Here is a 220470-nt window from a genome sequence, read left to right as displayed (position 1 = left end):
GATCTTGACGGCGAGCGCCTGCGGTTTCAGGCGATAGCCGCTGCAGGCATCACAAGGATGGTCCGACTGGAATCGCGACAACTCTTCGCGCATCCACTGCGAATCCGTCTCGCGCCAGCGCCGCTCGATATTGCCGATGACGCCCTCGAAGGTCTTCTTCGTCTTGTAGGTGCGCAGGCCGTCGTCATAGACGAAGGTGATCTCGTCCTCGCCGGTGCCGAACAGGATGGCGTCGCGCGCCTTCTTGGGGAGTTCCTTCCAGGCGGCGCTCATCGAAAATTTGTAGTGCTTGGCCAGCGCCTCGAGAGTCTGGGTGTAATAGGGCGAGGTGTTGCCGGTCTTGGCCCAGGGCAATATGGCGCCATCGCGCAGCGATAGGGTGGCGTCGGGCACCACGAGTTCGGGCTCGAAGCGGAGCTCCGTGCCGAGCCCGTCGCATTTGGGACAGGCGCCAAAAGGGTTGTTGAAGGAGAAGAGGCGCGGCTCGATCTCCTCGATGGTGAAGCCCGAGACGGGGCAGGCGAATTTCTCCGAGAAGAGAATGCGCTCATGCGTCTCGTTCTTCGACTTGTTGGCGCTCTCCTCGGTGGTGCGCGACGGCGGCAAGGGCTTGTCGGTATATTCGGCGATGGCAAGGCCTTCGGCGAGCTTGAGCGCCGTCTCGAAACTGTCGGCGAGGCGGTTGCCGAGATCGGGCTTCACCACGATGCGGTCGACCACCACGTCGATGTCGTGCTTGTACTTCTTGTCGAGGGCCGGGACGGCGTCGATCTCGTAGAACTTGCCGTCGACCTTGACGCGCTGGAAGCCCTTCTTCTGGAGATCGGCCATCTCCTTGCGGTATTCGCCCTTGCGGCCGCGCACGATGGGGGCCAGCAGATAGAGGCGGGTGCCTTCGGGAAGCTCCAGCACCCGGTCGACCATCTGGGTGACGGTCTGGCTTTCGATGGGAAGGCCGGTCGCGGGCGAATAAGCGACACCGACCCGGGCGAAGAGGAGCCGCATATAATCATAGATCTCGGTGACGGTGCCCACCGTCGAGCGCGGATTGCGGCTGGTCGTCTTCTGCTCGATCGAGATGGCGGGCGACAGGCCGTCGATCTGGTCGACATCCGGCTTCTGCATCATCTCGAGGAACTGGCGGGCATAGGCCGACAGGCTTTCGACATAGCGGCGCTGGCCCTCGGCATAGATCGTGTCGAAAGCGAGCGAGGACTTGCCCGAGCCCGACAGCCCGGTGAAGACGATGAGCTTGTCGCGCGGCAGCTCGATCGAGACATTCTTCAGATTGTGCTCGCGCGCACCCTGAATAGAGAGAGTTTTCTTGTGTTCGGCCATGGGCGCTTTGACTAGACCAAATAGAGAACGCGGGCAAGCTCGATGAGCACCCGAAGACGGCATGCTGCCCCCTTCAAGCGCCAGAACATGTCAGCAGCTTGACCGCTATGCACAAGGGTCGAAATTCCGCTGTCCACAGGGGAAGAAATGGTGTCCAAGGCGCCTGGAGCGAGGCGTACTCGACGTGGATACCAGAAGGAACAATCCAGATGCCCCTGAACCGGATCATTCTCTACGCAATGGACATGGAACAAACCGTAGCGTTCTATGAAAAATTCTTCGGATTCAAGGCGCGCAAGGAAGACGGCGACCGGATCGTGGAACTTGTCGCGGCCGATGGCGGCGCCCGCCTGATGATCCATCAGGCCGGACGGGCGCAGAAAGTCGGCCAGTCCCAGGTCAAGCTGGTTTTCGATGTCGAGGATGTCGAAGCATTTTGCGCCGACTGCGCAAAGAAAGGGCTGGTGTTCAGCGCTCTCCATCAAGGTCAAGGTTACGTGTTCGCCAATGCGCGCGATCCGGCCAAGAATTCGATCTCGGTTTCCAGCCGCGCCTATCGCAAATCGTGACACGCATGGCGGCCCTTTTGACTTGACATCGCGGGGGAGAGGACCAAGATAAAAATCATCATCGGTCGTGAGATTGATGACAGAAACTCTAAGGAGGGAGGCATGAATCCACCGGGTCACCTTCTTCGACTGCGGCAGGTCTCGCAGTCACGGTTCTGACAGCGCGCTGCAGCACTAATCGACGCTGATCAGGCCGCTCACATCACACTTGAAAACCTCATGCGAGGGCGGAGTGCCTTAGCTGGGCAATTCCAGAGCCTCGAAAATTACCGGTATAACTACCGGAATGGACTTCGAAGAAAATCTCGAATGATCGAGTGCCCCGCCGGCGCCTATGAGCGCGGCGGGGTTTCGATTTTTTGAGGCAAAATTGCAACATCATCTCACCGCATAGCGGAAGCCCAACGCGCAAGCGAACAGCGCCACGCCACAGGCCGCGGTGAGGGCGAGGACCGGCGTGAAGCCTGCGCCTTGCCCGTAGAGCACCCCCATCATGGGAATGGCCGCCGCGCTGACGGCGGAGCCGAGGAAATAGCTGACGCCATAAGCACGCCCCCGCAAGCGCTCCGGCACATAACGCGCCACGAAGGCGTCGTCGACGATCACCTGGCCGTAGATCGCGGCCATGGTCAAAGCGAGGCCGATCAGCATCCAATGACCATCGGCCAGCCAGGCCAGAGCAAGACCGGTCATCTGAAGGCCGGAGAGAATGACGAACAGGGAAGCCAGCGACAGCCTGTCGATGAGGCGCCCGGCGGCAAGCTGCATGAGCGCGCCGCAGACGAGAATGAGGGTTGCGAGCGCGCCGGTGCCGATGAGCGGCAATGCGCCGGCGTAACGCTCATCGACGATCTTGGGCAAGGCGACGGTGACGATGTTGTAGGTCACACCACCAACGAGGAAGGCCAGCATAATGGTGCAGATGGCGAGAGTGACATTATGGACCGGGAGGCTCTGCGAAGAACTGGCCGGCTTTTGGACCGTCCCGGCGGCCGGCCGGGCGCGGCTCGTGGCAGCGAAGAGAGCGGCGAGAAGCAGAGCGGCGAGGCCGGGAGCGATGAAGGCCCAGCGCCAGCCAAGGAGCGAGGTGAGGAGCGCGGTTCCGGCAGCCGCCACCGCCGCACCGATATTGCCGCAGACACCGTTGATGGAAAGGTCACGTCCAAGCCGGGTGGATACCGAGGTGAGGAGGGTGAGCCCGACCGGATGATAGATCGCTCCGGCGGCACCGAGGAGCAATAATGCGAAGCCGAGCATGAGCCATGACCCCGCCGCGGCGACCAGGAAGCAGGCCAGTCCGGTGAGGGCGAAGAAGGCCGCCAGAAGCCGCTCCGGGCCCACGACATTGACCAGCCAGCCGGCGGGCAAGGAGAGCAGCCCATGGGCAACGAGGCAGCCCGTGGCGAGGGGAACCAGCTCGCCATAACCGAGCTGCCATTCGAGGCTGATGGCGATCACGGCGGTCGGGAAGATCAGGATCACATAGTGGGTGAGCGCATGCGCGGCATTGACGAACAGGATGGTGCGGCGGGCGTCGGTCATGGTGGTCCGGTTGCGGGACAATATTGCGCAACCTAACTGGCCCGATATAATGCGTGGGGCCAAATACAGGGGATATCGGGCCAAACTCATGGATGATTTCGAGCAGGGCACACGCCTGGTCACCATCCATGCCCAGCTCTATGCGGATGGCGAGAGCACCGGGTGGCATCATCATGCCCGTGGCCAGATTCTCACCGCGTCGCAGGGGCTGATGGTGGCGACGACCGAGCGCGGCGCCTGGTATGTGCCGCGCGGCCACGCGCTGTGGATCCCGCCGGGTCTCGATCACGATATCGGCATGCGCGGCGCGGTGGCGATGAGGAGCGCCTATGTCGAGCCCGCTGCCGCGGCAGTGCTGCCTACTCACTGCAAGGTCATCATCACGTCGGTCTTACTGGCCGCGGCAATCGAAGCGCTGGCGGGGGAGCTGGCCGACTATGACGAGAAAGGGCGCGGCGGCCATCTCGCCGCGCTGATCGTCGATGAGATGACTCGCGCCGACGACGCGGAGCTCGCCCTGCCGATGCCGCGCGATGCCCGTCTCGTTCGTCTCTGCAATGCCATCGTGACGAAAGGCGAGCGCCGCGGACTGGACGACTGGGCGCACATCGCCGGCATGAGCCGGCGCAGCCTCACCCGCCATTTTCGCGCCGAGACGGGCCTGTCGCTCCTCGCCTGGCGCAATCGCGCCGCTGAGCTCGCCAGTCTCGGCACCAGTTCCTGAGAAATTCAGGCTCTAGAAACGCCAGTTTACGCCGGCGCGGACCACTGCGACATCTTTGAGCTCGATGAAGTCGTCTTCATCGCCGTCATCGATATCGTCCAGATCTCTTTCCTTGCCGAAGCCGTAATAGAGGCCTTCCAGCCGCAGGCTCGTCTGCTCGGTCGCGGCCCATTCAATGCCGCCGCCGACGACATAACCGAAGTCGTCGATGTCGATCGAGCCGGCATCGTCGCCGCTGTTCTTGAACTCGAATTCGCCGTCGGCGTAAGCAACACCACCCGTCGCATAGAGGAGGACGTTATCGACGGCGAAGCCGGCACGGGCGCGCAAGGAAGCGAGGAAATCGATATCGGCCTTGATGCCATCCCGTTCGCCCGCATCTTCATCCTCGGTGTCACCGGAGAAATCCGTGAAGCTGATATCCGCTTCGATGCCCAGGACGATGTTGTCGATCTGGTAGTTGTAGCCGGCCTGGAGGCCGCCGAGAATCCCGTCGGCATTGATGTCGTCAGCGAATGAGCGCTCTTCGTCGTCGCTTTCGCCGCTATCGAAGACGCCGTCTAACGAGGGATCGCCATAACCGGCATGCGCGCCGATATAGAATCCGGTCCAGTCGAACGCCGCGACCGGCTCGACATCAGCGGCCTGCGCGAATGTCACCGTCGAGATCAGAACCGACGTTGTAAGGAAGAATCTCTTGAACATGACAGTGTCCCCGAATGGCGTTGATCGGAGAAATGTCGGATTTGTTCCGGGAGGTCAATCTCGGCAGATGGCCACGCGTAATTATTATTGGGCGCTGTGGCGCGCAAGTCACACTCGGGTCGACGACTGATCGGCTTTATTTTACCCTGAGGAATTTTGTGCGTAAATCGGACACCGCATTGGCGTGGGCGTCGAAGCCCTCGTAATTCGCGATGACACGGGCCTGGCGAGCGAGCGCGTCATAACCCTCGCGTGTCACATGGCCGATCGAGGTGCGTTTCATGAAGTCGAAAACCGAAAGCGGCGAGGCTGTCCTGGCCCAGCCGCCGGTCGGCAGGACGTGATTGGGACCGAGCACGAAATTGCCGAGCGTCGAGGGCGTGTATTCGCCGAGCAGGATCTCGCCGGCATTCTTGAAGGACGCCAGCCAGGCCTTGGGATCGAGGCTGAGAATCTGCAGATGCTCGGGCGCGTAGTCGTTGACGAAGGCGATGGCGCTTTCCGCATCGGGGCAGAGGAGGATGCCGCCTTGCGGTCCCTTCAGCACGGCCTCGGCAAAGCCGGCGCGCTCAAGGCTCATCTCTTTCAGGAGCTCGGGCAATACGGCGCGCGCGGCTTCCGCCACCGCCGGCACATGGGTGACGAGCCAGGCGGATGAATCAGCGCCATGCTCGGCTTCGATGAGAAGATCGAGGGCGGCGAGGCGGCCATCCACCGTTTCGTCGGCGAAGATGATGCTTTCGCTCGGACCCGCCGGCGTGCCGGTGTCGATGCGATCGGCGACCAGGCGCTTGGCGGCGACCACCCAGGGACTGCCCGGTCCGACGATCTTGGCGCAACGGGGGATCGTCCGTGTGCCATAGGCGACGGCGGCGACGGCCTGGGCGCCGCCGCATTTGAAGACTTGCGATACGCCCGCCGCTTCGGCGGCGACCAGCGTGGCGGCATCGATCGAGCCGTCGGGGCCGGGCGGGGTGACGATGGCGATCTTGTCGACGCCCGCCACCTTGGCCGGGATGCAGGTCATCATGACGGAGCTCGGAAACGAGCCCTTGCCGCGCGGCACATAACAGGCCACCGAGGCGATGGGGCCGATGCGGTCGCCGGCAAAGGCGCCGGGCGCGATCTCGGTAAGCCACATCTCCTCAGGCTTCTGCCGCTGATGGAACTTCGTGATGTTATGGGCGGCGAAGGCGATGGCTTCGGTGATGTCGGGCTTGAGAGATTTCCGTGCACGGACGAAATCGTCGGGCGTTGCCGCGAGATCGTCGGCGGCGACCGGCGCCTTGTCGAACTGGCGGGTGAAGCGGGCCACCGCCTCATCGCCTTCGGCGGCCACCGCGTCGATGATCGGCGCCACTTTCTCGAGATAGGGCCTGAGGTCGCTTTCGGTGCGGGCAAGGCACCGGCGGCGTTCCTCCGCCGAAAGCCCGTCCAGCCTTACGAAATTGACGGCAGCCGTCATCTTTCGTTGTGGAACGTCGTCGACACGTAGGTGTCGTCTTCCTGGGCGTTGCGCTCGAAGGCGAGGAAGTCCCAGTAGCCGCAATTATCCTTGCCGGGATAATCACGGCAGGCCCAGGGACGGGCTTCATAGATGGTGCAGCGGCGGGCCTCGGTGTCGAAGAACTGGCAGATGCGGCCGAAGAATTTGTCCTTCTTGCGCCGCATCACGCGCTTATAGCCGTAAGCGGACTTGAAGTATTTCTTCTCGGCGTCCTTCAAGGGGAGGTCGAAATGTTTGGCGATGCGCGCGGCATCGCGGTCCTTCACCTCGACGACCGGATAGGAGCAGCAATAGCCGGGGCACTTCAGGCAGTCATATTTCTTTCTGGGCATAGGGTGGCCTATTTCTTCGTGGACGCGCTCTTGATGCTCGCGAACTTCCGCTGGGTTTCGGCCATTTCGGCCTGCAGCCACTCGCGGAAGGCGCGCGCCGGGGCTGATTCCTTAGACCCTTTGGCGCGTACGATGAAGTAGCCGCCATGATCTTTGATGTCGAGAGCGAAGGGGCGCACCAGCCGGCCCGCCGCCATGGCGTCGGTGCACAGGATCATGTCGCCGAGCGCGAAGCCCTGGCCCGCTTCCGCCGCCTCGATGGCGAGATGGCCCTGGAAGACGGTGCCGCGCCAGTCCTCGACGCCCTTGATGCCGGCGGCATGGAGCCAGTCGGTCCAATATTGCTTACGGCTCTCATGCAAGAGATTGTAGTCGGCGAGATCGCCGGGGCTGAGCGGGCCTTTGAGGAGGCGCGGGCTGCAGACCGGGAAGATCTCGACATCCGAGATGAGCTTCTGGATCTCGACATCGGGCCAGCGGCCGAGACCGTAGCGGATGCCGAGATCGGCCTTGTCGGAGCGGAAATCGACCAGGCGGTTCTCGGGATCGATGTTGAGCTCGATATCGGGATGAAGCTCGTTGAAGCGGCCGAGGCGCGGCACCAGCCAGCGGGATGCGATCGAGGGCTCGACCGAGACATTGAGGCTGCGCACCTTGCCCTGTGCCGCGGCCTCGATTGTCGCTTCCGCCATATTGTCGAAGAGGGGGGTGAGACGGGCGCCGTAGCGGCGGCCGGCATCGGTCAGCTCGACGCCCCGGCCGGTGCGGTTGAAGAGGTCGGTGCCCAGCCATTCCTCCAATTCACGGATATGCCGGCTCACCGCCGCATGGGTCACGAACAGCTCCACGGCGGCATTGGTGAAGCTTTCATGCCGGGCGGCGGCCTCGAAGGCGCGCAGGGCGTTAAGCGATGGCAGACGCCGGGCCATGGGCTGTCCTGTGAGTTTTCCTTACAGGTAGCGTAGGATAATGCCGTTTGTGGTGCAAGCGCGAATTGACTATCTTCCACCCATACCGAGATTGCCTAAAACAAAAAAAAGGAGATTGATCATGAACTGGATTTTCGAAGCTTATTCAAATGTTTACAACGCGGCCATGATGCAGGATCAGAAGCATCCGGCCAATGTTGCAACTGCGAAGAACGGCGCCGAGCCGAAGAGCTTCTCTCTGTTCAAGCCCTTCGTCCGCGGCTAAGTTCTCCTGACCCTTGATGCGGCTCCTGTCGATCTCAGACCGGGGCCGCTGCTATGACGGTAACCTCGACGACCAGCCTGGGATCGGCCAGGCCCGCGACCACCAGCAAGGTCGCCGCCGCTTTGTGACCCTTCAGAATCTCGTCCCGCACCTGCCGGTAAAGTCCGATCTGTGAGCGATCGGTGATGAAGACCCGCGCATCGACGATGGCGCGATGGTCCATGCCGGCCGCCTTCAATATGCCCAGCACATTGGCCCAGGCGAGGCGGTGCTGCTCTTCCGCGCTTTCAGGGATATTGCCGGTCGCCGGATCGGCACCGACCTGGCCGGCGACGAACAGATGGCGGGCGCCCGGCGCCACTTCGATCGCCTGGGCATAATTGGAGAAGGGCTTGGGGGCGGCATCGGTCTCGATCTGCTTCAGCATTTAAATCTCCTATTTCGACGGGACAGCCCTTATAGCGCTTGATTCTGGAACATAAAGAGAACATATTACCCGGGGATAACATACGATCCACAGTGGATCGCAGGTGAGCTTTGGTAGATCACCATCCCTGATCGATGTTTATGAATGTGGCGCGACCACGCGTGGTGCCCGGAAAGCAAGGAGAAGCGGATATGGCCGGATCGGTGAACAAAGTCATTCTGGTGGGGAATCTCGGCAAGGATCCGGAGGTGCGTCATACGCAGGACGGCCGCCCGATCGTCAATCTCTCGATCGCCACCTCGGAGAACTGGAAGGACAAGCAGTCGGGCGAGCGCAAGGAGCGCACCGAGTGGCACCGCGTCGTCATCTTCAACGAGAATCTGGCGAAGGTCGCCGAGCAGTATCTGAAGAAGGGCGCCAAGGTCTATCTCGAGGGCCAGTTGCAGACGCGCAAATATACCGACAAGGACGGCGTCGAGAAATACTCGACCGAGGTGGTGCTGCAGCAATATCGCGGCGAGCTCACCATGCTCGATGGGCGCAGCGGTGGCGGCGACAGCGCCGGTTTCGGCGGTGGCAACGGCGACAGCTTTGGCCAGTCGAGCCCGATGGAACGTCCGCGCAGCGGCGGCGGTGCCCGCCCGCAGCAGAATTTCGCCCGCGATCTCGACGACGAAGTGCCGTTCTGAGGCGGGTTGCCCGATTGACGAAAATGGCCGGGGCGGGAACTGAACCGCCCCGGGCCACAGCTTGGGAAGCTGTTGTTCCAAGAAAGTGTAACGGGGGGAGACCATGCGGCTGAAGCGGTTCCTGTGTGCCGGCGCACTGGTTCTTTCGACTGTCTCGCTCGCACAGGCCGCCTTGGCGCCGAACTATCAGCGCATCGCCGAGCTTCAGGCGATCCTCGATGATCCGGCGGTCGTCGATGCGTTCAATGTCAGCCAGCCCATCGACCGCATCGAGAGTCTCAAGACCGATCGTTATCGGGTGACGGCCGGTCCTTGCCATGTCGACGTCGCCATCGTCGATATGCCCGACAACGGGCAACGTGTCGGACCGCGTCAGTTCAAGATCGAGATCGTCGCCAGAAGCTGCCCCGACTGAACCGCATCACGGCGCCCGCAAATACTCCGCCGGATCGACGGGCGCTGACTTTTTCCGCACCTCGAAATGCAGCTGAGGCTCGCGCGCCACGCCGGTCTTTCCGGACTTGCCGATCACGTCGCCACGCCGGACATTCTCGCCGCGCTTCTTCTTGAGCTCGCTCAGGTGACCGTAGACTGTCACCAATCCGCCCTCGTGACGCACGAGCACCGTGTTCCCGAAGTCCTTCAGGCCGTCACCGGCATAGATGACGATGCCGTTCTCAACCGCCTTGACATTGGTGCCTTCGGGCACCGCGATGTTGATGCCGTCATTGCCGTCGACCTTGAAGGCCCGGAGAATTTCGCCCCGGGCTGGCCAGGGCCACTTACCCGTCCAGACGATCTTGCCGGCGGATGGCGCGGAAGCGGGTTCGGGCGGGGCCGGCGCCGTTTCGGCTGCCGGCTGATCGGTTTGTGGATCGACGGGCGCCTCGTCGGTCTTCACGCCGGTGCACCGTACGGTGCGCGGCGTGGTGGCGCCCTGTGGCGGCATCACGAGATAGGGGGCAATGGCGATGCCGTTCCGACGCAGCTCGAAATAGATCTTCACTTCATTTTGAGTCGACGTAGCCGCGCTGCCGACCGGCTCGCCGCGGCGGACCTTTTGCCCGATCGTCACCGACAGCTGCTGCGCGCCGGCGAGAATGCTGTTCAATCCACAGCCATGGTCGAGAATGAGAAGAGAACCGTAGCTGCGAAACGGCCCCGCATACAGTGCCGTACCATCCGCAGCGGCACGAAGAGTGAAATCCTTCCTCACACCAAAAAGTATACCTTGCAGCCTGCCGCCAGCGCCGTCGGGCTGGCCGAAGCCGAGCTCGGCGAGGCCGCCGATCGGCCAGGCAAAAGTGATCTGCGCCGGTGGCGCGTCTTGCGTCTCGGCCAGGAGAGGCGATGGCGAAGACAGGAGAAGCAGAGCGCCCAGACTTGCGGCGGAAAGCTTTGTGGATCGGTGCTCAAAGCGGGGAAACATGGAAATCCTTCGTCGCGTGAAATCGAGGAGTTATTTGGGCAGAGGCCGCTCGCCCGGGAGGCGCCGGTCGACGGGTGTTCCGCCACCGAGAAAATCCTCAGGATTGGCGAGTACGGATTCTGTTTCGCCGATGCCCGGCGGCGATGCGCGATGCGCGATGCAGCCCGCCATGGTGGCGGTGACGGAAAGATCATCGGCTACGGCGAGAGCTTCGATCGGGCCTGCGCAACCGGGCAGGGTGGCGAGATCGATGGAGTTGGACAGGAAGCGCCCATCCGAGGTTTGAAACAGGCGCAATGACGTGCCGCTGGCGATCGCCAGGATACTGCGTTGGGGAGATATGGCGAAGGTCACCGTTCCCTTCGGATCAAGACCGGTCTCGGAAACATTCCAGGACGAGGCGATGAGGCTTTCGCCTTTGGCCTGCCATCGCAGCCAGGTCAGCGCTGTTCTGAGCCACCCAGGCAATGATGAGATGTCTTGCAGGGTGAGCGCCGACAACTGCTGAAAGGGCGTCGCCAGCACGATCGCACCATCGGAGTCGAACAATGCGGTTTTTTCGACGGTGGACCGCATCTGCTCCTCGTCCAGGCCCAGACCTTCCGGCGCGACAAAAATACGCCGGGCCTGCAGCGTGGGAGTCGCGTCGGTTCCATAAGCCCAGACCTCGACGCCACCGGCCACCCCGCGCGCCGGCGAGACGGTCATCAGGGCCTCGCCGGAATAGGCCATGGCGATCGTCCGGCTGTTGGCCCAGACATCCGGATAGCGCACGGTCATGCTGTTCAAATCCATTTCGAGCCAGGCGGGCATGTCCAGCATGCCGCGCGCCGCAATGGCGAGACGCGCCTTGTCCGCCGAGAGAATGAAGTTCGAATGAGAGTCCCAATTCAGACCGGCGAAGCGGCATTTCTCGGCGGCGACATCATCCTTCAGCGCGCAGAGCAGCCAGCTGAAATTCCATTGCCCGGAAACCACCATGGTCGCGATGAAGTGGCGGCCGCCGGCGCCGACGAAATCGATGAAACAGCCAAAGTCGTTCTGGTCGATAAAGGCGCGCTTCGCCTCATCGGCGCTCACTTCGCCTTCGGCGGACGGGAGGCCTGAGAAGTCGAGGCGGTCGATGTCGGTGCGCAAGGTAAAAGCAAAGTTCGGGCGGATCGACGGGCAGGTCAGGCTGTCGTCCGCAGTGGCGGCGGGACGCGCTTCACTCGTCCACAGAAGGGCCTCCGACCGGGCGCGGGGAAAGGCGAGAAAACGCACGGCCGCCTGGTCGGGTGAAACGGAAATGAGGCATTTCTTCTCGACCCGCCGGCGGCGTTCCTTTTCCGCGTCGATTTGCTGCTGTTCCTCTTGCGACAGTGTCCTGTCGTCATCATCGGGATCGAGATTGACCAGGTCGACGAAGCCGGCACAGTCTTCGGTCGGCGTAAGGCCGGGTTTGGCAAGAGACACGGTGTCTGTCGCGAGGTCGAGGCTGAAGACCCATGCATTGTCTTCATCCTGGTTCGCAGCTTCAGTCCCGAATGTCACGAGATAACGGCCCGGCGCGTCCTTGAGCCGTTGGAACAGAACCGGCGAATTGACATCGCCTTCCGGGTCGGCGCGATACTGCTGCAGGATACGGCCGGTTTGCGCATCGAGGACCATGATGGACGAGTTGCGGTCGAGCGCGACGAGCTTGTGCGTGGCGTCATCGCCAATGGCGGCGAGCGGATTTTCGATCGCGATCCGCAGAGGGCTGCCGGCCTTGAGATAGCTGAAGTCGCCCCAGCCGAAGAGACTGCCTTCGGTGATGCCGTCGAGCGCGGTGCTTGCCGGCACCAGACGCTGGAGCGAAAAACGCGCCAAGGTCAAAGCTCTGTCACGGTCGTTGCCGGAGCTCAGAAGGCCGCGCTGGAAGATCGACGACAGGGTGCTGAAGGCATCGGGCAAAGTGCGGTCCGATACCGTCTGCGCGGCGGCCGCCAGATATTCGCGCCGCGCCTGCTCGAGGCGCGCCTCGGCGCGGGGCTGGAGATAGGCGTAGTTGACCAGGATGAAGGCCAGCAGACCGTATAGCGCGAGCTTGATCGGATCGGCGACCCGGTAGAGCGCATATTGGATTCCCTTAAGCGTGCCGGCGACCGGGATTTCCAGGCCGGGCAGAGCCGCCTCTCCGGCCGCCACGACCGGCACCCAGTAGCGCTTCATGAAGGCGTCGGGATCATCGCCCGGTGGCATGAAATAATGGCTATGGCCGCCGGGGAAGAAGCGGTTGACCAGGTCGGCGCCGGTGAAGCCGTAGAAGCCGACACGGCCCGCCATGCCGGTGAACAGGACGCCGGCCTGGCTCAGGATCAGGACTGAATCATTCAGACCGCAGTCATTGATGACGCGCCGGATGCCGGGCTTGCCCGGCGCCGGGTTCATCAAGGATGCCCAGTCGAAAGCCGATCTGAGGACGCTGCCGGACAGGATGATGAGCTCGACATCCGGCCGCTCGTCCGGTTTCATGCTGCGTAATGCATGAGCGACGAGATGGGTACCGAAGGAATGGGCCACGAAGGTGAAGCTGGCCCCTTCATGCGACTTCATCAGCACCTTGAGATTGTTCCTGAAGGACCGCACCGCCAGCCAGCGGAAGAGGGGGATGACGAAAGCGATGACGCTGAAATAGCCGTAGCCGTAATTCTCCACCAGGATGCCCGGATTGGCCTGAAGGGTGAGATTTCTCAGGCGGTCCTGCCATTGCCCGAAAGTGCGGATGCCGTGGACGGTGACGAGAATCCTTGCCGGCGATGCGGCCTGAGGTCGGGTGCTCTTCGCTTCGGCCATTCGGGAGACTCAAAAGGGGCTGATTGACCCAACGTCGCATGGCGGTGGGAGGCGGGCAAGCCGTTCACCGCATAAATCCACTATCTGGAATTATAACTTGGTAAATCCAGTAAGTGGATTTATAGTCGCGTCACCCGGTGCTGGAAGCCGGGATAGGGAGGGTTTCATGAAGCATTTTCTGGGTGCGGCGGCGGTTGCCGGCATGTTGCTCTGGGCCGGTCAGGCCTCGGCCGCCACGGTGTCGCTGTTCTGCTCGTCATCGGGTGCCGAATATGAATTGTGCAAGCAGGGCGCCGAGGCCTGGGCCAAGAGCTCGGGCAACGAGGTCAAGATCAACAAGATGCCGGCCGCCTGGGACGAGGCGCTGCCGCTCTATCAGCAACTGCTGTCGGCGCAGTCGGCCGATGCCGATGTGCTCCTCCTCGATGTGGTGTGGATCGGCCTGTTGCAGAACCATCTGCTCGACCTCAATGCCGAGCTGCCGAAGGAAGATATCGCAGCGCATTTCGCCTCGACCGTCGCGGCCGGCACGGTCGAAGGCAAGTTCGTGGCGCTGCCCTGGTACACCGATACGGGGCTGATGTTCTATCGCAAGGACCTGCTGGAAAAATACGGCAAGCCGGTGCCGAAGACCTGGGCCGAGCTCACCGAGACGGCCAAGGCCGTGCAGGACGGTGAACGCGCCGCCGGCAATAAGGACATGTGGGGCTATGTGTGGCAGGGCAAATCCTATGAAGGCCTCACTTGCGATGCGATCGAATGGGTCGGCAGCTTCGGCGGCGGCACCATCATCGACGAGAAGGGCAATATCACCATCGACAATGCCAAGGCGGCCGAGGCGCTCACTCTCGCCAAAGGCTGGGTGAATAATATCAGCCCGCAAGGCGTCCTGAATTATGACGAGGAATCCTCGCGCGGTGCCTTCGAGGCCGGCAATGCAGTGTTCCTGCGCAACTGGGCCTATGTGTGGGGCACCTCGCAAGGCAAGGACCAGCCGCTGGTCGGGAAGGTCGGCGTCGCGTCGCTTCCTGTCGGCGCGCAAGGCGCCAAGTCGAGCGGCTGCATGGGCACCGCCCATCTCGGTGTCTCGAAATACACCAAGAACAAGGAAGCGGCGGTGAGCCTCATCCGCTTCATGTCGGGGCTCGACGAGCAGAAGCGCCGCGCCATCGCCGGCGCCTATAACCCGACCATCTCCGCGCTCTATGACGATGCCGAGGTGCTGAAGGCGCTGCCGTTCCTGAAGGACGCGCAGACCGCCTTCGCCGAAAGCGTGGCGCGGCCGTCAGCAGTAACCGGCTCGAGCTACAACCGTGTTTCGCAGGCTTTCTATAAGGCGGTGCATGGCGTGCTGGCGGGCGAGGCGGAGGCGGCGGAAGCCCTGAAGACACTCGCCGCCGATCTCGACAAGATCAAACAACGCGGCAAGTGGTAAGACATAAGCCGCCGATGGCCGGCCGCATTCCTCCCGCGGCCGGCCATCCTTCTTATGGAAAGTGACTGAACCTATGCTGATCGGCAACGCGCCCTGTTCCTGGGGCGTCTTCTATCCCACCGGCAATCGCCTCACCGCTGAGGAGTATCTCGATGCGGTGGCGCGCGCCGGGTACCGGGCGACAGAGCTCGGGCCCCTGGGCTTTCTGCCTGACGATCCGGCCGCGCTCGCCGACGCGCTGGCGAGCCGCGCGCTGACGCTCGCCGGCGCCGCCCATGTCCATGTGCTGGCCGAGCCTGGCTCGTGGCCGGTGCTCCGGACGGCGCTCGACCGGCTCGGCAGCCTGCTGTCCAGGCTCGATGCGCCGCATCTGGCGTTGATGGATGAAAGCGAATGGTATCCGCCGGGCCAGCCCGGCGTGGTCGATCAAGCCGGCTGGCGCGTGATGATCGGCCATGTCCGCGACTCCTTACGGTATGTGACCGAGACCTATGGCGTCAGGCTCACCTTTCATCCGCATGTCGGCACCTGTGTCGAGCGTGAGGCGCAGATCGACCGGCTGCTCCAGGACACCGAGGTCGATCTGTGCTTCGACACTGGCCATCATGCCTTCTGGGACCAGGATGCTGTCGCCTATATGCGCAAAGTCTGGGATCGCATCGGGTATATGCATCTGAAGAATGTCGATCCCGCTATGCGCGCCCGGGTGCTCAAAGGCGAGCTCGGCCCCAATGAGTCCTTCGCCCAAGGTGTCATGTGCCCGCTTCCCGATGGCGCCGTCGATATTGCGGCGGTGATCGCACTGCTCAAAGAGAAGGCCTATGAGGGCCCCTGCATCGTCGAGCAGGATCCGAGCGACAATGCGACCGAGACGCCCGAAGCGCTCGCCGCCCGCAATCTCATTTATCTTCAGGACCTACTCGCCCGATGAGCCTCATCACGCCCAAGATCTACGCCGATCCCGAAACGCTCGGCCGTCACTTCGCCGCGCGTCTTCTTAATGAGGTCGCGCAAGCCAAAACTGCCGGGCGGTCCTTCCTGCTCGGCTGTCCGGGCGGCCGTTCGCCCAAACCCGTCTATGACGCGATGGGCGCGGCGCTCGCCACGGCACCGCAGGATATGAGCCACGTCGTCATCGTGATGATGGACGACTATCTGGTCGAGACGCCGTCCGGCCTCGATCATGTGCCGATCGAAAGTCACTTTTCCTGCCGCCGCTTCGCGCGCGACGATATTGCCGGCGTGCTGAATGCGGGCCTGCCGGCGCCTTTCCGTATTCCGGCAGCGCAGATCTGGTTCCCCGATCCGCGCGATCCCGCCGCCTATGACGCAAGGATCGAAGCGGCGGGCGGCATCGATCTGTTCATCCTCGCCTCGGGCGCCAGCGACGGCCATGTCGCCTTCAATCCGCAAGGCAGCGCGCGCGAGAGCCGGTCGCGCATCGTGCCGCTCGCCGAAGAGACGCGGCGCGACAATATGAAGACCTTTCCGGATTTCCGCTCGCTCGACGAGGTGCCGCGTTTCGGCGTCACCGTCGGCATCGATACGATCGCGCGCCACTCGAAGCAGGGGGTGATGATCGTCTGGGGCGAGGGCAAGCGGCTGGCTTTCGACCGTCTCAGCAAGGCAGAAGACTATGATCCCGATTGGCCGGCGAGCGTCGTCTCGATCTGCCGGGGTGGCGTCATCCTCGCCGATGAAGCGGCGGCGCGGGCGTGATGCGCACCGCCATCGGCATCGATATCGGCGGCACCAAGATCGCCGCCGGGCTGGTCGATCTGACGGCTGGTCGGCTCATCATACAGGCGGAAATGCCGACACCGCGCGGCGAGAGCGCCGAGACCATGCTCGCCACCATCGCCGGGGTGGCGGAGCGCATGCAGGAGGCCGCCAAAGCCGCCCATGTCGTTCCACTCGGCATCGGCATCGGGCTGCCCGAGCTGGTGCGGCTCGACGGCGTGCCGGCGAGCGACTGGATCACCCCGTGGCGCAAGCGCGACCTGACCAAAGACCTCGCCCGGTTTCATCCGGTGACGGTCGACAGCGATGTGCGGCTCGCGACCTTGGCCGAACTCCATTACGGCCATGGCTTACGCTTGCCGAGCTTCGTCTTCGTCTCGATCGGCACGGGCTTGAGCTGTGCGGTCTGTGAGGATGGTGTGATCCGGCGTGGCGCCCATGGGTTCGCCATCCATTTCGCGTCCGGCGATCTCGTCTCCTATGACGCCGCCAGTGGCCGGAAGATGGTGTTCAATCTGGAAAGCTTCGCGTCGGGCCTGGGCATGAGCCGCGTCTATCAGCTGCGGACCGGACGTGAGGCCACGGCGCGCGACATGGTCGAAGAGCGGGCTGGGCCGGAAGGGACGGCGCTCCTCGATGAGGCGACAACAGCGCTCGCCAGCTATATCGGGCAGATCATCAATATGATCGATCCCCATGGCGTGGTGATCGGCGGTGGCCTCGGCACGGCGCCGCGTTTCTTCGATATGCTCAGGGCCAAGGTGCCGGCCTATATCTGGGCCGCGGATTGCCGCGACCTGCCGATCCTGCCGAGCGCGCTCAACGCCACAGCCGGCATCATCGGGGCGGCAGCACTTTATGCCGGTCCGCGCAAGGGGAGGGAGTGACCCATGGCTTCGGTCAGCCTCAATCAGGTGTCCAAGAGCTATGGCGCGGTCGACATCATCCGCGCCGTCGACCTCGCCATTGCCGATGGTGAATTCGTCGTCTTCGTCGGGCCGTCGGGCTGCGGCAAGTCCACCTTGCTGCGCCTCATCGCCGGCCTCGTGCCGGTAAGCTCTGGTGATATCAGCATTGCCGATGAAGACATGACGGAGGTGCCGGCGTCGAAACGTGGCATCGCCATCGTCTTCCAGTCCTATGCGCTTTATCCGCATATGACGATCGCCCGCAATATCGGCTTCGCGCTCGAGACTTCGGGCCTTGGAAAGCCCGAGATCAAGGCCAAGGTCACCGACATTGCCCGCATGCTCAAGATCGACCATCTGCTGGGGCGCTATCCGCGCCAGCTGTCCGGCGGGCAACGCCAGCGCGTCGCCATCGGGCGCGCGCTGGTGCGCCAGCCCAAGGTCTTCCTGTTCGACGAGCCGCTGTCCAATCTCGACACCGATCTGCGCGCCGAAATGCGCGTCGAGATCGCCAGGCTCCATGAAGAGCTCGGCACCACGATGGTCTATGTCACGCATGACCAGATCGAGGCGATGACGCTCGCCGATCGCATCGTGGTGCTGAATGAAGGCCGCATCGAGCAGATCGGCACGCCACAGGAGCTCTATCGCCAGCCGGCCAACCAGTTTGTCGCCGGGTTCATCGGTTCGCCGCGTATGAATTTCGTCGCCGGAGCGCTTCTGGGCGAGAAAGCCCGCGGCGCCACGACGCTGGGGGTGCGGCCGGAGGCGATCAGGCTGGTGCCGGCGGAAGAGGCGCATGTCAGCGGCACGCTCCTGCGCCTCGAGGATCTGGGCCATGAGCATCTCGCCTATGTCGAAATCGCGCGCGACATCACCTGGACGGTGAGGCTCGCCGCCCATCCCGATCGCGAGCGTGGCGCCATGGTCGGGCTTGGCTGGGCCGAGGAGGCGCTTTATCGCTTCGGCACGGACGGGCGCGCCGTCGCATGACGCCCAAGCCGGCCAGCGGGTCCTTGCAGCGCAAGGAGGTGTTCGCCGCCTGGATCTTCCTGGCGCCGGCGCTCATCGCCTTGCTGCTCGTCGCCTTCTGGCCGCTGGCGCGGACGTTCTATTTCTCCTTCACCAATGCGACGCTCGACGATCCGTCTATCTACGACTTCATCGGCTGGCTGAATTTCACCGAGATCGCGCGGGACGCGCAATGGTGGCGCGCGGTCGGCAATACGGTTCTCTTCACCATCGTCTCGGTGGTGCTCGAAACGCTGCTCGGGCTCGGCATCGCGTTGCTGCTCAACCAGGCGCTGCCGGGCAGGGGAGCCTTGCGCGCCGCGATTCTCATTCCATGGTCAATCCCGGTGGTGGTGTCGGCCAAGATCTGGGAATGGATGCTGCATGACCAGTTCGGCATCATCAACAATCTGCTGATCGGCCTGGGGCTGGTCGAGCATGGCATCGCCTGGACGGCGACTCCGTCCCTGGTCCTCGGCGTCGTGATTTTCATCGATGTCTGGATCACCACGCCCTTCATGGTGCTCTTGATCCTCGCCGGGCTGCAGACCATCCCCGAGGAGATACACGAGGCGGCGCTCGTCGACGGCGTGCCCTCGTGGAAACGCTTCTGGTCGATCACCTTGCCCATGCTGCGCCCGGCGATCGGCGTCGCGGTGCTGTTCCGGGCGCTCGATGCGATGCGCATGTTCGATCTGAGCTACATTCTCGCCGGCAACAACGAGCGCACCATGACGATCTCGATCTATGCCCGCAACCAGCTCATTTCCTTCCAGGAGACGGGGCTTGGCTCGGCCGCCTCGACCTGGGTGTTCTTCGTGATCGCGCTGGTCGCCGTCCTGATCATCGGCGCCTTGCGGCTCGACCGTTCCACGACGGCAGGGAGGTGAGCATGACCATCGCCGCCCGCCGTTCATCCGCACGCTATCGCTGGCAGAGACGGGCGCGGGGTTTCGGACTCTTCGTCCTCCTGCTGCTGGTGCTCGTCTACACGCTGTTTCCCTATTATTGGGCGATTGTCTCATCCTTGCGCTCAGGCTCGGCCTTGTTCAGCACCAGCCTGGTGCCGAGCTTCGATCTCACCCATTACATGGCGCTGCTGCAGGACCCGGTCTTCACGGGCAGTATCGTCAATTCGCTGATCGTCGCCGGATCGACCACCCTCATCTCGCTCGCCGTTGCGGTCGCCGCGGCTTATGCGTTGGGACGGCTCACCTTCGGCGGCAAAAAGCTGATGCTGATGGCCATCCTGGTGGTGTCGATCTTCCCGCAGATCGCGGTGATGTCGGGCATGTTCGAGCTGGTGCGCTGGTTCGGCCTCTATAACCGCATCGGGTCGCTGATCCTGGCCTATCTGATCTTCACCGTGCCCTTCACCGTCTGGGTGCTGACCAGCTTCATGCGCGAGTTCCCGCGCGAACTGGAAGAGGCGGCGATCATGGATGGCTGCTCGCATTGGCGCATCCTCACCCGCGTCCTCCTGCCGCTGATGGGGCCGGCGCTCGCCAGCACCGGGCTTCTCGCCTTCATTCTGGCCTGGAACGAGTTCCTGTTCGCCTTGACCTTCATCCTGAGCGATGAGAACCGCACTGTGCCGGTCGCCATCGGACTCATTTCAGGCAACAGCCGCTATGAATATCCGTTCGGGCCGGTGATGGCGGCATCGATCGTGGTGACCTTGCCGCTCCTCGCTTTGGTGCTGTTCTTCCAACGACGGATCGTCAGCGGGCTTACCGCCGGGGCGATCAAGGGTTAATCATCGAGCCCATGAAAGACATCGAACACGGTGCCGCTGATCTTCCACCTGGAGGCCGGATCCGCCTCGATGGTGGCAAGAAGCGGCATGGTGGCGGCACCGAGGCCGATCATATCGCGGTCGAGCAGGCCTTTCTGCAGGCGCGGCGCGGTGCGGGTGCTGCGCAGAGCGATATTATGGGGCAAGGGCTCGGCCAGCTCGATCAGGCGGTCCAGCACCCATTCGGGCAGGTCGCTTCCGAGGATGATGGTCTCCGGGTCGAGGATGTTCTCGAGCGTGCCGACGAGCCAGCGCAGATGCGGCGCCGACTGCGCGATCCATTTTTCGGTTTCCTTCCGGCGCGCTTCGACGAGGCCGGCGAAACCCGCTTCACGATCGCGCGCACTTCCGGACGCGCCCAGGCGGTCGAGCAGATGCTCGATGGAAACGATGGATTCCAAGAGAACGGTCTTGCCCTCATGGACGATCTGGAGCCGGCCGATCTCGCCGGCATTGGCCTGGAAGAGGGCGCCGTCATGCACGATGCCGGCGCCGAAGCCATGGGCGAGGAAGAGATAGCAGAAGTCACGCAAGCCTTGCGCCTTGCCGAAGGTCGCTTCGGCGAGCGCGCCGGCATTGGCGTCATTCTCGACGATGACGGGCAGGCCCTTGTCGTGGGCCAAGCGGCGGTCGATCTCATAGCTGTGAAGCGCGCTCCACAACGAGCCTTCGAGGCTCTCCGTGTCGATGACCCGCTCGTCGCGCAAGCTCGGCGAGGCGATGCCGATGCCCCAGACGAGATCAGGCGATATGCCGGCCTTGGTAATGAGCTTGTCGATGAGGCGGCCGAGGGCTGCCTGCACGCCTTTCGCCGAGCTGGTGGTGAGCGTGCTGCGCAGGCGCGCTTTCGGCTCAAAAGCAAAGTCGATCAACGTGGCGCGAACGAAGTCGCGGTCCAGATGCAGACCGATGCCGTAACCGCGCTCGGCGACGATCCGGTAATTGGTCGCCGGCTGGCCCTTGCCGCCGTAGACCTTGCCGGCGGGCTCGATGAGCCCCGCCTGTTCGAGATCGCCGATGATATTGGAGACCGATTGCGGGCTGAGCCGAGTCACACGCGCCAACTCGGCCCGGCTCTGCGCCGGGTCGCGGCGCAAGAGGCCCAGGACCGTCTGCCGGTTGAGCCGTTTCGTATAAGCGTTGTTCTTGCCCAGTCCGCTTGCGCGCAGCTTCACGTCAATACCTAAATCCACTCAGTTGAGTAAATCACTTGGACGTGTCATGTAGCATGAAATCCTGAAACGTCCTTAAGCATTTTGGAGACCAGAATGACCATCCGGGTGGGCCTGATCGGCCTCGGCGAAGTCGCCCAGCTCATGCATCTGCCGCTGCTTGCCGATGATCCGCGCTACCGCATCGAGGCGGTGATGGATGTGGCGCCGTCGCTGGTCGAGCATGTGGGGCAGCGCTATGGCGTGTCGCGCCGATATCTGAGGCCCGAGGACCTTCTCGCCGACAAAGCGGTCGATGCGGTATTCATCCTCACCCCCGATCACATCCATGGCCGGCTGCTCGCCCAGTCCATGGCGGCGGACAAGCACATCTTCATCGAGAAGCCCGTCTGCCTCACGGCGGACGAGCTGACGCCGCTCGTCGGGCCGGCGGAACGCTACGGCAAGACCATCTTCGTCGGCTATATGCGGCGCTTCTCCAGGCCCTTCCTCGAGCTGAAGAGGCTGATGCCGGCGGTTGGCGAGGTTCAGCATGCACGGGTGCGCGACATCATCTGCGAGGGGCCGTTCTTCATCCGACAGACCCGCAATGTCTTCTGTCCCAAGGATGTGCCGCAGGAGATCATCGCGGAGGGGCGGGCGGAGACCGAAAGGCTCTTGCGTTCCGTCATGGGCGAGGGCGCCTCGCGTGAGGAACTGCGCGCCTATCAGGTGCTGACCGGGCTGTCCTCGCACAGTTTCTCGGCCATGCGCGAGCTGCTCGGCATGCCGAAGGCCGTCGCCGCGGCCCGCCAGCATCGCGGCGAGGCCGTCTCGGTGCTGTTCGATTACGGCCATTTCACCGCGGTCTATGAGGCGCTGATCCACAATGTGGCGCGTTTCGATGCCGGCATCGACATCCTGACGGACCGGCAGCAATTCCGGCTCAATTACGACACGCCCTATATCCGCAGCCTGCCGTCGCGTCTGGACATCACCTCATCGAGCGATCAGGAGACCGAGACGCGGACCTTCGGGCCCGTCTATGAGGACCCGTTCCGGATCGAGCTCGACGCCTTTCATGACTGCGTCGTCAACGGCACGCCGCCCAAAACCACGCTCGCGGATTCGGCTCATGACCTGGCGCTATTCGCTGCCGTCGGGAGGGCTTTCCGCAGCCCGGGATAGCGCCGCGCAAGGCCTTGATATCAGGGCCTGATTCAGGCCCATAAAATCGGCGTTTTTAGCCGGTTTTTCATGCGCTTGGCATTGCTTCCGGCTGGCCTTGGCGGCTATTATGTTCCGCCGCTCGAATCGTTTCCAGAAACGAGGCCTCCCAGGCCTTATCGACGGTTCATGAAGAGCGTAATTCCGTCAGGATTCAAGTGGCCGACAAAGACGACAAGAACGATCCGAATTCCTCCGGCAATCCGGGTGAAATCGCGCCCATCTCCATCGAAGAGGAGATGAAGAAGAGTTATCTCGATTACGCGATGAGCGTGATCGTGTCGCGCGCTTTGCCCGATGTGCGCGACGGACTCAAGCCGGTGCACCGGCGCATTCTCTACACGATGTACGAGAACGGCTTCACGCCCGACAAGGCGCATAAGAAGTCGGCGCGCGTCACCGGCGACGTGATGGGTAAATACCATCCGCATGGCAATCTCGCGATCTATGACGCGCTGGTGCGCCTGGCGCAGGAGTTCTCACTGCGTCTGCCGCTCATCGACGGGCAGGGCAATTTCGGCTCGGTCGACGGCGACCCGCCGGCGGCCGAACGTTATACCGAGGCCCGTCTCGCCAAGTCGGCCATTCCGTTGCTCGATGATCTCGACAAGGACACGGTCAATTTCGTCGCCAACTATTCCAACGAGTTCCACGAGCCGACGGTCCTGCCGGCGAAGTATCCCAATCTGCTCGTCAATGGCGCGGGCGGCATCGCGGTCGGCATGGCGACCAACATGGCGCCGCATAATCTGGGCGAAGTGATCGACGGCACCATCGCCACGATCGACAATCCCGGCATCACCATCGAAGAATTGATGAACATCATCCCAGGCCCTGATTTCCCCACGGGTGCGATCATCCTGGGGCGCGCCGGCATCAGGTCGGCGATGCATACGGGGCGCGGCTCGGTCGTCATGCGCGGCAAGGTCACCACCGAGGAACTGCGCAAGGAGCGCGAGGCGCTCATCATTCACGAGATTCCCTATCAGGTGAACAAGGCGACGATGATCGAGAAGATCGCCGAGCTGGTGCGGGAGAAGAAGATCGAGGGCATCTCCGACATCCGCGACGAAAGCGACCGGCACGGCATGCGCGTGGTGGTCGAGCTCAAGCGCGAGGCGATGGCCGATGTGGTGCTGAACCAGCTCTACCGCTTCTCGCCCTTGCAGACGACCTTCGGCGTCAACAATATCGCGCTCATCGGCGGGCGCCCTGAGCTTCTCAACGTCAAGGACCTGATCCAGGCCTTTGTCGGCTTCCGCGAGGAGGTCGTCACCAGGCGGACGAAGTTCCTCCTCAACAAGGCGCGCGACCGGGCCCATATCTTAGTCGGCCTCGCCATCGCCGTCGCCAATATCGACGAGGTGATCGCGCTCATCCGCCGCTCCAAGGACGCCGCCGAGGCGCGCGAGGCCTTGATGGCGAAAGCCTGGCCCGCCAAGGACATGGCGCCGCTCATCGCGCTCATCGCCGATCCGCGCCACAAGCTCGGCGCCGACGATACCTACAAGCTGTCGGAAGAGCAGGCGCGCGCCATTCTCGATCTGCGCCTGCAGCGCCTCACCGCGCTGGGCCGCGAGGAGATCGCCGAAGAGCTCGAGAAGCTCGCCAAGGAAATCTCCGACTATCTGGATATTCTCAGATCCCGCGCGCGCGTCTTCAGCATCATCAAGGACGAGCTCACCCTCATCAAGACCGAGTTCGCGACGCCGCGCCGCACCCAGATCGTCGACAATGAAGGCGAAGTCGAGGACGAGGATCTCATCCAGCGTGAAGACATGGTGGTGACGGTGAGCCACACCGGCTATGTCAAACGCGTGCCGCTGTCGGCCTATCGCGCGCAACGGCGCGGCGGCAAGGGCAGGGCCGGCATGCAGACGCGCGAGGAAGATTTCGTCACCAAGCTCTTCATCGCCAATACCCACACCCCCATTCTGTTCTTCTCGTCCGCCGGCATGGTCTACCGCATGAAAGTGTGGCGGCTGCCCGTCGGCAACCCGCAAGCCCGCGGCAAGGCGCTCATCAACCTGCTGCCCTTGGCGCAGGATGAGCGCATCACCACGGTCATGCCGATGCCCGAGGACGAAGCGAGCTGGGGTTCGCTGCAGCTCATGTTCGCCACCCGCTCCGGCAATGTCCGGCGCAACGAGCTGTCGGATTTCGAAAGCATCAACCGCAACGGCAAGATCGCCATGAAGCTCGAGCCGGGCGACCAGATCGCCGGCGTCGATATCTGCACGGTCGCCGACGACGTGCTCCTCACCACGGCGCATGGCCAGTGCATCCGCTTCGCCGTCGAGGATGTCCGCATCTTCAAGGGGCGCGATTCGACCGGCGTGCGCGGCATCCGCCTCGAGGGCGACGATCATGTGATCTCGATGGCGCTGTTGCGCCATGTGGAAGCCTCGGCCGACGAGCGTCTGGCCTATCTCAAGATGGCGCGCGCGGTCTCGGGCGAAGAGGTCGAAGAGAACGGCAATGGCGCGGCCGAGGAAGAGACGACGCAGGCGCAGGACGCCATGCTGGGCCAGGAGCGTTATGCCGAGATGGGGGCGGCGGAGCAGATCATCCTCACCGTCTCCTCCAACGGCTACGGCAAGCGTACCTCGAGCTACGAATACCGCATCACCGGGCGCGGCGGCAAAGGCATCACCGCCATGGCGGTCAATGACCGCAACGGCCCGCTGGTGGCCTCCTTCCCGGTCGAGGACGAGGACCAGATCATGCTGGTCACCGATGGCGGCCAGCTCATCCGTTGCCCGGTCCATGACATCCGCAAGGCGGGACGGTCGACGCAAGGCGTGATCGTGCTCGATACGGCCGAAGACGAACATGTCGTCTCGGTCGAGCGCATCAGCGAGGACGAGGAGAACGGCGGCGAGGAGTAAGATTGCTCTACGTCTTTCCCGATGGCCTCACGGCGAAGGTGGCGCAGGAATACCGGCGCCCCTATGCCGATCCGGTGAAGGGCAAAGCGGGTGACCTTCTCGTTCCCGACTATTCCCGAGAGACCGATCTCTTCGGCTGGACCTGGTGCCGCAATGACGCGGGCCAGGAAGGCTGGGCGCCGGGCAACTGGCTTGCGCCGCACGGCGACAAGCTCCGGCTGATCCGGGATTTTGACGCCATCGAGCTGACCGTCACGGCGGGCGAGATCGTGATGCTGCATTACGCCGAAAGCGGCTTCTGCTGGGTCACCACGACGGCGGGTGAAACCGGCTGGGTGCCGGATGCGGTTCTCGTGCTGCCGGCATCGTGATCGGAATTGACTCCATGCCCCGGGCGCGGGATTCTTTCCCGCGCACACCGTCTCCTCAAGGATCTCCATGACAACGATGCCCATCCGCCTGACCGCGACGCCGCTCGGGACGGACGACATTGCGGCCATTGCGCGGCGCCGGGCGCGCGTCGAAGTCTCTCCGGAAATTCATGCGCGGATCCAGGCGAGCCGCGCGGTGGTGGAGCGCCACGCCGCCGAAGGGCGCAAGGTCTATGGGCTGACCACGGCGCTCGGCGCCGCGGTCGATACGCCGCTCGGCGAAGAGGATCTGATCACCTATCAGCGCAGGATCGCCTTCGGCCATGCCGTCGGCTTCGGGCCGCCGCTGCCCGGCGAGGCGGTGCGCGCCATGATGGCGGTCAGGATCGCCGGCATGGCGGCGGGTGGCACCGGCATTTCGCCTGGGGTCTTTGAAGGGCTCGTTGCGGCACTCAATGCCGGCCTGCACCCGGTGGTGCCGTCGCTGGGCTCGCTGGGTGCCGCCGATCTTTCGCCCTTGGCACATATGACACTCGGCCTCATCGGCCAGGGTCAGGCGGAATATGCGGGCGAGACCCTGCCGGCGGTGGAAGCGCTGAAGCGCGCCGACCTGCCGCCGCTCGAGATCCATGCCAAGGACGGCCATGCCCTCATCGTCGCCAACAGCCTGTCAGTCGCGCAAGCCTGCCTGGCGCTCGAAGATATCGAGCGGGCCTTCCTCTGGTCGCTGAAAGCCTATGCGCTGAACCTGGAAGCCTTTCGCGGCAATGTCAGCGCGCTCGATGAGAGCGCGATGGCGGCGCGCCCGGCCTTCGGACAAAGGGAGGTCGCCGCGCAATTGCGCGACCTGCTGGCGGGGAGCACGCTGTTCACGGAAGGCGCGGCCCGGCGCATCCAGGATCCGCTCAGCTATCGCTGCGTGCCGCAGGTCTGGGGGGCGCTGCGCCACGCGATCGACGAGGCGCGCGCCGCGACCGAGATCGAGCTCGCCAGCTCCGGCGACAACCCTGTGGTGCTGGCCTCAGAAGACCGGATCGTGTCGCATGGCAATTTCGACATGACCGCCTTCGTCCTCGCCTGGGAGCGGCTCGGACAGGCGCTTGCCCATGCCGCGGCGGGCATCGCCAACCGGACGATCAAGCTCATGTCGCCGGTGGTGGCGGATCTGCCGCGCTTTCTCGCCGCCGAGGGCCAGAACCGCATCGGCCTCGCCATTCTGCAGAAGCCCATTTCGGCGCTCGAGGCGGAAGTCCGCTTTCTCGCCAACCCCATTTCACTGACGCCGATCGCCGTTTCCGACTGGATCGAGGACCAGGCGTCGATGGCGCCGGGCGTCGTCGCGAAAACCAGCCAGATCGTCGACCGGCTGCGGCACCTCATCGCCATGGAGCTCATCGCGTCAGCCTATGCGGCGGAAATCCGCGGCGTGACGGCCGAGCTCGGCCGCGGCACGGCCGAGGCCTATAGAGCGGTGCGCAGCCGCGTCACGCCGTTCGACGACAACCGCGAGCTCGGCGCCGATACGGTGCGGATCGCCGAGATGATTGCGTCGGGCTGAGCAACCTGGGATAAGGCCGCCATGCCGCTCGATCTCTTCTTTGCCTTTCTCGCCGCCAGCGCCTTGCTGTTCGCCAAGCCCGGGCCGGCGATGTCGGTGATCGTCGCCAACAGCATCGGGCAGGGCGTGCGCGGCGGGCTCGTCACAGTCGCCGGCAATGTCATCGGCTTCGTGCTGCTGATCTCGCTCGTCGCCTTCGGCCTCGCCTGGATCGCCGAGGCGATGAAGACCTGGTTCGACTGGATCAGGCTCGGCGGCGCCGCCTTTCTTCTTTATCTGGGGTTCACGCGCCTGTGGTTCGCCGGCAGGGCCGGTCTCGCCGGACCGCAGCCGACGGGGCGGCTGTTCCGCGACGGTTTTCTGGTCGCCGTCGCCAATCCGGAAGTCATCCTCTTTCTCGCCGCCTTCCTGCCGCCCTTCGTCGACCCGAACCGGCCGGCGGCACCGCAGCTGTCGATCCTCGGCGTCACCTTCGTGGCGGTGAGCGCCGTCTTCGGCGCCGTGCTGGCGATCTCGGCCGCCCAGGCGCGCAATTTCCTCACCGGCGAACGCCTCGTCTGGCTCGATCGCCTCAGCGGCGGGCTTCTGGTGATCGCCGCGCTGTGGCTCGCCTGGCCCAGATAATAATGACGGACCGCCGCGACCATTGGGATCATACCTACACCGTCAAATCCGATACGGCCGTCAGCTGGTATCAGGACGTGCCGGAGCGTTCGCTCGCCTTGATCCGCAAAGCGGGGACGGGCTCGGTCATCGATATCGGCGGCGGCGCCTCGCGTCTGGCCGACCGGCTTTTGGCCGAGACTTATGATGATCTCACCGTGCTCGACATTTCCGACGTGGCGCTCGGCCGTTCGAGGGAACGGCTCGGCGTCGAGGCGGGCAAAGTCGCGTGGATCGTCGCCGATATCACGCGCTGGACGCCTGAACGGCAGTGGGACATCTGGCATGACCGCGCCGTGTTCCACTTTCTGACCGAGGAAGCCGCCCAGGACGCCTATATCGCCGCGCTCAAAGCCGGCACCCGGCCTGGATCGCATATCGTGATCTCGACCTTTGCGCTTTCAGGCCCCGAGAAATGCAGCGGGCTGCCGGTGCAGCGCTATAGCGCCGAGACTCTGGCGGCGCGGCTGGGAAGGGATTTCGTGCTCGAGACTCAAGAAGTCGAAACCCATGCGACTCCCTTCGGCACGACCCAGAATTTCACCTTCGCGGTGTTCAAGCGGATTTGATCAATGTCTTGAGAGGGGCTTCGCCATTGCCGGCCCAGCTTTCACTGAACACGAGCTCGTCGAGCGCCAGGCGCTTGCGCCAGCCTTTGTTTTCGAGCTCCGGCTTGTTGGCGAAATCCGAGACATAGCCAAGACAGAGATAGGCGACCGGCGTTATCTGCGCCGGAATGCCGAGCAGAGCCTTCAACTCGTCCTTGTCGAGGATGCTGACCCAACCGACGCCGATGCCTTCGGCGCGCGCCGCGAGCCAGAGATTCTGTACCGCGCAGACGGTGCTGTAGAGATCCATCTCGGGATTGTGCCAGCGCCCAAGCGGGGCGTCGGCGGTGCGGCTGCGGTCGCAGGTGATGCAGAGATTGACCGGCGCCTCGATGATGCCGTCGAGCTTCAGCGAGCGGTAGAGAACCTGGCGTGCGTCCTCGATATGGCGGACTTCCTCGGCGCTCGCCCGGCAGACGAGATCGCGGATCCGGGCTTTGCGTTCCGCATCACGGATGAGGATGAAATTCCAGGGCTGCATATAGCCGACCGAGGGCGCGTGATGGGCGGCGGTGAGGAGACGCGCCAGGATCTCATCGGGAACCGGCCGGGGCAGGAACTGGCCGCGTATATCGCGACGGTTGAATATCGCACGATATACGGCGTCACGCGCTGCCGCGTCGAAATCGGTGGTTGTCGGCGTAATGGTCTCGGCCTGCATCGCTTTTCCCCTCGCGTTGCATCGCTGCCACCCGCCTGTCCAAACGGGAGCCGTCCTGCCTGGCCGGTCTTCTGGCTCGGATTCATCTTTCTCCAGCGCCTTCCCGGTTGAACCAGTGGCTTTGCACTTCAGTATAAGATGCTGAAGTAGCTGGAAAAATCCTCCTTACAGCGTTGGGCACGCCACGGGCTTGCACCGTGTTTCCGATTCTCCCGCAAGGGCACCGGGCAGTCCCAATTCCTTACGAGAAATCGTCGTCTGCTGTCCAGAATCCTCTTGCAAGCGCCGGCGCCGCTATGGCTTGCTGAGCGACCTGTTCAGAGAGGGACCCATGACACTCGAAGCCTATATCGCCTTCTGTATCGCCGCGATCGCCATCGTCATCGTGCCGGGACCGACCGTCACCATCATCATCGCCAACAGCCTCAAGCACGGCACCCGCGCCGGTCTGCTCAATGTGGCCGGCACCCAGGCGGGCCTCCTGGTCTGGATGGCCATCGCCATTGCCGGCCTCGCTTCCGCCATCACCTATATGGGTGTGTGGTTCGACGTTCTGCGCATCGCGGGCGCCGCCTATCTGATCTGGCTCGGCATCAAGCTCATACGTTCAAAGGGGCAGTTGACGGCCGCGGCCGCCACGGCGCCCCGGGGCGGTTTCTTCTTCCAGGGTTTCGTCGTCATCCTCTCCAATCCAAAAGTGCTGCTCGTTTTCGGGGCGCTCATCCCGCAATTCATCTCTAAAGACGGCGACTATCCGAACCAGTTGGTCCTCTTGGGCCTGAGCTTCATGGTCATCGCTACCGTCTTCGACAGCCTCTATGCCTTCGCCGCCGGCAATGCCGGGTCCTGGCTGTCGCAGAAGCGGGTGCGTTTCGTCGAGGTGTCGAGCGGCCTCTGCCTGATCGGCGGCGGGCTGTGGCTCGCCTTGCGCGGCCGCTGAATTCCGTCCCGCGGGTGCATTCGAGCCATGTCATCTGAAAGGTTGACAGGGTTCCCCTGCGCGCGCACGAAGGCATCCTCCTGAAAGGCTTAGGAAAAGACCGAGAAACCCATGCCCAGCTATCGTTCCCGTACCACCACCCATGGCCGCAACATGGCCGGCGCGCGCGGCCTCTGGCGCGCCACCGGCATGAAGGACAGCGATTTCGGCAAGCCGATCATCGCGGTCGTCAATTCCTTCACCCAGTTCGTGCCGGGCCATGTGCATCTGAAGGATCTGGGCCAGCTGGTAGCGCGCGAGATCGAAGCGGCCGGCGGTGTCGCCAAGGAATTCAACACCATCGCCGTCGATGACGGCATCGCCATGGGCCATGACGGCATGCTCTATTCGCTGCCGTCGCGCGATCTCATCGCCGACTCGGTCGAATATATGGTCAATGCCCATTGCGCCGACGCGATGGTCTGCATCTCCAATTGCGACAAGATCACCCCCGGCATGCTGATGGCCGCCATGCGCCTCAATATCCCGGTCGTCTTCGTCTCGGGCGGGCCGATGGAAGCCGGCAAGGTGGTCCTCAAGGGCAAGGAGGTCGCCCTCGATCTGGTCGACGCCATGGTGGCGGCCGTCGACGACAAGGTCTCCGAGGAGGACATGAAGGTCATCGAGCGCTCGGCGTGCCCGACCTGCGGCTCGTGCTCCGGCATGTTCACCGCCAATTCGATGAACTGCCTCACCGAAGCGCTCGGCCTGTCGTTGCCCGGCAATGGCTCGACGCTCGCCACCCATGCCGACCGCCGCCGGCTTTTCGTCGAGGCGGGCCATCTCATCGTCGACCTGGCGCGGCGCTATTACGAGCAGGACGATGCCAGCATCCTGCCGCGCTCGATCGCGACCTTCGCCGCCTTCGAGAATGCCATGACGCTCGACATCGCCATGGGCGGGTCGACCAATACCGTGCTGCATCTCCTCGCCGCCGCGCATGAGGCCAATCTCGATTTCGGCATGGCCGATATCGACCGGCTGTCACGCCGTGTGCCGGTGCTGTGCAAGGTGGCGCCGTCGAAGTCCGATGTTCATATGGAAGACGTGCATCGCGCCGGCGGCATCATGGCGATCCTGGGCGAGCTTGACCGCGGCGGGCTCATCGATACGTCGGTGCCCACCGTCCATTCGGAAAGCTTGGGCGCGGCCCTCGACCAGTGGGACGTCGTGCGAACCAAAAGCGCCAAGGTCAGCGACTTCTTCCGCGCCGCGCCCGGCGGCGTGCCGACGCAAGTCGCTTTCAGCCAAGAGCGCCGCTATGACACGCTCGATGTCGACCGCGAGAAGGGCGTGATCCGTTCGGCCGAGCATGCCTTCTCCAAGGATGGCGGCCTCGCGGTGCTCTACGGCAATCTTGCCGAGCTCGGCGCCATCGTGAAGACGGCCGGCGTCGATGAATCGATTCTGGTCTTCTCAGGACCCGCCGTCGTGTTCGAAAGCCAGGATTCGGCGGTGAGCGGCATTCTCACTGGCAAGGTGAAAGTGGGCGATGTCGTCGTCATCCGCTATGAAGGACCGCGCGGCGGTCCCGGCATGCAGGAAATGCTGTACCCGACGAGCTATCTCAAATCGAAGGGCCTCGGCAAAGCCTGCGCGCTCATCACCGACGGGCGTTTCTCAGGCGGCACATCCGGCTTGTCGATCGGTCATGCTTCGCCCGAAGCGGCGGAAGGCGGGCTGATGGGCCTCGTCCGCAGCGGCGACCGCATCGAGATCGACATCCCGAAGCGCAAGCTTCATCTGGCGGTCGACGAGGCGGAAATCGCCCGGCGCCGCGCCGAAAAGACCGCGCGCGACGGCGCCGTGTGGAAGCCGGAAGAGAAGCGCAACCGCAAGGTTTCGACCGCACTTCGGGCCTATGCCTCGATGGCGACCAGCGCCGCCAAAGGCGCGGTGCGCCACGTCCCGGAATGAATTAAATCTCCCTCCCGCGCGTCGCGGATGCGGGGGAGGGAGATCTGATCAACCCATTCCCAGCTTCTTGGCGAGTTCTTCGTCCCAGAAGGTGGCCTCGATCTTGTGGCCGTCGAGGTCGCGGATGAAGGCGCCGTAATAGGGCTCGCCATATTCCTCACGCGGTCCCGGCTTGCCGTCGTCGCTGCCGCCGGCGGCGACCGCCGCCTTGTGGAAGGCGTCGACCTCGGCCTTGGAGCCGGCCGCGAAGCTGACATGTGTTCCATTGCCGATCTCGGCCTTCTTGCCGTCATGCGGCTCGCCGACCCAGAATTCCGGGAATTGCTTGCCGAAGGCGGCGACTCCGGGATGCTCCATGATGATCTTGCAGCCAAGCGGGGCGAGCGCCTTCAAGTAGAAGGCCCTGGCCTTGTCGAACTGGTTGGTGCCCAGTGAAACATGCGAAATGATGGACGGATTGTCGTTGGCCATTATGGTTACTCCCTCTGAATGGGCGGATCATACTGCCGCCTGCTGACAGGTTGCGGCAGGAGCCTTATCGGGCTATGGCTTCCGCCATGGCGCGCACTGGCTTTTATCCCGGCAGTTTCGACCCCGTTACCTACGGCCATCTCGATATCATTGCGAGATCGGCGAGGCTTGTGGACAAGCTCGTTCTAGGGGTCGGCACGCATCACGGCAAGAAGGCGCTGATCGATGCGGAAACGCGCATCAAATTGCTCCAGACCGTGACGGCGCCGATCGCCGAGCATACCGGCATCAAGATCGCGGTCGAGACCTTCGACGATCTCGCCGTCGATGCGGCGAGGCGGGCCCAGGCGGGCCTCATCATCCGCGGGCTGCGCGACGCCAGCGACTTCGATTATGAGGTCCAGATGGGGCAGATGAACGGCTCGATGGCACCCGATATCGAAACGGTTTTTCTCGCCGCCAGCCCGGCGACACGGATGATCGCATCGTCCCTCGTCAAGCAGATCGCCGCAATGGGCGGCGACGTCACTTTGTTCATCCCCAAGGAAGCGCTGGCTGCCGTAAAGGCTGCCCTCAAAAAGCCCGCCTGAAGGGGAAAACCCGCGTCATTCAACCCCAAGGAGACCCGCATGAAATTCAAACTGGGCCTTGCCGGCCTGATCGCCGCCGTGGCGCTGAGCAGTCTGCCGCTGGCGGCGCAGGAGCTCGACCCCGAGAATACGCTGGCGATCAAGACCACCGATAAGTGCACGATCACCGTCAAGCTCAGGCCCGATCTCGCGCCCAATCACGTGGCGCAGATCAAGAAGCTGGCGCGCGCCAAATATTATGACGGCGTGCCCTTCCACCGCGTGATCGACGGCTTCATGGCGCAGACCGGCGACGGCCAGAATGGCGATGGCACCGGCGGCTCGAACGAGCCCAATCTCAAAGCCGAATTCACCAACACGCATTTCGCCCGCGGCGTCGTCGGTATGGCGCGCACCTCCGACCCGAACTCGGCCAACAGCCAGTTCTTCATCATGCTCGCCGATGGCGGCTTCCTCGACGGCCAGTACACGGTATTCGGCGAAGTGGCGCAGGGCATGCCGTGCGTCGACAAGATCGCCAAGGGCGAGCCGCCGTCGGAACCCGATAAAATGGTAACTGTCAGAGTCATGAAGGATGTAAAGTGATGGCTAGCGATCTCGAAAACACGATCTACATGGACCTCGCCAAGGGCCGGGTGACCATCGAACTCAGACCCGACCTCGCGCCCAATCACGTGGCGCGCATCAAGGAACTGGCGCGTGAGGGCTTTTACGATAACGTGGTGTTCCATCGCGTCATCGAAGGCTTCATGGCGCAAGGCGGCGATCCGTCGGGCACCGGCATGGGCGGTTCGAAGAAGCCCAATCTCAAGGCCGAGTTCTCGAAGGAGCCGCATGTGCGCGGCATCTGCTCGATGGCGCGCTCGTCCAATCCGGATTCGGCCAACAGCCAGTTCTTCATCTGCTTCGGCGACGCCACCTTCCTCGACAAGCAATATACGGTGTGGGGCAAGGTCACGTCCGGCATGGAGCATGTCGACGCGCTGAAGCGCGGCGAGCCGGTGCGTGATCCGGACCGCATCGTGAAGATGCAGGTCGCGGCTGACGCCAAGGCCTGATCATCATGCCGATCGGAAAGCGGGGGGCGATCCTGGGCGCGATGCTGCTGACGGTTTCGGCGGGCGAGGTTCTCGCCACCGACAACATCACTTGCAGCGCGCCTGACTACGATACGTCCATGAGCTTTCTGGTCGGCACGACTCCAGGCCTCAGGCCCCTGAGCCTCAGCATGGAGTCGAAAGGCAAGAAGTGGTCGACGGCGGCTGAAACCGGCGTCACCCCCGTCCTCGTCGCGCAGTCCTTCTCAGACGACGAGGGCATGAAGATCGATGTCACCGACGGCAATGCCGAGGCGATCATCGCCAAGCTGCGCGTGAGCTATGCGCATGAGGAGGGCACGGAAGGCATATTCTCCGGCACTCTGCATATTGTCGGCTTGGGCGCCTGGCCGGTAACCTGCTTGGGAGAGTAGTCTCCCATGCGCGTTTCCGATTTTGATTTCGAGCTGCCGGACGAGCGCATCGCGCTCCGCCCGGTCAACCCGCGCGACGCCGCAAAGCTGCTGGTCGTGCGGCCCGACAGGCTCGATGACCGTATTTTCCACGAGCTGCCCTCGCTGCTGCGTCCGGGCGACGTCCTCGTCTTCAACAAGACCAAAGTGATCCCCGCGGCCTTGACCGGCAACCGGATCGGGCGTGGCGAAGCGACACCCCGGATCGAGGCGCTTCTCCATCAGCGCTTGGACGGCTCGCGCTGGAAGGCCTTCGCCAAGCCCGGCAAGCGGCTGGCGGTCGGGGATAAGATCCGCTTCGGCGCCGAGGGCCGTGTCTGCCTCCTGGGCGTGCTTGACGCTACGGTCGAGGAAAAGGGCGAAGGCGGCGAGATCACGCTCGCTTTCGACTTCCACGGGCCCATTCTCGATGAAGCGATCGCTGCTTTGGGCGATATGCCCTTGCCGCCCTATATCGCCGGCAAACGCGAGCGCGACGATCAGGACCGCGCCGACTATCAGACCATCTATGCCGAGGAAGAAGGCGCGGTGGCCGCGCCGACAGCGGGGCTGCACTTCACGTCCGGTCTGATGAAGACGCTGCAAGAGATTGGAATAAAAGAAGAATTCATCACGCTCCATGTCGGTGCCGGCACCTTCCTGCCGGTGAAAGCGGAAGACACGGCCGAGCACAGGATGCATTCGGAATGGGGCGAGGTGCCGGCCGATGTGGTCGACCGGCTGAAGGAAGCCAAGGCCAAAGGCGGGCGGATCATTCCGGTCGGGACGACCTCGCTCCGGCTCCTCGAAAGTGCCGCCCGCTCGGGCGAGCTCAAGCCATTCCGCGACACGACGGATATCTTCATCACGCCCGGCTACCGCTTCAGGGTAGCCGACCTGCTGATCACCAATTTCCATCTGCCGCGCTCGACACTGTTCATGCTGGTTTCCGCCTTTGCGGGGCTCGAGCGGATGAAGTCGGCCTATGCCCATGCCATCCAGGAAAGCTATCGGTTCTATTCCTATGGTGATGCGAGCCTGCTATTCCCCGCGCCATCATGAGCGAAGGTTTCTCTTTCACACTGCACAAGACCGATGGCACGGCGCGCCGCGGCACCATCACCACCGGGCGGGGCGAGATCCGCACGCCGGCTTTCATGCCGGTCGGCACCGCCGGCACGGTCAAAGGCCTTTATCCTGAACAGGTGTGCGAGACGGGCGCCGACATCATCCTCGGCAATGTCTATCACCTGATGCTGAGGCCTGGCCCTGAGGAAGTGGCGAAGCTCGGCGGCCTGCACAAATTCGCCAACTGGCCGCGGCCCATCCTCACCGATTCCGGCGGCTTCCAGATCATGTCGCTCGCCAAATTGCGCAAGATCTCGGAAAAGGGCGCCGTCTTCCAGTCGCATATCGACGGGCGCAAATACGAGCTGACGCCTGAGCGCTCGATGGAGATTCAGCGGCTGCTGGGCTCCGACATCCAGATGCAGCTCGACGAATGCCTGATGTATCCCCATACCGACAAGGATGCCGAGCGCGCCATGCAGCTGTCGCTGCGCTGGGCGGAGCGTTCGCGCCAAGCCTTCGGAAAGCAGCCGGGACGCGGCAATTTCGGCATCGTGCAGGGCGGGGTGAATGAAAAGCTCAGGCGCCTCTCGGCCGAGGGCCTGACCGCCATCGGCTTCGAAGGCTACGCGATTGGCGGCCTCGCGGTGGGCGAGGGCCAGGCGCTGATGCTGCAGACGATCGAGAATACGGCGCCGCATCTGCCCACCGACCGGCCGCGCTATCTGATGGGCGTCGGCACGCCCGAGGACATTCTCGAAGCGGTGGCGCGCGGCGTCGACATGTTCGACTGCGTGATGCCGACCCGGTCCGGCCGCCATGGCCAGGCCTTCACCCGCTTCGGCAAGATCAATCTGCGCAATGCACGACATGCCGACGATCCGCGTCCGCTCGACCCCGAAAGCCCATGCCCGGCGCTGTCGGTCTATTCGAGGGCCTATCTGCATCATCTGATCCGCTCGGGCGAGCTTCTGGGCATGATGCTGCTGTCCTGGGCCAATATCGCCTATTACCAGTCGCTGATGCAGGGCATCCGGGACGCCATCGATCGGGGCCGGTTCGAGGAGTTCCGGCTTGCGACCAAGGAACAGTGGCAGCGGGGTGATATTTCCGCCTAGACTCGCCCTCGGATCACCCCGACGGAGGCATATCCGATGAAAATGAGTGGCGAAGAGATCATCCCGGCCTCGCGTGAGGCGGTGTGGAAGGCGTTGAACGATCCCGATATCCTCAAACAGGCGATCCCCGGCTGCGAAGCGATCACCAAACATTCCGACACCGAGCTCGAAGCCAAGGTCATGGTGAAAGTAGGGCCGGTCAAAGCGAGCTTCACCGGGAACGTCAATCTCACCGATCTCAATCCGCCGGCGAGCTACCGGATCTCCGGCGAAGGCAAGGGCATTGCCGGCCTCGCCAATGGCGGGGCGGATGTGCGTCTCGAGGAGGTCGAAGGCGGCACGAAGCTTTCCTATGACGTCGATGCCCAAGTGGGCGGCAAGCTCGCGATGCTGGGCTCTCGCCTCATCGACTCCACCGCGCGGTCGCTGGCGACCCAGTTCTTCGACAAATTCGCCAAGATCGTCGGCGGTGTGCCCGACGAGGAAGAAGCCAAGGAAGCGTAGAAAAAGAAGAGCTGATCACCAACCATGCTGAGGTGCGAGCGAAGGGAGCCTCGAAGCACGATCCAGGTACAGAGGTCTCGCCGCTTGCCACCCTTCGAGGGCCGCTTCGCGGCCACCTCAGGGTGATGGTGGGGCTCTTAATTCATACGCTAAAGCCGATAACCGAAGAGATGCAGGCCGAGGAAGATCGCGATGAAGATCGCCGCATAGGCTAGTGCGACGAAGAAGACGGCGTGATGCAGGAGGCGCAGCCAGGGCGGCGCGCCCTTGAGACGCCGATGCAGCCCGAACAGCACTGACACCAGCAGGACGGCGACGGCGAGGATCATCAGCCTGATCAGCATCTGGGCCTATTTCCCGCCGCCCGCGACATGCTCGCCGTCGCGCGTCAGGTAATAGGCGAAGAGGATCGGAATGAAGGTCACCGCGATCACGAAGATGGCGACGACATTGGTCACCGGGCGCTGGCGCGGGCGGATGAGCTCGGTCAGCATCCAGATCGGCAAAGTGGCCTGCTGGCCGGCGGTGAAGGTGGTGACGATCACCTCGTCGAAGGAGAGCGCGAAAGCCAGCATGCCGCCGGCGAGAAGGGCGGAGCCGATATTGGGCAGCACCACATAACGGAAGGTCTGGAAGCCGTCGGCGCCCAGATCCATCGAGGCCTCGATGAGGCTGCCGGCGGTGCGGCGGAAACGGGCAAGCGCATTGTTGTAGACGACGACGATGCAGAAGGTGGCGTGGCCGAGCACGATCGTCCAGAACGAAAAGTCGAAATCCATGATGTTGAAGGCCGAGCGCAATGCGATGCCGGTGATGATGCCGGGAAGGGCGATCGGCAGGATGAAAAGCAGCGAGATGTAATCGCGGCCGAAGAAGCGGGCGCGCGAAACCGCCGCCGCCGCGCAGGTGCCGAGCACCAAAGCGACCGCCGTGGCGATGCTCGCGACCTTCACCGACAGCCACAGGGCATTCCAGATGTCCTGGCGCTCCCATGCCGCGCCGAACCATTTGAGTGTCAGGCCCGGCGGCGGGAACTGGTAGCTCTTCTCCTCGGTGGTGAAGGCATAAAGAAAGATCAGGAGCAGCGGCACGTGGAGGAACAGGAGCCCGGCGATGGCCGCGAGGCTCAAAGCGCGCGGGGCCCGTTGGCCGCGTTCAGAGCGCATCGAACGCCCCCATGCGCTTGGCGATCGAGAGGTAGATGCCCATGATCACGATCGGCACCACGGTGAAGGCGGCGGCGAGCGGGATGTTGCCGGCGGTGCCCTGCAGCGTATAGACAGCTTGCCCCAGGAAGTAGGTCGACGTGCCGACGATCTGCGGAATGATGTAGTCGCCGAGCGTCAGCGAGAAGGTGAAGATCGAGCCGGCGATGAGGCCCGGCAGAGCAAGCGGGAAGATCACGGTCCAGAAGGTCTGGCGCGGCACGGCGCCGAGATCGGCCGAGGCTTCGAGGAGATTGGCCGGCACGCGCTCGAGCGCCGCCTGCGTCGGCAGGATCATGTAAGGCAGCCAGACATAGAGGAAGACGAGGAAAGTGCCGATATAGGAGATGCTGAGCGAGGGACCGCCGATCACCGGGATGGCCAGGATGGCGTCCAAAGCCCACGTCAGATAGAGCTTGTCGGCGAGCCAGGTGATGATGCCTTCCTTAGCGAGGATGAGCTTCCAGGCATAGACACGCACCAGGTAGCTCGACCAGAGCGGCAGCATCACGGCCAGATAGAAGAAGGCCTTCCAGCGTCCGCGGGCATAACGCGCCGCATAATAAGCGATCGGGAAGGCGATGAGCGCGGCCGCCAGCGTGACCGCCACCGCCATGACGAGGCTTCTCAGAATGACATCGACATTGGCGAGATTGAGGAGCTCGGCATAGGTCGACAGCGTGAACTCACGCTTCACCATACCGGAAAATTCGTCGATCGAGAAGAAACTCTGCGCCAGGAGTGCCAGCAGCGAGCCCAGATAGACGATGCCGAGCCACAGGAGTGGCGGCGCGATCAGCAGCGTCAGCAAGAGATGCGGGCGGCGGAACAACGTATCTGAGATCCGCCGCAGGAGTCCGCCGCGCCGGTCGTGAACGGTGCCGGCCGCCGTATCTGTCACGCCTCGTCCTCCATGGCGTGAAACGCATCGGCCGGCCACTGCAAGGTGACGGTGTCACCGATATTGACCGCGCCGAAGGACGAGGGGGCGGAGACGGCGATCGCCTGGCCCGCCGCCTCGGCATTCACCCGCGTCACCGCGCCTTGATAGTGGACGGAGGTGACGGTGGCCTCGACCGCGTGGCTGCCCGGCGTCATCCCGCGCGCCGTGATGGTGATCTTCTCCGGCCTGAGGCTCACCCATTTGCCCGGGCCGCCGGTCCTTTGCATGAAGTCCGGCGGCAGCACATTGGACGAGCCGACGAAATCGGCGACGAAGCGGGTGCGCGGGCGCTCATAGATGTCCTTGGGCGCGCCAACCTGGATGATCTTGCCGTTGTTGAAGATGGCGACGCGGTCGGCCATCGACAGGGCCTCGCTTTGGTCATGGGTGACGAAGACGAAGGTGATGCCGAGATTGCGTTGCAAGGTCTTGAGCTCGACCTGCATCTGCTCGCGCAGCTTGAGATCGAGGGCGCCGAGCGGCTCATCGAGGAGCAGCACTTTCGGCTCATTGACGAGCGCGCGCGCGAGCGCCACACGCTGGCGCTGGCCGCCCGACAGCTGCGAGGGCCGGCGCGCCTCGAAGCCCTTCAGCTCGACGAGGTCGAGCGCTTCCAGCGCCTTCGTCTGACGCGCCTGACGCGCAACGCCCTTCACCATCAGTCCATAGGCGACATTGTCCAGAATGTTCATATGCGGGAAGAGCGCATAATCCTGGAAGACGGTGTTCACGTTGCGCCGATAGGGCGGCAGGCCCTCGGCCGTCTCGCCGAATATCTCGATATGGCCGCTGGTCGGCTGCTCGAAGCCGGCAATGAGACGCAGGCAGGTGGTCTTGCCCGAGCCCGACGGGCCCAGCATGGCGAAGAATTCGCCGGGCGCGATGTCGAGAACGACATCATCGACCGCGCGAACAGGGCCGAAATGGCGCGAGACGTGCTGGAAGGAAACTGCGCTTGTCATGAGAGGAACTCCCGCCGGAATGCCGGCGGGAGCTTTCGTTGTTCAGCGGCCGCCGAGCACGGCGATATAGTCGGAGACCCAGCGGTAATAGGGTACGCAGCCGGCGCTCTGGCTGGCGCATTTGGCGACCGGCGTGCGCCAGAAGCTGATCTTGTCGAAATTGCCGAGCCCATTGGTGTCGCAACCGGCATCGGTCAGGAGCGCGTTGCCCTTGCAGGCGGCGGTGACGGCGGGGACCGAGCCGAACCAGGCGGCGAGATCACCCTGGAGCTTGGGATTGATCGAATGCTCGAGCCACATATAGGCGCAGTTCGGATTGGCGGCTTCCGAATGCATCATCGTCGTGTCGGCCCATCCGGTGGCGCCTTCCTCGGGAATGGTCGAGGCGATCGGCTGCTTGTCGGCGACGAGCAGGTTCACCTGGAACGGCCAGGAGGAGGAGGCGGCGACGCCTTCATTCTTGAAGTCGTCGATCTGGATGAAAGCGTCATGCCAATAACGGCCGACCAGCTTGCGCTGGGCGCGCAGCAATTCGAGCGCCGCCTTGTACTGGTCCTCATTGAGCTCGTAGGGATCCTTGATGCCGAGCTCCGGCTTGTGCTTCATCAGATAGAGGGCGGCATCGGCGATGTAGATCGGGCCGTCAAAGGCCTGGACACGACCCTTGTTCGATTTGCCGTCGGGAAAATTCTGCTCTTCGAAGACGACGTTCCAGCTCTTGGGCGCTTCCTTGAAGACATTGGTGTTGTAGGCGAGAACATTGGCGCCCCACTGATAGGGCACGCCATAATGCACGCCGTCGACCGTATGCCAGGGCGCATTCTGCAAGCGCTCGTCGACGGTCTTCCAGGACGGGATCAGATCGGTGTTGATCGGCTGCACGCGTTTGCCGGAGATCAGGCGGAGCGACGCGTCGCCCGACGCGGTCACCAGATCGAAGCCGCCTTCATTCATGAGGGCTACCATTTCATCCGAGGTGCCGGCGGTCTTTATGTTGACCTTGCAGCTGGTCTTCTTCTCGAAGTCGGTCACCCAGTCGTAATTCTTGTCGGTCTCGCCGCGTTCGATGTAACCGGGCCAGGCGACGATATTGACCTGGCCTTCGCCGGGGCCGATTTCCTTCTTCATCTCGGCCGCAGATGCGAGTCCAGTGAGCGCAGCGATCGCTATCACGGAAACGAAAGTACGCTTCATACGATTCATGATGTCCTTCCTCCTCCGAGCCAATATGATTGTAACACGCACTGAACGGCTCTCTTCAGTGTGCCGCGCGTTCCTCAGTATGCTGCTGATTTTGCAGCATGCTGGGCTATGGTTACATCAACGTTAGCTTGTCTTCCCAGGGAAGGGAAGTGGGTCTTAAGTCTGGTTAAGGATAGCCGCCAATGCCCTTATGGCTGAAAGATCCGCTGGCGATTCTGGCTGAAAATGCCGAGCGCGGCGTCGTCATCGACGGTACGAAAATCGTAGAGCTGGTGGCGAAAGGACAGGAGCCTTCGTCGCCGATCGACGAGACCTTCGAGGCCGGACGGCATGTCGTGCTGCCGGGGCTCGTCAACACCCATCATCATTTCTACCAGACGCTCACCCGCGCCCATCCGCAGGCGATCAACAAGGAACTGTTCGCCTGGCTCCAGACTCTCTATCCAGTCTGGGCGCGGCTCAGCCCCGGGGATCTGGCGATCGCCACAAGGCTGGCTCTGACCGAGCTCCTGATGTCCGGCGTCACCACGACATCCGATCATCACTATGTCTTTCCCTCGGGCCTCGACGAAGCGGTCGACATCCAGGTCGCGGAGGCGCGCCGCGCCGGCCTGCGCATGACAGTAACGCGCGGCTCGATGAATCTCTCGACCAAGGATGGCGGCCTGCCGCCCGATTCGGTGGTGCAGGACGAGGATACGATTCTCGCCGATTGCGAACGTGCCATCACGCGTCATCATGAGCGGGGCGAGGGCGCGATGATCCAGATCGCGCTGGCGCCATGCTCACCCTTCTCGGTCACCAAGGGACTCATGCGTGCAACGGCCGAGCTCGCCCAGGCGCAGGACTGCCGGCTCCATACACATCTCGCCGAAACCCAGGACGAAGATGCCTATTGCCGCGAGGTTTTCGGCATGTCGCCGCTCGATTACCTCGAAGATACCGGCTGGCTCACGGCGCGCAGCTGGCTGGCCCATGGCATCCATTTCTCCGATGGCGACATCGAAAGACTCGGCCGCCATGGCGTCGGCGTTTGCCATTGTCCGACCTCCAACATGCTGCTCGCCTCCGGACGCTGTCGCACCTGCGAGCTCGAAGCGGCGGGTGTGGCCGTTGGGCTCGGTGTCGACGGCTCAGCCTCGAATGACAGTTCGAACCTCATGGAAGGCGTGCGCCACGCTTTGCTCGCCAACCGGCTGACCTATGGAACGAAGGTGACCCATCTCGACGCCTTGCGCTGGGCGACGCAAGGGTCGGCGCGGTGCCTCGGGCGTGACGACATCGGGGTCATTGCCGCCGGTAAGCAGGCGGATCTGGCGCTCTTCACCCTGGAGGAGCTGCGGTTTTCGGGTGCCGGCGACCCACTGGCGGCGCTGGTCCTGTGCGGGGCGCACCGGGCCGACCGGGTGATGGTCGCCGGGCGGTGGCGGGTGAGCGAGGGACTGCCGGTCGGCGTCGATCTGGAGCGCCTCAGGGCCGAGCACGGAGCGGCCGCCAGCCGGCTCATCATGTTGGATTGACCAAATTTTTAATTGCGTGATAAGCTTTTACTCAACAAGAAACAGAACACGGGAACGTTAAGGGGTGATCATGGGCAGTTCTAACGGACAGCCGGCGGTCGTTGTTGAGGGATTACATAAGAGTTTCGGTGACCTCGAGGTTCTCAAAGGTGTATCGCTGACGGCCCATGAGGGTGACGTCGTGTCGATGATCGGCGCCTCCGGCTCGGGCAAGAGCACGTTTCTGCGCTGCATCAATTTCCTCGAAATGCCGACCCAGGGCCGCATCCAGGTCACCGGGGAGGACATCAGCCTGAAGACCGGCCATGACGGCAATCTCCATCCGACCGACCGGCGCCAGCTCGAACGTATCCGCACCCGCCTCGGCATGGTGTTCCAGTCCTTCAACCTCTGGCCGCATCTCAATGTGCTGGAGAATGTGATCGAGGCGCCGGTGCACGTGCTGAAGGTGCCGAAGGCGGAAGCCATCGAACGCGCCGAAGCGCTGCTTCAGAAGGTCGGGCTCTACGAGAAGCGCAACCAATATCCGGCCTTCCTGTCGGGCGGCCAGCAGCAGCGCGCCGCCATCGCTCGCGCACTGGCGATGAATCCCAAGGTCATGCTGTTCGACGAGCCGACCTCGGCGCTCGACCCCGAGCTCGTCGGCGAGGTGCTGAAGGTCATCCGCGATCTGGCCCTTGAAGGGCGCACGATGATTCTCGTCACCCACGAGATGAAGTTTGCGCGCGACGTGTCGAGCCACGTGATCTACCTGCACAAGGGGCTCATCGAAGAAGAGGGGCCGCCGAGCCAGGTTTTCGGGTCGCCGAAGAGCGACAGATGCAAGCAATTCGTATCCGGCATCCACTAGATTGTCTCTGCAACTTTCGGACCCGTTTGCAACCTTTCGACGACGTGCTTTAGTTTGACGGCGCATCCGAACGGAGCGCCTGGGCTTTCACAAAAACCGGATCGAATGATCCATACTAGGGAGAGAAGACGATGACATTCACCCGCCGCCTGATGATGGCCGTAGCGGTCACCGCGCTTTGCGGTTTCGCCGCCGAGGCCAAAGCGGATATTAAGTTTGGCGTGGCCGCCGAACCCTACGCGCCCTTCACATCGAAGGACCCTTCGGGGAAATGGGTCGGCTGGGAAATCGACCTGATGGAAGCGGTCTGCGCCCAGATGAAGGAAAAGTGCGAGCTGGTCGAGGTGGCTTGGGATGGCATCATCCCGGCGCTGACGGCCAAGCAGATTGACGTCATCTGGTCGTCGATGTCGATCACCGCCGAGCGCAAGAAGACAATCGAATTCACCACGATGTACTACAATACGCCGTCAGCGATCATCGGCACGAAGAACGGCGATACCGACATCACGCCTGATCATCTTGCCGGGAAGACCATCGGTGTCCAGGTGGCCACCACCCATCAGCGCTATGCCGAGAAGTATTTCAGCGCCAAGTCGACTGTGAAGAGCTACCAGACACAGGACGAGGCCAATAACGACCTCGCGGCCGGACGCCTGGACTATGTTCAAGCCGACAACAGCGCGCTCAAGGACTTCCTGAATACCGATCAGGGGACGGCCTGCTGCGAAATGAAGGGGCAGGCACCGGAGGACATCGAGATCCTGGGCGAAGGTGTCGGCGGCGGCATCCGCAAGGAGGACACGGAATTGAAAGCTAAGCTCGACGCGGCGATCCATGCGCTGGCGAAGGCGGGCGAAATCCAGAAGATCACCGAGAAATATGAGAAGCTCAACGGTGAAATCATTCTTCCGAAAGAATGATATGCAGGGGCTGCGCCGGTTCGCCGGTGCAGCCCGTTCCCCAATAATCACTCGGCGCTTTCATGTTCATTGCTGCATCGAATTGGGAGCTCCTTTGGCAGTGGAAGGGAAACCTTCTCTCCGGCGCCATTTCGACGCTCCAGATCTCGTTTCTCGCCTATGTTTTTGGGCTTAGCCTCGGCCTCGCCGGTGCCATGGGGAAGCTTACCGGCGGGAAGGTCCTGAAGGGAATTCTCGAAGTCTATACGACGGTGATCAGGTCGCTGCCGGAACTCCTGCTCATCGTGATGCTCTTTTATCTCGGCACCGACATGCTCAATCGCCTGATGCTGACGCTCGGCTACGAAGCGATGCGCATCAACGGTTTCGCTGCCGCCGTGGTGGTGCTGGGCTTCGTGATGGGCGCCTATGCGACAGAAGTCCTGCGCGGCGCCATCCAGGCCATTCCGATCGGCCAGATCGAGGCGGCGAAAGCCTATGGCATGTCGCCCTTTCTGCTGTTCCGCCGCATCATCCTGCCGGCCATGTTGCCTTATGCCATTCCAGGTCTCTCCAATCTGTGGCTCAACATCACGAAGGATTCGGCCTTGGTGGCAGTTGTCGGCTATAGCGAGCTGGCGCTGCAGACCAAGCAGGCGGCCGGCAGCACCAAGGCTTACTTCACCTTCTTTGTCGCCGCGGCGCTGCTCTATCTCATCATCTCGATGACGTCCCTGCGCATCTTCGGGGCGCTCGAGAACTATGTCCGGCGCGGCCAGCCGAAGCTGGGTTAGGGGGCGGGCATGGATTTCTCCTGGTTCCCCAAATATCTGCCGATGATCATCGAGGGCATCGGACTTACCCTGGCGCTTCTCGTTATCTCGATCTTCATTGGTTTCCTGCTCGCCGTACCGATCGGGCTCGTGCAGGTGACCGGTCCGCGCTGGCTCAAATGGATGGCTTCGGGCTTCTGTACCGTCATCCGCGGCACGCCGCTCCTCGTGCAATTGTGGTTGCTCTATTATGGGCTCGGCTCGTTCTTTCCGCAGATACCGGGGATCCGCGACAGCTTCATGTGGCCGGTGCTGCGTGAGGGCTTCTTCTATGCGGCCCTGGCCTTCACTCTGAGTTTCGCGGGCTATGAAGGCGCCATCATGAAAGGAGCGTTCCTGAGCGTGCCCAAAGGTGAGCTGGAGGCGGCGCGTGCCTTCGGCATGTCGCCCTGGACCGTGCTCAGGCGCATCTGGCTGCCGAGGGCTTTCCGCATCGTCCTGCCGACGCTCGGTGGCGAAACGATCCTGCAGCTTAAGGCGACCCCCCTGGCGGCGACGGTGACCGTGATCGAGCTCTATGGTGCCTCCTATCAGATCCGCCAGGATACCTATCGCGTTTATGAGCCTCTGCTCATGGTGGCGGTCATCTATCTGGCGTTGACCTATTGCATCACCCGGCTGTTCAATTTCATCGAGCGCCAAGTGCCGCAGCGGCGGTAAGAATATCCAATTGAATTCAATGGCATGTGCCGGATTCATTAACCGGAATCGTAGCTTTGCGTCGTTTCCGGTCGCGCTATCGGCGGCGATGCTCTAAAGCAGGCCAACTGCTTTCAATCCGTGGGAACCGTGACTGTGACGTCTTCTACCGCCCATGATCGCCTCACCGCCCATGCCGGTGAACTGCGCGCCATCCGGCACGATCTGCATCAATATCCGGAGCTCGCCTTCGAGGAAAAGCGCACGTCCGAGATCGTGGCGCGCGAGCTCGACCGGCTCGGCTTTCAAGTGACCCAAGGCCTCGGCGGCACCGGTGTCGTCGGCACGCTGTCGTCAGGCCATGGCCGCAAGAGCATCGGCCTGCGTGCCGACATGGATGCGCTGCCCATCAACGAGACCACCGGGCTCGCTTATGCCAGCAAGACGGCCGGCAAGATGCATGCCTGCGGCCATGACGGCCACACCACGGTGCTGCTCGGCGCGGCGCGCTATCTCGCCGAGACGCGCAATTTCGACGGCACCGTGCATCTGATCTTCCAGCCGGCCGAAGAGAATATCGGCGGCGCCCAGCGCATGATCGAGGATGGGCTGTTCAAGCGCTTCCCCTGCGATGCGGTCTTCGCCTTCCACAATTGGCCGGGCATGCCGCTCGGACAATTCGCCGTCCGTCCCGGCACCATCATGGCGGCGGTCGACACGCCGATCGTGATCATCTCCGGTCCCGGCGGCCATGGCGCGCTGCCGCATAAAAGCGCCGATCCGATCGTCGCGGCCGCGGCGGTGGTGACGGCGCTGCAGACGATCGTGGCGCGCAATGTCGATCCGACCGAGCCCGCGGTGGTAACCGTCGGCACCTTCAATGCCGGCACCGCCTGCAACGTCATTCCCGAAAGCGCCAAGCTCGAAATCAGCGTGCGCAGCTGCTCGCCCCCGGTGCGCAAGCTCCTGGCCGAGCGTATCCAGGCGATCGTCAAAGGCGTCGCCGAGGCGCATGGCTGCAGAGCCGCGATCGATTATGAGATGGGCTATCCGGCCACCATCAATACGGCGGACGAGACGGCCTTCGCCCGCGCCGTCGCGGCTGAGCTCCAAGGTGATCACCCGATCATCGACCTTCCGGCGCCGACCATGATCTCGGAAGACTTCGCTTACATGCTGGAAGCGCGGCCCGGCTGCTATTTCATGCTCGGCAATGGCGACGGACCGGAACGCAAGATGCTGCATACGCCCGATTACGACTTCAATGACGATCTCCTGGTGATCGCGGCGGGCCAGTTCAGCCGGATGGCCGAAGGCTTCCTGGCGAAGGCCTAGTCTCGCGGCGCGAGCCGGGGTAGGAAAGAGCCATCACACGCCGAGGTTGCCATGCCGCTTGAGACATTCCTGCTGTTCGCGCCGGCCTGCTTCGCCATCAACATGGCGTTCGGACCGAATAATCTCCTGTCGCTGACCAATGCGGCGCGCGTCGGCATTGCCCCGGCCGTCCTTGCCGCCGTCGGCCGGATCATTTCCTTCGCCGCCATGATCGCCATTGCCGGGGTCGGCCTGGGCGCCATCCTCGCAGCGTCCGAAACGGTATTCACCCTCGTCAAATATGCCGGCGCTGCCTATCTCGTCTGGATCGGCATCAATCTCATTCGCGCGGGGGCGCCGCTAATGCGCGAGGACGCGACCATGCCGCGCTCGTCGCTGCGCAAGCTCACGCTGCAGGAATTGTGGGTGGCGGCCGGCAATCCCAAGGCGATCCTGGTGTTCACCGCCTTCTTCCCGCAATTCGTCGATCCGGCGTCCTATGCGCTGAGCTTCGCGATCCTGGGCGGGACGTTCCTGGCGTTCGAAACCATCGCCATCATCGTCTATTCCTTCATCGGCGCGAAGCTCGGCCGCTATATCCGCGACGGGCGCACGCTCAAATGGTTCAACCGGACGAGCGGCGGCATGATGATCGGCTTCGGGCTGCTCTTGATGTTCACCCGCAGGCCCGCGACGTGATCTAAGGGCTCTTCTTGGCGATGGGGTTGAGGCGCTCGGCGAGCCTGGCGACGAAGGCCTGGAGCTGACCCAGCCCGAATTTGCTTAAAGGTACCGCCGTCTTGCCGGGCGGCAGCTCGACCTCGTCGATTTCGAGCGAAGCCTGTTTCACGTCCTCGCCGTCGAGTTCGGACACCGTCAACGAAGCGGGGCCCATCTGGATGCGATCGCCCATGCCGATACGGTCTTCACAACGCAGCCGGAACGCCTCGGTGATGGTGAGGCCTTCGATATCTTCCGGCACCGCAAGGCCATAGGCGGTGGCGAGCTCCTTCAGCGAGATATCGCCGGTGAAGTTGAAGGCGGCCACCGGATGGTGCGACTGGATGGCATCGGAGGGGGCGAACAGGCGGTCGAGGCGCTGGGCCCGCTCGGTCGGCACCAGGAAATAGGCATAGTCACCGGGGACCAGTGTCTTCGCCTCGGCCCAGGTGACCACCTTCTCATCGCGCGCCACCATTATCGGCTGGACCCAGGTGGGCAGGTCGGTGCGGGTCAGGATGGGGCTGTTGGCGATGATCGGGAAGCCGACCATCTCGCGATTGGTCTGGCCGGGCAGGTCGATCTCGACGCGCTGGGTCTCGGGCGCCGTCTCGGTCAAAGCGACGCCGAGGCCGCGCGCCACCGCGGTGAGCGTCCAGCCCTGGACGAGCAGCGAGATGAAGACCGCGACGAAGGCGACATTGAAATAGAGCTCGGCATTGGCGACGCCGGACAGCGTGGGGATGGCGGCGAGGAAGATCGACACCGCGCCGCGCAGGCCCACCCAGGAGATGAAGGACTTTTCGCGCGCGGTGAAAGAGAAGGGCCAGAGGCACAGCCAGACCGCCACCGGCCTTGCAATGACGATCAGGAACACCGCGATCAGGATGGCGGGCAGCAGATAGCCCAGGAGCTTGGAGGGGGTGACGAGCAGGCCCAGCACCAGGAACATCAGGATCTGGCAAAGCCAGGTCGCGGCGTCATGGAAGGTCAGGATGGAAGGAAAGGCGCGGGTGGGACGGTTGCCGAGGACGAGGCCGGCCAGATAGACCGCGAGGAAGCCCGAGCCTTCGACCGACGCGGCGGCGGCATAGATGGCGAGTGCGGCCGTGATGGCGAAAAGCGGGTGCAGGCCCGAGGGCAGCGCCATGCGGTTCAGCGCCTGGACCAGGAGATAGCCGCCGACGACCCCCGCCACGGTGCCGATGGCGACCTGGCGGACAAGCAGGATGACGACATCCATGCTGGAGCCGTGGGGGCCAAGCAGGATCAGCTCGACCAGGACGATGGTGAGGAAGACGGCGAAGGGGTCGTTGGTGCCCGATTCGATCTCGAGCGCCGCGGCGACGCGGCGGCGCAACTGCAGGCCGCCGGCGCGCATCAGGAAGAAGACGGCGGCGGCGTCGGTCGAGCTGACGATGGCGCCGAGCAGCAGGCCCTCGAGCCAGGAGAGGCCGAGCACCAGGCAGGCGAGCGCGCCGGTCAAAGCGGCGGTGATGACCACGCCGACCGTCGCCAGGAGGCTCGCCGGCAGGAGACTGCCGCGGAAGACGGCGAGCCTGGTCCTGAGACCGCCGTCGAACAGGATGATCGCCAGCGACACGGTGCCGACCATGTAGGTCAGCCGGTAGTCGTTGAAAACGATGCCGCCGGGCCCATCCTCGCCGGCCAGCATGCCGATGATGAGGAAGACGAGCAGCAAGGGCGCGCCGAAACGAGTGGCGATCAAGCTCGAAGCGATGCCGACCAGGATGAGGAGGGCGAGAAACAACAATCCGAGATTGATTAGGCCTATCTGCTCCATCCTCGTGCCTTAGCAGAGGCTCTTGCGATTGACCAAGCGATCTGTACGGAGAAAATTCAAGCTGCCGAACGACGCTGTCGCGGTTCGTCCAGCAGTTGAGTTATTCAGTGCAACTATTTGCTGCCGTTGGTATTTTCGAAGCGAATGCCGCAGTTCTTCTTGATCGATGCTTCCTCGATGGCCTTCTTCTGGCCCTTGAGTTGCGCCAGCTCGGCGGCGGTCTGGCCGTCGCCTTCATTGGCGAACAGAATCGGCCAGAACAGGATGACGCCGACGGTTGTCTTGATCGTGTCGTTCTGGCGGTTCTTGTCCTGGACGCCGGCCACTTCAGCAGCACGGGCGGCCACTCTGTGTCCTTCCTGGGCGAGTTGTTCGCACGAGTAGGATTCGTAGAGCATCGGCGACATATAGGTCGCCTGAATATTCTCGGACTTGGATGCGCAACCCGCAACCAGGATCATGGCCGCAAGGGCCATATAGATTTTCATTGCCGTCCTCCCAACCGCCGGTCGCCCGGAATATTGTTGCATATCACGAACAGAACGACGCCGGGAAGATGCCTCTGATTTTCGTTAAATGTTAATGGCTTAGCGATGCTGAGGGCAGTAGGGCATGGCGAATTATTTCGCGCAGAGGCTACTCCGCGAATGGGATGATGCCGGCACCCAGGATGGACCGCCCGTCGGCAGGAGGGCGAGTTGATCAACAGGCTCCGAAGGCTTCTATTGACCCGCCGGTCCGGCGCAACTATGGTCCGCCCGCCTTTCGATGTGGGCCCGTAGCTCAGTGGTAGAGCATCTGACTTTTAATCAGAGGGTCGATGGTTCGAACCCATCCGGGCTCACCAACGAAATCAAGCAGTTGCGAAATCCCGGCCCGACCTTAATCTCGGCTTTTTTTCGCGGTAACACGCAGGGCAACGGGAAAATATCCCAGAAAATCAATGTTTTCGAGCAGTCCCGGCGACTGTGATCGAGGGATTCGCTTCTGCGAGAGGGCTCAGGTCAGTAATGGAATCACCCCGGCAATTCGGCCCGCGTCATGGCGTGGCCATGGCAGTGCTTTTGCTTAGCCTGGCGTCCGCGCCGGTTTTCGCGCAGACCACGCAGGACAACGGGGCCGCGGCCCCGGCCGCCGCTGAGGCCCCCGTGTCCAGCAAGCTCGCCACCCGCACCCAGATCGTCGCCAATAATGATGAGCTGGCGATGCTGACCCCTGGCACGGAGCAGGCGCTGGCCGATGCGGTCACTCTGTACAAACTGATCGTCAAGAGTGGCGGCTGGCCGCAGATCACCAGCAAGAAGCTCGCCAAGGGCGCCAAAGGCGAGCAGGTGCTTTTGCTGCGCCAGCGCCTGATCTTCGAGAACTACCTGCCTTTCGAGACGCTCGGCGGACCCAATGGCTCGCTGTACGACGCCGAGATGGTCGAGGCGGTCAAGGCGTTTCAGGTCAATCACGGCGTGGCGCCGACCGGCACGGTCGGCGACCGCACACTCGTCGAACTCAATATCCCGGCCGAGGCCCGCCTCGCCACGCTGATCGAAAATCAGCCCCGGGTCGCGGCCTATGCGCAGGATCTCGGGCGGCGCGCCATCCTTGTCAATATCCCGTCGCTGCAGCTCGAGACCGTCGAAGACGGCCGGGTCTTCTCGCGTCACAATATCGTGGCGGGAAAGCTCGACCGCCCGTCGCCGACCCTGGTGAGTACGGTCAGCGACGTGACCTTCAATCCCTATTGGAAGATTCCGGCCTCGATCGTCGAGCGCGACATCGTTCCGCATTATCTCAAGGACCGCAGCTATCTCTCGAAGATGCAGATCCGGGTATTCGACGGGGTCGGTGGTCCGGAAATCGACCCGTCGACGGTCGACTGGCCGAATACGCCGCCCGAGCGTTATTTCTTCCGTCAGGACCCCGGCGAGAACAATGCCCTTGCCACGGTGAAGATCAACTTCCCCAACAAGTTCATGGTCTACATGCATGATACGCCGCACCGCGAATTGTTCGGCAGCAATTCCCGGTTCGAAAGCTCGGGCTGCATCCGGGTCGACCAGGTGCAAACCGTCATCGACTGGGTGCTCCGGGATCAGGGGGATTACAGCCCCACCCAGTACGACCAGATCATCTCGACGCGGCAGCCCTATGAGCTGAAGGTGCAGGAGCCGACGAGCGTCCGTTTCATGTATCTGACCGCCTGGGCGACGCCCGAGGGCGCCATCAATTTCCGGCCCGATATCTATCATCTGGATGGCAAAGGCTTCGTCCTCGGCCAGCCGGAGCCGCGCGGCGCCCAATCCACGAATTGACGGCCGGCATGCCAGGCGCCGGCTGTTGCTTATGGACGCCTCAAATTAGCCTACGGGAAAGGGTGTTGACTTTCCTCCCGGACGCCGGATGGGCCCTGTAAGAAACTGTTCAAACCTTGGTGTCTAACTTGCCGGCCCCGCTAGATCACGATCACTTTAGGTCGAATCGACCTAAAGTGATCGTGATCGGAATCCTATATTTAGCGCGTGATCGGACGGAAAACCGGTACCCACTTTTCCTGATCACGCGCTAGTGGAGAGCTCGACCGACCATGCCCAAATCCCAGCCCATCGCCGTAGTTGTCCTCGCCGCCGGGAAGGGCACGCGCATGCGTTCCGACTTCCCCAAGGTGCTGCACAAGGCGGCCGGGCGGACCTTGCTCAGCCATGTGCTGCACTCGGCGGCGGCGGCCAGGCCGCAGCGGACCGTGGTTATCGCCGGACCGGACATGCCGGAAGTGGGGGCGGAAGCGCACCAGGTGGCGCCCGACGCCGTCATCGCCATCCAGGAGAAACGCCAGGGCACCGCCCATGCGGTCGGCATCGCCAAGGACGGGCTCCAGGGCTTCGACGGCACCGTGCTGGTTCTTTATGGCGACGTGCCGCTCATCCGCACCGAAACCATCACGGCGCTCGCCGACGCGGTGAGCGATGAAAGCCCGCTCGCCGTCCTGGGCTTTCGCGCCGCCAATCCGACCGGCTATGGCCGTCTCATCCAGAACCGCTCCGGCAAGCTCGTCGCCATCCGCGAGGAGCTCGACACCACCGTCGACGAGCGGCGCATCGACCTGTGCAATTCGGGCTTCATCGCCATAAGGGCGAAGCTCCTGTGGGAGCTCCTGCCCAGGATCGACAACAACAACGCCAAGCATGAATTCTATCTGACCGATCTCGTCGGCCTTACCGTCGCCGGGGAGCGCCAGGTGGCGCTGGCCGAATGTCCGGAGGCCGAGGTCCATGGCGTCAATACCAGGGCGCAGCTCGCCCAGATCGAAGGCCTGCTGCAGGCCCGCTATCGGCAGGGCGCCATGGACAATGGCGCGACGCTGATCGATCCCGCATCGGTGTTCCTCTCGGCCGATACCGAGATCGGCAAGGATGTGACGATCGAGCCCCATGTCGTCATCGGGCCCAAGGTGAAGATCGGCGACAATGTCGAGATCCTGGCGTTCTCGCATATCGAAGGGGCCACGGTTTCGGACGGCGCGCGGATCGGACCCTTCGCCAGGCTCAGGCCCGGCGCCGAGATCGGCCGCAACGCCCATATCGGTAATTTCGTCGAGATCAAGAAGGCGACGATCGGCGAGGGCGCCAAGGCCAATCACCTGACCTATATCGGCGATGCACGCGTGGGCGCGCGCAGCAATATCGGGGCAGGCACGATCACCTGCAATTACGACGGCTATGAAAAACATCTGACCGAAATCGGTTCGGACGTCTTTGTCGGCTCGAACACGGCGCTGGTGGCGCCGGTCAAGCTGGGTGACGCCTCCAACATAGCGGCAGGCAGCGTCATCACCGGGGATGTTCCCGAGCATGCGCTCGCGATCGCACGCGGCCAGCAGGCGGTGAAGCCGGGCTGGGCGAAGAAATACCGCGAGCTGAAGAAGGCCAAGAAAGAGAAGAGGGGCAAGTCGTAATATGTGTGGCATCGTCGGAATCCTGGGCAGCGAGCCCGTCGCGCGCAGCATCGTTGAGGCGCTGAAGCGGCTCGAATATCGTGGCTATGATTCAGCCGGCATCGCCACGATCGAGGGCGGCAAGGTCGAGAGGCTGCGGGCGCCCGGCAAGCTCCACAATCTCGAAGACAAGCTGAAGACGACGGAGATCAAGGGCACGACCGGCATCGGCCATACACGCTGGGCCACCCATGGCGTGCCCAACGAGGCCAATGCGCATCCGCATGTCTCGGGCGATGTCGTCATCGTGCATAACGGCATCATCGAGAACTTCAAGCCGCTGAAGGACGAGCTGCAGAAGGACGGTTATGTCTTCACGTCCCAGACCGACACCGAGGTGGTGGCGCATCTGATCGCGCGCGAACGCGCCAGGGGCTCGGCCCCCAAGGAGGCGGTCGCCAACGTGCTGGGCCGGCTCGAAGGCGCCTTCGCGCTCGCCGTCCTGTTTTCGGGCGAGCACGACCTGATGATCGGCGCCCGCATGGGCGCGCCGCTCGCCGTCGGCCATGGCGATGGACAGATGTATCTGGGCTCCGATGCCATTGCGCTCGCACCCTTCACCAACCGGGTGACCTATCTCGAAGACGGCGACTGGGTGGTGCTGACCCGCAATTCGTTCGATATCCATGACGCCAAAGGCGCCAAGATCAAGCGGCCGATGAATTTCACGCAAGCCTCGGCCTTCATGGCGGACAAGGGCAAGCATCGGCATTTCATGGCCAAGGAGATCGCCGAGCAGCCGGAAGTGGTCGGCCGCACGCTCGCCGAATATGCCGATTTCTCCGAACGCGCGGCGAGGCTGCCGGAGCAGGTGAAGATCGACTTCGCCAAGCTCGACCGGCTCACCATCACCGCCTGCGGCACCGCCTATCTCGCCGGCCTTACGGCCAAATACTGGTTCGAGCGTTATGCGCGGCTGCCGACCGAGGTCGATATCGCGTCTGAATTCCGCTATCGCGAGGCGCCGATGCCGAAGAACGGCGCGGCGATCGTCATTTCGCAGTCGGGCGAGACCGCCGACACGCTGGCGGCGCTGCGCTACTGCAAGTCGCAGGGCCAGGAGACCGTGGCGCTCGTCAATGTGCCGGGCTCGACCATCGCGCGCGAGGCGGACGCCGCCATCTTCACCTATGCGGGGCCCGAGATCGGCGTCGCCTCGACCAAGGCCTTCACCTGCCAGCTCACCGTGCTGGCGGCCCTGGCGGTCGCCGCCGCCAAAGCGCGGGGCGCCATCACCCGCGAGCAGGAGCGCGAATTGATCGGTGCACTGATCGAGGCGCCGCGCCATATGGCCGAGATCCTGAAGGAAGAGAAACATATCGCCGATGTGGCGCGCGAAGTGGCGCATGCCCAGGACGTGCTCTATCTGGGCCGCGGGGTGAATTACCCGATCGCCCTCGAAGGCGCCCTCAAGCTCAAGGAAATTTCCTATATCCACGCCGAAGGTTATGCGGCGGGCGAGCTGAAGCACGGGCCGATCGCGCTCATCGACGAGAATGTGCCGGTCATCGTCATCGCGCCGCGCGACGACCTCTTCGACAAGACCGTCTCCAATATGGAGGAGGTGGCGGCAAGAGGCGGCAAGATCGTTCTCTTGACCGACGACGAGGGGCTCGAGGCGCATGGCCAGCGGACCTTCCAGCGCATCCGGGTGCCCAGGGCGCATAGCATATTGAGCCCCTTGCTCTATGCCCTGCCGGTCCAGCTTCTGGCCTATCACGCGGCCGTTTTCATGGGCACGGATGTGGACCAGCCGCGCAACCTGGCGAAGTCGGTGACGGTCGAATAGGCCTGCGGCCGCCGTCGTCCTGAGGCGATAATTATGACCGAAATCTTAATGTTAACAGGCTCAAAGCCACTTCTTCCGATCGGGCGCCTTTTAGCTAAGCTTTAACCTTAATCAGCCACTCTCAGTCCTCATGAGAGTCCGGTCAGTATTGCTTGTGAGTGTATGTGCCGTTTTTCTTGCCGCGCCTGCGGCGGTGGGCGGCACAATTGCCACGAACCAGAATTCATCCACCAGTCTTTCGGCGGCGGCGCGCACCGCGCTCCAGGCCGGAGATACGCAGACGGCGATCGCCGGTTATTCGGCGGCGATCGAAGCCCGCGATCTTGGTCCTGAGCAGCTGGCCAACGCGCTGATCAACCGGGGCTACGCCTATCAGCAGGCGGGCGATCATTCCCGCGCGGTCGATGATTATACCGCCGCCCTCAGAGTGGATGCGATGAGCGGCAAATTGCGCGCCACCGCACTCTATAATCGCGGGTTGTCGCAGCAGAAGCTCAAGCACCCGGTACTCGCCATCGAGGACTTCACCAGCGCTCTGTTCCTCGATCCGGAATTCTCGCACGCCTATTATCTGCGCGGCAATGTGCTGCGCGAGAGCGGCCAACTCCTCTTTGCACTGAGCGATTACGAAAAGGCGCTGCGCTTCAAGCATCCGCAGCCGCACCTCGTCTATTACGGCGAGGGGCTTGCCTTTGAACAGCTGCACCGCATGCCGGAAGCGCAGGCGGCGCTCAACAACGCGATCGCGATCAATCCGAATTTCGAGCCGGCGCGCACCAAGCTCGCCGCCTTGGGCGCTCTGCCGGCGGTCGCCGATGCGGCCGTCCAGCCCGACGCCGGCCTGATCACCGCGTCGATCACGACCTCGCCCGAGCAGGTCGTGCGCAAGGATACACTGCCTGAGGCCGTCAAGCCGCCGATGCAGCTCGTCGGCGACCTGCCGGTACAGATGGTCAAGGCGGTTCCGGTCAAGCCGGTGAAGGAAATCTCCGACCGCATTCCGCCCGAGGATGGCCCGCAAATGGCGTCCGCCGAGCCGGTGTCGGATGTCGAGCCCGCCAATTCGGGTTATACGATCCAGGCCGACGCCATTCCGGAGCCCAATGAAGCGAAGCCGGCGGCCAAGGCGGTCGAGTCCAAGCCGGTTGAAGCGAAGCCGGTCGAGCAGATCGTCGCGGTCGAGGCATTGCCCGAACCCGCGACCACCGATACGGCGCCGGCCACCGAGGAGCAGGCGGCCGAACCCGCGACGCAGAGCAGCGATGTCCAGCTCACCGGCTGGTCGGTCCAGCTGTCGTCGGCGCGTGACGAGAAGCTCGCCTGGGGAACCTGGGACAAGCTCAAGGCCCGTCACAAGGCGCTCAATGACATGAAGCCCGTCGTGGTGCGCGCCGATCTCGGCAAGAAGGGCGTCTATTACCGCCTGCGGCTCGGCGGCTTCGACTCGCAGTCGGACGCCCAGTCGGCCTGCGGCAAGCTCAAGTCGCGCGGTGTCACCTGCTTCGTCAGCAAGATCGACTCATAACGCTTCCGTGATCTCTAGATCACGATGAGTTTGGATCGATCCGATCCAAACTCATAAACGTGATCGATTCTTGAGTGTTGGCGCGGGATTCTCGCGAAAAACCGGTATCCACTTTTTCGCATCCCGCGCTGAGGTGAGGGCGGTCCCTGCTTGCGCAAGACCTTGGGGTCATGCACAAAAGGGAAATGTCCTCACCCCAGAACATGTCCGATGAGCCCAAGCCGGCACCGGTAACGTCAAGTTCCTTCGGCGCCAAGCTCAGGACCTATTTTCTGACCGGTATCGTCGTCACGGCGCCCATCGCCATCACGCTTTGGGCATCTTACTGGTTCGTAACCTTGTTCGATGCTTGGCTGAGGCCGCTCATCCCGGTCGTGCTCGATCCCGGCCATTACCTGCCGTTCCGCATTCCCGGGATCGGCCTCATCTTCGCACTGCTCGGCATCACGCTCATCGGGGCGCTCGCCGCCAATCTCGTCGGCCGTACGATCCTCGCCTTCTGGGACCGGCTCCTCAACCGTACGCCCGTTGTGCGCTCGGTCTACAAAGGCACCAAGCAGATCTTCGAGACGCTGTTCTCGCAATCGGGCGCCAGCTTCCGCAATGTCGGCCTCATCGAATGGCCACGCAAAGGCATATATTCGCTGGTCTTCGTGTCGCGGGAAGTCGATGGCGGGCAGATCGGGCTCGAGCCCGGCCGCCAGATGTATGCGGTCTATATCTCGACCACGCCCAACCCGACCTCCGGCTATGTCTATTTCGTCGATGTGAGCGACGTGCGCATCATCGACATGCCGGTCGAGGACGCCGCCAAGATGGTGATCTCGATGGGCCTCGTCTTCCCGGAAGGCAGCGAGCAGGTGCGCACGGTCTCCGCCAATATCAACCAGGACATGGCGCAGCGTCTCCTGCAGATGCCGGAGAAGAAGACCGGCACTGAGGATTAGGGTTTCCGCTCAGCCTGCCGAAATCAGCCGCACCGCATCATCACGTTCGAATAAATAGAGCAGAGATCGCAAGGCGTCGCCGCGCGGGGTTGCGAGATTGGGATCGCGCGCCAGTATGAGGCCGGCATCGTCGCGGGCGGCGGCGAGCAGGTCGGCATGCTCGACGATGTCGGCGAGCTTGAACACTGGAAGCCCGGCCTGGCGCGTGCCCAGCATCTCGCCGGCGCCGCGCAGACGCAGATCCTCTTCGGCGATGCGGAAGCCGTCCTCCGTCTCGCGCATGATGGTGAGGCGGGCCTTGGCGGTCTCGCCGAGCTTGCCCTGATAGAGCAGCAGACAGGTCGACTTGCCGGTGCCGCGTCCGACACGGCCGCGCAATTGATGCAGCTGGGCCAAGCCGAAGCGCTCGGCATTCTCGATGACCATCACGGTCGCTTCCGGCACGTCGACGCCGACCTCGACCACCGTGGTCGAGACGAGAACCCCGATCTCACCCGATTTGAAGCGCGCCATGGCGGCGTCCTTCTCGGCCGCCTTCATGCGGCCATGGACGAGGCCGGTGCGGCCCGGGAAGGTCTCGGCCAGTGCCTTGGCGCGATCCTCGGCGGCGGCGAGGTCGACGAGCTCGCTTTCCTCGACCAGCGGGCAGATCCAATAAGCGCGGCCATTATTGGCGAGAAGCCGGCGCAGGCCGTCGATGACTTCGTCCATGCGCTCGGACGGCATGACGCGCGTGTCGACCGGCTGGCGCCCGGCCGGTTTCTCGGTGAGCTTCGACACATCCATGTCGCCATAGACGGTGAGCGCCAGAGTGCGTGGGATCGGCGTCGCGGTCATGACCAGGAGATCGGCGTCCTGCGCCTTGGCCTGCAGCGCCAGGCGCTGATGCACGCCGAAGCGATGCTGCTCGTCGATGACGACGAGGCCCAGATCATGGAAGGCGACGTCGTCCTGGAACAGAGCGTGGGTGCCGACGAGAATATCGATCTCGCCTGCGGCGAGCGCCGCCAGGAGGTCGTCGCGGGTGCGGCCTTTTTCGCGACCGGTGAGGAGAGCGAGGCGCAAGCCGGCGCGCGCGCAGAGCGGCGTCAGCGTCGCGAAATGCTGGCGCGCCAGGATTTCGGTCGGCACCATAAGAGCGCCTTGCGTGCCGGATTCGACCGCCGCCGCCAGCGCCAGCACCGCCACCACCGTCTTGCCGGAGCCGACATCGCCCTGCAGCAGGCGCAGCATGCGCTCGGGCGCCGCCATGTCGCGCAGGATCTCGGCGAGCGAGGACTGCTGCGAGGCCGTGAGCGAATAGGGCAGCGCCGCCACGATGCGGGCGCGGATGTCGCCGGTGCCGGGAAGCTGCCGCCCGGCCTTGCGCTTCATATGCTTGCGCACCAGCGACAGAGCGAGCTGATTGGCGAGAAGCTCGTCATAAGCGAGCCGCATGTGTTCCGGTCTGGTGAGCGCGAGATCCTCATGCGTCTCAGGCTGGTGCAGCTTGCGCAAGGACGAGACGAAATCGGGCCAGTCCTTCTTGCGCAGCCAGGCCAGGTCCTGCCATTCGGGAAGCTCGGGCAACTGCTCGAGGCCCGCCCGCATCGCCCGGCCGAGGATTTTTGGCGATAGCCCGGCGGTCATCGGATAGACCGGCTCGATCAGCGGCATCTTGGCGAATTCATCGGCCGAGACGACGTGATCGGGATGGGCGATCTGCGGCGAGCCCTGGAACCAGTCGACGGCGCCCGAGACGAAACGCGTCTCGCCCGGCGGCAGCAGCCGCTGCAGGTGATCGGCGAAAGCGTGGAAGAACACCAAGGTCAGCGTACCGGTGTCGTCGAAACAGTCGACCCGGTAGGGCAGGCGCTTCAGATGCGGCGGCGGCGAGCGATGCTTGCCGACCGTCACCTCGACCGTGACGATGCCCTTTTCGGGCAAAGCGTCGAGCTTCGGCCTTTCGCGTCGGTCGATCAGGCCGGAAGGCAGATGGAACAGGAGATCGACGATGCGCGCCGGCGAATTTGCCGGTGCGGCAGGGCGCAGCAATTTGGCGAGCACCTTGTCGAGCTTGGGCCCGATGCCCTTGAGGCTGGTGGCGCTGGCGAACAGGGGATTGAGGCGAGGCGGACGCATGCCCCAATTTCACGATTAGGAGGGCTTCGCGCAAGTCATTGCGCTAGGCCCTGCCAGCCGCTAAGCAGGGCGGCCCATGACCACCCTTCCGGAGACAACCGAGACCCGCCGCAAGCGGCTCCTCTGGCGCGCCAGCCATCGCGGCACGCGCGAGCTGGACATGCTGTTGGGTGGTTTCGTGCGTTCCCGTCTGGATAAGTTCAGCGCCGCCGAGCTCGATGAGCTCGAAACCCTCATCGATCTGCCGGACCCGGAATTGATGAGCTGGCTCCTGGGTGAAATACCGGTTCCGCAGTCCTATGCGACGCCAACCCTCAAGGCGCTACTGACCTACCGACCATGATCGACAGCAAACGCCTCACCGAACGCCTGGCTATGTCCGGGCGCACCATCTTATCGGGAGTGCTCGAAGGCCTCGATGCGATGGCGGCCGCCGAGGCGGCGCGGCTTCTCAAGGGCAAGCCGCTCGTCCATGTGGCGCTCGACGACCAGCGCATGGCGAGCCTCGCCGAGGCTTTGGCGTTCTTCGCCCCAGATGTCGAGGTGATCTCGTTTCCGGCCTGGGACTGCCTGCCTTACGACCGCGTGTCGCCGGCCGCCAATGTGGTGGCGCGCCGCCTCGCGGCGCTGGCGGCGCTCGCCGTTCCCACCAAGGCGCCGCGCATCCTGCTGACCAGCGTCAATGCGGTGTTGCAGCGCCTGCCGGAAGGCCGCGTGATCGCCGAGACGACCTTCTCCGCCGCGCCCGGCCAGTATGTCGATACCGAGAAGCTGCAGCTCTTCCTGCAGCACAACGGCTATTCGCGCACCGGGACCGTGGTCGATGCCGGCGATTTCGCCGTCCGTGGCGGCATCATCGATATCTATCCGCCGGGGGCCGAGGGGCCGGTCCGGCTCGATTTCTTCGGCGATGCGCTCGAATCGGTGCGCCGCTTCGATCCGCAGTCGCAGCGCTCCACCGGCACGCTGCGCTCGCTGGTGCTGCATCCGGCCAGCGAAGTGCTGCTCACCCCCGAATCGATCGGCCGTTTCCGCATCTCCTATGCGGCGGCCTTTGGCGGGCTCGACATCAACGACCCGCTCTATGAATCGGTCACCAGTGGCCGGCGCTACCAGGGAATGGAGCACTGGTTGCCGCTCTTCCATGAGCGGCTGGAAACGATCTTCGACCATGCGCGCGACGGCGCCGTGTCGCTCGATCATTCGGCCGACGAGGCGATCACCGCGAGGCTCGATCAGATCGCCGAATTCTATGACGCGCGGCGGGAAGCCCTGACCCAGGAGACTTTCGGCGCGGCGCCTTACAAGCCGATGAAGCCGGACGCGCTCTATCTTACGCAACAGCAATGGACCGAGCTTCTCGCCGACCGATCCGTGCTCGCCTTCACGCCGTTCGAGACGCCGGAAAGCGCCAACGCGCCGGTGCTGTCGATGGGCGGCAAGCAGGGGCGGAGCTTCGCCGCCGAGCGCGCCGAGGCCGGCGCCAATGTCTATGAGGCGGTGCGCGGGCACGCCAATGCGCTCAGGACCGCCGGCAAGCAGGTGGTCATCGCCACCTGGTCGGAAGGCTCGGCCGAACGCCTCGAAACCATCCTGCGCGATCACGACGTGTCGCCGCTGGCGCAAGCGGCGGACTGGGCCGGGGTCAAGAAGCGGCCCAAGGACATCGTCAGCATCATCGTGTTGGGGCTCGAGGCCGGCTTCGAGACGAGCGATCTCGCGATCTTGTCCGAGCAGGACATATTGGGCGACCGCCTGGTCAGGCGTGGCCGCAAGGCCAAGAAGGCCGCCGATTTCATTTCGGAGCTGTCAGCGCTGGCGCCGGGCGATCTCGTCGTCCATGTCGATCACGGTCTTGGCCGCTTCGAGGGCCTCAAGACCATCGAGGTGCAGGGCGCGCCGCATGACTGCCTGTTCATCATGTATGCCGGCAATGACCGGCTGTTCCTCCCCGTCGAGAATATCGAACTCCTGTCGCGCTATGGCTCGGACGAGGAGGGCGCCCAGCTCGATCGCCTCGGCGGCGGCGCGTGGCAGGCCAAGAAAGCGAAGCTCAAGGAGCGCATCCGCGAGATCGCCGAGAATCTGATCAAGACCGCGGCGGCGCGCGAGCTGAAGCCCGGCGAAGTCCTGCCGCCGCCCGATGGGCTCTATGACGAATTCTGCGCCCGGTTCCCCTATGAGGAGACCGAAGACCAGCTTGCCGCCATCGAGGCGACCTTGGAAGACCTGCAGAAGGGCCGCCCGATGGACCGGCTCATCTGCGGCGATGTCGGCTTCGGCAAGACCGAAGTGGCGCTGCGCACCGCTTTCGTCGCGGCGATGAACGGCAAGCAGGTGGCGGTGGTGGTACCGACGACGTTGTTGTCGCGCCAGCATTTCGCCACCTTCTCGCAGCGCTTCCAGGGCCTGCCGTTGAGGCTTGCCCAGGCTTCGCGCCTTGTCGGGCGCAAGGAGATCGAGGCGGTCAGGGACGGTCTCGCCAAGGGCGAGATCGACATCGTGGTCGGCACCCACGCGCTCCTGGCCGACAGCGTCAAGTTCCGCGATCTGGGGCTTCTCATCATCGACGAGGAGCAGCATTTCGGCGTCAAGCACAAGGAGCGGCTCAAAGAACTCCGCGCCAATGTGCATGTGCTGACGCTGACCGCGACGCCGATCCCGCGCACCTTGCAGCTCGCTCTGTCGGGCGTGCGCGAGCTTTCGCTCATCACCACGCCGCCGCTCGATCGCCTGGCGGTCAGGACCTATATTTCGCCCTTCGATCCGGTGGTCATCCGCGAGTCCCTGCTGCGCGAGCATTTCCGCGGCGGCCAGAGCTTCTATGTCTGTCCGCGCGTCTCCGATCTCGAGGAGCAGGCGGACTTCCTGCGCAACCATGTACCGGAGATAAAATTCCGCACCGCCCATGGCCGCATGGCGCCGACCGAGCTCGAAGACATCATGAGCGGCTTCTATGACCGCAAGTTCGATGTGCTGCTCTCGACCACCATCGTCGAATCCGGCCTCGACATTCCGACCGCCAACACGCTGATCGTGCATCGCGCCGACATGTTCGGCCTGGCCCAGCTCTATCAGATCCGCGGCCGCGTCGGGCGCTCCAAACAGCGCGCTTATGCGCTGCTGACGACACAAGCCAACCGCACGCTGACCGCGGCGGCGGAGAAGCGCCTCAAGGTACTGCAGTCGCTCGATTCACTGGGCGCCGGCTTCACGCTGGCGAGCCACGATCTCGATATCCGCGGCGCCGGCAATCTGCTTGGCGACGAGCAGTCGGGCCATGTGAAGGAAGTGGGCTACGAGCTCTATCAGACGATGCTCGAAGAGGCGGTGGCCAAATTGCGCACCGGCGAAGAGACGCTCGAGGCCGAAGGCACCTGGTCGCCGCAGATCAATATCGGCACCTCGGTTCTCATCCCCGAGCCCTATGTGCCGGATCTGCAACTGCGCTTGGGGTTGTATCGCCGGCTCGCCGATCTCCAGGAGGAGACCGATCTCGAAGCCTTCGGCGCCGAGCTGCATGACCGGTTCGGGCGTGTCCCGGAAGAGGTGAAACATTTACTCGATGTCGTCTCGATCAAGCTTCTGTGCCGCAAGGCCAATGTGGCGAGCGTCGATGCCGGGCCGAAGGGGGCGGTGATCGGCTTCCGGGGCGATCAGTTCGCCAATCCGAAGAAGCTCGTCGAATGGATTACCGGGCAGGGATCGCTGGCGAAACTGCGCCCGGCAGACATGAAGCTGGTGATCATGCGCAGCTGGAACACGCCGGAGGAACGCCTCAAGGGCTCCCGTCAGATCATGACCCAGCTGGTCAAGCTGGCAGCTTAGTCTTCTATGATCGTATCGTCCGGCCGGGTCAGGAAGTAACGCAGCAGAACGAGATTGGCGATCACCGTCACGGCGACGGCCCCGTATAGGAAGGTCAGTGACGACATGGTTGAAAAACTCCCCTTTCCCAGTCGTCAGGCTGCGCTTTTTTTCTTAAGTTGCCGTTAAGGCCGTCTGCTCGATCGCCTTCTTGATCGTCTCGGCCGGATGGGCGCCGGAGATCGCGTAGCGGCTGGCGAAGATGAAGGTCGGGACGCCGCTGATGCCCATTTTGCCGGCGCCATTGATCTCGGCGATGACCGGATCGAGATCGGCGCCGGTGTTGAGAAGCTGGGTGACGAGAGCGCCGTCGAGGCCCACCTCCACCGCCGCTTTGATCAAGACCTCGTGATTGCCGATATCGGCGCCCTCGGTGAAATAGAGGGCGAAGAGGCGCTCGACCATTTCGGTCTGCTTGCCGGCCTCATGCGCCCAGCGGATCAGTCGGTGGGCGTCGAGCGTGTTGGGCGAGCGGGTGATCTTGTCGAAGGCGAAGGGAATGCCTTCCACCTTGCCGATCTCGACCAGCTGCGCGTGCGTCTGGGTGAGGCGCTCGAGATTGCCGAACTTGCGCTCGAGATACGTCTTGCGCGGCAGGCCTTCCTTCGGGATCGTCGGATCGAGCTGGAACGGCCGCCAGAAGACCGCGAATTGCTGGTCGGGCAGCAGGCGCTGAGCGGCTTCGAGCCGCCGCTTGCCGACATAACACCAAGGGCAGACGACATCGGAGACGACATCGATGATGACGGGCGTGCTCATCTCACATAACTCATGGTTTGATAGGCCTGACGGAAGGCGATGACATCGGGGCGGACCTGCTCGGGTGCTTCAGCGTTGACCATGACCCGCGCCATCAACCGGGCGATCCCGGCCATGGCATCTTGCTTCATGCCGAAGCGGGTCACTTCCTGGGTGCCGAGGCGAATGCCATTGAGATCGCCGGCGACAGGCGCCACCGGCAGGCCGATGCCGCAGAGCAGGATATTGGCGCGCGCCAAATGTTTCGAGGCCGACTGCCCGCCGCCATGCGGGGCTGCCGGCAAAGCGAGGTGATGGCTCTCGGTGACATCACGGCCTTGCACATGGTGCGTGGCGATGCCTTCGGCTTCGAGCGCGGCGCCCAGCGCCTTGGCATTGGCGACGGCTTGCGCGGCATAGGCCTCGCCATGTTCGAGGAGGTCGAGGATGGACAGCGCCAGAGCGGCCGTCTTGCCGAGATCGAAATTGGCGGTGAGGCCCGGATAGGCGATCTGGTCGAGGCGTTTGGCGAGATCGGCGTCGCTCGAAAGGATCAGTCCTGAGGGGGGGCCGCCAAAGGCCTTGTAGGTCGACATGGTCATCAGATGCGCGCCTTCCGCGAGCGGCGCCTGGAAATGCCGGCCGGCGATGAGGCCGCCCATATGGGCCGCGTCATAAAGGAGATAGGCGCCGACCTCGTCGCAGATCTGGCGCATCTCGCGCACGGGATAGGGATAGAGGCAGAGCGAGCCCGCGACAGTGATGAGCTTGGGGCGCAGGCGTTTCGCTTCGTCGCGCAGCCGGTCGAGGTCGACCGTCATCCGCGCCGCGTCAAAGGGAACGGCGTGGGTCACAAGGCCATAGAGGCCGGCGGCACCGGCCTGGTGATGGGTGACATGGCCGCCCATCTCACCGGTGAAGGCCATGATGCTGTCGCCAGGCCTGGCGGTCGCCATGAAGCTGTAGAGATTGGCAAGCGCGCCGGAGCCGACGCGGATCTCGGCGAAGGGCGCGCCGAAAAGGCGCTTCGCCAGATCCTCGGCGATGACCTCGATCTCCTCGGCATATTCCATGCCCATTTCATATTTGTCGCCGGGATAACCGAGGCTCGGCCGGTTGCCGAGCGAGCGGGAGAGGAGGGCGGCGGCGCGCGGATTCATCACATTGGTGCCGGCATTGAGGCCGATCGACTCGCGGTCCATGTGCCGCTCGTGATCATCGATGAGCCCCAGCAGGCGGGCCTCGATCGCCGCCGGATCATTGAGGCGGCCGAGCGTCGTTTCGATCTCCTCGATCAGCGTGGCGCTTTCGGCGGGCAACCAGGATTTCTGCGCGATCGGCTGGACGGTCATGTCGCTTGGCCCTCGGAAATTACGGCTTCACATACCATAGACCAGTGCCTTCGAAACCCGAAAGAGGGGGATGCTCGGGACGGCCGATGGTGTTCCAGCGCGCCACCCATTGGCCGCCTGAATTGTAGAAGGGCACGATATAGAAACCGTTGACCAGGAGCCGGTCGAGGGCGCGGACGGCGGCGATGAAATCCTCCCCGGAGGTCGCGGCGAGCAAGGCCCCGATCATGCGGTCGACGGCCGGGTCGGCGATGCCCGGATAGTTGCGGGTGCCCGGTATGATACGCCCCGCACTGCCGTAATAATAATCCTGCTCGTTGCCGGGCGAGAGCGAATTGTACCACAGCACCGGCAGCATATCGAACTCATAGGTGTCGAGCATGCGCTGAAACTGCGTCGAGTCGACGATGCGGATGCGCACGTCGATGCCGATCTGCTTCAGCGTGCGCTGATAATGAAGCGCAACCTTCTCCTGCTCGCGGGAGACGCAGGAGATGGTGAAGGCGAAAAGCTCACCCGTCGCGACATTGGTCAGCTGGCCGCCACGGATTTCCCAGCCCGCCTCCTTGAGCAAGCCCACGGCGTCACGCAGCACCTTGCGGTCGCGGCCCGATCCGTCGGTCTTGGGCGGCGCGTAGCTGCCGTCGAGAATGCGTGGGTCGATGCGCGCCGCATCGGCGCCGAGGAGTGCCATCTCACGGGCATCGGCAGGGTGGCCGAAATAGGAGAGCGTCGAGCCTGAATAATAGCCCAGAGTGCGGTGATAGAGATCGAACAGGAGATTGTCGTTCATCCATTCGAAGTCGAAGACCTCGACAAGCGCGCGGCGCACCTTGGGATCCTGGAACAGGGATTTGCGCGTGTTGAAGGCGAAGCCCGCGGCCGCCGCGGGGGTCTGCTGCTCGATCCGTTCACGGATGATCCGACCGTCCGTGGCAGCTGGAAAATCATAGGCCTGCGACCAGCGCGTCGGATCGGGCTCCACCCGGATGTCGGCGAGGCCTTTCTTGAAGGCCTCGAAGGCGGTGTTGTTGTCGCGGAAATAATCGAAGCGCACCTCGTCGAAATTCCACAGGCCACGGTTGAAGGCGATGTCCTTGCCCCAATAATCGGGGTTCTTTTTGAGTGATACGCGCTCGCCGGGTTTTATCTCGCTCAAGACATAAGGGCCGGAGCCCATGATGGGATCGAGCGTCGATTCCTCGAAATCGCGCTTCTCCCAATAATGCTTGGGCAGGATCGGCATCAGGCCCATGATCAGGGGCAATTCGCGGTCGCCCTGGTCCTGGGTCATCACGATGGTGCGGGCATCGGGCGTTTCGATCGTCTTGATCTTGGAATAATAGGTCTTGAAACGCGGCAGGCCGTGATCGCGCAAGGTCTCGAGCGAATAGACGACATCGGCGGCGGTCACCGGCGCGCCGTCGGAAAAGCGCGCCTCGGGTCTCAGCACGAAGGTCATCTTGTTGCGGTCGGGGCCGACATCGATGCTTTCGGCGAGAAGGCCGTAGACCGTGAAGGCCTCGGCATAATTCCGGCTCATCATGCTTTCGAAGACATACGTGCTGATGCTCACCGCCTTCTGGCCCTTGACGATGAAGGGATTGACCGTGTCGAAGCTGCCGGCGATGGCCTGGCGGAAGACGCCGCCCTTGGGCGCGTCGGGATTGGCATAGGGCAGCGATTTGAAATCGGCCGGCAGTGCCGGCTCGCCATGCATGGCGAGGCCATGACGCGGTTCAGCGGCCGCCGGCGCCATGCCAAGGAAAGCCGCCAGGAGGAGGCCGGATATCCAGGTCTTCGTCATGGTTTTCGAACTTAGGCGATTCGCCCGGTTCTCGAGGGTGGCCGGCAATCCGACCGGAATCATGGTGTGATCGGGGAGCTAGTGGCGGCGCGCGTCGCGCAGCCGGTAGAGGCTTTTCTTCGAGTCGAAGGCTTCGAAGAACTCGCGGATCTGCGGATGCCGGATCGGCTCACCGGAGCCGTCATCGAGCAGGTTCTGCTCGGAAACATAGGCCACATATTCGGTTTCGTCGTTCTCGGCGAAGAGGTGATAGAAGGGCTGATCCTTGCGCGGCCGGATGTCTTCCGGGATCGACAGCCACCATTCCTCGGTGTTGTTGAAGACCGGATCGACATCGAATATGACGCCGCGAAACGGGAACAGGCGGTGTTTTACCACTTGCCCGATCCGAAATTTCGCCAGAGGAATTGCGCCCGTCATGGCCCCTTGATGACAAGCCTTTGGGCGGAAGGCAAGAGGGCAGGTGGACGCTTGTTGAAAAGGGAATTACGTCCCATAACTCAATTGCTTAAGGGGGGCGCATTTGGCCGCCATACTCGATCTCGCTTTGCCGTTTTTCGGCCTGGTGGCGCTGGGCGTCGCCGCCGCCCGGATCTGGGCGGTGGGCGACAAAGGCCTCGAATGGCTCAACATCTTCCTGATCTGGTTCGCGCTCCCGGCGCTGATCTTCCTGGTCGTGGCTGCCGCGCCATTCGAGAAGCTCATCGACTGGCCCTATGTCGCCGCGACCACCTCGGCCACAGTCACCGCCTTCCTCGCCGTCTTCGTCATTTCGTGGCGGCTCCTGGGGTTCGCCTTCAAGGTGGCGGTGCTGCAAGGTACAGCCGGAAGTTACGGCAATGTCGGCTATATGGGCTTGCCTCTGGCGGTCGCGTTTTTCGGGCCGGAGGCCGCGGTGCCGGCGGCATTGGTCTTCTGTTTCGACTGCACGGTGCAATTCACCTTGACCGCCTTTCTGGCGACGCTCGGCCATGAGCGCAATGAAGAGGCGCATTGGGGCGAGATCGCGCTCAAGATCCTGAAGCAGGTCTTCGGCCATCCCTTCATCGTCGCCACGATATTGGGCGGCATCGCCTCGGCCTTCGGCTTCAAGGCGCCGGGCGCGCTCGGTACCATTCTCACGATGCTGATGAACTCCGCTGGGCCGGTGGCGCTCTTCGCGCTCGGCGTCACGGTCGGCGCCCGGCAGTTTGGCGGCATCGGCCGGGAAATGCCGCTCGTCGCCGGCATGAAAACGCTGGTCCAGCCGGCGCTCGCCTTCATCGCCTTGAGCCTCTTCGTGCCGGACATCGATCCCTTATGGCGCGACGTGGCGCTGATGATGGCGGCGCTGCCGACGGCGTCGAATGCCTTCATCCTCGCCAGCCAGTACAAGGCCTATATCGAGGGCTCATCGACGGCGGTGCTGATCACCACGATCATCTCGGCGATCACGATCCCACTCCTGATTTACATCATCCAGCACGGCTAGAGCCACCGAGCCCAATATTCATCGCAAAACGACGCAAGGGACCGAAGGAGGCGAGCGTCGCAAGACTGGCGGCGCGGCCCGCTTCCAACGGCAGATAGGCGGATAGCAGCGAACGGTTCATGAGATCGATGACCGTCTGGCGCGGGCGCACGTCACGCTGGCGCTTGATATCGTAGTCGGTCAGCAGTTTCGCCGCGCCGATGTCCTCACCTTCACCGCGTGCTTGCGTCGCGAGCACGATAGCGTCGTCGGCGTCGCGGAATGACATGTTGAGGCCCTGGGCACCGATCGGCGGCACGGTATGGGCGGCCTCGCCGATCAGCATCACGCGGTTGCGGGCGAAATTCGACGCGCGGGCGCCCGACATCGGGAAGGCGCGGCGCGGTCCGATCTCGCTGATGAGGCCGAGCTCGCCATGGCTCGAGGCCTGGATTTCGGCGGCGAGCGCCTTGTCGTCGAGCTGCATCAGCGTTTCGGCGCGCTGCGGCCGTTCCATCCAGACGAGCGAGGATCGCCGTCCCGGCAGCGGCACGGTGGTGAAGGGGCCGGCCTGCTTGTGATATTCGCTTGAAACGTCGTGATGTGGCTGCGAATGATTGAAGCTCACGGCGATCGCCGTCTGGTCATAGGACCATGAGATCATCTCGATGCCGACCGCCTGGCGCAGCGCGGAATTGCGTCCATCGGCGGCGAGGACAAGGCGCGCGGTGAGCGTGTCACCATTGTCCAAAGTGACGATGGCTGCTTCCGCGTCGGCCGAGTAGCCAGCGACACTCGCCTCATACAACCTGACGCCCAGCTCGCCGGCGCGGGCTGCGAGGCGGGGCTTCAATAAAGCGAGGGGAATGTTCCAGCCGAAAGCGTCGAGGCCGGCTTCCCTGGCCGAAAAGACGAGGTTGGGGGCGGCGAAGGCAGCGCCGGTGTCATCGACGAGACGCAGCTTGCGCAAGGGCGCCGTCTGCTCCCGCAGGTCGCCCGGCCACAGGCCGCACGCTTCGAGCACGGCGAGGGACGGCATCATGAGGGCGACGGTGCGCGGATCGGGCCGCGTCTCGCGAGGGCCGGTGATCAGCGCCACCGCAAAGCCGCGCGTCGCGGCAAGGCAGGCGGCGGCGAGCCCGGCGGGGCCGGCGCCGGCGACAATCACGTCAAATTCGACAGGCTTGGACATAAGGTCACAATGCGGGCAGGGGTTAGGGGCTTCAAGAGCGAGAGATGTCGCGGTAGCGTGGCACCATGGATCTGATCCTCAGACAATCGACCAGCCGGCCGCGCTTCGTCATGGCGCTGTGCGTCTTCGTCATTCTGGCGGTGTCGGGCGCCTATCTGTGGATGGCGGCTGGCGGCACGCTGGCCGGCATCGTGAGCGTGCTGTGCGGGCCTTCGGCCAATGCCGGCTTCATGCCGCTTCTCGCCATGTGGCTCGCCATGACGCTGGCGATGATGACGCCCTCGGCCGTGCCGATGATCGCGACCTATCTCGATATCGCCGAAGCCGCGGCGGCGAAGCAGATGACGATCGTGCCGCCCTTGGTGCTGGCGGCGGGGTATGGCGCCATCTGGCTGGTCTTCGCGCTGGCCGCGGCGCTGGCGCAATGGGGGCTTCTCGAAGCGGGTTACTCCGGCGCTTTTGAGGGCCGTTGGGCGGGAATCGTGCTCCTTGGCGCGGGCGCCTATCAGTTCACGTCGCTCAAACATGCCTGCCTCAGCAAATGCCGCATGCCGATGCCCTATTTCATGGCGCATTGGACCGACCGGCCCCTGGGTGTCTTCCGCATGGGGCTTGCCCAGGGTCTCAACTGCTTCGGCTGCTGCTGGGCGCTGATGTTGCTGGGTTTTGCGGCCGGCCTCATGAATATCGTCTGGATGGGGTTCATCGGGGTGGTGATGGTGTTGGAGAAGACACTGCCGCAGCCCAAGGCGCTGACTTACGGAATTGGCCTTGGCCTTGTCGGCGCGGGCCTCTATGTGATGTTTATCTAGGAGAGACTGATGGCGCGCGAAGCATGGCATATCAAAGGCGAGCTGATCCTCTCCTGCAATTGTACGGTGTTCTGTCCCTGCGTGCTGTCGCTCGGAAAACATCCGCCCACGGAGGGATATTGCCAGACCTGGGGCGGCATCCGCATCGATGACGGCAAGTTCGGCGAGGTCGATCTTTCCGGCATTGCGCTCGGGCTCATCATCGAGATCCCCGGCCAGATGAGCCGCGGCAATTGGAGCGCCGGCGTCTATATCGACAACAAGGCCGACATCTATCAGGTCAAGGCGCTGACCCGTATCATGACGGGGCAGGCGGGTGGCACCACGCATCTGCTTTCCATCCTGGTCGGCCGTTTCCTCGGCGTATGGCAGGAAGATGTGCGCTACGAGGTCGAGGGCGACGTGCGCCGCTTCACCATCCCGAAGATCATCGATGGCGAGATCGCGCCGATCGCCGGCAGCGTGGCGGGCCAGCCGACCACTATCGAAAACAGCCAATATTGGATCGGCCCGCAGATCATCGTGGCCCAGGCGCTGAAGAGCCGTTACCGCGGTCATGGCCGCAACTGGGATTTCAAAGGCCGCTCGGCCGAGATCTGCGCGCTCGACTGGAAGGGGCCCTGAGCTTCAACGCTCCTGTAACGCCAGGCGAATGCCGAGGGCGCAATAGATGCCGCCGACGACCTTGCCCTGCCATTTGAGCACTGTCGGATTGCGGCGCAGGAAGCGGCCGAGGCCGGCCGCCCCGACGGCGAAGACCACCGTGCTGAGGAGACCGAGAAGCACGAAGATCAGTCCCAGTTGAGTCAGCTGCAACCAGACCAGGCCGTTTTCCGGATGGACGAATTGCGGCAGGAAGGCGAGGAAGAAGAGCGCGGTCTTGGGGTTGAGCAGCTCGGTGAGAACGGCTTGCCGGAAGGCCTTGCCGGCGGTGATCGGCACCGTGCGCGCCACGAGATCGGCTGGCGCCTTTTCGAAGATCGCGCGCAGACCGAGATAGATCAGATAGGCAGCGCCGGCATATTTGATGAGGCTGAACAACAAGGCCGATGCGGCGATGATCGCCGAGAGCCCGACGATCGCCATGAACGTATGGATGACATCACCTGCCGCCACGCCGGCGCCGGTCGCCACACCGACACGGGTGCCCGAGGTCGTGGCGCGGGCGATGGTGAGCAGAGTGGCGGGGCCCGGAAGAAATACGAAGCCGAGCACGATCGCGACATAGGCGATGAAAGTGGCCGGCTCGATCATTTCTGGGTCCTCAGGCCGGCTTCAATGCCGTCGCCTGCATCGAGGGGCGGCGCGAGAAGGCGTCGTGGAAGGCCTGGAGCAGCGGCCGGTCCTTGCGCCACTGCCAGTCGGGAATGCGGAAATCGAGATAGGACAAAGCGACCGCCACCGCGATCGACCCCGAGGTGAGCTCGCTTAAGTCTTTGGCCCAGGTTTTTTCCAGATCGTCGAACTCGGCCTTCACGCGCAGCTCATGGCGGGCGATCCATTCGCGCCATTGCAGGCCTTGCGGGCGGACCGCTGTTTCGTAACGGAAGGCGACACCGGCTTCGGCGATGGCCTGGCCCAGCGCCTGCAAGGTCAAGACGCGGAAACGCTTCACGCCGTCGTCAGGGATCAGCGTCTTGTTGCCCGAGACATGGCACAGATATTCGATGATGACGCGCGAGTCATAGAGCGGATGGTTGTGGTCGGTGACCAGCACCGGCACCTTGCCGACCGGCGACAGAGCGCTGAGGGTCTGGTTGACTGTGGTCGGGTCTGCCCGGGTCTGGACCTGCTCGACCTTGCCGCCCAATCCCACTTCCTGGGCGGTGACCAGACACATGCGGACAAACGGTGAAATGATATCGCCATGGAGTTTCATAGCGGCATCTTACCGTGAGCTTCGCGGCCGTGTTAAGAGGGCGCCGAGATTTATCTTGCAAGGACCCCAATGGCCTCGTCTTCGCCCATCACCAAAAAGCCCGATCCCGTCATGGGCAAGCTCAAGGACATCATTGCCCTCATCGGCAAGGGCAAATTTGCGGAGGCGGAAGCGGCGGCACGCCAGGTCCAGCAATCGGCGCCCGGACATGCGGATGCCAACAACATCCTCGGCATCGTTCTCATCAACCGCAAGAACCCGGCCGAAGCGGTCAAATATCTGGGGATCGCTGCCCGGAAGGAGCCGGGCAACGCCATTTATCTCAACAATCTGGGCTGCGCCTATCTCGACCTCGGCCTCATCGAGCTCGCCCAGGCGCCGCTCGAGCGGGCCCTCGCCATCAATCCCAAGCTCACCAAGTCGTCCTGGCTGCTTGGTGAATTCTATCGTTTCGCCGGCAAGCCCGAGCGCGCCTGGCCCTATCACGAAATGGCCTGCCGCGATGAGCCCGACAATGCCGACTACAAATTCGCGCTCGGCAAGACGCTCGAAATGCTGGGCCGCGCGGACGAGGCGCGTGCCTGCTTCGCGGCCTTGCGCGATCACCCTGTGCATGGCGATTTCGTCCTCTACCGGCTGGCGGTGAACGACAAGCATGATCTCGCCTCGCCCTTGCTCGCCGAGATCGAGAGCAAGCTCCTGGTGCCGTCGGCGAACAGACGGGCGCTCAATGCGCTGCATGTCGGCGCCGCCAAGATCCGCGAGCAGAATGGCGATTATGCGCGTGCCTTTACGCATTATCAGAAGGCCAATATCGCGGACATGGTGCCTTTCGATCTCGTCCAGTATCGCACCTGGGTCGACGCGCTGATCGCGACCTTCACGCCCGAAGTCATCGCCCAGCATCAAGGCAAGGGCAGCGACAGCGACGTGCCGGTCTTTGTCGTCGGCATGCCACGCTCGGGCACGACGCTGGTCGAGCAGATCATCGCGCGGCATCCGCAAGCGGCAGGGGCGGGCGAGCTCGACCGCATCTGGAAGATCGCCGGCAATGCGCAATATCGCGGCGACGTCTCGAAGTTCCTACCGGTGTTCGCGGGGGCGGAGGCGCCGAAAGTGGCGGCGATGGCGGAGAGCTATGTCAAGCTGCTCAAGTTCTTCGGGCCTGAGGCGCGCCGCGTCGTCGACAAGCTGCCGCATAATTTCGAGTTTCTCGGGCTGATCGCGCTTCTGTGGCCGAATGCGCACGTCATCCATATGCGGCGCAACCCGCTCGATACCTGTCTGTCCTGCTATCAGAACCGGCTCAGCGAGGCGCATGGCTATAGCCGTGACCTCACCACGCTCGGGCTCTATTACCGTGAATATGCGCGCCTGATGGCGCATTGGCGGAAAGTGCTGCCGCTCAAATTCCTCGATGTCGACTATGAAACGCTCACCAGCGATTTCGAGGCGCAGGCCAAGCAGATCATCGCTTTCCTCGATCTCGATTGGGATCCGGCCTGCCTGAGCTTCCATGAGGGCACGTCGGCGGTGCGCACCTTCAGCCGCAACCAGGTACGCAGTCCGATCTATCAGAGCTCGGTCGGCCGCTGGCGGCGTTATGAAACGCAGCTCCAACCTTTGATCGAGGCTTTAGGCGACACGGTCTGAGCTTCTAGCTGCGACGACCTCGATTTCGATCTTGAATACCGCACGCGTGAATCCCCCCACGATCATCAAGGTCGAGGCGGGCGAGGGGGCGGGAAACAGCCGGTCGCGCACGCTCATATAGGCGGCCATAAAGCCGCGGTCGGTGACATAGGCGTTGATGCGCACGACATCGGCGAGGCTCATGCCGCCATCCGCCAGGATCGCCGCGATATTGGCGAAGCACAGCTCCGCCTGAGCGGCAGCATCTTCCGGGATGGTGTCGTCCGGCCCGATGCCGAGCTGGCCCGAGCAGAAGATCAGGTCGCTCGGCGCTTCGACCCGCACGCCATGGCTGTATTTGGCGAAGGGCTTGCGGATCGTCGCGGGCACGAGATGATGAAGTGTCATTGGGCAGCCTCTTTGAGCATTTCCTTGAGCCGCTGGGGCCCCGCCTGCACATCCGCAAGGGTCGGTGTGGCGCGGGTGCCGATCAGGCGGCGCGCCAGCATGTGTTCGGCCGGGCGGTTGATCGTGTCGACCGCGATGAGCTTGCCAGCGCGGAAGTGGTGGATGGCGAAGGCATTGTCTTGCAGCGCACCGGTGGTGATGGTGTGGTCGGCGCCCAGACTGAGACCAGCGGTCTGCAATTTCATGTCGCCCTGATCCGACCAGAACCAGGGCAATTCGCGATAGGCTTCCGGCTTGCCGACGATTGTCTTGGCGGCGTTGCGTCCCTGGTCGGTGGCATTCTGCACACATTCGAGCCGGAGCCGCTGGCCGGCATGGACCTGGTGGAAGTTGGTGCAGTCACCGATGGCGAGGATCGCCGGATCGGAGCAGCGCAGAAAGGCGTCGACCTCGATGCCGTTGTTGACGACGAGACCAGCCTCGGCTGCAAGCTCGACATTGGGGAGAGCGCCGGTGCCGAGGATCACGAGATCGGCCGGGAAGTTTGCACCGTCGGCGAGCTTGATCGCGTCCACCTTGCCGTTGACCCCTACGATATGTGAGATCCGGGCGCCGACATGAAAGTCGATACCGGCCTCTGCCGAGCGGGTCTGGATATGGTTCGCCATGGCGGGCGCAACCGAACGGGCGAGGAGGCGCGGCACGGCTTCGATGAGTGTGACGGCATGGCCGAGACCAGCCAGCGTGTGGGCAAGCTCGAGGCCGATAAAGCCGCCGCCGATGATGGCGATGCGCTTCGGTCCGCTGAGCCCCTCATTGAGGCGGCGCGCATCGGCGAGGCTTCTGAGACTCAGCACGCCGTCGAGCGTGACGCCGTCGAGCTCCGGCAGGCGCGGCCGCGAACCCGTCGCCAGGATCAGATTCGTGTAAGCGAGCTTGCCGCCGTCGGCGAGGCTGACGGTCCTCGAGGCGGGCTCGATCGCCGTCACACGCGCTCCCCTCATGAGGTCGATGCGGTTGTCGCGATAGAATGCTTCATTGCGCAATTCGAGCACCGGCGCCTCAGGCGCCTTGAGGAACCCTTTGGACAGTGGCGGCTTGTGGTAGGGCAGATCGGGCTCGTCGCTCACCAGGGTGATGCGGCCCTGATAGGCTTCCTGGCGCAGGCTCGCGGCGGCTTGCACGCCGCCATGGCCGGCGCCGATAATGATGCAGTGCTCTTGCATGGTCATGACGGTGGCATAGTCCCTAAGAAAACAAAACAAATAGTTTGACCATTTGCTCTGATATGTTAGAGACGAGGTCAAGGGCGGACGTTCTCATGAAGCCATTACCGCACTCTGTCTCGTTATTTTGCGCATCGGAATGTCCGAAAACCGCCACGCTTGTTTCGGTCCGATGCTCTAACTCGTCATTTTGCGCATCGGATTCTCCGAAAACCGCTACGCATTTTTCGGTCCGATGCTCTATCAGCCTAGGAGAGGCAAGGTGAAGCGCTACTGGTCGGATTATTCGAGCGAGGAGTTCTCGAAGCTCGACCGCAGCCGGATCGTCGCCGTGCTCCCGGTTGGCGCCACCGAACAGCATGGGCCGCATCTGCCGCTGTCGGTCGACGCCGCCATCATCTCCGGCATCGTCGCGGCGGTGGCAGAAAAGCTCTCCGACAGCAGCCAGGTTCTGTTCCTGCCCACCATGCCGATCGGCAAGAGCGACGAGCATTTGCGCTTTCCCGGCACACTCACTTTTTCGGCCGAAACGCTGATCCGCATGTGGACCGAGATCGGCGCCTCGGTCGCCCATAGCGGGGTGCGCAAATTCGTCATGCTCAACAGCCATGGCGGCCAGATCGCCATCATGGACATCGTGGCGCGCGAGCTGCGCCGCCGGCACCATATGCTGGCCTTCTCCCTCAACTGGTTCGGCCTCGGCATGCCGGACGGTCTCTATGGCGATCATGAGCTCAAGCATGGCGTCCATGCCGGCGACATGGAGACCTCGGTGATGCTGGCGCTCCATCCGATACTCGTGAACATGGACAAGGCGAAGAATTTCCATCCGCTTACGGAGGAATTCGAGCGTGACTATCGCCATATCAGCCTGTCGGGCGGCGCCAAGCCCGGCTGGCAGTCGCAGGATCTCCATCCGGAAGGCGCCTGTGGCGACGCGTCGGCGGCGAGCTTCGACAAGGGCCGGCAGACTGTCGATTTCGCCGCCCTGCGGATCGCCGCGGCGCTCGAAGAGATTGAGCGGGCGCCGCTCGCCTGGCTCGACAATCAGCCCGGCTGGTGACCCAAATGGACCGTTTCGAGCTCGAAGCCGTAACTGTCGCCGGGGCGCCCGAGCGTGTCGATATCGCCGTCGCGGACGGGCGCATCGCGGCGATCACGCCGTCTTCCGGTGGCGATGGCGGGCTGGTGACGCCGCTTTTCGCGGATGCGCATGTGCATCTCGACAAGACCTATACGGTCGATCGGCTGAATGGTCCGGTGAACGGCCTCTTCGACGCCATCGCGCTCATGGAAGAGGATATGCGGCAATGGACGGTCGACGATATCCGCAACCGCGCTGGCCGTGCCCTTGAAGCGGCCTATCTCAATGGTGTCCGGGTGCTGCGCAGCCATGTCGACTGGCCCGAGCCCGAAGCGCCGATCGCCTGGCCGGTGCTCAATGAGCTGAAGCACGAGTGGAGAGGCCGCATCGAGCTGCAGCTGGCGGCCCTGGCACCCGCCGATCTCCTTCCCGAGGGTGGCGAGCGCATCGCCGAGAGGGTGCGTCGCGACAAAGGCGTGTTCGGTGCCTTCTTCTATCGCAATGCCGATCTGCCGAGCAAAGTCGATGTCGCCTTCAAGCTGGCGCGCCGGCATGACCTGGCGCTCGACTTCCACGTCGATGAAGGGCTCGATATCGAAGCCGACGGCTTCTCCGAAATCATCGCGGCGACCAAACGCGCCGGCATGTCGGGGCGCGTTTTGTGCGGCCATGGCTGCTCGCTGTCGCTCCATGACGACGACAGGCTAACCCGTACGCTGGCGGCGGGCGCCGAGGCCGGCGTCGCTCTGGTGGCGCTGCCGACGACCAATCTCTATCTGCAGGACCGCAATGGAGGGCGCTCGCCGCGCCGGCGCGGCGTTGCGCCGGTGCTCGAGGCGCGCAAGGCCGGTGTCGAGGTTCTGCTCGGCGTCGACAATTGCCGCGACGCCTTCTATCCCTTCGGCGATTACGATCCACTGGCGATCCTGAGGCTCGCGGTGCTTGCCTGCCATGTCGATCCGCGTGACTGGCTCGACAGCATCACGACAAAGCCGGCGGCGCAGTGCGGCTCGCCGATGGCTCCCGTCGCGGTCGGGCAGCGCGCCGACTTCATCTGGTTCGACGCCGCCGACCTGAACGATCTGGTCAGCCGGCCCAATGCCGAGCGCATCGTCTATCGCAATGGCCGCAAGCTCGGGCAGGGCCGGCAGCGCCGGAGGCCCGCATGACCGAGAAGCGCGCTTACGATCTCGCCGCCTTTCGCCGGGAAATCGAAGGCATCCGCGTCTATGACGATCCCAAGCAGGTCGAGCTCAAGTCGCGAGATTATTTCTGGTACAGCCCGATCCTCAGCCAGGCGCTCGAAGGCCGGGTCGGCGATCTCGTGGTGCTGCCCACGGACCAGGACGAAGTGCGCCGCGTCGCTTCCGCCGCCGCCCGGCACAAGGTGCCGCTCACGGTGCGCGGCGGCGGTACCGGCAATTACGGTCAGTGTGTGCCGCTGCAAGGCGGAATCATCCTCGATGTCACCAAGATCGACCGCATCCTGACGCTTGAGCCCGGCCGCGCCCGGGTGGAAGCGGGTGCGCGCATCGCGCGGCTCGACGATGCGGCGCGCGAAGGCGGGCAGGAGCTTCTGATGTATCCCTCGACCCGGCGCATCGCCACGATCGGCGGCTTCCTGTCGGGCGGCTCGGGCGGTGTCGGCTCGTTGCGCCACGGCATGCTGCGCGATGACGGCAATGTCGGCTATGTGAAGGTGATGTCGGTCGAGCCCGAGCCGCAGATCATCGAGCTGCACGGGCCGGATATCCAGAAAGTCCAGCACGCCTATGGCACCAATGGCATCATTCTCGAAATCGATGTGGCGCTGACGCCGGCGACGGACTGGATTCATACTGCCGCGCTCTTCGAGGGTTATGACCGGGCGCTGCGCTTCGCCGTGGAGGCGCAGCATGAGGGGCTCGACTGCTATCTGCTGACGCCGGTCGAGCGTCGCTTCGCACGTTTCTACAGCAAATATGGTCCGCTCTTCCCGGCCGATCGCGACGGTGTGTTCGCGATGGTGGCGCCGAAGGAGATGCCGCGTTTCGAGGCTTTGGCCGCGGCGCATGGGGGCAAGATTTCCTTCGCCATGCCGAAACCCGAGCTGGTCGCGGCCGGCCTGCAGCCCGCTTATGAATGCGGCTGGAACCACACGACCCTGCAGGCGCTCAAGGCCGACAAGAGCTGGACCTATCTGCAGGTGGCATATCCCAGGCCCTTCGATCCCGAGCTCGTGCTGCGTCAGATGCGCCGTTACGGCGATGACGTCTATATGCATCACGAAATGGCGCGGCTCGAGGGCGAGGTGCAGATCTTCGGCCTGCCCTTGGTGAAGTACCGGGGCAGGGATGCGATGTACCGGATGATCCGCGAATTCGAGGAGATCGACGGCTGCACCATCTACGATCCGCATGTCTTTACGATCGAAGAGGGCGGCATGAAGCAGATCGACCGTTCGCAGATCGAGTTCAAGAAAAGAGCTGATCCTTACGGGCTGATGAATCCTGGCAAGACGCAAGGCTGGACGAGCGACATGGCGGCGCGGCCATGATCCAGGTGACCTTCATCACGCGCGAGGGACAGGCGCTCGAAGTCGCGGCGGCGGAAGGCGCGAGCCTCATGGAAACGGCGGTGCGCAATGGCGTCGCCGGCATCGAGGCGGAGTGCGGCGGCGCCTGCTCCTGCGCCACCTGCCATGTCTATGTCGAGCCGCAATGGCGGGAGAAAGTGGGCGAGGCCAATGCGATGGAAAGCGATATGCTGGACATGGCCTATGAAGTCGCGCCCAATTCGCGGCTTGCCTGCCAGATCAGGATCTCGCCCGAACTCGATGGGCTGACGGTGCGATTGCCGATGAGGCAGGTGTGAAGAGCTCTTAGCTAATTGCCCCGCCAATCTCCCTCCGCCGCGCGAAGCGTGGGGAGGGATAGTTGAAGCTACTTCAGCCCACAAGCGCGCAGGAAGAGGGTCGAGACCTCGTCGACGACATGGTCCATGTCGATTTCCTCGCCGTCCTTCAATTGCAGCATGAAACGGATCTGCGCTTCGTAATCGGCGTAATGCTGGGTCACCGCCCAGATATGCATCTGGAACAGCCAGGGATCGACCGGCTTGATCAGCTTCTTGTCGACCCAGGACTGGATGATCTCGGCGGCCACCTGAGTCGACTCGCGTGCACTGTGCCAGTGCTTCTGCAAGTAATGGCCACCGGCGGCGACCTCGTTGGAGAAGACGCGCGAGGCATTGGGATGGCGGCGGCCGAATTCGAGCTTGTTGCGCACATAGTCGCGGATGACCTTGGCCGGATCCTTGGTGTCGCCGGAGGAGGCGATGAAGATGTCGCGCCACAGATCGTTGATGTGGACGAGCACTTCTTCGTAAAGCTCTTCCTTGCTCGAGATGTAATAATGGAGCTGCGGCTTGGTGAGCCCGGCGCGCTGCGCGATGGATTGGGTGGAAGCGCCGGCCAGACCCTTCTGGGCGAATTCGTCGATGGCCGCCTGGCGAATGGCTTCGCGGATCTTCTTGCGGCGATCGAGCATGCGCTCTCGGCCATTCTTCTTCTCAGGCGCCGCCATTTTCCCCCTTGCTGCAGATTTGAATCGCGACTGCATAGTATTCCTAGCACATGACATGCTCAAAATTCAGCCAGAAGCGAGTATTTCGCGCAACCCGGCCATGCCGGTCTCACCCTCTAGCAAAAATCCTGAGAAAAACCAAACAAACAGTTTGACCGATTGCTCAGATTGCTTATCATCACCTTTGGCGCCATGAATCCCGCGCTCCGGTTCATAGCCGGAAAACGGACCCTAACAAGCAGCGCCATTAGAACATATCGGTCAGAGCATCCTGGGGAGGAGCAAAATGACGGACAATTCTACGCAGTCACGTACTGTCGGAGGAGGCGGGGGCGTCTCTATCGGTGGCGCGCCGGTTTCCTACACGGCCATTCTCGCAGCCCTGGTGGCCGTCATGGCCCTGGTGCCGGCCTCGATCGTCGTCGGCGGCATGGCCGGCGGCTGGCCGCTCCATGACGTGATCCATCCGGTGGTCGGCCTGCTGCTCGGGCCTATCGCCGGTCCTATCGCCTCGCTGATCGGCACGGTCATCGGCAATGTCATCGCGCCCTATACCAATCTCGGCCCCTGGGGCGTGTTGATCGGCAGCATGTGCGCCTTCACGGTCGGCATGGTCATGTATCCGGGCCGCTCCTACTGGTTCATACCGTGGATCATCACGCTCGTCGCCCATCTCGTCTATCTCTATCAGTCGCTCACCTTCGGCATCAGCTTCCCGCTGTGGCTGAGCAACGTCTTCACCGTCGATCTGGGCCTCATCCTCATCGCCATTCCGCAGATCCGCAACTGGGCGATCGCGACCATCCGCGAAGGCGTCAGGAGCTGGAAGCTCTATGTGGCGCTTTATGTGGTGTTCTTCTTCGGTTCGACGGCGGGTATTCAGCTCAACTGGGTACCGGCCTTCGCCACCAATCCGTGGCCCGCGGAAGTCTGGCCGGCGCTGATCTTCATCATCGCGGTCGAACGCATCGCCTTCTCGGCGGTGGGGGCGCTCATCGGCTTCGGTCTCTTGGCCGCCATCCGCCGCTCGCCCATCGCCAAAGCGAAGCTCGCGGGTTACTGAGTTGAACATGCATATGGGCAATCTGGCGGCCACGCCTGGCCTGGCTGACGCACCTCTCATCCGTTTCGAGAAGGTCAGCTACGCCTATCCGGGCAGCGACCGCCAGGTGCTCAAGAATATCGATCTCACCATCGATCGCGGCGAGATCATCGGCATCATCGGACCGACCGGGGCCGGCAAGTCCACCTTCTGCCTGGCTCTCAACGGGATCGTGCCGCAATTCTTCAGCGGCACGTTCTTCGGCACGGTGGCGGTGGCCGGCCTCGACACGATCGATACGCCGACCAGCCGGCTGGCCCATCTGGTCGGCATGGTGTTCGAGGATCCCGAAACCCAGATCACCGCGACGACGGTCGAAAGCGAAGTGGCTTTCGCGCTCGAGAACCTGAAAGTCCCTACGCCGGAGATCAGCCGCCGCGTGCGCGATGCGCTCGCGATGGTGGGACTGACAGGATACGAAACGAAGCATCCGGCCAACTTGTCGGGCGGCCAGAAGCAGCGCCTTTCCATAGCATCGGCTCTGGCGCTGGCGCCCGACATCATCGTGCTCGACGAGCCGACCTCACAGCTCGATCCGGCCGCTTCCGAAGACATCTTTGCCATCCTGCTGAGGCTCAAGCGCGAGAGCCGTACCACGGTGGTCATCGCCACCCATGCGAGCGAGGAGCTGGCGCAGATCGCCGACCGCATCCTGCTCGTCGCCGACGGGCGCATCGCTGCCGAGGGGCCACCGAGCGAGGTCTTCTCCGCCTCCGCGATGCTGCGCGAGCACCGGGTGCGACCGCCAGACATCACCCAGAGCTTCGACGTGCTGCGCCGCCATGCCGGCTGGAACGACACTACGGCGCTGCCGATCACCTTGCCGGCGGCGATGGCGGCGGTTTCAGCACTGCCGGATCTCGAAATTCCGGCCGGACCATCGCATGAGGCGCGCGAAGATAAGGCTGGAGCGGCGGCGCTCTCGGTCGACAAGCTCACTTATACCTATCCCGATGGCACCCAGGCGTTGCGGGGCATCGATCTCGCCATCGGGCAGGGGGAGTTCGTCGGCATCCTGGGGCGCAATGGCAGCGGCAAGACCACGCTGGTGCGGCATTTCCTGAAGCTCATGGCGCCGACCAGCGGCACGGTCAGGGTGATGGGCGAGGATATCGCCGCCATGAAGGTCAGCGATATGGCGCGGCGCATCGGTTATGTTTCGCAGAACGCGCATCAGCAGATCTTTTCCGACACGGTCGCGGGCGAGGTGGGCTTCGCGCTGTCGATGATGAGACGTCCGAAGCCAGAGATCGATGCGGCAGTGGAAAAGTCGCTGGCGCTGATGGACCTCGCCTGGGCGGCGGATCGTCATCCGATCTCGCTGAGCCGCGGCGATCGCTTACGCGTCGCCATCGCCGCCGTGCTGGCGCTCGAGCCGCAGATCCTGATCTTCGACGAGCCGACGACCGGCCAGGACTGGCGCGGCTCGCTCGCCATTCTCGACACGCTGAAGACGCTGAACGGCATGGGCAAGACAGTCGTGCTGGTCACCCACCATCTCTATCTGCTGCCCGGCTTCACCGAGCGCCTGGTCATCATGAATGGCGGCAAGGTGGTGCTCGACGGCCCGTTGCGCCAGGTCTTCTATGAAAGCGACCGGTTGAAAGAGGCGGCGATCATCCCGCCGCAGACGGTGCGTTTCGCTGAAGCGGTGCCGGCCTTGCTGGATCTTCATCCCCTGGGCCCACGCGATCTCGCCGAGCGGCTCGGCTTGGCGCCGGAGGTGCCGGTATGACGACAGCCTTCCTGCAGCGTGTTTCGAACGATACGGCGGTCGCCCATCTCGACATGCGGGTGAAGTTCGCGCTGCTCGTCATGGCGAGCACCATCATCTTCATCTGGAACAACCTGCTGCTCCAGGCGCTGGTGCTCGTCCTCATGCTGGCGCTGATGCTGGCCGCACGGGTGCCTGCCGCCACGATCCGCCGGCTTATCCTCATCCTGTCGCCGGCCTTGATCATGATCGCGGTGATCCAGGGCCTGTGGAGCCCGTTCGGGGTGACGCCGGTCGTCACCGTGCCCGACAGCGTGCCATGGGTCGGCGGCTGGCATATTTTCTATGTCGAGGGCTTGCTGTTCGGGCTCGCGGTCTGCTGTCGGCTGCTGATCCCGATGCTCGCCTTCCAGCTCGTTTTCATGACCAGCGATCCACGCGACATCGTACTCGGCCTGGCGCGCATCGGCGTGCCATATCGGGTCGCCTTCCTGTTCTCCACCACCTTCCGCTTCGTGCCGCTGCTGTTCGAGGAAATGGAGGGCATCAAGGAAGCGCAGCGCCTGCGTGGCGTCGACATCGACAGCCTCGGTCTCGTGCGCAAGCTCATCGCCATGGCGCGCATGCTGGTGCCCTTGGTCATGATCTGCCTCAGCAAGGCGCAGCTCATGGAGATTGCGCTCCAGGCCAAGGCCTTCACCGGTTCGGGCGACCGTACCTATCTTCACCCGACGCGTGAACAGCTTTCGCTCGCCGAGAAGCTGCTGATCGCTGTCTTTCTGCTGGCTCCCGTGGCCGCTTTGGCGGCGCGGCTCGTTTATGGATTTGGAGGCTCCGTTCTATGATCATCGTCACCGATCAGGCCAAGGCCGGCTGCGATGCCGAAATGCTTGCGATGCTGGGGCGTCAGGGCCAAGCCTGGCTCACCGGCGATTTCTCACCAGCGGCTGCGGCGGACTGGCATGAGGAGGGCGTGTTGACGGCGCCCGGCAATCGGATTCCGAAGCCCGAGCTTGCCCGCACCATCGAAAACTTCCACCGCGATTATGGCGATCTCGTCCTTACCGTTACCAACGCCTTCTGCTCGCCCGACGGGCGGCGCATGGCGCTCGAATGGCTGTGGGAGATTTCGCGGCGCGAGGACGGCCAGAGAAGCCGCACCGAGGATGCGATCATCGTCGATTTCGATGCGGATGGACTTATCCTGTCCTGGCGGGAATATTTCGACACGGTCGGCTCAGTCGAAGATCATCACCACGTCAAGACCAAGGCGGCCGCCAAGGTTTGAGCCATGCGTGTTCTCGTCATCTATTGCCATCCCAATCCTGAAAGTTTCAACGCCGCGATCCGCGACACGGTGCTCGAGGCCTTGGGCGAGAACGGGCACGAGGCGCGGCTCATCGATCTTTATGGCCGCGGCTTCAACCCGGTGATGAGCATGGCCGATCTTCAGGCCTACAATGAAGAGGGCAAGAATCTCGACCCGTTCCGCGATCAGGCCGATGACCTGCTATGGGCCGAGACGGTGATCTTCATCTATCCGACCTGGTGGTTCAATGTTCCCGCCATGCTGAAGGGCTGGCTCGAGCGGGTGCTGGTGCCGGGCTTCGCCTTCGAAATGCCGACGGCTCAGCGCGATCATCTGCCGAAGCTCACCAATATCCGCCGCGTCGTGGCGCTCACCACATGCGGCGCCACGCCATGGCTCTCCTGGATCGTGGGCCAGCCAGGGCGGCGCACCTTGCTGCGCGGCTTCCGGGCCGTCTGCCATCCGTTGAGCAAGACGAAATATATCGCGATCTACCGGATGGACAGCACATCGCCCGACCAGCGCCGCAGCCATCTGCAGCGCGTTAGAGAGACGGTACGCAGATTGGCGTAGGGCCTTTCCCCTTTCGTCATGGCCGCCCTTGAGGCGGCCATCCAGCCCATCCATGCACCAGCTGTGTGGCGGAGGGACTGGATGGCCGGGTCAAGGCCCGGCCATGACGAGCGGAGGGGCAAAGAAAAAAGCCCGGCGGTGAAGCCGGGCTTGGAAGTTGGCCGTCCAGGGAGAACTTATTTCGCACCTGGCTGCGGAACGAGCCTCAGATAGGGCTTCAGCGTCTTCCAGCCGCCGGGGAATTTCTCCTTGGCGGCTTCGTCCGATACTGATGCAAGAATGATGACGTCCTCGCCCTGTTTCCAGTTGGCGGGGGTGGCGACGGAGCTTTTCGCGGTGAGCTGCAACGAGTCGATGACGCGCAGGATCTCGTCGAAATTACGCCCGGTGCTCATCGGATAGGTGATGATGAGCTTGATCTTCTTGTCGGGGCCGATGACGAAGACATTGCGTACCGTCGCATTGTCGGCAGCCGTGCGGCCCTTGGCATTGCCGGTCGCGTTCGGGTGGATCATGCCATAAAGCTTGGCCACCGCGAGCTCGGTGTCGCCGATCATCGGATAGTTGACCGCGGCGCCGGTGACATCCTTGATGTCGTTCTTCCAGCGCTGATGGTCCTCGACCGAGTCGACCGAGATGCCGATGAGCTTGGCGTTGCGCTTGTCGAATTCATGCTTCATGCGCGCCACGCTGCCGAGCTCGGTCGTGCAGACGGGGGTAAAGTCTTTCGGATGGGAGAAGAAGACCCCCCAGGAATCGCCCAGATACTCGTGGAACTTTATCCGGCCTTCAGTGGTATCAGCTTCGAAATCGGGCGCTACGTCGCCCAGTTGAAGTGCCATATTTCGCCTCCATGTGCTTATATTCCGTCCTTTATATCCGAACGTTTGTTCGAAATAAAGAACAATGTGGGTACCCCGTGCCCCTAAAATAAGATGGGTTTCATCGTCATGCAAATCAGTTCAATTTGCCGGCAATCAGAGGAATTCTCATGCGCTTCATTCTTTCCGTCCCACTCATTGCCGTGGTCATGGTCATTTATACCGCCCTGGCGATCAATCCCAACTTCTCCGCCGGCTCGGCCTTCATGGACTGGGTCCTGCCGTCGGAAGCCGAATTCTTCCTGACATTGGGTGACATCTTCGTGATGCTCGGGCTCGTCGCCCTGTTCTTCGAGATCATCAAATCGGCACGCCTCGGTCCCGGAACCATTGTCGATCACATGCTGTCGACGGCGACCTTCATCATCGCCCTCATCGTCTTCCTGCTGGTGCCGCCCTTCGGCACCCCGTCTTTCTTCCTTCTGATGCTCATGGCGCTGGTCGATGTGGTGGCCGGCTATACGGTGTCGATCTTTTCGGCGCGGCGCGATTATTCCGTGAACCGCGACGGATTGTGAGGATGGCGTTCAAGGAGAGGCTCGCCCGCGAGATCGGCCTGACCAAGTCGGAAACGGCACTCTTCCGCAAGCTCACGAGCCCGGAGAAGATCCAGGATTTCATCAGCGACATGCCGAGCAATGCGGAACCGGATGGCGACACCTGCTATTCGGTCCGGGTTGCGCTGAGAAAGAACCGCTGCCATTGCATCGAAGCGGCTTTCATCGCCGCTTGCGCGCTGATGCTGCACGGCGCGCCGGCGCTGCTCATGGATTTCCAGGCCGAGGGCGATGACGATCATGTGCTGGCGCTGTTCCAGCGTGGCGGCCATTGGGGCGCCATCTCGAAAAGCAACTCCATTTGGCTGCGCTGGCGCGATCCGGTCTACCAGTCACCCCGTGAGCTGGCGATGTCCTATTTCCACGAATATATCCTTGGGCCCAAGAAGAGCCTGAGACGGGTGTCGCGGCCCTTCGATATCGGCGCCTACCGGGCGGAGGACTGGATCACGGCGGAAAGTCACTGCTGGGACATGGCGGGCGAGATCGACGACTCGCCCCATATCACGCTGATCACCGCCCAACAGGCCCGCCGCCTCAAATTGCGCGACCGCTTCGAGACCCATGCCGACACGATCAAGGAGTTTGCCGCCGACGGGAAGCGGAAGGTTATCTGATTTGCCTGCTTGCCGGGTGATACTCGATATGATATCATTTTGATATCAATGGAGTGAGTTATGGGACAAATACTTGTCCGTAAGATCGACGACGACGTGCTCAAGCGGATCAAAGCCAGAGCTGAGGCCCACGGCCGTTCGACGGAAGCAGAGGTGCGGGAGATACTGAATGAGGCCGTGGCGTCGCCAAAAAAAGCGCGACGGTCGCTTAGCTCTTTCATTGGCTCTGTGCAAAGCAACCGCTCGCAGGCTGAAATCGACGCCTATGTGCGCAGACTTCGCGATGAATGGGATAATTAAGTCCTGCGCTACTATCTCGACACTAATGTGATTATTTCGGCAGCGGAGAGATCGAACTCCTTTGGACCGGCGCAAGTTCTGTTCTTTGCGCATATCGATCAGCGGCGGGTCGAAGTGGTGACAAGCGAGATTACCTTGGCCGAATGTCTTGTGAAGCCATTTGCAGACAAGGACATCTTCGCCGTCGAAACCTACATGGCCTTGCTCGGTGAGCAGCCCAGCCTGCCTGTCGTTCCCATCTCTCGATCGATCCTCTTATCGGCAGCACAATTGCGTGCCGAAACGAAACTTAAGCTACCTGACGCCATACATGTGGCTACTGCAAAGTGGGCCGAATGTTCTGCCTTCGTCACCAATGATCGAGGGATCAAAGAGAGCGACGATCTACGAATTATTATGTGGGATCAGTTAAGCGAGACGGATCTTTCGTAATTTCGCCTATGATAGGGCTCTACTCGGTATGCGCCGTATCTTAGTAGTTTAAGCCCATCATGCACTTTCGAGCTCTGTCGCGCCCCTCAGATAACCACGCTTCAAGTTGCTTCTCCGATAAGAGTTCTATCAACTCACAGAGCGCAATTAGAACGAGGCAATGGCGAATGACAGCGGCCCAACTTATAATGTTGGATAGATCAAACTCCATTGACCAATGGTCGCCATGAAGTATTGTCTGATCTACACCTTGATCCGCTCGCCCTTCGGGTCATAGAAGCTCTGCAGCTGCACCTTGGCGGGATAACGCTTCCAGGCGATCTCGACTTCCCATTTGCCGGCCTCGATCCATTCCTTGCTGACACCGGGGTCGTTCTTCACATAACCCATGCCGAGGGACGCATTGATGCGGTGGCCCCAGGCGCCCGATGTGGTCGAGCCGACGATGACGCCGTCACGATAGATCGGCTCCTCGTGATACATCATCGGCGCCTTGTCGCTGCCGTCGTCGAGCGCCAGGCAGATCATGCGCTTGGGCTGCGCCTTGCGCTCGCGCTGCTTCAATAGAGCGTCCTTGCCGATGAAGCCCGATTTCTTGTCCCAGGCGACGACGAAGCCGAGACCGGCTTCGACCGGCGTGTCCTCATCGGAAATGTCGTGGCCCCAATGGCGATAGGCTTTCTCGACGCGGCAGTTGTTCATCGTGTGCATGCCGGCGAGCGTCAGGCCGAACTCGGCGCCGGCCTCAAGGATGCGCTCGAAGACATGGGCCGCGAATTCGGTCGGGATATATAGCTCCCAGCCGAGCTCGCCGACATAGGTGATGCGGCTGGCGCGCACGCGGGCATAACCGATCTCCATTTCCTTGGACGTCCCGAAAGGGAAGGCGGCGGTGGAGAGGTCCATGCCGGAAAGCTTCTGGAGCAGGGGCCGGCTGTTCGGCCCCATCAGCGCGAACATCGGCAGGCCCGATGTGACGTCGGCCGCGATGCAATGCGCGTCGTCCGGCGTGTGGGCTTTCAGCCAGGCGAAGTCGCGCGTCTGCGGGGCGCAGCCGGTGACGACCATGAACTTGTCGGGGGCGAGGCGCGTGACCGTGAGATCGGCCTCGATGCCGCCGCGCTCGTTGCACCATTGCGTATAGACGATGCGGCCTTCCTCGACGTCGACATCATTGGCTGAGATGCGGTTCAGCACCTTCGCCGCGTCTCTGCCCTGGACGAGATATTTCGAGAAGCTCGACTGGTCGAACATGACGACCTTGGACTGCAGCGCCTTGGCTTCGGCATCGGCATAAGACCACCAGTTCTGGCGGCCGTAGGAGTATTCGTATTTCGGTTCGACGCCGCGCGGCGCATACCAGTTGGGCCGCTCCCAGCCATTGACCTCGCCCATGCAGGCGCCGAGCGCGACGAGCTTGTCGTGAATGGCGGAGCGGCGCACGCCGCGCGCCGTCTCGACCTGACGATAGGGCCAATGCATCGCATAGAGAAGCCCTAAGCTCTCCACGGTGCGGTCATGCACATACTGGCGCACCGACTGGAAGGGATGGATGCGGCGGATATCGACGCCGCTTACATCCATCGGCGGATGGCCGTTCTTGATCCATTGCGACAGGACGAGGCCGGCGCCGCCCGATGACTGGATGCCGATCGAGTTGAAGCCGGTCGCGACATAGAGGTTCTTCAGCTCCGGCGCCTCGCCCAGATAATAGCGGTCGTCCGGCGTGAAGCTTTCGGGGCCGTTGAAGAAGAGGGCGATGCCGGCTTTCTCCAGCAGCGGCACGCGAACCACCGCGTCATTGAGGATGGGCTCGAAGTGATCCATGTCCTCGGGCAGCGTCTCGAAGGAGTGATCTTCCGCGATGCCTTCGGTGCCCCAGGGCTTGGCCACCGGCTCGAAGGCGCCGATCAGCAGCTTGCCGGCGTCTTCCTTGTAATAGGTGCATTCATCCGGCACGCGCACCACCGGCATGTTGCGCGGCAGCTCCTCGATCGGCTCGGTGACGATGTAGAAATGCTCGGCGGCGTGGAGCGGAATATTGACGCCGATGGAGCGGCCAATCTCGCGCGACCACATGCCGGCGGCGATGACGACCTTGTCGGCATGGATGGTGCCGTCGGTGGTCTCGACGCCGACCGCCTTGCCGTCCTTGGTGAGGATGCGGGTGACCTTGCTGTTCTCGAAGATCTTGGCGCCGTTCATGCGGGCGCCGGCGGCCAGCGCCTGGGTCACGTCGATCGGATTGACCTGGCCGTCCTTGGGCAGGAAGACGCCGCCGACGGCGCCGTCGAGATTGTAATGCGGCAGGCGCTCCTTGATCTCACCGACCGACACGACGTTCACTTCAAGACCGAAGCTCTTGGCCATCGAGGCGCCGCGCTTCAGTTCCTCGAAGCGGCCTTCGGTCAAAGCGACCGAGACGGAGCCGTTCTGCTTGAAGCCGGTCGCCTGGCCGGTTTCCTTCTCCAGGCCCTCGAACAGGCCGGTCGTATATTTGGCGAGCTCGGTCAGGTTGCGCGAGGCGCGCAGCTGCCCGACGAGGCCGGCGGCGTGCCAGGTGGTGCCGCAGGTGAGCTGCTTGCGCTCGAGAAGGACGGTGTTCTTTATGCCGAGCTTGGCCAGGTGATAGGCGATGGACGCGCCGACGATGCCGCCCCCGACAATGACGACATCGGCGCGGGCGGGCAGGGACTTTGACATGGAGGGGGACCTTCAGAGAGAGATTCTCGGCACCCTAGAGGAACCGGCGGGGGAGGTGAAGGATCAGAATTTCTCGCTGCGAATGCTTGGAATTCAACAGAAGGGTGGTCTATCTACAGGAGAAAATTGGCCTCGCGTCAGGCCGACGGAGAGGCTGGGAGCATCCATGACCATGCTGGTCGATCATGCGGAGGGAATGCGGATAGCGATCAACAACCCGAATTTGGGCTTCTTCGCCCACCTCACCTGGTATGTTCCGATCCTGACCGTCAGTGCCCAGCGCAATATTCCCGTCGAAATTGCCAGCATCAGTCCGCAATATGTCTCGCCAGAGCGCGGACCGGACTTCGTCGGTTATTTCTTCATCGACCGGGGCGCCGCGCAGCGGACCATCCCGCCGGATTTGCCCTGGACGACGATCCGCACGATCGGTGACGTCGTGGCCGATGATGACGCATTGCAGAGCGGCTTCGAGAACGCGCATCGGGTGTTCTTCGACCGCTATGCCTTTCGGCCCTGGGTCACCAAGGTGCTCGATACGCTGCTGCAAAGCCGGTCGGCCGGCGGCCGGCTGATCGGCATCCACTATCGCGGCACGGACAAGCAAAGCGAGGCGCCCCGCACCGCCTATGCGGACATGCTCGCCATCATCGATCGTGAGCTCGCGCAGTCGCCGGATGCCGATATCTTCCTGGCCACCGACGAGGCTCATTTTGTTCATGCCTGCCGGCTCCGCTACGGCAACCGTCTCTTGTTTCTGCCTGATTTCGCGCGCTCGACGGATGGACAGCCCCTTCACCACAGCCGGAAGCACGACGGGTATCACCTGGGTCGGGACGCGGTGCTGAATTGCGCGATGCTGTCGCGCTGCAATATCGTGATCAAGACGCCGTCGATCCTCTCCGGTTGGGCCAAGATCTTGAATCCCGCTCTGGAAATGTATCTGGTGGCAAGGCCCTTCAGCAATTGCACGTGGTTTCCCGACCGCGCACTCCCGAGCTATCCCGGAAACATCGAAAGTATGACGGAGCCGCGTGGCTGAGCCGCGAATAGGCAATGTCAGGGGACAATGTTCCGGTCCCAAGGGAGTGGATTTTCCGCTTTTCCGCCTTTGATATTTCCACTAGAAAGTGTTCGGAATTCAGAACAGATTGGTTTTTTGCATGTACAAGGGCGATATCACCCCGGCCGAAGCCCATGACCGGCTGACCAAGAACCCCAATGCCGTGCTGATCGACGTGCGCACCGAGCCCGAATGGGCCTTTGTCGGCGTGCCGGCCGTCGACCGGCTGATCCGGCTGTCCTGGCAGTCCTATCCGCAGATGCAGGTCAATGGCGACTTCGCCAAGCAGATCGAGGACAGCGGCATAGCGCCTGACACCGAGATCCTGTGCATCTGCCGTTCGGGTGCGCGCTCGGCCAATGCCGCGGCCGCCCTCACCAAGGCCGGCTTCACCAATTGCTGGAATGTCGCGCAAGGCTTCGAAGGCGACCGCGACGGACTTGGTCATCGCGGCATGGTCGGCGGCTGGAAAGCCGCCGGACTTCCCTGGATCCAGAGCTGAGCCATGAAGAAAGACGTCAAATCCTCATCGCCGTCGCGCTGGGGCGAGAACACCAAGCTGGTGCGCGGCGGCCTCGACCGCTCGCCCCATGGCGAGACCTCGGAAGCGCTCTTCCTCAATTCGGGCTTCGTCTATGACGAGCCGGAAACCGCCGAGAAGCGCTTCGCCGGCGAGGATGACGGCTATGTCTATGGCCGCTACGGCAACCCCACCGTCACCATGTTCGAAGAGCGGCTGCGGCTCCTGGAAGGCGCGGAAGCCTGTTACGCGCTCGCTTCCGGCATGGCGTCGGTCTTCGGCGCGCTCGCCTGCCAGCTCAAGGCCGGCGACCATATCGTTTCCTCCAAGGCGCTGTTCGGCTCCTGCTATCAGGTCATCACCAGCATCCTGCCGCGCTTCGGCATCCGCTTTACGCTGGTCGACGGCTCCGATCTCGATGCCTGGCGCTCGGCGATCACCCCGGACACCAGATGCGTGTTCCTCGAGACGCCGTCCAATCCGACGCTCGAAGTGATCGATCTCGCCGCCGTCTGCGAGATCGCCAAAGCGGCCGGCGCCTCGATCGTGGTCGACAATGTCTTCGCCACGCCGGTCCTGCAGAAGCCCTTGAGCTACGGCGCCGATGTCGTCGTCTATTCCGGCACCAAACATATGGACGGCCAGGGCAGGGTCCTGGGCGGCGCGATCCTTTCGACGCGCAAGTTTAAGGAAGAGCTGCTGAAGCCGTTCCTGCGCCATACCGGTCCGTCGATCTCGCCCTTCAATGCCTGGGTGCTGCTGAAGGGTCTCGAAACACTGAAGCTACGCGTGCTGCATCAGTCGCAGTCGGCGCGTCAGGTCGCCGAGGCGCTTGTCGGCCTCAAGGACATCACCCGGGTGATCTATCCGCATCTCGACAGCCATCCGCAGGCGGACCTCTGCCAGCGCCAGATGGCGGCCGGCGGCACGATGGTGACCTTCGAGGTGACGGGCGGCAAGGAAAAGGCCTTCAACCTCCTGCGCCATCTCCAGCTCGTCGACATCTCCAACAATCTGGGCGATGCCAAATCGCTGATCACCCATCCGGCGACCACGACGCACCGCAATATCGGCGCCGAAGCGCGCGCCGCCATGGGCATCACCGACGGCATGCTGCGCCTGTCGGTCGGCCTCGAAGACGCCGAGGACGTGATCGACGACGTCAAGCAGGCGATCTCCGCCTGATCCCGGAACAGCTGACGGGACCTCCTTATGGCCGGACTTGTCCGGCCATAATCGTTATATGCCCAGCGCGCCGGCGCTGCGCAGGAGGTCGTAGGAGGAGAGGGTGATGACGAGGAGCGCCACGCTGATGGTGATCGGCCGGCGCGGCGCGTGTTTGACCAGAAAGCCCGCCACCGCGGCGGCGGGGAGCCCGCCCAGGATCAACCCGGCGACCGGCATGATGTGGTCGAGCAGGCCTGAGCCTTCGCTCCACATGCCGGTGAGCAAGGTGGTGACGAAAGCGGCGACCACGGCGCAAGTCACCACGAACTCGGCCGCATTGACGGTGCCGATGACGAGGCGCGGCTTGGCGCCGGCGCCGATCAGGCTCGAGGTCACGACCGGTCCCCAGCCACCACCGCCCACCGCGTCGAGAAAGCCGCCGAGGCCGCCCAGAGGGCCGACGAAGCCGCCCGGCATGAACTGACGCTCCTTGCCCTCGCGCCAGCAGCGCCAGAGGATGAGGAGGCCCATGATCAAGAGATAGCCGAAGACATAAGGCCTGATCGTTTTGCCTGAGACCTGGGTGAGGAAGAGGGCGCCGGCGATACCGCCCGCCGAGCCGGCAATCGCCAGGATCAGGAACAGTCGGCGGTCGACATTGCCATGAAACAGATGCGACATGCCGGAAGCTGCGGTGGTGAAGAGCTTGGCCGAATGCACGCTCGCCGAGGTGTGGGCGGGCGGCACGCCGCTCGCCAGCAGCACGACCGAGGAGATGACGCCATATCCCATGCCGAGTGCGCCATCGATCAATTGCGCACCGAAACCGACCAGCAGAAAAATCCAGAACTCGCTGAGATCAGGCATCCGTCATCTCCCCAAAGACAGAAGCGCTTCTATTGGCGCGTGATCGGACGGAAAACCGGCAGCCACTTTTCCTGATCACGCGCTATTCAGCTTATTTCGCAGCGAGCCGGACGGGCTGGCCGTTCAGCGTCCAGTGGATGCCGCATTCTTCTTTCGACTTGCCGGCCCAGCGCCCGGCGCGCGGATTGTCGGTCGAGCCGCCCTTGACCGTGCAGGGCACGCAGCCGATCGAATGATAGCCTTCCGCCACCAGCGGATGCGGCGGCAGGTCATAATGCTCCATATAGGCCTTGAGGTCGGCGGGCGTGAAGCGCGCCAGAGGCTCGATCTTGAGGCGGCCATCGGCTTCCTCGAGCGCCGGTATATTGGTGCGCCCGCCGCCGTGATAACGCTTGCGGCCGGAGATCCAGGCGTCGTAGCCCGACAGCGCTTCCTGCAAAGGCTGCGTCTTGCGGATATTGCAGCACATGTCGGGATCGGTCTTGTGCAGTTCGCCATCGGCATCGAGCAAGCGAACATTATCGGCATCGGGCTTCATGATGCGGATATTGGTCAGGCCGAGAAGATCGACCAGCTTGGAGCGATAGGCGATCGTCTCCCAGAAGAGCTTCTGGGTGTCGAGGAAGATCACCGGGATGTCGCGGTCGATCTGCGCCGCCATGTGCAAAAGCACGGCGGATTCGGCGCCGAAGGACGAGACCAGCGCGATGCGGTCCTTGAAATGCCGCTTCATCAACGGCTCGAGAATATCGATGCCGTCGAAGAAGCTCAGATGCTTGATCAGATGTTCGTACACGGATTATCTACCCGGCATGCGGCTGTTCGAGCCAGGGCTCGGCTTCGCGGTGGCGCTCGCTCCACACGTCGTGCTGGCCCGGGGTGCGATAGAGGCCGCGCTGATAGGCAAGCGACATCTGCCGCGACGCCTTGAGCCAGACCTCGGCGGTGAAGCGGTCGCCGATCTCGAACGAGTCGAAACCGACCTGCAGCATGAACTGCACCTGGTCAGGCAGCACATTGCCGGCGGCACGCAATTCGCGGCCATAGCCGGTCTCGCGGATCTGGCGCGCCAGCGAATAGGCCCGTCCGTCGGTGAAGGACGGGAAGGGCAGCACGATCAGCGCGAGGCGCGGCAGGAACAAAGTGAGCGCCTCGACCCGATCGATATTAGTGAAGATAACGCCGAGCCGGCCGTCATGGTCGGTGAGGCTCTCCCACTCTTTCAGGAGGCGCGCATAGGGAACGACGATGTCGCCGCTGTCGGGCTTCGGATCGTCGAGGCCCAGGGTGATCCAGTCGTCGATGATGATGGAACCGTTCTTAAGCAGCGGCATAGAGCGCCTCCTTGAAAGGTTGCGGGCCTAATCTGCGATAGGCGGCAAGGAACTCCTCGCCCGGCTGGCGACGAGCGAGATAGGTGTTGACGATCTTCTCGATAGCCTCCGGCACGTCTTCGCCGGCGAAACCGGGGCCGAGGATGGTGCCGATCGAAGCGCTGTCGGCGGAAGAGCCGCCGAGCGTGATCTGGTAGAACTCCTCGCCCTTCTTATCGAGGCCGAGAATGCCGATATGGGCGACATGGTGGTGGCCGCAGGCATTGATGCAGCCCGATATGTTGATGCGCAGGGGACCGATCTCGTGCTGACGGTTGAGATCGGCGAATTTGCGCGAGATCGACTGCGCGATCGGGATCGAGCGCGCCGTCGCCAGCGAGCAATAATCGAGGCCGGGGCAGGCGATGATGTCGCCGGCGAGCCCGATATTGGAGGTGGCGAGCTCGGAGGCCTGCAGCACCTTCCAGATGGCGAAGAGATCGTCGCGCTTCACATGCGGCAGCACCAGATTCTGATGATGGCTGACACGGATCTCGTCGAAGCTGTAGCGCTGCGCCAGATCGGCCACGACGCGCATCTGATCGGCCGTCGCATCGCCCGGGATGCCGCCTTCGGGCTTCAGCGAGATGTTGACGATCGCATAGCCGTCGGCGCGATGGGCGGCGATATTGGTGCGCACCCAGTTGGCGAAGTCCTTGTTCTTGGCGCGCGCCTCCTCGAAGGTTGCCGACCAGCGCGGCAGCTTCTCGAATTGCGGTGCGGCGAAATAGGCGGAGATGCGCTGCAATTCGCGCTCTTCGACCTTGGTGTCGGCATGCGGGCGGCGGGCATATTCAGTCTCGACCTCGGCGCGGAACTTCTCCGCGCCGATCTCATGGACGAGGATCTTGATGCGGGCTTTGTATTTGTTGTCGCGCCGGCCGTAGAGATTGTAGACGCGCATGATGGCTTCGAGATAGGCGATCAGCTCATGCTCCGGCAGGAAGTCGCGCACGGTGACGGCGATCACCGGGGTGCGGCCCAGGCCGCCGCCGACCAGGACTTCCCAGCCGCGCTCGCCCCGATCGTTGAGATGCAGTCTGAGGCCGATGTCATGCACCCGGACAGCGGCGCGGTCGTTCGGCGAGCCGGTGACGGCGATCTTGAACTTGCGCGGCAGATAGGAGAATTCGGGATGAAGGCTCGACCACTGGCGCACCAGCTCGCCGATGGGGCGCGGATCGGCGATTTCATCGGCCGCGGCACCCGCCCACTGATCCGTCGTCACATTGCGGATGCAGTTGCCGGAGGTCTGGATGGCATGCATCTCGACCTCGGCGAGCTTGGCCAGGATGTCGGCAGTGTCCTCGAGCTTGATCCAGTTGAACTGCAGGTTCTGACGGGTGGTGAAATGGCCGTAGCCGCGATCCCACTTCTCGGCGATGTAAGCCAGCGTGTTGAGCTTGGCTGAATCGAGCGAGCCATAGGGAACGGCGATCCGCAGCATATAGGCGTGAAGCTGCAGATAGAGGCCGTTCATCAGGCGCAGCGGACGGAACTCGTCCTCGCTGAGCTCACCGGTAAGACGGCGGTTGGCCTGGTCGCGGAATTGCGACACCCGGTCATTGACGAACTGACTGTCGAACTCGTCGTAGCGATACATGTCAAACTCCCTGCAGGGCGGCGAAGTGGCCACCCTTGCCTTCGGCCTGCTTGCCGAGATCCACCCTGACGGTGGGGCCCAGCGACCGGATGCGTTCCTTGATGTGGCTGGCGAAGACGTGGCCGTCGCGACGCTCGGCGTCGAACAGATAAGTGCCGGTCACCAGATTGACGCGCTCGTCGCCCTTGCCGCGCGCTTCGAGCGCAGCCTGGGCCTGCGGCTCGGTGGCGAGCACGGCGCCGTCGATATTCTCGCTCCATTCGCCGGAATGGGTGAGGAAGACGACTTCGCCGTCGCGCAGACGGTTGGCGGTGAGGATCTTGCCCTTTTCGGTTGCGGTAGTCGTCATGACACTGCTCTCAAAACATGCTGCCCGGTTTCGTCGCGGGCGGGGAAGGGAAGGATATCGGCCGAGGTCTTCGCAGGTTTGAGGCCGACATAGATGATGGCGGGACCTTCGACGCCGTTGAGCGTGAGAGTCTCCCACAGCGAGCCGATGCTACACATCATCACCCGCTCATTGGCGAGCGTACCGTTCTCGACGACCGTCACCGGCGTTGCATGGTCGATGCCGGCGTCGAGCAGCTCGGCGGAGATATCGCCGGCGGCGTTGACGCCCATATAGATGGCGAAGGCCTGGCCGGGTTTGGCGAGCGCCTTCCAGTCCTGATCGGCGAGGCCGTCTTCGGCGGTGCCGGTCAAAAGCGTGATCGACCGGTTCTGGCCGCGCTGCGTCAGCGGCAGGCCAACCGAGGCGGCGCAGCCAAGTGCTGCGGTGATGCCGGGAACGACATCGACGGCAATGCCTTGCGCGATAAGGGCGGCCTGCTCCTCGCCGCCGCGGCCGAAGATATAAGGATCGCCACCCTTCAGGCGCACGACATGACGGCCGGCCTTCGCCTCGCGGATCAGGATCGTATTGATCTCCGACTGCTTGGGCGAGGGCTCGAACGGCTTCTTGCCGACCGGAATACGTACCGCATCACGGCGCGCCAGCTCGAGAATGCCGGGGCCGATGAGGCGGTCATAAACGATGACGTCGGCTTCCTGCAGCTTGCGCTGCGCCTTGAGGGTGAGGAGCTCCGGATCGCCCGGGCCGGCTCCCACGAGCGAGACGCGGCCAACCGACGGGGAGGAGTCATCGATGAGCGCAGCCTCGAGCTCGCGGGAATAGTTTTTCGCATCGCCGGCGAGGAAGGACTCGCGGATCGATCCGAAGAAGAAACGTTGCCAGAAGGAGCGGCGGCGATTGCCATGCGGCACCCGCTCGGCGACGTGATCGCGCAGGCCGCTCGCGGCGGTGGCGAGTGAGCCTAAAGTCTGCGGCAGCAGCGCCTCGATGCGGCTGCGCAGGCCCATGCCGAGCACCGGCGCCGTGCCTTCGGTGCCGATCGCCACCACGACCGGATCGCGATCGACGATCGAGGGTGTGATGAAGGTCGACAAAGCGGCATCATCGACCGCATTGACCGGGATGCCGCGCGCACGCGCCGCGGCGGAGACGTCCGCGTGCAGATCGTCGTCGGACGAATAAACGAGAGCCGCATCATCGAGAAGAGCGGGCGCGAAATGCTTCGCAACCCAGGCGAGGCGGCCTTCCTTCAGATAGGACTTGAGCTCCTCATGGAGCACCGGCGCGATAAGCTCGATCCTGGCCTTCGTCTTCAGGAGAAGGCGCGCTTTGCGCAAAGCCTCCTCGCCGCCGCCGACGATGATCGCCTTGCGGTTGTCGAGATCGAGAAAGAGAGGGAAGTAACGCATGTCACATCTCCTCAAGCCTGGGGTACAAGCTTGACTGCGAGCCCGTCGAGATCGGGCGTGTAGATGATCTGGCAAGAAAGTCTGGACGTCGGGGTCAGGATCGGCACCTCGTCCAGCATGGCTTCTTCCTCGTCGCGCGCCGGATGAAGCTTCGGAACCCATTTGGCGCAGACTTCGACATGGCAGGTAGCGCAGGCGCAGGCGCCGCCGCACAGGCCGCCGACTTCAAAGCCGTGCTCGCGGATGATCTCCATGATCCGCCAGCCTTCCACCGCATCGAGCTCGTGGTCCTTGCCGTCCAGATCGGTTATGCGAATGACGCCCATTAGTCTTACCGTTCGTTCATCAGCACGCTCGGTTTGCGGGACATAGCGCGCTTTCAGCCTTGAGATTCCTGTTGATTCTCTGGGGAATCTGGCGGTAGAAGAAGCAATCACGCTGTTCGACAATCCGAACGTTCGTTATTACGAACAGCTGTTCTAAAGAAGGAACGCCGGAATGTCAACGCGCCGCGGGCGTAAATCAGGCGACGCCCAGGCAACCGATGTGACCCCAGCCCTCGGCAAGACCATCCAGAGGTTGCGCAAGGCCTATAACATGTCCTTGGGCGAGCTTTCGGAGCATTCTGGCGTCGCGAAATCGATCATTTCGCAGATCGAGCGCAACGAAACCAACCCGACCATCGGCACCGTCTACCGGCTGTCCCGCGCCCTCGATACGACGATCGACGAGGTGCTCAAGCACGACGACGATCCCAATTTCGTCGAGGTCCAGGGCAAATCGGGGGTGCCGATCCTCGAAAGCCAGGACGGGCTGTGCCGGCTGGCGATCGCCGGGCCGCTCAATCTGGTCGAGCAGCTGCAGTGGTATGATTTCCAGGCGCGCCCAGGCGGGGCGCTCGAATCCGACCCGCATCCGGCCGGTACCGTCGAGCATCTCTATCTGCTCAAAGGTGAGCTTGAAGTGACCTGCGACGGCGAGACCCGCCTCATCAAGACCGGCGAATCCGTCAGGTTCCGTGGTGACCGTCCGCACCGGTTGTTCAATCCGGGCACGGACTATGCCCATGCGACCATGGTGCTGGTGCTGCGCCAGATGGGCTCTGAATCCAATTAGGCCGTTGCGGTCTCCGCATAGACTTTGAGAATGCCCATCCAGCCGCCTTCGCTGTCGAAGGCTGCGCGCGACTCGGCGGCTTTTTCGCCGAAACGCTCGAGATTCCGGTGCTCGAGATCGATGCGCGTCGTGCGCGCGTTTTCGGCGGTAAAGCGGATCTCGACCTCGGTCAGAAAATCCGCATCGAACTTCCAGTCGGCGCCGATCTGCCAGGCGAGCAGCACGCGGCTCGGTGGCTCCCAGGCCAGGACATGGCCCCACTGGCATTCGGAGCCGTCGGCGCCGCGCTCATACCAGCGGCCCCGCAGCTGCGGCTCCAGCACGACATCGATCTGCTCGGTGGCGCGGTTGATCGAATGGCTCTTCGGCCACCAGCGCCCCATGCGGCCGGTGAAGACGGCGAAAGCTTTGTCGATGCCGGCTTTGACGACGATGCTCTTGCGGACGGGGGCAGGGGAAATATGGAGGTTCATGACGGATCTTCTGATGAGCGTTCGACTTCGGCGACATAACCATCGAGAGCTTCGGTCCAGAACTGGTCGAGCCAGATCCGGATGGCGGCGAGACCTTTGGGATCGATCCTATAGATGCGGCGGGTGCCCTCGGCGTGATCGGTGACGAGCCCGGCCGCTTTCAGCGCCGCCAGATGCTGCGAAACCGCGGGCCGGCTGATCGGCAGGCCTTGCGCCAACTTGCCCACCGGCTGCGCGCCCTTGGCGAGGCGTTCAAAGATCTGGCGACGGGTCGGATCGGCCAAAGCACTAAATAGGTAAGTCATAGCTTACTGTAAGCTTGCGCTTACGTTCTGTCAAACTCTTAAGTAGATTTACCTTGCCGTCAGTTCGATAATCGAGACGGAGGGCAGCCCCAGGAGGACGATCGCCATGATCGATTGGATGATCCGCGGCCCCGAGATCGCGACGTGTAATTGCGCCTATGGTTGCCCTTGTCAGTTCAATGCGCTGCCGACCCACGGCAACTGCACCGCCACGGTCGGCATGCGCATCGACAAGGGCCATTTCGGCGATGTGCGGCTCGACGGGCTGCATTGGGCCGGGGTCTTTGCGTGGCCAGGCGCCATCCATGAAGGCCATGGCCAGGCGCAGCCTATCGTCGATGAGCGGGCAAGCCCTAAGCAACGCGAAGCTCTTCTCACCATCATGTCGGGGCAGGAGAGCCAGCCGGGCGCCACTTATTTCCAGGTGTTCAGCTCGATGATCGACAAGGTGCATGAGCCCTTGTTCAAGGCGATCGCCTTTGCCGCCGACATCGATGCGGCGACCGGACATATCAAGGTCGACGGTGTCGTCGACGCAAAGGCAGAGCCGATCCGCAATCCGGTGACGGGCCAGCCGCATCGGCCCAAGCTGTCTCTGCGCAACGGTTTCGAATTTCTTGCCGCTGAATTCGCCAGCAGCACGACGAAGACGCAAGGCGCGATCCCGCTCGACTGGTCGGGACGGCATGCGCATCTGACCATGATCCACATGACCGGCGAGGGCATCGTGCGGTGAGCAGCGCGGCGAGCGCTTTCTTTGCGTCGCTCTTCCATCGTCAGCGGCTCGTCGTCATTGCCAGCCTGTCGCTGGTCGTCGTGCTCTGCATCTTCGCCATGCAATGGTCGGGCGACCGGCTGATGATGCTCGACAGCGGCGCAGGAGCATTCCTTTATGCCGTCATGGTCTTCATCATGTGGTGGACGATGATGATGGCGATGATGCTGCCCACCGCCGTGCCGGCGCTTCTCACCGATGCGGCGATCGCCAGCAAATGGTCGCCAGGCGCGGATCGCAGGCTTCTCGAGATCGCCTTCGCGCTCGGCTATGTCAGCGTGTGGACGGCCTTCGCGCTGATCGCCACAGCCGTCAATGTCGGTATCGGGCGTATCGTTCAGATGACGCCGATGATGGCGATCACCAGCCAAATTGTCGGCGTGGCGCTTCTGACACTCGCCGGCCTCTATCAATTGACGCCGGCCAAACAGTCCTGCCTGGTGAAATGCCAGTCGCCGATTGCCTTCCGGCCGGGAGAATGGCGCGCCGGTAGGATGGCCGCCTATCGCCGAGGCCTCGCCCATGGGCTCTATTGCGCGGGGTGCTGCGGCCCCTTGATGCTTTTGCTGTTCTATGGGGGCGTCATGGAAGCCAACTGGATCGGCGGGCTGGCCCTTTATGTGCTGGTGGAAAAGCTCGTGCCGGCGCATTGGCGCCTGCACCAGTTCACCGGTGTGCTGCTGATCTTGTGGGCCGGGGTCCTGGTGGTGTCCCTGATCTGAACTCAGGCAAAAGCAGTCTTGAAGGCCCGCATGATATCGTCATTCAGTTCGAAGCCGATGCCAGGTGACTGCGGCAAGCGTACGAAGCCGTCCTCGATGGGCAGGCTCTTGGACAAGGTCGAGAAGGGATGGAAGGCAAAAGGCGTGACCTCGGCGCCGCCAAGGCCCAGCACCGCCACCAGATGCAGGCTCAACAGGTGGCCGCCATGCGGCCAGAAGGACGAGCGCGGCCAGCCTTCTCCTCTCCTGGTCAAAGCGTGCACAATATTGACATATCCGCTCGCGCCATAACAATGAACCGGGTCGAAGAGCAGGACGTCGCGATCTCGACGTAAGCCGCCATGCGCATCGAGCAGAAGAGCCTCTTCTTCAGAGAAAAGTGGTTCACCCGCCCCCAGGGGACCGGGGTAGAGAGAAGCGACGGCTGACTGAGTCACGAAATCATGCGGGTTGCAGACGTCCTCGAACCACCAGAGATTCATCGGCGCGAGCGCCGTGGCCGCCACACGGGCATCTGCGCGGCGATAGACGTTCATGGCATCGACGGCGAGTCGGGCAGGAGTCCCGAGCGCCTTCGCGGCCGCCTCGATCCGTTTCAGATCGACCGCGATGTCGGGGTTGCCGATCTTCATCTTGGCGTGTGTGAAGCCGAGATCGACGATGCGCCGCATCTCGTCCGCCAGCTGTCCGGTGTCGTTGTCCGGATAGGGGTAACCGCCACCCGCATAGACCTTGACACGATCAGGCAGCAGCGTGTCGTGGTAGACCCTCTTGGCAAGCAATGCGTAAAGCGGCTGTCGGGCGATCTTGGCCGCGATGTCCCACAAGGCCATGTCGAGGACCCCCACGGCGACGCATCTTTCACCATGACCGCCGGGCTTCTCGCCCGCCATCATGACATCTGATGCGCGAAAGGGATCGAGATCGTCACCTTCGTAGCTGAGCCATTCGGTTGGATCGGCCTTCATCAAGCGCGGGATGAAGCGCTCACGTAGAAGGCCGCCCTGGGCATAGCGGCCGACTGATGCGTAACCTCGACCAATGACCGGACTGCCGTCCATGATGACATCGGTGACAATCTCCACGAGGCTGGTGGTGAGGCCGCCGGACGGCAGTGCCGGATCAGCGTAACGTGAGATCGGGATCGTGCATTCCCGTATGTCGGTGATCCGCATCCAGTGCTCCCCGGTTTGACAGGCTAGCTCATATCACCGAATATGGCAGAACGCATATTCTGGAATTAGACATGGCGCGCCCGCGTAGCTTCGACCCCGCCCGGACACTCAGCACCGCGATGATGGTGTTCTGGGAACGCGGTTATTTCAACACCTCGATCGACGACCTCGTCGCCGCCACAGGAGTCAGCCGCTATGGGCTCTATGACGTCTATGAGAACAAGCACGGGCTCTTCCTGGCGGCGCTCGATCACTATCACGAGACGGTTTTCCGGGCGCTCCTGGCGCCGGTCGAGAAGGTGGGCGCGTCGGTCGGCGAGATCCGGCAATATTTCGATGTGGTGCTGGGCTATGCCGGCAAGTCGGATGGCGGCCGGCTCGGCTGCCTCATGTGCAACTCGGCGAGCGAGGTGGCGCCTTTCGATGCGGCCGTGGCGGAACGGGTCAAGCGGTTCCGGGATGTTGCCGGCAAAGCTTTCCGGCGCGCGCTCGGCACGGCGCGCGAGAAAGGCGAGATCGGTGCCGAGATCGATATAACGCGCCATGCCGATTTCCTGACCGCGGCGCTTCAAACAGTCTGGGTCCTGGCGCGTTCAGGAGCGGGCCGCAAGGCGATCAGCCATCATATCGAAGTGACGCTGTCGACCCTCGATCGTGATTGACAGAACGAGCGTTCTGGTAAATAACAGAACATCGGTTCTGAAACAGCTGGGAGGACGCCGTGCCGGAACGCAAGTCATGGGCCGAACGGCTGGCGCACAGCGCGCCACGGGTGATCAAGGAGATCCCGGAAAATATGACCAAGCGGCTGGGGCCAGGCTCGATGGTAGTGCCCAGCGCGGCCGATGTCGACGCCGTCATCAAGATGGTGGGCAAGCGCAAGCTCGTCACCGCGCGTGAGATCGGCCAGTCGCTGGCGCGTACCCACAAGACGACGGTCTGCTGCAGCGTGACGACCGGTATCTGCGCCTGGATCGCCGCCCACGCCGCGCATGAGGCCGAGGAGTTGGGCAAATCGCGGATCACACCCTATTGGCGCGTGCTGAAACCCGGCGGCGAGATCAACGGCAAATATCCAGGTGGCCTCGCCGGCGTCAGAAGGCGCCTGGAAGAGGAGGGGCATGTCATCGTCCGCGACGGCAAGCGGCATGTCGTCAAGGACTACGAAAAGAAGCTGGCCGCCATCTGACAGGGGAGATCCACATGGCATTGCGCGACATCTGGGCCGAATATGAAGGAGCCTGGGCTGAGACCGACCCCGGCAAACGGGCAGAGACCCTCGGTCGGACGCTCGACGGCACATTCGTTTATGTCGATCCGAACATCCGCACCGAAGGCCGGGATCAGCTGTCGCACTATATCGGCGAGTTGCAGAAGACCATTCCGGGCCTGCGTATCGTCACCAATGGTTTCGCCGAGCATCACGAATCCTGCCTGGTCAACTGGACGCTCGAGGACGGCCAGCGGACCGCTATCGCCGCCGGCGTGACCTGTGGCGAGCGCGCTGCAAGCGGACTTCTTGGCAAGGCGTCGGTGTTCTACGGCCCGGCCTGACCCTTAGAGAAGGCCCAGACGCTCCTGGGCCTTGTTCAGATGCATGCGCATGGCGTGACGAGCCTTCTCGGCGTCGCCGGCGACAATGGCCTCGAAAATGGCGACGTGCTCGGTTGCCACATATTCGGTGAGGCCCTCATGCATGGCCGAATTCGCACGGGCGAGCCGGACCGTATCGGTCAGCATCGAGGCCAGGAATTCGTGGAACCTGATGATTGCCGAGTTCTTGGTCAGGCGCGCGATCAGGCGGTGAAACTGCACATCGGCATTGACGCCCTTTTCCAGATCGCCGCCGGCGGCCGACAGGGTCTTGAGGGCCTTTTCCAGCATCGCGAGATCGGTCTTGCCGCGGCGGAGTGCTGCGAGGCCGGCGGCGTCGCTTTCGACGCAGATGCGCAACTCATAGATGTCGCGGGCGGTGGTCTTCTCATGCGGGTCGTTCAGGCCAAGGCGGAAGGCGCGGGTTCCTTCCGAGGGCGAGGTGACATAGACGCCGGAACCCTGCCGGCTGACCACGAGGCCGTCGGATTGCAGGCGCGATATGGCCTCGCGGATCACGGTGCGGCTGACATTGAAGCTCTCGGTGAGGTCCTTCTCGGACGGCAGGCGTGAGCCCGGACCGATGCGTCCCGATTCCATGTCGTTGCGCAGGGCGTCGATGACCAGGTCAGAAAGCCGATCCGGCCGGACGATCGGCTTCGACTTGATCTTCGCCGCAACGCTGCGCCGGCTCAGGAGCCTTGATTGAGAACTTTGCCGGGATTCATCATCCATTTGGGATCCAGGACTCCTTTAATGGCCCGCATCAGCTCCAGCTCGAGCGACGAGCGGTGCTGTTTCAGCGATTTGAGACGCAATTGACCAATTCCGTGTTCGGCACTGAACGTTCCGCCGGCCGCGACGACGACACCCTCGATAAAGGAAGTTATCTCTGTAGCGCGCGCCAAGAGCAAGTCAATTGCACGGCCCTCCGGCGGCATGATGTTGACATGCAGGTTGCCGTCGCCGAGATGGCCGAAAATATTGGGCCGGGCGCCCGGCGCAATCTCGGGCAACCCCGATTCGATGCTGTGCAATACGTCCGGAATGGCGAATATCGGTACGGCGATGTCGTGCTTGATCGCGCCGCCGGCGGCGCGTTCGCCTTCCGACAAGGCCTCGCGCAACGCCCAGAGACGCTGGCGCTGTGTTTCATTCTGCGCGATGACGACGTCCTGGAGCGTGCCGTCGGTGACGAGACGCTCGAAGACCGGCTCGATTCGCGCCGCGAGATCGGCATCGGCATCAAGCGAGGAGACCTCGAGAAGGACGAAGGCCGGATGGCTGTTGGCGAATGGCGACACTGCGCCCGGCAGGTGCCGGCTGACCAGCTCGAGCCCGGCGGCGCCGAAATATTCGCACGAGGTGAGCTCGCTGCCGAAATTCTCCTGGGTGGCGCGGAGCAAAGCGAGCGCCTGATGCGGATCCGAAATGGCGGCGAGCGCCGTCAGGGATTTGCGTGGCCGCGGCACCAGCCGCAAGGTGGCGGCCGTAATGACGCCGAGAATGCCTTCGGAGCCGATGAAGATCTGCTTGAGGTCGATGCCGGTATTGTCCTTGCGCAAGCTGCGCAATCCATTCCAGACCTGGCCGTCGGGAAGCACCACTTCGAGGCCGAGGACTAGATTGCGCATCGAGCCATAGGCCAGCACCTGAATGCCGCCGGCATTGGTGGCGATGGTGCCGCCAACCTGACAGGAGCCTTCGGCGGCGAGGCTCAAAGGCAGAAGGCGGTCGGCCGCCTCGGCAGCCTGCTGTGCGGCCTGCAGGATGACGCCGGCCTCGATCTCCATCGTGTTGTTGAGGGGATCGACATTACGGATGGCGCGCATCCGGCGCAGCGAAAGAATGGCCTGCGCGCCGCTGTTCTCGATCGGCACGGCGCCGCCCACGAGACCGGTATTGCCGCCTTGCGGCACGACGGCGATTCCATGTTCGTTGCAGAGCTTGAGCATCTGCGCCGTCTCATCGGTGGAGCCGGGGAGGAGGATCGCCGCTGATGCGTTGTTGAACAGACCGCGCCAGTCCGTTTCGAACGGACGGCGGTCATCGGCAGACAGCCGAAAGGCGCTTTCGGGCAGGGCCCGCGCCAAAGCCGCCGTGAAATCCGATACCTGATTCATGCCCATTTTCCTCGATAGCGCCGCTGTTTTTTGCCGCAGACGCCAGAGTTACGCGCCTTCATAAGTTGTATGATAACTGATATATGCTGATCTTGACAATACTATAAGAAGGTATCTAATCTGCGCTCACTCGAAAACAGATTTGTGCAGGGGAGCGTGATGGGACGCAGCATCAGACTGACGGTTGGACAAGCGGTCGCGAAGTTTTTGGCGGCGCAATGGACGGAGCGTGACGGCGTCGAACAGCGCCTGATCGGCGGCGCCTGCGGCATCTTCGGACACGGCAATCTATCAGGCCTGGGGCAGGGACTCGCCGAATGCGGCCAGGACATTCCCTTCTATCAGCCGTTCCATGAGCAGAGCATGGTGCATATGGCCGTCGCCTATGCGCGCGTGAAGCGCCGCCTGTCGACCTTCGCCTGCACCGCCTCGATCGGTCCGGGCACCGCCAATATGTATACGGGCGCCGCCGGCGCCACGGTGCAGCGCGTGCCGGTGCTGCTGCTCGCCTCCGATCATTATGCGACGCGCCGCCAGGGCATCGTCCTGCAGCAGCTGGAGCATCCCAATTACGACCTGTCGGTCTCGGATGGCCTGCGCACGGTCAGCGCCTTCTTCGACAAGATCGTGCGGCCCGAGCAGCTGCTGCCCTCGCTCATGGAAGCGATGCGGGTGCTGACGAGCCCGTCCGAAACGGGCGCCGTCACACTGTCCATCTGCCAGGACACGCAAGGCGAAGCCGGCGACTTCCCGGTCGAATTGTTCGAAAAGCGTGTCTGGCGCGTCGAGCGGCGGGCCGCCGATGCCGCCCAGGTGACGCGCGTGGCCGAGATGCTGGCCAAAGCGAAGCAGCCGGTGCTGATCAGCGGTGGCGGCGTCTATTATTCCGAGGCCGAGCAGGAGTTGAAGAGCTTCGCCGAGCGTTTCGGCATTCCGGTGGTCGAGACGGTGGCCGGACGCAGCACCATGCCGGGCGAATCGCTCAATGCGCTGGGCGCGGTCGGCATTGCCGGCAATCTCGCCGCCAACCGGATCGCCAGCCAGGCCGATCTCGTTCTCGCCATCGGCACCAGGCTCACCGATGTCGTGACCTGCTCGCAGACCCTGTTCCAGAATCCCGATGTGCGTTTCGCTTCCATCAACGTGACGGGACGCGATTCGATCAAGCTCGGCGCCGAGCCGATCACCGCCGATGCGAAGGTCGGCCTGACGGCGCTCGCCGAGGCGGCTGCCGCCAAAGGTGTGAAGCCCAAGGCCGACTGGACCACCGAAATGAAGAGCGCCCGCGACGAGTGGACGGGGCTCGCCGAGCCGACGCTCAAGGCCACCGCCGGCCAGAAGATGACCCAGGCGCAGGCCCTGACTCTCGTCAACAAAGCGACGCGGCGCGACTCCTATGTGGTCGCCGCGGCCGGCAGCCTGCCGGGCGATGTCGCCAAATTGTGGGATACGCGCGGTTCCAAGCGCACCCATCTCGAATTCGGCTTCTCCTGCATGACCTATGAAATGCCGGCCGGCATCGGCCTGGTGCTCGGCGGCGAGAAGAACGTCACCGTCGTCATCGGCGATGGCACCTATCTCATGAATCCGAGCGACCTCATCGTCGCAGCGCGCGAAGGGATCAAGCTCACCGTCTGCGTCTTCGTCAATCACGGCTACCAGATCATCCGCGATCTGCAGACGCTCACCACCGGAAGCAGCTTCTCGACCGAGTTCCGCGGCCGCGACAATGCCGGCTCCTATAATGGTGCCTATCTCGGCATCGATATCGGGCAGAACGCCCAGAGCTTGGGCGCCAAGGTGCATCGCGCCCAGACCCCAGAGCAGCTGGAAGCGGCGCTCGCCGCCGCCGACGCCGCGCCCGGCTTGAATGTCGTGGTGATCGAGGTCGAGCCGCACAAGATGTCGGTCGGCACCAAGCACAGCTTCTGGGATATCGCGCCGCCGGAGACTTCCGGCATCCCGGCCGCCCAGGAGCTGCGCCGCAAATACGAAGAACGCCGCGACGCCCTTCAGCGCCATTACCTCTGACAATTCCCCCTCTGCATCCCCCGACGGAGACACAAATGCAGGCCGACAGCACCAATCCTGTTCTCAATTCACCCACGGTCGAAAAAGTCATCAAGCCGATGGGCCACTATCCGCTGCGCATCGTGCGCGGCGAGGGCGTGCGCTTCTGGGACGAGGAGGGCACCGAATATCTCGATGCCGTTTCGGGCGAATGGGTGGTCAATCTTGGCTACCGCCATCCCAAAGTCGTCGCGGCGATCAAGGAACAGCTCGACAGCATCGAATATGTGACGCCGGTCTTCGAGAACGAGCAGCGCACCAAGCTGGCCGAGAAGGTCCTGTCCAAGGCGCCGAAGAACATGCGCAGCGTGCTCTTCGCCTTGAGCGGCGCCGATGCGGTCGAAGGGGCCATGCATCTGGCGATGCGGGCCACCGGGGGAAGCGAGTTCGTCTCGCTGTTCAGCGCCTTCCACGGCACCACCTTCAGCACGCTGGCGCTGAGCTATTCCTATCCGAAGATGCTCGAAGGCTCCAAGGAAGGGCTCGACCGCTACTTGACCCGGCAGATCCGGGTGCCGAATTACAATTGCTATCGCTGTCCGTTCGGCCTGAAGCCCGGCTCTTGCGACATGTTGTGCGCGCGTTATATCGACACCGCCATCAAGCATCAGCCCGACGCCAAGGTCGCCGGCGTGATCATCGAGCTGTTCCAGTCGAATGGCGGCATGATCCCAATGCCGGAAGGGTATATCGAGATGGTGCGCGAGATCTGCACCAAGAACGGCGTGGCGCTCATTGCCGATGAGGTGCAGACGGCCTTCTCGCGCTGCGGCGACATCTTCGCCTCCAATGTCGTGGGCGTCGAACCCGACCTCATCGTGATGGGCAAGGCGTTCGGCGCCGGCCTGCCGCTGTCGGGCGTCGTGGCCGGTGAAGGCTTCACCTCGCTCAGGGGCTGGGAAGCGGGCTTCACCTTGATGGCCACGCCGGCGGTCTGCGCCGGAAGCCTCGCCATGCTGGAAGTCATGGAGGAGGAGGATCTCGGCAAGAATTCGACCGAGATCGGCGCTCACATGGTGGCGCGCCTCAACGACATGAAGGAGCGTTATTCGATCATCGGCGATGTGCGCGGCCTCGGCCTCATGATCGGTGTTGAGCTGGTCAAGGATCGCGAGAGCAAGGAGCCGGCCGATGAGCTGACCGGCTTCGTGTGGAAGGACGCGCTCGAGAAGCAGCGCCTGCTGCTCGGCAAGAGCGGCCCGGTGTTCGGCGACTTCGGCAATGTCATCAAGCTGAAGCCGGCGGTGAACACGACGCGCGACCAGGCCGATGAGATGCTGGACCGGCTCGAGCGCTCGCTTGCCGCCGCCCAGGCCCGTCTTGACAGGATGCACTGAGGATGGCCGGACCTTTCAAGCGCTGGGGTTTCCTGGCGGCGCTCGATTATGAAACCTGGCCGGCCGAACGCGTCGCCCAGACGCTTGCCGCGCAAGGTTATGGCGCGGTCGAATGGACGCTGGCGCATTTCGATCCGCGGCGCATGAACGACGCCGAGCTCGATGCCGCCTTCGCGGCGAGCCGCAAGCACGGCATCGCGGTCTCGGAGATCGTCGTACAGCAGGACCTGGTCTGCGCCGACAAGGCGGAGCGGGCGAGGCGCGTCGACCTGACGATTGCCGCGGCCAAGGCCGCCGTCTGGCGCGATGTGAATCTCATCAATGTGCTGACCGGACCTAACCGCTGGGAAACGGGCCATGTCGATGTCGGCCAGGCGATGCCGGAAGGCGAAGCCTGGACGCTGCTGCTCGATGCCTATGCCCGCATGCTGGACGGTCTTGCCGAGATCGGCGCCGTGGCGGCGCTCGAACCCTGCTGGGGCGGGCTCGCGCATGACTTCCACAGCACCGGCGTGCTGCTGCGCCGCTTCGGCTCGCATCCGGCCTTCGGCATCAATTTCGATCCGAGCCATTTCGCGCTGGCACGCGACGATCTCTCCTGGGTCATCGCCGAGCTCGGCCCCTATATCCGCCATGTCCATATCAAGGACGTCGCCGGCATGCCGGGCCGCGACGGGAAGGAATTCATCTTCCCGCTGATCGGCGAAGGGCTCGTCGACTGGCAGGCGGTGTTCACCGCCCTCGATGCCGCCCGCTATCGCGGCGTGATGTCGGTCGAGTTCGAATCCTACCGTTATTACCGGACGATCCTGAAGTCCGATCCCGCCCGTGCTTCCGAGCTGTCGATGCAGCAGCTGCGCGCGCTCGAAGACCTGTTGCCTGAAGGAATGCGTGCATGACTACGAAATTGAAAGTCGGTGTGATCGGTCTCGGCGAAGTCGGACGCCATCAGGCCAATGGCGTGCGCGCCAGCGCCCATGCCGAGCTCTTCGCAGCGGCTGACCTCAATGCCGAGCTGCTCAAGGCGACCATCGCCGGAACGTCCATCCGCGGCTATGCGCGGGCCGAGGAGCTTCTGGCCGACAAAGACGTCGAAGCCGTCGTCATCTGTGTGCCGCACAAATTCCATGCCGAGCTGTGCGCGAGCGCCCTCAAGGCCGGAAAACATGTGCTGGTCGAGAAGCCGGCGACCGTCACCGCCGTGCAATGCGACGTGCTGAACGGTTTGGCCAAGGATAAGGGTGTCGTCTTCGGCGCCAGCCACAATCAGCTGTTCTATCCGCCGCATCGCTGGCTCGCCGAGGCGATCGCCGAGAAGCGTATCGCGCGGCCGACCACGTTGCGGCTCCGCCTGGCGATCGGCGGCAAGCTCGGCGGCTGGCGCGCCGATCCGGATCTGACCGGCGGCGGCCTGCTGTTCGATGCTGGTTTCCACCGTTTCTACGTGGCCCGTTACATCATGGGTGAGGTCAAAGCGGTGACGGCGGTGCTCGACACCGACAAGCCGCGCGAGAAGGGCGAGGATTCAGGCCTCGTCATCCTGGAATTCCGCGATGGCGGCCGGGCGGTGATCGAAGCCGGCTATCACGCGCCGAAAGGCGCCTTCGACGACCAGGTCGAGGCGGTGACGGCCGACGCGCTGATCCGCATTCCGGGCCTCGAGGCGCATTTCGAGAAGTTCTCGGGCGAGCCCGAGCTGCTGCGCTGGCAGGATGGAAAATGGGCGGCGGTGGACGTCGAGACGGTGGCATGGACCGAAACGGTCGCGCGCTCGGTCGAGAACTTCATCGCGGCGGTCCAGGGACGGGCGAAGCTCGCCGCCGACGGACAGGAAGCCCGCCGCATCGTCGAAATCGTCGAAGCAACCTACCGGTCGGCGGTCGAAGGCCGCCGCATCGCACTTTGAACGCACGTAACGAAAACCAACAGAGGAGGAGAGTAGCATGCGTATCATTTCTCTAGTCGCTGCCTTTGTCTTCGCCGTCACCTCGGCGTTGACGGCGGCGGCCCAGGACAAACCCAAGATCGGCATGCCGATGACGACGCTCAACGATGCGTTCTGGGTCGACTATGTGAATTTCGCCAAGACCGCGGCGGAAGCCTATGGCTATGAGCTGGTGGTGACCGACGCGCAGTCGCGCGAGGACAAGCAGCTGTCCGACATCGAGTCGCTGATCAATGCCGGCGTCAAAGGCGTCATCCTGACCCCGCTCAGCGAGCCGCTCGGCATCCAGGCGATCAACCTGCTCAACAAGGCGAATATCCCGGTCGTCGTCACCGACACCTTCCCGGGCGTCGAAGTGGGATCGGTCCCGAATTACCTTGCCTTCATCAAGCTCGATGACGAAGTGGCCGGCTACAATGTGGCCAAGCACCTGATCGAGAAGGACAACGTCAAGAAGATCGTCGGCATCGGCGGCGTTCCCGGCATTTCCACTTCGGAATCGCGCAATGACGGCCTGAAGAAGGCGGTCGCCGAGCATCCGGGCGTCGAGCTCCTCGACCTTCAGTATACGGACTGGACGCTCGCCAAGGGCCAGACCGTCATGGAAGACTTCCTGACGCGCTTCAGCGACATTGACGGTGTCTGGGGCGCCGGCTCCGACCCGCTCCTGGGCGCCATCGTCGCCATGGAGAACTCCGGCCGCCTCGGTTCGGTCAAGCTCGCCGGCATCGACATCACGGCCGCCGCGCTCGACTCGCTCGCCGAAGGCAAGCTGTCGATGCTCGCCGGCGGCCATTGGGTCATGGGCGGCTATGGTATCACCATCATCCACGACTATCTGAACGGCCAGAAGCCGGACCAGCCGGTCTATGAGATGAGCCTCTATTACCTGACCAAGGACGGTATCGGCGACTATCGCTCGAAGATCATCGAGCCCCTGGCGGCCGGCAAGTCGCTCATCGACTGGAAGGCGATCAGCAAGACGACGAATCCGTCGATCAAATATTCCGACGTCTTCCAGGTGATCAAACCCTGATCGGATTGGTGCAATAATGGCTGACGTCGCAAATCACATGGAAACCGGGCAGGGGACTGCCAAACGCTTCTCGCACGCGATACTCGAAGCGCGCGGATTGCAGAAGCAGTACGGCCCCGTCCATGCGGTGCGCGACGTCGGCCTCACCCTTCATGCCGGCGAAGCGCTGGCCTTGTGCGGCGAGAACGGCGCCGGCAAGTCGACCATTTTCAAGATACTGGCCGGGGAAGTGACGCCGGATGGCGGCGAGATCACGCTCAATGGCGACCCATTCAGGCCTGATTCAGCGGCATCGGCGGTGCGCGCCGGCGTGTCGATGGTCTATCAGGAATTCAACACGCTGCCGAACACTTCGGTCGCCGAGAATGTCTTTCTCGGGCGGATGGACATGTTCCGCCGTTTCGGCATTATCGACTGGACCAAGCTCCATGCCGCGGCGCAAGAGGTGCTGAACCGGCTCGGTCTCAAGATCGATCCCCGTGCTTCCATCGGCAGCCTGTCGCCCTCGACCTGCAAGATGATCGAGCTGGCACGCGCCCTGTCGACCAATCCGAAAGTTCTGCTGCTCGACGAGATCACCGCGTCGCTCGACCATGACGACGCCGACACTTTGCACCGGCTGATGGCCGATCTGCGTGCCCAGGGGGTGGGCATCCTTTATGTCTCGCACCGCCTGCAGGAGATTTTCGGCAGCTGTACGACCGTCGAGGTCATGAAGGACGGCGCCTATGTCACGACGCGTCCGGTCGAGGATCTCGACGAGAGCCAGCTGTCGGCCCTGATGATCGGCCGCAAGATCGATGTCTGGGAGCGGACCCCGGGTCTCGCCGACCGGCCGGTCATGCTGGCGCTCGACGGCCTGAGCGGGGCTGGCTTCAAGGACGTGTCGCTGAAAGTGCGGCGCGGCCAGATTGTCACGCTGGCCGGCCTTGCCGGTTCGGGCGCCGATGCCGTTCTCGAAGCCGTCTTCGGCGCGGTCGCCGTCAGCAAAGGCAGCATTGAGCTCGACGGCAAGCGGCATGAAGGCCGGGATATTCCTGAGGCGATCGCCGCCGGCATCGCCATGGTTCCGAAAGAGCGCGCCGTCGAAGGCCTGATCGACAGCGCCGATATCCAGTTCAATATCGGGCTTGCCGGGCTCACTCGCAATGCGCGCGGCGGTTTCGTCGACGGCAGCGCTGAGTCCAAGGATGCCGAGCAGGGCATGCAGCTTTTCCGCATCAAGGCGCCGAGCGCGGCGACGGCGGTGCGCAACCTCTCCGGCGGCAACAAGCAGAAGGTGCTGCTGGCCAAGTGGTTCCTGACCAATCCCAAGCTCATTCTTCTCAACAACCCGACGCGTGGCGTCGATGTCGGCGTCAAGCTCGAGATCTATGAGATGCTGCAGAAGTTGCGCGAAGAGCGCGATCTCGCCGTGCTCATGGCTTCAGAGGACATGGCCGAGGTCATCCGCGTCAGCGACATGGTGATCACCATCCGCCACGGCGCGATTTCCGGCGTCTTCGAAGGTGAGGCCATCACCGAAACCAATCTCATAAATGCGATGATCTAGAGAGCGACATGCTATGAGCGATATGACAGCTTCCACCCCATCCTTGCGATCCGGCATGAATTTCGATCGCCTGCGGACCTATTTCCCCTTCATGGTCCTCATCCTGGTCTGCATCGGCTTCGCCATCTTCTCCGACCAGTTCGTGAGCGCGCGCAATCTGGAGACCGTGCTGCGCCAGGCATCGGTGCTGTCGATCGCCGCCATGGGCGCGACCTTCATCATCATGATGGCCTCCATTGATCTGTCGGTCGGCTCGGTGGTCGGGCTTTCGGCGGTCATCGTCGCCTATTTCATGCAGTCGAACGGTCTCCTGGCGGCGCCGGCAGGATTGCTGAGCGGCGCTTTCCTCGGCGCCCTGGTCGGCGTCATCTATGCCAAGATGAAGGTGCCGTCCTTCATCGTGACGCTGGGCCTTCTGGTCGCCGGCCATGGCATGATGCTGCACATCACCGAAGGCCGTCCGATCATGATCAAGGACGAGACGATGCGCTGGATCGGTTCCGGCGATATCGCCGGCGTGCCGACGATCGTCATCGTGGCGCTCATCGCCTTCGCCGTCGCTTACGTGATCCAGAACCACACGATCCTCGGCCGCAGCATCGTCGCCATCGGCGGCGGTGAGATGGTGGCGCAGCGTTCCGGCATACGCATCGACCGGGTCAAGATCGGCACCTTCGCGCTGGCCGGCCTTTATTCCGGCCTTGCCGGGATCGTTCTGTCTTCGCGCATGGGCGCCGGCAGCCCGACGGCCGGCACGGGCCTCGAGCTCGACGTGATCGCCGCCGTGGTCATCGGCGGAACACCGCTCACCGGCGGCATGGGGGGCGTGGTGGGCACCATCATCGGCGCGCTCATCATTACCATCCTGTCCAACGGCCTCAATCTGGCGGGCGTTTCGTCTTATTCGCAGCTGATCATCAAGGGCGCGGTGCTGATCATCGCCGTGGTGATTTCCATCGACCGCAAGAAGATCGGAGTGATCAAGTGAGCAGACTTTCGCTGGAGACCGTCGAGGACGGGGTGCGCCGCTACATCACCGGTGTCGCCAAGCAGGACAAAGCGATGCTGGCGGCGCTGTTCGCGCCGACGGCGCATATCACCGGCATCGATGAAGGCAAGCCGATCTCGGTGCCGCGCGACCGCTGGATCGAGGTCGTCTGCGCTCCCGACAAAGCGGGAGCGGGTGCTCCCGACTATCGGATCAGCTCCGTCACCATCATGGAGACGGTCGCCTGCGCCTTTGTCGAAACCGTCTATGGCGGCTTCCGCTATTGTGACGCGCTGAGCTTCGTCGCGTCCGGTTCCGGCATCCAGGTCAGCGGCAAGACCTTCCATCAATATCCGAAGGCGGTCTGACCGTCAGGTCGCCTCGACGCGCCGCGACGGCCGCACAAGCACGATCAGGCCTGCCACCAGGATGAGCAGCATGCCGAGCAGCGTCGTCGCTGCCGGCACCTCGGCGAAAAACAGGAAGCCCCAGAGCGGCGCCCAGATCATGCCGGTATATTCGAAGACGGTGACGAGGCTGGCATCGGCCAGGCGATAGGCCTGCGTGATGAGCACCATCGCGATGGCGGCGATGGCACCGCAGGCGGCCATCATCGCGAAGCTCAAGGGATCGGGCCACGACCACGGCCGGACCAGGAACGCAAGGCTCGGATGGTCCGACGTGGTGATGCCGCCGAGATGGAAGACCAACGCCATGAGACCGGCGCCGACGAGATAGACCCAATTCTGGTAGAAGGCCATGACGGAGGCCGGCTCTGTCACGCCGAGCTTCCTGGCGAAGAGCATGGCCAGCGCATAGGTGATGGCGGCCAGCAGGCTGAACAATGCGGCCGGCTCGAAGAAGCCGAAGCCCGGCTTCAGGATGACCAGCACACCGGCAAAACCGACGAAGAGAGCGATGATCGCCTTGAGCTCGACGCGCTCGCCGAGGATCGGGGCGGCGAGAAAGGTGACGAGGAAGGGCGCGGTGAAGAACAGCACGATCGCCTCGGCGAGCGGCAGGGCCGGAAACGCCAGGTAATAGGACGTGTAGGCGATAAGCAGGATGACTCCGCGGAAGATCAGCACCCAATAGCGCGGCGAGAAGAGTTGCCGGATTCCGCCATTCAGATGGACGAAGAACAGGAGGATGGGCAACGCGACGATCGAGCGCGTGGCGACCGCCTGGGTGACAGCATAGTCGCCGCTCACCGCCTTGATGATCGCATCCTGGGTCGAAATGATCAGGATGCCGGCGCAGAGCGACGCGATGCCGAGCAGGTTCCTGTTGCCGGAGAGAAATGCCATGGGAGGAGACTGAAGAGGTTGGGGATGAGGCGCTCGCCTGTTCGCGGCATGGCTGCAACAGGCGCGACCGGTCTTTAGCTAATGCCGCAGAGCCTGCCAATGGCCGGGTGTCAGACCAAAAGCCTGCTTGAACTGCCGCGTCATGTGGCTCTGATCGGCAAAGCCGCTGAGGAAGGCGGCCTCGGCCAGGGGCTCACCGCTGAGGATAGCGGCCTTGGCACGGTCGAGGCGGCGCATGGTGAGATAGCGATAGGGACTGGTGCCGAGTCGCGTCCGGAAATGCCGGGCGAGCGCATAACGGTCGAGCCCGGTTTCGGTCTCGAGCTCCTCCGAAGCGACGACGCGGGCAAAATGCGCGTCGAGAAACTGGCGGGCGCGGTCGACCGCGTGCGCGGAGGTGGCAGACATCCGGCGCGCCGGCAGCGAGGCGTCCAGGGCAAAGAGGGCATCGGCGATTGCGGTGACGATGCGGTCCCTTTCGAGTGGCTCGAGCGCGCGCGTGAGATCGGCAAGGGCCGCGCCGAGTGCCGCAAGAAGCGCTGGATCGGACGAGACGGCCGTCTTCAGGAACGGCAGAGCATGGGTCCGGCCGCGCAGGGCCTCGCTGATCAGGCGTGGCTCGATATAAAGCATCCGATAGCGGAACCCCGTCGCGACGCCGGCGCGGCCGTCATGGACTTCGTCGGGATGGAGCACCATGGCATTGCCGGCAAGACTGTCGGCCTGGGCGCCGCGATAGGTGAAGGACTGGACGCCGCTGATCGTGTAGCCCAGCGCATAGGTGTCGTGGCGATGCGGATCATAAGCATACCCTGAGAAAAAGGCCTCGATGCGCTCGAAGCCGGCGCCAGCGGGCGCATGACCGATCCAGTCACCGTCGTGTGCGCCGCACGATCGTTCAAGACGGATCTGCGGCATTTCTCCTAAGGTCTGCGGCATGACATTCGATACCAAGATCGCCATCGTGGTGCGCGAGAGCCTGGCACAATGGCAGAAACTCAATGTGACCGCCTTTCTCGCCGGCGGCCTTGCCGGAGTCTACCCCGAGATCGTCGGCGACCGCTACCGGGACGGCAGCGGCGTTGCCTATGGACCTCTGGTGCGCCAGCCCATCCTCGTCTTCGCGGCAGACGCCGAGGCGTTGACGCGGGTGCTGAAACGGGCGGCCGAGCGCGGCGTCGTGCCGTCTATCTACACGATGGAGCTGTTCACGACCTATAACGATGTCGACAATCGTGCGGCGGTGGCGAATGTTCCGACCGACAAGCTCGATCTCGCCGGGGTCGCTCTTCATGCCGAGCGCAAAACGCTCGACAAGATCGTCAAAGGCCTGAAGCTGCATGCGTGACCCACCTCTCACAGCAGGATGACGGCAACCTTCACAACGGTGGTGAGGACGGTGACGATCAACAGACCGGCGAAAACGGTTTCGACAGGACGCATGGCGTTCTCCTATCCTGAAACAATCGGCCCCCAATTGATTGTCACAGAATAGGCGCAATGTGCTGAGCCACCGCTGAACGGACGGTTGTCCGCCATTCAGCGTTTTTTGGTCATTAGATCAGGTGGTTAGATCAGTCGGCGTAGGACGGATCCTTGCGGTCGAGGATCTTTTTCATCTCGGCGAAATGCGCGAAAGCCGAGTCGGCATAAAGGTCCCAATCGCGCGCCGTCTGTTCGGCGACCTTGTCGTTCATGACATTGAGCTTCTGGCCGCTCGCATAAGCGATCATCAGCGTCTGGCAGGCGCGCTCGAGATAATAGAGCTCGTCGAAGGCTTCGGCGACCGAACCGGCGGCGATCAGCACGCCGTGATTGCCCATCATCATCGTCTTGTTATTGCCGAGGAGGCTCGCGAGGCGGTTACCCTCGGCGTCCGAATTGGCCATGCCCTCATAGCCCAGATCATAGGCGATGCGGTTATAGAAGCGCGCCGTGTTCTGATCGATCGGCTTGACCTCAGGATCGGCGAGGCCGGCGAGCGCCGTCGCATAGGTCGGGTGGACATGCAGCACGCAGCGCGCCGACGGAACCAGAGCGTGCATGCGGCCATGGATGCACCACGCCGTCTCGTCGGGCGCATCGGGGCGCTTCATCGCCTCCTTGTCGTCGGCATCGAGGAGCAGGAGATCGGACGCCTTGATGCCGGAGAAATGCCGCCATTTCGGGTTCATCAGGAACTGCTTGCCGTCCGGCGACACGGCCAGGCTGAAATGATTGGCGACGCCCTCATGCCAGTTGAAATGCTCGGCGAGGCGGAAGGCCGCGGCCAGATCGATGCGCAGCTGCTGTTCTTCCGACGTCTTGGTCTTGAGCTTGGTCACCGAAGTCATAGCATTCTCCCGAATTGTCAGTTGTGCCTATGCTGTCTTTCGCGATGGAAAATGTAAAGGCCGGAACCGATGATCAAGGCGGCACCCAGCCATGTCCAGTATTCAGGCCATTCGGCGAAAAACAGCCAGCCGAACAGAGCGGCCCAGATCAGCGATGAATAGGAAAACGGGGCGACGACCGAGGCGGGCGCCTGGCGGAAGGCCCGGATGAGAAAGAGATGGCCGATACCGCCGAGAAGTCCGGTGCCGATGAGGAGCAGCCAATCGGTCGCTTCCGGCCATTGCCAGTGCCAAGGCACGAAGACCGTGGTAACGAGCGCGCCGATCACCGAGGTGTAGAACATCGAGGTCAGGGGCTCGTCGAAGAGGCGCACCTTGCGGGTGGTGATCTGATAGCTGGCATTGAGCAAGGCGGCGATCAGCAGGAACAGGGCGCCGCTGATGAACAGACCGGCATGGCTTTCCCAAGGACGGACCACGATAAGCGCGCCGACAAAGCCGACGAGCACGCCGAACCAGCGCCGCGGCCCCACATGTTCTTTGAGCAGCGGAACCGACAGCACGGTGACCAGGATGGGGGCGAGGAACATGATGGTCGTCGCCGTCGCCAGGGGCACGATGCGTATGCCGGCATTGAACAGAGCGGTGGTCAAGGCAAGGAGCAGCGAGCGCGTCAGCTGCATGGTCGGTGCCTTGGTCTTCACCACCTTGGGCAGGTTCTTGCCCGCCGCCAAAGCGGCGACGATGGTGGCGAAAAAGAAGCGCGCCCAGGTGACCTGGACCAGCGAATAGGTCTCGAGCAGGTGTTTGACCAGCGTGTCGAGCGAGGTGAAGCACAGCACCGTGACGAGCATCCAGAGGATACCCACGGCGTGATTGTCCCGATGACCGGCTGTCTCTCCCGCAACGCTCATTGGGCGAGCTATAGGGAGGGAGCAGGCGCAAGCCAATGAACAATCCGGATGGCCCCGGATGCAGCCCGCGCATGGCCCGAATCTAGAGCGCTTCCCGCCAAAGTTGCTCGACTTTAGCGATAAGGAAGCGCTCCAGATTATATGTTTTCGAGCCCTTTTACCCGTCTTGATCGAATCGTTCCGATTCGATCAAGACGGGTAGGGCTCTAGAGCGAAAATGCCACTTTCGCCTTGTCCGCCGCGTCGGCGAGCTCGCGGTGGAGACCTTCGGCCAACGGAATACCCTTGGCCTCGCGGTCGATCCGCTTCGCCCATTCGGGTCCGCCCGCCGGCATGATTCCAGGTTCTGCCTTGAAGCCGTCGAGATAGCCCGCATGGCGCTCGTTGAAGACAGCCAGGGGAACGAAGGTCGACGGATCGATCGCCATGACGAAATGGCCGACCTTGGTGTCGGCGAGCACGACGCCTTCCTGCTCGATGGAGAGCCGCATGCCGGTAAGCATGGCGCCCAGGACTTCGGCCAGGCCGGCGAGCGCCGCGCCCTTGTAGCCGAAGCCCGAACCGCCGACGGGGCCTAAGCAGACCGCCATATTGGGATCCAGGGTGTACTGCCCTTCGGCGTCGAGCGCCGCATCAGGAGGCAGCTCGAGCCCTTCGGTGCGGTAGCGCATCACCTTGTTCCAGGGGATGGAACTCGTCGCCATGTCGAGGAAATAGGGATCACGGCTCTCGAGGGGCGCCGCCATGGCGATCGGGCTCGTGCCGTGAATAGGCTTCTTGCCGCCATAAGGCACGACGAAGGCGCCTGAATTGCAGGTGACGAAGCCGATGAAGCCGGCATTCGCGGCGGCGAGCGCATAGGCGCCGGCGGCGCCGAAATGGGTCGAGTTGATCACCACGCCCATGCCGATGCCGGTGTCGCGCGCAATGGCGCAGGCCTCGTCCATGGCCCGATAGGTGGGGAGATGGCCGAGGCCGTCATCGGCGTCGACCAGCACGGCGCTGCGGCGCGGATGCGACACGGTGATCTTGGGCTTCGGATTGCAGATGCCGTCCCTCAGGCAATCGGCATAGAAGGGCAGGAGCCTGATGCCATGGCTGTCGACGCCCAGAAGCGAGGCGTGCAGCATGGCGCCGGTCGTTGCCTCGGCCGAATCCGGATCGGCGCCGGCCGAGGTCAAAACCGCATAGGATAAGGCCGCCAGTTCTTGGGCGGAGGCACGTCGTTCCGTCATCGTTGCCGTCAGCTCTTGCGCAAGCGGGCGAGGAATTCCGTCGTCGGCCAGGAATCGGCCGGTAGGCCGAGCTTGATCTGTACCGCCTTGACCGCGGCCCGGCTTGCGGCCCCCAGCTTGCCGTCGACCTTGCCGACGTCATAACCCATGCGGGTCAGGATCTTCTGCAATTCCATGATCTGGTTGTAGTCGAGAGCATCGACCGGACCATTGCCCTTGCTGACCGGCGGAGCGCCCGCGAGACGGGTGCCGAAATAGGCGGCCGTCGTCGAGTAGATGAGCGACTCGTTCCACTTCAGATAGACCTTGGTGAAATTCGGATAGGCGAGGAAAGCCGGACCGTGACGGCCCATGGGCAGGAGCAGCGAGGCTCCTGCCTTGTCTGCCTTCAGGCTCTTCCCGGATACCAGTTTTACTCCCCATTTGGCCCATTGCGACCGCGGATGCTGGATGGCGATATCGGCCTGATCCCATGGCATGTCCTCGGGAACGCTCACTTCCTGCAGCCAGGGCTGGTTGGCTTGCCAGCCGTGATTGACGAGAAGGCTGCCGGTCGACATCAGAATGTCGGGAATGCTGCGCTTGAGGTCCACACGGCCGTCGCCATCGGCGTCGACGGCGCTCTCGAGAAAATCGGCGGGGAGGAACTGCACCTGGCCGATCTCGCCGGCCCAGGCGCCGACCATATCCTCTTCGGTCATATCGCCGCGATCCAGAATCTGGAGGGCGGCAAAGACCTGCGGGCGGAATTTCTCAGGCCGCCGGCAATCGAAGGCGAGCGTCGCGAGCGAGCGGATGGTATGGAAATCACCCATATAACCGCCGAAATCGGTTTCGAGGCCCCAGAAGGCGGTAATCACCGAGGGCGGCACGCCGTAGCGCTGCTCCACTTGCTTGAAGATCGCCGCATGCTGCTTGATGAGCGCGGCGCCCTTGTTCATGCGACCGCCGGAAATCAGGCGCGCCTGGAATTCGAGGAAAGTGAGGGAGAAGACGCTCTGCGAGCGGTCCCGCTTGATGACCGCGGGATCATAGGTGAGGCCGTCTAGGCCGGCGAGCCCGCGCCGCGAAATGCCCATCCCGGCGGCTTCCTTCTTGACCCCCGAAAGCCAGCTCGGGAATTTGGAAGGGGAGGTGGGCTGGCAGTCGGCGGCCGAGGCGGCAGTGGACGTGGCCAACACAAGCAAGGCGGACAGGCAGAGGGGGACAAGCTTCACCGTCGAAACTCCGTGGCTGATTTGATCTGACACTTACCGGCTAAGCTCTGATTCAGCAATGTGGCGCGCCGGTGACGCCCAGGAAAGAGTCTCGACCTGGCGCCGACCGTGGATTAGCGTCGGCGTCGAATCTGCCGGGGGCATCCTGTGAAGAAGACGCTAATCACCATTGTCGCGACCGTTGTCGCCACCGTCGCCGTTCTCGCTTTGATGGCGTATACCTACTTCCACATCGAAAACCAGGCGGAGCAGCGATTTGCGGAGCTCCACCGCAACGTGTTCACCAAGCTGGACGCCCAGGACCCCGTCGCTGCCGAACAGCTTCTGCTTGCCGCGGTCGCGGACGAGGCATTCTCCGCGCCGGAATATCAGTTCGGTCTGAACGGAATGCTGGCCGGTCTGAATAGCGAGTACAAGAAGGATGCGGCGGCGGCCGAACGTTATACGATGGCCGCGCTCGCTGTGGATGCGAGCTCGTTCCCGCCGCTGCTCAAGTCGAACCGGGTGCATGTCATCGTCGAATTGGCCGCAACATTGGATTCCAGTGGGCGGTATGGAGAAGCCATCACGTATTTTCATGAAGCGGCCAGCCTCGCCAGGGAGATCAATCCGGCGCTCGAATCCCAGATCATCATGTCCTTGGGCATTGCCTATGTTCACGACGGGGATTTCGATCGCGGAGAATATTATCTCGAGGAGACCCGCAAACGGGCAGAGGCGCAGTCGCCGGCCGATCCGTATATGAAGGCTCTCGCCTATAACAATCTGGCTTGGATGTATCTGCGCGGCAAACAGTATGGCAAAGCGCTGCCCCCGGCGCAGGAAGGGCTACGTATCGCCGAGGTACTGGGCGACAAGGGCGTGTTGTCGACCATCAACGACACCCAGGCGCAGATCCTCCTCGCCATGAAGCGTTTCGACGAGGCGTTGAGTTTTTCCGAAAAGAGCCTGTCGGGACCGGCCGGGTCAGACTACGTCTCGGCGGTCCAGTACCGCACGCACGCCACTATCCTGGCCTCGCTCGACCGCAAGGCCGACAGCTGTAAGAGCCTTGCCAAGGCGCAAGAGTTCTATGCCAAAGCCCGAAATGAGAAGGAACGCTCGGCGACGCAGCAGGAAGCCGCCGCCTTGGCCTGCTAGGCCGTTTGCCCTCCGCCAAAGAAAAAGGCCCCGCAGGGCCTTAGTTCCATGGAGGAGTGATGAGTCGGATTACGCCTCAAAGTTCCTTGTTGCACCAGTGATACGCTAGGTAAGGGTGGTCGAATTGTCGTTACTGTTGCTCATATGTCACAGACGGATGCAATTCCATTAAAATGCAATTGATCGACGAGCAATAACGCCAAACGAAAACAGCGGGCAAGTGCCCGCTGTTTGCTTAGGCTCGCGATTTCCGAGCCGTATCAGTAATAACCGACGCGGCGGACATCGGAGACGTAGCCGCGCCTGGAGTCGACGTAAATGATGTAGCTCTTGCCGTTGCGCCGGCCGAAATAGCTGTAAGTGCCGCCGCTGCAGTCACGGGCGCGAATGCGGAAGTAACCGTAATCCTCGGCGATCCGCGCGCCGCGCCGGCAGCTGATCCGTTTCTTGCCACCGATATTGATATCGATATTGACACCGGCCTTTGCGGGGACCGTCGCCACCGGCATCATCATCAGACCGACCGAAAGTCCGGCCGCCGCCACCATCATCTTGATCATCCGTCTCTCCTCCAAGGGCTGATTTGCCCCTCCTTTTTGGAATATTTTCCATCCCCGGCCCGCTGTCAATCGGGCAAGCCCCGACACTGTTAACCGGGCCTGGACGGGTTGCGCTTGACATCGGGAGCGGCGCCCCCAACTATGAGCCATGCAAAAAATGCAGCGAAATACGACTCATCTTCATTATGGGGCCTGCCCCATCGCGGGAACGTAACCCCCGGCTCGGCCCCCTGGCACCTCCGAGTCGTGGGGCAGGGCTTGAGTCTTTTCCGCTCGCTCGTCGCTAAGGCGCCGCCAACCTCTCATTTCCCTCATAAATTGCAGGACTCCCGCACCGTAACCGGGCGGAAGCGTAATAGGCCTATTTGACATGACCGACATCACCACAGCCCGCCAGAAGCCCGAAATCAGCATCTCGACGAGCGACCATGCCCGGCTGAGCATGCTCGCCGATGCCATCGCTGAGCGCGACGCGGCGCTGGCCGACGACCTCGCCGGCGAGCTCGAGCGGGCGCGCGTCGTCGCCGACGACAAGATCGCCCAAGGCGTCATCCGCATGGGATCGCGCCTGCGTTTCAAAGACGAGAAGGGGCTCGAGCGCACCGTTTCCCTGGTCTTCCCGCCTGAGGCCGATATCGCGAAAGGCAAGATGTCGATCCTGACGCCGGTCGGAACGGCGCTCATCGGGCTGTCGCCCGGACAGTCGATCCTGTGGACGGCGCGGAACGGCCAGCGGCATGAGTTGACCGTCCTCGAGGTCGACGCTCCCGAAAGCGCCTGAACCTAAGACAAGGAAGAGCAAATGATCAGGTTCGACGGGCAGGTGGCCCTCATCACCGGCGCCGGCCGGGGCATCGGCTTCGCATATGCGAAGCTTCTGGCTGAACGCGGCGCCGTGGTCGTCGTCCACGATGTCGGTGCCGGATCCGACGGCCAGGGCCATGATCCGGCCGTCGCGCATGCCGCGGCGGCGGGACTACAGGCCATCGGCGGCAAGGCCTTCGGCGAAAGCGGCAGTATCGAGACGCGGGACGAGTGCCATGCGCTCGTCGCGCGCGTGCTGGAGAAACATGGCCGTCTCGATGTGCTGATCCATAATGCCGGCTGGGTCGGCTATCAGCGCATCGAGGAGCTCGACGAGGCGTTCCTCGACCGGATGCTGGCGCTCGGTGTCAAGTCGCCGTTGTGGTTAGCCCAGGCAGCCTGGCCGGCGATGAAGGCGCGGAACTATGGGCGTATCCTTTTGACGACGTCAGACCGTGCGCTCTATCCACAATATGTGCAGCCTGGCCTTGCCGCTTATGCGGCGGCGAAGATCGGCGCCGTCGGCATCGTCAATGTGCTGGCCGATGAGGGCGCGCCGCACGGCATCATCGTCAACGCGATCTCGCCGGTGGCCAAGACGCGGATGTGGGGCATCGCCGAGGAGCCCGACGAGCTCAAACCCGGCGAGATCGCGCCCGGTGCAATCTATCTCGTCTCCCAGGAGTGTTCGGAGGCTGGGTGGATTCTGCGCGCCAGCAACGGGCAGTTTCACGCGACACGCCTCAGTGAAGCCGATGGTGTCGCCTATCCGCGCGATCTGAAAGCGGTCCGCGCGGCTAGCCCGGAGGAGGTGGCGGCGTCCTGGCGCCGAATCGCGGTGCCGGCTGTGGAGTCGCGTGGCGTAAAGGTGCCTTAAATCGACCGCAGACCGCCGTGAGAGAGTTCGCAGGGACGGTTCAGCTCGCTCATTTCCGGGGACCTATGCGTATCATTTGCGACACGAAGCTTCTTTCTGCGGCGGTCATCGGCCTCACGCTGATCGCCGTCCCGTCAATCGCGCGATCGGCGCCCGCGACGGAAGAGGGGCGGGCTTATACGCTCGAGGGCACGCAGGTCTGGTCGGTGCCCGATCCGCGATCGGGTCGCCTCTATGAGGTCTTTGTGAGCCTTCCGGCGAGTTATGCGCACGAGCCGGAGCGCCGTTATCCCGTTCTCTATGTCGCCGACGCCGATTACGGTTTCCCGCTCATCCGCAGCATCACCCGGCGCATCAATCTCGACGGGCCGGTGACCGAGGAGTTCATCCTGGTCGGCCTGTCCTATGCCAAAGGCGAGGACGGCATGACCAGCCGGCGGCGCGATTACACGCCGACGATCCGCGGTGGCGAGGGGGCGCCCAAGAAGGCAGTGCACGGGCAGGGCGCTCAGTATCAGCGCTATCTGCGCGATCAGGTGCTGCCTTTCGTCGAGCGTAAATTCCGGGCCGATCCCGGCCGCCGTGTCTTCATGGGCCATTCCTATGGCGGCCTGCTCGGCGCGCAGATCCTGCTCTCCGAGCCGCAGCTCTTCCGAGACTACATCCTCGGCAGCCCGTCCTTCTGGTACGACAATCACGTGATGTGGAAAATCGAAGCGGACTATGCCAAGGCGCATCGCGACCTTGCCGCCAATGTCTTCCTCTATGTCGGCGCCTTCGAGGGCGTTCATCCGAATGACCGGCGCTTCAATCGCAACCGTGACATGGTGAAGGATCTCCAGCTGTTCGAGCGACGCGTGATGAAACGCGGCTATCCCGGTCTGCGCGTGAAGTCCGAAGTGCTGGCCGGAGAAAATCATCTGACCGTATTTCCTTCGGGGTTCACGCGCGGCCTGGTCCACACACTGCCCGCGCAGCCTTGATGGCGTATCGGCCTATTTGCTAGGGAGGTGATCCCGGCACAGGATCATCTCCCCCAATGGGCAAGCGTCTCAGACTCCTGATCGTCGGCGGCTATGGCAGCTTCGGCGGCCGGATCGTCGAGCTTCTGGAGGACGAAGCGCGCCTCACGATCATCGTCGCGGGGCGTTCGCTGAAACACGCCGAGGACTACTGCGCGGGGCGAAAGTCACTTCAAGCCGAGCTCGTTCCGGCGGTGTTCGATCGTGACGGCGAACTGGCACAACAGCTGGCGCGGCTCGAGCCGGACGTCGTCGTCGATGCGAGCGGTCCCTTCCAGGCCTATGGCGCGGGGCAATATCGTCTCGTCGAGGCGGCGATCGTGCAAGGCGCGCATTATCTCGATCTGGCCGACAGCGCCGATTTCGTCATGGGCATTTCGGCCTTTGATCAGCGGGCCAGGACGGCAGGACTCTGTGTCCTCTCCGGCGCGTCGAGCTTTCCAGCGCTTTCCGCGGCGGCGGTGCGCCACCTCATCAGTGGTATGACGCATATCGACTCCATCCGCGGTGGTCTCGCGCCCTCACCTTTTGCGGATCTGGGCTTGAATGTGATGCGGGCCATTGCCTCTTATGCCGGAAAGCCGATTGTCCTGCGGCGAGACGGCGCTCATGCGACCGGTTATCCGGCCACGGAGCAAATACGCTTCACCATCGCGCCACCGGGTGGCGTGCCGCTGTGCAGCCGGCTGTTTTCGCTCGTCGAAGTGCCGGATCTGAGAGCGCTGGCTGAGCTCTGGCCCGAGGCCCGCGACATCTGGATCGGCGCCGCTCCCGTGCCGGAGGTGTTCCACCGGCTGTTCATCGGCGCGGCCTGGCTGGTCCGTTTGCGCGTGCTGCGCAGTCTTATCGCCCTGGCGCCGCTGATCCATGGCGTGACGCGGACTTTGCGCTGGGGCGAACATCGGAGCGGCATGTTCATGGAAGTGGCGGGCATGGATGAAAACAGCCGGCCCGTCACCCGTTCCTGGCACCTCGCTGCAGAAGGTGATGACGGACCTTATATCCCCGCAATGGCGGTCGCGGCCTATATCCACAAGATGCTGGAGGGACATACGCCTCTGACGGGAGCACGGGCGGCAACACGCGACCTCGAGCTTGCCGACTATGAACGCCTCTTCGCCGGCCGGTCGATCGCATGGGGCGTCAGGCATGAGCCGTTGCCCGACGGGGCGCCGCTCTATGAGCGCATCCTGGGTTCGGCATGGAAGGAATTGCCGGCGGAAATCCGCGCGATGCATCAGGTTGAGACGACGGCTCTGGCGGAAGGGCGCGCCGGCGTCGAGCGCGGGCAGGGCTTCCTGGCGCGCCTCGCCGGCGCCGTCATCGGCTTTCCCGCCGCGACCGCCGACACGCCGGTTCGGGTGCGTTTCGACGTCACGCATGGCGTCGAGACCTGGACGCGCAGTTTCGGCGCCGAGACTTTCCACAGCGCGCAGTTCGCCGGCACGGGCCAGGATGAGGTTTTGCTTTACGAGCGCTTCGGCCCTTTGACCTTCGCCATGGCGCTGGTGCTGAAGGACGGACGCCTGTCGCTCGTCCTGCGCCACTGGCGGGCCTTCGGCATTCCCATGCCGATGTTCCTGTGCCCGCGCTCGACAGCGCATGAGAGCGTGGAAGAGGGACGCTTCCACTTCCACGTGGAGATTGGTCATCCCCTGACGGGCCTTATCGTGCGTTATCGGGGCTGGCTGGTGCCCGTGGCGGTTACAGATCGAGGGCCTTGAGGGCCGCTGCGAAACTTGCATTGCGGTCCTGGCTCATCTCGACATATGCATAACCCAGCTGCTCGCATTCTGTCCGGAGCTGTTGGCTGCGCGCGACAATTTTGTGTCGTACCGTTTCATACTCGGCCGTTTCCGAATTCTCGAGCCAGTCCGGCGCATGGCGCAGGTCGTCCAGAGTGAGCGCGCTGTTGCCCAGGAAGACGGCGCGCATTTCGCTCAACTGCGGCGCGATCAGCTGGGCGAAGGTCGGCGTAATGACGTCGCCTTCGATGAGATAGGCGTCATTGCCGATATCGGCGCAGCACACGAAATGGGTGAGGAGACCGGTCATCGAGTTTGCCTTGTCGGCATGGAAGCCGTGACGAACGCCGAGCTGGGGGGCGCCGAGTTCGAGCATGCCGACAATCATGTCGGTCGAGCAATAGGGGATTCCGGCCTCTTCGAGAGCGATGAGAGCCAGAGTGCTTTTACCGACACGCGGCGGACCTCCGACGAGATAGATCATGGTTGCTCGAGCTTTCTTAGGGCTATATCGGCAGCTTAGTCTCGAATTTGACTTCGGAGATCGAAACCAAGGTGCGGTATTTGGCAATATTGGGATTGGCATAGAAGAGGCGCTGGGTCAGCCTCTCATAGGCGTCCATATCGGGGACGCGCACCACCAGGACGAAATCGGGATCACCGGTCACCAGCCAGCATTGGGTCACGGCCTCCTCGGCCGCCACGGCGCGCTTGAAACCCTCGACCACATCGAGGCGCTCACGCTCCAGCATGACTTCGACCAGGATGGTGAGATGGGTGCCGGCGACCGAGGGATCGAGGAGGGCCACATCGGCGCGGACGATACCCGCCTCGCGCAGCCGCCGCACTCTTCTCAGGCAGGCCGGCGGCGAGATGCCGACAGCCGCCGCCAGATCGAGATTGGTCTCGCGGTTGTCGGTCTGCAGCCGCCGCAGCAGGCGGCGGTCGACGTCGTCGAGTTTTATCATAGATTCCGCTTTGGTATCGAAAATCGGAATCTATGAAACACACGGTATGCCAGTTTGCAATCTACTCAAATCAGAGGGACGGTAAAAGGAAGGCATGAACATACCCTCGCAAGCAGACATCCTCGCCGCCGCCGAGCGGCTGGCCCCCCATCTCGGGCAGCCGACGCCCTTATTTCGCTCCGCCGCTTTGTCCGAGCTGCTGGTGGCCGATATCTGGCTCAAGGTCGAGACGACGGGGCCGATCGCATCCTTCAAATTGCGTGGCGCCCTCAATGCGCTGCTGACGGCTTCCAATAAACCCGTCGCCGCCGTTACCGCCTCGACCGGCAATCACGGCCAAGGGGTCGCCTATGCGGCGCGGCTTCTGGGGATGCCTGCAGATGTCTTCGTCCCGGAAGGCTGCGTCGCCGAGAAGCTCGCCGCGATCCGCCGGTTCGGCGGCAAGCTCCATATTGGCGGATCGGATATCGATGCCGCCAAGGACAGAGCGCGAAGCCATGCGGCCGAGAGGGGTGGCGAATTCGTGGATGACGGCGAAAGCGCGTCGCTTATTGCGGGAGCGGCGACCGCCGGGCTCGAGATCGGGCTGGCGCTCGACAGCGTCGATATCGTGCTGGTGCCGATGGGCAGCGGCTCGCTCGCCGGCGGCACCGGCCTTGGTGTGAAGATCCATCAGCCGAAGACACAAGTCTGGGCGGTGCAGTCGGACGGGGCGCCGGCGATGGTCGAGAGCTACCATGCGCGCCGTCCGGTCGAGCGCGACATCCGCACCGTCGGCGATTGCATCGTCTGCCGGGTGCCGGCCTTGCTGGCGCTCGCGACCTTGCTGCACTCGGTCGATGACGCCTTCCTGGTGCCGGAGGCGTCGCTCTTGCCGGCGCTGCATACGGCCGCGACGGCCGGACGTATATTGGTCGAGCCGGGGGCGGCGGCCGGGCTCGCCGGCGCCTGGCGGCGCCGCGACGAGATCAAGGGCAAACGCGTCGTGATCCTGCTCACCGGCGCCAATGGCGCGGCGAGCCTTCTGCGGCAAGCCATGCTAGGGCCGGATCTGCAAGCGTTCAGCGCTGGTTGAACGCCCGCAGAGCCGTTGCGATCACGTAGCCGAATGCACCGGCTCGGCCCTGCTGGTGAGACGGACCAGCATATAGCCCGAGACGAGGACTGCCGCCGCTCCCAGCCACTGTATGAGGGTGAGCCTCTCACCGAGGAACAGATAGGCCAGCCCGATGCCGAAGATCGGTATGACGTTGAAGTAGCCGCCGGCAATGGCGGCAGGGACGTCGCGGAGTGCCGCGATATAGAGACAATAGGCGGCCGCGTAATAAAGCAGTCCGGAAAGGGCTGCTGCAGCGAAGAGGTCCGGTGAAATGACCAGGAAATCCGTCGGTGTCCCGAACCTTGTGCCGGTGGACAGCAAAGCGAGCGCCCATGCGAGGCCGGCGCTTTGCTGGACGGCCACCGTGGTGATCGGATCGACCATCTCGCTCAGCTTCCGCGAAAACACCGTGTAGAAGGCGCAGCACAACACCGCTCCCAGAAGCAGCAGCGTTGCAATCGGATCTCCGCCCATGCCATCGAGCGCGCCGCCGATATTGGCGACGAGGGCGACACCAAACGCGCCGATCAACATGGTAAGCAACAACCGCCAGGTGATCGCTTCGCCGATAAGCAGCGCCGCCAGACCGAGGATCATCAGCGGTTCCGCCGCCCATAACATCGTGGCGACGCTCGCGCTTATGTTCATGAGTCCCATTAGGCTGAGCGTATAGGATATGCCGGGATTGAGGACGCCGAGCAGGATCAGCGGGAGCATCAGCGATCTGGGCGGCAGTGGCCGCTTGGTCGCCGTGACGATGATCCATAGAGCGATCGCGCTTGGCGCGAGCTGTAGGACGAGCAAGGTGATCGGCGAAATGGACGCCAGCAAAGCCTTGTTGAGAACGGTGGCGGCGCCCCAGAAGGCACAGGCCGTGATCAAGAGCAGGGCAGGCGGCAGGCGCGGTGAAGAACGAACCATGGGGGATCTCCAAGAAGGTAGGTCGCGATATCTGCGAAGGCGAATGTGACGAGCTCAATGCTCGGCGCAGGCGTCAGCGTCGCAGGAATCGTAACCGGGTTTTCTCGGAGGTCTGTTCATCGCTGTCTCACGCGCAGCATGGCGACTTGCTGGGTCCGCAGCAGGCCGATGCGGCCTCGTTCTGAGCGGTCAGCCAGCGATCGCGCGGCTTGCAGCTCGCGGGGCGCGGTGAAAGCTCGACGAAAATCTCGTCGTCTGACGCCACAGGGCCGTTGGCCTGATGAAGCTGCATCGGGCCGATGCCGTCGCTCACCTCGAAGGTGAGCCGTGCATTCATGTCGAGGGCGACATGGGTGGTCACCTTGCGGATGATGCCGGCGAATTTTCCGGCCGTCATCTGATCCGGCGCATCATCGACATCCCAGAGCTGGATGAATATCTCGGTCCAGGCCTCGGGATTGGCGCCGCAGTCGAGAGCGGCGAACTGTCCCGCCTTCACCTCGGTCACATGATAGCCGCGCCGTATTGTCTTGCCGTCATATCGAAACGTCAGGCGGCTGGCTGGACGTGCCGCCAGGCCGTCGAGCAAGTCACCGATTGTCAGATCATTCAGAGGAAGAGGCGCCAGGGACGCCATATTACCATTGCCAAAGCTCGCCATCTCATTTATCCATCATTTCGATATTCATAGGATTATTGAAATATGGATGAACGTCAAGCCCTAACCGTGTTTGCGGCCCTGTCGCAGGAAACAAGGCTTCGGATATTGCGCATGCTGGTCGTCGCCGGCCCTGAGGGCCTCGCTGCCGGTGCCATAGCCGAGAAAGTGGAAGTGAGCGCCTCGAATGTGTCCTTCCATCTGAAAGAGCTGGAACGCGCCGGCCTCGTTACGGCGCGGCGCGACGCGCGTTCGATCATCTACAGTGCAGAATATGACGTGTTGAGCGGCCTCATCCGCTTCCTGATGGAGGATTGCTGTTCGGGCCGTCCGGAAATCTGTGCGCCGGTCATTTCGGCCGCCACCTGCTGTACGCCGGTGAAAGGGGCCGCGCTGTGACGTACAATGTCCTGTTTCTGTGCACCGGCAATACCGCCCGCTCGATCCTGGCCGAAAGCATCTTGCGGAAGGAAGGCGCCGGACGGTTCAATGCCTTTTCGGCCGGAAGCCAGCCTAAAGGGCGGGTCAATCCCTTCGCCCTGAAGGTCCTGGCCGCCCTGGATTATCCGACCGACGGACTGCGCTCGAAGCCATGGGACGAGTTTGCGTCGCCGGGCGCCCCGGTCATGGATTTCGTTTTCACCGTTTGCGACAGCGCGGCCGGCGAGATGTGCCCGATCTGGCCGGGTCAGCCGATGACTGCCCATTGGGGCATCGAGGATCCCGCCGCGGTGGAGGGGAGCGATATCGAGAAGGAGCGCATCTTCTCGACGGCGGCCAGATATCTCAAGAACCGCATCATTGCCTTCTTGAACCTGCCCATGGAGTCGATCGACGGCATGGTGTTGCGTCGTCACTTGCAACGGATCGGTTCGGCTGAGGGAGCGACGTGGCTTGCTTTGCTTCCCATCGACGGTCTCGCGCCGGAATTGCGCGGTGCGCTGGCCGGCGAAAAACTGCCGGTCGACGACCTGACGGAAGAGGGCCGCAGATTCTTCCGGGTGATCCGTGGCGGCGCGACGGTTGGTTTCGCGGGCTACGAATTGCACGGCGACGACGCGCTGCTGCGCTCGATCGTGGTTTTGCCTGACCATAAGGGCCACGGGATCGGCGAGACGACGCTCCGGCTGCTGATCGCGGAGGCGACACAGGCGGGAGCGCGGCGCGGTTATCTGATCACCACTTCGGCTGCTCCGTTCTTCGAGAAACAAGGCTTCACGCCGGTGGACCGCGATGCCGTGCCGGAAGCGATTCTGGCGACGCGGCAAGCCGCCAGTCTCTGCCCGGCTTCCGCGACAATCCTGACCAAGAAGTTCTGACCTCATGTCGATATTCGAACGTTATCTGACCGTCTGGGTGGCGCTCTGCATCATTGCGGGCGTGGCGCTCGGCCATTTGTTTCCCGGGATATTCCATGCGATCGGCGCCGCCGAGTTAGCCAAGGTCAATATTCCTGTCGCTTTGCTGATCTGGCTCATGATCGTGCCGATGCTGCTGAAGATCGACTTTGCAGCGCTCGGCGAGGTCGGCCGCCATTGGCGCGGCATCGGCGTGACGCTCTTCATCAATTGGGCGGTGAAGCCATTTTCGATGGCCTTGCTCGGCTGGCTCTTTATCGGCTGGCTGTTCCGATCCTATCTGCCGGCGGACCAGATCGACTCCTATATTGCCGGTCTTATCATTCTGGCCGCCGCACCCTGCACGGCCATGGTGTTCGTATGGTCCAATCTCACCAAGGGCGAACCGCATTTCACCTTGTCGCAGGTCGCGCTGAACGACGCGATCATGGTGGTGGCCTTTGCGCCGATCGTCGGCCTGCTGCTCGGCCTCTCGGCCATCATCGTACCGTGGGACACGCTGATCCTTTCCGTCGGCCTCTACATCGTCATTCCCGTGATCGCCGCCCAGCTGCTGCGCCGCTTCCTTCTGGCGTCCGGCGGGCAGGGGGCGCTCGATCGTCTCCTCAAGAAGCTGCAGCCCTTGTCGCTGCTGGCGCTTCTCGCAACTCTGGTTCTGCTGTTCGGCTTCCAGGGCGAACAGATCATCGCGCAGCCGCTGGTCATCGGTATTCTCGCGGTGCCGATCCTGATCCAGGTCTATTTCAATTCAGGCCTGGCTTATCTGCTCAATCGCTTCCTGGGCGAGCGGCATTGCGTGGCCGGTCCCTCCGCCCTGATCGGGGCTTCGAACTTCTTCGAGCTTGCGGTGGCGGCGGCGATCAGCCTGTTCGGCTTCAGCTCCGGTGCGGCACTGGCGACGGTGGTCGGCGTCCTGGTCGAGGTGCCGGTCATGCTGTCGGTCGTGGCGATCGTGAATCGGTCCAAGGCATGGTATGAGCGCGGTTCCACCGCAGAGCAGCCCCTCGAGTCTGAAAACGCCTGATGAATGCACGCCTATCGATTGCGCCAATCGTCGCCCTTGGCGTGACCCAGATCATTGGCTACGGGACGCTCTATTACGCCTTCAGCATCCTGGCGCCGGATATGGCGCGCGATCTGACATGGTCGGTCGAATGGATCTTCGCGGCCCTGTCGCTTTCGCTCCTGGTCGGGGGGCTGACGGCGCCGTGGTTCGGCATTCTGATTGATCGCTACGGCGCCGGGCGGTTGATGACCATCGGCTCGGCCTGCGCGGCGGCAGCCCTCATCGGCTGCAGCCTGGCGCCCAACAAGCTCATCTTTGTCGGCACTCTCGTCGTCGTCGAAGTGGCGGCGAGCCTCGTCCAGTATGGCGCCGCTTTCGCACTTCTCGTGCAGCTCAATCCGGCCCAGGCGCAACGGAGCATCACCTATCTGACCTTGATCGGCGGCTTCGCCTCGACCGTTTTCTGGCCGATCACCGCCTTTCTGGAGACGCAGATGTCATGGCGCTCCGTCTATCTGATCTTCGCCGCGCTCAATCTTCTGGTCTGCCTGCCGCTGCATGCGTGGCTGGCGCGGGGACTGGCGCGCAGCCGGGATGCGATTGCGGCGGGAACAGAGCCGGTCATCGGCAGGCTCTCGGTCACCGCGCGGCCGATCGGCTTCGCGCTGATGATCCTGGCCTTCTCGCTCCAGTCCTTCGTCGCCTCGGCGGTTCTCATTCACATGGTGCCGATGCTGGCGGCGCTGGGCCTCACCGCCACGGCGGCCATCATCGCCACGGTCTTCGGCCCGTCCCAGGTGGCGAGCCGCCTCATCAACATGGCTTTCGGGCGCAACCTGTCGCCGGTGATCCTCGCCACCATCGCGGCGGCCCTGATGTCGGGTGCGGTTCTGGTGCTCATTCTGACGGCGCCGATGGTCACTGGAGCCATGGCCTTTGCCGTTCTCTTCGGCCTGGGCAATGGCCTGTTCAGCATCGTGCTCGGCACCTTGCCGCTTCTGCTGTTTGGAAGCGAAGGCTATGGAAGGCTGCAGGGACGGGTCGCCTCGGCGCGTCTGGTCGTCTCGGCGGCCGCGCCCTTTGCTTTCGCTGCCGGCATGGCACAGATCGGCGCCACCTGGTCCCTCGGGATCACCATGGCGTTGGGGGCCGGCGCGGTGGTGACGTTTTTGGGAATAGGACGCCTGATGCAAGCGAGGGGATAGGCTCAGGCTCGGCGCCCGCTCAGCACCGCGAAGCGCCAGGACTTGAAGCTGCAATCGACATCGTGCAGGCCCGCCGCGCGCATCCAGGCAAGCTGCGCCTCGACGGATGCACAGCGGTCGAAGGCCATGCGTTCGGCGGCGCCGGCGATCTCTTCTTCGGAAACACCGGCGGCGCGGATGTCGGCATGCCAGAAACGGACATAACGGTCTTCCGCTTCCGGCGTCGGACCCCGAACCTGCTCGGCATTGACGAACAGGCCGCCGGGCTCGAGACTAGCGGCGACGCGTGCAAACAGTGACTGCTTGGCGTGATCGTCAATGTGGTGGATGGCGAGCGCCGACACGATGACGTCCCAAGGGCCGTCCAGATTGGATGTCGCCATGTCGCGGATGCCGAAGGTGACGGACGAGTTGCCGCGGAAGCGCTCTTTGGCCTGATCGAGCATGCCGGACGAGGCGTCGATCAGATGCAGCCGGACCTTCGGAAAGCGCTCCAGGATCATGGCCGAGAACAAGCCGGTCCCGGCACCGAGATCGAGCACGCGAAAGTCCTCGCGCGTCTTCCAGTCGTCGATCAGGCGCAAGGCCGCACCGTAGAGGTCGTCGAAGCAGGGGATAAGGCGGCGGCGCATCGCGTCATAGGCTTGCGCATAACGAGTGAAGGCCGAGGCGGAGGGTACGTTTGTGCTCATGGTGATGATCTTCGCCAATATGGCGCGGCAAGGATAGGGCGAAGGCTCTGCGCTCGGCGTAGACCAGGATTGCTTGATCTCGGCGCGCTCACGTCTCGTCGTCGCGTGCCCCTTGCGCCGTGGCGCGCACCTCCGATGGTGTCGCGCCGTAGCGGCGCCGGAAGGTGCGGTTGAAATAGGACAGATCGTTGAAGCCGGCCTCGAAAGCGAGGGCCGTGATGTTGCGTCCCGCCTGGCGCGGATCGCTCAGCATGCGGTGAGCGCGTTCGAGCCGCTGCGCCAATATGAAGTCGGTAAGAGATGTGCCGTCACTCTCGAACAGCTTGCGCACATAACGCGGTGAGAGCCGGTGGCGGATGGCGATATCGTCGGCCGAAAGCTGAGCGCCATGGGCGGCGATATCGGCCTTGATGGCGCGCAGCCGCGCCACCCGCACGCCGCGGCCCCTGGCGACTTCGGCCGCATCGCCGGTCGCGCCCATCGCCATGGCCATCAGATCGAAGATATGCGTCGCCGTCAGGCGCCAGATCTCCGGTGGCGCCTCGTGCTCCATCGCCTGGACGGCGCTCACATAGTCGATCAGAAGCCGCATCGGCGCGGTAGCGACAAGCAAGGGCCGCATCAGCGCGGCCGCGGGATTGCCGACCAGCGGCGCCAGCCGGCGCAGGGAAAAGCTCATATTGATGAAGCGCAGGCCGCCCGGCTGGATCTGGCTGCTGCCGACCTCGCTGCCGCTCAGCATCACGGCCTGATCGGTATTGACGATCTCCTCGCAGCCGCGATGCTTCATGAGGCTGGCGCCCGACAAGGCGACCAGCAGGACGACGTCGTCGCTGTCGATCAACGGTGTGGAGTGATACGCGCGCAGCTGTGTGCAGCGGCCGGTGGCGATGCCGAGGCCCGGCAGCGCGCGCAAGGTCATGTCGACATCGAGCGGGGCAAGCGGATCGAGATCGACCTTGAGCACGGTGCGGCCATAGATCTCGCGCATGATCTCGACGCGATCTCTCTCCGGAAGCGCATCGGTCCGCAGTCGATACGAGGCGGACTGCCTCGCCGTCGTCATGGGAAACTCCCTGTCCGCGAGCGCGCGGATATGCGCCCGACCGTGAGAAACGTCAATATAGGGCCGTTCTGGCCAAATTGAGGGCCGCTCAGTCCGAGCCCTTGGTCCGCCCGATCCTTAGGTTGCGGCCGCGTTTCGATTCCCGGAACGTATTCAGGTCACAGCTCGTGAGGTCCGATGTTTCATCTCCATTTCTGGAAGACCCTGTCGGCGCTGGCATCCGCAAGGTGCGACGCGCAAGCCTGGTTGATCACACTCAGGTTCGATGGGGACAGGTGATGGCCTTGCGACACCTCCTGCGATTGTCAGCGCTGTTCTGCCTCGGCCTATCCGGCTGCGTCGGCGGCAATCCGATCGCCAACTCCATCGGCCTGGCGCAGGCCGGCGTCATCACCGCGCAGGAGAAAGCGCGCTATCAGAGCATGTCCTGCACCGAGCTCGGGCAGATAGAGGCCAATTATGAAACCGGCCTTACGGCCAGCCCGGCGGCGAAGAAATATGGCGGCAAGGCTCCCGCCGGCAAACAAGCCATTGTGACGGAGGTCATCACGACGCGGCTCGCCTATCTGAACACGGTCAAGGCGAGCAAGGGATGCTGAGGCAATCCGGCAAGCGGCAGCGGCATATCGGCATGCTGCTCGTCGCGGCAGCGACCGGGTGGGCGATCATCACCGGCGTTCCGGCGGAAAGCGCGGGGCTGGTCCCGCCCGAACTCGTCGGCAAATGGGGCTTCGCCGTCGCCATCGGCGAATATTGTGCCGACTTCAATCACTGCGCCCCGGGCAGCGGCGGCAGCATCTCCTTCGACTTCAAGCCCGACGGCCGTACCACTTTTGCTCTGTTCCAGTCTGGTTTGGTGGACGGCTGTGGCCAGATCCGGTCGCTGGAGTTGAAAGATGGGAGGATAAAGGTGAACGGCGGCACGATCGTCTTCACGCCGTCGGCCGGGACCTACAAATCCGTGAATGACTGCCGGCCGGACCTCACCGGCACCTGGAAGTTTGATCCCTCCGATCTGAAGCCGGTTTCGCACCATTGGCGCCTTGAGGGCGGCAGTTTGCGCATCACCGATTCTTCCGGCGAGGCGAGCGGCGTCTATAGCCGGCGTTGAGCGCGTTACGTTTCGTCGTCGCGCGCCTTTTTCACCGCGGCACGCACATCCGTCGGCGTCACGGCATAACGGCGCCGGAAGGCACGGTTGAAATAGGACAGGTCGTTGAAGCCGGCCTCGAAGGCGATGGCCGTGATGGTCGCGCCCGCCTGGCGCGGATCGCTCAGGAGGCGATGCGCGCGCTCGAGCCGTTGCGACAGCATGAAGTCGGACAGTGACGTGCCTTCGCCTTCGAACAGCTTGCGCACATAACGCGGTGACAGACGATGGCGCGCGGCGATCTGGTCGGTCGACAAATTCGCGCCATGCGCAATGATGTCGGCCTTGATGGCGCGCAGCCGCGCCACCCGCACGCCGCGGCCGCGGGCGATCTCGGTGGCATCGCGCGTCGCCCCCATCGCGACGGCCATCAGGTCGATCATATGTGTCGCCGCGAGGTGCCACATTTCGGCAGGCGCCTCGCGATCGATGGCCTGCACCGCCTGCACATAATCGATCAGCAGCCGCATCGGCGCGCTGTCGGTCGGAAGCGGCCGCATGAAGACGGCACCCGGATCGCCGACCAGGGGCGCCAGCTTGCGCATCGAGAAGCTCATATTGATAAAGTGCAAGCCGCCCGGCTGGATCTGGCTGATGCCGACTTCGCCGCCGCTCATGATCAGCGCCTGGCCTTCATTGACGGATTCCTCGCGGCCGCGATGCTTCATCAGGCTGGCGCCCGACCGTGCCAAGAGCAGGATCACATCGTCATTGTCGATCAAGGCGGTCGAGCGATGCGCGCGCAATTGCGAGCTGGAGCCGATGGCGATGCCGACACCGGGCAGGCCGCGCAGTGTCATGTCGACGGCAAGCGGCGCCACCGGATCGACATCGACCTTGAGCACGGTGCGGCCATAGACTTCGCGCATGATCTCGACGCGGTCGCGCGCCGGAAGGGCATCGGTCCGCAGGCGAAACGAGGCGGACTCACGCGTCATGGTCATCGACACTCCCTGCCAGCAGACGTCGTGATGCGTCAAGCTGAAGTCCAAGGGCTAGAGCGCTTCCCGCCAAAGTTGCTCGACTTTGGCGATAAGGAAGCGCTCCAGATTATTTGATTTCGAGCCCTTCTTCCCATTTTGACCGAACCGAAACGGTTCGACCAAAACGGGAAGGGCTCTAGGGGAAAATTTGGCCGATTTGCAGGGCCTTTTGGGCCAATTTGAGGGCCGTTTAGTCCAAGCGACGCATCTGGACCGCCCTTAGCTTGTGGCCCGCTTGGCGAGGGCGGCACATATGGCAAAGGACTCGAGATGTTTCATCTCAAATTCTGGAAGGTGCTGTCGGACGTTGCAGCAGCGCAATGCAATGCCCGCGTCTATTCCGTCACGTTTCTGTTGGAGCGGCGCAAAGGAGAGCATGAGCATGGCGAATCGCAGGAAACCTCTGGTGGTGACGAAAGGCAGTCGCGGTGAGTGAGGCCGTGTCGTTACGCATTCGCATCGTTCTCATGTCCACCGTCGCCATCTGGCTGGTGATCCTCGGGCTCTTGAGTGGCGCCTTGGGCAGGGCTCCGTCGACCGATGGAGAGGGCGTTATACCGCGCGAGCTCGTCGGCAAGTGGGGCTATGCGGCATCCGGCGGCAGCTATTGCATCGATATTGACCATTGCGCGGATGGCGATGGCGGCAGCGTCTCCTTCTCCTTCCATCGAAGCGGCCGGACCGATTATTTCCTCTTCCAGTCGAGGCGCGTCGATGGCTGCGGGCAGGTCCGCTCGCTTGCCCGCAAGACCGGTAAGATCGAGATCAAGGGCGGCACCATTACCTTCCTGCCGGCGGTCGGGGTGTATAAATCCGTCAATGACTGCCGGTCCGATCTCACCGGCAGCTGGAGCTTTGAAGCTCAGGATCTGGAGCCGGTTGTACTGTACTGGCAATTCGAGGATGGCAAGCTGCGTATCACTGATCCGGGCGGCGAAGCGAGCGGTATCTACAGCCGGCTTTAGGGCGACGGTATCAACCAATCAGTCCTCGTCATCGGCTTTGCAGGATTGCTTGTGCTGGTCGCGGCAGAGGGGCTCGCGCCAGGCCTCTCCCGTCGCCTTCCAATTCCAGCTCGCACAGCCGGTGAGGGTGGCGAGGATGAAGAGGGTCACAAATATTCTGCGCATGGTGTGAGCCGGCTCCGCTCAAGGTGCGAACCGGCAGCCGGCGCGCTTTATCATGTCGCTGAGGAGCAAAGGTGTCGCGGCGATCTCGTTGCGGTCCTTGCGCCGGCTTGCGGCGGCGAGCGCCTGTCGCGCCTGGCTATCGCTCAGGCTCAGGGGCTTGCTGCACCGTGCGAGCTTGGCGTCGCTTCCCGCGGTGAGGAGGACGCCGGCGGCTTCACCAAGCCCTGAGAGATACGCCGTCAGCACTTGGCGGGCCACTCTTTCGGCCGGCGCCTTGTCGAGCATCTCGACAACCTGCGCCACCGAGACCTGACCTTGTGCGGTCGAAGGCGCCGCGACCGATGGCGATGACAGGCCGGAGAAAGCCGCAAAAAGGATGAAGGGAAGGGGGGCCCAGTCTGTCGAACGGAGTGCCATTGAACGGTTCCTCATCAAGTCGTGAGATTGATAGGCAGATAAAAATTATTGTCAAACGATAAATTCTGTCGTATCAGTGACTGGAGCATAGGGAGAGCCGCATGATCATTTTGGCCGCCGACAACAATGATCCCGTCCGGACGAGGCGGCTCCGCCGTATCGGGAGCCTCAGCCGGGTCATGGCCATCCTGTGTCTGGTGACAGCGCTGCTGCTCGTCGCGGCCATGGCCTATTATTGGCTGACGACACCGGCCGGGGCTCTTCTCGCGATGACCGGCGTGACCGGCGCGGCGCCTCCCGATATCGGATGGGATCTCCGCCTCGGTGGCCTCGCCATCTCGATGATCCCGCTCTCCGCCTTGATCTTTGGGCTGATGCAGGCCCGGCGTTGTTTCACCGAATTCGCGGGCGGCCGGATCTTTTCGATGCAGACGGTCGGCGGACTCAAGGCGTTCTCGATCGCCATTTCGGTGTCGGCCCTGCTGAAGCCGCTGGCGGGCGCCGCTTTGAGCCTGCTGCTGAGCTCGGCTGTGGTAACGGGAGCGAGAACACTTGCGCTCACCGTCGGATCCGACACGCTGCTCACGCTCCTCTTCGCAGGTATGGTCGCGGTCATCGCCTGGGTGATGACGGATGCGGTGGCACTTGCCGACGAAAACGCGCAGTTCGTCTGAGGACCGTGCTCATGGCCATCCGGGTCAGGCTCAATGTCATGCTGGCCGAGCGTAATGTGAAGTCGAAAGACCTGGCGGAATATGTCGGCATCACCGAAGCCAACCTGTCACTGCTCAAGCAAGGCAAGGTGAAGGGGGTGCGGTTCGATACGCTCGAACGAATCTGCCAGTTCCTGAATTGCCAGCCAGGCGATCTGCTGCGCTACGAAGAGGATGCGGCAGATCAGGGTTGATGGCGCCGCCAAAGTTCCGCCACGCCCCAACGGCTACGGGCAGGGCTGGTTCGGAGAGAAAGAAATCTTGATTTCGGTTGTCTTCAACCCCGCATCAAAGGGCGAGAGCGGCTTCATGACCTGGGCCAGGATTTGCTCCGGCGGAATGCCTTGGGACGCAAGCTCGAGGATGCGCCGGGCGACCCAGTCCATATTGATCGGTGTGTCTTCGCCCCTGCGTGCAAGGATCGCCTTGGCCCGCTCAAGCACCGCCCCGAGCTCGGCCAATGTCTTGGGCTCGAAATAGGCCTTTGGCATTTTTGTCGTTCCGCTGAACGTCGATCCCGCGGGAATAGTCTCGCTTGCTTAGGAAGGATTCAAGAGGAATCGGCTGACATGAATGTCAGTGCGACTGGCTGAATTGGGTCAGGGTAGCTGTCAAAATTCCCGTGGGAAAATTCCAACATGGCGGCGTTCTGATGCACTGCCGGGAAAGAAAAATCCGCCGGAGATTCACCGGCGGATCCATCGGCGTCAGGCGGCTTCCTTGCGCTCGGCGGCCGGATTCACCGTCGTGGCAATGCCGGATAGTTTCTCATCCGCCGCTTTCTCTTCCGCAAGGCTCGCCTCGAGCAGCTTTACCGCATCGGAAAGGCCGATTTCGTTGGCCCAGGCGATAAGGGTCCCGTAGCGGGCCATTTCATAATGCTCGACCGCCTGGGCAGCCGCGATCAGACCGGCGTCCATGACCGACTCGGCGTCGGCTTCGTCCATCACATGATCGCCCTCCTTGGAGAGCCCTTCCAGCGCTTCACATTTCTTGGCACGGGGTGTCTTGTCCAGCATGCCGAAGATCTTTTCGATGCGATCGACATGCCCCTGAGTTTCCTCGGCATGCGACGTGAAGGCGTCGGCGAGTTCCGCGCTGCTCGCCTTCTTCGCCATCTTGGGAAGAATTTTGGTCAGCTTCTTTTCCGCATAATACATGTCGCGCAGCGTGTCCTCGAACAATGCGTCGAGTGTGTCCAAAGCCATGGCGTCTCTCCTGGTTGAGGGTTGTGACGGCGGCAACAGGTTAGGGGCGGTAATGTTCCATTCTTATTGTTGGAAGACGCCAGGCGCGGCACGTCGTTCCGACATCATGCGTGATCCATCAGGAACTAATGTCCTCGCGATGTGTTGGCGCTGGTCACTAATCCCTCAAACAGGAGTGAGACATGAATCGCGACCAAGACAACCAGCGTGGCCAGAACCAAGGCGGACAGCAGCAGCAGGGCAACCCGCCGCAGCGTCCCGGCCAAGAACAGCAGGGCGGCGGGGCGAAGAACCCCGGCCAGCAGCAGCAGCAGAATCCGGGGCAACAGACTCCCCGGCGTGAAGAAGAAGACGATCGGACCCCGGGCGGCCAGAATAAGTAGGCCGCGAAGGGGAGGTCTGCTCGGTCAACGAGCGGGCCTCCCCGGTGCCTGCCGCAGGCCGCTTGCTCGCCGGCTTGTTCCCTCTCGGGAACTTTCACCGTCGTCGTTTAAAAGGTACGATCAGAGTCGAGAGTCATCATGCTGAAATGGGCGCTCATATTCTTCCTGATTTCGATCGTCGCAGGCGCCTTGGGCTTTTCTGGCGTCGCGCGTGGCGCAGCCGGCATCGCCAAGATTCTCTTCGTGCTGTTCCTGATCCTCGCCGTGATCGTGCTTATCATGATCTTCGCCGGGATTGCGGTCGTCACCTGATCTCGGGTCTCTGGCGGCCAAACTCCTCGCTCAGAAAATCGAGAAAGACGCGGATCTTCGGGGCGAGATGCTGGCGGGACGGATAGATGGCGTAGAGCGTGGTTTCCACCGCGCGCCAGTCCTCGAGCGCCGCCTCGAGCCGGCCGTCGCGCAGATCGTCCGCGACATAAGGAGCGGGGATCAGGCTGAGGCCGAAGCCTTCGCGCAGCGCGTCACGGACCGCGAGGCTCGAGGTGACGGAATAGCGGGCATCGACGCTGATCCGTTCGCTGCGGCCATCCTTGCTGAACTCCCAGAAATCCGCATGGCCCGAGAGGCTGAAGCGAATGAAGTTGTGCGACTTCAGCTCGGACGGCGTCCTCGGCTTGCCATGCGCCGCGAAATAAGCGGGCGCCGCGCAGAGCACATGCGGCATTACCGCGAGCCGTTTGGCGATCAGGCTCGAATCCTCCAGCCGGTCGCTGCCGCGAATGGCGAGATCATATCCCTCCCGGATGAGATCGACGCGCCGGTCATCGAGCTGAAGGTCGAGGGTCAGCGCCGGATAGCGCGACAGGAAGCGCGGGATGGCGGCGGAAAGGCAAATGAGCGTGACGGTCATCGGCGCGCTCACCCGCAGGACGCCGCCCGGCTCCTGCCGGATGGGCCGCAAGGCCTGGTCGGCTTCCGCGAAAGCATCTAGGCCGCGCGTGACATGCTCCAGATAGAGCCGGCCTTCTTCGGTCAGCGCCATGCGCCGCGTCGTGCGATTGATGAGGCGCGCGCCGACATGCACCTCGAGCTCGGCGATATTCTTGCTGATCGCCGCCGCCGACAGGTTCAGGCGCCGGCCGGCTTCGGCGAAGCTTTTCAGCTCCGCCACCTGGCGAAAGACCTGTAAGGCCGTAAATCGATCCATCTATTGTTCTCTAAGAGTAAATAGTATCTTCTCGATTTAGCTGATTATCTTCTGTAGGTGAATTCTCTATCTCAGCTCCGAACGCCACATCAGTTCGGACTTTGAAGAAATGACCAACCCCACACTTGCCCTGATCGAGAAACGCGTGTCGGCCAATCGTTTCGACGCCGCCCATGCCCTGAGCGAAACCGAGATCGCTGAGTTGGTTGGCCTCGCCACGCGGGCGCCCTCCGCTTACAACCTGCAGAACTGGCGTTTCATCGCGGCGCGGATGCCCGAGGCGAAGATGCGCTTGCGGCGCCTGGCCCATGACCAGCCCAAGGTGACAGAGGCCGCCGTGACCTTCATCGTCTGCGGCCTCCTGCCGGATCATGCCGACATCCCCACGCGACTGCGGTCCTTCACCGAAGAGGGCTTCATGCCGGCATCCATGGCGTCGGGCTGGGAGGAGGGTGCTCGCGCGCAATATGCCGACAAGCGGGTGGCCCGCGATGAAGCGGTCCGCTCGGCCACCTTCGGCGCAGCGACCCTGATCCATGCCGCCGAAGCCAAGGGTTTCGCCACAGGTCCGATAGGCGGATTCGATGCGGAAGGTGTCGCGCGCGCGTTCGGCCTCGAACCGCATGCCATCCCGGTGCTGCTCGTGGCCGTTGGCCGCGCCGCGCCGGGAAACTGGCCACAGAAGCCACGGCGTCCGCTGCACGAGGTTTTGCACATATCATGAAGACCAACCCTTCCGACCTGCTGCTTACCGCCATCGCGCCGGCGATCTGGGGCAGCACCTATATCGTCACCACCGAATTCCTGGCCGGTTTCTCGCCGATGACGGTCGCCATGCTGCGCGCGCTGCCGGCCGGTTTGCTGTTGCTGCTCATTGGACGACAACTTCCGAGCGGGATCTGGTGGCTGCGCGCCTTCATCCTCGGCGCGCTCAATATCTCGATCTTCCTGAGCCTGCTGTTCGTCGCCGCCTATCGGCTTCCGGGCGGGGTCGCGGCGACGGTGGCGTCCGTGCAACCGTTATTCGCCATCTTTCTCGCGGCACTTCTGCTCGGCAGCCCAGTCCGCCTGTTGGCGATCGTCGCCGCACTCATCGGCATCGGCGGTGTTGCATTGCTGGTGCTGGCGCCGCATGCGGCGCTCGATCCGGCCGGTGTGGCGGCAGGCCTCGCGGCGGCCGCGGCCATGGCCTTGGGAAGCATATTGACGCGCAAATGGCGTCCGCCCGTGCCGCTCCTCACCTTTACGGCCTGGCAGCTGACCGCCGGCGGCCTGCTGCTGGTCCCGGTCGTGCTCCTGTTCGATCCCGTCATTCCCATGCCGACGACCGCCAACCTGCTGGGGCTCGCCTGGCTCGGCCTGATCGGTGGTGCCTTGACCTATGCGTTGTGGTTCAGGGGCATCGGGCGGCTGGAAGCGACCGTCGCATCGTCGCTGCTGTTTCTAAGCCCGCTGACCGCCGTGCTGCTCGGCTGGGTTTTTCTGGATCAGGCGTTGAGCTTGAGTCAGATGGCCGGCATCGTTCTCGTCATCGGCAGCATCTGGCTCAGCTAACGTGCCAGCGGATGACTGACCGGGTGGGAACCTTTCGAGAGCGCGCGCGTTGAAAACACGTTTCCTCTCTTCTCTGCCTGGCTCGCGTCGGTCCTTCTGACGCGAGCCTCTTATTTGATCTTGATGGAAGAGGGCATGGCAGAAAGTCCCAAGTTTGCGCCTGGGACTTTCCACGGTCGCGAGTTTTTAAACCGGGGGTGACTCGCTGCCCACCGACCAAATGAAACAAGCCGAAGGACCTTGGCAAGCAGCGTGCGGTTGCGGGGCAGTGGCCGTAAACCCTGAGTTTGTGACGGCGAAGAAAACTCAACGGGCCCAGCGGCGCTTCTAGGCATACCGCTTCTGGTCGAGCACCTTGCGGACTGTGACGAACGCCATCAGAAGCCCGGCAAAATACAAGGCGATGAACAAAGCCTGGCCCAGGAGCCAAAGGTTCTTTCCATCGGCTATCGGCGAATAGAAAAAGCTGGGCCAGATGGCGTCGAACACGAAATAACCCGGATAGCCGATAGCGAAGACGCCGAAGAGACCGGCATTGCACAGGAGGAGCGCCACTGAATCTCCGGAAGTCTGGGAGCCGTCCATTCCCGCTACACGAGGGGCGAGGAGCAAGACCAGGCCGGTCGCCACCATGCCGAGGCCGCCAGCCTGAATGGCGGCGACCGAAAGCGTCCATGGACACGCCCACCAGAGGGAGATGTTCTGCATGAAGAGCTGGCCGGTCGGCCAGCGGGCGCCGACGCAATAATGCGCGATGATTCCGAAAGTCAGAAACACCCCGAAGATGAACTGTCCCAAGCCCCATTTGGCAAATCGCGCACCGACCGGCATGGCTCGTCCCTTGCTGTCTGCCGCCATACTGCGCCTGGCAGGTCACCGGTTCGAGTTGGACCAAGGGCCCATCCTTCTATAGCCTGCTTGTGGTTCTGACAGTCAGGGGAAAGATGATGCGGCCATTCGCTGTCGTCATTCTGGTTGTAATCTCATTCCTTCTTGGCGCTGAGGCGCAAGCGGCAAGCGGTGTCGACTGCGTCAAGACGCAATGCGAAGCGAAGGGCCGGAGCTGTGTGGAAACTCTCTATGTGGCGTATGAGGCCTGCATGAAGGCCGGAAACAAGAAATGCATGAGCGCGCTGCCGGCCGACAAGTTCAATTGCCTCAGGACCGAGCTCAAACCCTGCGCCTTGACGCGCAACGAGAAACAGGACGCCTGCCTCGTAGACGTCCGCAGCTGCTATGCCTCATGCGGTCCGTTCGAGTCCGGGCGTGCCGATTTTTGGTGCGTGGGCGAGCTGGCGACGAAGACGACGGGAGCATTCTGCGCCGCCGATCCAGCCGCCGCGCGTTTGATGGACAATTGCGAAAAAGCCTTGAGCAGCGAGGGGCAGGTGGGCGCGATGACGTGCGAGCCGCTCTAAGCCAGATATCGCCTCACGATCGCGACTTCCGCCCGCAAGGCTGCGGCGCGAACCGTCTTCTCCAGGCGGTCGAACTCGGCTGCGGCAAGCTCGCGCTCTTGGATCTCCGCCAGCAGCACCTGCCGCACTTGCGCGCCGTCGAGAAGGAGCCGTTCGACTTCGGCCGATCCACTGCGAAAGCGATGTAAGCTCGACATAATCTCTTCCTTTTGCGTAGGCGGCGCTTCGGCATTGTCGATCGCCGAAACGAGCGACCGGAGGACGTCCGCTTCGCCCGACCGCCTGTCCTTCATTGCGGCGCGTAAATCGGCACGCAGACGGGTTTTCATGGCCTCCGCCGCATCTTCCCGCTTGTCCATATCCATGTACTGCTTATTCCCTATTGTTCTCAAATAGTCTCTATTTTATAATTATAGGGAATAATAAGGAACAAATGTGTCTGATAACCTCGTGACAGTGGAGCAGGCGGCCGAGGAACTGAACCTGCATCCCAAGACCGTTCTCCGTTACATACGCGACGGACGGCTGACAGCGACACGGATCGGCAAGTCCTATCGTATCGCGCGCGCCAAGCTCGATGCCTTTGCCGGAGTCGTACAGGGCAGAGCGGAGACCGTGGCCGGCATACGGACGACATGCATCGTTGATATTCCCGATCTGTCCGTGGATGGCGCGCAGCGGCTGGCGACCTTCCTCCATTCGGCGGCGCTGGCCGGCAATGCCGAAACACCGGTGCTCCATCTCGAAACCGCATTCGATCCGGCGGCCCGGAGCATGAAAGTGGTGATGATCGGCAGCGTTTCCGACGTGCGCAAGCTGTTGGAATTGGTGCAATTGCAGATCGATGCGTCGCCGTGAGCGACGTCGTCTATCGAAGCGCCGAAGCGGCGGCTGGTGTCGAGACGTTGTACCGGCGCGTCCTCGATCATTGGCCGGTCGCCCACACCGAATTGCATCTGCCGACGCGTCAGGGCTCGACCTTCGTCCTGGCTTGTGGGCCTGAAACCGCACCGCCGGTCGTTCTGCTGCATGGCGCACAGGCCAATGCTGCCGCCTGGATGCTCGATGTCGCAACGTGGTCGACGAAATTCAGGTTGTTTGCGGTCGACATGATCGGCGAAGCGGGCTTCAGCGCACGTGTGAGGCCGCAGCTTGACGGCGAGGCTCACACCTTGTGGCTCGATGATGTTTTAGAAGGGCTCAACCTGTCGCGCTGCGCCATCGTCGGCACCTCATTGGGGGGATGGCTGGCGCTCGATTATGCGAAGAGGAGGCCTGACGCCGTCGAGGCGCTGGTCTTGCTATGCCCCGCCGGCATCGGCCGCCAGAAGAACTTTCTCCTGAAAGCGCTGCCGCTTTTTCTGCTGGGGGCGTGGGGCAAACGCCGGATACGGGAGCTGGTGTTCGGACCTGCGCCGGAGATCTTGCCGGAAGAGATGCGGCCACTCGCCCAGCTCATGGAATGTGTCGGGCAGGCGATCAAACCGCGGGTGGTCCGCATTCCGAGACTCACCGACGTTGAGCTCAAGAGACTCGCCATGCCGATCCTGACGATCGTCGGCGGCCAGGATGTCCTCATCGAGTCACGCGACACGCGGGAGCGCTTGCGGCGGGCGGCCCCGCAGGCGGAGATATGCTTTATCGAAGACGGCTATCATTTCCTGCCGGACCAGACGTCACGGATCATGGCGTTTCTCGAAAGCTGGCGATCGTGAAGTGAGCGCAGGGCCGCTCCAGTCATCTCTTGCGCGCGAGGATGTAAGGTCGGTTGTCGTTGACCTTGGTCGCATGGTCTTCAACAGCAACGATCTCGAAGCCCGCGGCATTGATCAGCTTCTTCAGCTCGCTCGCGCGAAACACACCCGCATAGGGCGCCTTGCCGATCGCGCGCATTGCGGGCAGCAAGACGAACCGGATGAGCGGGTTCATATCCGCGACGCAGGGCGTTTTGGAGATGAACAGACCCGCCGGCGCGAGTAAAGCGTGGATTTGGGCGAGGGTGCCGGTCAGGTCGCGGACCAGATGGAGATAGTTGAAGCCGAGGACGGCATTGAACAATGCCGGTTCGGGCGTGATCTCTTCAGCGGCCGCGACGCGGAAGGCAAGACTTGGGATTGGCGTGGTCGCGTGCTTCTCCTTGCTGATCGCAATCATTGCGGCAGAGATGTCGGTCGCAAGATAGGCCTCGACGGCGCCCACAAGCCGCAGCGCCGTCGTTCCCGTCCCGCAGCCCAATTCCAACACCCTGTCGCCTGGTCGAAGCAAAGCGCGGGTCCGCGCCAGCGTGCGCTCATATCCAGCCTGATCCCCGATCGCGCCGGCGGCATATTTCCGCGCCGTCCGATCCCAGAAGCGGGCGTCGCCTGATATGGTCATGATAGATTCGTGCCCCGTTCTGCTTACCGACCGTAACCGCCCGAGAGGAATCAAGCGTCACCGCTGGCATTTAAGAGTATCTCTCTTCACGCGGGATTCGCACGCCCCAAACATCGCGATTGATGGCGATGCGGCCAATGCCCATGGTCTTCAAGACATGACAGGCACCGAGGTCAATGGTGAAAAACTGGACCTGTGGTTTCGGGCAACGGCCTGTTCTCTGCCCGAGAACGGCAGTGGCGTATCGCGCATATGTATAACTTGGTTCCCTTTGCGTTGGATGGGAGTGAAAGGGCGACGCACGCTCCCCGATACGGCCACCCTTCAAGTCCTAAGGCCAGGAATCCACTTTGGATGAGGCCTTTGGTCCAACTATCCCCAAAGCCGCCGGCCCAACATAGTGGCAGGGGGTATAAAAAAGGGAGGCCATCATGAGCGGTGACCAGGCGCATCAGAATGGGCGGCTCAAGAGGCGTGGACTTCTATTGAGTGGCGCTTCGCTTCTCGCAGCCACAGCGTTGCCTTTGGCAGGACTGATCGATGCCGCGGAAGCTCAGACAAAAGGAAAGCCCAACATCGTCGTCATCTTCGCCGATGATGTGGGTATCTGGAACATAAGCGCCTATCACAGGGGCATGATGGGTGGGACGACCCCTAATATCGACAGGCTTGCGAAGGAAGGGGCGCTGTTCACAGATTACTACTCTCAGAACTCATGCACGGCCGGGCGCGCGGCGTTCATTACTGGCCAGTGTCCTTTCCGTGTCGGCCTGTTGAAGGTCGGCTTGCCGGGGGCAAAACAGGGATTACAGGACAAGGACCCGACCATCGCGGAGCTGCTCAAGCCGCACGGCTATGTCACCGCCCAAATCGGCAAGAATCATCTTGGCGACCGCAACGAGTTCCTGCCGACCAGGCATGGTTTCGATGAGTTTTTCGGCAACCTCTACCATCTGAACGCAGAAGAGGAGCCGGAAGACCCTGACTATCCGAAAAGCTTGGAATTTCATGCGAAGTTTGGCCCGCGCGGACTGCTCGACGTCAAGGCCACCGACGTCGACGACCCGACTGAGGACCCGCGCTTCGGCCGCGTCGGCAAGCAAGTCATCAAGGATACGGGCCCCCTGACGCGCGCGCGAAATGGAGACCGCTGAAGAGGAGTTGCTGGCTCGGTCGCTGGACTTCATTGACCGCTCGGTTTCTGCCGGTAAGCCGTTCTTCCTCTGGCACAACACGACGCGCATGCATGTTTGGACACGGCTCTCACCCAAGTGGCAGAACAAGACCGGGTATGGCCTCTATGCCGACGGCATGGCTGAGCTCGATGATGTCGTTGGCCGGCTGTTGAAGAAGCTCGACGACCTCGGCATTGCGGACGATACCATCGTCGTCTTCTCCACCGACAATGGTGCAGAGAGTTTCTCGTGGCCGGATGGCGGAACCCAGCCATTTCGCGGCGAAAAGGGTACTACATGGGAAGGTGGCTTCCGCGCGCCATGCCTTACTCGTTGGCCAGGCGCAATCAAGCCTGGCACGATTATCAATGCAACCATGTCGCACGAGGACTGGCTGCCCACCTTGCTTGCGGCAGCCGGCAATCCAGACGTAAAGGAGCAACTGCTCAAGGGGCTGGCGGTGGGAGACAAGACATTCAAGACCCATCTCGACGGCTACAATTTCCTCCCCTTCTTCAAGAGCGAAATCTCTGATGCGCCGCGCCATGAGTTTTTCTACTTCGACGACCAGGCGAACATCAACGCGATGCGCTACAATGACTGGAAGATTTCTTTCGCCTGGATCGAGGGCAATCTGTTTACCGGAAGGCGCGTCACGCAGAATGTTCCGCTCGTCACGAACCTGAGAGAGGATCCGTTCGAAAAGTACCACGAGGAAGCTGGTTCCTATGAGCGCTGGTGGTCCGACAAGCTCTGGACGCTGGTGCCCGCACAGGCAATCGTCGCAGAGTTCCTCGCGAGTTTCCGCGACTATCCACCCAGCCAGAAATCCGGTTCATTTGATGTAAGTCAGTTTCTGGAGGCACTTCAGTCCGCAGCCAGTGGCGGGGGGAAGTGAGATAGAGCGGTCGCCGCAAAGCGAGGAGGAGGGCGATTACGGAACGATGACGATGGAAGTGAAGGCTCGGGCCTGTCGCGCTTGTGTTTCTGCGTGATCGCGCCAGGCTCCGTCCAAAGTCAATTCAATCCCGCGTTGGGTTAAGGTTGATCCTTACGTCAGGTTAAGTGTAGCGTTCCTGTCACACCTCAGCCAAAATCACTCAACGTAGTATGGACTGGAATTGACGCGACGCTCGTTACAGAGTTGAAATCCTCGTGGATGCAACCGCTGGGTGGAATCATGTTTAGAAAGTGTCTCTTGATTGGTTCGGTATCCGTGCTGTTCAGCGCCGGGGCGCAGGCAGCCGATATCATCGAGCCGGCCGCCTATGACTGGACCGGCCCCTATGTCGGACTTCAAGCCGGCTATGCTTGGGGCGAGAACGATCTCAGCGCGGGCAATGTCGGAGAGATCATCACTGGCGAGGTCCAGGCGCTTGATGCCGCGACCATCGAAGGTGAGGACGGTACGTTCGATCTCGACGGGTTCGTCGGCGGCGCCCATGCCGGCTACAACTGGCAGAGCGACAGTCTCGTGCTGGGTGTCGAAGGCGACATCGAATATGCCGATCTGAACGACGAGGTCGACATTCTGAGCTCCGATGGCAGCGGTGAGCTTGTCGGCGTGGATGAGGTGGAAATCAACTGGCTCGGCTCGCTGCGGCTGCGCGCCGGCTTTGCCGCCGACCGTGCGCTTTTCTACGCCACAGGCGGTCTCGCCGTCGGCGGCGCCAAGCTGACCGCCAAGGACGAAGACGGCGAAGAGTTTGCCGACGATAGCGCTACAAAATGGGGCTGGACGATCGGCGGCGGCGTTGAATACGCCCTCACCGATGAGCTGAGCGGCCGTATCGAATATCGCTATACCGATCTCGGGAAAATCAATGTCCGGAACGACGAAGAGAATATAGACGACGAAGCTGAACTGACATTCCACGCGGTTCGTGCCGGCCTGAGCTGGCATTTCCAATAAATTCCCGACTGAACGCAGTCAGGGGCGCTTCGGCGCCCCTTTTTCATGCACGCCAGGCATGGCGCGTAGCGCCGTGACTGGCGCGGTTTGGCCTTGTTAATATCCGGCTGATGACGTGGAGGTGATGGTAGCTCTCCGGACGCAACTATGTCCGGCTCACCCTTGATGGAGCATTGGCCAATCGCAAGGCCATAGTCGTCACCCCTTGGATCGCAGATGATGATTCACTTCACTTTGATCATGGCAGCCAGGACTTCTATGGTGGCCTGCAACCATCCCAGGCGCTTTTCGGGACCTGGCATTTTTTCTCCGAGAGGCGGCGCCGATGGACGTCAACGGCCCTCTAGAACTTTGGTTCATCCCCTCATTTATCCCATCAAGACGTCGTCCTTTGCCCTGCCAGTACTGAGGGTAACGGTGCTACGCTATATTCCCCTTCGCAGCTCGGGCACCGATACAGGTCCGGGCGGGAAGATATGGCGACAGCTGAGCGCTCGCCTTTGACGATCCAGCAATATGGGCAAGTCGGATCCTTGTCAGGCCGGAAGGTGGTGAATCGGGGCAGGGCCTGGCGGCAATTCTCGGCCTCCGCCTCCATGGCCGCGATTTCCTGGGCGACCTGATCAGTAATTTCATAGGCTTGGCGGCGGCCAATTTCGGCATAGAGCTCGACGCGACGAACGGTCTGGCTGCTCGCGAGGGCGGCGGCGTTCTGCCATAGTACGCTGTGCAATTTCATCTTCAGTGAGTTTTTATATGGATTGAAGAGAGCCTGCCGCTTCACGCACTCCGCGGCAGGCTCACCGTGATCCGCTCAGGGGCAATTGAGCGGAGCCCGATACTTGATCAGGTGAGCAGATCGCTATGCCTGATCCAGCGCTTGTAGGCTGGCGTTCGCTTGAGGCCTTGGCGCGCCTGTTCGTCCAGTTCCTTCAGCGCATTCATGATTTCATCGAAAGTGACGGTCCCACCCGCTGGTGCCCTCCGAAGCCCGGGGACGGATTCCACAGCGCAAGCGTCAGATGCCCAGGAGGCGAGGATTGCCCGCTTCTCATTGATCGACAGGTCCGGGTCGCACGCGACCTCATTCGGATGCGTGAAGGCGTCAGCAGGCCGCAAGACACCATCAAGGTTGAGTTCGCAAGGGATGTGCCTTGCCATCTTCATTCCTCGCATGGCGCCACCTCACGATAGATGCATTTGCGCGCTGCCCCCATTGATGGGGATTTTGCGGGGCTTCGCCGCTTCGGGAACCTCGTTGCGAAGCTCTACTTCGAGGATGCCCTTATCATAGCCGGCGCCCGTCACCTCCACATGGTCGGCCAAGCTGAACCGGCGCTCGAACTCCGTGTCGGTGATGCCCTCATGCAAGTACTGCTTGCCAGATTCGGAAGCCTTGCGGCCGGCGACCTTCAGAAGGTTTTGCTGAGCCGTAACGGTGATGTCATCAGGCGAAAAGCCGGCGACAGCCAGGCGAATGCAATAATTCGCGTCATCCTTCTTGATGATGTCGTAGGGCGGAAAATTACCCTCGGCCTCGAGGCGGCGACTGGCCCCGTTCAGGATGCTCAAGAATGGCTCAAAGCCGATGCTTGAACGCGAGAAGTTGGTTAAATCGTAGTTGCGCATAGCCATATCCTCTTTGAGCAACATGGGTACGAGCAGCGCGCCGGACTTCCGCCAGCGCCCGCACCGGATCTGATACCCGATGGACCCGGCAAAAATCGATCTAGTTCGAGGCGAATACTCTTCAAGTCCCCCTGGCATAAAAATTTTCGCGTGAACCGTAAGGGCACTGGGCATCAGGAAATCTTAAGATGAGAATTTTGGAACTGATCCCCCGTCACGACGTTTGCATTCGCTGTTCATCGACCGAGAACAGCAGACCCAGCAAATGAAAGGCCAATCCACGTGAGCCCAACTATGGACAGAACTCGCTTCGAAAGGCCCGTTTCCATCCTGGTGGGACTTGGCTATGCCGCCAAAGTTGAAAGCGCGAGTCAAGCATATCAATACCTTTGCGAACTGCCGCGCGCCACGGCCAACTCTGCGCGGTCGGTTGCTGCCAAGGTATGCAAACTCGCAATAGACGGAACCGTGGAGCCCGAGACAGCCAGGTCAGCCTTCATCTCCTTTGCCAGGCGAATGGCCATCTTGACGGATGACCCACTTGATACTGAACTCTTGCCAAGTGGCTGAGGGCAGCAAGATACGTAGCAGGGCCCATTGCACGCAACCAGCCCGCGCTTGTTCACGAACTCTGATCCTCTTTGTCCCGGTTGATCCACGCCTCGATCCAGGCGAAACCGACCAGCAGCAATAGAGCGAGCCCGACGCCCACAGCCACAACGCGCCAAGCGGCAAAGGCGCAAGCTATCCCCAGCGCCGCCGTGACCCAGACACTTGCGGCAGTAGTCAACCCTTCGATGTGCCGCGCCTGTGGATCGCGCAGGATGGCGCCCGCGCCAATAAAGCCAATCCCGGCCATTACGCCCTGGATCACGCCCTGAACGACCCGGCTCAAGGCATCGGGCTGGTCGGCAAGACCGTGATACTCGATGGTGGCCAATGTTACGACAGCGGCCCCCAAGCCTACGAGGCCTAGGGTACGCATCCCCAGAGCCTTGCCCATGAGGTCGCGATTGAGACCGACACCGACGCCAACCGCCGTCGCCGCGGCTAAGCGATAGATCGTATCTAAGAGATGCTCATCCATGGTGCTTATTTGCCGTTTCTCCGTTCATATGGGTGTGTCGCTTGGGGGCTTTCTTCCTTTATTCCTCGCGGGCACTCGCGGAGGCCGTGAGGCGTTTAATGCGGTCGAGTACCAATTGTTGATCGTAGGGCTTCGTCAGGAGAGGGCCGTCCTCACAGATTTCCGCTGCCACATCGGCCGCCTTTGCCACGGTGCCTGCCAGCAGCATTTGGATCTGCGGATGTTTTTGACGGACGTAGCGTGAGAAGGTGAAGCCGTCCATGTCGCCAGGCAACTCAACTTCAGAAAGAACAACGTCTATGGGGAGGCCACTCTCATCGAGAACGGCAATTGCTTCCGTCGCATTCGAGGCTTCTAACACTCGATACCCGCATTCTCGCAGATAGTCACACAGGACCAGCCGCGCCAATATCGACGGCTCCACAACAATAACAATCGGACGTTTTTCTGCGCTCTGGGAGTCTGTGTTATTGGTCATTCGCAGATCCCGTAGATCTCGATGCTAACAGCGCTTCAATTTCGTTTGTTATCCGCTCTAGCGAATAAGGCTTGGCTATTGGCAGGGGAAAGCCGGGAGGGCAGTCGTCAATTCTGACATGGCCAGATGTGGCAAGCAAAAGCGTATGCGGATGGTGCGCGCGAATGTAATTGGCGAGACCGTAGCCATCAAGCGACCCGGGCATCCGGATGTCGGTAAAAACCAATGATATTGGGATGCCTGATTTGAGCACTCGAATGGCGTCGTCGGCATTCGTGGCCTCATGCACCTCAAACCCTCGAGAGCGAAGGAAGTCGGCCGTATCAATGAGAATGAGAACCTCGTCCTCTACCACCAAAAGTCGATGTCTTTGATGAGGCCCCGCCTTTTCAACTGGTATCATTGCCGTCCTTGCCCGATTGCCTATAACTGACGATGAGCGATTAAGTTCCGGCGAAGCCCTCTGTAATCGCTGGAAATGGGACATTCTATATCTGCGAGCGAGGTGACGGCTGCTCAAAGACATGGGCGACATGAATATGACGGACGCCAGCGATCTCCTTTGGGAGGCCGGGTCCCTGATTCAGAAGCATTAAGCCCCGCTTCAGCAACAGGGGCGTGTTAGACTGAAGCAATCGGCGCTTTAACGCTCCGCCGCCCAATGTAATGGCCCCGCGCTGGCCTCCCAAGGGCCTTCATAGACCTCATCGACGGCTTAGACGCACGGTGTAAGAAACTACCGCTCCAATCAGCAATCCCCAACCAAGGCCTAGCAGGTTGCTCGAAGGGTAGGGGGTGAGATCCAGGTAGAAGAGAAGGAACGTTACCACCGCCATGCCGAGCAGCAAGAGTTCGCGACGCAGCGGCTTGGCTGATCGATAACGGCGGAGAAGCTCGTGGTCGTTATGCATTTGCATCCCAAAATGCAGTCGGGATAATTTTTGGCCGCGAGCAATGCGATTGTAAAGGGCGTTCAGAGCTTGTCAGCCAGCGTTGCCGCCATTTTCGGGATGAATTGGATGCCAGTGCCCTCTGGCGCTTGCTGCACAACGGTCAGCGTGGCACGTCGCGGCGCGCTTCCCTAGCTTGCGCAACTTTTGCACCGCGGCGAATGCCGATCCTCACCTAAAGTAGGAACCCTCCCGTACAATGGGAGTTGTGAACCTACAGCTCGGTCCTCGACGAGCCTTTCAAATCTCGTATCGAGGGAGGAAAGGACATTCTTATGCGTACGGTTTCAGCAATGTTGATAGCGTCTACCTTGCTCTTTGGCGCTCCACTCGCCCTAGCAGACGATTTCGTAATCGCACCCGAAATCAGCCTGAAATTCCAAGACGAAGTGAAGGTGAAGAAATATAAGTCGCACAAGTACGATGGCGACGTGAAGGTCGGCGTCGTGGTGCCTGGTGACGTGGAGTACTACGATGTTCCGGATACTATCATCGTGGCGGAGCCCAGGTTCAAGAAGCACAAATACGTCTATCTCAATGACCGCGTCTACATTGTGGACGGCGACCGGAGAATAGTCGGGGAAGTTCGCTAACGGACCCTAGTGCCTCGCGAGCGGCATAGCTCTCGCGATTTGTGGGAAGCCCCCGAGCGTGAGCTCGGGGCTTTCTGTTTAAGGAACTATAGCCCGCCAAAATTGAGGCACGAGCGAACGGCGAGAATGGGCTGACCGTCTCCTCTTAGCGATTCGATCGAGTAATGCGCACAAGAAGCGTGTCGCCGCGCATCAGTTGATGATTTCGCCTCGTTCGTCTGAGCGCAGTGCGGTCAGTCGCGCTCTCCACACCTGTAGCGCTTCGGGCGTCAACCTGGTCCAATGCGTGATTTCGCCGGTGACCTTGAGCGGCGCGCTGCTGCGATACGACCGAGTGGGGTTGCCGGGAAATTTCTTGTCGGTCACGTTCGGGTCGTTCTCGAATGTCCCGGTCGGCTCTACGACATAAACACGCGGGACTGAGCCGCCTCCGGTGAGTTCCGCCGCGATTTCAGCGGCAAGCCCGGCGCCGTCCACAATGGCAGTGAAGTAGATGTGGTTCATCACCACTTCAGGACGATAGTTCGACCGGTATCCCGCGGTGAGGAAATCACCCACGCGCAAATCCGCGATTGTGCCGTGAAAGAACGGGCCCTCGTCCAGCACTTCGGTCATCGTCATCGTCCTTATCGATGCGGTGATCGGCGGTAATATCACGCCATATAGGGCTATAGGCGGGGCTGGCGGAGGGGGAGGGATTCGAACCCCCGGAGGGCGTGAACCCTCAACGGTTTTCAAGACCGCCGCAATCGACCGCTCTGCCACCCCTCCGTCCGGCCCTCACATAGCATTGCTGAGGCGGGGCGCAAGGGCTTGGCTTGGTCAGGCGAGTGCCTTGGACATTCTTCCGTTTGGTTAATGAGCAATCTGCGGAACCAATCGGAACTGTTTGTAGTTAAAAGGAAAACCGGTGCGGAATCATTCGCTGTCAAAGCGCGGCACGCCGCAAACTCGACACGAATTTGCCACGCAACCGGCTAAACTGACGTTCATGCACCTGTGACAAACTCGGGGGATCGGCTTATTCTCCCATTATCGACACAAGATTCTGGAGATCAACAATGAAGACCATCAGCCTTGCCGTTCTCGGCCTGCTGGCCACCACCGGCTTTGCCTTCGCCGCTGATCCGTCGGGCACATGGCGCCTGGACAATGGCAAAATCACCGTGAAGGTCCGCCAGTGCGGCGGCGAAATCTGCGCCAATATCGTGGGCCTCAAGGAGCCGACCTACAAAGACGGCAAAGCGAAGATCGACAAATACAACAAGAACCCGGCATTGCGTAATCGTCCGCTGATGGGCCTTGCCGTGCTCAGCAACATGAAGCCGAGCGGCGATGGCACCTGGGCCGGCAACATCTATAACGCCGATGACGGCCGCACCTACAACGCCACCATGACGATGAGCGGCAACACCATGAAGCTGAAGGGCTGCGTCGCCGGCATCTTCTGCAAGACGAATACCTTCAAGAAGGTCAACTGATCGGATCCGGCGTGCGGTTTCGCACCGCGCGCCGCGACCAGTGTGCTGAACGCGAAGTTCCTGATATCAGGCGGCTTGCACGGACAGGAACTTCGCGTTCAAAAGCACACTAGAATCATTAAGTTTTGTAGCGTCCTTCCGAATCCGAAGTTCGCTCGGAAGGTGCCGTTGGCAGTGGCGAACTTCGGATTCGGGACACTAGCCGCGGACGGCGCGTCAGCCAGAGTGCTGACACATTTATTACCCAGACTCTGACCCCGAATTGATGAAGTGACTGGGAGTCCGCCGATGAAACGCAAATTGGGTCTCGCTTTGGCCGGCATGAGCTTTGCCGTCTTCGCGTCCCTGGCCGCAGCCCAGACGCTCGACACGCTGCCGTTCAGCAAGAAACTGGCGCTCGCCAAGGCTGGCGACGAAGAAGCGCAGATCGCCGTCGCCATGGCCTATGAAAAAGGCGAGGGGGCCAAGGAAAGCAAGCTCGAGGCGTCGAAATGGTATGGCAAGGCCGCCGATCAGGGCAATGCCGACGCGCAATATCGCCTCGCGACGCTGTTTCATGAAGGTGCGACCGGGCTCAAGAAGAATCCCGAGCGCGCGTTCAAGCTCTATCAATCCGCCGCCAAACAAGGCCACACCGAAGCGCAGAACTGGCTCGGCTATTGCTACCAGCATGGCCTCGGCGTGAAACAGGACGATAAGGCAGCGGTCGAGTGGTATCAGAAGGCCGCCGACGGCAAGCTCGCCATCGCCGAGAACAATCTCGGCCTCATGTATCTGGGCGCCAAGGGCGTCGATCAGGATTACCGCAAGGCCTTCGATCTGTTCGAGCGTTCAGCCAACCAGGGCTATGACTGGGGCATGAACAATCTGGGCGGCCTTTATGAGAAGGGCTGGGGCACCGAGCAGGACCTCGCCAAGGCACTGTTCCTCTACAAGCAGGCCGCCGCCAAGGGCAACGAGGCCGCCGCCAAGAGCGAGAAGCGGCTCGAGCCGCAGGTCATCCAGGCCGGTGGTGCTCCCGCCGCCGTCGAGCCTGCGAGCGCCAAGCCGGATCAGCCGGGCGTCACGACTACGCCTGTGCCCAATGAAGCGAAGCCCGCCAGCAGCGACAGCAGCCCGCCGCCGCTCAGCGCCGCCAATCCGCTCGACGCCAAGCCCCAGGAGCAGCCGGCGGCCGAGGTTGCACCCGCTCCGGCACCGGCGCCCGAAAAGAAGATCAAGTCCGACTCGTCTGGCGGCTGATCCAGTTTTCCGATAGGCCAGCCGTGTTTAGGCGAGATTTCGTCTTTCATTAACCATGTCTGTGAACGCCGCCTTTACGGGCGTGACGGCAAAACTTTCCCCGCGCGTGTCGCGCATCGGGCCGGGGGGCCCGCGAGTGGGGAAGTGTCTATATGCGTCGGCTGCTTCAATCTTCGGCTGCAATCATCGCCATTGGCCTGATCGTGGCCGGTTGCTCATCGTCAGCTAAGAAGAAGGATCCATTTGCCGGCATCGGCAGCCCCTATTATGCGAAATCCGGCCCGTTGCCGAAAGGCGGCGGGCGTTATCACGTCGGCAAGGCCTATGAGGTGGCGGGCGTCAGCTTCACGCCTAGGGAGCAACCGAATTACGACAAGACCGGCGTCGCCTCCTGGTATGGGCCGCAATTCCATCGCCGCATGACGTCGAACGGAGAATGGTTCGACATGAACGAGCTCACCGCCGCGCATGCGACGTTGCCGCTGCCGAGCTACGCCAAGGTCACCAATCTCGCGAATGGCCGCAATGTCGTCGTGCGCATCAACGACCGCGGGCCTTTCGTCGGCACCCGCATCATCGACATGTCGCGCAAGTCGGCCGAGGTCCTGGGCTTCAAGCCGCAGGGCAAGGCGCAAGTGCGCGTCCAATATATCGGCCCGGCGCCGCTCAACGATCAGGGCCAGCATCTCGCCGCGATGAATCGCGAATTGCGCAACGGCACGCCGCTGCGCCAGATGATGGCGGCCGCCAATGGCGAGATCTCGGGCGGCAGCGGCCTGCAGATCGCGGCGGCGACGCCGTCCTTCGAACCGTCGCCGGTCTATCAGGGGGCTCAGCCCAGCATCGCGTCGGCGACCAATGACTACCAATCGCCCGAATATTTCGTGCAGGTCGGTTCCTTCGCCGATCCCTATAACGCACAGCGTGCCCGTGAGGAGCTCGAGAATTCCGGCCCGGTCCAGGTTCAGGAGCTGATGGGCTCGGGCGGACCGCTCTATCGCGTCCGCATCGGGCCGATCGTCAATGAAGGCCAGGCGCAGATTGCGCTGCGCCAGGCAGTCGATCTCGGCCATCCCGACGCGCGCCTCATCATGGCGAATGCCGCATTGTAGTTCCTGCAGAGCTATCAGATTGCCGTAACAGTTGATTTCGGAGGGGGAGGCTCTTAGCTTCGCCTCATGATCATGCATCGCCTGCTTGCCGCCGTCTGCGCCGTCCTGTTCCTCGTGGTTGGCGCAGGCGCCCAGACACCGCCGTCTCTGCCGCCGCCGCTCGACACGACGGTGCCGAACGCCATTCTCATCGATGCGCGCACCGGCAATGTCTTCTATGAGAAGAACGCCGATCAGCTGATCGCGCCCGCCAGCACCAGCAAGCTGATGACGGCGATCATGATCTTCGACGCCCTGAAGGCCGGCAAGCTGACCCTGGATCAGGAGTTCCTGATCAGCGAGGACGCCTGGCGACGCGGCGGGGCGCCGGCCGGCGGCTCGACCATGTATGCGGCGCTGAATTCACGGGTGAAGCTCTCCGATCTGATCCAGGGCATCATCGTGCAGTCCGCCAATGACGGCTGCATCGCAGTCGCCGAAGGCATGTCGGGATCGGAGCCTGCCTTTGCCGATCAGATGACGCGCCGGGCGCGGGCACTCGGCCTCACCAAATCGACATTCCGCAACGCGACCGGGCTGCCCGACCCCGAACATCTCATGACGGCGCGCGAGCTTTCGATGCTGGCGCAGTACATCGTCAAGACCTATCCCGAATACTACCACTATTACAGCCAGCCGACCTTCACCTGGAACAAGATCGCGCAGAAGAATCGCAATCCTCTGCTGACCGACTATCCGGGCGCCGACGGCATGAAGACCGGCTACACCAAGGAGGCCGGCTATAATCTCGTCGGCTCGGCGATGCGCGACGGCCGCCGCCTCATCATGGTGGTCGCCGGTGCCGCGTCGATCGAGGAGCGCCGGCGCGAGGCACAGAAGATCCTCGACTGGGGGTTCAAGCAGTTCCGGCCGATCGAGGTCTACAATGCCAATGACCGGGTCGGTCGCGCCCGTGTCTGGGGCGGCGAAACGCGCTGGGTGGACCTGACGACGCCGAAGGACATCCGTCTCATGCTCTCCCCGGCGGAGCAGCAGAAAGTCACGGTCGATCTCCATTATACCGGCCCGCTGCTGGCGCCGGTGAAGCAGGGCACCAAGGCCGGCTCGATCGAATTCAATCTCGACGGCCGCACATTGGCGGAGTTCCCGATCGAGACCTCGACCGAGATCGCCGCGGTCAACTCCATGTGGCTCAAAGCCTGGGACAGCCTGATCTATATGGTCTTCGGCGGCTGAGATGCCGGGAGTTTTCATTACCTTCGAAGGCGGCGAAGGCACCGGCAAGAGCTCGCATGCGCGCGATCTGGCTGAAGTCTTGCGCAAGGCCGGACGGACCGTCGTCCTGACCCGCGAACCCGGCGGCTCGCCTAGCGCTGAAGAGGTGCGGGCGCTGCTCGTCACCGGCGCGGTCGGGCGCTGGTCGGCCGATGCCGAGGCGCTGCTCAATTACGCGGCGCGCGATTCGCATCTGCGCGAAACGATCCGCCCGGCGCTGGCGCGCGGTGATCTCGTGCTCTGCGACCGCTTCATGGATTCGAGCCGGGCCTATCAGGGCTTCGCCGGCGGCGGCGACATGGCGCTGATCGACATGCTCGAGCAGAGCATCGTGGGCGCGACGCGGCCGCAGCTCACGCTCATCCTCGATGTCGAGCCGGAACTGGGCCTGGCGCGTGCCAAGGGCCGTGCTGGCGCCGCCGGCGTCGAGGACCGCTTCGAGAAGAAGGGGCTCGCCTTCCACCGCAAGCTGCGCGAAGCCTTCCTCGCTATCGCCGCGAAGGAACCGGGACGCTGTCGGGTCATCGATTCGAGCCGGCCCTATGAGGCGGTGTCGGAAGATATAAAGCGCGCCGTGGCGTCCGTAGTGGGGCTCGCATGAGCGATAGCGCCGAAGACCCGCGCGAAGGCCCGCATCATCCGCGCCGGCGCACCGATCTCCAAGGCCATGCGGCGGCGGAGGAGACGCTGCTCCGGCAATACCGCTCCGGCCGCATGCATCACGCTTGGCTGTTCGCCGGTCCGCGCGGCATCGGCAAGGCGACGCTCGCTTATCGCCTGGCGCGTTTCCTCCTGTCCTATCCCGATCCTCGCGCCGCCGGTGACCGGACCAGCCTCTATGTGCCGGCCGAATCCCCGGTCGCACATCGAATGGCGGCGCGCGGTCATGCCGATATCATCAGCCTCGAGCGTGCCTATGACGCCAAGGCCGAGCGGTTGAAGAGCGAAATCGCCGTCGATGACGTGCGCAAGGCCTCGGCCTTTTTCGGCCGTACCGCGGGCGAGGGGGGCTGGCGCATCTGCGTCGTCGATGCGGCCGAGGACCTCAATACCGAATCGGCCAATGCGCTGCTCAAGATCCTCGAGGAGCCGCCGGCGCATTCCCTCTTTATCTTGGTGAGCCACCAGGCGGGCCGGCTGCTGCCGACCATCCGCTCGCGCTGCCTCAGGCTCGATCTGAACCCGTTGAACGACGCGGAGACGAATGCCGTGCTGGCGACGATGGGCGAGCACAAGCCGGAAGAGCTGGCCCGCGCCGTGCAGCTTTCAAAGGGCAGTCCGGGCCGCGCGCTCGAGCTTCTGAATTCCGACGGGGCTAAATATTTCGACCTCTTGCGTCAGTTGATGTCGCGCTCGCAATCGATTGATCTTGCAGCGAAAATATCGATCGCGGATGGGCTGCAGGGGCGTGATATGGCGGAGGATTATGCGATCTTCTGCGAGCTGCTGCTCACTTATGTGGCCGACATCGCGCGCCGCTCCGCGCTGGCCGGACAGGGCGCTGCCTTTGCCCGTGCGCATGAGGAGATCGGGCATTCCCTTCGTTTGGCAAATGCCCTAAACCTCGACCGCCGCCAGACGATCCTTGATGCGCTATCGGTTCTCGGATCCGCTAAGGCCGCCTAAACATTCGAGAATACGCGTGAAAGAGAAGTACTACATCACCACCGCCATTTCCTATCCGAATGGCGCCCCCCATATCGGTCATGCCTATGAGGTGCTGGCCACGGATGCGCTCGCCCGCTTCAAGCGGCTCGACGGCTATGACGTGATGTTCCTGACCGGCACCGACGAGCACGGCCAGAAGATCGAGCAGACGGCGCGCAAGCAGGGCCGTACCGCCGCCGAGTTCGTCGACGAGATGGCGCAGCTCTTCAAGGACATGGTGGCCCAACTCGGCTGCTCGAATGACGACTTCATCCGCACCACGGACCCGCTCCACAAGCACACCGTCACCGAACTGTGGAAGCGTATCGACGCGACCGGCGATATCTATCTGTCGAATTACTCCGGCTGGTATTCGGTGCGCGATGAAGCCTTCTACGGCGAGGACGAGCTCGAGGACCGCGATGGCAAGAAATTCTCGACCAAGACCGGCACGCCGGTCGAGTGGGTGGAGGAGGCGAGCTATTTCTTCAAACTCTCGGCCTATCAGGACAAGCTCCTCAAGCTCTATGCCGACCAGCCCGATTTCATCGGCCCGGCCGAGCGGCGCAACGAGGTCGTGAGCTTCGTCAAAGGCGGTTTGCAGGATCTCTCGGTCTCGCGCACCACCTTCGACTGGGGCATTCCGGTGCCCGGCGCCAAGGGCCATGTCATGTATGTCTGGTTCGACGCGCTCATCAATTATCTCTCCGGCACCGGTTGGCCGGACAAGAGCCCGCGCAACCATTATTGGCCGGCCGATCTCCATGTCGTCGGCAAGGATATCGTGCGCTTCCACGCGGTCTATTGGCCGGCCTTCCTGATGTCGGCCGGGCTGCCTTTGCCGAAGCGCGTCTTCGGCCATGGCTTCCTGTTCAACCGCGGCGAGAAGATGTCGAAGTCGGTCGGCAATGTCATCTCGCCGGCCGAGCTCGTCTTGCGTTATGGCGTCGACCAGGTGCGTTATTTCTTCCTGCGTGAAGTGCCCTTCGGCCAGGACGGCAATTACAGCCATGAGGCGATCGTTGCGCGCACCAATGCCGATCTCTCCAATGATCTGGGCAATCTGGCGCAGCGCTCCTTGTCGATGATCGGCAAGAACTGCGCCGGCCAGGTACCGGTGATGGGGTCGCTCAGCGCCGAGGATCAAGCCATTCTGGACGCGACCGATGCGCTCCTCGCCGAATGCCGTGCCCAGCACGACGTCCAGGCGATCAACAGGGCGCTCGATGCGATCTGGAAAGTGGTGGCTGACGCCAACCGCTATTTCGCGAGCCAGGAGCCCTGGGCGCTCAAGAAGACCAACCCCGAGCGCATGGGCACCGTGCTCTATGTGACGGCGGAGATTATCCGCCAGGTCGGCATCCTGGTGCAGCCCTATATGCCGGCTTCGGCGGGCAAACTCCTCGACCTCCTGGCCGTGCCGGCGGACGCCCGCTCGTTCAGTGCGCTGGGCGAGAAGGGCAGGCTCGCTTCCGGCGTGGCGCTGCCCGCGCCGCAGGGCGTCTTCCCGCGTTATGTGGAAGAGAGCGACGGCGCCGCCTCGGCATGATCGTCGTCGACAGCCATTGCCATCTCGATTATCCGGGCCTCGCCGAGGACTTGCCGGGCGTGCTCGGGCGCGCCCAGGAGTCAGGCGTCAGGCTGATGCTCTCGATCGGCACCAGGGTGCGCAAGTTCGCGCAGATCCTGGCGATCGCCGAAGCCCACGACAATGTCTTCTGCACCATCGGCACGCATCCCCATAATGCCGCCGAGGAGCCGGATGTAACCGCGCGCGAGCTCATCGATATCGCGCGCCATCCCAAGGTGGTGGGCATCGGCGAGGCGGGGCTCGATTATCACTATGTTCTGAGCCCGCGCGATATCCAGGCCAAGAGCTTCCGCGTCCATATCGAGGCAGCGCGCGAAACCGGCCTGCCGCTCGTCATCCACAGCCGCGAGGCGGAAGCCGACACGGCGGGGATTCTGGAAGAGGAAATGGGCAAGGGCGCCTTCAAGCCGCTGCTCCATTGTTTCTCCTCCAAGATCGAGCTGGCGCGGCGCGGCCTGGCGCTCGGCGCCTATGTCTCCTTCTCCGGCATCCTTACCTACAAGAACGCCGAGGATATCCGCACGGCTGCGGGCGAAGTGCCGATGGACCGTCTCCTCGTCGAGACCGATGCGCCCTATCTCGCTCCGGTGCCGTTCCGCGGAAAATCGAACGAACCGGCCTATGTGGTGAAGACGCTGGAGAGGCTCGCCGAGGTGAAGGGCGTTGCCGCGCCCGAGATGGCACGGATCACCACCGATAATTTCTTCGCGCTGTTCGGCAAGGTGCCGAAGCCGGATTGGGCGGCGTGACCTCATGAGCGGCATCATCACCATATTGGGCTGCGGCTCGTCGGGTGGTGTGCCGCGTATCGGCGATTCCTGGGGCACCTGCGATCCCACCAATCCGAAGAACCGGCGGCGGCGCTGCTCGATCCTGGTCAGCCGTGCTGGAGAAGCGGGCGTCACCCGCGTCCTCATCGACACCTCGCCCGATCTGCGCGATCAGATGCTGTCGAGCGGCACCGAGGCGATCGATGCGGTGCTCTACACCCATGAGCATGCCGACCACACCCATGGCATCGACGAGTTGCGCGCCTTCTATCTGCGCCAGCGCCACCTGATCCCGATCTGGGCGGATGAGACGACGGCCAATCTCCTGGTCAGCCGCTTCGGCTATTGCTTCGTCACCGCGCCCGGCAGCGACTATCCGCCCATTCTGAGCCTCAACCGCATCACCTCCGGTCAGACGGTCACCATTGCCGGGAAGGGGGGCTCGATCAGCGCTCTGCCCTTCACCGTCCATCACGGCAATATCGACGCGCTCGGCTTCCGCTTCGGCGATGTGGCCTACACGCCCGATGTGAACGGCATTCCCGAGGCGAGCCTCCCCGCCTTGCGCGACCTCGATCTGTGGATCGTCGATGCCTTGCGCCCGGTGCCGCATCCGAGCCATTTCAGCCTGCCGGAGACGCTCAGCTGGATCGAACGGCTGAAGCCGAAGCGGGCGGTGCTCACCAACATGCATATCGATCTCGATTTTTCCACGTTGACACGGGAGCTTCCCCCCTATGTCGAACCGGCCTATGACGGTATGATTCTGCCTTTCTGAATAATGGAGTGCGCCATGTCCCGCCGGATCGTTTCCCTGATCGCCCTGCTGGCCTTCAGCTCCACGCCCGTTCTCGCCCAGCAGGCCTGTCCCGACGGCTCGGCGCGCGATCCGGCCAAGATCAATGAAGCGGTGGATCGCTATGCGCGTGAGCCGTTCTCGGCGCGCACCTACAGGGTGCTCAAGGGCCTGGGCGATCCGATGATCGATCCCAATTATGGCGGCTACTCCTCGTGGGAAAATGCCGACAAGCTGAAGAAGCTGATCGCAGAGATATCGCCCGACGCCAAGCAGCCCAATTACTACGGCTATGAGTGCCGTCTCGGCTATCCGCTCGAGGTGCTGGAGAAGCGCATCGCTGATCTCGGCAAGACCAGCCCCTATGTGAAACAGTGGCTCACCGTGCAGCTCGCCGTGCTGGCCGCCTGCGACGGCGAGAAGATCGCCGAACTGCCGGGACCCTTGGCCGAGCAGCAGCCGCCGGTGAAGGACCTGCAGGACGCCGACCGCGCCTATCAGCAGGCCTCGCTCGTCTTCTATACCGACCGCGGCAAGGCGCTCGATCTCTATAAGGCGATCGGCACGTCCACGTCGCCGCATAAGGGCGCGGCGCGTTACATGGTCGCCAATATCCTCGCCAATGGAAAGCAGCTCGCCGAAGCGCGCGCCGAGGCCAATGCGATCCTCGCCGACCCGTCCCTCGCCGGCGTCCATGGCATCACCCAGGAGCTCCTGGGTTATATCGCCAATCTCGAGGATACGGCGCCCGGCTGGACATCGCTGATCAACGGCACCGTCGCCGTGCTCGATAAGCCGACCAAGGACATCAAGGCCTCGCCGGAGCTCGCCAAGGACTATGGCCGCGCGCTCTATGACATTGATTTCGTCGGCATCCGCGGCAAGGCCGAGGATTGGTGGCTCACCGGCACGCTGCCGGAAAATCCGACCATCTCCAAGTCGATCGTCGATGCGGTGCGCCAGCATCCGATGGCCGCCTGGATGATCGGCGGCCAGAGCACCCAGGAATATTACGATCGCGCCCCCTGGCAGTTCATCGGGCCGAAATGGGAAGCGCGCACCCAGACGCTGGTCGACGGTTCGCTCGGGCTCGTTGCCGGCACGCCGCCGCTCGCCAAGGACGTCATCGAGGCGCTCAAGGCCAAGAGTGACGATGCCAGCCGCAAGGCGCTGTGGGACAAGGCGCAGGCCGCTGCCAAGGCCGCCAATGACAGCTGCGGCACGGCGCCCGAGACGGCCGCCGCCGGCACGCTTCTGACCCATGCGGTGCGCGTTTCGGCGCTCGCCGGCAAATTCGACGAAGCCTATGACGGGCTCGCCAGCTATCCGATCAAGAGCTCTGTGACTTATACGCAAAGGGCGCTTCAGCCGCTCGGCCAGTATCTGCTGGGGCAGGGCATGGCCGCCGAGGCGCGCAAGTATCGCGACAAGCTTCTGACCGATGATCTCATGGCCTCGCTCGACAAGGATGACGGCAGCCGCAATGTGCTGGCCGAGATCGCCATGTGGTCGGCCGAGGATCGCGCCCAGTGGGACAAGGCGCTGGCGAACAACTCGGTGAAGACCGGCCAGGCGCTGTTGAATTTCCTTCCCGCCAAGGAACTGCGGGCGATGGCGAAGAACGAAACCTTGTTCATGCCCGAGGAGCGCGCGCTCCTGATCCGCACTGCCTGGACAAGGCTTTATGCGCGCGGCCGCGTGCCGGAGAAGTCGTTCACCGAAGAGCTTTACGCGCTCAATCCGGACGTGAAGGCGGTGGCCGACAAGGTCAAGGCCGACTATCCCAAGGCCAAGGACGAGAACCTCCGGCTGTTGACCATACTGCGCACGCCGCGCATGGGCATTCTGGTCAATGCGCCCGGTGTCTGGGAACCGATCACCATGACCGGCGGCGGCGATGTCACCGCGCTCGATTCCTTCGATCACAATGACAAGAACTGGTGGTGTCCGTTCGAGCCCGATCGCCAGCTCGGCGGCCTGCGCAATGAGCTCGACAGCCTGACCGGTACCGAGCGCACGTCGTGGTCGGCCAAACGGCTCGAGCCCGTGATGGAGGCCGACGCCATAACGGCGCTGGCCGCGAAGCGCGAAAGCGTCCTCAAGGCCCATCCGGTGGTCCGGAGCGTCAACTGGAAAGAGATCAAGGCCCTGAGCGCCATGCCGAGCGCGCCGAAGCTGCTGGCGACGGCGGCGACCAAATGGGGCAGCAGAGCTCCCAAGGAGGACGCCGGCAGCGGCGCCGCCGAGGCGCTGGCGCTGGCGGTCAAGTCGACGCGCTACGGCTGCAACTGGCATGGCGGGCACGGGAAATATTCGAGCGCCGCTTACGAGGTGCTGCAGAAGCGCTTCGGCACGACGCCGTGGGCGACGCAGACGCCATATTGGTTCGACTGCGTGAACTTCTACAATCAGACCAACACGACGGGCGGCACATGTCCAAGCCCGTCCTGGCCGAAGCAGGAGATCCCGCGCTGACAGGCTATCGGCTGGGTTACCGCTTGAGGCGAATGCTTGGGAGGAGTCCGGATGCGACGGCTATGCCCACGAGCGTGCCGATCAGTCCGATCAGCAATTCCGGGCTGATCTGTTCGCCGAGCATCGAGACGGCGAGGATCGACGCGGTGATGGGGTTTACGGCGACAGAAACGGCGACGAGCGTCGGGCTGGCGCGGCCGAGGGCATAGGCCCAAAGAAAGAAGATCATGGCCCCGCACACGATGGCGAGATAGGCGCCGGCAAGCCATTGCGGCGCGCTGAGCAGCGGCAGTCGGGAAACGCCGCCTGAGAGCAGCGACCCGCCGCAGAGGCAAATGGCGCCGATGCCCATGCCAAATGCCGCGAACGGTATCGGACCTGACCGGGCAATGAATGGACGAGACCAGACATTGTAGAACGCCATGCATAGGGCAGCGCCGATCATCAACAGGTCGCCTCGCCAAGCGTCTGGCGGCGCGTTGCGGAGATTGGCGTTCAAGGCGAATGTCACGCCGCCGATTGCAATCAGGACGCCGAGGAGCTTGCGCAGCGTGGGCGGCTCGATCCGCAAAGCCGCGGCGGCGGCCATAGTCAGGAGCGGTAGCGTCGACAGCGCCAGAGCTCCGCGCGCGGCGGTCGTGTAGATCAGCGCCGCCGCGAAGAGGATCGGAAACAGCCCGAAGAAGAGGAGGCCGAGCGCGGCGGTGCCGGGCCAGTCGCCGCGTCGCGGCCATTGCTGTCCGGGCCAGCATGCCATCGCCGCCAGAACCAGGAATCCGCCGGCGAACCTTATGGCGCCGATCGTCAGGGGATCGAGCGTGGAAGTGAGGTATCGCGTGACGACGACAGCGGTTCCGCCAAGCGCGCTCGATAAAATCGCTGCCAGAATTCCCAGTCGTTCCACCGCGTCCGCACTCCTTTCACCTGTTGGTTAGGGAAGTGCCTGTCAAAATGGAATCGAATAAATTTCATCAGAGTGATAATGGATCGATATGAGCAGGCCTGACCTCGATCCTGATCTGTTGCGCGCTTTCGTCGCCGTCTGCGAGCATTTGTCGTTCACGCATGCCGCGCGTCGCCTGAACCGGACGCAGGCCGCCGTAAGCCTGCAGGTTCAGCGTCTCGAGGAGCGGCTGGGCGTCAAGTTGTTCCGGCGCTCGACAACGCGGGTCGAGATGACGGGCGTCGCCGAAAGCTTCCTGATTGATGCCCGGCGGATCCTGACACTCAGCGAACAGGCCGTGGCGCGTCTTTCTCACCTCCGGGTTGCCGGGCAGGTTCGCATCGGTGTGATGGAAGACTATGGGACCAGGGTCATTCCGCGTCTTCTGCCCGAGATTGCCGAGATTTTTCCGTTGGTGCAGATCGAGATGGAAATCGGACTGACAGCGCGACTGCTTAAGCGGCTCGGATCGTCATTCGACGTCGTTCTTGCGATGCATCCGGAAGGCGCGGGGAAAGGTGATCTCGTTGCTCGCGAAAGCGCGGCGTGGGTGGCGTCGCGCGATCACGGAACCGAACATACGGATCCATTGCCGGTGGCGCTGTCCTATCCGGATTGCCTGTTCCGACAGTGGGCTATCGAAGTGCTGAATGCCTCCGGGCGGCCCTGGCGGCTCGCTTATGTGAGCCAGAGCACCGCGGCGATAGAGGCCCTTGTCGAACAAGGGCTCGCGGTCTCCATTCTGAAGAGCAGCATGCTGGGGCAGGGGCTGCGCAGGCTGGATGGAAGCAGCGGGCTGCCGTCCCTGCCCGGCGCGGAAATCCGGCTTCACCGGGCCGCGAACATTTCTCCCGGCGCGGCTCTGGTCGCCGATCATCTCACTCAAAAATTGCGACAACGAGGTTGAGAAAATCCGGCGACAACTTTACCTGATTGGTTTGTTCGAAGGAGAAAACGATGATCGACAAGAGTCTTATCGAGGACGCCACGGCCTGGCGCCGTCATCTGCACGCCAATCCCGAGACGGCGTTCGAGGAGAAGGCGACCTCCGATTTCGTTGCGGCGAAGCTGGCGGGATTCGGCATCGAGGTGCATCGCGGTCTCGGTGACACCGGCGTGGTCGGCACGCTGAAGCGCGGCACGAGCCCGGCGGCCGTTGGCTTGCGCGCCGACATGGATGCCTTGTTCATCCACGAGGAGAATGACGTCGATTACCGTTCCAGGGTCGATGGCAAAATGCATGCCTGCGGGCATGACGGGCATACCGCCATGCTGCTCGCGGCGGCCGGCCATCTGGCGCGCAAGGGCGAGTTCGACGGGACCGTGCGCTTCATCTTCCAGCCCGCCGAGGAGACGGGCGATGAGCGCTGTGGCGGCAATGCCATGGTGAAGGAGGGGCTCTTCGACAAGTTTCCGGTCGATGCGATTTTCGGGCTGCATAATTTCCCCAACATTCCGGCCGGCCAGTTTTTGATGCGGACCGGGCCGATGCTGGCCTCGATCGACACTTTCGAGTTCCATATCCTCAGCCGGCTCTCGCATCCGGCGGCGCAATATGCGGTGCCGGACCCGCTGCTGACGGCATCCCGGATCGTGCAGGACATGCATAATTTCAAGGCGCGCTATCTCAACCCAGCCGAGCCCGTCGTCCTGTCGATCACCCAGTTCCGCAGTGGCGATCCGAGCCATCGGCAAGGCGTCCATGTCACGCCCGACATCGCCATCGTCCGCGGCACGCTGTACACGCTCAATGACGCGGTGCGCGATGCCTTCGCGACGGGATTGGAGAAGATCGTGCGCCATGCCGCCGAGGCTGCCGGCGCCGGCCACAAATTCCAGTTCGAGCGCGGCTATCCGGTCCTGCGCAACACGCCGGAGGAGATGAAGCTCGCCGCCGGCGTCGCTCAGGAGATCGTCGGGCGCCCGCACGTCGATGCCGCGATGCAGCCGATCATGGGTGCGGAGGATTTCGCCTTCATGCTGGGCAAGGTTCCCGGCTGCTACGTCTTCCTCAGCTCGGGCCGGCCCGGCGAGGAAGCGGCGCCGCGGCCGCTGCACAATCCACGCTATGATTTCAATGACGAGATCATTCCGACCGGCGTGCGCTACTGGACGACGCTGGCGGAGCGTTATCTCAAGCAGGCCGTGGCGAGAGGCCGGTAGCCGATCGTCGGGAACGCGGCCGCGTTAACCATGGTGTGAGGGTGTCTTTCCGTCGGCTGCCGGTATGTATCGCGGCCTGTGATCGACGGGAATGACGCACGCGCTCAATTTCCATGCTCAGCGACGTCCTAGGGCTCGTCCGGCGTGACGTTGGTATGCGGCATGCCCAAGTCCGAGGCCGACACGGACGCGACGCCGCGGTCGGTCAGACGCATGCTGCGAGTCAATTTTCAGGACGAACGACGTCCTGGGGCCTATGAGCGGACGGGAGCCGCGTAGCCATTCGGGCGAGGCCGGAACCCATGTGCCAGAGGCTGATGAGACCGCCGGACAAGGCTCTGGACGGCTTGGCCAAGGCATGGCAATCGGCAGGACAGTCCTGGGCGTAACAACGCAAGGCCTTGGAATTTCTAGGTTTCGGTTCATTTCCGGGCATCAGAAAATATTCCATAATATACATTATGCGAATGGGCTGTGTGGGGAGACCTGATCCCGCGGCCTTGCGGGAGCAAGCCTCATGGGACAGGACAATTCATATCGCGCGCTGTGGCGAACGCCGCATCTTCCCGCGCTCCTGGCCTCCATGGCGCTGACCCGGATGGCGGCGCGCATGTTCTCGCTGACGCTCGTCCTGTTCGTCCTGGCGCGTTATGCATCGCCTAGCCTCGCTGGATGGCTGGTCTTCGCCGCGGTGGCGCCCGGGCTGCTGCTGAGCCCGATCTGCGGCGCGATCCTCGACCGTGTCGGGCCGACCGTTGCGGTCAGGCTCGATCTCTTCGCCAGCGGCCTGTTCACCGGACTGCTGGCGGTGACGAGCTGGCTGGGCCTCGCCGATCCGGTCCTGCTGTTCACCCTGGTGATCCTCTATTCGATGACGAGCCCGCTCGGCGCCTCAGGCATCCGGGCGCTCCTGCCGCGCATGGTGCCGAGCGACACGCTCGACCGGGCCAATGCGCTCGACACGGCGATCTGGGCCGTCGTCGACGTCCTGGGCGCCGCCATCGCCGGGCTCTGCGTCGCGTGGCTCGGACCTGAGACCACCATCGTCATCGTCGCTGTCGTTTATGCCGGCGCCGCTCTGTGCCTGTGGCAGGTCCCTCGCCTGCCAAGTTTGAACACCGTCAGCACATCGCTGCTGCGCCAGGCCTTCGAAGGCATGGCGATCGTGGCCCGCCAGCCGACGCTGCGCGGGCTGGCGATTTCCTATTCGCTCTATCAGGTCACCTGGGGCGTGCTTGTGGTCGTCATACCGGTCGTCGCGGCCAAATATTTCATGGCGCAGGATGCCGAGTCGGCGGCCGGATTCCTGTGGGCCGCCGCGGGCATTACCGGAGGCCTCGGCGCGCTGGTCGCCGGCCATCTGCGCGCCAATGGCCGCGAGCGCGCCATCATGATGACCGGGATGATCGTGTCGGCGCTCGCCGCCTGGCCGATCGCCGCCGAATTCGGCTTGACCGGCCTCGTCATCGGGCTGGTGATCCTCGACGCCCTGGCGGGACCGATCGATGTGGCGCTGCTCACCTTGCGCCAGCGGCGCACCGATCCACGCCAGTTCGGCCGGGTGCTGTCGATCTCGATGAGCCTGAACGTCGCCGGCTATCCGATCGGCTCGGCGCTCGCCGGCATGGTGATCAGCGGTTCCTTGAGCGCGGCGTTCATACTGGCCGGCGCCGCCTCGCTCCTCGCCGCCGTGGCCACCGTGTTCATTCCGCGCGAATCCGAGCTGCCCGCGAATGCCTGATTACGACTTCAGCGCGAACGCGGCAGTACGCGACGGTCCGCAGGCGCGCTGCTTATGCTCTACCAGGCCATTCTGACACCGGCATTAGCGCTCAGCGCGTCATAGTCCTCGGCGAACTGGTAGTTGCCGCGCAGGAAGCCCGACCAGCCGTCCGGCGCCTGCACGCTGAAGCCCAGGGACAGGTCGCCGATGGTCGCGCCCGGATCATCCGATACGCCGATGGCGGGGGTCAGCGGCGCGAAGATGGTGACGTCATTGTCGCCGTTGAACTCCTGCCACACGCTCGCGACGATGTCGGACGAATAGATGACCTGGTTCGCCGCCACGTGGTCGACACCGAGCCTCAGGCCCAATCTGCCGCGCACGCTGAGTGCGTCGTCGAAGTCGACCGAGCCGCCGAAGATGTCGTCGACATCGTCGGTTTCCGTATGCAGGATCGCCAGCGACGCCTGCGGCTCGACGAACATGCCGCCGTCGAAAGCGACCTTGTAGCCGGTATCGATCCGGCCGCCGATATTGAACATGTCCGTATCGGCCTCGTTCGCATCGGGAGCGAGATCGTCGGCATCGATATCGACATCGAGGAAATCGGCCTTCACCAGCACATCGGCATAGAAAGCGTCGTTCAGATAGGTCGCGTAAGCGCCGATTGTCGGGCCTTCATACTTCCATTCGGTGTTGGTCGATTTGAAGTCGAGATCGGAGGTGAGATAGCCGCCGAGCAGGCCGAACATCAGCACGTCGCCCTGCTCGCTTAGATTTTCGGTGCCGAGATCAAAGCCGGCAATGAGACCGAAGATCGTCTGCTTGCGATCGAGCTCGACTTCGCCTTCGCTCGCGTCGCGCTCGAGATAGCCGCCGACACCCTTGACCCAGAAACCGGGCGTCACATTCGCGATCGGCGTCGGCTCGACCGGCTCGCTGAAATCGGCGACCGGCGTCACCTGCGTCCCTGCGAGCGTCGGGCGCAGATCCGCCTGCCGCTGCAGCAATGTGCCGGCCGTCTGATGCCAGATGTCCTGACCGCCGGTGATGCCGGCGGCGAACTCATAGGAACCGGCGCCGAGACCCGAGGTGAACAGCTCATGGGTTTCGCCGTCGCCGTCGAGGCGCATGTCCCAGGCGAAGAAGCCGGCATTGAGGATGCCGCCCTCGACGTCGAAATCGCCGTCAGCGGTGTTGCCGGTCACCCGCACGACGGCGATGCCGTCGCTGTTCGGCGCGCTGCCGATCGGATTGGTGAGATTGACAGCGACCCGGGTGGTTCCGCTCGAATTACCGGTGATAACGAGGAGATCCGATTTGGCCGCCGGACCGGGCGCGGTCAGGAACGCGTCGACCGCGAGGCGCCCGCCCATGCTCACATAGTTGAGGGCCGCCGGACCGATGCCGCCCGCCATCGTGAAGGTGTCGCCTTCCTTGCCGTCGATCAGCGATATCCAGCCCGCATTGTTGAAGTGCTCGAGATTGATGAAGCTGACGACCTCGTCGCTGGTGGCGTCGTCGGCGGCACGGACGGTGCCCGCATTGTTGACGATGTCGTTGTCGGCGCCCCGGAAATCCGAGGTCCCGCGGGCATCGAAGAGCCCGCCGGCGAGATTGTCGAACGTGTCGTCCTCATCGGTGAGGTCGATGGCGCCGAGCACCCGGCCGGTATTGCTGATCTCGGTCGAGGCGCCATTGGTGTCGATGGCGAGCATGCTCAAACTTGTCGAGGTGATCAGCCCGCTATTGATGATGTCGATGTCGGCGCCGTCGGCGGTGAGACCGGTCGTGGTAAGCAGGACACCGCGCGCCTCGCCATCGAGAAGGCCGGCATTTTCGACGCGGATCGCGCTGTTGTCGCCTTGCGCCAGGGCCGTCACGGCATTGCGGCCGGCGAGCACGCTGCCGCCGTTCTGAACCAGGATCAAGCCTGTGCCGTCCGTTCCTGAACCGCTCGCGCCGGTCACGCCGCCGATGGAAGCACCGACGAATCCGCCCGCGCCACCCGCCCCACCGCCGGTGCCCGTTCCGGCGGCGCCGCCCAGCTGTCCGGCGCCGGCGCCGGTCCTGGTCGTTATGTCGATGCCGTCGATCTCGGCGCTGATCTGACCGGTGTTGACGACGGTGACCAGCGCATTGCCGCCGGTGCCGCTGCCGCCGATACCGCCATTGCGGCCATAGGCGTCGCCGCCATTGCCGCCTGAGCCGGTGGCGCCGGCGATCAGGCCGGCGCCCGTCCCGCCGGCGCCGCCATTGCCGCCGGTCGCGCTGCCGCCGGTGCCGGCGAGGCCGCCGGTGCCGTCGCCGCCCGTCGCGGCGATGACGATGGCGCTCGCCGTCTCGCTGACGATATTGCCGCTATTGGCGATATTGACGATGGCGTTGCCGCCGATGCCGGTACCGCCATTGCCGCCGGCGCGTGCCGTTGCGTCGCCGCCCTCGCCGCCATTGGCGCCGTCTATGGTCAGGCCGCCACCGCCGGCATTGCCGCCAGCACCGGCATTGCCGCCCGCCGCGTTGCCGCCATTTCCACCATTGCCGCCGGTGCCGTTGCCGCCTCGCACCTTGATCGCTATGGCGCTCGTCTCACTGAGAATATCGCCGGTGTTGCCGACATTCGCCACGACGGTGCCGCCAGTCGCGGCGCCGCCATTGCCGGCGTCCCCGCCGGTCGCGTTACCACCGCCGCCCGCCGCTCCGGCGGCGCCGCCGCTGGATGCAACGCCGCCGCCCGCGCCTCCGTTTCCGCCGTTACCGCCGATGCCGCCTTGCCCGGAAGTGCCATTGCCACCATTCCCGCCAAGTGCGTCACCACCTATCGATCCGATGACGATGGTGGTGGCCAAGGATTCCATTCGTTTGCCGTTGGTCACCGTGACGATGCTGCCGGAGGCGGCCGCAGTGCCGCCATCTCCGCCAGCGCCACCTTCACCGCGGGCGCCGGCGCCACCGCTGCCGGCGGCGCCACCATCAGCACCCGTCCCCGCGATGCTTCCGTTATTTCCAGTGCCGCCGGCACCGTCGAACGCACTTCCGGCCGTGCCGCCACTGCCGCCCGCGCCGGCGCGCGCATTCTGGCCTGTCGTACTGACGATCACCGCCGAGGCCGTCGCCGTCTGCACAACGATGTCGCCGGTGTTCTCGACAAGAATCGTTCCCACCGAGCCGGCAATCGCATCGCCGCCCTTGCCGCCGGCGCCGGCCGAGGCTGTGCCGGCACTGCCGCCTGTCCCGCCGCTGCCGCCATCGCCCCTGGCACCGGCCGCGCCGGCGATGCCACCCAATCCGCCGTTGCCGCTGAAGGCGCCGCCGCCATCTCCGCCATCGCCGCCAACCGCATCCGGGTCGCCGCCCAAGGGAGGGAAGAAGCTTTGCGTGAGAATGTTGATCGCCGCTACGGCATTATCCGTGACGGTGATGGTCCCGCTGTTGTTGACCATGATCTGGCCGATGCCGCCGCCCACACCATTCCCGCCGGCGCCGCCGGCGCCACCGGTCGCGCCGAGGCTGTCGCCGCCCTGTCCGCCACCGCCGCCACCGCCGAAACCCAGACTGTTGCCGCCCACGCCACCTTGACCGCCGCCTGTCGAACCGAGGCCCTGGCCGCCGCTACCGCCCGTTCCGCCCCGCGCTGCCGCGGCACTGGCGCTGACAGCGATGCCACTGCCGCCCAGGCCGCCTGCGGCGATTTTTCCCTCATTGGAAATGGTGATGCTTTCGACCGTGCCGGAACGTCCGCTGCCGCCCAGCCCGCCGGCACCGCCGGTGGCGCTGCCGCCGACACCTCCGTCGCCACCTGCCCTGCCACTGCTGCTGAAGCCGCTGCTGCCGCCGCCGCCGCCGCCGGCACCCATATTGCCCATGCCGGCTGTTCCATCGCCGCCGTTGCCGCCTGCGGCGCCGCTGCCCACGCCGGCCGCTACCGCGACGACAATGCCGTAAGTACTTGTCGGCGATATCGTGATGTCTGCGGTGTTCGTGACCTGAATGGAACCGACCGAGCCGCCGATGCCGTCGCCGCTGGCGCCGCCCGCGCCGCCGGTGCCGCTGCCGCCATTGCCTCCGGCACCACCGGTGCCGCCAGCTCCGCCAGCCGCCAATCCCGCTCCGCCAAAGCCCGCATCCTGCCCGCCGCCGCCGGCGGCGCCGGCGCCGCGACCGCCATCGGCGCCCCGGCCGGCGGTGCCGTTACCACCAAACACGCTCAGATTGATCGCCGATGTGCCGAGTCCGCTCACATTAATGTGGCCGTCATTGGCAACCATGACGCCAACGACGCTTCCGCCCGTTGCATTTCCGCCACCGCCGCCCGTGCCGCCCGCACCGTCACCGCCCTGGCCGCCATCGCCGCTGTTGCCGCCCTGGCCGCCATTGCCGAAGCTGGACGCACCGCCGGTGCCGCCAAAGCCACCCGTGCCGCCGGCGCCGCCTTGGCCCTCGCCGCCAGTTCCACCGCCGCCGCCCAGAGCCGTGCCGCCCAAAACCGCGAGGGTGATGCCGTTGCTGGTAGAAGTAATGATCGCGCTGTTGCTGACGGTGATCTGGCCGACCGTTCCGGCAGTCGCGGTGCCGGCATCGCCGCCGATGCCGCCAAGGGCCGAGCCTCCGGCGCCGCCGGTGCCGCCGGTACTGCCCAAACCGCCGATGGATCCATCACCGCCTGTGACGCCTGTGATGCTTCCGCCCCCCGGGCCACCTTCGCCGCCAAAGGCGAAGCCGCCGGATCCGCCGGCGCCGCTTGAGGCGCCACCGCTCGTCGCCGAAACGACAATGGCCGTCGTGAAATTCCCACCGGGGAAGAATGAGAGTCCAGTCGTGGTGATATCGCCGCTGTTGTTCACGGTGATCGCACCGGTGGATCCGCCGGTCGCGTCGCCGCCTTGTCCAGCGGCGCCCCCAGTTGCCGACCCGCCGGCACCGCCCGCGCCGGCAACGCCGCTATTGCCGCCCGTGCCGCTCAGCGTATCGGCGCCCGCTCCGGCGCTACCGCCGGAGCCGCCCTGGCCGCCATTGGCCTGGCCGCCGCCACTGCCGGCGCCACCCGTCGCGGCGCCTGCCGTCACGCCGGCAATGATGCCGTTCGCGGCGGCAAGCATTCCGCCATTGGTGGTGATCGCGCCACTGTTGTCGATCGTGATCGCCCCGGTCGAGCCGCCGACGGCGGCCCCGCCGCGGCCGGCCGCGCCGCCAACAGCATCACCTCCGGCCCCGCCCGCGCCGCCTTGGCCGCCACTGCCGGTATTGAGCCCGAGCCCTCCGTTTCCGCCGTCGCCACCGCTCAGTCCGGTTCCGCCAATGGCTGCTCCACCGGCGCCGCCGATTCCTCCGCCTATCTGCGAAGGTATGGGGAAAAAGACGAAATCCGAGGCATCGCCGCCAGCAGCGCGAACCGCAATAGCGCTGCCGCTGTTCGCCGACGCTGTGAGGGCACCGGAGTTTTCGACCCGGATCGCGCCGGCGGATCCGCCGGTCGCCATGCCGCCGTCACCGCCCTGGCCACCGATCCCGTCGCCGGCAGCGCCGGCCGCACCGCCCGCGCCGCCATTCAAGAACTCGCCGATACCGGCATGGCCGCCATCGCCACCCTCGCCGCCGCCGCCGCCTGTGCCCGCGCCGCCATTATTCGCGTTGCCGCCGAGGCCCTTTGCGCCAAGGGCCACTGCACCGATCGCGTTGCCGCCAAGACCCTGCGCATCAATGGCGCGGTTGTTGGTGATGGTGATGTTCCCGCTCGCGCCGCCGGTTCCGCTGCCGCCGGCACCTCCGGCGCCGCCTGTGCCCGTGCCGCCCAAGCCACCCGTCCCGCCGGCGCCGCCAGCCGTGCTGAGAATGTTGGAGGCGCCCATCCCACCATTGCCGCCATTGCCCCCGCCACCGGCACCGCCCAGGCCACCGTTCCCGCCTTGGCGCGCGGCGCCTTCCGAGGTCGCACCTATGCCGGCGGTAAAGAACCCGCCCGGACCGGTCGCGATCGTCCCGGTATTGTTGATGGTGATGTCTCCGGCATCGCCGCCAGATGCCCCGTCGCCCGAGCCGCCTAGGCCGCCGGTGGCATTGCCGCCCGCCGTGCCGTTGCCGCCTACTTCTTCAGGGTCATCGCCATTTATCCCGGGAGTGCCGGGTGTCCCGACATTGCCGGCGCCATTACCGCCATTGCCAGCCGGCAGCGCGGTCGTGCCGGAGGTCGCAGCCAGAATTCCGCTGGCGCTGGATGTGATATTGCCGCTGTTATCGATCAGGATGAATTTGCCGGCGCCATCTGTGCTGGTCACGATACCGCTGGCGATCCCGATGGTGCTGAGATCCGCCGTATTCGAGAGATCGATGAAATCCCCTGAAATGTTGATGGGAATGCAATCTACAGGCGAGAGCACGCAGGGAGTGGTGTTGTCGACCGTCAGGGCAGTTGCCGCACCGCCGAACAGCGCCGTCGAGACGAGTGCCGTGCAGGACAATAGGGTGAGCCGGGCATGGCTGCTCCGAGTAAGCCCATTGCGACGCGCCATCCGACCCTCCCCAGAATCTACCTTGGGTTAGAACTAGCCGACGCCGCTACCTCCAGGCCAGCTGTTTTCTATTGGCAACGTACGATTCACCTGCATGTGTTGCGCTTTCGCTACATATTGATGAGGAATAGAGGTGGTTGCTGAGAATACCGTCCTGCAACAAGCGCGCACAGCAGGCTCGGTGCGAAAGGAGGCCAACCGCCCGTCTCGCAATGGCGAACCCGACCGGCAATTGGAACACGCCGACATGACGTGTCCGTGTCGGTCCAGCTACACCCTCGGCTCTGCGATCCTGCCGCGGCACCAGACGATCAGCCGTTGATGTTCAGATCCTATTTTGCCGGACCGGCAGGCTCCCAGAGCTCGACCGGATTGCCTTCGGGGTCATGGATGCGGCAGAAGCGCCCGACTTCGGAATCCCATTCGGCGCGTGTTTCGATGGCGATACCGGCGGCCTTGAGCTTCGCCATCATGGCATCGAGATCATCGACGCGAAAATTGACCATCCATTGCTGTTCCGGCCGGCCGAAATAGTCCGTGTCGGCGGCAAAGGGCCCGAAGATGGTGGTGCCGGCCTCCTGGCGCCAGACATTGGTCTGGATATTGCCGATGCCCAGATGCGTTTCATACCAGGCGGCGAGCGCCGCCGGATCGCGCGCCCGGAAGAACAGACCGCCGATCCCCGTCACTTTGGCCATGGGTGTTCCCTCTCGCAGTGTTGCAGTCCCGCATGATGCGCCAGGACGACGCCTATGTCACCTGAGCCACGCGGCGGCGAACTGGAGGTCGTGCTCGGTCAGCTCGTGGCCGGCCGCGATCACATGTGCGTCGAGATCGGCGCCGCCTTCGCGCAGCGCCGCCTCCAGCTCCGGTGCCAGGCTGCGATAAGGGTCGCTCGCGCCTGAGACCATCAGCACCCGGCTTCCTTTGAGATCGGCATCGGGCGCCTTGTCCAGCACCATCACTGGGCGCAGCAGGATCGCGCGCGTCACCTGGCCCGGATGGAGCAGCATCACCGCGCCCAGGAGATTGGCGCCATTGGAATAGCCGAGGAAGGTCATCTTCTCAGGCGTCAGGCCATAGGCCTTGACCGCTTCCCCGATGAAATCGGCGAAGGCCTCGGCCTCGAAGCGGATGTCGGCCTGATCGAAGGAGGTGGCCGAGAGGCGGCGGAACCAGCGCAAGATGCCTTCTTCCGTGCTGCGGCCGCGCACCCCGAGCAAAGCGGCTTCGGGCGCGATGCGGCGCGCCAGCGGCATCAGATCGCTCTCATTGCCGCCGGTGCCGTGCAGCAGCACGATGGTGCTGCCATCGGTCGTCTCGGGCGTGCTGAAGCGGTGAACGAAATTGAGGTCGCGATAGATCACGCGCGGATCTCCCGGCAATGAGAATTGTGGCAAGATGGTTTTGATGTCGAAGGCGCGTTCCTGGTCCTGGGGCGGTACGAAGAGCCGGTCACCCAAGCTCTCGACCGGCTCGTCGATGGTGAAGCCCGGTCCGTCGGTCGCCAGCTCGAGCAACGTGCCGGCCGGCTCGCGCACATAGAGCGATGTGAAATAGTTGCGGTCATGCACATTGGTCGGGCTCGAATTGAGCCGCGCAAGGCCCTGCTCCACCTGGCGCAGGCTTGCCATGTCGGGGCTGCGGAGCGCCACGTGATCAGCGACGCCAGTCCCCGGTATGCCCGGCCAGAAGCCATGCGCGTCGCGGATGTCGATGACATCGCCGGCCTCGGTCACGAGACGCGTCACCGCGCCCTCGCGCGCGCTCTGATGCAAGCCGAAATGGCGGGCGAGGAAAGCCGATGTCTCTTCGGGCATCTCGGAGAGAATGGTGACGCCCCTGATCCGGCGGATCGCATGTTCGGCGGGAATGTCCGGCGCCTGCCAGGGATCGTTCGCCGGCAAGCTGCTGCCCACCAGCTTCACCACGATGCCGTCGGGATCACGCAGGCGCAGCACGGTTTCGCCGAATTCGGTGACAGGCCCTTCCGCTTTCAACTGGAAGCGCAAGGCGCGTTCGAGCCAGAAACCGAGACTCATGGGATCGATCGCCAGCGCGATCTCACCGACCTGACCGTGTCCCGCCCTGCCCTGCGCGCCGTCTTCCCAGACGAGGAAAGTGATGAGCGAGCCGGGCGAAGCCGAGCGGTCGCCATAGAACAGATGGAGCTGGGTCGCGTCTTCATAGCCGCCCGTGCGTTTGACAAGCCGCAACCCCAAGAAGCCGACATAAAAATCGACATTGGCCTGCACTTTGCGGGTGATAAGTGTAACGTGATGGATGCCGGTGGTCATAGAACTAGGGACTCAATTCCATATGAACGATTTCGAGCGGATCGCCGCCCAGACCATGTGAGAAATAGCCACGCTCGATCGTGCGGAAGCCGTGGCGGCGGTAGAAACCCTCGGCATTGACGGTCGATTCCACCTTGATCGGCCCGGTGTGACCCTTGCGGGCATTCTCGATGCCGATGGTGAGGAGTCGGGCGCCCAGGCCCGAGCCCGCGACGCCGGGCAAGAGAAACAGACGCGTCACCTCACCCGGCTCAGAGTCGACGAAACCCATGACCGTGCCCTTGAACAGGGCGACGACGACCTCGCCCTTGGCGATGAGATCTTCATAATATGCCGGCGTGCGGTCGCCCATCCAGCCGGCGATCTGCTCCGGTGTATAATGGTGCTTGGCGAGCGCCTCGACGGAGCGCCGTGTGATATCGAACAGAGCCTCGCCGTCCCCTGGACGCGCCGGACGCAGACTGACCGGATCCATGTTTCACGCACTCCCTGCAACAGATGTGAGCTCCAGCCAGGACAGCGACGGATGTCTGGCCGGCAGGACGGATTGGATGATGGGCGGGACGAGGCGCAATCCATTCTCCTCATTGGCGAACATGACGAGCGCGCTTCGTCGCGCCGGCATTCCCATGGCAAAGGCCCTGCTCCCAGAGTTGGCGCCCCAATGGAAGAAGCTGCCGGCTTGCGGCTCAAGCCCCCAGCCGAGCCCCCAGGCCACGCCGTCCTCGAGCTCGGGCTCCTCGCTCTCCAAAGCCTCCGTGCGCCTCAGCGGAACATGACTCTCCGGCATCATCCATTGCCGCGCCATCGCTTCCGTCAACAAGCTGCCGTCGAGACTGGCGGCGAGAAAGCGTCCGTAGTCCGGCGCGGTCGTGAGGAGCGAATAGGCGGCATTCGCTTTCCGGGGCATGAACCGGTCCAAGACCGTCTCCGCATCATGCGCGTCGGCCACGCGGCTCGCAAAATCAGGGCGCCAGACGAAGCTCGATTGCCGCATGCCGAGAGGATCGAAGACGAGCCGCCTGATGAGCGCATCGAGCGGTTCCTGTGTGATCCGCTCGAGGGCGTGCTGCAGATAGACGAACCCCTCGCCCGAATAGCTGAAGCGGGAACCGGGCGGAAAATAGCTGCGCAACGGATATTCCTCGCGCCGCCAGTTGGGCAGGCCGGTGCGATGCGACAACACGTGGCGCGCGGTGATCAGGGCGGCCCGCGGATCGTCGGGAATGAGCGGAGCGATGATCTGCGCGAGCGGCCGGTCGAGATCCAGCACACCGCTGCCGGCCAGCTGGAGCGCGGCATGAGCGACCACCGGCTTGCTGAGCGAGGCCGCCTGGAACACCGTCTCGGATGTGACGGGATCCGCGCTCGCTCGGCTCGTTACGCCTGAGGCGATTATTTCCTCTCTGCGCTCGCGCAAGATGAACATCGCGAAGCCCGGCACACCTGCCGCTCTCATCAGCGCCGCGATTTCATCCTGCATCTTGACCCCGGAAATCAGATCAGCAGCAGCGCGTCGGGCTTGACGTCGGCCACGGATGTGTAGGTGTGGGTTTCCCTGACACCTGGCAAGGGAAGAATAACGCGCTGCAGGAACTCCTGGAAGACCGACATGTCGGCGATCCGGGCTTTGACCAGATAATCGAAGCCGCCGACCACCATGTGGCATTCGAGGACTTCGGGAGCGTTGGCGACGGCTTCAGCGAATTTGTCGAAGACATGCGGGGTGGTCTGGTCGAGACGGACCTGGATGAAGACCATGGTCCCGCGACCGATCTTACGCGGATCGAGCACGGCTCTCACCGCGGTGATGAAGCCGTCCCGGAACAGCCGCTTCACCCGCTGGCTTGTGCCGGTCGGCGAGAGGCCGACACGCTGGGCGAGATCGAGCGTCGTGCGGCGTCCGTCTTCCTGCAGCAGGCGCAGGAGATTGCGGTCTATGGTGTCGAGATCGGCCATTGTGAAACCCGCAATAATGTCCGGCATTTTGCGTGATATTCACGCAGCTCTATGCAAAATACTGTATTTCGTCTCACCGTTGGCGGCAATAGCCTGCCATCCATGCAGCCGAGTCACGCCGCCCAGCGACCCAACATCCGCCTGGCCTTCCTGGCCGGCTTCACCATGATCGCCATCACCGCCGTGCAGTTCGTCGCCGCCCGATTCAGCCTGCGCGCCGACTTGACGGCCGTCGACATCGCCAGCCTGCGTTTTGCCGGCGCCGGCCTGGCCTTCATCCCCATTGTCTGGTTGACGGGTTCGGCCAAACTGAGGGCGCTCGGCTGGCGCCGCGCTCTGGCCCTCGCCTGTCTCGTCGGGCTTCCTTACCCGATCATCATCAATTGGGGCCTGACCTATGCGCCCGCCACCCATGCGGCGGCACTCTGTCCGGCGTCGATCGTGTTCTTTTCCTTCCTCCTGGCGCGCCTCGCCTTCAGCGAGACGATCACCTCGCGGCGCCTGGCCGGCATCGTGCTGATCATTGCCGGCCTCCTCCTGTTCATCCTGCCCTCGATCTCGGGGATATCCGGCGTGTTGTTCGGCGATCTGCTTTTCATAGGCTCCGGGATCATGTTTGCGGCCTATGCGATTCTGGTGCGCCATTGGAACGTCGAATCCGTCACTGCCACGGCGGCGATCTCGCTTCTCTCCTGCCTGCCTTTGCCGCTGCTGCATCTCTTCGCGCCGAGCGGGCTGGCCGCGGCATCCGCGACGGAGATCGTCGCTCAGCTCATCATCCAGGGACTGCTCGCCGGCGCCGCGGCGATCTTCCTTTATACTTACGCGGTCAGGCAGCTCGGGCCGCAGATCGCCTCGCTGTTCCTGCCCTGCGTGCCGGTTGCGACGGCCTTCACCGGCATGCTCGTGCTCGGCGAGGTGCCGAGCCTGCTGCAGTTCATCGCCATGCTGATCATGACGGCGGGCATGGTGCTGCCGGTGTTGCTTAAGGGCAAATGACAATCGACAGTGGCACACCTGTGGATGCACCGTTATTGTCGCGTCATGCGACTCATTTTCATCTACGGCCAGCCGGCTTCCGGAAAACTCACTGTTGCGCGTGCGCTCGCCCAGCGCACCGGCCTCGCGATCTTCCATAATCATCTGATCGTCGACGCCGTGGGCGCGGTCTTTCCCTTCGGTTCGTCGGAATTCGTGCGCCTGCGCGAAAGCATGTGGCTCGATGTCATGCGGGCGGCGGCCAGCGCCAACCGTTCGCTGATCTTCACCTTCGCGCCCGAGGCGACGGTCGCTGCGGATTTTCCGGACCGTGTGCGCGCCGAGATCGAAGCTCTGGGCGGAGAGGTGATTTTCGTGGCGCTCACCGTGCCTGAGGCCGAGCAGGCGCGCCGGATCGATACGCCGGAACGCGCGCAATTCGGCAAGCTGCGTTCGCTTGAATTGCTGCATCAGCTGAAGGATGTCTTTGCCTCCGCGATGGCACATATGCCGGCGCCCGCCATCACCATCGATACTTCGGCGCTGACGCCAGAAGAGGCGGCCGAGAGGATCGCGGCGCACGTTACGACAGGCTGATCAAACCGGTTCCGGTGACAGCCAGCATGGCGCCGATCCAGGCGCTGACCGGCGGTGCCGCGCCCGTGCGCCACCAGACCATGGGCAGGATCACGACGGGCGTCATCGAGGAAAGGGTCGAGACGATGCCGACATGGCCCTGGGCGAGTGCCGCCATCAGCAGCGACATGCCGAGGCAGGTGCCGAAAAACGCCGCGCCTATTCCGAAACCGAGATCCCGAGTGGAGAACTGATAAGGCCGGTTGATCGCCGCGATCGGCAGAACGGCAATGACGATGAAGACGAGCGCGGCGAGGCCGGATCGCACCGCCATGGCGGTGAAGGGCTCGACGCCCGCGGCCATGGCCGGGCGCGCCAGCAAGCTGCCCAGCGCCTGCCCCAGGGCGGTCACCACACCGAGGACGATGCCGGCCCAGGGCGTGCTGGCCTGCGGCAGGCGCGCCGTCCCGCGTCCGGGCACCCCGATCGCCAGGACGATGCCGGCCAGGACCAGAACGACGCCAAGGCCTTGTTGCCGCGAGATCGTCTCACCGAGAAAGACATAACCCAATGCCAGCGCGAAGGGCGAGGTCAGCGAGAACAGCAGCGCCGTGTTACGGGGCCCCGCTTTGTAGATGGCGGCGAAATAGGTCGTGCTGGCGATGACGATGCCGAACAGGCTGGACGCCGCCAGCAGGCCGATCTGTTCCTGACCGAGGGTTCGCCAGCCCCCTAGAGCGAGCGAGACGGCGCCCGTCATGGCGAGTGCCGCCAGCATCTGCCAGCGCGCCAGGCGGAAGACATCGACGCGGCCTTTCAGCTCGCCGATCAGCATGCCGCTGACCGCGATACACAAGGCCGCTCCGAGCGCGAACAGTTCTGACATCAGCAAAAAGGAACCCGCATGGATGGAGGCGCTATAGCAGGCAGTGGGGGGCTGAGAAACCGCTTGAGCATGGAGCGGGACATTCCTAATTTGCGGGCGACCTCCCCTCGCCCAGCAAAGCAGTTTCCGCATGACCAATCCCGCCGATCTCGATCCCCGCCAGCTCGACACGCTCCGCGCCATCATGAAGGCGCTACGCACACCGGTCACCGGCTGCCCATGGGACCTCGAGCAGGATTTCTCGACCATCGCCCCCTATACGATCGAGGAGGCCTATGAGGTCGCCGATGCCATCACGCGCGGCAACAAGAGCGATCTCTGCGAGGAGCTCGGCGATCTCCTGCTGCAGGTCGTTTATCACGCCCAATTGGCGTCCGAAGAAGAGAGCTTCAGCTTCGACGATGTGGTCGAGGCCATCTGCCGGAAGATGATCCGACGCCATCCGCATGTCTTCGGCGACGAGAAGGCGCGCTCGGCGAAGCTCGCCAAGGGTTTCTGGGAAGAGATGAAGGCGCGCGAGAAGAAACCTGGTGAAAAGGCGGCGGGGCTGCTCGACGGCGTGACGGTGGGGCTCCCCGGCATGACGCGCGCCGTGAAGCTGCAGGCCAAGGCGGCCAAGGTCGGCTTCGACTGGCCGTCGGTCGATTTCGTCTATGACAAGATGAACGAGGAGATCGCCGAGCTCAAGCAGGAGACGGCGCCTGACAAGCAGGCGGCCGAATATGGCGATCTGCTCTTCGCCATGGCCAATCTCGGCCGCCATCTCGACATCGATCCGGAAGCCGCCTTGCGTGCCGCGAACGACAAATTCACCCGCCGCTTCCGCCATATCGAAGACGAGCTCGGCAAGCGCGGCTCTTCGCCCAAGCAGTCGACGCTCGCCGAGATGGATGCGTTATGGGACGACGCCAAGCGGCTCGAAAGGGAGAAGGATCACTCGGCCGCGTGATCGAGCAGGTTCGTATTGCGCAAGCGGTATTTGAACCGGTTGGCGGCGATCTCGGCTTTGTCCGTACCCAGACGAACGGTAAGGACGACGCGGCCGTCCTCCATGAGCGTACGGCCCAGAACCTCACCCTTGTCGTAGAACCAAGCCTGGCCCTGGCCGTCGGCCGCGTCGAGCACGGCTTCATAGATGGCGAGATCCTTGCCGAGCCTGGCCTCGACCATGGCGCGCAATTCGGTCAATCCCTCACCGGTGAGCGCCGACACGACGATGCAATTCTGCTGGCGCTGCGCCTGGACACGGCGCATGGCGGCGATGTCCTCGGGCAGAAGATCGGCCTTGTTCCACACTTCGATGATGTGGTCGCGGCGGGTCTCGGCGATACCGAGCTCGGTCAGGATGGCGGAGACGTCGGCGGCCTGCGCCTCGCTCTCAGCATGGCTGATATCGCGCACATGCAGGATCACAGCGGCCTCGATCACCTCCTCCAGCGTGGCGCGGAAGGCGGCGATGAGCGGCGTCGGCAGATCGGAAATGAAGCCGACCGTGTCGGAGAGCACCGCCTTGCGGCCGTGCGGCAGCGAAATCGCGCGCATGGCGGGATCGAGCGTGGCGAACAGCAGGTCCTTGGCGAGGACGCCGGCATTGGTGAGCGCATTGAAGAGGGTCGATTTGCCGGCATTGGTATAGCCGACGAGCGCCACGACCGGATAAGGCACCCGGGCCCTACCGGAGCGATGCAGCCCACGCGTCTTCACGACGGATTCGAGCTGCTTTTCGAGCCGCGCGATGCGCTCCTGGATCAGGCGCCGGTCGGCTTCGAGCTGGGTTTCGCCGGGGCCGCCCAGGAAGCCGAAGCCGCCGCGCTGGCGTTCCAAGTGGGTCCAGGAGCGGACCAGCCGGCTCTTCTGATAGCGCAGATGCGCGAGCTCGACCTGCAAAAGGCCTTCGCGGGTGCGGGCACGCCGGCCGAAGATCTCGAGAATCAGGCCGGTGCGGTCGAGCACCTTGGCGCCCCAGGCCTTTTCCAGGTTGCGCTGCTGGATCGGGCTCAGCGTCCCATTGACGATGACGAGATCGGATTCGGTCTCTTTGACCAGAAGGGCGATCTCATCGACCTTGCCCGACCCCATGAGAGTGGCCGGCCGCGGTTCGGCCAGAAGCACGACAAGCTGTCCCGCAATTTCAAGATCGATGGCGAGCGCCAGGCCCACAGCCTCCTCCAGACGCGAGGCCGCGTCCCGATCGGTCGCGACCGATGCCGCCCTGCCCTTGCGTTCGACATGAACGACAATGGCGCGGGTGGCCTCAGGCCCTTCGATCTGGAAACGTACTTCGTGCCCGGAAGAATGCTTGGCTTTGGTGGACTTCACCCGTCCTTGCCTTCCTCGTCGAACAGGCTGATCGGCCCGCCCGGCATGATCGTGGAGATCGCATGCTTATAGACGAGCTGGGACAGTCCGTCCCGACGCAATAATACGCAGAAATTATCGAACCACGTGATAATACCCTGCAATTTCACCCCATTAACGAGAAATACCGTCACCGGGATCTTCTGCTTGCGGACGTGATTGAGAAAAGTGTCCTGCAGATTTTGTGGTTTTTCCTGTGCCATATGAAATATTGTCCCCTTCTTATTAGGTCACAGCCAAGGGAATCCGAGCCTAGCACGGTTGCAGTTTGTGCAAAACGGCAATTTCGTTAACGGGCTCAGCCGGAATCCTCACCTCCCATGTGCGCTACCGCAACAGGGAGTTCAATGGCCGTAGGTCTATCGTCATTCAGGCAAATGTTTGGCATCCATTGACTATCCCTTCATTCCTGCACCGGAATCTCAAAAAGGGATACTCAACTATAGTAGTAAATTCCTGAGATGACGCAGTGACGCGCCCCGGCGGTGACAAAACACCAAGCTTTGTCGATTTCGCGGGTTTCCATTCGTCGTCTCCATGTGAACGCCCCTGTTCGGGCAAACCAGATGGAGAACCCCATGCGTAGGCTCGTAGTTTCAACCTTTGTCAGCCTGGACGGCATCATGCAGGCGCCCGGCGGGCCCGAGGAGGATCCGACCGGCGGCTTCAAATTCGGCGGCTGGACGGAACCCTATTGGGACGATGGCATCGCCGCCGTCATCGACGAGACCTTTTCCAAACCCTTCGACCTCGTCCTCGGCCGCAAGACCTATGACATTTTCGCCGCCTATTGGCCCTATATTCCAACCGATCCGAAAGCGCCGGGTTACGGCGAGCTGCAGGCCGGGATCGCGCGCCTGTTCAATGGCGCCATCAAGCATGTCGCCACCCGCCAGTCCGGGCCGCTCGCCTGGGTGAACAGCGCGTCGCTTGGCGGCGACGTCGTCGCTGCGCTACGCAAGCTCAAGGCCGGGGACGGCCCGGATCTCCTGATCCAGGGCAGCAGCAACCTCATCCAGACCCTGCTCGCGCATGATCTTATCGACGCGCTGCAACTGCTGATCTACCCCGTGCTGCTCGGCAAGGGAAAGCGCCTGTTCGGTTCCGGCACCCTGCCCGGCGCCTTCGCGGTGACGAAATCAACGATATCGCCAAGTGGTGTGATCATCGCCACTTATGAACAAGCGGGCGCCGTAAAGGTCGGCTCCTTCGTCGTAAACGAACCGAGCACGGCCGAGCTCGAGCGGCGGAAGAAACTGACCCCTTAAAGTGTATGGAGTCATGTTCCGGTTTTGATCTAGTGTGGCCGATGTGCAATAGCGGCCGATATTCTGACGCCCCCGTCAAATGCCGGGAGGACGTGACGGCCGGCATCTGTTACCGTCCACACTGAACGGTTGGGAATCTATTTGGGGCTCGGGATGCGGAAACTCACTTTTATCGCCACGGTCGGAACGGCCCTCGCGGTCGTAACACCTGCATCGGCGGCTGATTTTGTCGAACCCACCTATGATTGGAACGGGGTCTATGCCGGTGTGTTTGCCGGTATCGGGCACACCTCCTCCGATTGGGAGGGTACCGATGACGATATCGAGGCGGATCCCGTAGATATCGATGAAACCCTGAGCGAGACCACGGCTGTTCTGGGCGGTCTTGTCGGCGTCAATTTTCAGAAGGACAAGCTCGTCTTCGGCGCCGAGGCCGATCTCGCCTGGTTCGACTCGCGCCAGCATGAAAATCTTGACGGTGCCGAAGGTCTCGACATCACGTCCGACATCAATCTCCTCGGATCGCTGCGTGCCCGCCTCGGCTATGCCGAAGACCGCACCTTGTTCTATGTGACCGGCGGCGCCGCCTTCGCCGACACCAAGCATACGTGGAACGACGGCGGCAGCGAAACCTTCAACATGCCCTCGAAATCCGTCAATCTCAATTTCGGCTGGGTGGTCGGCGCCGGCATCGAGCATGCCTGGACCGACGACTGGCTGGTCCGCCTGGAAGGCTTCTATTACGATCTCGGCTCCAAGGACCGCACGGTCTCGGACGAGAACGAGACCGACGAATTCGAGGTCAAGCAGGATATCTGGGTCGGCCGGATAGGTATCAGCTACAAGCTCAACTGATCGACGCTCACGCGGCGGTCGAGTTGACCCGGTTGCGGCCGGCGCGTTTGGCGCTGTAGAGCGCCTCATCGGCGCGCTTCATGATATTTTCCATCGTGTCCGACGCGCTTTCGACCGCGGCGACGCCGATCGAGACAGTCACCGTCAAGGGACCCGCGGGTGAGCCGACATTGAACGGCGTGCCCGACACGCTGCGGCGCATGCGGTCAGCGATCTTAGTGGCGACATCGGTGCTGGTATTGGGCAGCACGATCACGAATTCCTCGCCGCCGATGCGGCAGACCATGTCGATATTGCGGATCGCCTGCTTGAGGCGTGAGGCGAGTTCCTGCAGGACGCGGTCGCCCACCGCATGGCCATGCTCGTCATTCACCGCCTTGAAGTGATCGACGTCGAGCGCCAGGATCGACAACGCCTTGCCGCGGTTGATCGCGTGCTCGACGAGCGCGTTGGTCTGGCTTTCCATGTAACGGCGATTATAGAGGCCGGTCAGCGGATCGGTGACCGCCATCTCCATCGTCGCCTGCACATGCGAGCGCAGTTGATCGGTGTAGCGGCATCGTCGGATCTGCGTGTTGGCGCGCGCCAGCAGCTCCTGCTTGTCGATCGGACGGATCAGATAGTCGTTCACGCCCATATCGAGAGCGCGCAGGAGGCGCTGATGATCGTCGGGCGCCACCACGATGAGAATGGGGGTCTGGCGGGTGCGCTCCAGCGATTTGAGCTGCGAGCACAGGCGCAGGCCGTCGACACTGTCCATGTCGAGATTGATGATGATCAGCTCGTAGCGGGTCTCGGCCGCGTGCATGACCGCCGTCAGCGGATCGTCGATGATGGTGACTTCGTGATGCGGCACGAGGGCCGCGCGGGTGCGCTCGGCGGTGTTGGCGCGGTTGTCGATGACCAGGACCTTGCCCGGCTTGGAATTGTCGATGCCCTCGCTGCGGCCGAGCATCTTCACCGTCTCGCCATTGGGCGAGCGGGCGCGCAATTCGTCGGTGAGCATCTTGAGCCGGACGAGGCTCTTCACCCGGCAGAACAGTGCCAGGTCGTTCACCGGCTTGGTCAGGAAGTCGTCGGCGCCGGCTTCGAGGCCCTTCACGCGGTCTTCCGGCTGGTCGAGGGCGGTGACCATCACCACCGGGATGTGATGGGTCTGCGCATCGCTTTTGATCTGCCGGCACACTTCGATGCCGTCGATGCCGGGCATCATCACGTCGAGCAGCACGATATCGGGCTTCGTCCGCTGCACGGAATCGAGCGCGTCGGCGCCGTTCATGGCGGTCACGACGTCGAAATACTCCGCTGAAAGCTTGGCTTCCAGCAGGCGCACATTGGCGAGAATGTCGTCGACAACCAGAACCCTGGCGGTCATTGCGGTCCCTTGAGGAAGCTGTCCACCGTTTTGAGGAAGCTCATAACGGAAATGGGTTTGGAGATATAGGCCTCGCAGCCCCCTTCCCGGATCTTTTCCTCGTCGCCCTTCATGGCGAAAGCGGTGACGGCGATGACCGGGATCCGGCGCAGCTCGTCGTCCTCCTTGAGCCATTTGGTGACTTCGATGCCGGAAACCTCCGGCAGCTGAATATCCATGATGATGAGGTCGGGCATATGCTGGCGTGCGATCTCCAGTGCCGAAAGCCCGTCGCGCGTCTGCAGTACACGATAGCCATGCGCCTCGAGGAGGTCATTGAAGAGCTTCATATTGAGCTCATTGTCCTCGACGATCAAAACGGTCTTGGCCTGCGCCGGATTTGTTGCGAGCATCTGCTCGGTTCCTACTCGTTTTCCCGGTATTTCTAGCACGGCTCGCGCCCCTTCGGAGTTGGCATGGCTTAGCCGGAAAATTCCAGCCTCCCCCGATATCCCTGTTTCGTTTTGAGAATTATTGCCGTTTCTTCTATAGGGAATTCTCACCGAACACGGTAACTAACAACTTAACCACTATGACACTCTATATCATGGTAAATCATTGATTAATTTCGGATATATAATTCCGTGAAGACACCTCGGATAAATCGCGCGGAGGCCGAGGTCATCGCCCTGAAGGCATTGGGCTTTCTGGCGAGCGAGCCCGAAAGGCTCAGCCGTTTCCTGACCCTCTCCGGCGTCGAAGTGGCCGATATCGGGACCGTCGCCGAGAATCCGGATTTCCTCGCCGGACTTCTCAATCACCTGTTGCAGGACGAATCGCTGCTGCTGACCTTCACCGCCGAGCAGGAATTGGACCCGCGCGTGCCGGCGCTGGCGGCCGAGGCGCTCGCCGGCCGGGCCGGCGCCTGATCCGGTTTCTCAGGCCGCCTCGGCGGTCTGAATTTCGAGCGCGCCATGCGTGTCGAGCGCCGCCTTGAGACGCGGCCGCGCCCTGACATGGGCCGCCACCCGCGCGATATGCGGGAAGCGTTCGAGCACCGCCTGCTCCGATGGATGTCCCCAGATCGTCAGCATGAACAGATAGATGTCGGCGGCGGAGTAGCGCTCGCCGACGACGAAGGGGCCGTCCTCGGCCAGCCGCGCTTCCATCATCGCGAACAGCTCGAGGCTTTTCTGCAGCGACTTGCGGCGGATGGCAGAGTTCTGCTCCTCGCTGTCGGCCAATCTGCGCGCATCGAAAGCGAGATCGATGGCCGGATAGATATTGTTGGCCATGAAGACGAGGCTCGACAGATAGACGGCGTGATCATCGCTGCCGGTCGGCGGCGCCAGGCCGGCTTCCGGATGCGCATCGGTGAGAAAGGCGACGATGGCGGCCGATTCCGTGATGGCGCGGCCATCGGGCAACCCCAAGGCGGGCACCATGTTCAAGGGACTGATCTCGCGGAATTCCGGGGCCCGCACCTGCTCCATGGTCAGCCAGATATTCTGGTAAGGAACGCCGAGCTCTTCGAGGACGAGATGGGCCGAGAGCGAGCCGCATCTTTTCACATTGTAGAGTTTATACATGAGCCCCTCATTTCTCTTGATGCGCTCCGTCCCAAGGCCAGTGAACCCTATTTAAGACGGCTGCGCAACGTGATGATGACGGCTAGAATGGCGGCATGGGACAGGATGTGGGCGCTTCGGGCTTTTGCCGGGATTGTTTCGCGCCGGCGGGCGACAATGATCGCCGCTGCGCCTCTTGTCGCTCGCCGCGTCTCATCCGTCATCCGGAACTGCATCAGCTCACCACCGCGCATCTCGACTGCGACGCCTTCTATGCCGCGATCGAGAAACGCGACGATCCGAGTTTGCGCGACAAGCCGGTGATCGTCGGCGGCCAGCATCGCGGCGTCGTGTCCACCGCCTGCTATATCGCGCGTATCCGCGGCGTGCGTTCGGCGATGCCGATGTTCACCGCGCGCAAGCTCTGTCCGGAAGCGGTGGTGATCAGCCCCAATATGGCAAAATATGCCGCGGTCGGGCGCGAGGTACGCGCGCTCATGCTCGATCTCACGCCCCTCGTTCAGCCGCTCTCGATCGATGAAGCCTTTCTCGATCTCAAAGGCACCGAGCGCCTGCATGGCCGCAGCGCCGCCCTGTCGCTTGGCCATCTGGCGCAACGCATCGAGAAGGAGATCGGCATCACGGTGTCGGTCGGTCTGTCGCATAACAAGTTCCTGGCCAAGATGGCCTCCGATCTCGACAAGCCGCGCGGCCTCTCGGTCATCGGCAAGGCGGAGACGCTGTCCTTCCTGGCGGCGCGGCCGGTCGGCGCCATCTGGGGCGTCGGCAAGGCGATGCAGGCCGAGCTCGCGAAAGACGGCATCACCATGATCGCGCAACTTCAGACCCGCGAGAGAAACGATCTGATACGGCGCTACGGCACGCTGGGCGCGCGGCTCTATCACCTGTCGCGCGGCGAGGATGCGCGGAGTGTCTCGACTGAAGACGAGACCAAAAGTATCAGCGCCGAGACAACCTTCGATGAGGATATCAGCGACTACAAGGCGCTCGAGCGCATTCTCTGGCAGATGAGCGACAAGGTCTCGCGGCGCGCCAAGCAGGATCGCCTCGCCGGCCACACCGTCACCCTCAAGCTCAAGACGGCGGATTTCAAGATCAGGACCCGCAACGCGTCCTTCCAGGATGCGACGGTGCTGGCCGACCGCATCTTCACCGCGGCCCAGCCGCTCCTCAAGCGCGAAGCGACGGGGACCGCCTTCAGGCTGCTGGGCGTCGGCATATCGCATCTGGTCGAGATTGATCCGGCGCAGATCGAAGCGACGCTCGACGAGCGTGCCGCCACCCGCGCCAAGGCCGAATATGCGATCGACCGCCTGCGCCAGAAATTCGGCAAGGACGCCATCGACCGCGGTCTGGTCTTCGAGGAGGAAGCGAGCCAAACACATATGGCGTCCGCTCGGCGTAAGCCCGGCCCAGGCGAAAGCCGGGACTCATAAAGCCTCACCACACGAGCAACGCTGCTCACGTGACAGTTGGAAGGGTCACTCGCATTTTTGCTGATTGAGCAATTCGAGCTTGGTCAGCGTGCCGGAAATGACATAGCCGCCATAGTCGATGGACAACGGACCGGCGACGCCATTTTCGTAGATTGGGAAGTTGACCTGATAGCTCGGCAGCTCCTCGCTGACCTTGGTGTCCTTGTCATATTCATAGAAGGTGATCGACAGCGGCCAGGACGGCATGTCCTTCAGCGCCTTGTCGATAGTGGGATCGCTGCCCGGATCCTTGCGCTTGCCGATGAAGGAGATCACCTTGAAGACCTTCGATCCGGACGCGCCGTCATAAAGAATGCTGACGTCGCGCGTCTCGCCGCGCTCGGCCGCATCCATCAGCCGCTTCTGATGCGCCATCGGGAACAGGACGCCGGCGGGAAGATCGAATTCCTCCGGCTTCGGCTCGCTGATCTCGCCGCGCCCGGGCTTGGCCGCATCGCTGTCCATATCGGCCTTGAGCCGGGTCTCGGTCTCGAGCCTGTTATTGACGAACTGCTTGTCGTTGAGCTGCAGGGAGAGACCGTCGCCCGACTCCCAGGAGGCGACCTGGTTGTCGAGAAGCTGGGTCTCGCCCTCATTGGGCCTGAGCTCCATGACGCGCCGGAAGCTGGTCGACCAGCCATCGCAGGCGGAACCGGTGATCTCCATCACCATGCGTCCGTCGGCGCCCGAAATATTGGAGCCTTCCGAGGATCGCTCCAGCTTCAGATCGTAAACGGCGCGATGCGCCCGGATATTCACCCCGGCCCAGGCATTGCTGCCTAATGCCGCAAGGGCAGCGAGGGTCAAGAGAAGGCTTGCGCCGCGTCTGATCTGATGTTTTCTAGTCCCGGTCATTCGATCCTCTTCAACCCCGCCCTCTTAAGCCAAACGGTAGAACTCAACAATGGCCCCCGCTTTGCCGCGCCTCCTGGTCACCAGACGTCTTCCCCAGGAGGTCGAAACCCGACTCGGAAAGGCCTTCGCCGCCCAATTGAACGCCGACGACCATCCGATGAGCGAGGCGGAAATCCTTGCCGGCGCGGAAGGCAAGGATGCCCTCCTGATCACGCCGATGGACAAATCTTTCGCCACCGGCATCATCGCCAAACTGCCCTCGTCGATCAAAATCGTCGCCACCTTTTCGGTGGGCTACGAGCATGTCGATATTGCGGCGGCGAAGGCCAGGAACATCGCCGTCACCAACACGCCCGACGTGCTCACCGACGCCACCGCCGACATCGCGCTGCTGCTGATTCTGGGGGCGGCGCGCGGCGCCTATTGGGGCGAGCGCATGGTGCGCGAGGACCGCTGGACCTCGTGGTCGCCGACGGCCCCCTTGGGCTTCGACGTCACCGGCCGCCGGCTTGGCATATTGGGCATGGGCCGCATCGGCCAGGCGGTCGCCAAGCGCGCCAAGGCCTTCGACATGGAGCTGCATTATCACAATCGGCGCCCGGTCGCCGCCGATCTGACTTTTGGGGCGCGCTATCACGCCAAGCTCGACGACATGCTTCCCTTTTGCGATTTCCTGTCGATCAACTGCGCCTCGACACCCGAGACGCGCGGGATCGTCAATGACAAGCTGATCGCGCAGCTTCCCGATGGCGCCATCATCGTCAATTCGGCGCGTGGCGATATCATCGACGACGACGCGCTGATCGCTGGCCTCAAATCCGGCAAGCTCGCCGCCGCGGGACTCGATGTGTTCCGCAACGAGCCCAAGATCGACCCGCGCTACCGCGCACTCGACAATGTGTTCCTGCTGCCGCATCTCGGCAGCGCCACCCGCGATACGCGCATTGCGATGGGCATGCGGGCCGCCGATAATCTCGATGCCTTCTTCGCCGGGCGCAAACCCGCCGACCTTCTGACCTGAACCACAACGGAGACTTCAGAATGAGCCAGATCGACAAGAAACTCGCCGAACTCGGGATCACTTTGCCGACGCCGGCGAAGCCCGTCGCCAATTATGTCGGCTGGGTGCGCACCGGCAATCTCGTCTATACGGCGGGCCAGGTCACGCTCAAGGACGGCAAGATCGAATATCAGGGCAAGATCGGCAAGGACTTCTCCGTCGAGGACGGCGCCAAGGCGGCCAGGCTCTGCGCCATCAATATCATTGCCCAGCTCAAGGATGCCTGCGGCGGCGATCTCGACAGGGTGAAGCGCATCGTCAAGCTGGTCGGCTTCGTCAACGGCACGCCCGATTTCGCCGATCAGCCCAAGGTGGTCAACGGCGCCTCCGACCTCATGGTCGAAGTCTTCGGCGACAAGGGCAAACATGCCCGCTCGGCGGTCGGCGCGGGTTCGCTGCCGCTCAATGTCGCCGTCGAGGTCGAGGCCATCGCCGAGGTCGAATAACCCATGCCTATGCCGCCCGCCTTGCGCCAACTGGACTGGCTTACCGCCCGGCCGATCGCGCATCGCGGGCTGCATGACGTACAGAACGGCGTCGTCGAGAATACGCAAAGCGCCTTCGCCCGCGCCATCGCCCATAATTATGCGATCGAATGCGACCTGCAGGTGACGGCGGACGGCGAGGCCGTCGTCTTTCACGACGAGACACTCGATCGGTTGATCGAGGCCAAAGGGCGCGTGGCCGACCACTCAGCGGCGGCGCTCAGGGCGCTCACCTTCAGATCCGGCGCCGACCGGATCCAGACTTTGTCCGAGCTGCTCGACCAGGTGCGCGGTCAGGTCCCCCTGGTGATCGAGCTCAAGAGTCATTGGAATGGCGATGAGACGCTCACCCGGCGCGCCGTCGCTACCGTCGCTTCATATGATGGCCCCTTCTGCTTCATGTCCTTCGATCCGGGGATCGTCACTACGCTGCGCCGGCTGAACCCCGACATCATCCGCGGCATCGTCGCCGACAGCTTCACCCATGAGGAGTACAACGTCCTGCCGGAGGTGGAACGCGCCCGCCTGCGCGAGCTTGCGCATCTGGGGCAGACCCATCCCGATTTCATCTCATATTACTGGCGGGACCTGCCGTTCCCGCCGGTCACCCGGTTCCGCGAGGCGGGCCACAAGGTGATCTGCTGGACGATCCGGAGCGCCACTGACGGCGTTGCGGCGCTGCGCGTCAGCGACCAGATCACCTTCGAGGGTTTTCAGGCCTGAGACGGGCATGAAGATCGAAGCCGTTTCCAGCATCGACAGCGTCCCGGCAACGGCCTGGGACAGTTGCGCCAACCCTTCAGGAAACCCGTTCAACCCTTTTATATCGCACGCATTTTTGTCTGCTCTTGAAAAGTCGGGTTCAGCCGTGCGCAAGACCGGCTGGCTCGGCCGGCATCTCGTGGTGAAGGACGATGCCGAGGCCATCGTCGGGGTGGCGCCGGCCTATCTCAAGACGCACAGCTATGGCGAATATGTCTTCGACCATGCCTGGGCCGATGCCTTTGAGCGCGCCGGCGGGGATTATTACCCCAAGCTGCAGGTCGCGGTGCCGTTCACGCCGGCGACCGGACCGCGCCTCCTGGCGGCGACGCCAGAGATCAAAGCCACGCTCCTCACTGGGCTCCGCCAGCTCGCCGCGCAGACCGAGGCGAGCTCGGTCCACATCACCTTCCTTCCCGAGGATGACTGGCGGCAGTTCGGCGCCGCGCCCTGGCTCAGGCGCACCGACACCCAGTTCCACTGGTTCAACCAGGCCTATGGCAGTTTCGACGACTTCCTGGCCGATCTCTCCTCGCGCAAGCGCAAGAACATCCGCAAGGAACGCGAGGCGGTTCACGCCGCCGGGATATCGCTCGAATGGGTGACCGGGCGCGACATCACCGAGACCCATTGGGACCATTTCTTCGAATTCTACATGGATACGGGCTCGCGCAAATGGGGCAGCCCCTATCTGACGCGGCGCTTCTTCAGCCTGATCGGCGAAAGCATGGCCGATCACGTCCTGTTGGTCTTTGCCAGGCGCGCCGGGCGGATCATTGCCGGCGCCCTCAATTTCATCGGCTCGGACGCGCTTTATGGCCGCAATTGGGGGGCGATCGAGCAGCACGCCAATCTGCATTTCGAGGCCTGCTATTATCAGGCGATCGACTTCGCCATCGCGCGCAAACTCGCACGGGTGGAGGCCGGCGCCCAGGGGCCGCACAAGCTGGCGCGCGGTTATCTGCCCAAGACCACTCACAGCCTGCATTATCTCGCCCATCCTGGCCTCGCGCGGGCGGTGGCGGATTATCTCGAGCACGAGCGCCAGGCGGTGGCCGAGGACCAGAGCGCCCTTGCCGAGCACGCGCCATTCAGGAATGCTGTCGAAGACGACTTTTGATGGAGTACCGCAATGCCCGCCTATGACCCCAACAACATCCTCGCCAAGATCCTGCGCGGCGAGATTCCTGCCATCAAAGTCTATGAGGATCAGGATACGGTCGCCATCATGGATATCATGCCGCAGGCCGACGGACATGTGCTGGTCATTCCGCGGGCGCCCTCGCGCAATCTGCTCGATGCCGATCCCGCCACCTTCAAGGCCCTCTATGAAACGGTGCAGGTCATCGGGCGTGCCGTGAAGGATGCCTTCGGCGCCGAGGGGGTGCTGGTCCAGCAGTTCAACGAACCAGCGGCGGGCCAGACGATCTTTCACCTCCATGTCCATGTGATCCCCAGGCGCGCCGGCGAGAATCTCAGGGCGCATACCGGCAAGATGGCCGACATGGCGCTGCTCGCGCGCCAGGCCGAGATGATCAAGCAGGCGCTGAACTCGCCGCAGACCTGACCGCGCGCGCCGGACATGGCCCGCCAGATCACGCGACGCGACTTTCTGGACGGCATGCTGGTCGCCGCCGCTGGTATGGCGTCATCGACATGGGCGGGACCCGCACAGGCTGCGGCGCCCTACCCGCCGGCGCTTACCGGCCTCAGGGGGCAGACACAGTCCTCTTTCCAAACGCTGCATGCGCTGCGTGACGGTACGTTCTGGGAAACAGCCGGCACGCCGGAAGCGACCAACGAAACCTATGACCTCGTGGTGGTGGGCGCCGGCATCAGCGGGCTCGCGGCCGCTTTTCTCTATCGCCAGCAGGCCGGTCCCAAGGCGCGGGTGCTCCTCCTCGAAACCAGCGACGATTTCGGCGGCCATGCAAGGCGCAACGAATTCACCGCCCGTAACGGCGCCAAGATCATCGGCTATGCCGGCTCGCAATCGCTGCAGACACCGAGCTATTTCTCGCCCGCCGTTCACAAACTTCTGCGCGACATCGCGGTGGATCTGGACAAGTTCGAAACCTATTACGACCAGGACTGGACCCGCCGCCATAAGCTCGGACCGGCGGCCTTCTTCAGCGCTGAGCAGTTCGGCGCCGACCGGCTGGTGAAGATCACGGAGAGAGCGGCCGACTGGGTGCCTGAGACGCCGCTCAACGAGAAGGCCCGGCACGACCTCATCGAGCTGATCGATCGCCCGCGCGATTATCTTTCCGGCAAGTCGCGGCCTGAGAAACTCGAAATACTGTCGCGCACCACCTATGCGCGATTCCTCACCGACATCTGTGCTTACGATCCTCAGCTTGTCACCTATTTCCAGGACTCGACCGAAGGAATTCTCGGCGTCGGCGCCGACGCCATCGCGGCGCTCGATGCCTGGGGCGATGGCGAACCGGGCTTCGAGGGCATGGATCTCGGCGATGCGCCGCACAAAATGATGAGCGCCAGCGCCCGGCGCGCCTTCACCGATCTCGATCCTTACATCTTCCATTTTCCCGACGGCAATGCCGGCATCGCCCGCGCTTTGCTGCGCGCGATGATCCCCGATGCGATCCCCGGACGCGGCATGGAGAGCCTGGTCGTCACCCGAGCCAGATATGGCCGGCTCGACACACCGGGCCGCGATGTGCGTCTCCGGCTCGATGCACCGGTGGTGAAAGTGGCGCATCACGGCGCCGAAGCGGCGACCGTAACCTATGTCGACAAGGGCAAGCTCAGGACGGTAGAGGCCGGACATGTCGTGCTCGCCTGCTGGCATCGCGTCATTCCCTATCTCTGCCCGGAGATCGCGCCGGCCCAGATTGACGCCCTCAATGATCAGCAGAAAGTCCCACTGGTGGTGGCGAATGTGCTGATCCGGGACTGGCGCTCCCTCGCCCGGCTCGGCATTCGCGGCTTCAAGTCGCCGGGCGCTTTCTGGCACGGAGCCACGCTGGATTTCCCGGTCAGCATGGGGCGTTATCGTTTCGCCCGCACGCCCGCCGATCCGGTTCTGCTGTCGCTGTTCAAGGTGCCGCTCGGCGGTAAGGGCGAAGATCCCCGCACGCAGAGCCTCGCCGGCCGGCGTCTCCTGATGCAGCTCACTTTCGAGGAGATGGAGCACCAGATCCGTGATCTGCTCGGCCGGGCGCTTTCAGGCGGCGGCTTTGACCCGGCGCGCGACATCGAGGCGATCACCGTCAATCGCTGGGCGCATGGTTATGCGCGCGAATATAAACGGCCCTGGGATTCATTCTGGCCCGACGGTCCGCTCCCCATCGAGACGGCGCGCAAAGGCTGGGGACGCATCGCCATCGCCAATGCCGACTCCGGCGCCTACCCCTATGCCCATTGCGCCATCGACCAGGCGGCGCGCGCGGTGCGCGACCTCCTCGGCCATTCGCCGAAACTTCCTGCTTTCGCCGATTTCCCAGGACCGCCGCGCGACCGGATCGGGCTCGATTGAGCTAATCCACCCGGCTCGCCAGCATGGCCCATTCCCGATTGCCCTCCAGGACCTGATCGAGCTCACGCGCAAAGGCCTCGAGAGCGGCGTAGGTTGTCAGAAACCGGGCCGTGACGGATTGCTGCAAGTCGATGTCTGGAGAGGCATGGCTCCGGGTGGCAAGGTCGACTTGGACCAGGAGCGTACCGCTGAGATTGTAAGGTCGCACGGCGATGCGAAGGTGGCATTGTTCGATCTTCTCAGGGGTTTTCCCGTTCCAGAATCCTCCCTCGATCAGGGGCAGATTCTCTTTCGACAACGGGTAGGCGCGTAGGGTCGCGACGAATGTCTCTTTCACATGCAGCCGGTCGAACCAGGCCGAGCCGGTGCCTGAAAACATATCCGTATTGACGACGGCGTCGACCTCTCCGAACCATTCGTCGTCCGGCCTGTAACGCAGGCGAAGTCCGTACTCGCTCATCGTGGTCCCCTCGGTCACAGTCGCGGCATGAGGACGGTCTCGCCGGGCGTCAGATCGTTGCGCGTCGCATAGCGCACGACCGGGTCGATGTCGGGTGAATCCAACGGCAAGGCGCCGCAGCGCTTGAGCTCGCGTTTGATGTCGATGCTGGGTCCCAGAAACTGCAGGATCATACGGGCGGCGAGGATCTCGCGCCGGCTCTGCGGGTCGATGCCGAGGCTCAGGCCATTGAGGAAACTGACGCCGCTGAAGTCGCTCGCATAATGCATGCCGAACCATAAGGAGCGGTGCGCTAGGATCTCGTCCACCGCGACATAGACGCGGCCCTCGCTGACGACGGCGAAACCCGCATATTTGAGGACGCGCGGCAGGCCCGGCACATTGGCCGAAAAACGCTCGATGCCCTTGATCGCCAGGCAGCGCGCCTCGGGCCGCATGCGCAGCAGACTGCGGGTGATGGTGGGCGAGCGCGGCTCGTCCTGCATATGCAGAAAATAGTAGCCGGCTAGCTTCGCCGCCGCCTCGAGATCATGCCGGCCGGCGAGCGTGGTGAAGAACTGCGTCACCGGATCGTCCTCGGTCTTTCCGAGCCGTGGCGGCCTGAGCCGGATCAGTGCGCGGAAGGCCTCCTCATCGCGCAGGATCTCGTGCTCCTCGACCCCAAAGAAATCGCAGATGCGGCGCAGCGAGGCGAGCGACGGGCGCGCCGCGCCGGAGAGATATTTGGTGAATTGCTGGCGGTTGAACCCAGCCTTGCGGCAGATATCGGCTACCGAGCGCCCATAGCTGGTCAGGAGTCTGAGATTGGCGGCAAGCTGGTCTGAGGACATGATGTGACGCGATTTGACGCTATCTCTATACCAAGCAGCGTCGAAGACGGAAATGGTTTCCCGATTGTCGAAGCAGAAAACCTCCTGCAATCCTGTTGCACAGAAGATTTCAAGCGGAGGAACCCATGACACAGCACTCATCACGCGACAAAGCCCTCGGTATGGATCGCGCCATCTCGCGGCGTGACTTCCTGAACGGCGTCGCTTTGACCGCCGGCGCCCTGTCGGCCGGCGCCCTCGGTGGCATGGGCTTTTCGGGCTCCCCGGCGCGCGCCGAAGGCACTGCCTATCCGCCCGGCCTCACCGGCCTTCGCGGTCACAATCCCAATTCCTTCTCCGTCATGCATGCGGTGCGCGACGGCACCTTCTGGGACAAAGCCGGTGCGCCGGAAGCGTCGGGCGAAACGTACGATCTCGTGGTGGTCGGCGGCGGCATCAGCGGGCTCGCGGCGGCCTATCTCTACCGGCAGCAATCGGGCGGCAAGGCCAAGGTCCTCATTCTCGAGAACCATGATGATTTCGGTGGTCATGCCCGGCGCAACGAATTCACCGCCAGCAATGGCAGGAAAATCATCGGCTATGGCGGTTCGCAATCGCTGCAGACACCGAGTTACTTCTCAGCCGCGGTCAAGCAGCTTCTGGCCGACATCGCGGTCGATACCGAGAAATTCAAGACCTATTACGACCAGGACTGGGGCAAGAAGCGCGGGCTCGGCGCCGGCACCTTCTTCCGCAAGGAGCTGTTCGGCGCCGACGCCCTCGTCAAGGAAGAGGAGAAGGCCGCCGACTGGGTGCCGAAGTCGCCGCTCAACGACAAGGCCAAACGCGATCTGATCGAGCTCATCGACGCGCCGCGCGACTATCTGCCCGGCAAGACTCGCGAGGAGAAGCTCAAGACACTGTCGGAAACGACCTATGCCAAGTTCCTCACCGATATCTGCGGCTATGATCCGCAGCTCGTCACCTATTTCCAGAACTCGACCGAAGGTTATTTCGGCATGGGTATCGACGGCACCACGGCGGCCGATGCCTGGGGCAACTGGAATCCGGGCTTCGGCGGCATGGATCTGGGCGAGACGCCACACCGCTCGATGAGCCCGAGCGGCCGGCTCGCTCTCACCGATCCCGACCCCTATATTTTCCATTTCCCGGACGGCAATGCCGGTGTCGCCCGCTCGCTGGTCCGCGCGTTGATCCCCGATGCCTTGCCCGGCCAAGGCATGGAAAGCCTGGCCTTGGCGGCGGTCGATTACGGCAAGCTCGATCAGGACGGTGCGCCGGTGCGCCTGCGCCTCAATTCTTCCGTTGTGAAGGTTGCCCATGACGGCAGCCCCGACAGCGCCAAGTCGGTGACCGTCACCTATTCCGCCGACGGCAAGCTCAAGACCGTAGCGGCCGGCCATGTGGTGCTCGCCTGCTGGCATCGCGTCATTCCCTATCTCACCACCGAGCTCGGCAAGGAGCAGGTCGAGGCGCTCAACGACCAGCAGAAAGTGCCGCTGATCTACACCAATGTACTGATCCGCAACTGGGAGGCCTTCGCCAAACTGGGCATCAGCCGCTTCGAGGCGCCCTCCTCCTTCTGGCACGGCGCTTCGATCGATTTCCCGGTCAGCATGGGCGACTACAAATTCGCCGATACGCCAAGCGATCCGGTGCTGCTGCATCTCTCCAAGGTGCCGCTCACCGGCGAGGCCGGCGTCTCGACCCGCGACCAGTGTCTCGCCGGGCGGCGTTATCTGACCCAGCTCACCTTCGAGGAAATGGAGCGCGAGATCCGCGACATGCTGGGCCGCGCTCTGGCCGGCGGCGGCTTCGACCCGGCGCGTGATGTCGAGGCGATCACCGCCAACCGCTGGTCGCATGGCTATGCCTACGAATATATGCGCCCCTGGGATCAGTACTGGCCCGACGGCGCCCTGCCGATCGAAACCGCGCGCAAATCCTGGGGCCGGATCGCCATCGCCAATGCCGATGCGGGTGCCTATGCCTATGCGCATTCGGCGATCGACCAGGCGTCGCGGGCGGTGCGTGACCTCCTTGGCCATTCCGACAACCTGCCGGCCTATGCCGATTTCCCCGGGCCGCCGCGCGACAAGATCGGACTGAAGTAAACCACCGCCCACTCGTCATGGCTGAGAAGCTGGATGGCCGCCTCAAGGGCGGCCATGACGTGTGGAGCTGATCAAGATTGACGCAATTTATAACGAAATATCATTGGCTTAACATTGTAAGCTCAAGCGTTGATCGAGGCAGCGCTGCGCGCGCCGGACAAAGTAAAAGGCCCGCTCCAGTGTCCTTGGAGCGGGCCCTTAACCGTCAGGCGGTTAATTCAGCTTCTCTTTTTTCTTCGGTGTCTTGCGCGGCTTGGCGGCCGACGACTTTGGCAGCGCCTTGCGGTCAGGCGGCTTGGGCAGCGCCTTTTCCTCGTCGCGGCCGAGATAGTCGAAATGCAGCTTGCCTTCGCCGTCCTCGCCCTTCTCGAACAGGATGCGCACGGTGCCGCCTTTGGTGAGCTTGCCGAACAGAACCTCTTCGGCCAGCGGCTTCTTCACATATTCCTGGATGACGCGGGCCAAGGGCCGCGCCCCCATCTGCTGGTCATAGCCCTTCTCGGCCAGCCAGTTGCCGGCTTCCTCGGAAAGCTCGATATTGATCTGGCGCTCGGACAGCTGCGCCTCGAGCTGGAGGATGAACTTCTCGACGACCTTGCGCACCACTTCCGGCGGCAGATGGTCGAAGGGAATGATCGCGTCCAGGCGGTTGCGGAATTCCGGCGAGAACATGCGGCTGATCGCTTCCTGATCATCGCCCTCACGCACGCTACGGGTAAAGCCGAAGGCCGCCCTGGCGAGATCCTGGGCGCCGGCATTGGTGGTCATGATCAGCACGGTGTTGCGGAACTCGACCGTCTTGCCGTTGTGGTCGGTCAGCTTGCCGTGATCCATGACCTGCAGCAGGATGTTGAAGAGATCCGGATGCGCCTTCTCGATCTCGTCGAGGAGCAGCACGCAATAGGGATTCTGGTCGACGCCATCGGTGAGCAGGCCGCCCTGGTCGAAGCCGACATAACCCGGAGGCGCGCCGATCAGGCGCGACACCGAATGGCGCTCCATATATTCCGACATGTCGAAGCGCAGGAGCTTCACGCCCAGCACCTCGGCGAGCCGCTTGGCGACTTCCGTCTTGCCGACACCTGTCGGGCCTGAGAACAGATAGCTGCCGATCGGCTTTTCGGGTTCGCGCAAACCGGCGCGGGCGAGCTTGATGGCGCTGGCGAGGGCGCCGATCGCCTTGTCCTGGCCGAAGACCATGCGCTTCAGCTCTTTGTCGAGCTCCTGCAGCACGGTCGCGTCGTCCTTCGACACGGTTTTCTGCGGAATACGCGCCATCGTGGCGACGGTTTCCTCGATCTCGGGAACCCCGATCACCGCCTTGCGCTTGTTCTCGGGCAGCAGCATCAGCGCCGCACCGGTCTCGTCGATCACGTCGATCGCCTTGTCGGGCAGCTTGCGGTCGCTCATGTAACGGGCCGACAACTGCACCGCCGTCTCGATGGCGTCATCAGTATAGCGGACCTTGTGGAACTCCTCGAAATAGGGCTTGAGGCCCTTCAGGATCTTGATCGCATCCTCGACCGTCGGCTCGTTGACGTCGATCTTCTGGAAGCGCCGCACCAGAGCGCGGTCCTTCTCGAAATGCTGGCGGTATTCCTTGTAGGTGGTCGAGCCGATGCAGCGCAGGTTTCCGCCGGCGAGCGCGGGTTTGAGCAGGTTCGACGCGTCCATCGCGCCGCCTGACGTAGCACCGGCGCCGATCACCGTGTGGATCTCGTCGATGAACATGATGGCGCCCGGCTGGCGCTCGATCTCCTTGATCACCGCCTTGAGCCGTTCCTCGAAATCACCGCGATAACGGGTGCCGGCGAGAAGTGCTCCCATGTCGAGCTGATAGATGGTGCAGTCTTTGAGCACCTCGGGTACTTCGCCATTGATGATGCGGCGCGCCAGGCCTTCGGCGATGGCGGTCTTGCCGACGCCCGGATCGCCGACGAAAAGCGGGTTGTTCTTCTGGCGCCGGCACAGGATCTGAATGGTCCGGTTGACCTCCTGCTCGCGCCCGATCAGCGGGTCGATATGGCCTTCGGCCGCCTTCTTGTTGAGATCGACGCAATAGGCTTCGAGCGCGTCGGCCTCGTTCTTTTTCTTGGGGTCGCCGGTCTCGCCTTCGCTGTTCTGCTGGTCCTGCTCGACGCCGCGGGCGGGCCGCGAGTCTGCCAGGCCGGCGCGCTTGGCGATGCCGTGCGAGATGTAGTTGACCGCGTCATAGCGGGTCATGTCCTGCTCCTGCAGGAAATAGGCGGCATGGCTTTCGCGCTCGGCGAAGATGGCGACGAGCACATTGGCGCCGGTCACCTCGTCCCGGCCCGAAGACTGGACATGGATAACGGCGCGCTGGATGACGCGCTGGAAACCGGCCGTCGGCTTCGATTCCTTGACATTGTCGACGATGAGATTGGCGAGCTCGTTGTCGATGTAGCTTTCGAGATTACGGCGCAAAATGCTGATATCGACGCTGCAGGCGCGCATGACGGCGGCGGCGTCCTTGTCGTCGGTCAAAGCGAGAAGCAGATGCTCCAGCGTCGCATATTCGTGGCTGCGCTCATTGGCGATAGCGAGCGCGCGGTGGAGAGCCTTCTCTAGACTGCGGGAGAATGTGGGCACCCTCTGAAGCTCCTATTCCTTTTCCATCGTGCATTGTAGCGGATGTTGGTGCTTGCGCGCAAAGTCCATGACTTGCGTCACCTTGGTTTCCGCTATCTCGAACGTGTAGACCCCACAGATGCCGACACCTTTCTGGTGCACATGCAGCATGATCCGGGTCGCCTCGTCCCTGCCCTTGTTGAAGAATCGTTCCAGCACGACGATGACGAACTCCATGGGCGTGTAGTCGTCATTCAGCAAAAGCACCTTGTACAGTGACGGCTTCTTCGTCTTGGGCGCCGTCCGGGTGATGACACCCGTCTGTCCATTGTCGTGTTTCGAGTCTCGCTGGCTCATGTGTCTGATTATATATGCGCTCGAGGCAGGAATGGGAGAGGTTAAAGGCGGCGATTTTGCGTCACGCCCGCACCGGGGCCGCATGGCTCGCCCCAATTGATACCAATCTGGCGGCTTTTTGGGCAAAACCGGCACAAATAAAAGAAAACCCGGAGACGGAAGTCCCCGGGCTCAAAAAGCCTGAAATGAAAATCAGACTTACTTTGTCACTTTCGGCGTCAGGGCGGCAATCTTCGCCTCGAAGGGCTTATAAGCTTCCTTCGCGGTCGAGACATAGAGCTCGCCGAACTTGTTCATCTGGCCGAGGAAAGCCTCATAGGCTTCCTTGGCATAGCCCTGCTGGACTTCGAGAGCCTTGTCGAAGGACTTGGCCGAAGAGGCCTTCTCGAAAGCCTGGGTGCCGCGCTCGAACGACTTGCGCGAGAAATCGACGGCTTCGGCCGTGATCGTCTGCAGGCCTTTGCTGAACGCGGTGGCGGAAGCGACATAGGCGTCAACGCTGTCTTTGCCGAGCGCCTGGAAATCTTCGAACGACTTGATCATTGAGGAATTCTCCTGCTGGAATTGGGGGTATGCAACGCGACTGTTGATGCAAGGCAATATATGCACTGCACCATAACAGTCAAGGATTATTTTGCAGTGCACAATTTTTCTGACTGTGCGGAAAATTCCAGTTTACAAAATAGTAGTGCGTATGAGCGAAATTGCCGGCTGAGTGGGCGGCTGGCGGCTGCGACAGGATTAAAGGACTAGATCAGGCTCTGGTTGAATTAATCCGATTTCGGTCGCCGGATGGCATTAGAATAGGTAAAGGAAGCGGGATTCGTTCCGCATCAGGGGATTTCTATGATGGTATGGACGGCGCTTCGCCGCGTAATGGTCAGCCTGGCGTTGCTTCTTCTGATAGGCGTCGTCGCCATTTCACCTGCTGCCGCTAAGGTGAAGTTCTCCGCGCTGGCGGTCGATGCCCGCACCGGCGAGATTCTTTTTTCCAGTGACGCCGACGGCCCGCGTTATCCGGCCTCCCTCACCAAGGTGATGACGCTGTACATCCTGTTCCAGGAGATGAAGGCGGGTCGCCTCACGCTCAACAGCCGCATCACCGTATCGCGCTACGCCGCCGGCCGTCCGCCGACCAAGCTCGGCGTCAAGCCCGGCCAGACGGTGAGCGTCGAGGAAGCGATCAAAGCCCTGATCACGCTTTCCGCCAACGACATCGCGGTCGCCATCGGCGAGCATATCGAGGGCAGCGAGACGGCTTTCGCCCAGCGCATGACCCGGACGGCCAAGGCGCTCGGCATGTCGCGCACCCTGTTCCGCAACGCCTCGGGCCTGCCTGATCCGCGTCAGGTCACCACCGCGCGCGACATGGCCACGCTGAGCCTCCGGGTGCAGCGCGACTTCCCGCAATATTACCCCTATTTCCGCACCACCTCTTTCCAGTTCGGCAAGCGCACGATCCGCAGCCATAACCGCCTGCTCGGACGTTTCGACGGCACCGACGGCATCAAGACCGGCTATATCCGCGCCGCCGGCTTCAACCTCACCACCTCGGCGAGACGCGGCGACAAGCGCATCATCGGCGTGGTGATGGGCGGCCAGAGCGGCCGCTCGCGCGACAACTACATGATCGCCATGCTCACCAAGGCGTTCCCCAAATGCGAAGGCGGCACCCAGCTCGCCGCCGCGATCGAGGGCACCAAGCCGCGCCCGAGCGAGGAGATCCAGGTCGCCTCCATCGCCACGCCGCCCGTCGCCGACACGGCCAGCAAGCCCGAGAAAAAGAAGCGGCGCGCCGGACGCAATGACGACCAGATGCCGGAAGCCCAGGGCGACATTGGCGGCCTCGACAATGCCGAGCTGGCGTCCCAGGCCGAGAATGCCTCCAGCCTGCCCGGCACGACTTTCGCCGCCGTCTCCGCCGACCAGGCCGATCTCGCCCGTGTCTCGGGTGAAGTCGCGAGCCCCGATGTGGTGCCCCAGGCGCCGCAGGCCGCCACCGCGCCGGTCACGGCGTCGATGTCGACCAGCCTTCCCTTCAAGGTGAAGAAGCCCGCCGACACGCAAGGTGGCCAGATCATCGTCGCTTCGGTCGATGCGTCCTGGAATATCCAGCTCGGCGCCTATGGCAGCAAGAAGGAAGCGCAGGACGCGCTGTATGCGGCGCGCAATGTCAGCCCCAAGCTCTTCGCCGCGAAACAGGCCTTCACGGTCGAGGTGAAGAAGGGCGAGGAGACGATTTTCCGTGCGCGCATGTCGGGCTTCACCGCCAAAAGCGCCAAGACCGCTTGCCGGACCTTGTCGCGCAAGGGCGTCGATTGCTCGACGATCGCGCCGCAGTCCTAGACGATTGTCGCAGGACCTCATTCAACACCCCTCATGCTGAGGTGGCCGCGAAGCGGCCCTCGAAGCATCCATCAGGACGAAGCCAGAGTGCTGGAGGAGACCCTTCGTGGCTCGCTTCGCTCGCGCCTCAGGGTGAGGGTGATTTGTGGATCGCGAGCTCAGCCAGCCGCCTCGCCCAGCGCTCGGCTGTGGCGAGCCCGAACTCCGACGTAGGCAGGCAGGGCTGACGATCATGCACCGTGATGCCGGCCTCGGCGGCGAAGATCCGCTTGCCATAGGTGATGAGATGCTCGAGCGACTGCATGACGAAAGTCACCGCCGGCAACATCTCGGCATAAAGTGCGTCAGCCTCGGCTGTCCTGCCGGCCTGCCAATGATCGAAGATCCGCGTCGCCACCGGCGCGATATCGGGCGCCAGCACGAAGCCTGAGCAGCCGGCGCGCAGGCAGTCGGTCATTTCGAGCCCTCCCCGTCCGCCGAGCACCTTGAGCCTGGCGCCGGCGATGTCGATGATCCGGCGGATGCCCAGCGCCGCGTCCTCGCCTTTGACCGCCGCCAGGTTGGGGCATTGGGCCGAGAGCCGCACGAGATCCTCACCGGACAGAGCGCGGCCGAGATATTGCGGGGCGTTCTGCACCGCCACCGGCAGTGTCGTCGTGCGCGCCACGCGGGCGAAGAAATCGAGATAGATGTCGGCGCCATAGGTGCCGGCCATGGGCGGCTGCAGGATCAGCCAGTCAGCCCCGGCATCGGCGGCGTGAGCCGCGAGCGACGCCTGTTCGGCGACGCTATTGCCCGCAATCGTCACGGAAAACGGAAGACGTCCGGCATTGGCGCGCCCCACGGTCGCGATCAGACGGCTGCGCTCCTCGAAAGTCAGCTTCAACACTTCCGTGGCAAGCCCGAGCACGGTGATGCCGTGACAACCGCGCGCGGCGCAGAAATCGACTTGCGCTGTCATCGCGCCGTGGTCGACGGTTTCATTGCGGGCGAAGAGCGCATAAAGCACCGCATGGACGCCGTCGAATAGACTCAAAGCAGAATGTCCTTGGCCTGGTTGATCTTGGCGGCGAGATAGTCGGAGCCGCCGCGGTCGGGATGGAACTCCTTCATCAGGCGGCGATGGGCGGCGCGGATGTCCTCTTCGCTGGCGCCCTCCTTCAGCCCCAGCACCGCCAAGGCCTCGGCGCGGCTCATCGTAGCCGACGGTGTTCCACCGTTGCCGCGCGGGCCCGCCTGCCACGTCTCGCGCCAGCCGGCCTTGCTGCGGTCGAGCCACGCCTCGAGCAGCGCCCGGCTCTGGTCGTTGACGGTGGTGCATTGGCGGTGGAAGGCCTTCAACTCGTCTTCCTTCAGCGCCGACAACAACCGGCCCTTGAGCGGCCCGGCAAGAATCTGGCCATCCATGCGGCCGGAATCATGGTCGAGCTCCATGGCGAGCAGGCTGGTGGCGACGCGCGAGCGCTGACCGGAGGATTTCTGGCCCCAGGGAAAAGCGCCGCCGAACAAGCCCGATTGCCCCATCAGGCCAAGCCCGAAGACGAATATCGGGATGGCGACATTTATGCTGCCGCGCATGGCGAGGAGACCCGCCACCCCGATGAGGGCCATGCCACCGACATTTCGCATGAACTTGGCGGCCTGGCTGGCCGGCGTCGCCACGAATTGCCGCAACAACCAATAGCCGCCAAAGGCAATCGCCAGCGCATAGACGAGATTGAGCATGTCAGGCCCTTATCACCTGAGCTGCTCAAGGAGAAGGCGGGCGGTGCCGCCCTTCTCGCGGCTGTGGTCAGCCAGCGCCTGGCGCCCGCCCGCCGCATAGACGGCGACCGCCGCCAGAAGCTCGCGCAACTGCCGGGCCGAGGAGGCATCGAGGCGGAAATAGGCGCCGCGGGTCAGCTTGGCGATTTCACGAAAGGCCTGCTCGGTGACGCCATCGCGGCCTTCCTGGAACATGAAGATCGGCACGTTCAGGAGCCCGATCTCGCCCGCCGTCTGGCACAGGCGGTCGACATTCTCCTCCATCGCATCGCCGACATAGACGGCGGCGCTGATCTTGTTCTCGCTCGCGGCGCGCCGGATATGGCTGAGCACCTTGCCGATCTGCGTATTGCCACCCCGGCAATCGACGCCGGTCATCAGCTGCGCCAGCGTCGAAGGCTCACTCGCCCATTTCGAGGCGCGGCATTCGTTGAAACCGCGAAAATAGACGAGCTGGACGTCGAGGCCGCCGATCTTCTCGGTCTCGATGAACATCTCGCTCTGGATCTGAAGCGCGCGGTCCCAGCTCGGCTGCCGGCTCATGGTGGCATCCATGGCGAAGATCAGCCGGCCGCGCCCGCCGGCACCACGTTCGGCCGGCGGCATGCGTTTCACCTGCTCGAGGAAGGATGAAATGTCCTCGGCCTGCGAAATCTCAGTCGGTGCCGTGCCGGTTTTCGCCGGCGCGTTGGATTTGCCCGTGGCCATATCCGCCGCCCTCCTCACAAAACGAGGCTACAGATAGGTAAGCCTAGCACGATTCAAAGGATTATTTCGCGCGCGGCCGCCTCGCCGGCGAGAATGGCGCCCTCGAACCAGCCGGCGGCACCGGGGGCGAAATCGGAAGTCGCGAAGGCGACCCGCCCATCCGGGCGCCAGATTTCGGCATCGCAGATCCAGCTTTCCTCAGCCGGAAGCGCCACCCAGGTGCCGCGCGCGAAGGGATCGCCGATCCAGTCATGCCCGTCCCAGGCGATGAGTTCCGCCTCCGGGAAGAACCGGGCCAGCGAGCGCTCGACCGACTGAGGATCGCCGGGATCGAGCGAGCCATCGGCCAAAGCGAAGCCGACGATCAGCGTCGCGCCGTCCCCCGCCTCGCGTTCGGCGAACAGCCAGCGCAGGCCGCCGGGACCGCCGCTCGCCAGGATGCCGGGCCGGACGCCTCTGACCTTCAACCACAGCTTGAGCGATTGGCCGCCATGGCCGAGTTCGATCGCCCGCCGCTTCGGTGCTGAAAGCTCCGGGCTGAAGCTCACCGATGCGAGGGCATTCAGCGGCAGGCAGGAGATCACCGCGCGGGCGGCAAAAGTCTGGCCATCGGCGCAAGTGACGGTGCCATCCGTGACGGCCGTGACTTCGGCATCGAGATGCAGCGTCGCCCCGGATGACGCGATCATCCGCTCGGCGAGAACACCGGCGCCCGGCACCAGCGTATGCGCGAGCGCACTCATCATGCTTTCAGGCCGCCCGTCGCCATAAGAACAGCTCGACAGGAACTCGCTCGCCAATATCAAATCGGGATCGCCATTGCCGGAGATCGTCCACCAGGCGAGCACATAGTCGCGATCCTCGGGCGATGCGCCAATACGATCGAGATATTGCGTCAGCGAGCCCGAAAAGGATTTGCCGGATTTATAAAGCAAGGCATCGGCCTTGATCACCTGGAGCGCCGGCGACGTGATCACCTGCCCGCCGCCATGGACACGATGCTCCGTGACCGGATGAGTTGGCCTGAGCGTGACGCCGGTCAGTCCGGCATAGTGACGAATACGATCATGCCAGGGCGCGATCCAGCCGCCGCCGAATTCGAGAAGATCGTCGGTGCCGGCGAAATGCCTCGTGAAGCCACGGCCGCCGGCGCGGTCGCGCGCCTCGAGGATGACGGTCGAAAGGCCGCGCTCGGCGCAAATGCAAGCCGCCGCGGCGCCCGCCAGTCCCGCTCCCAGGATGACGACGTCGCAGCGGCTTTCCGTCATTCGGCGCCGCCGCTTTCCATGCTCATCAGCGCGGCATTGCCGCCTGAGGCCGTGGTATCGACCGAGCAGACACGCTCGGTGGCGAAGCGGTTGAGATAATGCGGGCCGCCGGCCTTGGGGCCGGTCCCCGACAGGCCTTCGCCGCCGAAGGGCTGGGCGCCGACCACGGCGCCGATCTGGTTGCGGTTCACATACATGTTGCCGACACGGGCGCGGGCCCGCACTTCCGCCACCGTCGTTTCGATGCGGGTATGGAGGCCCAGCGTCAGACCAAATCCGGTCTCATTGAGCGCGTCGCAAACCTCGCCCAGCCGGTCACCGGCGAAACGCACCACGTGCAAAACGGGCCCGAACACCTCACGCTTGAGGATCGAGAGCTTCGGGATCTCATAAGCCGCCGGCGACACGAAAGTGCCGGCCTTGGTGGCGGCGGGCAGCTGCATGTCGAGAATGGTCCTGGCCTCTGCCGCCATGCGCTTCTTGTGATCGTTGAGCATGGTGCGGGCGTCCTCGTCGATCACCGGGCCGACATCGGTGGCGAAATCGAGCGGATCGCCGATGGTGAGCTCGGCCATGGCGCCTTCGAGCATCGGGATCATGCGCCCGGCAATGTCCTCCTGGACGAACAGCACGCGCGCCGCTGAGCAGCGCTGGCCGGCGCTGTCGAAGGCTGATGCCAGCACGTCGCGCACCGCCTGCTCAGGCAAAGCGGATGAATCGACGATCATCGCATTCATGCCGCCGGTCTCGGCGATGAGCGGCAGGATGGCGCCGTCGCGGGCGGCGAGCGAGCGGTTGATGATCGAGGCCGTGTCGTTCGAGCCGGTGAAGGCGACGCCCGAGAGTGCGGGATGCGCCAGCAGGATCTTGCCGATGCGGGCGCCGTCACCGGGCAGGAAATGCAGAACGTCCGGCGGAACGCCTGCTTCGTGCAGCAGTTTCACCGCCTCATAGGCAATGAGCGGCGTCTGCTCGGCCGGCTTGGCGATGGTCGCATTGCCGGCGGCAAGCGCCGCCGCCACTTGGCCGGTGAAGATCGCGAGCGGGAAGTTCCACGGGCTGATGCAGGCGAAGACGCCGCGGCCATTGAGGGAGATCTCGTTCAATTCACCCGTCGGTCCGGGCAGGCGTTGCGGAGCCTCGAAATCCTTGCGGGCGCGCTCGGCATAATAACGCAGGAAGTCGACCGCCTCGCGCAGGTCGGCTTGCGCATTGTCGAGCGACTTGCCGGCCTCGCGGATGAGCAGCGCCATGAACTGCCCGGTATTGGCCTCGTAAAGATCGGCCGCCTTTTCGAGGATTTGCGCGCGCGCCGCGCCGCCCCGCGCATTCCACGCGCCATTGGCCTTGGCGGCATCCGTCATCGCCTGGGCGATCGCCTTCTCGTCGGCCTCGATAACCTCGCCAATCTGGACGCCGCGATCATGCGGCGAGGTGATGGCGCGCACCGGGCCGCCCTTCCCGGCTTTGCCGCTGACCAGCGCGGTGGCCTTGACCGGTTTTGCCAGCACCTTGCCGATATCGGCGAGCATCGTCTCGCGGGTGCGGTCATCCCACATGGGATAACCTTTCGAATTGATGCGCGGCGCGAAGATGTCGCGCGGCAGCGGAATGCGCGGATGCGGGATCGAATTGAGGCCCGCCACCTGCTCGACCGGATCGGCGATGATCTCGCCGATCGGCGCCTCGTCATCGGCGAGGCGGTTGACGAAGGAGGTGTTGGCGCCGTTTTCGAGGAGCCGGCGGACGAGGTAAGCGAGCAGATCCTCATGGCTGCCGACCGGCGCGTAGATGCGGCAGGGCTGGCGCATTCTCGGAATGCGCGCCACTTCCTCATAAAGCGCCTGGCCCATGCCGTGGAGGCGCTGGAATTCATAGGAACGGTCATCACCCGCCATCACCGCGATCGCCGCCAGCGAATGGGCATTGTGGGTGGCGAATTGCGGATAGAAGACCTCGCGGCGCGACAGCAGATATTTGGCACAAGCGAGATAGGAGAGATCGGTCGACACCTTGCGGGTGAACAGCGAATAGCCTTCGAGGCCCGCTTCCTGGGCCCGCTTCACCTCGGTGTCCCAATAGGCGCCCTTGACGAGGCGCACCGGCAGC

General features: G+C 63.1%; 227 protein-coding genes, 2 tRNA genes, 2 pseudogenes and 1 riboswitch (2 of these 232 running past the window's edge). Of the genes and pseudogenes, 133 read left to right on the top strand and 98 right to left on the bottom strand.

Annotated features, from left to right (window positions below; genetic code table 11):
• Positions 1–1338, bottom strand: the beginning of a protein-coding gene (gene uvrA / locus JHL16_RS11300; protein ID WP_200184912.1) for an excinuclease ABC subunit UvrA. Its footprint begins 1590 nt before the window's first position; only the first 1338 of its 2928 coding nucleotides appear in the window; its start codon is at positions 1336–1338; its stop codon lies beyond the left edge, outside the window.
• A 209-nt stretch (positions 1339–1547) separates the two neighbouring features.
• Here uvrA and JHL16_RS11295 point away from each other — a divergent pair, with 209 nt between their 5' ends.
• Positions 1548–1907, top strand: coding sequence for a VOC family protein (locus JHL16_RS11295; protein ID WP_200185005.1), 360 nt, complete (start codon positions 1548–1550; stop codon positions 1905–1907).
• A 378-nt stretch (positions 1908–2285) separates the two neighbouring features.
• On the opposite strand, the gene JHL16_RS11290 is transcribed toward JHL16_RS11295, so the two are convergent.
• Positions 2286–3449, bottom strand: coding sequence for an MFS transporter (locus JHL16_RS11290; protein ID WP_200184911.1), 1164 nt, complete (start codon positions 3447–3449; stop codon positions 2286–2288).
• A gap of 88 nt (positions 3450–3537) precedes the next feature.
• On the opposite strand from JHL16_RS11290, the gene JHL16_RS11285 reads away from it, so the two are divergent.
• Complete coding sequence (locus tag JHL16_RS11285; protein ID WP_200184910.1) at positions 3538–4173, top strand: AraC family transcriptional regulator; 636 nt, start codon at positions 3538–3540, stop codon at positions 4171–4173.
• 12 nt (positions 4174–4185) lie between these two features.
• On the opposite strand, the gene JHL16_RS11280 is transcribed toward JHL16_RS11285, so the two are convergent.
• The 4 genes from JHL16_RS11280 to gcvA form a co-directional block, all read right to left on the bottom strand.
• Positions 4186–4878 (bottom strand): outer membrane protein, encoded by a 693-nt coding sequence (locus tag JHL16_RS11280; RefSeq protein WP_200184909.1) that lies wholly within the window; start codon positions 4876–4878, stop codon positions 4186–4188.
• A gap of 136 nt (positions 4879–5014) precedes the next feature.
• A complete protein-coding gene (gene hisD / locus JHL16_RS11275) occupies positions 5015–6343 on the bottom strand; it encodes a histidinol dehydrogenase (RefSeq protein WP_200184908.1) in 1329 nt (442 codons plus the stop codon).
• The gene (locus JHL16_RS11270; RefSeq protein WP_137857838.1) at positions 6340–6717 is read right to left on the bottom strand and encodes a YkgJ family cysteine cluster protein; all 378 of its coding nucleotides are present in this window, start codon (positions 6715–6717) and stop codon (positions 6340–6342) included. The genes hisD and JHL16_RS11270 overlap by 4 nt, the downstream gene beginning before the upstream one ends.
• Positions 6718–6725: 8 nt before the next feature.
• A complete protein-coding gene (gcvA, locus tag JHL16_RS11265; protein ID WP_200184907.1) occupies positions 6726–7646 on the bottom strand; it encodes a transcriptional regulator GcvA in 921 nt (306 codons plus the stop codon).
• 121 nt (positions 7647–7767) lie between these two features.
• Here gcvA and JHL16_RS11260 point away from each other — a divergent pair, with 121 nt between their 5' ends.
• Positions 7768–7911, top strand: coding sequence for a hypothetical protein (locus tag JHL16_RS11260; RefSeq protein WP_171028510.1), 144 nt, complete (start codon positions 7768–7770; stop codon positions 7909–7911).
• 34 nt (positions 7912–7945) lie between these two features.
• Here the strand turns inward: JHL16_RS11260 and JHL16_RS11255 are convergent, their stop codons facing one another.
• Positions 7946–8338: a RidA family protein gene (locus JHL16_RS11255; RefSeq protein ID WP_200184906.1), complete on the bottom strand. Its 393-nt coding sequence runs from the start codon at positions 8336–8338 to the stop codon at positions 7946–7948.
• Between the two features lie 191 nt (positions 8339–8529).
• On the opposite strand from JHL16_RS11255, the gene JHL16_RS11250 reads away from it, so the two are divergent.
• The gene (locus JHL16_RS11250) at positions 8530–9027 is read left to right on the top strand and encodes a single-stranded DNA-binding protein (protein ID WP_137857835.1); all 498 of its coding nucleotides are present in this window, start codon (positions 8530–8532) and stop codon (positions 9025–9027) included.
• A 103-nt stretch (positions 9028–9130) separates the two neighbouring features.
• Positions 9131–9442 (top strand): hypothetical protein, encoded by a 312-nt coding sequence (locus tag JHL16_RS11245; RefSeq protein ID WP_200184905.1) that lies wholly within the window; start codon positions 9131–9133, stop codon positions 9440–9442.
• Positions 9443–9448: 6 nt separating this feature from the next.
• On the opposite strand, the gene JHL16_RS11240 is transcribed toward JHL16_RS11245, so the two are convergent.
• On the bottom strand, positions 9449–10456 hold the full coding sequence (locus JHL16_RS11240) for a murein hydrolase activator EnvC family protein (RefSeq protein ID WP_200184904.1): 1008 nt from the start codon (positions 10454–10456) through the stop codon (positions 9449–9451).
• A 30-nt stretch (positions 10457–10486) separates the two neighbouring features.
• Positions 10487–13273, bottom strand: a complete 2787-nt coding sequence (locus JHL16_RS11235; protein ID WP_200184903.1) for a hypothetical protein — start codon at positions 13271–13273, stop codon at positions 10487–10489.
• Positions 13274–13439: 166 nt separating this feature from the next.
• Between JHL16_RS11235 and JHL16_RS11230 the strand changes: the two genes are divergently transcribed.
• The 7 genes from JHL16_RS11230 (at position 13440) to JHL16_RS11200 (ending at position 20123) form a co-directional block, all read left to right on the top strand.
• Positions 13440–14708: an ABC transporter substrate-binding protein gene (locus JHL16_RS11230; RefSeq protein ID WP_200184902.1), complete on the top strand. Its 1269-nt coding sequence runs from the start codon at positions 13440–13442 to the stop codon at positions 14706–14708.
• Between the two features lie 73 nt (positions 14709–14781).
• Positions 14782–15639, top strand: a complete 858-nt coding sequence (locus tag JHL16_RS11225) for a sugar phosphate isomerase/epimerase family protein (RefSeq protein ID WP_200184901.1) — start codon at positions 14782–14784, stop codon at positions 15637–15639.
• Positions 15636–16427: a 6-phosphogluconolactonase gene (locus tag JHL16_RS11220; protein WP_200184900.1), complete on the top strand. Its 792-nt coding sequence runs from the start codon at positions 15636–15638 to the stop codon at positions 16425–16427. The genes JHL16_RS11225 and JHL16_RS11220 overlap by 4 nt, the downstream gene beginning before the upstream one ends.
• A complete protein-coding gene (locus JHL16_RS11215; RefSeq protein WP_200184899.1) occupies positions 16427–17335 on the top strand; it encodes an ROK family protein in 909 nt (302 codons plus the stop codon). Before JHL16_RS11220 ends, JHL16_RS11215 begins: the two co-directional genes overlap by 1 nt.
• A 3-nt stretch (positions 17336–17338) precedes the next feature.
• Positions 17339–18349: an ABC transporter ATP-binding protein gene (locus JHL16_RS11210; protein ID WP_200184898.1), complete on the top strand. Its 1011-nt coding sequence runs from the start codon at positions 17339–17341 to the stop codon at positions 18347–18349.
• Positions 18346–19257 carry a carbohydrate ABC transporter permease gene (locus tag JHL16_RS11205; protein WP_200184897.1) on the top strand — a complete coding sequence of 304 codons (912 nt, stop codon included), beginning with the start codon at positions 18346–18348 and terminating at the stop codon, positions 19255–19257. Before JHL16_RS11210 ends, JHL16_RS11205 begins: the two co-directional genes overlap by 4 nt.
• Before the next feature lie 2 nt (positions 19258–19259).
• The gene (locus tag JHL16_RS11200) at positions 19260–20123 is read left to right on the top strand and encodes a carbohydrate ABC transporter permease (RefSeq protein ID WP_200184896.1); all 864 of its coding nucleotides are present in this window, start codon (positions 19260–19262) and stop codon (positions 20121–20123) included.
• Here the strand turns inward: JHL16_RS11200 and JHL16_RS11195 are convergent.
• Positions 20120–21337 carry an ROK family protein gene (locus JHL16_RS11195; RefSeq protein ID WP_200184895.1) on the bottom strand — a complete coding sequence of 406 codons (1218 nt, stop codon included), beginning with the start codon at positions 21335–21337 and terminating at the stop codon, positions 20120–20122. The two genes, JHL16_RS11200 and JHL16_RS11195, sit on opposite strands and share 4 nt — an antisense overlap.
• Positions 21338–21430: 93 nt before the next feature.
• Here JHL16_RS11195 and JHL16_RS11190 point away from each other — a divergent pair, with 93 nt between their 5' ends.
• The 6 genes from JHL16_RS11190 to JHL16_RS11165 all read left to right on the top strand — a co-directional run bounded on the left by JHL16_RS11190 (position 21431) and on the right by JHL16_RS11165 (position 28589).
• Positions 21431–22501, top strand: coding sequence for a Gfo/Idh/MocA family protein (locus JHL16_RS11190; protein WP_200184894.1), 1071 nt, complete (start codon positions 21431–21433; stop codon positions 22499–22501).
• Positions 22502–22698: 197 nt separating this feature from the next.
• Complete coding sequence (gene gyrA / locus JHL16_RS11185) at positions 22699–25428, top strand: DNA gyrase subunit A (RefSeq protein ID WP_200184893.1); 2730 nt, start codon at positions 22699–22701, stop codon at positions 25426–25428.
• A gap of 2 nt (positions 25429–25430) precedes the next feature.
• Entirely contained in the window at positions 25431–25799 is a 369-nt protein-coding gene (locus JHL16_RS11180) for an SH3 domain-containing protein (RefSeq protein WP_200184892.1), read from the top strand.
• Positions 25800–25866: 67 nt separating this feature from the next.
• Positions 25867–27357, top strand: a complete 1491-nt coding sequence (locus JHL16_RS11175) for an HAL/PAL/TAL family ammonia-lyase (protein WP_200184891.1) — start codon at positions 25867–25869, stop codon at positions 27355–27357.
• A 21-nt stretch (positions 27358–27378) separates the two neighbouring features.
• Positions 27379–27981 carry a LysE family translocator gene (locus JHL16_RS11170; RefSeq protein ID WP_200184890.1) on the top strand — a complete coding sequence of 201 codons (603 nt, stop codon included), beginning with the start codon at positions 27379–27381 and terminating at the stop codon, positions 27979–27981.
• A gap of 2 nt (positions 27982–27983) precedes the next feature.
• Entirely contained in the window at positions 27984–28589 is a 606-nt protein-coding gene (locus JHL16_RS11165; RefSeq protein ID WP_200184889.1) for a class I SAM-dependent methyltransferase, read from the top strand.
• On the opposite strand, the gene bluB is transcribed toward JHL16_RS11165, so the two are convergent.
• Entirely contained in the window at positions 28576–29289 is a 714-nt protein-coding gene (gene bluB / locus JHL16_RS11160) for a 5,6-dimethylbenzimidazole synthase (RefSeq protein ID WP_200184888.1), read from the bottom strand. The two genes, JHL16_RS11165 and bluB, sit on opposite strands and share 14 nt — an antisense overlap.
• 44 nt (positions 29290–29333) lie before the next feature.
• A riboswitch (cobalamin riboswitch) is annotated at positions 29334–29532 on the bottom strand.
• A gap of 88 nt (positions 29533–29620) precedes the next feature.
• On the opposite strand from bluB, the gene JHL16_RS11155 reads away from it, so the two are divergent.
• On the top strand, positions 29621–30229 hold the full coding sequence (locus JHL16_RS11155) for a LysE family translocator (protein WP_200184887.1): 609 nt from the start codon (positions 29621–29623) through the stop codon (positions 30227–30229).
• A 111-nt stretch (positions 30230–30340) separates the two neighbouring features.
• Positions 30341–32185: a dihydroxy-acid dehydratase gene (ilvD, locus tag JHL16_RS11150; protein ID WP_200184886.1), complete on the top strand. Its 1845-nt coding sequence runs from the start codon at positions 30341–30343 to the stop codon at positions 32183–32185.
• A 48-nt stretch (positions 32186–32233) separates the two neighbouring features.
• Here ilvD and JHL16_RS11145 read toward each other — a convergent pair whose 3' ends face one another.
• Positions 32234–32656 carry a VOC family protein gene (locus tag JHL16_RS11145; protein ID WP_137857819.1) on the bottom strand — a complete coding sequence of 141 codons (423 nt, stop codon included), beginning with the start codon at positions 32654–32656 and terminating at the stop codon, positions 32234–32236.
• An 86-nt stretch (positions 32657–32742) separates the two neighbouring features.
• On the opposite strand from JHL16_RS11145, the gene coaD reads away from it, so the two are divergent.
• Genes coaD through JHL16_RS11110 form a run of 7 tightly spaced genes read left to right on the top strand, consistent with a single transcriptional unit; the run spans position 32743 to position 37425 of the window.
• On the top strand, positions 32743–33246 hold the full coding sequence (gene coaD, locus JHL16_RS11140; protein WP_137857887.1) for a pantetheine-phosphate adenylyltransferase: 504 nt from the start codon (positions 32743–32745) through the stop codon (positions 33244–33246).
• A 39-nt stretch (positions 33247–33285) separates the two neighbouring features.
• Positions 33286–33831 (top strand): peptidylprolyl isomerase, encoded by a 546-nt coding sequence (locus JHL16_RS11135; RefSeq protein WP_200184885.1) that lies wholly within the window; start codon positions 33286–33288, stop codon positions 33829–33831.
• On the top strand, positions 33831–34304 hold the full coding sequence (locus tag JHL16_RS11130; RefSeq protein ID WP_137857817.1) for a peptidylprolyl isomerase: 474 nt from the start codon (positions 33831–33833) through the stop codon (positions 34302–34304). The genes JHL16_RS11135 and JHL16_RS11130 overlap by 1 nt, the downstream gene beginning before the upstream one ends.
• 5 nt (positions 34305–34309) lie before the next feature.
• Positions 34310–34717 (top strand): hypothetical protein, encoded by a 408-nt coding sequence (locus JHL16_RS11125; RefSeq protein ID WP_200184884.1) that lies wholly within the window; start codon positions 34310–34312, stop codon positions 34715–34717.
• A 6-nt stretch (positions 34718–34723) separates the two neighbouring features.
• On the top strand, positions 34724–35797 hold the full coding sequence (gene queA, locus JHL16_RS11120; RefSeq protein ID WP_200184883.1) for a tRNA preQ1(34) S-adenosylmethionine ribosyltransferase-isomerase QueA: 1074 nt from the start codon (positions 34724–34726) through the stop codon (positions 35795–35797).
• A complete protein-coding gene (gene tgt, locus JHL16_RS11115; protein ID WP_200184882.1) occupies positions 35794–36921 on the top strand; it encodes a tRNA guanosine(34) transglycosylase Tgt in 1128 nt (375 codons plus the stop codon). Before queA ends, tgt begins: the two co-directional genes overlap by 4 nt.
• A gap of 36 nt (positions 36922–36957) precedes the next feature.
• The gene (locus JHL16_RS11110) at positions 36958–37425 is read left to right on the top strand and encodes an SRPBCC family protein (protein ID WP_200184881.1); all 468 of its coding nucleotides are present in this window, start codon (positions 36958–36960) and stop codon (positions 37423–37425) included.
• A 149-nt stretch (positions 37426–37574) separates the two neighbouring features.
• On the opposite strand, the gene JHL16_RS11105 is transcribed toward JHL16_RS11110, so the two are convergent.
• Genes JHL16_RS11105 through JHL16_RS11085 form a run of 5 tightly spaced genes read right to left on the bottom strand, consistent with a single transcriptional unit; the run spans position 37575 to position 41729 of the window.
• The gene (locus JHL16_RS11105; RefSeq protein WP_200184880.1) at positions 37575–37769 is read right to left on the bottom strand and encodes a hypothetical protein; all 195 of its coding nucleotides are present in this window, start codon (positions 37767–37769) and stop codon (positions 37575–37577) included.
• Positions 37770–37775: 6 nt separating this feature from the next.
• Positions 37776–38591: an ABC transporter permease gene (locus tag JHL16_RS11100; RefSeq protein WP_200184879.1), complete on the bottom strand. Its 816-nt coding sequence runs from the start codon at positions 38589–38591 to the stop codon at positions 37776–37778.
• Positions 38581–39531, bottom strand: coding sequence for an ABC transporter permease subunit (locus tag JHL16_RS11095; protein WP_200184878.1), 951 nt, complete (start codon positions 39529–39531; stop codon positions 38581–38583). Before JHL16_RS11095 ends, JHL16_RS11100 begins: the two co-directional genes overlap by 11 nt.
• Complete coding sequence (locus JHL16_RS11090) at positions 39528–40535, bottom strand: ABC transporter ATP-binding protein (protein ID WP_200184877.1); 1008 nt, start codon at positions 40533–40535, stop codon at positions 39528–39530. The genes JHL16_RS11095 and JHL16_RS11090 overlap by 4 nt, the downstream gene beginning before the upstream one ends.
• A 42-nt stretch (positions 40536–40577) precedes the next feature.
• Positions 40578–41729, bottom strand: a complete 1152-nt coding sequence (locus JHL16_RS11085) for an ABC transporter substrate-binding protein (RefSeq protein WP_420884534.1) — start codon at positions 41727–41729, stop codon at positions 40578–40580.
• Between the two features lie 191 nt (positions 41730–41920).
• Between JHL16_RS11085 and JHL16_RS11080 the strand changes: the two genes are divergently transcribed.
• The 7 genes from JHL16_RS11080 to JHL16_RS11050 all read left to right on the top strand — a co-directional run bounded on the left by JHL16_RS11080 (position 41921) and on the right by JHL16_RS11050 (position 48495).
• Positions 41921–43258 carry an 8-oxoguanine deaminase gene (locus tag JHL16_RS11080; protein WP_200184875.1) on the top strand — a complete coding sequence of 446 codons (1338 nt, stop codon included), beginning with the start codon at positions 41921–41923 and terminating at the stop codon, positions 43256–43258.
• A gap of 70 nt (positions 43259–43328) precedes the next feature.
• Positions 43329–44108, top strand: coding sequence for an ABC transporter ATP-binding protein (locus JHL16_RS11075; protein ID WP_200184874.1), 780 nt, complete (start codon positions 43329–43331; stop codon positions 44106–44108).
• A 131-nt stretch (positions 44109–44239) separates the two neighbouring features.
• Positions 44240–45031: a transporter substrate-binding domain-containing protein gene (locus tag JHL16_RS11070; protein ID WP_200184873.1), complete on the top strand. Its 792-nt coding sequence runs from the start codon at positions 44240–44242 to the stop codon at positions 45029–45031.
• Positions 45032–45093: 62 nt separating this feature from the next.
• Positions 45094–45804: an ABC transporter permease gene (locus JHL16_RS11065; protein ID WP_200184872.1), complete on the top strand. Its 711-nt coding sequence runs from the start codon at positions 45094–45096 to the stop codon at positions 45802–45804.
• Positions 45805–45813: 9 nt separating this feature from the next.
• On the top strand, positions 45814–46503 hold the full coding sequence (locus JHL16_RS11060; RefSeq protein ID WP_200184871.1) for an ABC transporter permease: 690 nt from the start codon (positions 45814–45816) through the stop codon (positions 46501–46503).
• A gap of 135 nt (positions 46504–46638) precedes the next feature.
• On the top strand, positions 46639–47817 hold the full coding sequence (locus JHL16_RS11055; RefSeq protein WP_200184870.1) for an amidohydrolase: 1179 nt from the start codon (positions 46639–46641) through the stop codon (positions 47815–47817).
• A gap of 51 nt (positions 47818–47868) precedes the next feature.
• A complete protein-coding gene (locus JHL16_RS11050) occupies positions 47869–48495 on the top strand; it encodes a LysE family translocator (RefSeq protein ID WP_200184869.1) in 627 nt (208 codons plus the stop codon).
• A 1-nt stretch (position 48496) separates the two neighbouring features.
• Here JHL16_RS11050 and JHL16_RS11045 read toward each other — a convergent pair whose 3' ends face one another.
• Together JHL16_RS11045 and JHL16_RS11040 are read right to left on the bottom strand one after the other, a co-directional pair.
• The gene (locus tag JHL16_RS11045; protein ID WP_200184868.1) at positions 48497–50320 is read right to left on the bottom strand and encodes a potassium/proton antiporter; all 1824 of its coding nucleotides are present in this window, start codon (positions 50318–50320) and stop codon (positions 48497–48499) included.
• A gap of 113 nt (positions 50321–50433) precedes the next feature.
• Positions 50434–50796, bottom strand: a complete 363-nt coding sequence (locus JHL16_RS11040; protein WP_246770856.1) for a hypothetical protein — start codon at positions 50794–50796, stop codon at positions 50434–50436.
• 296 nt (positions 50797–51092) lie between these two features.
• Between JHL16_RS11040 and JHL16_RS11035 the strand changes: the two genes are divergently transcribed.
• The 6 genes from JHL16_RS11035 (at position 51093) to JHL16_RS11010 (ending at position 58566) form a co-directional block, all read left to right on the top strand.
• Positions 51093–51167 (top strand) — tRNA-Lys (locus JHL16_RS11035).
• Positions 51168–51468: 301 nt separating this feature from the next.
• Complete coding sequence (locus tag JHL16_RS11030; RefSeq protein WP_200184866.1) at positions 51469–52626, top strand: L,D-transpeptidase family protein; 1158 nt, start codon at positions 51469–51471, stop codon at positions 52624–52626.
• A gap of 272 nt (positions 52627–52898) precedes the next feature.
• Positions 52899–54266, top strand: a complete 1368-nt coding sequence (gene glmU, locus JHL16_RS11025; protein WP_200184865.1) for a bifunctional UDP-N-acetylglucosamine diphosphorylase/glucosamine-1-phosphate N-acetyltransferase GlmU — start codon at positions 52899–52901, stop codon at positions 54264–54266.
• 1 nt (position 54267) lies between these two features.
• On the top strand, positions 54268–56094 hold the full coding sequence (gene glmS / locus JHL16_RS11020; RefSeq protein ID WP_200184864.1) for a glutamine--fructose-6-phosphate transaminase (isomerizing): 1827 nt from the start codon (positions 54268–54270) through the stop codon (positions 56092–56094).
• A 193-nt stretch (positions 56095–56287) separates the two neighbouring features.
• Entirely contained in the window at positions 56288–57619 is a 1332-nt protein-coding gene (locus JHL16_RS11015) for an SPOR domain-containing protein (RefSeq protein ID WP_200184863.1), read from the top strand.
• Between the two features lie 185 nt (positions 57620–57804).
• Positions 57805–58566: a DUF502 domain-containing protein gene (locus JHL16_RS11010; RefSeq protein WP_200184862.1), complete on the top strand. Its 762-nt coding sequence runs from the start codon at positions 57805–57807 to the stop codon at positions 58564–58566.
• A gap of 9 nt (positions 58567–58575) precedes the next feature.
• On the opposite strand, the gene recG is transcribed toward JHL16_RS11010, so the two are convergent.
• Complete coding sequence (recG, locus tag JHL16_RS11005) at positions 58576–60687, bottom strand: ATP-dependent DNA helicase RecG (RefSeq protein ID WP_200184861.1); 2112 nt, start codon at positions 60685–60687, stop codon at positions 58576–58578.
• A gap of 76 nt (positions 60688–60763) precedes the next feature.
• Between recG and JHL16_RS11000 the strand changes: the two genes are divergently transcribed.
• Positions 60764–61030, top strand: a complete 267-nt coding sequence (locus JHL16_RS11000; protein ID WP_200184860.1) for an FAD assembly factor SdhE — start codon at positions 60764–60766, stop codon at positions 61028–61030.
• Positions 61027–64515, top strand: coding sequence for a transcription-repair coupling factor (mfd, locus tag JHL16_RS10995; RefSeq protein WP_200184859.1), 3489 nt, complete (start codon positions 61027–61029; stop codon positions 64513–64515). Before JHL16_RS11000 ends, mfd begins: the two co-directional genes overlap by 4 nt.
• 153 nt (positions 64516–64668) lie before the next feature.
• Here the strand turns inward: mfd and JHL16_RS10990 are convergent, their stop codons facing one another.
• From JHL16_RS10990 to hspQ, 4 genes are all read right to left on the bottom strand, one after another.
• Positions 64669–65313 carry a DsbA family oxidoreductase gene (locus JHL16_RS10990; protein WP_200184858.1) on the bottom strand — a complete coding sequence of 215 codons (645 nt, stop codon included), beginning with the start codon at positions 65311–65313 and terminating at the stop codon, positions 64669–64671.
• Positions 65310–66644 (bottom strand): serine hydroxymethyltransferase, encoded by a 1335-nt coding sequence (locus JHL16_RS10985; protein ID WP_210345972.1) that lies wholly within the window; start codon positions 66642–66644, stop codon positions 65310–65312. Before JHL16_RS10985 ends, JHL16_RS10990 begins: the two co-directional genes overlap by 4 nt.
• 19 nt (positions 66645–66663) lie before the next feature.
• Positions 66664–68451, bottom strand: coding sequence for an extracellular solute-binding protein (locus tag JHL16_RS10980; protein WP_200184857.1), 1788 nt, complete (start codon positions 68449–68451; stop codon positions 66664–66666).
• Between the two features lie 78 nt (positions 68452–68529).
• Positions 68530–68871, bottom strand: coding sequence for a heat shock protein HspQ (hspQ, locus tag JHL16_RS10975; RefSeq protein WP_137857789.1), 342 nt, complete (start codon positions 68869–68871; stop codon positions 68530–68532).
• Positions 68872–68974: 103 nt separating this feature from the next.
• On the opposite strand from hspQ, the gene JHL16_RS10970 reads away from it, so the two are divergent.
• Positions 68975–69922, top strand: a complete 948-nt coding sequence (locus JHL16_RS10970) for an AEC family transporter (protein WP_200184856.1) — start codon at positions 68975–68977, stop codon at positions 69920–69922.
• On the opposite strand, the gene JHL16_RS10965 is transcribed toward JHL16_RS10970, so the two are convergent.
• Positions 69906–71093, bottom strand: a complete 1188-nt coding sequence (locus JHL16_RS10965) for an FAD-dependent monooxygenase (protein WP_200184855.1) — start codon at positions 71091–71093, stop codon at positions 69906–69908. The genes JHL16_RS10970 and JHL16_RS10965 overlap by 17 nt on opposite strands.
• 65 nt (positions 71094–71158) lie before the next feature.
• Between JHL16_RS10965 and JHL16_RS10960 the strand changes: the two genes are divergently transcribed.
• Complete coding sequence (locus JHL16_RS10960) at positions 71159–71905, top strand: DUF2182 domain-containing protein (protein WP_200184854.1); 747 nt, start codon at positions 71159–71161, stop codon at positions 71903–71905.
• Positions 71906–71914: 9 nt separating this feature from the next.
• On the top strand, positions 71915–72529 hold the full coding sequence (locus JHL16_RS10955; RefSeq protein WP_200184853.1) for a DUF1326 domain-containing protein: 615 nt from the start codon (positions 71915–71917) through the stop codon (positions 72527–72529).
• 3 nt (positions 72530–72532) lie between these two features.
• Here JHL16_RS10955 and JHL16_RS10950 read toward each other — a convergent pair whose 3' ends face one another.
• Positions 72533–73159 carry a LysE family translocator gene (locus JHL16_RS10950; RefSeq protein ID WP_200184852.1) on the bottom strand — a complete coding sequence of 209 codons (627 nt, stop codon included), beginning with the start codon at positions 73157–73159 and terminating at the stop codon, positions 72533–72535.
• A gap of 10 nt (positions 73160–73169) precedes the next feature.
• Complete coding sequence (locus JHL16_RS10945) at positions 73170–73784, bottom strand: glutathione S-transferase family protein (protein ID WP_200184851.1); 615 nt, start codon at positions 73782–73784, stop codon at positions 73170–73172.
• 69 nt (positions 73785–73853) lie between these two features.
• Between JHL16_RS10945 and JHL16_RS10940 the strand changes: the two genes are divergently transcribed.
• On the top strand, positions 73854–75437 hold the full coding sequence (locus tag JHL16_RS10940) for a tetratricopeptide repeat-containing sulfotransferase family protein (protein ID WP_200184850.1): 1584 nt from the start codon (positions 73854–73856) through the stop codon (positions 75435–75437).
• Here JHL16_RS10940 and JHL16_RS10935 read toward each other — a convergent pair.
• Together JHL16_RS10935 and JHL16_RS10930 are read right to left on the bottom strand one after the other, a co-directional pair.
• The gene (locus tag JHL16_RS10935) at positions 75420–75824 is read right to left on the bottom strand and encodes a RidA family protein (RefSeq protein WP_200184849.1); all 405 of its coding nucleotides are present in this window, start codon (positions 75822–75824) and stop codon (positions 75420–75422) included. The two genes, JHL16_RS10940 and JHL16_RS10935, sit on opposite strands and share 18 nt — an antisense overlap.
• On the bottom strand, positions 75821–77050 hold the full coding sequence (locus JHL16_RS10930) for an NAD(P)/FAD-dependent oxidoreductase (RefSeq protein WP_200185003.1): 1230 nt from the start codon (positions 77048–77050) through the stop codon (positions 75821–75823). Before JHL16_RS10930 ends, JHL16_RS10935 begins: the two co-directional genes overlap by 4 nt.
• 262 nt (positions 77051–77312) lie before the next feature.
• On the opposite strand from JHL16_RS10930, the gene JHL16_RS10925 reads away from it, so the two are divergent.
• The 4 genes from JHL16_RS10925 to JHL16_RS10910 are packed head-to-tail and all read left to right on the top strand — an operon-like array spanning position 77313 to position 80987.
• On the top strand, positions 77313–78113 hold the full coding sequence (locus tag JHL16_RS10925) for a creatininase family protein (protein WP_200184848.1): 801 nt from the start codon (positions 77313–77315) through the stop codon (positions 78111–78113).
• Between the two features lie 5 nt (positions 78114–78118).
• Positions 78119–79303, top strand: coding sequence for an amidohydrolase family protein (locus JHL16_RS10920; protein WP_200184847.1), 1185 nt, complete (start codon positions 78119–78121; stop codon positions 79301–79303).
• The gene (locus tag JHL16_RS10915; protein ID WP_200184846.1) at positions 79300–80670 is read left to right on the top strand and encodes an FAD-binding oxidoreductase; all 1371 of its coding nucleotides are present in this window, start codon (positions 79300–79302) and stop codon (positions 80668–80670) included. The genes JHL16_RS10920 and JHL16_RS10915 overlap by 4 nt, the downstream gene beginning before the upstream one ends.
• Positions 80667–80987 (top strand): 2Fe-2S iron-sulfur cluster-binding protein, encoded by a 321-nt coding sequence (locus JHL16_RS10910; RefSeq protein ID WP_200184845.1) that lies wholly within the window; start codon positions 80667–80669, stop codon positions 80985–80987. The genes JHL16_RS10915 and JHL16_RS10910 overlap by 4 nt, the downstream gene beginning before the upstream one ends.
• Before the next feature lie 68 nt (positions 80988–81055).
• On the opposite strand, the gene JHL16_RS10905 is transcribed toward JHL16_RS10910, so the two are convergent.
• Positions 81056–81697 carry a TetR family transcriptional regulator C-terminal domain-containing protein gene (locus JHL16_RS10905; protein ID WP_200184844.1) on the bottom strand — a complete coding sequence of 214 codons (642 nt, stop codon included), beginning with the start codon at positions 81695–81697 and terminating at the stop codon, positions 81056–81058.
• A gap of 286 nt (positions 81698–81983) precedes the next feature.
• Here JHL16_RS10905 and JHL16_RS10900 point away from each other — a divergent pair, with 286 nt between their 5' ends.
• Genes JHL16_RS10900 through JHL16_RS10880 form a run of 5 tightly spaced genes read left to right on the top strand, consistent with a single transcriptional unit; the run spans position 81984 to position 86395 of the window.
• On the top strand, positions 81984–82760 hold the full coding sequence (locus JHL16_RS10900; RefSeq protein WP_200184843.1) for an ECF transporter S component: 777 nt from the start codon (positions 81984–81986) through the stop codon (positions 82758–82760).
• A gap of 7 nt (positions 82761–82767) precedes the next feature.
• Positions 82768–84534 (top strand): ABC transporter ATP-binding protein, encoded by a 1767-nt coding sequence (locus JHL16_RS10895; protein ID WP_200184842.1) that lies wholly within the window; start codon positions 82768–82770, stop codon positions 84532–84534.
• Positions 84531–85358, top strand: a complete 828-nt coding sequence (locus tag JHL16_RS10890) for an energy-coupling factor transporter transmembrane component T family protein (protein ID WP_200184841.1) — start codon at positions 84531–84533, stop codon at positions 85356–85358. Before JHL16_RS10895 ends, JHL16_RS10890 begins: the two co-directional genes overlap by 4 nt.
• The gene (locus JHL16_RS10885; RefSeq protein WP_200184840.1) at positions 85355–85801 is read left to right on the top strand and encodes a nuclear transport factor 2 family protein; all 447 of its coding nucleotides are present in this window, start codon (positions 85355–85357) and stop codon (positions 85799–85801) included. Before JHL16_RS10890 ends, JHL16_RS10885 begins: the two co-directional genes overlap by 4 nt.
• A 3-nt stretch (positions 85802–85804) precedes the next feature.
• Positions 85805–86395, top strand: a complete 591-nt coding sequence (locus JHL16_RS10880; RefSeq protein WP_200184839.1) for an NAD(P)H-dependent oxidoreductase — start codon at positions 85805–85807, stop codon at positions 86393–86395.
• Positions 86396–86571: 176 nt separating this feature from the next.
• Here JHL16_RS10880 and JHL16_RS10875 read toward each other — a convergent pair whose 3' ends face one another.
• The gene (locus JHL16_RS10875) at positions 86572–87237 is read right to left on the bottom strand and encodes a peroxiredoxin (protein ID WP_200184838.1); all 666 of its coding nucleotides are present in this window, start codon (positions 87235–87237) and stop codon (positions 86572–86574) included.
• 149 nt (positions 87238–87386) lie between these two features.
• On the opposite strand from JHL16_RS10875, the gene JHL16_RS10870 reads away from it, so the two are divergent.
• The 4 genes from JHL16_RS10870 to JHL16_RS10855 are packed head-to-tail and all read left to right on the top strand — an operon-like array spanning position 87387 to position 89182.
• Positions 87387–87794, top strand: a complete 408-nt coding sequence (locus JHL16_RS10870; RefSeq protein ID WP_137857770.1) for a hypothetical protein — start codon at positions 87387–87389, stop codon at positions 87792–87794.
• Between the two features lie 2 nt (positions 87795–87796).
• Entirely contained in the window at positions 87797–88450 is a 654-nt protein-coding gene (locus JHL16_RS10865; protein WP_200184837.1) for a hypothetical protein, read from the top strand.
• Positions 88451–88510: 60 nt separating this feature from the next.
• On the top strand, positions 88511–88750 hold the full coding sequence (locus JHL16_RS10860; RefSeq protein WP_200184836.1) for a FitA-like ribbon-helix-helix domain-containing protein: 240 nt from the start codon (positions 88511–88513) through the stop codon (positions 88748–88750).
• A gap of 3 nt (positions 88751–88753) precedes the next feature.
• The gene (locus tag JHL16_RS10855) at positions 88754–89182 is read left to right on the top strand and encodes a type II toxin-antitoxin system VapC family toxin (RefSeq protein ID WP_246770915.1); all 429 of its coding nucleotides are present in this window, start codon (positions 88754–88756) and stop codon (positions 89180–89182) included.
• A gap of 243 nt (positions 89183–89425) precedes the next feature.
• Here JHL16_RS10855 and JHL16_RS10850 read toward each other — a convergent pair whose 3' ends face one another.
• Positions 89426–91885 (bottom strand): GcvT family protein, encoded by a 2460-nt coding sequence (locus tag JHL16_RS10850; protein ID WP_200184834.1) that lies wholly within the window; start codon positions 91883–91885, stop codon positions 89426–89428.
• Positions 91886–92051: 166 nt separating this feature from the next.
• On the opposite strand from JHL16_RS10850, the gene JHL16_RS10845 reads away from it, so the two are divergent.
• From JHL16_RS10845 to metZ, 3 genes are all read left to right on the top strand, one after another.
• On the top strand, positions 92052–92927 hold the full coding sequence (locus JHL16_RS10845; RefSeq protein WP_200184833.1) for a nodulation protein NodZ: 876 nt from the start codon (positions 92052–92054) through the stop codon (positions 92925–92927).
• A gap of 121 nt (positions 92928–93048) precedes the next feature.
• Complete coding sequence (locus JHL16_RS10840; protein ID WP_200184832.1) at positions 93049–93450, top strand: rhodanese-like domain-containing protein; 402 nt, start codon at positions 93049–93051, stop codon at positions 93448–93450.
• Positions 93451–93453: 3 nt separating this feature from the next.
• On the top strand, positions 93454–94653 hold the full coding sequence (metZ, locus tag JHL16_RS10835; RefSeq protein ID WP_200184831.1) for an O-succinylhomoserine sulfhydrylase: 1200 nt from the start codon (positions 93454–93456) through the stop codon (positions 94651–94653).
• A 54-nt stretch (positions 94654–94707) separates the two neighbouring features.
• Here metZ and JHL16_RS10830 read toward each other — a convergent pair whose 3' ends face one another.
• From JHL16_RS10830 to JHL16_RS10800, 7 genes are all read right to left on the bottom strand, one after another.
• The gene (locus tag JHL16_RS10830; RefSeq protein ID WP_200184830.1) at positions 94708–95502 is read right to left on the bottom strand and encodes a sulfite exporter TauE/SafE family protein; all 795 of its coding nucleotides are present in this window, start codon (positions 95500–95502) and stop codon (positions 94708–94710) included.
• Between the two features lie 91 nt (positions 95503–95593).
• On the bottom strand, positions 95594–96298 hold the full coding sequence (locus tag JHL16_RS10825) for a phosphoadenylyl-sulfate reductase (RefSeq protein ID WP_200184829.1): 705 nt from the start codon (positions 96296–96298) through the stop codon (positions 95594–95596).
• A 7-nt stretch (positions 96299–96305) separates the two neighbouring features.
• A complete protein-coding gene (locus JHL16_RS10820; protein ID WP_137857760.1) occupies positions 96306–96836 on the bottom strand; it encodes a DUF934 domain-containing protein in 531 nt (176 codons plus the stop codon).
• Positions 96823–98478 carry a nitrite/sulfite reductase gene (locus JHL16_RS10815; RefSeq protein WP_200184828.1) on the bottom strand — a complete coding sequence of 552 codons (1656 nt, stop codon included), beginning with the start codon at positions 98476–98478 and terminating at the stop codon, positions 96823–96825. The genes JHL16_RS10820 and JHL16_RS10815 overlap by 14 nt, the downstream gene beginning before the upstream one ends.
• Before the next feature lies 1 nt (position 98479).
• Positions 98480–98827: a DUF2849 domain-containing protein gene (locus JHL16_RS10810; protein WP_200184827.1), complete on the bottom strand. Its 348-nt coding sequence runs from the start codon at positions 98825–98827 to the stop codon at positions 98480–98482.
• Positions 98824–100239 carry a siroheme synthase CysG gene (gene cysG / locus JHL16_RS10805; RefSeq protein ID WP_200184826.1) on the bottom strand — a complete coding sequence of 472 codons (1416 nt, stop codon included), beginning with the start codon at positions 100237–100239 and terminating at the stop codon, positions 98824–98826. Before cysG ends, JHL16_RS10810 begins: the two co-directional genes overlap by 4 nt.
• A gap of 11 nt (positions 100240–100250) precedes the next feature.
• Positions 100251–100565, bottom strand: coding sequence for a 2Fe-2S iron-sulfur cluster-binding protein (locus JHL16_RS10800; RefSeq protein WP_137857756.1), 315 nt, complete (start codon positions 100563–100565; stop codon positions 100251–100253).
• Positions 100566–100737: 172 nt separating this feature from the next.
• Here JHL16_RS10800 and JHL16_RS10795 point away from each other — a divergent pair, with 172 nt between their 5' ends.
• On the top strand, positions 100738–101355 hold the full coding sequence (locus tag JHL16_RS10795) for a helix-turn-helix domain-containing protein (protein ID WP_200184825.1): 618 nt from the start codon (positions 100738–100740) through the stop codon (positions 101353–101355).
• Here the strand turns inward: JHL16_RS10795 and JHL16_RS10790 are convergent.
• Positions 101352–101828, bottom strand: a complete 477-nt coding sequence (locus tag JHL16_RS10790; RefSeq protein WP_200184824.1) for an SRPBCC family protein — start codon at positions 101826–101828, stop codon at positions 101352–101354. The genes JHL16_RS10795 and JHL16_RS10790 overlap by 4 nt on opposite strands.
• Entirely contained in the window at positions 101825–102133 is a 309-nt protein-coding gene (locus JHL16_RS10785; RefSeq protein WP_200184823.1) for an ArsR/SmtB family transcription factor, read from the bottom strand. The genes JHL16_RS10790 and JHL16_RS10785 overlap by 4 nt, the downstream gene beginning before the upstream one ends.
• Before the next feature lie 106 nt (positions 102134–102239).
• On the opposite strand from JHL16_RS10785, the gene JHL16_RS10780 reads away from it, so the two are divergent.
• Positions 102240–102869: a DUF1326 domain-containing protein gene (locus JHL16_RS10780; protein WP_171028501.1), complete on the top strand. Its 630-nt coding sequence runs from the start codon at positions 102240–102242 to the stop codon at positions 102867–102869.
• A complete protein-coding gene (locus JHL16_RS10775; protein ID WP_200184822.1) occupies positions 102866–103630 on the top strand; it encodes a copper chaperone in 765 nt (254 codons plus the stop codon). Before JHL16_RS10780 ends, JHL16_RS10775 begins: the two co-directional genes overlap by 4 nt.
• 2 nt (positions 103631–103632) lie before the next feature.
• Here the strand turns inward: JHL16_RS10775 and JHL16_RS10770 are convergent, their stop codons facing one another.
• On the bottom strand, positions 103633–104805 hold the full coding sequence (locus JHL16_RS10770; protein ID WP_200184821.1) for an enolase C-terminal domain-like protein: 1173 nt from the start codon (positions 104803–104805) through the stop codon (positions 103633–103635).
• A gap of 71 nt (positions 104806–104876) precedes the next feature.
• On the opposite strand from JHL16_RS10770, the gene JHL16_RS10765 reads away from it, so the two are divergent.
• Genes JHL16_RS10765 through JHL16_RS10755 form a run of 3 tightly spaced genes read left to right on the top strand, consistent with a single transcriptional unit; the run spans position 104877 to position 106359 of the window.
• On the top strand, positions 104877–105467 hold the full coding sequence (locus JHL16_RS10765) for a TetR/AcrR family transcriptional regulator (RefSeq protein WP_200184820.1): 591 nt from the start codon (positions 104877–104879) through the stop codon (positions 105465–105467).
• A gap of 59 nt (positions 105468–105526) precedes the next feature.
• A complete protein-coding gene (locus tag JHL16_RS10760; RefSeq protein WP_200184819.1) occupies positions 105527–105994 on the top strand; it encodes an MGMT family protein in 468 nt (155 codons plus the stop codon).
• A 14-nt stretch (positions 105995–106008) separates the two neighbouring features.
• Entirely contained in the window at positions 106009–106359 is a 351-nt protein-coding gene (locus JHL16_RS10755) for a hypothetical protein (protein ID WP_200184818.1), read from the top strand.
• Positions 106360–106362: 3 nt separating this feature from the next.
• Here JHL16_RS10755 and JHL16_RS10750 read toward each other — a convergent pair whose 3' ends face one another.
• Both JHL16_RS10750 and JHL16_RS10745 read right to left on the bottom strand, forming a co-directional pair.
• Complete coding sequence (locus JHL16_RS10750; RefSeq protein WP_137857746.1) at positions 106363–107133, bottom strand: FadR/GntR family transcriptional regulator; 771 nt, start codon at positions 107131–107133, stop codon at positions 106363–106365.
• Positions 107091–108521: an FAD-binding oxidoreductase gene (locus tag JHL16_RS10745; protein WP_200184817.1), complete on the bottom strand. Its 1431-nt coding sequence runs from the start codon at positions 108519–108521 to the stop codon at positions 107091–107093. The genes JHL16_RS10750 and JHL16_RS10745 overlap by 43 nt, the downstream gene beginning before the upstream one ends.
• Positions 108522–108680: 159 nt before the next feature.
• On the opposite strand from JHL16_RS10745, the gene JHL16_RS10740 reads away from it, so the two are divergent.
• Genes JHL16_RS10740 through JHL16_RS10705 form a run of 8 tightly spaced genes read left to right on the top strand, consistent with a single transcriptional unit; the run spans position 108681 to position 117817 of the window.
• On the top strand, positions 108681–110552 hold the full coding sequence (locus JHL16_RS10740; RefSeq protein WP_200184816.1) for a thiamine pyrophosphate-dependent enzyme: 1872 nt from the start codon (positions 108681–108683) through the stop codon (positions 110550–110552).
• Between the two features lie 35 nt (positions 110553–110587).
• Positions 110588–111928, top strand: coding sequence for an aspartate aminotransferase family protein (locus tag JHL16_RS10735; protein WP_200184815.1), 1341 nt, complete (start codon positions 110588–110590; stop codon positions 111926–111928).
• A 2-nt stretch (positions 111929–111930) separates the two neighbouring features.
• The gene (locus JHL16_RS10730) at positions 111931–112827 is read left to right on the top strand and encodes a sugar phosphate isomerase/epimerase family protein (RefSeq protein WP_200184814.1); all 897 of its coding nucleotides are present in this window, start codon (positions 111931–111933) and stop codon (positions 112825–112827) included.
• Complete coding sequence (locus tag JHL16_RS10725; protein ID WP_200184813.1) at positions 112824–113834, top strand: Gfo/Idh/MocA family protein; 1011 nt, start codon at positions 112824–112826, stop codon at positions 113832–113834. Before JHL16_RS10730 ends, JHL16_RS10725 begins: the two co-directional genes overlap by 4 nt.
• Before the next feature lie 37 nt (positions 113835–113871).
• Positions 113872–114909 (top strand): sugar ABC transporter substrate-binding protein, encoded by a 1038-nt coding sequence (locus JHL16_RS10720; protein WP_200184812.1) that lies wholly within the window; start codon positions 113872–113874, stop codon positions 114907–114909.
• 16 nt (positions 114910–114925) lie between these two features.
• Entirely contained in the window at positions 114926–116461 is a 1536-nt protein-coding gene (locus JHL16_RS10715; RefSeq protein ID WP_200184811.1) for a sugar ABC transporter ATP-binding protein, read from the top strand.
• 55 nt (positions 116462–116516) lie between these two features.
• Positions 116517–117449, top strand: a complete 933-nt coding sequence (locus tag JHL16_RS10710; protein ID WP_200184810.1) for an ABC transporter permease — start codon at positions 116517–116519, stop codon at positions 117447–117449.
• A complete protein-coding gene (locus JHL16_RS10705; RefSeq protein ID WP_200184809.1) occupies positions 117446–117817 on the top strand; it encodes a nuclear transport factor 2 family protein in 372 nt (123 codons plus the stop codon). The genes JHL16_RS10710 and JHL16_RS10705 overlap by 4 nt, the downstream gene beginning before the upstream one ends.
• 3 nt (positions 117818–117820) lie before the next feature.
• Here JHL16_RS10705 and JHL16_RS10700 read toward each other — a convergent pair whose 3' ends face one another.
• Positions 117821–118756, bottom strand: a complete 936-nt coding sequence (locus JHL16_RS10700; RefSeq protein ID WP_200184808.1) for a DMT family transporter — start codon at positions 118754–118756, stop codon at positions 117821–117823.
• Positions 118757–118834: 78 nt separating this feature from the next.
• The gene (locus JHL16_RS10695) at positions 118835–119674 is read right to left on the bottom strand and encodes an AraC family transcriptional regulator (protein WP_246770854.1); all 840 of its coding nucleotides are present in this window, start codon (positions 119672–119674) and stop codon (positions 118835–118837) included.
• Between the two features lie 19 nt (positions 119675–119693).
• On the opposite strand from JHL16_RS10695, the gene JHL16_RS10690 reads away from it, so the two are divergent.
• Complete coding sequence (locus JHL16_RS10690) at positions 119694–120104, top strand: DUF2000 family protein (RefSeq protein WP_200184806.1); 411 nt, start codon at positions 119694–119696, stop codon at positions 120102–120104.
• Positions 120105–120330: 226 nt separating this feature from the next.
• Here the strand turns inward: JHL16_RS10690 and JHL16_RS10685 are convergent, their stop codons facing one another.
• From JHL16_RS10685 to JHL16_RS10670, 4 genes are all read right to left on the bottom strand, one after another.
• Entirely contained in the window at positions 120331–121089 is a 759-nt protein-coding gene (locus JHL16_RS10685) for a class II aldolase/adducin family protein (protein WP_200184805.1), read from the bottom strand.
• A 17-nt stretch (positions 121090–121106) separates the two neighbouring features.
• Positions 121107–121958: an EamA family transporter gene (locus tag JHL16_RS10680; protein ID WP_200184804.1), complete on the bottom strand. Its 852-nt coding sequence runs from the start codon at positions 121956–121958 to the stop codon at positions 121107–121109.
• Positions 121959–122209: 251 nt separating this feature from the next.
• On the bottom strand, positions 122210–123238 hold the full coding sequence (locus JHL16_RS10675; RefSeq protein ID WP_200184803.1) for an Ldh family oxidoreductase: 1029 nt from the start codon (positions 123236–123238) through the stop codon (positions 122210–122212).
• A gap of 8 nt (positions 123239–123246) precedes the next feature.
• Positions 123247–124455, bottom strand: a complete 1209-nt coding sequence (locus JHL16_RS10670; RefSeq protein WP_200184802.1) for a lytic murein transglycosylase — start codon at positions 124453–124455, stop codon at positions 123247–123249.
• 147 nt (positions 124456–124602) lie between these two features.
• Here JHL16_RS10670 and JHL16_RS35415 point away from each other — a divergent pair, with 147 nt between their 5' ends.
• A complete protein-coding gene (locus tag JHL16_RS35415) occupies positions 124603–125595 on the top strand; it encodes a tetratricopeptide repeat protein (protein ID WP_200184801.1) in 993 nt (330 codons plus the stop codon).
• 260 nt (positions 125596–125855) lie between these two features.
• Here JHL16_RS35415 and JHL16_RS10660 read toward each other — a convergent pair whose 3' ends face one another.
• Positions 125856–126155 (bottom strand): hypothetical protein, encoded by a 300-nt coding sequence (locus tag JHL16_RS10660; protein WP_200184800.1) that lies wholly within the window; start codon positions 126153–126155, stop codon positions 125856–125858.
• Positions 126156–126525: 370 nt separating this feature from the next.
• Here JHL16_RS10660 and rnk point away from each other — a divergent pair, with 370 nt between their 5' ends.
• From rnk to JHL16_RS10640, 4 genes are all read left to right on the top strand, one after another.
• Positions 126526–126936: a nucleoside diphosphate kinase regulator gene (rnk, locus tag JHL16_RS10655; RefSeq protein ID WP_200184799.1), complete on the top strand. Its 411-nt coding sequence runs from the start codon at positions 126526–126528 to the stop codon at positions 126934–126936.
• Positions 126937–126957: 21 nt separating this feature from the next.
• Positions 126958–127836 carry an SDR family NAD(P)-dependent oxidoreductase gene (locus JHL16_RS10650; RefSeq protein ID WP_200184798.1) on the top strand — a complete coding sequence of 293 codons (879 nt, stop codon included), beginning with the start codon at positions 126958–126960 and terminating at the stop codon, positions 127834–127836.
• Positions 127837–127901: 65 nt separating this feature from the next.
• Entirely contained in the window at positions 127902–128819 is a 918-nt protein-coding gene (locus JHL16_RS10645) for an alpha/beta hydrolase (protein ID WP_200184797.1), read from the top strand.
• A gap of 56 nt (positions 128820–128875) precedes the next feature.
• Positions 128876–130582, top strand: coding sequence for a saccharopine dehydrogenase family protein (locus tag JHL16_RS10640; protein WP_200184796.1), 1707 nt, complete (start codon positions 128876–128878; stop codon positions 130580–130582).
• Here JHL16_RS10640 and JHL16_RS10635 read toward each other — a convergent pair.
• A complete protein-coding gene (locus tag JHL16_RS10635; RefSeq protein WP_200184795.1) occupies positions 130563–131087 on the bottom strand; it encodes a hypothetical protein in 525 nt (174 codons plus the stop codon). The two genes, JHL16_RS10640 and JHL16_RS10635, sit on opposite strands and share 20 nt — an antisense overlap.
• A 22-nt stretch (positions 131088–131109) precedes the next feature.
• Entirely contained in the window at positions 131110–131571 is a 462-nt protein-coding gene (locus JHL16_RS10630; RefSeq protein WP_200184794.1) for an Lrp/AsnC family transcriptional regulator, read from the bottom strand.
• Positions 131572–131665: 94 nt separating this feature from the next.
• Between JHL16_RS10630 and JHL16_RS10625 the strand changes: the two genes are divergently transcribed.
• Positions 131666–132646, top strand: a complete 981-nt coding sequence (locus tag JHL16_RS10625) for a threonine ammonia-lyase (RefSeq protein ID WP_200184793.1) — start codon at positions 131666–131668, stop codon at positions 132644–132646.
• Positions 132647–132667: 21 nt separating this feature from the next.
• On the opposite strand, the gene JHL16_RS10620 is transcribed toward JHL16_RS10625, so the two are convergent.
• Both JHL16_RS10620 and JHL16_RS10615 read right to left on the bottom strand, forming a co-directional pair.
• Complete coding sequence (locus JHL16_RS10620; protein ID WP_200184792.1) at positions 132668–133591, bottom strand: DMT family transporter; 924 nt, start codon at positions 133589–133591, stop codon at positions 132668–132670.
• Between the two features lie 127 nt (positions 133592–133718).
• Positions 133719–134252, bottom strand: a complete 534-nt coding sequence (locus JHL16_RS10615) for a DUF6428 family protein (RefSeq protein WP_246770853.1) — start codon at positions 134250–134252, stop codon at positions 133719–133721.
• Between the two features lie 42 nt (positions 134253–134294).
• Between JHL16_RS10615 and JHL16_RS10610 the strand changes: the two genes are divergently transcribed.
• From JHL16_RS10610 to arsK, 5 genes and pseudogenes are all read left to right on the top strand, one after another.
• Positions 134295–134648, top strand: coding sequence for an ArsR/SmtB family transcription factor (locus JHL16_RS10610; RefSeq protein ID WP_200184791.1), 354 nt, complete (start codon positions 134295–134297; stop codon positions 134646–134648).
• Positions 134645–135139: pseudogene (locus JHL16_RS34935) on the top strand (arsenate reductase ArsC); the annotation flags it as partial. The gene JHL16_RS10610 and the pseudogene JHL16_RS34935, both read left to right, overlap by 4 nt.
• A gap of 9 nt (positions 135140–135148) precedes the next feature.
• Positions 135149–135568 (top strand): arsenic resistance N-acetyltransferase ArsN2, encoded by a 420-nt coding sequence (gene arsN2, locus JHL16_RS34930; RefSeq protein ID WP_246770908.1) that lies wholly within the window; start codon positions 135149–135151, stop codon positions 135566–135568.
• A 4-nt stretch (positions 135569–135572) separates the two neighbouring features.
• A complete protein-coding gene (arsB, locus tag JHL16_RS10600; RefSeq protein ID WP_200184789.1) occupies positions 135573–136631 on the top strand; it encodes an ACR3 family arsenite efflux transporter in 1059 nt (352 codons plus the stop codon).
• Positions 136631–137818 (top strand): arsenite efflux MFS transporter ArsK, encoded by a 1188-nt coding sequence (gene arsK / locus JHL16_RS10595; protein WP_200184788.1) that lies wholly within the window; start codon positions 136631–136633, stop codon positions 137816–137818. The genes arsB and arsK overlap by 1 nt, the downstream gene beginning before the upstream one ends.
• Before the next feature lie 2 nt (positions 137819–137820).
• Here arsK and JHL16_RS10590 read toward each other — a convergent pair whose 3' ends face one another.
• Positions 137821–138510 (bottom strand): class I SAM-dependent methyltransferase, encoded by a 690-nt coding sequence (locus JHL16_RS10590; protein ID WP_200184787.1) that lies wholly within the window; start codon positions 138508–138510, stop codon positions 137821–137823.
• Positions 138511–138598: 88 nt separating this feature from the next.
• A complete protein-coding gene (locus JHL16_RS10585; RefSeq protein ID WP_200184786.1) occupies positions 138599–139576 on the bottom strand; it encodes a helix-turn-helix transcriptional regulator in 978 nt (325 codons plus the stop codon).
• A gap of 278 nt (positions 139577–139854) precedes the next feature.
• On the opposite strand from JHL16_RS10585, the gene JHL16_RS10580 reads away from it, so the two are divergent.
• Both JHL16_RS10580 and JHL16_RS10575 read left to right on the top strand, forming a co-directional pair.
• Complete coding sequence (locus tag JHL16_RS10580; RefSeq protein WP_200184785.1) at positions 139855–140175, top strand: hypothetical protein; 321 nt, start codon at positions 139855–139857, stop codon at positions 140173–140175.
• Positions 140169–140687: a hypothetical protein gene (locus tag JHL16_RS10575; RefSeq protein ID WP_200184784.1), complete on the top strand. Its 519-nt coding sequence runs from the start codon at positions 140169–140171 to the stop codon at positions 140685–140687. Before JHL16_RS10580 ends, JHL16_RS10575 begins: the two co-directional genes overlap by 7 nt.
• A gap of 5 nt (positions 140688–140692) precedes the next feature.
• On the opposite strand, the gene JHL16_RS10570 is transcribed toward JHL16_RS10575, so the two are convergent.
• Positions 140693–141670, bottom strand: coding sequence for a helix-turn-helix transcriptional regulator (locus JHL16_RS10570; RefSeq protein ID WP_200184783.1), 978 nt, complete (start codon positions 141668–141670; stop codon positions 140693–140695).
• A gap of 309 nt (positions 141671–141979) precedes the next feature.
• On the opposite strand from JHL16_RS10570, the gene JHL16_RS10565 reads away from it, so the two are divergent.
• On the top strand, positions 141980–142141 hold the full coding sequence (locus tag JHL16_RS10565; protein ID WP_200184782.1) for a hypothetical protein: 162 nt from the start codon (positions 141980–141982) through the stop codon (positions 142139–142141).
• A gap of 8 nt (positions 142142–142149) precedes the next feature.
• Complete coding sequence (locus tag JHL16_RS10560; protein WP_200184781.1) at positions 142150–142674, top strand: hypothetical protein; 525 nt, start codon at positions 142150–142152, stop codon at positions 142672–142674.
• A gap of 18 nt (positions 142675–142692) precedes the next feature.
• Here the strand turns inward: JHL16_RS10560 and JHL16_RS10555 are convergent, their stop codons facing one another.
• Together JHL16_RS10555 and JHL16_RS10550 are read right to left on the bottom strand one after the other, a co-directional pair.
• The gene (locus tag JHL16_RS10555) at positions 142693–142839 is read right to left on the bottom strand and encodes a membrane lipoprotein lipid attachment site-containing protein (protein WP_200184780.1); all 147 of its coding nucleotides are present in this window, start codon (positions 142837–142839) and stop codon (positions 142693–142695) included.
• Between the two features lie 18 nt (positions 142840–142857).
• Complete coding sequence (locus JHL16_RS10550) at positions 142858–143256, bottom strand: chlorophyllide reductase (protein WP_200184779.1); 399 nt, start codon at positions 143254–143256, stop codon at positions 142858–142860.
• 101 nt (positions 143257–143357) lie between these two features.
• Between JHL16_RS10550 and JHL16_RS10545 the strand changes: the two genes are divergently transcribed.
• Both JHL16_RS10545 and JHL16_RS10540 read left to right on the top strand, forming a co-directional pair.
• Entirely contained in the window at positions 143358–143930 is a 573-nt protein-coding gene (locus tag JHL16_RS10545) for a DUF2975 domain-containing protein (RefSeq protein ID WP_200184778.1), read from the top strand.
• 11 nt (positions 143931–143941) lie between these two features.
• Entirely contained in the window at positions 143942–144163 is a 222-nt protein-coding gene (locus JHL16_RS10540; RefSeq protein ID WP_200184777.1) for a helix-turn-helix domain-containing protein, read from the top strand.
• A gap of 33 nt (positions 144164–144196) precedes the next feature.
• On the opposite strand, the gene JHL16_RS10535 is transcribed toward JHL16_RS10540, so the two are convergent.
• Complete coding sequence (locus JHL16_RS10535) at positions 144197–144460, bottom strand: hypothetical protein (protein WP_200184776.1); 264 nt, start codon at positions 144458–144460, stop codon at positions 144197–144199.
• Between the two features lie 216 nt (positions 144461–144676).
• Positions 144677–145177 (bottom strand): YciE/YciF ferroxidase family protein, encoded by a 501-nt coding sequence (locus tag JHL16_RS10530; protein ID WP_200184775.1) that lies wholly within the window; start codon positions 145175–145177, stop codon positions 144677–144679.
• Positions 145178–145359: 182 nt separating this feature from the next.
• On the opposite strand from JHL16_RS10530, the gene JHL16_RS10525 reads away from it, so the two are divergent.
• Both JHL16_RS10525 and JHL16_RS10520 read left to right on the top strand, forming a co-directional pair.
• A complete protein-coding gene (locus JHL16_RS10525; protein WP_200184774.1) occupies positions 145360–145560 on the top strand; it encodes a hypothetical protein in 201 nt (66 codons plus the stop codon).
• Between the two features lie 138 nt (positions 145561–145698).
• Positions 145699–145872 (top strand): DUF1328 domain-containing protein, encoded by a 174-nt coding sequence (locus tag JHL16_RS10520; RefSeq protein WP_200184773.1) that lies wholly within the window; start codon positions 145699–145701, stop codon positions 145870–145872.
• Here JHL16_RS10520 and JHL16_RS10515 read toward each other — a convergent pair.
• The gene (locus tag JHL16_RS10515; protein ID WP_200184772.1) at positions 145865–146770 is read right to left on the bottom strand and encodes a LysR family transcriptional regulator; all 906 of its coding nucleotides are present in this window, start codon (positions 146768–146770) and stop codon (positions 145865–145867) included. The two genes, JHL16_RS10520 and JHL16_RS10515, sit on opposite strands and share 8 nt — an antisense overlap.
• Positions 146771–146879: 109 nt before the next feature.
• Here JHL16_RS10515 and JHL16_RS10510 point away from each other — a divergent pair, with 109 nt between their 5' ends.
• Together JHL16_RS10510 and JHL16_RS10505 are read left to right on the top strand one after the other, a co-directional pair.
• A complete protein-coding gene (locus JHL16_RS10510) occupies positions 146880–147494 on the top strand; it encodes a nitroreductase family protein (RefSeq protein ID WP_200184771.1) in 615 nt (204 codons plus the stop codon).
• Complete coding sequence (locus tag JHL16_RS10505; protein WP_200184770.1) at positions 147491–148324, top strand: EamA family transporter; 834 nt, start codon at positions 147491–147493, stop codon at positions 148322–148324. Before JHL16_RS10510 ends, JHL16_RS10505 begins: the two co-directional genes overlap by 4 nt.
• Positions 148325–148651: 327 nt before the next feature.
• Here the strand turns inward: JHL16_RS10505 and JHL16_RS10500 are convergent, their stop codons facing one another.
• A complete protein-coding gene (locus JHL16_RS10500) occupies positions 148652–149182 on the bottom strand; it encodes a hypothetical protein (RefSeq protein WP_200184769.1) in 531 nt (176 codons plus the stop codon).
• Between the two features lie 242 nt (positions 149183–149424).
• Here JHL16_RS10500 and JHL16_RS10495 point away from each other — a divergent pair, with 242 nt between their 5' ends.
• Complete coding sequence (locus JHL16_RS10495) at positions 149425–149742, top strand: hypothetical protein (RefSeq protein ID WP_200184768.1); 318 nt, start codon at positions 149425–149427, stop codon at positions 149740–149742.
• Here the strand turns inward: JHL16_RS10495 and JHL16_RS10490 are convergent.
• Complete coding sequence (locus JHL16_RS10490; RefSeq protein ID WP_200184767.1) at positions 149739–150107, bottom strand: GatB/YqeY domain-containing protein; 369 nt, start codon at positions 150105–150107, stop codon at positions 149739–149741. The genes JHL16_RS10495 and JHL16_RS10490 overlap by 4 nt on opposite strands.
• A gap of 70 nt (positions 150108–150177) precedes the next feature.
• Here JHL16_RS10490 and JHL16_RS10485 point away from each other — a divergent pair, with 70 nt between their 5' ends.
• The gene (locus JHL16_RS10485) at positions 150178–150600 is read left to right on the top strand and encodes an excisionase family DNA-binding protein (protein ID WP_200184766.1); all 423 of its coding nucleotides are present in this window, start codon (positions 150178–150180) and stop codon (positions 150598–150600) included.
• Positions 150597–151457, top strand: a complete 861-nt coding sequence (locus JHL16_RS10480) for an alpha/beta fold hydrolase (protein ID WP_200184765.1) — start codon at positions 150597–150599, stop codon at positions 151455–151457. Before JHL16_RS10485 ends, JHL16_RS10480 begins: the two co-directional genes overlap by 4 nt.
• A gap of 22 nt (positions 151458–151479) precedes the next feature.
• Here the strand turns inward: JHL16_RS10480 and JHL16_RS10475 are convergent, their stop codons facing one another.
• The gene (locus tag JHL16_RS10475; RefSeq protein WP_200184764.1) at positions 151480–152118 is read right to left on the bottom strand and encodes a class I SAM-dependent methyltransferase; all 639 of its coding nucleotides are present in this window, start codon (positions 152116–152118) and stop codon (positions 151480–151482) included.
• A 431-nt stretch (positions 152119–152549) separates the two neighbouring features.
• Between JHL16_RS10475 and JHL16_RS10470 the strand changes: the two are divergent.
• Both JHL16_RS10470 and JHL16_RS10465 read left to right on the top strand, forming a co-directional pair.
• A pseudogene (locus JHL16_RS10470) lies at positions 152550–154191 on the top strand (arylsulfatase).
• Between the two features lie 282 nt (positions 154192–154473).
• Positions 154474–155205, top strand: coding sequence for an outer membrane protein (locus JHL16_RS10465; RefSeq protein ID WP_200184763.1), 732 nt, complete (start codon positions 154474–154476; stop codon positions 155203–155205).
• 376 nt (positions 155206–155581) lie between these two features.
• Here JHL16_RS10465 and JHL16_RS10460 read toward each other — a convergent pair whose 3' ends face one another.
• From JHL16_RS10460 to JHL16_RS10450, 3 genes are all read right to left on the bottom strand, one after another.
• A complete protein-coding gene (locus JHL16_RS10460) occupies positions 155582–155989 on the bottom strand; it encodes a hypothetical protein (RefSeq protein WP_200184762.1) in 408 nt (135 codons plus the stop codon).
• A 62-nt stretch (positions 155990–156051) separates the two neighbouring features.
• Positions 156052–156366, bottom strand: a complete 315-nt coding sequence (locus JHL16_RS10455) for a hypothetical protein (RefSeq protein WP_200184761.1) — start codon at positions 156364–156366, stop codon at positions 156052–156054.
• Between the two features lie 24 nt (positions 156367–156390).
• Positions 156391–156834, bottom strand: a complete 444-nt coding sequence (locus tag JHL16_RS10450; protein ID WP_200184760.1) for an Hsp20 family protein — start codon at positions 156832–156834, stop codon at positions 156391–156393.
• 294 nt (positions 156835–157128) lie between these two features.
• Here JHL16_RS10450 and JHL16_RS35515 point away from each other — a divergent pair, with 294 nt between their 5' ends.
• Positions 157129–157404 (top strand): DUF982 domain-containing protein, encoded by a 276-nt coding sequence (locus tag JHL16_RS35515; RefSeq protein ID WP_200184759.1) that lies wholly within the window; start codon positions 157129–157131, stop codon positions 157402–157404.
• 52 nt (positions 157405–157456) lie between these two features.
• Here the strand turns inward: JHL16_RS35515 and JHL16_RS10440 are convergent, their stop codons facing one another.
• Genes JHL16_RS10440 through JHL16_RS10430 form a run of 3 tightly spaced genes read right to left on the bottom strand, consistent with a single transcriptional unit; the run spans position 157457 to position 158802 of the window.
• On the bottom strand, positions 157457–157921 hold the full coding sequence (locus tag JHL16_RS10440) for an MgtC/SapB family protein (protein ID WP_200184758.1): 465 nt from the start codon (positions 157919–157921) through the stop codon (positions 157457–157459).
• 58 nt (positions 157922–157979) lie between these two features.
• The gene (locus JHL16_RS10435; RefSeq protein WP_200184757.1) at positions 157980–158399 is read right to left on the bottom strand and encodes a response regulator; all 420 of its coding nucleotides are present in this window, start codon (positions 158397–158399) and stop codon (positions 157980–157982) included.
• On the bottom strand, positions 158389–158802 hold the full coding sequence (locus tag JHL16_RS10430; protein WP_200185001.1) for a response regulator: 414 nt from the start codon (positions 158800–158802) through the stop codon (positions 158389–158391). The genes JHL16_RS10435 and JHL16_RS10430 overlap by 11 nt, the downstream gene beginning before the upstream one ends.
• An 822-nt stretch (positions 158803–159624) precedes the next feature.
• On the opposite strand from JHL16_RS10430, the gene JHL16_RS10425 reads away from it, so the two are divergent.
• On the top strand, positions 159625–159942 hold the full coding sequence (locus JHL16_RS10425; RefSeq protein ID WP_200184756.1) for a DUF1236 domain-containing protein: 318 nt from the start codon (positions 159625–159627) through the stop codon (positions 159940–159942).
• Positions 159943–160134: 192 nt separating this feature from the next.
• On the opposite strand, the gene arr is transcribed toward JHL16_RS10425, so the two are convergent.
• Together arr and JHL16_RS10415 are read right to left on the bottom strand one after the other, a co-directional pair.
• Positions 160135–160557, bottom strand: a complete 423-nt coding sequence (arr, locus tag JHL16_RS10420) for an NAD(+)--rifampin ADP-ribosyltransferase (RefSeq protein ID WP_200184755.1) — start codon at positions 160555–160557, stop codon at positions 160135–160137.
• A gap of 66 nt (positions 160558–160623) precedes the next feature.
• Positions 160624–160713, bottom strand: a tRNA-Ser gene (locus JHL16_RS10415).
• Between the two features lie 290 nt (positions 160714–161003).
• On the opposite strand from JHL16_RS10415, the gene JHL16_RS10410 reads away from it, so the two are divergent.
• The 10 genes from JHL16_RS10410 to JHL16_RS10365 all read left to right on the top strand — a co-directional run bounded on the left by JHL16_RS10410 (position 161004) and on the right by JHL16_RS10365 (position 172331).
• Positions 161004–161423 carry a DUF2147 domain-containing protein gene (locus JHL16_RS10410; protein WP_200184754.1) on the top strand — a complete coding sequence of 140 codons (420 nt, stop codon included), beginning with the start codon at positions 161004–161006 and terminating at the stop codon, positions 161421–161423.
• Between the two features lie 288 nt (positions 161424–161711).
• A complete protein-coding gene (locus JHL16_RS10405; protein ID WP_200184753.1) occupies positions 161712–162665 on the top strand; it encodes a tetratricopeptide repeat protein in 954 nt (317 codons plus the stop codon).
• Between the two features lie 152 nt (positions 162666–162817).
• A complete protein-coding gene (locus JHL16_RS10400) occupies positions 162818–163777 on the top strand; it encodes a septal ring lytic transglycosylase RlpA family protein (protein ID WP_200184752.1) in 960 nt (319 codons plus the stop codon).
• Positions 163778–163843: 66 nt separating this feature from the next.
• The gene (locus tag JHL16_RS10395; RefSeq protein WP_200184751.1) at positions 163844–165013 is read left to right on the top strand and encodes a D-alanyl-D-alanine carboxypeptidase family protein; all 1170 of its coding nucleotides are present in this window, start codon (positions 163844–163846) and stop codon (positions 165011–165013) included.
• Position 165014: 1 nt separating this feature from the next.
• The gene (gene tmk, locus JHL16_RS10390) at positions 165015–165653 is read left to right on the top strand and encodes a dTMP kinase (protein ID WP_200184750.1); all 639 of its coding nucleotides are present in this window, start codon (positions 165015–165017) and stop codon (positions 165651–165653) included.
• A complete protein-coding gene (locus JHL16_RS10385; RefSeq protein WP_200184749.1) occupies positions 165650–166678 on the top strand; it encodes a DNA polymerase III subunit delta' in 1029 nt (342 codons plus the stop codon). Before tmk ends, JHL16_RS10385 begins: the two co-directional genes overlap by 4 nt.
• Positions 166641–168248 carry a methionine--tRNA ligase gene (gene metG, locus JHL16_RS10380; protein ID WP_200184748.1) on the top strand — a complete coding sequence of 536 codons (1608 nt, stop codon included), beginning with the start codon at positions 166641–166643 and terminating at the stop codon, positions 168246–168248. The genes JHL16_RS10385 and metG overlap by 38 nt, the downstream gene beginning before the upstream one ends.
• Positions 168248–169039: a TatD family hydrolase gene (locus tag JHL16_RS10375; RefSeq protein ID WP_200185000.1), complete on the top strand. Its 792-nt coding sequence runs from the start codon at positions 168248–168250 to the stop codon at positions 169037–169039. Before metG ends, JHL16_RS10375 begins: the two co-directional genes overlap by 1 nt.
• A 4-nt stretch (positions 169040–169043) precedes the next feature.
• The gene (locus JHL16_RS10370; RefSeq protein WP_200184747.1) at positions 169044–169838 is read left to right on the top strand and encodes an MBL fold metallo-hydrolase; all 795 of its coding nucleotides are present in this window, start codon (positions 169044–169046) and stop codon (positions 169836–169838) included.
• A gap of 15 nt (positions 169839–169853) precedes the next feature.
• Complete coding sequence (locus JHL16_RS10365) at positions 169854–172331, top strand: hypothetical protein (protein WP_200184746.1); 2478 nt, start codon at positions 169854–169856, stop codon at positions 172329–172331.
• Between the two features lie 16 nt (positions 172332–172347).
• On the opposite strand, the gene JHL16_RS10360 is transcribed toward JHL16_RS10365, so the two are convergent.
• A complete protein-coding gene (locus JHL16_RS10360; RefSeq protein ID WP_200184745.1) occupies positions 172348–173235 on the bottom strand; it encodes an EamA family transporter in 888 nt (295 codons plus the stop codon).
• A gap of 88 nt (positions 173236–173323) precedes the next feature.
• Here JHL16_RS10360 and JHL16_RS10355 point away from each other — a divergent pair, with 88 nt between their 5' ends.
• From JHL16_RS10355 to JHL16_RS10345, 3 genes are all read left to right on the top strand, one after another.
• Positions 173324–174181, top strand: coding sequence for a LysR family transcriptional regulator (locus JHL16_RS10355; RefSeq protein WP_200184744.1), 858 nt, complete (start codon positions 173324–173326; stop codon positions 174179–174181).
• 50 nt (positions 174182–174231) lie between these two features.
• On the top strand, positions 174232–175437 hold the full coding sequence (locus tag JHL16_RS10350) for an amidohydrolase (protein ID WP_200184743.1): 1206 nt from the start codon (positions 174232–174234) through the stop codon (positions 175435–175437).
• Positions 175438–175954: 517 nt separating this feature from the next.
• Positions 175955–177178: an MFS transporter gene (locus JHL16_RS10345; protein WP_200184742.1), complete on the top strand. Its 1224-nt coding sequence runs from the start codon at positions 175955–175957 to the stop codon at positions 177176–177178.
• Positions 177179–177237: 59 nt separating this feature from the next.
• On the opposite strand, the gene JHL16_RS10340 is transcribed toward JHL16_RS10345, so the two are convergent.
• The 6 genes from JHL16_RS10340 to JHL16_RS10315 form a co-directional block, all read right to left on the bottom strand.
• A complete protein-coding gene (locus tag JHL16_RS10340) occupies positions 177238–183669 on the bottom strand; it encodes a hypothetical protein (RefSeq protein ID WP_200184741.1) in 6432 nt (2143 codons plus the stop codon).
• Positions 183670–184001: 332 nt separating this feature from the next.
• Positions 184002–184367 (bottom strand): VOC family protein, encoded by a 366-nt coding sequence (locus JHL16_RS10335; protein ID WP_200184740.1) that lies wholly within the window; start codon positions 184365–184367, stop codon positions 184002–184004.
• A gap of 57 nt (positions 184368–184424) precedes the next feature.
• On the bottom strand, positions 184425–185966 hold the full coding sequence (locus JHL16_RS10330) for a VOC family protein (RefSeq protein ID WP_200184739.1): 1542 nt from the start codon (positions 185964–185966) through the stop codon (positions 184425–184427).
• A 4-nt stretch (positions 185967–185970) separates the two neighbouring features.
• Positions 185971–186441: a GNAT family N-acetyltransferase gene (locus JHL16_RS10325; RefSeq protein ID WP_200184738.1), complete on the bottom strand. Its 471-nt coding sequence runs from the start codon at positions 186439–186441 to the stop codon at positions 185971–185973.
• A gap of 3 nt (positions 186442–186444) precedes the next feature.
• Positions 186445–187449 carry a serine hydrolase domain-containing protein gene (locus tag JHL16_RS10320; RefSeq protein WP_200184737.1) on the bottom strand — a complete coding sequence of 335 codons (1005 nt, stop codon included), beginning with the start codon at positions 187447–187449 and terminating at the stop codon, positions 186445–186447.
• A gap of 14 nt (positions 187450–187463) precedes the next feature.
• The gene (locus JHL16_RS10315) at positions 187464–187925 is read right to left on the bottom strand and encodes an Lrp/AsnC family transcriptional regulator (RefSeq protein WP_200184736.1); all 462 of its coding nucleotides are present in this window, start codon (positions 187923–187925) and stop codon (positions 187464–187466) included.
• A 102-nt stretch (positions 187926–188027) separates the two neighbouring features.
• Here JHL16_RS10315 and JHL16_RS10310 point away from each other — a divergent pair, with 102 nt between their 5' ends.
• Positions 188028–188924, top strand: coding sequence for a DMT family transporter (locus JHL16_RS10310; protein ID WP_200184735.1), 897 nt, complete (start codon positions 188028–188030; stop codon positions 188922–188924).
• A 45-nt stretch (positions 188925–188969) separates the two neighbouring features.
• Positions 188970–189500: a P-loop nucleotide/nucleoside kinase family protein gene (locus JHL16_RS10305; protein WP_200184734.1), complete on the top strand. Its 531-nt coding sequence runs from the start codon at positions 188970–188972 to the stop codon at positions 189498–189500.
• Here the strand turns inward: JHL16_RS10305 and JHL16_RS10300 are convergent.
• Positions 189487–190365, bottom strand: coding sequence for a DMT family transporter (locus JHL16_RS10300; RefSeq protein ID WP_200184733.1), 879 nt, complete (start codon positions 190363–190365; stop codon positions 189487–189489). The genes JHL16_RS10305 and JHL16_RS10300 overlap by 14 nt on opposite strands.
• A gap of 130 nt (positions 190366–190495) precedes the next feature.
• Here JHL16_RS10300 and mazG point away from each other — a divergent pair, with 130 nt between their 5' ends.
• Positions 190496–191314 (top strand): nucleoside triphosphate pyrophosphohydrolase, encoded by an 819-nt coding sequence (gene mazG / locus JHL16_RS10295; RefSeq protein ID WP_200184732.1) that lies wholly within the window; start codon positions 190496–190498, stop codon positions 191312–191314.
• Here mazG and hflX read toward each other — a convergent pair.
• Positions 191299–192684 carry a GTPase HflX gene (hflX, locus tag JHL16_RS10290; protein WP_200184731.1) on the bottom strand — a complete coding sequence of 462 codons (1386 nt, stop codon included), beginning with the start codon at positions 192682–192684 and terminating at the stop codon, positions 191299–191301. The two genes, mazG and hflX, sit on opposite strands and share 16 nt — an antisense overlap.
• Positions 192681–192926, bottom strand: coding sequence for an RNA chaperone Hfq (gene hfq, locus JHL16_RS10285; RefSeq protein WP_119274020.1), 246 nt, complete (start codon positions 192924–192926; stop codon positions 192681–192683). The genes hflX and hfq overlap by 4 nt, the downstream gene beginning before the upstream one ends.
• A gap of 375 nt (positions 192927–193301) precedes the next feature.
• Between hfq and JHL16_RS10280 the strand changes: the two genes are divergently transcribed.
• Positions 193302–193991 (top strand): dihydrofolate reductase family protein, encoded by a 690-nt coding sequence (locus JHL16_RS10280; RefSeq protein ID WP_200184730.1) that lies wholly within the window; start codon positions 193302–193304, stop codon positions 193989–193991.
• 153 nt (positions 193992–194144) lie between these two features.
• On the top strand, positions 194145–194846 hold the full coding sequence (locus JHL16_RS10275; RefSeq protein ID WP_200184729.1) for an outer membrane protein: 702 nt from the start codon (positions 194145–194147) through the stop codon (positions 194844–194846).
• Positions 194847–194853: 7 nt separating this feature from the next.
• On the opposite strand, the gene JHL16_RS10270 is transcribed toward JHL16_RS10275, so the two are convergent.
• The gene (locus JHL16_RS10270; protein ID WP_200184728.1) at positions 194854–196221 is read right to left on the bottom strand and encodes a PleD family two-component system response regulator; all 1368 of its coding nucleotides are present in this window, start codon (positions 196219–196221) and stop codon (positions 194854–194856) included.
• Positions 196218–196613, bottom strand: a complete 396-nt coding sequence (locus JHL16_RS10265) for a response regulator (RefSeq protein ID WP_137854806.1) — start codon at positions 196611–196613, stop codon at positions 196218–196220. The genes JHL16_RS10270 and JHL16_RS10265 overlap by 4 nt, the downstream gene beginning before the upstream one ends.
• A 231-nt stretch (positions 196614–196844) precedes the next feature.
• On the opposite strand from JHL16_RS10265, the gene JHL16_RS10260 reads away from it, so the two are divergent.
• Positions 196845–197129: a DUF3572 family protein gene (locus JHL16_RS10260; RefSeq protein ID WP_200184727.1), complete on the top strand. Its 285-nt coding sequence runs from the start codon at positions 196845–196847 to the stop codon at positions 197127–197129.
• Positions 197130–197138: 9 nt separating this feature from the next.
• Here JHL16_RS10260 and JHL16_RS10255 read toward each other — a convergent pair whose 3' ends face one another.
• Positions 197139–197789: a glutathione S-transferase family protein gene (locus tag JHL16_RS10255; RefSeq protein WP_200184726.1), complete on the bottom strand. Its 651-nt coding sequence runs from the start codon at positions 197787–197789 to the stop codon at positions 197139–197141.
• A 95-nt stretch (positions 197790–197884) separates the two neighbouring features.
• On the opposite strand from JHL16_RS10255, the gene JHL16_RS10250 reads away from it, so the two are divergent.
• A complete protein-coding gene (locus JHL16_RS10250) occupies positions 197885–199225 on the top strand; it encodes a DNA polymerase IV (protein ID WP_200184725.1) in 1341 nt (446 codons plus the stop codon).
• 45 nt (positions 199226–199270) lie between these two features.
• Here JHL16_RS10250 and JHL16_RS10245 read toward each other — a convergent pair whose 3' ends face one another.
• Positions 199271–200119: an EipB family protein gene (locus JHL16_RS10245; protein ID WP_200184724.1), complete on the bottom strand. Its 849-nt coding sequence runs from the start codon at positions 200117–200119 to the stop codon at positions 199271–199273.
• Between the two features lie 49 nt (positions 200120–200168).
• On the opposite strand from JHL16_RS10245, the gene JHL16_RS10240 reads away from it, so the two are divergent.
• From JHL16_RS10240 to JHL16_RS10215, 6 genes are read left to right on the top strand one after another with little or no spacing between them, the layout of a single operon-like run.
• Positions 200169–201140: a 2-hydroxyacid dehydrogenase gene (locus JHL16_RS10240; protein ID WP_200184723.1), complete on the top strand. Its 972-nt coding sequence runs from the start codon at positions 200169–200171 to the stop codon at positions 201138–201140.
• A 20-nt stretch (positions 201141–201160) separates the two neighbouring features.
• Positions 201161–201625: a RidA family protein gene (locus JHL16_RS10235; protein ID WP_137854812.1), complete on the top strand. Its 465-nt coding sequence runs from the start codon at positions 201161–201163 to the stop codon at positions 201623–201625.
• Positions 201626–201628: 3 nt separating this feature from the next.
• Positions 201629–202387: a glycerophosphodiester phosphodiesterase family protein gene (locus JHL16_RS10230; protein WP_200184722.1), complete on the top strand. Its 759-nt coding sequence runs from the start codon at positions 201629–201631 to the stop codon at positions 202385–202387.
• 7 nt (positions 202388–202394) lie between these two features.
• Positions 202395–203546 (top strand): GNAT family N-acetyltransferase, encoded by a 1152-nt coding sequence (locus JHL16_RS10225; protein ID WP_200184721.1) that lies wholly within the window; start codon positions 202395–202397, stop codon positions 203544–203546.
• A gap of 12 nt (positions 203547–203558) precedes the next feature.
• Positions 203559–203993 (top strand): HIT family protein, encoded by a 435-nt coding sequence (locus JHL16_RS10220; protein WP_200184720.1) that lies wholly within the window; start codon positions 203559–203561, stop codon positions 203991–203993.
• A 15-nt stretch (positions 203994–204008) separates the two neighbouring features.
• Entirely contained in the window at positions 204009–205925 is a 1917-nt protein-coding gene (locus JHL16_RS10215) for an NAD(P)/FAD-dependent oxidoreductase (RefSeq protein ID WP_200184719.1), read from the top strand.
• Position 205926: 1 nt separating this feature from the next.
• Here JHL16_RS10215 and JHL16_RS10210 read toward each other — a convergent pair whose 3' ends face one another.
• Both JHL16_RS10210 and JHL16_RS10205 read right to left on the bottom strand, forming a co-directional pair.
• Positions 205927–206385, bottom strand: coding sequence for a hypothetical protein (locus JHL16_RS10210; RefSeq protein WP_200184718.1), 459 nt, complete (start codon positions 206383–206385; stop codon positions 205927–205929).
• Between the two features lie 14 nt (positions 206386–206399).
• Positions 206400–207215 carry a helix-turn-helix domain-containing protein gene (locus JHL16_RS10205; RefSeq protein ID WP_200184717.1) on the bottom strand — a complete coding sequence of 272 codons (816 nt, stop codon included), beginning with the start codon at positions 207213–207215 and terminating at the stop codon, positions 206400–206402.
• A gap of 125 nt (positions 207216–207340) precedes the next feature.
• Here JHL16_RS10205 and JHL16_RS10200 point away from each other — a divergent pair, with 125 nt between their 5' ends.
• On the top strand, positions 207341–209329 hold the full coding sequence (locus JHL16_RS10200) for an NAD(P)-binding protein (RefSeq protein WP_200184716.1): 1989 nt from the start codon (positions 207341–207343) through the stop codon (positions 209327–209329).
• 213 nt (positions 209330–209542) lie between these two features.
• Here JHL16_RS10200 and clpA read toward each other — a convergent pair whose 3' ends face one another.
• The 3 genes from clpA to JHL16_RS10185 all read right to left on the bottom strand — a co-directional run bounded on the left by clpA (position 209543) and on the right by JHL16_RS10185 (position 212818).
• The gene (clpA, locus tag JHL16_RS10195; RefSeq protein ID WP_200184715.1) at positions 209543–211939 is read right to left on the bottom strand and encodes an ATP-dependent Clp protease ATP-binding subunit ClpA; all 2397 of its coding nucleotides are present in this window, start codon (positions 211937–211939) and stop codon (positions 209543–209545) included.
• Between the two features lie 12 nt (positions 211940–211951).
• Positions 211952–212275 carry an ATP-dependent Clp protease adapter ClpS gene (gene clpS, locus JHL16_RS10190; protein ID WP_137854819.1) on the bottom strand — a complete coding sequence of 108 codons (324 nt, stop codon included), beginning with the start codon at positions 212273–212275 and terminating at the stop codon, positions 211952–211954.
• Between the two features lie 198 nt (positions 212276–212473).
• Positions 212474–212818 carry a phasin family protein gene (locus JHL16_RS10185; RefSeq protein ID WP_137854820.1) on the bottom strand — a complete coding sequence of 115 codons (345 nt, stop codon included), beginning with the start codon at positions 212816–212818 and terminating at the stop codon, positions 212474–212476.
• 303 nt (positions 212819–213121) lie between these two features.
• Between JHL16_RS10185 and JHL16_RS10180 the strand changes: the two genes are divergently transcribed.
• A complete protein-coding gene (locus JHL16_RS10180; RefSeq protein ID WP_200184714.1) occupies positions 213122–214621 on the top strand; it encodes a serine hydrolase in 1500 nt (499 codons plus the stop codon).
• Positions 214622–214748: 127 nt separating this feature from the next.
• On the opposite strand, the gene JHL16_RS10175 is transcribed toward JHL16_RS10180, so the two are convergent.
• The 5 genes in view from JHL16_RS10175 to putA are tightly spaced (at most 53 nt apart) and all read right to left on the bottom strand, a layout consistent with a single transcriptional unit that may run on beyond the window.
• Entirely contained in the window at positions 214749–215657 is a 909-nt protein-coding gene (locus JHL16_RS10175; RefSeq protein WP_246770852.1) for a dihydrodipicolinate synthase family protein, read from the bottom strand.
• Positions 215654–216346 (bottom strand): DnaJ domain-containing protein, encoded by a 693-nt coding sequence (locus JHL16_RS34925; protein ID WP_246770851.1) that lies wholly within the window; start codon positions 216344–216346, stop codon positions 215654–215656. The genes JHL16_RS10175 and JHL16_RS34925 overlap by 4 nt, the downstream gene beginning before the upstream one ends.
• Positions 216347–216358: 12 nt before the next feature.
• Positions 216359–217093 carry a vWA domain-containing protein gene (locus JHL16_RS10170; RefSeq protein WP_200184712.1) on the bottom strand — a complete coding sequence of 245 codons (735 nt, stop codon included), beginning with the start codon at positions 217091–217093 and terminating at the stop codon, positions 216359–216361.
• A gap of 53 nt (positions 217094–217146) precedes the next feature.
• Positions 217147–218361 (bottom strand): flavin monoamine oxidase family protein, encoded by a 1215-nt coding sequence (locus JHL16_RS10165; RefSeq protein ID WP_200184711.1) that lies wholly within the window; start codon positions 218359–218361, stop codon positions 217147–217149.
• Positions 218358–220470, bottom strand: partial view of a bifunctional proline dehydrogenase/L-glutamate gamma-semialdehyde dehydrogenase PutA gene (gene putA, locus JHL16_RS10160; RefSeq protein WP_200184710.1) — the 3' portion only. 1040 nt of this gene lie beyond the right edge of the window; the window shows 2113 of its 3153 coding nt (coding positions 1041–3153); its start codon lies off the right edge, out of view — the gene reads right to left on this strand; it ends in the stop codon at positions 218358–218360. Before putA ends, JHL16_RS10165 begins: the two co-directional genes overlap by 4 nt.

Source organism: Taklimakanibacter albus (assembly GCF_016595235.1).
Classification (GTDB): Bacteria; Pseudomonadota; Alphaproteobacteria; order Rhizobiales; family Aestuariivirgaceae; genus Taklimakanibacter; species Taklimakanibacter albus.
Note: the sequence above shows the minus strand (reverse complement) of the source record. Positions and strands in the feature narration are given on the sequence as shown.

What these genes read in the sequence shown, in the direction of transcription:
- JHL16_RS11295 (WP_200185005.1), top strand. Translation starts at nt 1,548, where the DNA reads ATGCCCCTGAACCGGATCATTCTCTACGCAATGGACATGGAACAAACC.
- JHL16_RS11290 (WP_200184911.1), bottom strand. Translation starts at nt 3,449, where the DNA reads ATGACCGACGCCCGCCGCACCATCCTGTTCGTCAATGCCGCGCATGCG.
- JHL16_RS11285 (WP_200184910.1), top strand. Translation starts at nt 3,538, where the DNA reads ATGGATGATTTCGAGCAGGGCACACGCCTGGTCACCATCCATGCCCAG.
- JHL16_RS11280 (WP_200184909.1), bottom strand. Translation starts at nt 4,878, where the DNA reads ATGTTCAAGAGATTCTTCCTTACAACGTCGGTTCTGATCTCGACGGTG.
- hisD (WP_200184908.1), bottom strand. Translation starts at nt 6,343, where the DNA reads ATGACGGCTGCCGTCAATTTCGTAAGGCTGGACGGGCTTTCGGCGGAG.
- JHL16_RS11270 (WP_137857838.1), bottom strand. Translation starts at nt 6,717, where the DNA reads ATGCCCAGAAAGAAATATGACTGCCTGAAGTGCCCCGGCTATTGCTGC.
- gcvA (WP_200184907.1), bottom strand. Translation starts at nt 7,646, where the DNA reads ATGGCCCGGCGTCTGCCATCGCTTAACGCCCTGCGCGCCTTCGAGGCC.
- JHL16_RS11260 (WP_171028510.1), top strand. Translation starts at nt 7,768, where the DNA reads ATGAACTGGATTTTCGAAGCTTATTCAAATGTTTACAACGCGGCCATG.
- JHL16_RS11255 (WP_200184906.1), bottom strand. Translation starts at nt 8,338, where the DNA reads ATGCTGAAGCAGATCGAGACCGATGCCGCCCCCAAGCCCTTCTCCAAT.
- JHL16_RS11250 (WP_137857835.1), top strand. Translation starts at nt 8,530, where the DNA reads ATGGCCGGATCGGTGAACAAAGTCATTCTGGTGGGGAATCTCGGCAAG.
- JHL16_RS11245 (WP_200184905.1), top strand. Translation starts at nt 9,131, where the DNA reads ATGCGGCTGAAGCGGTTCCTGTGTGCCGGCGCACTGGTTCTTTCGACT.
- JHL16_RS11240 (WP_200184904.1), bottom strand. Translation starts at nt 10,456, where the DNA reads ATGTTTCCCCGCTTTGAGCACCGATCCACAAAGCTTTCCGCCGCAAGT.
- JHL16_RS11235 (WP_200184903.1), bottom strand. Translation starts at nt 13,273, where the DNA reads ATGGCCGAAGCGAAGAGCACCCGACCTCAGGCCGCATCGCCGGCAAGG.
- JHL16_RS11230 (WP_200184902.1), top strand. Translation starts at nt 13,440, where the DNA reads ATGAAGCATTTTCTGGGTGCGGCGGCGGTTGCCGGCATGTTGCTCTGG.
- JHL16_RS11225 (WP_200184901.1), top strand. Translation starts at nt 14,782, where the DNA reads ATGCTGATCGGCAACGCGCCCTGTTCCTGGGGCGTCTTCTATCCCACC.
- JHL16_RS11220 (WP_200184900.1), top strand. Translation starts at nt 15,636, where the DNA reads ATGAGCCTCATCACGCCCAAGATCTACGCCGATCCCGAAACGCTCGGC.
- JHL16_RS11215 (WP_200184899.1), top strand. Translation starts at nt 16,427, where the DNA reads ATGCGCACCGCCATCGGCATCGATATCGGCGGCACCAAGATCGCCGCC.
- JHL16_RS11210 (WP_200184898.1), top strand. Translation starts at nt 17,339, where the DNA reads ATGGCTTCGGTCAGCCTCAATCAGGTGTCCAAGAGCTATGGCGCGGTC.
- JHL16_RS11205 (WP_200184897.1), top strand. Translation starts at nt 18,346, where the DNA reads ATGACGCCCAAGCCGGCCAGCGGGTCCTTGCAGCGCAAGGAGGTGTTC.
- JHL16_RS11200 (WP_200184896.1), top strand. Translation starts at nt 19,260, where the DNA reads ATGACCATCGCCGCCCGCCGTTCATCCGCACGCTATCGCTGGCAGAGA.
- JHL16_RS11190 (WP_200184894.1), top strand. Translation starts at nt 21,431, where the DNA reads ATGACCATCCGGGTGGGCCTGATCGGCCTCGGCGAAGTCGCCCAGCTC.
- JHL16_RS11175 (WP_200184891.1), top strand. Translation starts at nt 25,867, where the DNA reads ATGACAACGATGCCCATCCGCCTGACCGCGACGCCGCTCGGGACGGAC.
- JHL16_RS11170 (WP_200184890.1), top strand. Translation starts at nt 27,379, where the DNA reads ATGCCGCTCGATCTCTTCTTTGCCTTTCTCGCCGCCAGCGCCTTGCTG.
- JHL16_RS11165 (WP_200184889.1), top strand. Translation starts at nt 27,984, where the DNA reads ATGACGGACCGCCGCGACCATTGGGATCATACCTACACCGTCAAATCC.
- bluB (WP_200184888.1), bottom strand. Translation starts at nt 29,289, where the DNA reads ATGCAGGCCGAGACCATTACGCCGACAACCACCGATTTCGACGCGGCA.
- JHL16_RS11155 (WP_200184887.1), top strand. Translation starts at nt 29,621, where the DNA reads ATGACACTCGAAGCCTATATCGCCTTCTGTATCGCCGCGATCGCCATC.
- ilvD (WP_200184886.1), top strand. Translation starts at nt 30,341, where the DNA reads ATGCCCAGCTATCGTTCCCGTACCACCACCCATGGCCGCAACATGGCC.
- JHL16_RS11145 (WP_137857819.1), bottom strand. Translation starts at nt 32,656, where the DNA reads ATGGCCAACGACAATCCGTCCATCATTTCGCATGTTTCACTGGGCACC.
- coaD (WP_137857887.1), top strand. Translation starts at nt 32,743, where the DNA reads ATGGCGCGCACTGGCTTTTATCCCGGCAGTTTCGACCCCGTTACCTAC.
- JHL16_RS11135 (WP_200184885.1), top strand. Translation starts at nt 33,286, where the DNA reads ATGAAATTCAAACTGGGCCTTGCCGGCCTGATCGCCGCCGTGGCGCTG.
- JHL16_RS11130 (WP_137857817.1), top strand. Translation starts at nt 33,831, where the DNA reads ATGGCTAGCGATCTCGAAAACACGATCTACATGGACCTCGCCAAGGGC.
- JHL16_RS11125 (WP_200184884.1), top strand. Translation starts at nt 34,310, where the DNA reads ATGCCGATCGGAAAGCGGGGGGCGATCCTGGGCGCGATGCTGCTGACG.
- queA (WP_200184883.1), top strand. Translation starts at nt 34,724, where the DNA reads ATGCGCGTTTCCGATTTTGATTTCGAGCTGCCGGACGAGCGCATCGCG.
- tgt (WP_200184882.1), top strand. Translation starts at nt 35,794, where the DNA reads ATGAGCGAAGGTTTCTCTTTCACACTGCACAAGACCGATGGCACGGCG.
- JHL16_RS11110 (WP_200184881.1), top strand. Translation starts at nt 36,958, where the DNA reads ATGAAAATGAGTGGCGAAGAGATCATCCCGGCCTCGCGTGAGGCGGTG.
- JHL16_RS11105 (WP_200184880.1), bottom strand. Translation starts at nt 37,769, where the DNA reads ATGCTGATCAGGCTGATGATCCTCGCCGTCGCCGTCCTGCTGGTGTCA.
- JHL16_RS11100 (WP_200184879.1), bottom strand. Translation starts at nt 38,591, where the DNA reads ATGCGCTCTGAACGCGGCCAACGGGCCCCGCGCGCTTTGAGCCTCGCG.
- JHL16_RS11090 (WP_200184877.1), bottom strand. Translation starts at nt 40,535, where the DNA reads ATGACAAGCGCAGTTTCCTTCCAGCACGTCTCGCGCCATTTCGGCCCT.
- JHL16_RS11085 (WP_420884534.1), bottom strand. Translation starts at nt 41,729, where the DNA reads ATGAAGCGTACTTTCGTTTCCGTGATAGCGATCGCTGCGCTCACTGGA.
- JHL16_RS11080 (WP_200184875.1), top strand. Translation starts at nt 41,921, where the DNA reads ATGCCCTTATGGCTGAAAGATCCGCTGGCGATTCTGGCTGAAAATGCC.
- JHL16_RS11075 (WP_200184874.1), top strand. Translation starts at nt 43,329, where the DNA reads ATGGGCAGTTCTAACGGACAGCCGGCGGTCGTTGTTGAGGGATTACAT.
- JHL16_RS11070 (WP_200184873.1), top strand. Translation starts at nt 44,240, where the DNA reads ATGACATTCACCCGCCGCCTGATGATGGCCGTAGCGGTCACCGCGCTT.
- JHL16_RS11065 (WP_200184872.1), top strand. Translation starts at nt 45,094, where the DNA reads ATGTTCATTGCTGCATCGAATTGGGAGCTCCTTTGGCAGTGGAAGGGA.
- JHL16_RS11060 (WP_200184871.1), top strand. Translation starts at nt 45,814, where the DNA reads ATGGATTTCTCCTGGTTCCCCAAATATCTGCCGATGATCATCGAGGGC.
- JHL16_RS11050 (WP_200184869.1), top strand. Translation starts at nt 47,869, where the DNA reads ATGCCGCTTGAGACATTCCTGCTGTTCGCGCCGGCCTGCTTCGCCATC.
- JHL16_RS11045 (WP_200184868.1), bottom strand. Translation starts at nt 50,320, where the DNA reads ATGGAGCAGATAGGCCTAATCAATCTCGGATTGTTGTTTCTCGCCCTC.
- JHL16_RS11040 (WP_246770856.1), bottom strand. Translation starts at nt 50,796, where the DNA reads ATGGCCCTTGCGGCCATGATCCTGGTTGCGGGTTGCGCATCCAAGTCC.
- glmU (WP_200184865.1), top strand. Translation starts at nt 52,899, where the DNA reads ATGCCCAAATCCCAGCCCATCGCCGTAGTTGTCCTCGCCGCCGGGAAG.
- glmS (WP_200184864.1), top strand. Translation starts at nt 54,268, where the DNA reads ATGTGTGGCATCGTCGGAATCCTGGGCAGCGAGCCCGTCGCGCGCAGC.
- JHL16_RS11010 (WP_200184862.1), top strand. Translation starts at nt 57,805, where the DNA reads ATGTCCTCACCCCAGAACATGTCCGATGAGCCCAAGCCGGCACCGGTA.
- recG (WP_200184861.1), bottom strand. Translation starts at nt 60,687, where the DNA reads ATGCGTCCGCCTCGCCTCAATCCCCTGTTCGCCAGCGCCACCAGCCTC.
- JHL16_RS11000 (WP_200184860.1), top strand. Translation starts at nt 60,764, where the DNA reads ATGACCACCCTTCCGGAGACAACCGAGACCCGCCGCAAGCGGCTCCTC.
- mfd (WP_200184859.1), top strand. Translation starts at nt 61,027, where the DNA reads ATGATCGACAGCAAACGCCTCACCGAACGCCTGGCTATGTCCGGGCGC.
- JHL16_RS10990 (WP_200184858.1), bottom strand. Translation starts at nt 65,313, where the DNA reads ATGAGCACGCCCGTCATCATCGATGTCGTCTCCGATGTCGTCTGCCCT.
- JHL16_RS10985 (WP_210345972.1), bottom strand. Translation starts at nt 66,644, where the DNA reads ATGACCGTCCAGCCGATCGCGCAGAAATCCTGGTTGCCCGCCGAAAGC.
- JHL16_RS10980 (WP_200184857.1), bottom strand. Translation starts at nt 68,451, where the DNA reads ATGACGAAGACCTGGATATCCGGCCTCCTCCTGGCGGCTTTCCTTGGC.
- hspQ (WP_137857789.1), bottom strand. Translation starts at nt 68,871, where the DNA reads ATGACGGGCGCAATTCCTCTGGCGAAATTTCGGATCGGGCAAGTGGTA.
- JHL16_RS10965 (WP_200184855.1), bottom strand. Translation starts at nt 71,093, where the DNA reads ATGTCCAAGCCTGTCGAATTTGACGTGATTGTCGCCGGCGCCGGCCCC.
- JHL16_RS10960 (WP_200184854.1), top strand. Translation starts at nt 71,159, where the DNA reads ATGGATCTGATCCTCAGACAATCGACCAGCCGGCCGCGCTTCGTCATG.
- JHL16_RS10955 (WP_200184853.1), top strand. Translation starts at nt 71,915, where the DNA reads ATGGCGCGCGAAGCATGGCATATCAAAGGCGAGCTGATCCTCTCCTGC.
- JHL16_RS10950 (WP_200184852.1), bottom strand. Translation starts at nt 73,159, where the DNA reads ATGATCGAGCCGGCCACTTTCATCGCCTATGTCGCGATCGTGCTCGGC.
- JHL16_RS10945 (WP_200184851.1), bottom strand. Translation starts at nt 73,784, where the DNA reads ATGAAACTCCATGGCGATATCATTTCACCGTTTGTCCGCATGTGTCTG.
- JHL16_RS10940 (WP_200184850.1), top strand. Translation starts at nt 73,854, where the DNA reads ATGGCCTCGTCTTCGCCCATCACCAAAAAGCCCGATCCCGTCATGGGC.
- JHL16_RS10935 (WP_200184849.1), bottom strand. Translation starts at nt 75,824, where the DNA reads ATGACACTTCATCATCTCGTGCCCGCGACGATCCGCAAGCCCTTCGCC.
- JHL16_RS10930 (WP_200185003.1), bottom strand. Translation starts at nt 77,050, where the DNA reads ATGCAAGAGCACTGCATCATTATCGGCGCCGGCCATGGCGGCGTGCAA.
- JHL16_RS10920 (WP_200184847.1), top strand. Translation starts at nt 78,119, where the DNA reads ATGGACCGTTTCGAGCTCGAAGCCGTAACTGTCGCCGGGGCGCCCGAG.
- JHL16_RS10915 (WP_200184846.1), top strand. Translation starts at nt 79,300, where the DNA reads ATGACCGAGAAGCGCGCTTACGATCTCGCCGCCTTTCGCCGGGAAATC.
- JHL16_RS10910 (WP_200184845.1), top strand. Translation starts at nt 80,667, where the DNA reads ATGATCCAGGTGACCTTCATCACGCGCGAGGGACAGGCGCTCGAAGTC.
- JHL16_RS10905 (WP_200184844.1), bottom strand. Translation starts at nt 81,697, where the DNA reads ATGGCGGCGCCTGAGAAGAAGAATGGCCGAGAGCGCATGCTCGATCGC.
- JHL16_RS10900 (WP_200184843.1), top strand. Translation starts at nt 81,984, where the DNA reads ATGACGGACAATTCTACGCAGTCACGTACTGTCGGAGGAGGCGGGGGC.
- JHL16_RS10895 (WP_200184842.1), top strand. Translation starts at nt 82,768, where the DNA reads ATGCATATGGGCAATCTGGCGGCCACGCCTGGCCTGGCTGACGCACCT.
- JHL16_RS10890 (WP_200184841.1), top strand. Translation starts at nt 84,531, where the DNA reads ATGACGACAGCCTTCCTGCAGCGTGTTTCGAACGATACGGCGGTCGCC.
- JHL16_RS10885 (WP_200184840.1), top strand. Translation starts at nt 85,355, where the DNA reads ATGATCATCGTCACCGATCAGGCCAAGGCCGGCTGCGATGCCGAAATG.
- JHL16_RS10880 (WP_200184839.1), top strand. Translation starts at nt 85,805, where the DNA reads ATGCGTGTTCTCGTCATCTATTGCCATCCCAATCCTGAAAGTTTCAAC.
- JHL16_RS10875 (WP_200184838.1), bottom strand. Translation starts at nt 87,237, where the DNA reads ATGGCACTTCAACTGGGCGACGTAGCGCCCGATTTCGAAGCTGATACC.
- JHL16_RS10870 (WP_137857770.1), top strand. Translation starts at nt 87,387, where the DNA reads ATGCGCTTCATTCTTTCCGTCCCACTCATTGCCGTGGTCATGGTCATT.
- JHL16_RS10865 (WP_200184837.1), top strand. Translation starts at nt 87,797, where the DNA reads ATGGCGTTCAAGGAGAGGCTCGCCCGCGAGATCGGCCTGACCAAGTCG.
- JHL16_RS10860 (WP_200184836.1), top strand. Translation starts at nt 88,511, where the DNA reads ATGGGACAAATACTTGTCCGTAAGATCGACGACGACGTGCTCAAGCGG.
- JHL16_RS10850 (WP_200184834.1), bottom strand. Translation starts at nt 91,885, where the DNA reads ATGTCAAAGTCCCTGCCCGCCCGCGCCGATGTCGTCATTGTCGGGGGC.
- JHL16_RS10845 (WP_200184833.1), top strand. Translation starts at nt 92,052, where the DNA reads ATGACCATGCTGGTCGATCATGCGGAGGGAATGCGGATAGCGATCAAC.
- JHL16_RS10840 (WP_200184832.1), top strand. Translation starts at nt 93,049, where the DNA reads ATGTACAAGGGCGATATCACCCCGGCCGAAGCCCATGACCGGCTGACC.
- metZ (WP_200184831.1), top strand. Translation starts at nt 93,454, where the DNA reads ATGAAGAAAGACGTCAAATCCTCATCGCCGTCGCGCTGGGGCGAGAAC.
- JHL16_RS10830 (WP_200184830.1), bottom strand. Translation starts at nt 95,502, where the DNA reads ATGCCTGATCTCAGCGAGTTCTGGATTTTTCTGCTGGTCGGTTTCGGT.
- JHL16_RS10820 (WP_137857760.1), bottom strand. Translation starts at nt 96,836, where the DNA reads ATGCCGCTGCTTAAGAACGGTTCCATCATCATCGACGACTGGATCACC.
- JHL16_RS10815 (WP_200184828.1), bottom strand. Translation starts at nt 98,478, where the DNA reads ATGTATCGCTACGACGAGTTCGACAGTCAGTTCGTCAATGACCGGGTG.
- JHL16_RS10810 (WP_200184827.1), bottom strand. Translation starts at nt 98,827, where the DNA reads ATGACGACTACCGCAACCGAAAAGGGCAAGATCCTCACCGCCAACCGT.
- cysG (WP_200184826.1), bottom strand. Translation starts at nt 100,239, where the DNA reads ATGCGTTACTTCCCTCTCTTTCTCGATCTCGACAACCGCAAGGCGATC.
- JHL16_RS10800 (WP_137857756.1), bottom strand. Translation starts at nt 100,565, where the DNA reads ATGGGCGTCATTCGCATAACCGATCTGGACGGCAAGGACCACGAGCTC.
- JHL16_RS10795 (WP_200184825.1), top strand. Translation starts at nt 100,738, where the DNA reads ATGTCAACGCGCCGCGGGCGTAAATCAGGCGACGCCCAGGCAACCGAT.
- JHL16_RS10790 (WP_200184824.1), bottom strand. Translation starts at nt 101,828, where the DNA reads ATGAACCTCCATATTTCCCCTGCCCCCGTCCGCAAGAGCATCGTCGTC.
- JHL16_RS10785 (WP_200184823.1), bottom strand. Translation starts at nt 102,133, where the DNA reads ATGACTTACCTATTTAGTGCTTTGGCCGATCCGACCCGTCGCCAGATC.
- JHL16_RS10780 (WP_171028501.1), top strand. Translation starts at nt 102,240, where the DNA reads ATGATCGATTGGATGATCCGCGGCCCCGAGATCGCGACGTGTAATTGC.
- JHL16_RS10770 (WP_200184821.1), bottom strand. Translation starts at nt 104,805, where the DNA reads ATGCGGATCACCGACATACGGGAATGCACGATCCCGATCTCACGTTAC.
- JHL16_RS10765 (WP_200184820.1), top strand. Translation starts at nt 104,877, where the DNA reads ATGGCGCGCCCGCGTAGCTTCGACCCCGCCCGGACACTCAGCACCGCG.
- JHL16_RS10755 (WP_200184818.1), top strand. Translation starts at nt 106,009, where the DNA reads ATGGCATTGCGCGACATCTGGGCCGAATATGAAGGAGCCTGGGCTGAG.
- JHL16_RS10750 (WP_137857746.1), bottom strand. Translation starts at nt 107,133, where the DNA reads ATGGATGATGAATCCCGGCAAAGTTCTCAATCAAGGCTCCTGAGCCGG.
- JHL16_RS10745 (WP_200184817.1), bottom strand. Translation starts at nt 108,521, where the DNA reads ATGAATCAGGTATCGGATTTCACGGCGGCTTTGGCGCGGGCCCTGCCC.
- JHL16_RS10740 (WP_200184816.1), top strand. Translation starts at nt 108,681, where the DNA reads ATGGGACGCAGCATCAGACTGACGGTTGGACAAGCGGTCGCGAAGTTT.
- JHL16_RS10735 (WP_200184815.1), top strand. Translation starts at nt 110,588, where the DNA reads ATGCAGGCCGACAGCACCAATCCTGTTCTCAATTCACCCACGGTCGAA.
- JHL16_RS10730 (WP_200184814.1), top strand. Translation starts at nt 111,931, where the DNA reads ATGGCCGGACCTTTCAAGCGCTGGGGTTTCCTGGCGGCGCTCGATTAT.
- JHL16_RS10725 (WP_200184813.1), top strand. Translation starts at nt 112,824, where the DNA reads ATGACTACGAAATTGAAAGTCGGTGTGATCGGTCTCGGCGAAGTCGGA.
- JHL16_RS10720 (WP_200184812.1), top strand. Translation starts at nt 113,872, where the DNA reads ATGCGTATCATTTCTCTAGTCGCTGCCTTTGTCTTCGCCGTCACCTCG.
- JHL16_RS10715 (WP_200184811.1), top strand. Translation starts at nt 114,926, where the DNA reads ATGGCTGACGTCGCAAATCACATGGAAACCGGGCAGGGGACTGCCAAA.
- JHL16_RS10710 (WP_200184810.1), top strand. Translation starts at nt 116,517, where the DNA reads ATGAATTTCGATCGCCTGCGGACCTATTTCCCCTTCATGGTCCTCATC.
- JHL16_RS10700 (WP_200184808.1), bottom strand. Translation starts at nt 118,756, where the DNA reads ATGGCATTTCTCTCCGGCAACAGGAACCTGCTCGGCATCGCGTCGCTC.
- JHL16_RS10695 (WP_246770854.1), bottom strand. Translation starts at nt 119,674, where the DNA reads ATGCCGCAGATCCGTCTTGAACGATCGTGCGGCGCACACGACGGTGAC.
- JHL16_RS10690 (WP_200184806.1), top strand. Translation starts at nt 119,694, where the DNA reads ATGACATTCGATACCAAGATCGCCATCGTGGTGCGCGAGAGCCTGGCA.
- JHL16_RS10685 (WP_200184805.1), bottom strand. Translation starts at nt 121,089, where the DNA reads ATGACTTCGGTGACCAAGCTCAAGACCAAGACGTCGGAAGAACAGCAG.
- JHL16_RS10675 (WP_200184803.1), bottom strand. Translation starts at nt 123,238, where the DNA reads ATGACGGAACGACGTGCCTCCGCCCAAGAACTGGCGGCCTTATCCTAT.
- JHL16_RS10660 (WP_200184800.1), bottom strand. Translation starts at nt 126,155, where the DNA reads ATGATCAAGATGATGGTGGCGGCGGCCGGACTTTCGGTCGGTCTGATG.
- rnk (WP_200184799.1), top strand. Translation starts at nt 126,526, where the DNA reads ATGACCGACATCACCACAGCCCGCCAGAAGCCCGAAATCAGCATCTCG.
- JHL16_RS10650 (WP_200184798.1), top strand. Translation starts at nt 126,958, where the DNA reads ATGATCAGGTTCGACGGGCAGGTGGCCCTCATCACCGGCGCCGGCCGG.
- JHL16_RS10645 (WP_200184797.1), top strand. Translation starts at nt 127,902, where the DNA reads ATGCGTATCATTTGCGACACGAAGCTTCTTTCTGCGGCGGTCATCGGC.
- JHL16_RS10640 (WP_200184796.1), top strand. Translation starts at nt 128,876, where the DNA reads ATGGGCAAGCGTCTCAGACTCCTGATCGTCGGCGGCTATGGCAGCTTC.
- JHL16_RS10635 (WP_200184795.1), bottom strand. Translation starts at nt 131,087, where the DNA reads ATGATCTATCTCGTCGGAGGTCCGCCGCGTGTCGGTAAAAGCACTCTG.
- JHL16_RS10630 (WP_200184794.1), bottom strand. Translation starts at nt 131,571, where the DNA reads ATGATAAAACTCGACGACGTCGACCGCCGCCTGCTGCGGCGGCTGCAG.
- JHL16_RS10625 (WP_200184793.1), top strand. Translation starts at nt 131,666, where the DNA reads ATGAACATACCCTCGCAAGCAGACATCCTCGCCGCCGCCGAGCGGCTG.
- JHL16_RS10620 (WP_200184792.1), bottom strand. Translation starts at nt 133,591, where the DNA reads ATGGTTCGTTCTTCACCGCGCCTGCCGCCTGCCCTGCTCTTGATCACG.
- JHL16_RS10615 (WP_246770853.1), bottom strand. Translation starts at nt 134,252, where the DNA reads ATGGCGAGCTTTGGCAATGGTAATATGGCGTCCCTGGCGCCTCTTCCT.
- JHL16_RS10610 (WP_200184791.1), top strand. Translation starts at nt 134,295, where the DNA reads ATGGATGAACGTCAAGCCCTAACCGTGTTTGCGGCCCTGTCGCAGGAA.
- arsB (WP_200184789.1), top strand. Translation starts at nt 135,573, where the DNA reads ATGTCGATATTCGAACGTTATCTGACCGTCTGGGTGGCGCTCTGCATC.
- arsK (WP_200184788.1), top strand. Translation starts at nt 136,631, where the DNA reads ATGAATGCACGCCTATCGATTGCGCCAATCGTCGCCCTTGGCGTGACC.
- JHL16_RS10590 (WP_200184787.1), bottom strand. Translation starts at nt 138,510, where the DNA reads ATGAGCACAAACGTACCCTCCGCCTCGGCCTTCACTCGTTATGCGCAA.
- JHL16_RS10585 (WP_200184786.1), bottom strand. Translation starts at nt 139,576, where the DNA reads ATGACGACGGCGAGGCAGTCCGCCTCGTATCGACTGCGGACCGATGCG.
- JHL16_RS10580 (WP_200184785.1), top strand. Translation starts at nt 139,855, where the DNA reads ATGGCCTTGCGACACCTCCTGCGATTGTCAGCGCTGTTCTGCCTCGGC.
- JHL16_RS10575 (WP_200184784.1), top strand. Translation starts at nt 140,169, where the DNA reads ATGCTGAGGCAATCCGGCAAGCGGCAGCGGCATATCGGCATGCTGCTC.
- JHL16_RS10570 (WP_200184783.1), bottom strand. Translation starts at nt 141,670, where the DNA reads ATGACCATGACGCGTGAGTCCGCCTCGTTTCGCCTGCGGACCGATGCC.
- JHL16_RS10565 (WP_200184782.1), top strand. Translation starts at nt 141,980, where the DNA reads ATGTTTCATCTCAAATTCTGGAAGGTGCTGTCGGACGTTGCAGCAGCG.
- JHL16_RS10555 (WP_200184780.1), bottom strand. Translation starts at nt 142,839, where the DNA reads ATGCGCAGAATATTTGTGACCCTCTTCATCCTCGCCACCCTCACCGGC.
- JHL16_RS10550 (WP_200184779.1), bottom strand. Translation starts at nt 143,256, where the DNA reads ATGGCACTCCGTTCGACAGACTGGGCCCCCCTTCCCTTCATCCTTTTT.
- JHL16_RS10545 (WP_200184778.1), top strand. Translation starts at nt 143,358, where the DNA reads ATGATCATTTTGGCCGCCGACAACAATGATCCCGTCCGGACGAGGCGG.
- JHL16_RS10540 (WP_200184777.1), top strand. Translation starts at nt 143,942, where the DNA reads ATGGCCATCCGGGTCAGGCTCAATGTCATGCTGGCCGAGCGTAATGTG.
- JHL16_RS10535 (WP_200184776.1), bottom strand. Translation starts at nt 144,460, where the DNA reads ATGCCAAAGGCCTATTTCGAGCCCAAGACATTGGCCGAGCTCGGGGCG.
- JHL16_RS10530 (WP_200184775.1), bottom strand. Translation starts at nt 145,177, where the DNA reads ATGGCTTTGGACACACTCGACGCATTGTTCGAGGACACGCTGCGCGAC.
- JHL16_RS10525 (WP_200184774.1), top strand. Translation starts at nt 145,360, where the DNA reads ATGAATCGCGACCAAGACAACCAGCGTGGCCAGAACCAAGGCGGACAG.
- JHL16_RS10520 (WP_200184773.1), top strand. Translation starts at nt 145,699, where the DNA reads ATGCTGAAATGGGCGCTCATATTCTTCCTGATTTCGATCGTCGCAGGC.
- JHL16_RS10515 (WP_200184772.1), bottom strand. Translation starts at nt 146,770, where the DNA reads ATGGATCGATTTACGGCCTTACAGGTCTTTCGCCAGGTGGCGGAGCTG.
- JHL16_RS10510 (WP_200184771.1), top strand. Translation starts at nt 146,880, where the DNA reads ATGACCAACCCCACACTTGCCCTGATCGAGAAACGCGTGTCGGCCAAT.
- JHL16_RS10505 (WP_200184770.1), top strand. Translation starts at nt 147,491, where the DNA reads ATGAAGACCAACCCTTCCGACCTGCTGCTTACCGCCATCGCGCCGGCG.
- JHL16_RS10500 (WP_200184769.1), bottom strand. Translation starts at nt 149,182, where the DNA reads ATGGCGGCAGACAGCAAGGGACGAGCCATGCCGGTCGGTGCGCGATTT.
- JHL16_RS10495 (WP_200184768.1), top strand. Translation starts at nt 149,425, where the DNA reads ATGAAGGCCGGAAACAAGAAATGCATGAGCGCGCTGCCGGCCGACAAG.
- JHL16_RS10490 (WP_200184767.1), bottom strand. Translation starts at nt 150,107, where the DNA reads ATGGATATGGACAAGCGGGAAGATGCGGCGGAGGCCATGAAAACCCGT.
- JHL16_RS10475 (WP_200184764.1), bottom strand. Translation starts at nt 152,118, where the DNA reads ATGACCATATCAGGCGACGCCCGCTTCTGGGATCGGACGGCGCGGAAA.
- JHL16_RS10465 (WP_200184763.1), top strand. Translation starts at nt 154,474, where the DNA reads ATGTTTAGAAAGTGTCTCTTGATTGGTTCGGTATCCGTGCTGTTCAGC.
- JHL16_RS10455 (WP_200184761.1), bottom strand. Translation starts at nt 156,366, where the DNA reads ATGGCAAGGCACATCCCTTGCGAACTCAACCTTGATGGTGTCTTGCGG.
- JHL16_RS10450 (WP_200184760.1), bottom strand. Translation starts at nt 156,834, where the DNA reads ATGCGCAACTACGATTTAACCAACTTCTCGCGTTCAAGCATCGGCTTT.
- JHL16_RS35515 (WP_200184759.1), top strand. Translation starts at nt 157,129, where the DNA reads ATGGACAGAACTCGCTTCGAAAGGCCCGTTTCCATCCTGGTGGGACTT.
- JHL16_RS10440 (WP_200184758.1), bottom strand. Translation starts at nt 157,921, where the DNA reads ATGGATGAGCATCTCTTAGATACGATCTATCGCTTAGCCGCGGCGACG.
- JHL16_RS10435 (WP_200184757.1), bottom strand. Translation starts at nt 158,399, where the DNA reads ATGACCAATAACACAGACTCCCAGAGCGCAGAAAAACGTCCGATTGTT.
- JHL16_RS10430 (WP_200185001.1), bottom strand. Translation starts at nt 158,802, where the DNA reads ATGATACCAGTTGAAAAGGCGGGGCCTCATCAAAGACATCGACTTTTG.
- JHL16_RS10425 (WP_200184756.1), top strand. Translation starts at nt 159,625, where the DNA reads ATGCGTACGGTTTCAGCAATGTTGATAGCGTCTACCTTGCTCTTTGGC.
- arr (WP_200184755.1), bottom strand. Translation starts at nt 160,557, where the DNA reads ATGACCGAAGTGCTGGACGAGGGCCCGTTCTTTCACGGCACAATCGCG.
- JHL16_RS10410 (WP_200184754.1), top strand. Translation starts at nt 161,004, where the DNA reads ATGAAGACCATCAGCCTTGCCGTTCTCGGCCTGCTGGCCACCACCGGC.
- JHL16_RS10405 (WP_200184753.1), top strand. Translation starts at nt 161,712, where the DNA reads ATGAAACGCAAATTGGGTCTCGCTTTGGCCGGCATGAGCTTTGCCGTC.
- JHL16_RS10400 (WP_200184752.1), top strand. Translation starts at nt 162,818, where the DNA reads ATGCGTCGGCTGCTTCAATCTTCGGCTGCAATCATCGCCATTGGCCTG.
- JHL16_RS10395 (WP_200184751.1), top strand. Translation starts at nt 163,844, where the DNA reads ATGATCATGCATCGCCTGCTTGCCGCCGTCTGCGCCGTCCTGTTCCTC.
- tmk (WP_200184750.1), top strand. Translation starts at nt 165,015, where the DNA reads ATGCCGGGAGTTTTCATTACCTTCGAAGGCGGCGAAGGCACCGGCAAG.
- JHL16_RS10385 (WP_200184749.1), top strand. Translation starts at nt 165,650, where the DNA reads ATGAGCGATAGCGCCGAAGACCCGCGCGAAGGCCCGCATCATCCGCGC.
- metG (WP_200184748.1), top strand. Translation starts at nt 166,641, where the DNA reads ATGCGCTATCGGTTCTCGGATCCGCTAAGGCCGCCTAAACATTCGAGA.
- JHL16_RS10370 (WP_200184747.1), top strand. Translation starts at nt 169,044, where the DNA reads ATGAGCGGCATCATCACCATATTGGGCTGCGGCTCGTCGGGTGGTGTG.
- JHL16_RS10365 (WP_200184746.1), top strand. Translation starts at nt 169,854, where the DNA reads ATGTCCCGCCGGATCGTTTCCCTGATCGCCCTGCTGGCCTTCAGCTCC.
- JHL16_RS10355 (WP_200184744.1), top strand. Translation starts at nt 173,324, where the DNA reads ATGAGCAGGCCTGACCTCGATCCTGATCTGTTGCGCGCTTTCGTCGCC.
- JHL16_RS10350 (WP_200184743.1), top strand. Translation starts at nt 174,232, where the DNA reads ATGATCGACAAGAGTCTTATCGAGGACGCCACGGCCTGGCGCCGTCAT.
- JHL16_RS10345 (WP_200184742.1), top strand. Translation starts at nt 175,955, where the DNA reads ATGGGACAGGACAATTCATATCGCGCGCTGTGGCGAACGCCGCATCTT.
- JHL16_RS10340 (WP_200184741.1), bottom strand. Translation starts at nt 183,669, where the DNA reads ATGGCGCGTCGCAATGGGCTTACTCGGAGCAGCCATGCCCGGCTCACC.
- JHL16_RS10335 (WP_200184740.1), bottom strand. Translation starts at nt 184,367, where the DNA reads ATGGCCAAAGTGACGGGGATCGGCGGTCTGTTCTTCCGGGCGCGCGAT.
- JHL16_RS10330 (WP_200184739.1), bottom strand. Translation starts at nt 185,966, where the DNA reads ATGACCACCGGCATCCATCACGTTACACTTATCACCCGCAAAGTGCAG.
- JHL16_RS10325 (WP_200184738.1), bottom strand. Translation starts at nt 186,441, where the DNA reads ATGGATCCGGTCAGTCTGCGTCCGGCGCGTCCAGGGGACGGCGAGGCT.
- JHL16_RS10320 (WP_200184737.1), bottom strand. Translation starts at nt 187,449, where the DNA reads ATGCAGGATGAAATCGCGGCGCTGATGAGAGCGGCAGGTGTGCCGGGC.
- JHL16_RS10315 (WP_200184736.1), bottom strand. Translation starts at nt 187,925, where the DNA reads ATGGCCGATCTCGACACCATAGACCGCAATCTCCTGCGCCTGCTGCAG.
- JHL16_RS10310 (WP_200184735.1), top strand. Translation starts at nt 188,028, where the DNA reads ATGCAGCCGAGTCACGCCGCCCAGCGACCCAACATCCGCCTGGCCTTC.
- JHL16_RS10305 (WP_200184734.1), top strand. Translation starts at nt 188,970, where the DNA reads ATGCGACTCATTTTCATCTACGGCCAGCCGGCTTCCGGAAAACTCACT.
- JHL16_RS10300 (WP_200184733.1), bottom strand. Translation starts at nt 190,365, where the DNA reads ATGTCAGAACTGTTCGCGCTCGGAGCGGCCTTGTGTATCGCGGTCAGC.
- mazG (WP_200184732.1), top strand. Translation starts at nt 190,496, where the DNA reads ATGACCAATCCCGCCGATCTCGATCCCCGCCAGCTCGACACGCTCCGC.
- hfq (WP_119274020.1), bottom strand. Translation starts at nt 192,926, where the DNA reads ATGGCACAGGAAAAACCACAAAATCTGCAGGACACTTTTCTCAATCAC.
- JHL16_RS10280 (WP_200184730.1), top strand. Translation starts at nt 193,302, where the DNA reads ATGCGTAGGCTCGTAGTTTCAACCTTTGTCAGCCTGGACGGCATCATG.
- JHL16_RS10275 (WP_200184729.1), top strand. Translation starts at nt 194,145, where the DNA reads ATGCGGAAACTCACTTTTATCGCCACGGTCGGAACGGCCCTCGCGGTC.
- JHL16_RS10270 (WP_200184728.1), bottom strand. Translation starts at nt 196,221, where the DNA reads ATGACCGCCAGGGTTCTGGTTGTCGACGACATTCTCGCCAATGTGCGC.
- JHL16_RS10265 (WP_137854806.1), bottom strand. Translation starts at nt 196,613, where the DNA reads ATGCTCGCAACAAATCCGGCGCAGGCCAAGACCGTTTTGATCGTCGAG.
- JHL16_RS10255 (WP_200184726.1), bottom strand. Translation starts at nt 197,789, where the DNA reads ATGTATAAACTCTACAATGTGAAAAGATGCGGCTCGCTCTCGGCCCAT.
- JHL16_RS10250 (WP_200184725.1), top strand. Translation starts at nt 197,885, where the DNA reads ATGGGACAGGATGTGGGCGCTTCGGGCTTTTGCCGGGATTGTTTCGCG.
- JHL16_RS10245 (WP_200184724.1), bottom strand. Translation starts at nt 200,119, where the DNA reads ATGACCGGGACTAGAAAACATCAGATCAGACGCGGCGCAAGCCTTCTC.
- JHL16_RS10240 (WP_200184723.1), top strand. Translation starts at nt 200,169, where the DNA reads ATGGCCCCCGCTTTGCCGCGCCTCCTGGTCACCAGACGTCTTCCCCAG.
- JHL16_RS10235 (WP_137854812.1), top strand. Translation starts at nt 201,161, where the DNA reads ATGAGCCAGATCGACAAGAAACTCGCCGAACTCGGGATCACTTTGCCG.
- JHL16_RS10230 (WP_200184722.1), top strand. Translation starts at nt 201,629, where the DNA reads ATGCCTATGCCGCCCGCCTTGCGCCAACTGGACTGGCTTACCGCCCGG.
- JHL16_RS10225 (WP_200184721.1), top strand. Translation starts at nt 202,395, where the DNA reads ATGAAGATCGAAGCCGTTTCCAGCATCGACAGCGTCCCGGCAACGGCC.
- JHL16_RS10220 (WP_200184720.1), top strand. Translation starts at nt 203,559, where the DNA reads ATGCCCGCCTATGACCCCAACAACATCCTCGCCAAGATCCTGCGCGGC.
- JHL16_RS10215 (WP_200184719.1), top strand. Translation starts at nt 204,009, where the DNA reads ATGGCCCGCCAGATCACGCGACGCGACTTTCTGGACGGCATGCTGGTC.
- JHL16_RS10210 (WP_200184718.1), bottom strand. Translation starts at nt 206,385, where the DNA reads ATGAGCGAGTACGGACTTCGCCTGCGTTACAGGCCGGACGACGAATGG.
- JHL16_RS10205 (WP_200184717.1), bottom strand. Translation starts at nt 207,215, where the DNA reads ATGTCCTCAGACCAGCTTGCCGCCAATCTCAGACTCCTGACCAGCTAT.
- JHL16_RS10200 (WP_200184716.1), top strand. Translation starts at nt 207,341, where the DNA reads ATGACACAGCACTCATCACGCGACAAAGCCCTCGGTATGGATCGCGCC.
- clpS (WP_137854819.1), bottom strand. Translation starts at nt 212,275, where the DNA reads ATGAGCCAGCGAGACTCGAAACACGACAATGGACAGACGGGTGTCATC.
- JHL16_RS10185 (WP_137854820.1), bottom strand. Translation starts at nt 212,818, where the DNA reads ATGATCAAGTCGTTCGAAGATTTCCAGGCGCTCGGCAAAGACAGCGTT.
- JHL16_RS10180 (WP_200184714.1), top strand. Translation starts at nt 213,122, where the DNA reads ATGATGGTATGGACGGCGCTTCGCCGCGTAATGGTCAGCCTGGCGTTG.
- JHL16_RS34925 (WP_246770851.1), bottom strand. Translation starts at nt 216,346, where the DNA reads ATGCTCAATCTCGTCTATGCGCTGGCGATTGCCTTTGGCGGCTATTGG.
- JHL16_RS10170 (WP_200184712.1), bottom strand. Translation starts at nt 217,093, where the DNA reads ATGGCCACGGGCAAATCCAACGCGCCGGCGAAAACCGGCACGGCACCG.
- JHL16_RS10165 (WP_200184711.1), bottom strand. Translation starts at nt 218,361, where the DNA reads ATGACGGAAAGCCGCTGCGACGTCGTCATCCTGGGAGCGGGACTGGCG.